Genomic DNA, 223168 nt, shown 5'->3' on the forward strand with positions numbered 1-223168 from the left:
GTCACTGCGTTCCAGGCGATAGATGATTTCGCTCATCGCTTTCTCTTCCCGCCGCTTTCACCGTGTTTTTGTGAAGCCTATCACGCCTCGCCGGGCCTGCCGTTCTCCGCCCTCGCGGGCCCCGGCTCGTGCCCCCTGCAAACATGCAGGTAAGTTCGCGCGGTCCGGCTGCTACACTTCGGGAAGGCGTCGGCGGCTGCGGGCGACCTGCCACTGAGGGAGAGAAAAAGGGGAATCATGAACGAGACAACCAGTACGACCGGCGTGCGCGAACTCATCGAGCCGGTTTATCGCGGCAAATTCTGGATGCAGCTGATCGGGGTCATGCTGATCCTGTCCGGGGTGCTCACGGCCCTGTCGATCATCGGCATCATCGTGGCCTGGATCCCGATCTGGGCCGGCGTGGTGCTGATGCAGGCCGCCGGCAGTTTCGCCCGCGCCTACGAGCGCGATGACGAGCTGGAGGCGAAGAATGCCATGGGCCGGCTGCGCACCCACTTCACCATCATGGGCGTGCTCCTGCTGGTCTACATCCTGCTGATGGTGCTGGGTTTCCTGTTCGGCATCGGCGCGGGGATGATGGGCATGAGCGAGCTTCAGGGCATGTAACCCGGGCAGTCGGGCCGCCAGCCGCGGCCCATTGCCTTTTGCGGCCCGTCGTCATAGCTTCTCCGGTATGTCCATCGTCCAGAACGGAGGTTCGTGATGACCCGCTCGCCAGCCGTGCTGTTCGCCGTTTCGCTTGTGCTCCCCGTTCCCGCGCTGGCCGGGCCGGATGCCGGTGAGGCGGAAGCCGATGCCTTCACGCGTGCCTACGCGGATTCCTGCCTGAGCGGAGTGAGCGATCTGGAGGCACTGCGGGCCGAACAGGAGGAAGACGATCTGCTGCGTCCGGAGCTGGCCGCGCCGTTTCTGGGCGGACAGGAAGGCGAAGCCTGGCGTCTGGAGTCCGAGGCCGGGCGTTTCGTGCTGGCCCTTCCCGAGGGTGACACGTTCTGTGCGGTGCACGCGCGTCGCGCCGATGTCGAGCATGCGCACGAGGCGTTCGTGCGTCTGATCTCGGAGGCCCCCGACCCGATCGAGGCCCGTGAGGTCCGCGATGACACCCGGGAGGTGCCGGGGCGCGGCCCGACGCGTACCGTATCCTGGGAATGGGCGGTGCCCGAAGCCCCTCTCAAGCAGCTGTTCACCCTGAGCCTGGCCCCGGCCGACGATGACGGCCGGGGCCAGCTGATGGGGTCGGCGGCCCTGGTGACCGCGGACGACGACTGATTCGCTCCGGGGCCGTTGCTCACCCCGGGGCACACTGGCAACACCCACCAAAGAAGGGAGTCATTATGGCAAGTGGACTGGCGAAGGCCGGCGTGGCCGTCGGTGTTGTGGTACTCGGCGGAGCGGCCTGGGCGGGCGGTGACCGTCTGGTTCAGGCGCAGGCGCAGAACAGCCTGCAGGAGGCGCTCGACCGCTTCGAGGCGGATGCCGCGGCGGTGGACGAGTTCGACGTGATCCGGCTCGCATATGACCGGGATGCCGGGACGGTCGATTATCGCTTCCGCTACCGCCCGGAGTCCGACAACCCGCTGCACGAGCCGCTGGCGGAGCTGCAGGGCACGCCGGAGCCGAGCGTGAGTGCCAGTGGTCGCATGGAGGTCGAGGATTACGGCCTCGCCCGCTGGGTCAGCGGCCAGCCGTTCCGCGCGGCCGGTACGCTGCCGTGGGCCGAGGCGGTGGCGGCCGACCTGCCCGCACTGGAGCAGGGTCACTGGGCCACGCTGGAGGTCGCCCATCGCCCCGGGGGCGACACCCGCATCCAGCTGCAGGGCACCGGTTATGACGGCGATCTGCTGATGGCCGGCCAGCATCGCATCGGCGAGCTGTCCTGGGACGCCTGGGAGGCCTCCGCACAGATCGCGGGCGAGGCCGGTATGCAGGCGCTGCACGTCGAGCTGCCCCGGGCCTGGGTCGGCGTGCCGGGCGAGGTGGATCTGCGGATCGACGGCCTGCGCATGCGCGGCGACAACCTGGTCATCGTCGACTCGCTGCTGGTGGAAGGCGATTCCGAACTCGCGCTGGACGGGATCGAGGGTGAGTTCGACGACGGGTCTTTCCGCATGCGCGACCTGCGTCTGGCGGGGGTGACCCGCGAGACCGACGGCCGTTCGCGCAGTGACCTGAGTCTGGAGCTGGGCGAGACCCGGGCGGAAGGCCTGACCGGTCTGCAGCAGTTCCACGCCGAGCTGCATCTGGACCTCGATGCCGCCTCCGTCCGCGAGGCCGGGCGTCTGGGCCGCGAAGTCGAAGCCGGCCTGCATGCGCTGGAGGATGTGGACGCCCTGTATCAGCAGTGGCTGATGGATACCGCCTCGCACGGCGCCGCCCTGGAGCTGCGGGAACTGCGGGTGGTGGACGCCCGGGGCGATGCCCTGGACGGCAGCCTGACGCTGCGGGCCGGCGAGATCCCGCCAGCCGCCTGGCAGGGCCCGGGATTGCTGGAGTATCTGTCGGGTTCGTTGCAGGCGGGCGTGGACCGGGGGCTGATCCGTACCTCGGTGCGCGAGGACATGGCCCTGCGTGAGCCGCATCGGCCGGCGGCGGAGGTGGATCGCGAGGCCGAGGAAATCGTGGCCATGCTGATGCAGGGCGCGCGCGAGTTCCCGCTGTTCACGGTGGAGGATGACCGGGTCCGGCTGGACGTCGAGGTTGCCGAGGGCATGATCGTGGTCGATGGCGAGCCGATGATGGCGGTCACCGACCTGATGATGCTGCTGCAGGGATAGCGATCAGGCGATCTGGTATTTTTTCATGCGGTAGAGCAGGGTGTCGCGGGTCAGGCCCAGCAGGCGGGCGGCCCGCGACCGGTTGCCCGCGGTCTGTTCCAGGGCCTGGCGGATCAGGTCCATCTCCAGGCGCTCCAGGCTAAGCCCTCCCGGCGGGATCACGAACGGCCCGCCGGCCTGGTCCTGCGGGGTCTGCAGCCAGGCATCGGGCAGATCGCCCGGGTTGACCTCGGCACCGCTCATGAAGATTACGCAGCGCTCGACCAGGTTCTTCAGCTCGCGCACGTTGCCGGGCCAGGGCCACTGGCCGAGCCAGCGCAGCAGTGCGGGCGTGAACCGCGGCGGTTCCACGCCGTGGTGTTCCGCCAGTGTGACGCGAAAGTGTTCGGCCAGACGGCGCACGTCTCCCTGGCGGCTGCGCAGCGGCGGCATCTCCAGCGGCACCACCTGCAGGCGATAGTACAGGTCGGCGCGGAAACGCCCGTCGGCCACGCGCTGCTGCAGATCCTGGTGGGTCGCGGCGATCACGCGAACGTCGATCTGTTCCGCCTCGGCCGCGCCCAGCGGCTGGCATTCCCCGTTTTCCAGAAAGCGCAGCAGCTTGGCCTGGGCCCCGGCCGGGAGTTCGGCGATCTCGTCGAGCAGCAGCGTGCCGCCATGTGCCTGGCGCACCAGCCCCGGTTGATGGTCGTTCGCGCCGGTGAAGGCCCCGCGGCGGTGGCCGAACAGTTCGGACTCGACCAGTTCTTCGGGCAGGGCCGCGCAGTTTACCGTGACCAGCGGTCCGTCCGGGCGCCGACTGCGGGCATGGATGTGGCGCGCCAGGTGTTCCTTGCCGGTTCCGCTCTCGCCCAGCACCAGTACCGTGGCATCGGTGGCCGCTACCATGCTGGCCTGACGCAGCACGGCCTGCAGCTCGGGCGAGCTCCCAACGAAATGTTCGGCGGTATTTTCGGCTGATTCGACCAACATCTCCTCCCGGCCGCCACGCGCTTGCGACATGACTGCATAGCCTGCCCCAGAGTCCGTGCCCGGGCAAGGGACTCCGTACGCGTCCGGTTCGCAACTGCGGCGTTTCACCCCTCCGCTGTGGCAAATCCCGCACCGGTCCCGGGGGCTGCCGTGTGTGCGTGGCGGTTCCGGCCACCTCCGTGGTGCTCCCAATGGTGCTTCGGGCGCCGCAGTCCGCCATTCCGGTTTCCCGTCGTTGTTGGTGCCCGTACCTGGCCCCTACCTGGCCCGGTGCTTGCTGGCGAGTCGGTCGCACGACACCAATGACAAGAACAAGGACGGAGAGAAATCATGAAGCATTTGCATGGATTCCGGTGCCGCTGGATCCCCCTGGCGATCGCCGGTGCCGCGGCCGCGCCCGTGGCGGCCGCAGGGCCTTCTGCGCCGCAGGCCGGGGATCCGGCGCGGCTGGCGCCGGTGGTGGTAACGGTTCCCGCCATGGAGGGGCCCGGGCGGGTCAGTACCGATCCACGCCAGCCCCGGCTTCCGTTGCCGGCGCATGATGGCGGGGCGTATCTGGCCTCCATCCCCGGATTCGTGACCAGCCGCAAGGGCGGTACCAGTGGCGATCCGGCCCTGCGAGGCCTGGGAGGCTCGCGACTGTCGCTGCTGCTGGACGACGATCCGGTGCTGGGCGGCTGCGGCGGGCGCATGGACCCGCCCACGGCGTATGCCTATCCGCAGGCCTTTGACCGCATCGAGGTGAGCAAGGGTCCGCAGAGCGTGCGGCACGGTGCCGTGTCGGGCGGTACGGTGCGTTTCGAGCGGGACGCGCCGGTGTTCACGGAGGCCGGGGAGGTCACCGGATTTGCGGGCCTGACCGTCGGGCGTTTCGATCGCACCGACCTGGTGGCGGATGTGGCGACCGGGTCCTCCGCAGGCTATCTGCGTGCCATCGGTACCTTCTCGGATCAGGACGATTACCGCGATGGCGATAGCAACGAGGTCCATTCGCAGTATTCCCGCTGGAGTGGCACCGGGATCGCCGGCTGGCGCCCTGACGAGCAGACCCTCATTGAGTTCACGTATGACCGTTCCGACGCGGAGGCCGCCTACGACGACCGTGGCATGGACGGCGTGCGATTCGACCGCACCGGCTACAGCCTTGCGCTGACCCGCGATGATCTCGCGCCCTGGTTCGAGACCCTGGAGGCGCGGGTCTTCCGCAACGAGATCGACCATGTCATGGACAACTATACCCTGCGGGAGCCGCCGGGCATGCCCATGGTCAGCTACCCCGAACGCATCACTGAAGGGGCACGGGTGGCCGGGGACTTCCTTCTGCCGCGGGGCATGGTCCTGCATGCCGGGGTCGATTACAGCCGTAACCGCCACAGCGGGAACCGCCTGATGGGGCCGGACGCCTTCGGGTGGCGCGATGTCGCCCGCGAGGATACCGCGCGATTCCGCGACGCAGGGGTGTTCGGCGAACTCGAGATCCCGCTGGATGCGCGGCGCCGCGTGGTGAGCGGCCTGCGGGTTGACCGGACCCGGGCCGAGGCGCAGCGCGACGGCTTTGGTGGCGCCAGCGACGGCGACCGCGAGCGTGCGACCGCCACCAGCGGTTTCCTGCGCTACGAACAGGAGCAGGCGCAGCGGCCGCTGGCCTGGCACGTCGGGATCGGACGTTCGGAGCGTGCGGCGGATTTCTGGGAACGCCGGCGGGTATTCGATCTGGATACCGAGGTCCTGACCCAGCTGGATGCGGGCATTGCCTGGAACGGGCCGCGCCTACGTGCCTCGCTGTCCGGTTTCTACGGCGAGTTCGACGACTACATCCTGGTGGCGCAGCCCGGGGATCGCACGCGCAACGTGGATGCGCGGACCTGGGGCTTCGAAGTGGACGGCGCCTGGGAACTGACGTCGGCGTGGACCGTGAACGCGAGTGCCGCCTGGGTGCGCTCGGAGAACACCACGGACGACGTGCCCCTGGCGCAGACCCCGCCGGCGGAAGCGACGCTGGGTGCGGAGTATGCGTCGGGGACGTATTTCGGCGGGCTGCAGGTCCGCGGCGTGATGCGTCAGGACCGCATCCACGAGGATCACGGTACGATCTACAGCCTGGACACCGGAGAGACCTCGGGCTTTGCCACCGTCGCGCTGTACGGCGGGGTGGAGCTGTTCGGGAACTCGCAGCTGACCGTGGGCGTGGACAACCTGTTCGATCGCACCTACAGCGAGCATATCCAGCGCGGCAGTGCCGAACTGGGAGCGGCCACCCGGCCGGTCAACGAACCCGGGCGTACCGTCTGGGCCCAGTGGAACGTGGAATTCTGAGAGAGGGAGACATAAGCAATGACCAACATCTCGCAATATCAACGCCCCGGGCGGCTGGCCCTGGCCGGTGCCGTATTCCTGGCACTGGCTGCCACCGGCGTGACGGCCGGAGAACATGCGCATGGCGCGGACGAGACCTTCGCCTGCGACTGTCCGGAGGGCCTGGAAATCGTGTCCGAGCCCTGGGTGCGCATGATGCCGCCGGGCATGGGCTCGACCGCGGCGTATCTGACCCTTGCCAACCATACCGACGAGGACATCGAGCTGGTCCGGGGCGAATCGCCGGTCGCCGGGGTCACCGAGCTGCACGACCACGTGCAGGATGACGCGGGCGTGATGCGCATGCGCGAGGTCGAGGCCATCACCATCCCGGCCGGCGGGAAGACCGCGCTGGAGCCGGGTGGCCTGCACGTGATGCTGATCGATCTGCACGAACCGCTGGAGCGGGATCAGCGTGTGTCGGTCACCCTGGAGACGGCCGCGGGCGAAACCGCGCGCTTCGAGGCCACGGTGCGCGATGGTGGCGGGGCGCGCCATGGCCACGGGTCCGGCCACCACGGGCACTGAGGATTGATCCAGATCGTTGTGACCCTCCGGGGGGTGCGGGCATACTCCATCCCGTATGTCCATTCACGGGGGGAGCATGAACGAGCATTCCGAGGGAAGGGGCGAGGGCCGCGACCGTAACGGCCCGCAGGGCACCATGCTGTTTCAGCGCGGCGAACTGCCCGAGGCCCCGCCGGAGCCCGCCGGCACCGAGGTCGAGGAGAGTGACCTGCCGGTGCTGGTGGGGATCGCCGAGCCGTTCAAGCAGCAACGCCTGCTCATGCGCCCCGGCCGCCATTCGCTGGGGCGTCAGTCCGACAACGACATCGTCCTGCAGGAGCCGAGCGTGTCCTCCCAGCACGCCTGGGTCATCAACGAGGACGGCGAATGCCGGGTGATGAACCTGCTCTCCACCAATGGCACCTGGGTCAACGGCGAGCGGGTGCACGAGGCCACGCTCAGGGAGGGCGACCGCGTGCGCTTCGGCGGGGCCGAATTCGTGTTTCATCACCGGGATCATGCCGGGGCCGGTCTGCCCCTGGCCGGCCGCCGTCCGCGCTGGCGGGCCTGGCTGGCGGGCGGTGCCGCGGTTCTGGTGGTGGCTGTGCTGGTGCGGATCGGGCTGGAGGTCCTGGCCTGATCCATGCGCCGCTTCGGCCGGTACGAAGTAGGGGAGGAGCTGGGCCGCGGCGCGATGGCGACGGTCCATCAGGGGTATGACCCGCAGATCCGGCGGACCCTGGCCATCAAGATCCTGCATGACGACTACGCCTGCGATCCGGAATACCGCCAGCGCTTCCTGACCGAGGCCCGTGCCGCGGGTACGCTGACCCACCCGGGTATTGTCACGGTCTTCGACGTGGGCGAAGCCGAGGGCCGGCCGTTCATCGCCATGGAGCTGGTGGAGGGGCAGACGCTGGATGCCTACGCCGAACAGTTCCGTCCGCTGCTGCTGCGCAATTTTCTCAAGGTGGCGCAGCAGCTGGCCGAGGCGCTGGACTATGCTCACCGCCATGGCGTGATCCACCGGGACATCAAGCCGGAAAACATCCTCGTCACCAGTGCCACGGTCAACATCAAGGTGATGGATTTCGGCATTGCCGAGACTTTGTTCGACCCCGAATGGCGCGCCGAGGACCACACCGCGTCGGCCGGGACCCCCCATTACATGGCCCCCGAGCTGATCCGCGGCGGTGATGCCGACGGTCGCAGCGATCTGTGGTCGATGGGCGTGGTGCTGTACGAACTGCTCACCGGGCATCGGCCGTTTCTCGATGGCGAGGCCGGTCGGGTCCTGCAGCGGGTCCTGGAAGAGCCGGTGCCGGAACCCCGGCCGATCATCCGCGACTGCCCGGAAGACCTGGTCGCGGTGGTGCGCCGGCTGCTGGAACGCGACCCGTCCCGGCGGTATCAGTCGGCCGCCGAGCTGCTGGTGGATCTGCAGCGCATCGAGGACGAGCGCGCCGAACGCGAACGCGCCGGTGCGGGGCGCCGCATCGTGCCCCTGCGCCTGCGCTGGACCGCGGTGATGGGGGCTCTGGTCGCGGTCACCCTGGCGGTGGGTGCCTTCCTGGTGCAGCAGAAACAGAACGAGGTGATGACCGACCTCGCTTTCGATTACGGCTCCACGCTCGCGGGCACCATCGCGGTGGAGAGCGCCGAGGATCTGCTGCTGGAGGATTCCATCGCGATGCAGGCGCGCCTGCGGGACATGCAGGCCAACCGCGAGATCGAACTGCTGTCCGTCAGCGACCGGCACGGACGTATCGTCGCCAGCTCCGACCCGGACGCGCTGGGCGAGCCGCGCAACGAGCCGCCGGCCGAGGATCTTCTGCTCTCGCGCGACGGGCGCACGGTATGGTCCACCGCCGGTCCGGACGGCAACGACGTGTTCCTGTTCGAGGCGCCGGTGCGGTTCCAGGATTTCGAACTGGGACATCTGCAGGTGGCGCTCAGTACCTCTTCGCTGCAGGAAGCGGGGCGCACCACCATGATGGCGCTGCTCATGCTGACGGTGGTGACCGTGCTGGCGGTGCTGCTGGGCGTCTATGTCTTTGCCCGGCGCCTGCAGGTGCCGATGGAAACCCTGCGCGGCGCGCTGGACCAGATCGCTCAGGGGCGGCTGGATACCCGTATCCGGGTGCGGCGGCGGGACGACTTCGAACGCGTATTCTCCGCCTACAACGCCATGGCGGATTCGCTGGAAGCGCGGGTCAAGCGGGCGGCTGCGGACCCGGCGCCGTCGGGGCACAAGGACGATGCCTCCGCCACGCGGACCATGCCGGTGGCTCCACCGGAACGGCCGCCCGGCGCGGACCCGGGCGGCGACGAACGCAGCGGATAGTCCGTTGCGGTCCGGCCGCCGGCCGGTTACTCCATGTTCTCCAGGCGCCGCTGCAGCTCGCGGGCGCGCAGGCGATAGCCTTCCGCCGCGTCGAAGTCGGGATCGAGCTCGAGCGCGGCATCCCACAGCTCAATGGCCCGCTCGAGTTCCTGGTTGCGGTAGTGAACGATCGCGGCGGAGTGCAGGGTCTCCGCTTCCGCGCGCCGCAGACGCGCCAGTTCGGTTCGTGCCGGTTCGCGCCCGGGTTCCGCCTCGAGTGCGCGTTCCAGCCAGTCCCTGGCCGCGTCCGCGTCGTCCCGGTCTCGCGCATCCAGGCCGCGCTGTTCGTAATGGGCCGCCGCGGCCTCCCGTTCCAGCGGGTCGAGCCAGTCGTCCCAGGCCTCCCCGGGGGCGGCCTCCCGGGCGGCCCGTGCGGTCTCGTAGGCCGCTTCGTGACGCCCGGCGTCGAGGTCGGCGCGGATGGTCATGCGGTAGGACTCCCCGCGTTCGCCCGAGCCGTCTTCCGCGCCTGCGTCCAGGGCCTGCAGCTGCTCGTCGAGATCGGGGGTGACCCCGGGCTCGCCGGCGTCCTGCGGGTCGGCGGGCGGGGGAACGCGCAGCTGCTGACCGACGGTCAGGTGTTCCGGCCGCCGGATGTCGTTGAGCCGCGCCAGGATCAGGAACTGCGTGGCGTCGCCGGTGTAGCGCCTGGCGATCAGACCCAGGGTCTCCCCCGCCTCCACGGTATGCCGCGTCTCGCCGTCGGCGAGCAGCGTTTCCGGGTCTTCCGTGAGCTGACGCTGCAGCGAGCGCGCGGTGGGGTCCTCGGGGCGGGATTCCCGGAACCGCTCCAGCATGGTCTCCGCCCGGTCCCATTCGCCCGCCTGCAGCCGGCTCAGGATAGCAGCAAGGGTCGGCGGTGAGGCATGTTTTTCGTCCGACCGGGCCGCTTCCCGCGGTTCATCCGTCGCTTGCGGGTCCTGGGTCGGTTCCGGGTCTGCGTCCGGTTCCTGTTCCAGCATTGCACAGCCGCCCGTCAGGGACAGCAGGGACAACAGCAACAGCGAGCGGACGAAACGGGAGGGGGCCATCGGACGATCCATTATGTGAACGGCTTCACTGTTTATACAGTATACGGGTTCGGTGATTTCCGTTCATCCGCCGCCGACCGGCCAGAACAGGATCGCCAGCACCGCCAGCAGGATGATCCCGCCCAGCAGCGTCGAAGGCACCAGCGACCCGCCCCGATGGCGCAGGCGGTCGAAGCCCCGGGGGGCGCCACTGCGCCAGGCGGCCACGGCGATGTTGTCGCCGCGCGGGCCCCCGCGCCTGGCGGCTACCCGCACCGCCTCGTCGAGCCCGCGGGACAGGTCATCGGACACCAGCAGGCCCGCCATCTCCGCCGGCTCGATCTGTTCCCAGAAACCGTCGGTGCACAGCAGGAACGCGGAGTCCGGATGGCGTTTCGCGTGTCCGTGGTCCAGGCGCAGGCCTCCGGGCATGCCCAGCGCCGCGAGCAGGTGGTTCTGATCCGGGTGGGTGGCCATCTCCTCCTCGCGGATCATCCCGGCCTCGAACAGCTCCTGCACCCGCGAGTGGTCGCGGGTGCGTTCGATCAGGCGCGTGCCACGGAAATGCAGCAGGCGGCTGTCGCCGCAGTGTACCCACCACGCACCGGACTCATCCACGAACAGCACCACCAGGGTAGTCCCGGGCGGGGCGGTGTCGTCGGCGATTTCCGCGCGCAGGGCGTCGTGGGCCGCGCGGGCAACGGTTTCCAGCCAGCGGGCCGGACGCGTGGGCATGCCGTTGCACTGCTCCCAGTGCGCCTCGATGGTGGCGATGGCGGTATGCGAGGCCCAGGCCCCGGCCGCGTGGCCGCCCATGCCGTCGGCGACGGCCAGCAGTGCGCGGCGACCGTCGTCGGAGACCCGGACGGTGACGGCATCCTGCTGTTCGGGGCGCGCCCCGATGTCGCTGGCGGAGGCGGTTTCCATGTCGAGTCCGGCGGGAGGGATGAAGACCCTGCCATGATGCCGGTTTCGGGGATTGCGGGACACCCCCGGGCGGGAGAGTACGAAACGGATGACACGGCCCCGGTGGCATCCGGGGCCGCGGAGGATCCGGACGGATCCGGGCGGGGTCAGTCGCTGCGGTGGATCTTGTCGGCGTTCATCTCGCGGCTCCACGGCAGGCCGGAGTTCTGCCAGCCGTTCTTCAGGCGGAAGCCGGCGCGTTCGCCTTCGCTGATGGCGTCGCCCTGGAAGCCGTTGACCACGTAACGGGCGTTGGGAAAGCCGTTCTCGCGCAGGAATGCCGCGCTGGGCTCTCCGCGTTCGCTGCCGGAGCGGCACATGGTGATGATCGTGGCGTCGCGGTTCAGACCGCGCTCTTCCAGCGCCGCGTCGATCTGGTCGACGAAGTCGGGGTTACGCGAGGGGTTGAAGCGGTTCTTCTCGTCATCCCAGTCGTGGCGGTCCACCAGCAGGAAGGGGATGTTGAGATCGACCTCGTCGGTGAAGCCCACGAACATGATCTCGACCGGGTCGCGGACATCGATGAACAGGACGTCATCGCCGTCTTCCTGCACCAGGTTGTAGGTCGCCTGCGGCGAGATCCCGAATTCGTGGACGTCGTCGGCCACGGCGGTGGCGGGCAGGGCGAGGGCCAGGCCCAGAGTCAGGGCGGCGAGGGTACGCTGCATGCTTCTCTCCAGTATTTATTAGGGAATCCTAATATAAATGCAGCGCCGTGACCCCGGGAAAATGACCCGGCCCCCGAGGGGGTATGAGGCCGGGGCGGATCAGCCGGTCGCCCCCAGCCAGAATTCGATGGAACGCCCGAGGAATTCCTCGGAGGTCATGTAGTGCGAGCCGTCACAGGAAAAGGTCAGGCTGACCATGCCGTTGAACAGGTTGAGCGACGCGGAACGCAGATACACGGTGTCGTCGGCGAAACGCAGGGTCCGCAGGCCGTCCAGCACCCGGCCGATGTCCCGTTGCGGGATCAGTGCCTCCTCCGGGTAGGGTTCGTGGGGGAAGGCCAGACAGACATCCGGATCGGCCAGCGACTCGTGGGTCAGGATGCGGTAGCGGTACGGATCCTCGGTGGTCCACAGGGTCGCGCGCGAGCTGGAGAAGTGGAACACGCCCTGGAACACGCCGCGCTCGGTGAACAGCTCCTCCAGGATGGCCAGCGCGGTGTCCATGTTGCGGTCCATCAGGCTTTCGGTGCGGCTCTGCTGGAACAGCGTGCCGCGGATCGACGGGTCGCCCTTGATCTGACGCCACTCGCTGGATTCCTCGTACAGGTCCTCCGACAGGTCCGGCAGGTTGCGCAGGTCGAAGTCCGCGCCGAGGAAACCCAGGGCCCGGCCGTTGTCGTCGCGGACAAGCTGCAGGGCGGTCAGCGACGGGCGCCGCCCCAGCAGGCTGATATAGGCCTCGGACAGCAGGAAACCGTCGGCCGGCACGGCCTCCTTCATGTACGGCCGCTGCGAGCGGTCGCGGCCGAAATGCTCGGGCAGCACGCCGCTGCGGGAGATGTTGTCGGACAGCTGGATCCCGCGGGTGTTGAGCGCGTACATGAATGTGGCCTCGGGGATCCGCCGGATCCCGTCCTCCAGGATCGAGTCCAGTTCCTCGCGCCGGGGCCAGGCCGGCACCAGGCGCGCCGCGATCCCGCTCAGCGGCTCATGCAGCCGCTCTTCCAGGTACTCCCGCTGGTGCTCGATGGCCTGTTTCAGTTCGTTCATGGTGCGTTTCCGATTCCTTTTGGTGCGCGCGCATTATCCCCGAACCGGGTTTTCACAGTCGTGACCGGCTCTCCCGAGCATGCACCGGTTTTGTCAGCAGGATTCGTGCCCGCTGTCAGCTCCGCGGGTCTTTCCGCCGGCGCGAGCGCCGCCACAGCCAGGCGCCCCCGATTACGGCGGCCAGCAGCAGGGCTGCGGCCGCGGGCCAGACATGCTCCGGCGAGCTCAGGTAATGCAGCAGGGAATGGCCGTCGCCATGACCATGCCCGGGGTGTGCAAGCGCCGGGCTGGCGGCCAGGGCCAGGGCCAGGGGGACAAGAGTGAGGCGACTGAGGCTCATGATCGGTCTCCTGTTGCTGCGTAAACGGGCCGGACAACGATAGCGCGTGCGGGAGCGGCTTTCAGCAGATGCGCGGGAGCTGTTCTCCGGCCGGCAGGACCAGCCTGCGTTCCACGCCGGTGGCCAGGCGACGAATCACCGCGGGGTCACCGGCCGCGGCCCGGCCGATGGCGACCGCGTCCCGGGTCTCGGGAACGGATCGCAGGACCGCGAGCGCCTGCCCCGCGTGATCTTCCGGGGCGGACGCGAGGAACCGCCCCTCACAGGCCGAGTGCAGCGGGTCCAGCCCGAGGATCTCGCAGGCCCCGCGCACGTCTTCGCGTACGGGGATGGCCGCATCGTCCAGCACCAGGCGGCAGCCGGAGGCCTCGGCCAGCTCCTGCAGCGCGGCCAGCGTGCCGCCGCGGGTGGGGTCGCGCAGTGCATGTACCGGCACACCGGCGTCCAGCAGGGCCGCCACGCCCGCGGCCACCGACGCGCTGTCGCTGGGAACCGGCGGCTCGAGGCCGAGGTTCTCGCGGGCGGCGAGGATGGCCACGCCATGGCGCCCGAGATCGCCGCTGGCCAGCAGCACGTCGCCCGGCCGGATCGCGCTCGGTTCGATGCCAACTCCGTCCGGGACCACGCCCGCGCCGCTCGTGTTGATGTAGACCCCGTCACCATGCCCGGCCTCGACCACCTTGGTGTCGCCGGCCACCACCTGCACACCACATTCTTCGGCGGCCGCGCTTACGGAGGCGAGGACGCGGCGCAGGTCCTCCAGCGGGAGCCCCTCCTCGAGGATCAGCCCCAGCGTCAGCCACAGCGGACGCGCCCCGGCCATCGCCAGGTCGTTGACCGTGCCGTGCACCGCGAGGCGGCCGATGTCGCCGCCGGGAAAGAACAGCGGCCGCACCACGAAGCTGTCGGTGGTCATGGCCAGGCGCCCGCCCGGCGCATCGAGCACGGCGGCATCGGGGGCGCCGCAGGCGCGGGCGCCCAGGGCCGGCAGGATCACCTCGTCCAGCAGCTTCGCCTGCAGCCGGCCCCCGCCACCATGCGCCAGCCGCACGACCTCGGCGGTCATGTTTCGCCCCGGTAGTGGAGGTAGGCCGCGCAGGCCCCCTCGGAGGAGACCATCGGCGCTCCCAGGGGGTGATCCGGGGTGCATTCGCGGCCGAAGGCCGGACAGTCGGTGGGTCGACTCAGCCCGCGCAGCACCTGGCCGGCGATACAGGGACCGTCTCCTCCGGATCCGGTCCCGGCCAGGTCGAAGCGCTTCAGGGCATCGAAGCGCGCGTATTCCGGACGCAGGCCCAGCCCGCTGGCGGGCAGGCGGCCCATCCCGCGCCACTCGCGTTCCACCGGCTCGAACACGCGGGTGACCGCATCGCGCGCGGCGGCGTTGCCGTCATCGCGGGCGGCGCGGTCGTAGCGGTTCTCCACCCGCGCTTCGCCGCGTTCCAGTTGCTCCACGCAGGCATGGATCCCGGCCAGCAGGTCCACCGGCTCGAAGCCGGTCACCACGATCGGGACCCGGAAGCGTTCGGCGATCGTCCGGTAGACGGTTGCACCTTCCACCGTGCAGACGTGTCCGGCGGCCAGAAAGCCCTGGATGCGACTGTCCGGATCGGTGAGCAGGGCCTCCATCGCCGGCGGTACCAGCGAGTGCGAGACGAGCAGCGACAGGTTGGACAGCCCCAGGGCCTCGGCCTGCAGTACCGCGAGCGCGGCGGCCGGGGCGGTGGTCTCGAAGCCGACCGCCAGCAGCACCACCTCGCGCTCCGGGTGTTCGCGCGCCAGGGCGACCGCATCCAGCGGCGAGTAGATCACGCGCACCTCCCCGCCGGCCGCGCGCGCGGCGTTCAGGTCGCCCAGCGCGCCGGGTACGCGCAGCATGTCGCCGAAGGTGCACAGCATCACCTCGGGGAGGCGGGTCAGCAGCACGGCCCGGTCCAGGGTCTCGGTGGGCGTCACGCAGACCGGGCAGCCGGGCCCGTGGAGCAGCTCGACCGAGTCGGCCAGCAGCTCGTCCAGCCCGTGGCGCAGGATCGCGTGGGTCTGGCCGCCGCAGACCTCCATCAGCGTCCAGCGCCGGGTGCAGGCCGCGCGGATCGCCTCGACCTGCTGCAGGATCAGCGCCGGGTCGCGGTATTCGTCGAGGTGCTTCACGGACCCTCCGGAGCGGACGGATCGTGCCCGGGGATCTCGCGCAGGGCGGCCAGGGTGCGTTCGGCGGCCGCCTCGTCGACGGTGGCGATCGCGATGCCGGCGTGCACCAGCACGTAGTCGCCGGGCCCGGCCTCCGGCGTACAGGCCAGCGACACCGTGCGCGCAACCCCGCCGAAGGCCACGCGGGCCTGGCGGAACAGCGGATCGTCCGCTTCCTCCACATGGTCGATGCGGCCGGGGATGGCCAGGCACATGGTCTCAGTCTCCGTCGGTGGTTCGCACGGGCGAGGTCGCCCGTCTTGCAATCACGGCCTGGCCGGTCGCCAGCCCGCCGTCGCCGGGCGGGATGCGCTGCGGCCAGAGCGGGCGGAAACCGGCCGCCCGCAGGGCGTCCACGCATTGTTGCAGCAACCACCGATTCTGGAAGCATCCGCCGGTCAATGCCACGGTTTCCCGGTTATTGGCGCGGGCCGCCGCGACCGCGAATCCCGCGAGCGCCCGGTGCAGCCGCGTGGCCATGCGTGCGGGCGCGTCCAGCGGCCGCGCCGCGCGTTCCGCGAGCAGGGCATCGACCAGCGGGGCCCAGTCGCCCTGCCAGGGTGCAAGGTCGGTATCCAGCGGGATCGCGTCTGTATCGCCGTACTGTGCACCATTGTCTGCGGGCCCAGCTGCCTCCGCGGCTTCCTGCACGCGCAGCGCGGCCTGGCCTTCGTAGCCGGCGGCGATGCGCAGGCCGCTGAGTGCCGCGACCGCATCGAACAGCCTTCCCGCACTGGAGGTCACCGGGGCGTTGATCCCCCGGTCCAGGCAGGCGAGCAGCGGCTGCCATTCCGCTGCGGTGAACAGGGCGCGCGCGGGACTGGCCTCGAGGGTCGCGCGATCGCCGTGGTACCGGGCATGCAGCAGACCCAGCAGCGCGCGCCGCGGTTCGCGCATCGCGGCCTCGCCTCCGGGCAGGCGGAACGGTCGCAGATGCCCGCTGCGGCGCCAGCTACCGTCACGGTCGAGGTTCAGGCACTCGCCGCCCCACAGCGTACCGTCGTCGCCCAGCCCGGCCCCGTCCCACACCAGGGCCAGCGCCGGTTCGCGCACGCCGTGCTCCGCGAGGGCCGCCACCGCATGGGCGTGATGATGCTGTACCCGCGTGAGCGGCAGGTCCCGGGTTTCGGCCAGGCGTGTGGACGCGTAATCCGGGTGTCGGTCGCAGGCGATCCGTTCGATGTCCACCCCGCAGAGTTCCCCCAGCGCCCGGGCCTCGCCGTTCAGCCGCTGCAATGCCGCATCGCTTTCCAGGTCGCCGACATGGGCGCCGACCACCACTTCGTTCGCGAGCGCCAGGGCGGGCGCTGCCTTGAGCTGTCCGCCCAGCGCCAGGGTGACCGGCGCGGGCGCAACCGCGGGCTCCCCCGCAGGCAGTGGCACACGCGTCGGCATGCAGCCGCGCCCCAGTCGCAGGCACTGGGGTTCGCCGGCGGCGACCTGGAACACGGAGTCGTCCAGCGCCCGTGCGACCGGCCGGTCGTGATCCAGGATCGCGTCCGCGATATCGCCCAGCCGGGCAACCGCCTCGTCGCCTTCCACGCACAGGGGCTCGCCGCTGCGGTTCCCGGAAGTGCAGACCACCGGTTCGCCGAAGTCGTCCAGGAGCAGGAGGTGCAGCGGGGTGGACGGGCGCATCAGTCCGCGACGTCCGAGCCCCGGGGCGACCCCCTCGGCCAGCGGTGCCTCCGGCCGGCCCTCGACCAGTACGATGGGGGCCTCGGGGGATTCCAGCAGCGCCCGCTCGACATCGTCGATGCGGGCGAGCGTATCCGTTTCGGCCCGACCCGGCAGCATGATCGCCAGTGGTTTCTCCGGCCGCTGCTTGCGCCGGCGCAGCCGCGCGACCGCTTCCGGTCGGGTGGCATCCACCAGCAGCTGGAAGCCGCCCGTGCCCTTCAGGGCCAGAATGCCCCCTTCGCGCAGGATGTCCACCCCCGCGCGCAGAGCGGCGTCGCCGGTGCTCCGCGCGTCCCCGTCCGGCGTGCGCAGCGTGAGTTGCGGGCCGCACTCCGGACAGGCCATGGCCTCCGCGTGGAAGCGCCGGTCCTCCGGGTCCTCGAATTCGCGGAGACACGCCGGACACAGGGCGAACCCGGCGAGCGTGGTCCGCGCCCGCTCCCAGGGCAGGTCGGTCGTGATGCTCCAGCGCGGTCCGCAGTCGGCACAGGCGGTGAACGGATAGCGGAACCGCCGCGCAGCCGGATCACGGATTTCGGCCCGACACGCCGGGCAGGGCGCGCGGTCGGGGGCCAGTGCGGGAACGCCCCCGCCGGCGGCATGATGGGTGCGGACGTAAAAATCCGCATCCCCGAGCGGCGGAATCGTGGTGGCGGTGATCAGGTCCACGCGTGCGGCCGGCGGGCCGTCCTCGTCCAGGGAACGGCGGAACGACTTCAGTGCCGTCTGCGGCCCTTCGATCTCGATCACGACCCCTTCCGCGGTGTTCGCGACCGCCCCCGTCAGCCCCAGCCGACGCGCCTGACGGGCGACGAACGGCCGGAAACCGACGCCCTGTACCCGGCCTGCGACGATCAGGCGCCAGCGCGCACGACCGCGGTCGTTCACACCACGTCCAGGTTCCGCAGCAGGATCTGCTGGGCTTCGGGGTGGGTGTCGTCGTCCGAGGTCTCCACCTCCAGTTCGGCGCCCTCGGCCACTGTGCCGCGGGTGCCGTCCTCGAAATGCTCGCGGAAATGCTCCGGCGTGATATGCGACAGCGCCCCCAGCCACACCCGGACCCGGGTCACGCGCTCGGCATTGTTGTCGGCCGCCACCTGCTCGATCTTGCGCAGCAAGTCGGCCATCAGCGAATGTTCGTGCATGGTTCAGTGTCTCCCCGTCCCGGTTTCCTTAAGGTAGACTGGTTCCTTCCTATAATGGCTGCAGGGAGGCGGCATGGAAAAGAACGAAACCTGGAAACCGTCGATGTTTCTGCTGGGTCTCGACCTCTTCGGGACCGTTCTGATTACGCTGGGGCTGGTCGAACTTTTTGCCGGACTCCATCTGGTGCCGGAGGCACTGCGCTTCCCGTACTACGGCCCGGCACTGATCGCGGCCGGCGTTGTCCTCTCCATCCCGTTCGCCGCGGATGTCATCCGGCATGTTCGACGGGTACGGGCGGCGGATACCCACTGAACGGAGCCCGACATCCATGCAGATCCATATCGACACCCCCGACCTGATGACCCGCGTGCGGCTCGAATCGCGCTGGCGCGCGGCCGGTGCCGAAGTGACCGGCAGCGGCGAGCCTGCAGCCCCCGACCTGATCGTGATCGACCTGGGTGCACGGGACGTCGGGAGTGTGTCGACCTGGCGTGAACGCTGCCCGGATGCCGCCATCCTCGCCTTTGGCCCGCATGTGGAAGGGAGCATGCTCAAGGCCGCGCGTGAGGCCGGAGCCGACGAGGTGGTGGTGCGCGGCAAGGTCGCCGACCGCGTGGCGAAAAAGATCGCCGACGACACGGCCTAGCGCAGTCGGGTAGCGGGCGCATGCCCGAGGCCGACCGGGTCGTCCGCTTCAATGCACTCTCCGGGCCCCTGAACTCCCGGGAGGGCAGGGCGTCAGGCGGAAGCCGATGCCGTGCCTTGGCAGGCCGACAGCGCGCGCAGGCGGCGACGCTGCATCTTGAGGCGATACTCCAGTTCCTTGAATCGAGTACGCAGTTCCGTGCGCAGCCAGCGGTCGTTCAGGGCCTCGCGACCGGCCCGCATGTTGTCCGCCTGCGCCTGCTGCCACTGGTTCACCGTATCGCGGAAGTGCTGGTACTCGCGTTCCACGGTCGCGCGCCAGGTGTCGTGCACCGGCCCGGCCGCATCGGAGTTCAGCAGGCGGCGGAACTCGGTGTGCAGCCGCGCGCGCAGGATCTTGAAGCGCGGCGTCCAGCGCCGGTCATGCACCAGCCCCGTCCACGCCAGCAGGTTGATCAGCCACTTCGAGGGGTCGTACTGCCACCAGCGCACGCCGTTGCGGTAGTCGCCCTGAAAGGCATGGTGGAAGTTGTGGTACCCCTCGCCCCAGGTGAGCAACGCGACCAGGCCGTTGTCCACGGCGGTATTCTCGTCACTGTAGGGGCGCCATCCCCACCAGTGCGCCAGGGAGTTGATAAAGAACGTGAAATGGTGACTGAGCACCAGCCGCAGCACGCCCGCCAGCAGCAGCATGCCGATCACGTCCCCGAACACCAGCCCCAGCAGCAGGGGCAGCCCCAGGTTCAGCCCCCACACAAGGGTCCAGTAGTGGCGGTGCTGCCACATCACCACCGGATCCTTCGTCAGGTCCTTCGCGCGCGAATAATCGGCCTCGCTGGTCGGCCAGTGGCGCAGCATCCAGCCCATGTGGGCGTGCCAGAAACCGCGCCGGATGGAGTGCGGGTCACGGTCCACGTCATCCACGTAGCCATGATGCACGCGGTGCCGCGCGCTCCAGTTGTAGATGCTGTTCTGCAGTGCCAGCGCCCCGCAAAGCGCCAGAATCACGCGCAGCGGGCCGCGCGCCTTGAAGCTGCGATGCGCCCACAGCCGGTGATAGCCCACGGTAATCCCCAGGCCGCCGAGCACCATGAAGATTCCGAAAAAGGCCCAGGCCGCGCCACTGAAGCCCTGCGTCAGGCCCCACCACGGCACCAGCGTGAGGGCCGCCAGATTGCTCGCCAGAAAGAAGATCGCCGTGGTCCGGGCAATCGGCGGGGTCGGTTCGGACATCGAAAGATACCTGCTGACGATCGGGGCAAGCGCCAATGCTTGCCCCTTCATGTTCGTTCAGACCACGTTGCGAGCAAAAAATGCCGGACGGGGCGTAAAACCCGCAGGGCCCAGGGCGCCGGCGGTCAGGTCTGCCACTTGACCGGCGCTCGGGGGTCGGGCTCATAGGCGAAGTAGGTGCCGGTGCGTACGGTCCGCTCGAGGTGCTCGCCGAGCGCTGCATGGTGCTCGGCGATTCGATCGAGGGCGTAACGCAGTGACCGGGTTGCACTGGTTCGTGCCCGTTCCACGCCATCTCCCACCGTTCGGGCGCGGTCGTTCAGGCCCACGCCGCGGCGCAGCTCGTTGATCAGAAACTCGCGGTCGGCGCGGGCCAGTTCTGCCCGGTGAAGGTCGTTGTTGGCCTCGGCCTCTTCGATATCCGCTTCCGTTTCGGCGAGTCGTTGCCGATAAGCTTCGCGCGCCTTCGAGTAGAACACCTCCAGTCCCGCCTGGGCATCGATGTGCAGATCTTCCGCAGGGGGCTCGACCGGCAGTGCCCCGCGTTCGGCAGATTCGAGGGGATGTCGAAAGGATGTTCGAGTGCGTTCTCGATCATCGAGAAGGCTTCCTCGGTGCGCCCCTGGGCCAGCCGCAGCCACGCAAGCCCCGGCTGGGGAAGCCAGGCGTTCTGGTAGGCAGCCATGAACGCCTCTTCGGCCCCGGCGAAATCGCCCTTGCGCAGGCGCGCGTTGCCCAGTTCAGTGAGAGGCCAGCCGTACTCGCGGCGCATCCAGGGCCGCAGCTCCTCGCACGCCAGCAAAGCCTCCTGTTCGGCCGCATCACAGGGCCCCCGCAGGCGCATGATCTCCGCCTGGTGGACCCGGCAACGCCCGCCAAGCCCCCCGAAGGCGGCGTCGTGCCGCCAGCGTTCCATGGCTTCGGTCCACTGTTCGGCACGGTCGTGTTGCCCGATCCATTGCATCGCACAGATGACCTCGCACCACATCTGTCCGGAGGTCAGGGGATCGAGATTGCCGGCGCTCAGCTCAACGGCCACATCGTCCAGCGCACTCAGCCCTTCGTCGACTGCGCCATCATGGATGCGGACTCTGGCGTGGGCTACCTGTCCGATGATTGCCGGGGCCTTCAGGCCGTGCCTGCGCCCCCCTTCCATCGCCTTTCGCGCCCAGTGCCCGGTCCCCGGCATGTCGCCGCACATCAGACGTTCGTAGGTTCTTACCGCAGCGAGCCACGCCCGGACCGGGTTGTCCGGTGCCTTTGCCACCAGGCGTTCGGCCCGAGACAGCCAGGCGCGCACGGGTGCCATCAGGCCCGAATCCATCATCAGATACATGCCCACATTTACGGCGGCCCGGGCCGCCTCGCAGGGCTCATCGTTCTCGAGATGAAGGCGGTACAGGTCGCCATACGCGGCCAGAGCCCCTTCCAGGTCTCCGTCTCCATATGCCGCCATGGCCTGGAGTTCCAGCAGCTCCGACGAAGGCGGGAGGGTGAGGTCGTCAATCAGCTCGCGCGCCCGGGCAAAGTCACCGGCGTCGAGGGCTGCGCGTACCCGTGTCAGGTCTGGCTCCGCCATCTCTCACTTCTCCTTGTCCGTCTCGTGACAGGAAATGTCACGCCTTCCGTGTGGATGCTCGATGCATCTGTTCCGTTTTAACCAGAGCATAGGGGGTCGTTGTCATGTCCGAAACCGAAACGCTTTACGACCGGCTCGGTGGCCAGGCCGGAATCGACAAGCTCGTAAACCGCATTGTCGAGCTTCACCTTCAGAACCAGACGGTGGGTCCCCGGTACTGGGCACTCGACGACGATCAGGTCGACCACGCCCGGGAAAAGGTCAAGGAGTTTCTCGCGGCCGGATCGGGCGGACCGGTGGAGTACACCGGGCGATCCATGCTGGAGACGCATACCGGCATGAACGTCAGCGTGGACGAATTCGTGGCGGTACTCGACGACATCGTGCAGGCCATGCAGGAGATGGATTATCCGCGTCCGGTCTGCGACGAAGTTCTCGGTATTTCCTATTCCCTGAAGGAGGAGATCGTCCACAAATAGGCCAGCCTCGGGCTGCCCTTTTCGTCCGACGTATAAATGGAAACGGGGCCGGGTCTCTCGTCGTATCCGGCCCCTTTCTTCTCACGGACCCGGATAGACCTCGCGAATGAACTCCCCCGGGTCGGAGAGTGCGGCCCACTTCTGTCGCCACGGAAAAATGCGTGTCTGCCGTCCGAGCGCATCCAGCACAGGCCTTTGAATGCAGAAAGGAGTCAAACGCGGACGAGCCGCATCAGGGACTCGAAGCGATAGACGGCCGAACGGCGGCCAGCAGCCTCGCGCACCGGCTGCAGAAGGCCTTCTTCAAGAAGTACACGGGTGAAGCGCGCGGCGGTTTGTCGGGGAATTCCCGCGGACTGTGTGAAGTGGCTGTTGAGAAAGACCGGCCAGGTGAACAGGTAGTCGAGTGCGAGGACGGAATACCGGGAGCCGAGGACATCGGCAAAACGGACTTTCATTTCCTCGTAGTGATCGCGAATGGAGCGGGCCACGTCCGTGTTCCTCCGGGCCTGTTCACGCACGGCGTCCAGAAAGAAGCAGCACCATTCCTCCCAGTGGCCGCTGGCCGATACCTCGCGTAACCGGGCAACATACTCGTCCTTTTGTTCTTCGAAGTAGCGACTCACATAGAAATGTGGCGCGGATATGGCTCCTCCGTGCCACAACATCAGCGTGATCAGCATCCGTCCCACGCGGCCGTTGCCGTCCTTGAACGGGTGCAGGGCCTCGAACTCCGCGTGCGCCAGCGCGGTGCGGAGCAACAGCGGTACATCGTCGCTGGCTATGAACGCGAACAGCGTCTGCATGCCGCTGACCAGCTGTTCGGGTGTCGCGGGAACGAAACGGGCCTCCCGGCTGCCGCGTTCACCGACGTAATTCTGCTCCGTCTTGTACTGGCCGGGGGATTTCTCCGCCCCCCGCCCGAACGAGAGTAGCTGTTGGTGGATGCTGCGAATCAGGCCCTCGGAGAGCGGGTAGCCGTCTTCGAGCTGTGCCTGGGCCGTATTGAGGGCCCGTCGGTACAGGGCCGTTTCGACAACGTCGGATCGGTACAGTCCGGTGGCCCCGGTCTCGTTTCCGTCCTGCTCCGCTTCCAGCTCCAGAATCTCGTCGAGCGTGCTGATGGTGCCTTCCATGCGCGAGGAGATTACGGCCTCCTGGCTGCGTAGCGGGGCCAGGAAGATTTCGCTGTTATGGATGTTCTGCAGGGTTTGGTCGTAGCGCGCCAGCGCATCGGTTGCGGCCAGCAACGACGGCATGAGACGGCTGTAATCGAGCGGGCGGGGCGGGAAGTCACCGGTGTGGTAATGCACGGCGCGAGTACAGTCGATGTTCACGTCGCCCACGCTCGTTTGTGATTAACCAATGACTGGATTTGAGCAACAAATGGCTTTGTCGTCAACAAGAAGACCCCAACAGGGTTTGCGTTCAATAATGGCCGGATTATTGATCTCAATGGGGCTTGCCGGCATTCCGTTACTGTCAAACTTGTTTGTTGTTCATTCGGCGAGGTCGGTGAGCGACAAGCGTGCCAAGTTTCCTGATCGGCCCCGAATCCCGGACCAAGGCGGTTGTTTGCCATTGGACTGAATCGATTCAGGGGGTGCCGCGAGACCCGGATACCGCCTCGGCGAGATCGCTCGTGATTCGGCTGACGACCCGGGCAAGGCTGTCGCGGATCTCGGGCGAGAGGCCGGCGCCATCTTCGAGGCGGGCAGGCTCGATGCCGTGAACGATGAGGGTGTCCGGGAGTTCGTCCAGCGAGCGGGCGAGTTCGACGGCCTCGGCGAGGCCGATGCCGTGGGAGGAGTAGCGGGCGCCGCGCGGCAGCGGCTCGCGGGCGTCCAGCCGGTGGAGGGTGCCGGGCGCAGCGCCGGTGACGATGGCATCGACGAGGATCACCGGGTCGTGGCCCTGCCACAGCTCCATCAGTTCGGCGGGCTCGCCGTGGCTTTTCGCGGTGGCGAGACCCGGGGTATCGGCCAGTGCATCCACCACGGCGTGGCCGATGCCGTCGTCGCCGCGCCAGGGGTTGCCGATGCCGATGACCAGCGCCTCTTTGTCGGTCATTGGCATGTCGGGAGCGGCAGCGGATGCCTCTTGCGGGTGTTCAGGTGCTACGGGGGTGTTTCTTGCCGCCTTGAGAGTTTCTTCGCGGTGTTCGTCGCTCAGGTCCGATCGCCGCCCGTCTGCCTCGGAAGCCGCAGGCAGCCGTTTTTCCCGTGGGGTCTGTCCGGGTGGTCGTGCCACGGGGCGCTCCTGATCGATACCTGGCGGTGGCTAACGTGGCGTGCTCTCGCTTTTCCGGGCAGCAGTGGTCGTTTCCAGCCGCTCCGCCAGCCAGATCTTGATGATGGATTGACGGGTGACGCCCAATCGGCTGGCTTCTCGGTCCAGGGACTCGATCATCCAGTCCGGGAAATCCACGTTTACCCGCCGTTGTTTGCGCAGCGGTCGTTGGGCCCTGGACAGGTCCAGGGCATCGGTCATCTCTTCTCCGCTGTCAAAGCGCTCGTCAAATGTCTTCGCTTTCATACAGCGCAACCTCTTCTTTGCGCGACCTGCGTACGGAAATGATACGGACGCAGGCCTCTCGGTGAGTGACAACGGCGGTCCAGTGCCTTCTTTCAATGCGACCGATCACCAGAAAGCGGGGTTCGTCCTCCGTGCGGCCGGGGATCTCCAGCAGATCGGGGTCACGCCAGAGGGCCTGGGCGGTCACGAAGTCGATGCCGTGTTTCTCCAGATTCGATCGACTCTTCCGTTCGTCGAACTCGAATGACTTCATGGTGTAGAAATTATACCAGAATGGTGGTTTTTGCTCTCGTAGAGGCAAGCGTTCCTTCGCGCAGGGCCTTACTGGCGGTCGACGGTGAGGTCGAGGAAGTGGGTGGCGCAGGAGATGCAGGGGTCGTAGTTGCGGATGGCCACCTCGCAGTGGTGGCGCAGTTCGTCGTCCGGCAGATGGAGATGGGTCTGCACCAGTTCGCGCAGGTCGGCCTCGATGGTGGGCTGGTTGACCGAGGTGGGCGGGACGATCCTGGCGTCGGTGATGAGGCCCGCCTCGTCGATGCTGTAGCGGTGGTAGCAGATGCCGCGCGGGGCCTCGGTGGCGCCGAAGCCGGTGCCGGCGCGCGGGGTGACCGGCCGCGCGGGTTCGGCCGGCGCGGTCCGGTAGCCGTCGACCAGGCGCAGGGCCTCCTCGAAGGCGAGCACGATCTCGATCATGCGCACCTGGATGCTGCGGAACGGGTTGCGGCAGGCCGCGCCCAGCCCGGCGCGTTCGGCCAGTTCGGCGGCGCGCGGGGTGAGGCGCTCGCGGTTCAGCGCGAAGCGTGCCAGCGGGCCCATGAACACCGGTTCGCCGCTGTCGGAGCGGTGGCTGTGCAGGGCGTTGGAGTGGGCCACGTGCTCCTCGGTGAAGACGTCGTCGTAGTCGCGGATGGCGGCGTCCAGGCCGCTGCCGGAGCCGAGGCGGCCATGGGTGATCGGGTATTCGTCCGGGTGCACCAGCGACACGAACTCGTAGTCGCGTTCCAGGTTCGGGTAGTCGAGGGTGGCGAGGAACTCGGCGACCTCGCAGGACGCCTCCAGGCCCCAGGCCAGGTCCTCGCGCAGGCCGGCGACCTCGTCGGGCGTCGGCGTGCGGTAGAAGCCGCCGACCCGCAGATTGACCGGGTGGATCTCGCGCCCACCCAGCATGCGCAGGATGGAGTTGCCGATCTTCTTGATGCGCAGGCCGTTGCGCACCATGTCGGGGTGGTCCTTCGCGGCGGTGACCGCGTCGGGATAGCCGAGGAAGTCCGGCAGGTGGAGCATGAACACGTGCAGGGCGTGGCTCTCGATCCATTCGCCGCAGTAGGCCAGCCGGCGCAGGTCCTGCAGCACGCCGTCCACGGTCACGCCGCAGACGTCCTCCATCGCCAGCGAGGCGCCCATCTGGTAGGCGATCGGGCAGATGCCGCAGATGCGCGCGGTGATGTCCGGGGCCTCGCGGAAGTCGCGCCCGCGCAGGAAGCCCTCGAAGAAGCGCGGGGCCTCGAAGATCGACAGCTTCACCTCCTCCACGCGGTCGCCCTCGGTGCGCACGTACATCGCGCCCTCGCCCTCCACGCGCGCGAGGTAGTCGACTTCGATGGTGCGGGTCTCGCTCATGGTCCGTTTCCTGATTCTTCGCGCTCGCTCTCCTCGCGGAAGGCGTCGGCGCCGGCATTGAAGGTGCGGTAGAAGCGCACGCGGGTGGCGCGCTCCATGCCGAGGGCCTCCAGCTGCCCGGACAGGCCGGGCGCATTGGGCGTCTCCTTGGGGCCGAAGCAGCCGTAGCAGCCACGGTGGCAGCCGGGGCACAGCGCGCCGCAGCCGGCGTGGGTGACCGGGCCCAGGCAGGGCGTGCCGTGGGCGACCATCACGCAGACCTGCCCGGCCCGCTTGCACTCCTCGCAGACGCTGGCGCTGGAGACCTGCGGGCGGCGGCCGTAGAGGAAGGCGCTGATGACCTCCAGCAGCTGGTACTTGTCGATCGGGCAGCCGCGCAGCTCGAAGTCCACCGGCACGTGCTGGCTGATCGCATCCGAGGTGGCCAGGGTCTCGATGTATTCCGGGTGGGCGTAGACCTGACGGGTGAACGCCTCGACATCGGCGAAGTTGCGCAGGGCCTGGATGCCGCCGGCGGTGGCGCAGGCGCCGATGGTGACCAGGAACTTCGACGCGCGGCGGATCTCGCGGATCTCCTCCGCCGCCTGTGGCGTGGTGATCGAGCCCTCCACCAGCGTCAGGTCCCACGGCCCGTCGATGCGGGTGCGCGTGGCCTCGGGGAAATGGGCGATCCGGATCCGGTCGGTGACCGCAAGCAGCTCGTCCTCGCAGTCCAGCAGCGAGAGCTGGCAGCCGTCGCAGGAGGCGAACTTGAATACGGCAAGGGTCGGACGTTCGGCACTCATAGTTCGCGTATCCGGAAGGCCGGCTCCATCACCGGGTAGGGGAAGACCGGGCCGTCGCGGCAGACGAACTGCGAACCGATCTGGCAGTGCCCGCAAAAGCCCACCGCGCAGCGCATGTTGCGCTCCATGGAGACAAAGATGTCTTCCGGCTTGACGCCGCGTCGCTCCAGCGAGGACGCCGCGAAGCGCATCATCACCTCCGGGCCGCAGACCATCGCCAGCGTGTTGCGCCGGTCGAAGCCGCCGCGGTCGATCAGCTGGGTGACCACACCGACATCGCCGCGCCACGCGGCCGTGCCGCGGTCCACGGTGATGCGCAGGTCGAGATCGTCGCGCGCGCCCCAGGCCTCCAGCTCGTCGCGGAAGATCATGTCACCGGGCGAGCGCGCGCCGTAACAGATCACCACATGGCCGAAGTCGTCGCGCCGTTCCAGCGCCGCATGGATCACCGGCCGCAGCGGGGCCAGACCGATGCCGCCGGCGACCAGCACCAGGTCGCGGCCTCGGGCCTGCTCCACCGGCCAGGCGGTACCGAACGGCCCGCGCAGGCCGACCACCGCGCCGGGTCCCAGATCCTGCATCGTGCGGGTCACGCTGCCCACCGCGCGGGTGGTGTGCACGATGCCGCCATCGCCCGTAATCGCGGATACCGAGATCGGCACCTCGCCCACGCCGAACAGGTAGAGCATGTTGAACTGCCCGGGCGCCGGCGGCGGCCCCGGGTCGACCCCCGGTTCGGGGTACAGTGTCCAGCTGAACACCTCGTTGCTGGCGACGTCCGGGCGCACCGAATGGATGCGCCAGGGCTGCGGCGCCATCGCCTGTTCCGGCAGGGCGCTGTCGGCTCGGGACTGCAGGGTCTCAGGTGCCATGCCCGGGCCCTCCGTGGCTGTAGATGTCCAGCGCCTGCAAACGCGCGGCCTGCAGCCGCTGCACGATCAGTGCGGAGAAATGTTTCATCAGCATGTAGCCGAAGGCCGGGTTGGCCTCCATATGTTCGCGCAGCACGCCGGCATCGAAGTGCAGGGTTTGCAGATCGGTGATCGCCCGGGCGTCGTAACTGGCGCGGTACGGCGGCAGCAGCCACGACCAGCCGAGGATGTCGCCGGGCCCCAGGGTCTGGAAGGTCACGCAGCCTTCGCGCAGGGGGCTCTCCAGCGCGACCTGCCCCTCGCGGATCAGCCAGAAGGTCTCCGCCGGCTCGTGGTCGCGCATCAGCCGCGTGCCGGCCGGGTAACCGCACTTGGCTGCGCAGGCCGCCAGCAGGCGCCGGTGTTCCTGCTCCATGTCGGCAAAGAACGGCTGGTCCTCGAGGATCGCCAGCAGCTCGTTCATGCCCGGCCCTCCGGGTCGCGGCGCACCGCGGTGACCTCCTCGGTGATGTCGATCCCCACCGGGCACCAGGTGATGCAGCGTCCGCAGCCGACACAGCCGGAGGTGTCGAACTGATCGTGCCAGGTCGCCAGCTTGTGGGTGATCCACTGGCGGTAGCGTGCGGCTACCGAGTCGCGGTGGGCGCCGCCGACCAGATGCGAGTGTTCCTGGTTGAAGCAGGAATCCCAGCGCCGCACCCGCTCGGTGCGCTGACCCTCCAGGTCCGGGACCTCCTCGATCTGCGAGCAGAAGCAGGTGGGGCAGACCAGGGTGCAGTTGGAGCAGGACAGGCAGCGCTCGGCCGTCTCCTCCCAGCGCGGGTGCTCGAAGGCCCGGTTCAGCACCTCGCGGGCGTCGCCGGGCATCTGTCGACCCATCATTGAAGGCGCCTCGGCCCACACCCGTTCGGCCGCGGCCTGCTCGGCGTCCGTGGCCGGGCGCGGCTCCAGCCGCTCGAGTACCGCGCGCCCGGCGTCGCTCCCGGCCTCGGCGACCAGGAAGTGCTGCGTGGCATCGATTACCTCGGTCAGGGCCAGGTCGAAGCCCTCGCGGGCGCGCGGTCCGGTATCCATCGAGGCGCAGAAGCAGGTGCCGCCGGGCTCGGCGCAGTGGGCCGCCACCATGAACACGCCCCGGCGCCGCGACGCATAGCCGCGATCCTGCACCGCCTGTCCGAGGAACACCCGGTCCTGCACGCCGATCGCCGCCAGCTCGCAGGCACGCATGCCGATGAACGCGCGCGGCGGCGCGTCGGATTCGCCCGGCTCGGTGGTAAAGCTGCCGTCCGCCTGGCGGGTCAGCCGGAACAGGGTCTCCTGCGGGGGAAACAGGTACTTCTTCCAGGAGTGCGGGCCGACCACGTAGCCGAACAGGGCGCTGTCCCCGCGCTCGCGCAGGCGGTAGTGGCCCGGGGCGTGTTCGTCGGTCCAGCCCGCCGGCAGGTCGTCGAGCCCTTCCACGCGGTCGTAGACGATGGCCCCGTCGCGCCGTGTCGGACCCACCACCTCGTAGCCATCAGAGGCCAGCAGGCGGATCAGCGTATCTACGGCTTGGGGTGCGATCACTTCCACGGGCCACTCCCGTTCCCGATGGGACGCTTTCCATATTGCGCCAGAAGCCCCACCGGGCCAACCCCCGGTCGCCCCGACGCGCATCCGTGGCCCCGGTCGTGCGAAGCTGTAGGCCACCACCCAGGGCCCGACCCGGGCCAGCCACCGGAGGAAATGGATGAAGGTCGCCGTATTCAGTGCCCAGCAACACGATCAGGAGCATCTGGTGCCGATGCTGCGCGAGGCCGGCATGGAGCCGGTACTGGACGAGCGCCGCCTGACACCGGAGACGGTGGGCGACGCGGCCGGTGCGGATGCGGTCTGCGCCTTCACCAACGACGACCTGTGTGCGGCCACCCTGGACGGGCTGCAACGTCACGGCATCCATGTGGTGACCCTGCGCTGCTCGGGCCACAACAACCTGGATGACGAACATGCACGCCGCATCGGCATGCGCGTGGCCCGGGTCCCGGCGTACTCGCCGAATGCCATCGCCGAGCACGCGGTGGCGCTGCTGATGACCCTGAACCGCCACACCCACTTCGCCTGGAAGCGCACCCGGCGCGGCGATTTCCGGCTGAACAACCTGGTCGGCTTCGACGTCGCGCAGCGCAGCGTCGGCGTGGTCGGCACCGGCAAGATCGGCGCGGCCTTCGCCCGCATCATGCTTGGCTTCGGGGCTCGCGTTCGCGCGATGGACCCGTACCCGGATCCGGAACTGCAGGCCGCCGGCGTCACCTACACCGAGCTGGATGACCTGCTGGCGGCCTCCGACGTGGTCTGCCTGATGTGCCCGCTGACGCGCGACAACCACCACATGATCAACGCCGAAACGCTGGCGCGCATGCCGCGCGGGGCCATCCTCATCAACACCGCGCGCGGGGCGCTGGTGGACACCGATGCGGTGGAGGCCGCGCTGGATTCGGGCCAGCTCGGGGCAGCGGGTCTGGATGTCTACGAAGACGAAGGCCCGGTGTTCTTCCGCGACTGGACCGGCACCCCGGACGGTGTCCCCGATGCCCGGCTGGTCCGCCTGACCCGCCGCGACAACGTGCTGGTGACCGGCCATCAGGCGTTTCTCACCCACGAGGGACTGACCGGCATCGCCGAGACCACCGTGCACAACCTGCAGGTGCTGGCGCGTGATCCAGAGGGCCACGAGGAACTGCCGGGCCGGCTGGTGTGATGACGGGCCTGGCGCTCGATCGAGGCGCTTGATTTTCCCTGCCCGGCACCATATATGTCCTGAACAGAGGCCATTCGGGCAGGGAGGACAGAAGATGAGCGAGGTCGACGGTGCAAGGGTCATCGAGAACACCTGGATCACCCTGAGCGACGGCTGCCGTCTGGCCGCCCGCATCTGGCTGCCGGAGGACGCCGAGCGCAACCCGGTGCCGGCGATCCTCGAGTACATCCCCTACCGCAAGAACGATCACAAGGCCCTGCGCGATGCGGAGGTGCACGGGTTCTTCGCCGCGCACGGCTACGCCGGGGTGCGCGTGGACCTGCGCGGCAGCGGCGACTCGGAGGGCGTGCTGCGCGACGAATACCTGCAGCAGGAACTCGACGACGGCCTCGAGGTGCTCCGCTGGATCGCGCAGCAGCCCTGGTGTTCCGGCAGGGTCGGCCTGTTCGGGCTGTCCTGGGGCGGCTTCAACGGGCTGCAGCTGGCGGCCCTGCAGCCGCCGGAACTGGGGGCGGTGATCTCGGTTTGTTCGTCGGATGACCGCTATGCCGACGACGTGCACTACATGGGCGGCTGTCTGCTGACCGACAACCTTTCCTGGGCGTCGACCATGTTCGGCTTCAACTCCTGCCCGCCGGACCCGCGGGTGGTCGGCGAGGATCGCTGGCGCGACATGTGGCGCGAGCGGCTGGAGGGGTCCGGCCTGTGGATCCGCAACTGGCTGGAGCACCAGCGCCGCGACGACTACTGGAAGCACGCTTCGGTCTGCGAGGACTACAGCGCCATCCAGGTCCCGGTGATGGCGGTCAGCGGCTGGGCCGACGGCTACTCCAACACGGTGTTCCGCCTGCTCGAGCACCTGCAGGTACCGCGCGCCGGGCTGGTGGGGCCCTGGGGCCACAAGTATCCGCACATGGGCGGGCCGGGGCCGACCATCGACTTCCTCGGCGAATGCGTGCGCTGGTGGGACCACTGGCTCAAGGGCATCGACCGCGGCGTGGACGCCGATCCGATGGCACGGCTGTGGCTGCACGACGCGCGCAGCCCGCTTGTCCCGGAGATCACCGGTGAATGGATCGCCGAGCAGCGCTGGCCCAGCCCCAACATCCACTACCACGAGTTCGGGCTGGCCCGGGGGCGCCTGGTTACTGGCGGCGAACGCACCGACGAAGCGGACACCCTGACCATCCGCAGCCCGCTGAGCGTCGGGCTGTTCGCCGGCAAATGGTGTTCCTACGCCGAGACCACCGACCTGCCTTCGGACCAGCGCCTGGAAGACGGCGGCGCACTGGTGTTCGAGACCGATCCGCTGGACGAAGACTTCGACCTGCTGGGCGATACCGAACTGGAACTGGAGATCGAGGCCGATCGTCCGGTGGCGCAGGTCGCCGCGCGCCTGTCCGACGTGGACCCGGAGGACCGGGCCACGCGCGTCACCTTCGGCATCCGCAACCTGACCCATCGCGAAGGCCACGCGGAGCCGCAGCCGCTGGAGCCCGGGCAGCGCTACCGCGTCCGCTTCCGTCTGAACGAGGTGGGCCAGCGGTTCCGCCGCGGCCATCGCATTCGCCTGTCGATCTCCAGCTCCTACTGGCCGCTTGCCTGGCCGGCGCCGGAACCCGCACGTCTGACCCTGCATCTGGAAGGTTGCTGCCTGCATCTGCCGGAACGTCGGGTCGGCGCCGATGCCCCCGTCCCGCGGGATCTCGGCGAGCCGCGGCATGCCCCCACCCCGGGGCATACCCTGCTGGCCCCGGCCCATCGCGAATGGAAGATGGAACACAACCTGGCGACCAACGAGGTCGCCCTGAACGTGATCAACAACGACCCCGTACTGCAGCTGCATGTCAATGACCTGACCTTCGGCCGGGAGGTGCACGAGCGCTACAGCTACCGCAGCGAGTCCTACGACACCGTGCGCGGCGAGGTGGTGCAGACCCGGCATTTCCGGCGTGATGACTGGTCGGTGCGCACGGTGACCCGCACCGTGCTCACCTCTACCCCCGACACCTTCCGGATCCGCGCCACCCTGGACGCCTACGAGGGTGATGTACGCATCTACGCGCAAAGCTGGGACGAGAGCATCCCGCGCGACCTGGTGTAACCCGACAAATACCGGGAAACCGGGAGGGAGAGCATGAGCGAAAAGAAGCACGTTTTTGTCGTTGGCATGGATGCCTTCAACCAGGCCAAGCTGGAGCGCCTGCCCCAGGCGGCCGAATGCGAGTTCCACTCGGCCCTGGATTTCAGCGACATCCGCAACGTCGAGTCCTTCGACATGGAGGCGCTGATTGAACGTGCGGCCGGCAACATCGAGGCGGCCGGGGTGCCGGTGGATGCCATCGTCAGCTTCTACGATTTCCCCGGCACCGTGATGGTCCCGTTGCTGGCCGAGCGCTTCGGCGTGCCCGGCCCCTCGCTGGAGGCCGTGCTCAAGTGCGAGCACAAGTACTGGAGCCGGCTCGAGCAGCGCAAGGTGATCCCCGACCATATCCCGCGCTTTCGGGCCTTCGATCCGCATGACGAGAATGCGTGGTCGAAACTCGACATGCTGCCGCCGTTCTGGATCAAGCCGATCAAGTCGTTCCGTTCGTTTCTCGCCTTCCAGATCAACGACGAGCGACAGTTCCGGTCGGTCATGCAGATCTGCCGCGAGAAGGGCGGTTTCATCGGCGGGCCCTTCGCCTGGCTCATGCAGCGCTCCGGCGCCCCGCCGGAGATCGCCGAGATGCCCGAGAGTTTCGTGGCTGAATCGCCGATCGGCGGCTGGCAGTGCACCCTCGAGGGGTACAGCTACAACGGGCAGGTGAATGTCTACGGCGTGGTCGACTCGGTGACCGAACAGGACGGCTCGTCGTTCTCGCGCTACGAATACCCGTCCTCGCTGCCGCTGGAGATCCAGCACCGCATGATGGATCTCGCGCGGCTGGCGGTGCAGCAAACCGGCCTGGACAACTCGCCGTTCAACGCCGAGTTCTACTACGACCAGACCGGCGACCAGGTGTGGCTGCTGGAGATCAACCCGCGGATCTCCCAGGCTCATTCGGACATCTTCGAGAAGGTGCACGGCATCTCGCACCATTCCGTGATGGTGGACCTGGCGCTGGGACGCAAGCCGCGGCCGATGGAGCGTAACGGCGAGTTCAACGTGGCCGCCCATTTCATGTTCCGCACCCATGAAGCCGGCCGCGTGCGGCGTATCCCCAGCCCCGAGGCCATCACCCGGCTGAAGACCCGCCAGCCCGGCACCGAGGTCAAGATCCCGGTGAAGCCGGGTCAGCACCTCAAGGACCTGCAGGGCCAGGACATGTACAGCTTCGAGATCGCCAACGTGTTCATCGGCGGCCGCGACCGGGCGGATCTGCTGGACAAGTACGACGAGGCCCTGTCGGTACTGCAGTTCGACATCGAGAAGGACACCGAGGCGGTCATCACCTGATCGTCGGGCCGGATCGGCGAGAGGGGGCGCCTCCTGCCGGTTGATGCCTCCCCGGGCCGGATCGGCGAGAGGGCTCGCCTCCTGCCGGTTGATGCCTCCCCGGGCCGGATCGGCGAGAGGGCTCGCCTCCTACCGCGATTGATGCCTCCCCGGGCCGGATCGGCGAGAGGGCTCGCCTCCTACCGGTTGATGCCTCACCGGGCCGGATCGGCGAGGGGGCTCGCCTCCTGCCGCGATTGATGCCTCCCCGGGCCTGATCGGCGAGGGGGCTCGCCTCCTACCGCGATTGATGCCTCCCCGGGCCGGATCGGCGAGGGGGCTCGCCTCCTACCGGGATTGATGCCTCACCGGGCCGGATCGGCGAGAGGGTTCGCCTCCTGCCGGTTGATGCCTCACCGGGCCTGATCGGCGAGGGGGCTCGCCTCCTGCCGCGATTGACACCTGACTCGTAGGAGGCCGGCCCTCCGGCCGATCGGCGTCACGGGTTGCCAGCCGGCGCTGGCTCTCGCGCGGCCCGAACCTCCGTACGGGCCAGCAAAAAAGGCCCGGTCCCCCGAAGGGGCCGGGCCCTGCAAGGCCGGGTTGGCGGGCCGCGGACTGGGTCGCGGCCGCCGGACCGGTCAGCCTTCGTTGTGGTAGCGGGTCACGCGCTCCACGTCGTTCTTCGCGCCCAGCACCACCGGCACGCGCTGATGGATGTCCTTCGGCGGGACGTCCATGATGCGCTGGCGCCCGGTGGTGGAGGCACCGCCGGCCTGCTCGACGATGTAGCTCATCGGGTTGGCCTCGTACATCAGGCGCAGCTTGCCTTCCTGGCCCTTGGCGGTGGTCTTGGAGTCCAGCGGATACATGAAGACACCGCCGCGCGACAGGATGCGGTGCACCTCGGCCACCATGGAGGCGACCCAGCGCATGTTGTAGTCCTTGCCCAGCGCGCCTTCCTTGCCGGCCAGGCACTCGTCGACATAGCGCTTGATCGGGGCTTCCCAGAAACGCATGTTCGACATGTTGATGGCGAACTCCTGGGTGTCCTCGGGGATGTGGATCTTTTCCTTGGTCAGCAGGAACTCGCCGAAATCCTTGTCCAGGGTAAACATGTTCACGCCCTGGCCGGTGGTCAGCACCATCATGGTGGACGGGCCGTACAGGCAGTAGCCGGCGGCCACCTGGGTGGTGCCGGGCTGCAGGAAGTCCTCGGTCTTCGGGTTCTCGACACCCTCCGGTGCCTTCAGGATGGAGAAGATGGTGCCGACGGAGACGTTCACGTCGATGTTGGAGGAGCCGTCCAGCGGGTCGAACAGCACCAGGTAGTGGCCGCGCGGGGCGTCCTTGGGCAGCTCGAGGATCTCGTCCAGCTCCTCGGACGCCAGACCGGCGACATGACCGTTGTGCGACAGCGCCTCGATGAACACCTCGTTGGTGATGATGTCCAGCTTTTTCTGGGTCTCGCCCTGTACGTTCTCCGAACCGGCCGAGCCGAGGACGCCGACCAGGTCGCCCTTGTCGACCAGCGCCGAGATCTTCTTGCACGCGGTGGCGATGTCGTTGAGCAGGCCGGTGAACTCGCCGGTGGCGCCCTGGATCCCGCGCTGGGTTTCGATGATGTAGTTGGTCAGTGTCGTGCCGATATGCATATTGCCGATCCTGATGGTTGTGAGTCCGTGCGACATCGGGGCACTCTTGGGGGCAGGCGGTTGCGCACGCTGCTGGCGCGAACCGCGCCGTTCGGCCCGTGTCCTAACCGGCACAGTGTAGCAAAAGCGGGCGCGGGGGCCGATTCCGGGGCCACGGGGCCCGATGAGCAGGGACATCCAGGGAGAGACACATGCCGCAGAACGCACTGTACGCCCAGTCCGGCGGGGTCACCGCCGTCATCAACGCCAGTGCCTGGGGGGTGATCGAGGCCGTGCGCGGTCATCCGGCGCATTTCGGGCGGATCTACGCCGCGCGCGACGGGATCCTGGGCGCGCTGCGCGAGGAGCTGATCGATCTCGACCACGAGGACCCGCTGACCCTGCAGGCGCTGAAGCACACCCCCGGCGGTGCCTTCGGTTCCTGCCGCTTCGATCTGGGCGATCCGGACACCCACCCCGAGCAGTACGAACGCCTGGTGGAGGTCTTTCGCGCCCACGATATCGGCTATTTCTTCTACAACGGCGGTGGTGGTTCCATGGATACCGCCCTCAAGGTCGCGAAGATGGGTGACCGCATGGGCTATCCGATCACCGCGGTGGGCGTGCCCAAGACCATCGACAACGACCTCGCGATCACCGATACCAGTCCCGGGTTCGGCTCCGCTGCCAAGTTCATCGCCACCACCGTGCGCGAGGCCAGCCTGGACGTGGAGTCCATGCACACCAGCTCGACCAAGGTCTTCATTCTCGAGGTGATGGGGCGGCATGCGGGCTGGCTGGCGGCTGCCGCCGCGCTGGCCCAGGAGTTCGACGGCCAGCCGCCGATGCTGATCCTGTTCGCCGAGACGCCGTTCGACGAGGCGGACTTCATGGATCACCTCAACCGCACCATCGAGCGCCACGGGTACTGCGTGGTGGTGGTCTCCGAGGGCCTGAAGAACCCCGACGGGAGCCTGTTCTCGGTGGCCCAGAGCCACGACGTCTATGCCTACACCCAGCTGGGCGGCGCCGCGCCGCGGCTGTCCGAGCTGATCCGTGAAAAAACCGGGCACAAGCTGCACTGGGCGGTGGTCGACTACATCCAGCGGGCCGCGCGGCATATCGCGTCGAAGGTGGACGTGGACCAGGCCTATGCCTGCGGGCGCGCGGCGGTGGAGGGCGTGGTGGCCGGCGAGCACAGCTTCATGCCGATCATCCGGCGCGATTCCACCCAGCCCTATCGCTGGAGCATCGGGCGTACCTCGCTGGAGAGCGTGGCCGACATCGAGCAGGGCATGCCGCGCGAACTGATCACCCCGGACGGTTACGGCATCACCCAGGAGGCGCGCGACTACCTGCGCCCGCTGATCCAGGGCGAGGACCAGCCGCCGTTCGAGCGCGGACTGCCCGCCTATCCGCGCATCCGCGGGGAGCTGCTGCCGAAACGCTGTCCGCCGTTCGACGTGGATCACGACTGAGCCTGGCGGATCGTTCGCGGGGCTTGGCGCGCCCCGTAACGAGCGTAAGATAGGAAGTACGTTTCCCCATCCGAGCCTTCGAGGAGGCCGTCCATGTCGATTCCGAGCGTCTCGCGTTTGCGTCGTACCCCGTCCGTATCCGGCATGCTGGCCGGTTGTTGTGCCCTCGGCCTGGCCCTGCTGCCGGCCACCTCCGTGCTGGCCGAAACGGCCGAGCGCGCGCAGGGGGCATCCGCAAGCGGCGATGACACCGGGCAGATGGTGGGTACCCGCGCCCTGATCGATCAGGCGCAGGCGGAGGACACCCGGGCGCAACTGCTGGAACGTCTGGAAGAGGCGCCCGTACAGGAGCAGCTGATCGCCATGGGCGTGGATCCGGAACAGGCCCGCGAGCGCGTCGCCCGGCTGACCGACGAGGAGCTGGCGGAGCTGGAAGCGCGCATGGACTCCGAACCGGTGGGGGCCGCCGGCGCCCTGGGCGTGGTCGCCATCGTGTTCCTGGTGTTCGTGATCACCGACGCCCTGGGCGTGACCGACATCTTCTCCTTCGTCCAGCCGCCGCGCGACCGGTAGTCACCGCGTGATCCTCCGGGGACTCGCGGCGCTGCTGCTGGCGGCGTTGCTGGCCGGCTGTGCGACCGCGCCGCAGAGCCGCGACCTGGCGGGTGGCCCCGGGGCCCTGCCGGATCTGCCGCCGCGCGTCGAGCTGACCGACACCCCGTTCCACCCGCAGGAGGGGTACCAGTGCGGCCCGGCCGCGCTGGCCACGGTGCTCGAGGGGCGCGGTCTGGACGTGTCGCTGGAAGGGCTGATCGACGAGGTCTACATCCCCGTCCGCGAGGGCACGCTGCAGGCCGAGATGCGTGCGGCGGTGCGCGCGCGCGATCTGGTGGCGTATCGCCTGGAGCCGGATCTGGAAGCGGTCCTGCGCGAGGTCGCGGCCGGTCATCCGGTGGTGGTGTTCCAGAACCTCGGGCTCGCGATGTTCCCGGAATGGCATTTCGCGGTGGTCATCGGCTACGACCTCGACGCCGGCGAGATCATCCTGCGCAGCGGCACCCACGAGCGTCACGTGAACGAGTTCGCCCGCTTCGAGCGGACTTGGGCGCGCGGCGAGCGCTGGGCCTTCATCCCGGTGGCGCCGGACGAGCTGCCGGCCACCGCGGAGCCGCTGAACTGGCTGCGCGCGGTCAACGAGCTGGAGGTCATCGGCGCACTGGAGAGCGCGGCCACGGGTTACCGCACGGCGATCGACCAATGGCCCGATCAGCCGGTGGGCTATGTCGGTCTGGCGAACGTTGCGATGGCGCAGGATGATCCCGAGTCGGCCGAGTCTGCGCTGCGCGAGCTGATCGAGCGTGACTCGGGCGTGGACGCGGCCTGGAACAACCTCGCCCATGTCCTGCTGGCGCGGGACTGTACGGAACCCGCCCGGGCCGCGGCCGCCTGCGCGGTGGCGCTGAGCGGGGGCGAGGACGCATCCCCGTATGCCCCGACCCTGCGGACGCTGGAGCGGGCGGCTCCGTCCGGCGGGGCATGCGACCCCGTCCCGGACTGCCCGGCGGATCCGCGCGCCGACTGATGCGGGCACGCGGCTCGGCGCGGCGTCAGTCCTCGAACAGCGCCTCCACCCGCGCGTGGATGTGCTGGTCGGCATCCGGGCCGATGTGCGTGGTCTCCGGATCGTGGCGGTCGCAGAACGCCCAGGCGAATTTCAGGTCCTTGATCCCCAGCGAGCCGAACAGCCGCGCCTCGGCCGAATGGTCGGTGGCCTCGGGGATCACCGTGGGCCAGCCGTCCTCGCCCGGGGTCAGCGCGGGACCGAAGAAGATCGCCCCCGGCAGATTCTTGATCCGCAGGGCGCAGGTGCCCTCGGTGACGCCGCCCATCGGCAGGAAGTCGATGGTGCGCGACAGCCGCTGCTTGCGGTTGAACGGGGTATCCACGGTGCCGCCGGCGGCGCGGATCGCGGGTGCCTCGGCCTCGTAGGCCAGCACCTCCAGTCCGGCCTCGCGCCAGGCCTCCAGGTCGCGCGCGCCGCGGTGGCTGGGCAGGAACAGCCAGCGCGGCTCGGTGAGCGCGCGCAGTTCCTGCAGCAGGGCATCCGAAAACGGCGGGGCGTTCACCAGGATCCCGCCCATCTCGCGGTCGTCGATCAGCCAGACCGCCGGCTCGTCGTGGCCGACGCGGTGGATGTTGCGTTCGCGCAGTTCGACCAGTGCCGGACCGATCGTTCCGGGGGAAGCGGACATGCGGGCGTCTCCGGGTTCCTCTGGGGTGTAGCCGGGGAGATTGCGGGCTTGCGGCCCCGTGCGCAATTTGGGCCGGACTCCGGCGGGGGATCGCCGGGCCGCCGGATCACAGGATCACTGCTCCCGCGGGGAGGCCTCGTCGCGGGGTTCCAGCTGCGCCATCTCGCTTTCGATCCAGTCCTCGGTCAGCGCCAGCACCTCGGCGGCCGAACGGCCCTGCGTCTCGATCGGCGGCCCCACCGAGACCTCGATGGTCCCGGGATGGCGCAGGATCCCGCGCCGCGGCCAGTACGTACCGGAGTTCAGCGCCACCGGCAGCACCGGGTAGCCGCCGCGCGCGGCCAGCTGCGCGCCGCCCTGACGATAACGGCCCTTTTCCCCGGGATTCACGCGCGTGCCCTCGGGGAACACGATCACCCACAGCCCCTGGTCCAGGCGCTTCTTGCCTTCCCGCAGCAGGCCCTCCAGCGCCTGACGCCCGGCACCGCGGTCGATGGGTACCGGGTTGAGCATGGCCAGGGTCCAGCCGAACAGCGGGATGCGCATCAGCTCGCGCTTGAGCACCCAGGTCTGGCGCGGGAAGATCGACACGAACGCGAGCGTCTCCCACGCCGACTGGTGCTTGGACATCACCACGTGGGGGCGCGAGGTGTCCACGTGTTCCAGGCCGCGTACCCGGTAGCGCACCCCGCAGGTGACCCGCAGCCACCAGATGTTGAAGCGGCCCCACTGGATCAGGATGCGGTAGCGGCGTTCATGGGACAGTGGCCAGATCAGCAACGGCACGATCAGGCCGTAGATCAGCGAAGAGCTGATCAGCCCGACGTGAAACAGCAGTGAGCGCAGATACAGCATGCTTGCCTGCCCTCAGCCGGTGGCCAGCCGCCCGATGTCGGCCACGGTCTCGAAGGCCTGGCGCAGCTCGCGCAGCAGGGCGAGGCGGTTGCGCCGCTCGGCCGGGTCCTCGGCCATCACCATCACCCCGTCGAAGAAGCGGTCCACGCGCTCGCGCAGCCCGGCGAGTTCGCCCAGCGCCAGCACGTAGTCGCCGTCGGCCACCGCGGCATCCACCGCCGGACGCACCGCCAGCAGACCCTGGTGCAGCTGGCGTTCCTCGTCGGCCACCAGGGCGTCGGGCTCCAGCGTGCCGGCGGCCTCGTCGCCGGCCTTGCGCAGCAGGTTGTGGATACGCTTGTTGGCCGCGGCCAGGGCCTCGGCCTCCGGGCGTTCGCGGAACTGCGACACCGCGCGCACCCGCCGGGCGAAATCCAGCGGCTGGTCGGGGGCGACCGCGCCCACGGCCTCGATGGTCTCGTGGGCGTGGCCCTGTTCCAGCAGGTAGCCGCGCAGGCGCTCGACGATGTACTCGCGCACCGGCTCGACCGCCTGGTCGGCCTCGGCCACGCGTTCGCGGATCGGCTCGGCGGCTCCCGCGAGCAGCGGGGTCAGGGCCAGCGGGAGCTCGCGTTCCACCAGGATGCGCACCAGCCCCAGCGCGGCCCGGCGCAGGGCGAACGGGTCCTTGGTGCCGCTGGGCTGCTTGCCGATGGCGAAGATCCCGACCAGGGTGTCGAGGCGGTCGGCCAGCGCGAGGGCCTGGGCCAGCGGACCGTCCGGCAGCTCGGAGCCCGACTGGCGCGGCCAGTAGTGCTGCTCGATCGCATCGGCGACCGCCTCGTCCTCGCGGTCGTGCAGCGCGTAGTAGCGCCCCATGGTGCCCTGCAGTTCGGTGAATTCGAACACCATCCGGGTCAGCAGGTCGCATTTGCACAGCCGCGCGGCGCGGGCGGCCTGGCCGGCATCCAGTCCCATCGGATCCGCCAGACCCTGCATCAGCGTCTCCAGGCGATGCGACTTGTCGCGCAGCGTGCCCAGGCGCTTCTCGAACACCACCGAGCCGAGCTCGTCGAGGCGTTCTTCCAGGCGGTGCTTGCGGTCCTGCTCCCAGAAGAATTCGGCATCCGCGAAGCGCGGGCGCAGCACGCGCTCGTTGCCATCGCGTACTGCTTCGGGATCGCGCGACTCGATGTTGCTGACGACGATGAAATGCGGCTGCAGGCGGCCGGCCTCGTCCACCACCGGGAAGTATTTCTGGTTGTCCTGCATGGTGGAGATCAGCGCCTCCTGCGGGACCTCGAGGAAACGCCGGTCGAAGCTGCCGCCCAGGGCCACCGGCCACTCCACCAGCGCGGTGACCTCGTCCAGCATGTCCGGGTCGACCAGCGCGCGCCCGCCCAGTTCGCGGGCGGTGGCGTGGACCTGCTCCAGGATGCGCTCGCGACGGGCCTCGAACGAAGGCTCCACACGGCCCTCGGCGCGCAGCCTTTCGGCGTAGTCGCCGGGGCCGGCGAGCTCCAGCGGGGCCGGGTGGTGGAAACGGTGGCCGCGCGTGTGGCGGCCGGCATCCTGTTCCAGCACCGTCATCGGCAGGACGTCGGTGCCGTGCAGCACCACCAGCCAGTGCACCGGGCGCACGAATTCCGTGGTGCTCTCGCCCCAGCGCATGCGCTTGGGCGTGGGCAGGTGCTCCAGGGCCCCGGCCAGCATCTCCGGCAGCAGTTCGCCGAGGGCCTGTCCCGGCTGCATGCGGCGGAAGATCAGGTATTCGCCCTTGCCGGTGTCCTCGCGCTCGAGCTGTTCCACCTCCACCCCGCAGGAGGAGGCGAAGCCCTGCGCCGCGCGGGTCGGCCGGCCCTGGTCGTCGAAGGCGGCGGCCACGGCCGGGCCGCGGCGTTCCTGCAGCTGGTCGGGCTGGCGGCTGGGCACTGCGGGGAAGCGCACGGCCAGGCGCCGGGGTGTGGCGAAGGCCTCGGGCTCGCCGGGTTCCATCCCGGCGTCGCGCAGGCGAGTGGTCAGGCCCTCGGCGAAGGCGTCGCGCAGGCGTGCCAGCGCGGCCGGCGGCAGTTCTTCGGTGCCGAGTTCGATCAGAAGTTCGCGGGCTTCGTCCATGTTCGGTCCAGTCGGGTTCCGGTGGGCCCGCGCGCCCGGTCGGGGCGGCGGCGGGCACGGGTTCGGGGTATGCCCCGGTATCGGGTGGCGTCAGGCGGCGTCGGACTTGCCGGTGTCGCCCGGGGCGCACAGCGGAAAGCCCAGCGCCTCGCGCGATTCATAGTATTTCTGCGCGACGTTCCTGGAGAGCTCGCGCACGCGCAGGATGTAGCGCTGGCGCTCGGTGACCGAGATCGCCCCGCGCGCATCCAGCAGGTTGAAGCTGTGCGAGGCGCGCAGCATCTGCTCGTAGGCCGGCAGCGGCAGGCCCAGCTCGATCATGCGGTCGCTCTCCGCCGCATGGTGGTCGAACGCGGCGAACAGGGCATCGCGGTCGGCGTGCTCGAAGTTGTACTTCGACTGTTCCACCTCGTTCTGGTGGTAGACGTCGCCGTAGGTGACCGCGCGCCCGTCCGGGCCGACGGTCCAGACCAGGTCGTAGACGCTCTCCACGCCCTGCAGGTACATCGCCAGACGCTCCAGCCCGTAGGTGATCTCGCCGGAGACGGGGTGGCAGTCGATCCCGCCCACCTGCTGGAAGTAGGTGAACTGGGTCACCTCCATGCCGTTCAGCCAGACCTCCCAGCCCAGCCCCCAGGCGCCCAGCGTCGGCGATTCCCAGTTGTCCTCGACGAAACGGACGTCGTGGGTCAGCGTGTCGAAGCCCAGCGCCTCCAGCGAGCCGAGATACAGGTCCTGGATGTCGGCCGGGGAGGGCTTCAGCAGCACCTGGAACTGATAGTAGTGCTGCAGGCGATTGGGATTGTCGCCGTAGCGGCCGTCGGTCGGGCGCCGGCTGGGCTGCACGTAGGCGGCGCGCCAGGGTTCCGGCCCGATCGAGCGCAGGAAGGTCGCCGGGTGGAAGGTCCCGGCGCCCATCTCCATGTCGTAGGGCTGCATCACCACGCAGCCGTGGTCGTTCCAGTAATCCTGCAGTCGACGGATCAGGTCCTGGAAGGTGGGACTCGCGGTCTCGGTTCGGTCGCTTGCGTTCGCCATGGCTGGGGGTCCGGAGCGGATCAGGGGCGGCAGTATATCGGCCCGTGCCGGGGTGCGGCCACCGCCCGGCCCGGCTGCGGTGGCCGGAGGTCGCGGCGCGGTCCATAATGCCCCGAATCGAGGCATCTCCGGGGGTACGATGGCCGCGGATCACCAGCAGCAGCCGGACAGGGCGCCCGCCGAACCGCCTGACCCGCTCGAGTCGGGCACCGACGACCGGCGCTACCGCGACACGCGCCGGGTCACGCTCACCGGCGCCGCGGTGAACTCCGGGCTGGCCGTGACCCAGCTGCTCAGCGGCTGGCTGCTCAACTCCCAGGCCCTGATCGCCGATGGCGTGCATACCGTCTCCGACCTGGTCACCGATGCCGTGGTCCTGGTCGCGGCAGGGCATGCCGCCGCTTCCCCCGATCGGGATCACCCCTACGGCCACGGCCGCATCGAGACGCTCGCGACGGTGGTCGTGGGCCTGTTCCTCGCGCTGGCGGGGCTGGCCATCGCCTGGGGCGCCGGCGGACGCCTGCTGGAGCTGGACGATGCCACGGGGCCGGCACCGCTGGCGGTCGCCTTCGCCGTGGTGACCCTGGTGGCCAAGGAGGGTCTGTACCAGTACACCCGTCGGGTCGCGCGCCGGCTGGGCTCGCGCATGCTGGAGGCAAACGCCTGGCATCACCGCACCGATGCGATCTCTTCGGTCATCGTGCTGCTGGGGGTGGCCGGTGCGGTCGCCGGCTGGCCGTGGCTGGACGCGCTGGCGGCGCTGCTGGTGGCCCTGTTCATCCTGCATATCGCCGGGCGCCTGATCCGTCGCAGCGTGGCCGAACTGATCGACACCGCGCTGGAACCGGAAAAGGTCGAGCGCATCCACCGCACCATCCTGGACGTGCCCGGAGTTAAGGATGCCCACATGCTGCGCACGCGCCGCTCCGGCGACGACGCCGTGGCCGACGTGCACGTGCAGGTCGCGCCGATGATTTCGGTGTCCGAGGGGCACCGCATCGCCGATGCCGTGCATCGCGCGGTGACCGAGGATGCGGGCGAGGTCAGCGACATCACCGTGCACGTGGATCCGGAGAACGACGAGGAGCAGGCGGCCAGCTCGCGGCTGCCCCTGCGCCCCGAACTGGTGGCCGGCCTGCGCGAGGCCTGGGCCGGCTTCCCCGAGCTGGAGGCCCTGGAGCACCTTTCCCTGCATTATCTCGGCGGGCGGGTGCATGCCACCGTCACTCTGCGGCTGGATCCCGCGCGGACGGGAGCCGCCCTGCAGGAGCGCGCCGATCTGCTGACCCGGCAGCTGCGGGAACACCCCGTTCTGGGGCCGGTACTGGGACAGGTGACCGTGCTCTATCGGCCTTGCACCGAATGAGGGCGCATGCCGCGCGGTGGCACTATAATGGTGCATCATGTGCACTGCGGGTGTGCGGCATTCGGCCGTGGTGGCGCAGAGATGGGCGCAGGGGCGCCCCGAACCGGGGCTTGCAGGCTGGCACGCCACCTGCATGACCAACCGGCAGACGCCGATCGGCCCCAGGCGACCGCACCGGCATCGACCGTCTCAAACTGAAGACCAGAGGAGTCCTCATTATGTCCGCAGCCGAAGTGCTGAAGCAGATCAAGGAACAGGAAGTCCGTTTCGTTGACCTTCGTTTTACCGATTCCAAGGGCAAGGAACAGCATGTCACCCTGCCGGCCCACGACCTCGACGAAGATTCCTTCGAAGAAGGCAAGATGTTCGACGGCTCTTCCATCTCCGGATGGAAGGGCATCAACGAATCCGACATGATCCTGATGCCGGATCCGGAGTCCGCGGCCATCGACCCGTTCTTCGAGGACATGACCATGAACATCCGCTGCGATGTCGTGGAACCGGCCACCATGCAGGGCTACGACCGCTGCCCGCGCTCGCTGGCGCGTCGCGCCGAGGCCTATCTGCAGAGCACCGGCATCGCCGACACCGCGCTGTTCGGTCCGGAGAACGAGTTCTTCGTGTTCGACGACGTGAAGTGGGGCTCCGACCTCTCCGGTTCCTATTGCCGCGTGGATTCCCAGGAGGCCTCCTGGAACTCCGAGCGCGTGTATGACGACGGCAACATTGGCCATCGTCCGGGCGTGAAGGGTGGCTACTTCCCGGTCCCGCCGGTCGACAGCCTGCACGACATCCGCTCCACCATGTGTGAAGTGATGACCGAGATGGGGCTGACCACCGAGGTGCATCACCACGAGGTGGCGACGGCCGGCCAGTGCGAGATCGGCGTCGGCGCGGCGACCCTGACCAAGAAGTCCGACGAAGTGCAGATGCTCAAGTACGTGGTGCAGAACGTTGCCCACATGCACGGCAAGACCGCCACCTTCATGCCCAAGCCGATCGTCGGCGACAACGGCTCCGGCATGCACGTGCACCAGTCGCTGTCGAAGGATGGCAAGAACCTGTTCTCCGGTGACCTGTACGGCGGACTGTCCGAGACCGCGCTGTACTACATCGGCGGCATCATCAAGCATGCCCGCGCGCTGAACGCCTTCACCAACCCGTCCACCAACAGCTACAAGCGCCTGGTGCCGGGTTTCGAGGCGCCGGTGATGCTGGCCTACTCCGCGCGCAACCGCTCGGCGTCCATCCGCATCCCGTTCGTGATGAGCCCGAAGGCCCGCCGCATCGAGCTGCGCTTCCCGGACTCCACCGCCAACCCGTATCTGGCGTTCGCCGCGATGCTGATGGCCGGCATCGACGGGATCCAGAACAAGATCCACCCGGGCGAGGCGATGGACAAGAACCTCTACGACCTGCCGCCGGAAGAAGAGAAGGGCATCCCGCAGGTCGCCCATTCGCTGGATCAGGCCCTGGAGGCGCTGGACGCCGACCGCGCGTTCCTGACCCAGGGCGGGGTGTTCACCGACGACATGATCGATGCCTACATCGATCTGAAGATGGAAGACGTCACGCGCATGCGCATGACCACCCATCCGATCGAGTTCGACATGTACTACAGCCTGTAAGCCCCGCGGGCTTTCCGGCCGTCATCGGGCCCCGGCGTTCGCGCCGGGGCCTTTTTTTGGTTCCGCTCCGGGCGAACCTGCGCGGCCTGCGCGGAGAGCGCGCACAAAAAAGGGCCGCCCGAAGGCGGCCCTCTGCTTCCCGAAGCGCGCCCGGAGGCGCGCCGTGCGGGCAGTCTTACAGCGCGGTCACGTCACCCGCGGCCAGACCCTTGGCGGTTTCCTGAATCTCGAAGGAAACCTTCTGGCCTTCGGCCAGGGTCTTGAAGCCCGAACCGTTGATCGCGGAGAAGTGCACGAACACGTCCTTGCCGCCATCATCGGGGGTGATGAAACCGAAACCCTTGCTCTCGTTGAACCACTTAACAACACCGGTATTCACAACTACTTACCTCATCATGTAACTAAAGAAACGTGATTGCGGAACGCTACCAACAGATCAACGGGAGCACTGGTCCAGAAAACTGGGGACTTCCTTGGAGTTGCTGCTAACCGCGAATCACGTTTCCGACTATACGCTCCTGTGTCGGCAAAAGCCAATGGGGTGCGATGAAGTTTTTCTGTCAGCGCCGGCCGGTCAGGCGCGCATACTCTTCGGGATCGTTGAGTGCACGGATGTCCACGAAGCTTCCGGACGGCTGTTCGCGCAGCCGTGGCAGTACGTCGAGGATGTCGCGTGCCGCGGTTTCCGGTTCCGGCATGGTGCGGGTGCCGCGCGCGGCCTTCAGCCGCTGCAGGGCAGTGAAGGTCTCGCTGTCGGCCTCGTCGCAAAGATAGTCCTGCATCGCGGTGTCGATCAGACCCGGTGCGAGCGAGTGCACGGGCACGCCGGGGAATTCGTGCGAGTAGAGCTGCATCAGCATGTTCAGCGCGGCCTTGGACAGGGAATAGCCGCTCCAGCCGGCATTGCCGAACACCGCCGCCCCCGAGGAGATGGCTACGATCTGGCCGACCGGGATCTCGCGCGTCAGCAGACGATCCAGGATCACCTTGTTGGCGAAGGTGTTCACGTCCATCAGCAGGCGCAGTTCTTCCATCGGCGCGTCCGGCATGCGCTGGATGTGTCCGAGCAGGCCCGCGTTCAGGATCACGAGGTCCAGACGGGTGACGCCCTGCAGCAGCCGGTCCATGGCCTCCGGGATGGCGTCAAAGTCCGCCAGGTCGACCTGTGCGTCGCCGGCGACCCCGTCGTCGGGGCAGCCACGGCGGCTCATGCCGTAGACCGCCGCGCCGTCGGCGGCGAGGACCCGGGTGAGTCCGAGGCCCAGGCCGCTGGAATTGCCGGTAATCAGTGCCGATTGCGGAGTGGTCGATGTCATGTCTGCTCCTCGCTGATTGGTTCCATCCAGGCGTACTCGGCCTCCACCACGTTGCCGCTCCCGAGGTGCCGCATCTGCCGGCACAACCGGTGCACCAGGGTCAGGCCGCGCCCCCACAGCCTTTCGTCGCTCTCGCCCTCGAGAGCCCGCCGCACCCGTTGGTGGTCGAAGCCCGCGCCACTGTCGCGCACACGGATGCGCACGCAGTGCCAGTCGTCCGTGCGGCGGTAGCGCAGGCTGATGCCGATGCGCCCTTCCAGGCGCTCGAGTCCTTCCTGGCGCAGGCGATAGTACTCGGCAAAGCCTTCCGCGGTGGCCTTCATCTCGGAAGACAGGCCCAGCACGCCGTGTTCGAAGGCATTGTTGCAGAGCTCGGCGACCACCGTTTGCAGGGCCTGAACGTGTTCGCCGGGCTCCGGGAACCAGCGCCGGAGCTGCTGCCGGGCCTCTTCCGCGACGTCCACGCGGGCCAGCTCGGCCCCGGCGGCCTCCATGGACCAGCGTCGGTTGCCGGTGGTGTCCGGGGGGGCCGCGACACCGGTTTCCAGCACGACCTCGGGGGCGCAGGTGATCGCGACCGCGGTGATGTCGTCGGCCGGTGACGCATCCCCCATGTGCCGTGACAGGGCATCGCCCAGCCGTGCGATCCGCTCCGGTGGGGGCTCCGGATGGCACAGACAGGCATGCAGGCGTGCCTCGCCGAACGGTTCACCGGCGGTGCCTTCCTCTTCCAGAACCCCGTCGGTGACGATCAGCAGGGTCTCGTCGGCGGCGATGGCGTGACGCCGGGGGCCGCTGTCCAGCTCCAGCCGGGGCAGGATTCCCAGCGGCATCGCCTGCGAGGGCAGGCGGCGCAGTTGTCCGTCGCCGCCGCACAGCAGGGCATCCGGCAGGCCGCCGTTCCAGGCGGTCAGGGTCTGCCCGTCGGGCTCAAAGGTGACCAGCACGGCGCCCATGAACATCGACGGTGGCAGAAAGCCGTGGAGCACGTGGTTGAGCTCGAAGACCAGTTCGGTGTCGCCCACACCCTCGCGCGTCAGTGTATGGAAGGTCTCCGAAACCGGATAGGTGCCGATGGCCGCAGCCAGGCCATGCCCGGTGAAGTCCCCCACCAGTACGCGCAGGCCGCCGTCCGGGGTGAAGTCCGACAGCACCACGTCGCCGCTGAAGGTGGCGGCGGCCCACTGGCGTACGTGCAGCCGTTCGTCGCCCACGTTGCGCCCGGTGATGGCGCGCGAGAGCACGCTCTCCGCGGTCTCTTCCTCCCATGCCTGGCGCCCCCGGGCCCGGTCCAGGGCCTCGTTGCGCTCGCGCAGCCCGTGGTGCAGGTCGCGCAGGCGCTCCATGGCGTGGATCTTGGCGCGCAGCACCGAGAGGTTGATGGGCTTGCTGAGGAAGTCGTCGGCACCGGCGCGGATGCCGCGCAGCAGGGAGTCCTCGTCGTCCAGGGCGGTCAGCATGATTACCGGGATGAAACGATCACCGCACTCGTGCTTGATCTGTCGGGTGGACTCGAAGCCGTCCAGCCCCGGCATCATCACGTCCATCAGGATCAGGTCCGGGAGAGCGTTGCGTGCCTGCTCCACGGCCTGGTGGCCGTCGGTCGCCTCCTCGGTGTCGTAGCCGGCGCCGGTCAGCATCATCTTCAGCAGGCGCCGGTTGTGCTTGTCGTCGTCGACGATCAGCACACGCCCCTCGCCGGACGCCAGCGGCACGCTTTCGGGGAAGGCGCTCACGGACGTCACTCGATGGTGAACAGGCGACCGAAATTGGCGATGTCGAGCACCTTGCGCACCCCGCCGGACGCCCCGACGATGCGCACGTCGGCGCCATCGCCGCCGGCGTGTTCCCGCAACAGCAGCAGCATGCCCAGCGCGGAGCTGTCCATGTACTCCGTCTGCGACAGGTCGATGACGTAGCGCATGCCGGCGCCGCGGGTCTCGCGGTAGGCGCTGCGGAAGTCCTGGTGCTGGTCAAAATCAAAGCGACCGTGGATGGCGATGCGCAGTTCGCTGCCGTCCGTCGATGTCCGGGTCTGGATGCTCATGCGGTCTCCGTCGGGAGTTTTCGGGGGTCAGAAGAGTTCAACGTCGCCGGTGTCCAGGTTTTCCTGATTCACGGCGCGATGATGACGGGTCTGGCGATCCTCGCGCCAGGCGCGCACGCGCTCGGCCATCGCGCGGGCATCGTCGGTGGAGCGTGCCTCGTGGAGGATCCCCTGCAGTTCGTGCAGATGGGCCAGGGCGTCTTCGGCGGTGCCCAGGGACTGACGCGCGATGTCCTCGAACTGCAGCGAGCGAACCGCGGTGGCGACCGCCTGGTTCATGCGATCGGTCAGTTCCGCCTCTTCCCGCAGCCGGTTTTCCATGTCCTCGGTGGCCTCGCGGGCGTATTCGAACAGCGAGCCGACGCGCTCCTTTTCTTCCATGCTGTCGCTCATGTCGCGCGAGGCCATGGCGTGGACCGTGTCGTGCACCTGACGGATGCTGCGGCGCGCCTCCTCGATCTGCTTGCGGATGTCCTCGTGAAAGGTGGCCGAGCGCTTCGACAGGTTGCGGACCTCGTCGGCCACCACCGCGAACCCGCGCCCGGCCTCGCCGGCCCGTGCGGCCTCGATGCTGGCGTTCAGGGCCAGCAGGCTGGTCTGGTCGGCGATCTCGCCGGCACTGTCCAGCAGCTTGAATACCCCGTCCATGTGCTGGTTCATGTCCGCCATGTGGTGCGCGCTCTCCACGCTCTGCCGACTGACCTCCACCAGGGTGTCGATGAACATCTGCAGGGTCTCGTCCGACTGGCGGGTCAGGTCGCGCAGGATCTCCGGCTGGGATCTGCCTTCTTCCCCGGCGCTATTCTGGCTCGCCAGATCGGAGCTCATCAGCTCCTGCTGGCGTTCGGCGATCTGGTGCATGTCGCTGAAGCTGTCGCCCAGTTCCTTCACCGCGTTCTCGATCAGCCCCTTCTGCCGGGTGATCTCCTGATCGATCTGGTCCAGTTCGAAGCGCATCGCCTGGTCGATCTCGTCGGACAGTTCCGCGCCGCCGGCCACCCGCTGGGCAGCCTCCTGTTCGTCGTGGCGGGTGGTGTCCGCGTCCGGGGTGTGCCGCAGGGCGACCACCAGCGCGGCCCCCAGCAGCAGGGGCACCACCAGCAGGCTGGCCGCCGCGGCTGCTCCGGCCAGCCAGACGCCGCCAATGCCGGCCAGCAGGGTGGCTACCAGGGCGATCGCCAGGCCCCGCTGCAGCGGCGGCTGCATCAGACGTTGTTTCCAGTCATTCATGTCGTGTCTCCTCCGTTGGCCCCCGCGTCGGCCTTATTTTGGTGATCCTCCAGAAGTGCCTGGGCGATCTTGCCGAGTGGGAGCACCTGAGCTGCAGCGTCGGCCTTAACTGCCGCGCCGGGCATGCCCCAGACCAGGCTGGTGGCCTCATCCTGCGCGATGGTGTGGGCACCGGCCTCGCGCAGTGCCAGCAGCCCGCGGGCGCCGTCGTCGCCCATGCCCGTCAACAGCGCGGCCACGGTGTTGGAGCCGGAGGACTGTGCGGCGGATTCGAACAGTACGTCGACGCTGGGGCGGTGCCGGTTCACCGCATTCTGGTCATCCAGCCGGCAGACATAGCGGGCCCCGTCCCGGTCGACACGAAGGTGATAGTCGGTCCCGGGAGCGATGAAGACATGTCCCGGCATGATCACATCCCCGTCCTCCGCCTGTTTCACCCGCAGCGCGGTGCTGCGATTCATGCGCTCGGCAAAGGCCTGGCTAAAGCCCGCCGGGATATGTTGGGTGATCACGATCCCGGGTGAGTCCGGGGGCAGTCCCATCAGCACCTCCTTGAGGGCCTCGACGCCGCCGGTCGATGCGCCCAGTGCGATGACGCGGTCAGTGGTGCGAAAGCGCCGGGTGCCCCCGCCGGCGTTCGTCCTTGTGGCCGGTGTCGCGGTTCCGGCCGGCGTGCTGCTGCGCGCCTGTATGCGAATACCCGAGGCCGCGCGGATCTTGTCGATCAAGGTCCCGCTATAGGCTTCGAGAGCATGCGAGACATCGACTCCGGGCTTGGTTACGAAATCCACCGCGCCGATTTCCAGCGCCTGCAACGTTACGTCAGCCCCGGCCTCGGTCAGCGAGGAGACCATGACCACCGGCATGGGGCGCAGGCGCATCAGATTGCGCAGGAACGTGATGCCGTCCATCTTCGGCATCTCCACGTCCAGGGTGAGCACGTCCGGGTCGTGCTGCTTGATCTTCTCGCGGGCGTCGTACGGATCGGCCGCGGTTTCCACCACTTCGATATCCGGCGCCTGATCGAGGATCCGCGCCAGCAGCTTGCGGATCAGGGCCGAGTCGTCGACCACGATCACACGGATGGGGCGGGCCTGCGTTGTGCTCATTCGAACAGCTCCACGTCGCCGGCCAGGTCCTCGCCTTCGAGGCGGCGGCGGTAGTCCTGCTCGCGTTCGAGCAGGGTGTTGTTGTGCAGGGACACGAGCTTTTTCAGCCGGACCCGTCCGGAGGCGGGGAAGAACACCACCTTGCGCGGCCACGGGCCGCCCACGTCCTCGGCCAGAATCTCGAGCCCTTCCTCGCGCGCGTACCGGCGCAGAAACGCGATGTTGCGCGCGCCGACGTCACTCATGCCCGCCATTACGCGCCCGCCCCCGAACATCTTGATGCGCAGGTCGTCGCGCTCGGCGCCGAGCTTGAGCAGCTCGTTCACCAGGAACTCCATCGCGTGGGTGCCGTAACGCGTGGCATTGGAAACCGCCGGGCCCCAGCCGCTGTCGCGTTCGCCTTCCGGGAGCATGAAATGGTTCATGCCACCCACCCCGGCCTCCGGCGACCATACGCAGGCCGACACGCAGGAGCCCAGCACCGTGGTGATCAGCTCGGTCGACGACACCGAAACATAGCATTCCCCGGGCAGCAGCTTGGCCGCCGGGGCATTGTTCATGCGATCCCAGTAGCGGTTGATGTGCGCGAAGGCACCATCATGCAGCTCGGGAATGTCGGGATGGCGGGTCACGGCGAGGTCTTCCGGTAAAGCGTTTTGTCCAGCAGCCGGAAAGTATCCGTTACCTTGTACAGCGATTCCGAATGGCCAATGAACAAATAGCCGCCGGGGCGCAGGATGGTCGCGAAGCGTTCGACCAGCTCTTTCTGTGTCGGCTTGTCGAAATAGATCAGGGTATTGCGGCAGAAGATTGCATCCAGAGGCCCTCGGATGGGCCATTCGTCGAACAGGTTGAGTTTCTGGAATCGGGCCATCGAGCGCAGGTCATCGCGGATCCGGACCTTCCCGTCCTGCGCGCCCTTGCCGCGCAGCAGCCAGCGCCGCTGGCGTTCGCGCGCGATACCGGTGATGCGACTGGCATCGTAGATCCCGGCATCGGCATGCGCGACCACGCGCGAGTCCACGTCGGTCGCGAGGATCCGTGCCGCATCTGTCGAGCCGGCGGCATCGGCCAGGGTCATTGCGATGGACCACGGTTCCTCACCGGTGGAACAGCCGGCTGACCAGATCTTCAGCGGTCCGTCCGGATTGGCCCGGCGCATCTCCTCGAGCACCGATCCCTCCAGCATTTCGAAGTGATGGGGCTCGCGGAAGAATGCCGTGAGGTTCGTTGTGAGTGCATTGACGAATTCCTCCAGTTCCGCGTCATCTCCCTGTTCCAGCCGGTCCAGATAGACGTCGAACCGGTTCAGACTCAGAGCACGCAGCCGCCTCGAAAGCCGTCCGTAGACCAGCTCCCGCTTGCTCTCGTTGAGCATGATTCCGGTGCGTTCGCCGATCAGACGGGCGACGCGTCGGAAATCGCGGTCGCTCAGACTCTCGAAACCGGCCATTCAACAACCGTCTCCCTCAGCCATCAGAACTCTTCCCATTCTTCGTTGCGGTCGTTCTTTGCGCCGGCCTGTGTGCGAGAGGTGGTGGCCGGTTTCTTTTCCGGCGCCGGGGTCTTGCGGCGGCCTGCGGAGGCGGATTGGCGTGCCGGCCGCGCACTTTCCTTGTGAGCGGGTTCGCGGGCCTGATGAGCATCCGCCTCGCTGTGGGAGCTGTTGAAGAAAGCCATGAGCTCCTGCAGTTCGTTGGCCTGATTGTCGAGGGACTCGGAGGAGGAGGCGGCCTCTTCGACCAGGGCGGCGTTCTGCTGGGTGACCTCGTCGAGCTGCGAGATGGCTTTGTTGATTTCCTGGAGGATGGAGCTGGATTCGGTCGGCTTCGAGGCCGCGCGTGCGGGCGCCCCGCCCGCGCCGTCCTCACCGCCGGGGGGCGTGGATTCCGCGCCGGAGCCGTCCGGGGCCGGGTCCGCCGGGGGGTGTGCTTCGGTGCTGTCGCCGGCGGTTTCAAGCGGTTCGATCGTCAGGTCGCATTCGTCCTCGACCCATTCGAAGACTTCCTCGACGTCGGCACGCTCCGCGTCGCCGCGCAGCTCCAGGGTCCAGGCGAGGTAGCTGGCCTCCGGGTCGTAGCCTTCGAGCGTCGCGGGCAGGCCCTCTGCGTCGCAGTGCACCGTCAGCTCGCCCAGCTCCTCAAGTACTTCGAACATGCGCAGCGGGTCGTTGCCGGTGCGCAGCAGGTCGGCATGCGGGCGGAAGTGGATGCGCCAGCCACCCGATGTGCCGTCGTCGCCCCCGTCGGCGTTGCCGGAGTCCGCGTCATCGCTGCCCCCTCCGGTCGCCGGTGCCGGGGTGTCATCGCCCAGCGTGGCCTCGATCAGGGCACGGACCTCGGCCGCCTCGGCCGGGTCGGCTTCGCCACCATCGCGAGCCGCCTGCAGCTGGCCGCGCAGTACGTCCACCGCGCGCAGCAACAGATTCACGATCTCCGGAGTGGTCTCCTGCTGACCGTTACGCATGCGGTCGAGCAGGGTCTCCATGCCATGGGTGAATTCGGAGATCGCGCTGAACCCGAACGTCCCGGCGCCGCCCTTGATCGAGTGGGCCGCACGGAAGATCGTGTGCAGGGTTTCCTCGTCGCCGGCGTTGAGCGCCAGCAACTCGGTCTCCATGTGTTCCAGCCCCTCGAAGCTTTCTTCGAGGAAGGCCTCGGTGAACTGGGACATGTCCATGGACATGGCTAGCGCAGGACCTTGTTGACGGTGCTCATCAGCTTTTCCGGATCAAACGGCTTGACCAGCCAGCCGGTGGCGCCGGCGGCCTTGCCCTCCTGCTTCTTCTCCGGGCCGGCCTCGGTGGTCAGCACCAGGATGGGCGTGAACTTGTAGTCGGGCAGCTTGCGCAGCTCGCGGGTCAGCTCCAGGCCGTCCTTGCCGGGCATGTTCACGTCGGTGATGACCAGATCGGCCTTCAGCCCCTGTGCCTTGCTCAGGCCGTCGTTGCCATCCCGGCCCTCGGTCACGTCGTGACCGGCCTGCTTGAGCGCGAAGCTCACCATCTGTCGCATCGAGGACGAGTCGTCCACCACCAGCACCTTGGCCATTGCGTGCCCCTGTTATCTGATTGTCTTGTTGATGCGGGCGACCCCGGGTTCGGCCGTATGATCTGCCAGCAAGCGGTGTGCCAGGGTCGCCGTCGCATTCTCCGAAAAACCTGTACAAGGACTGTACAGCAAACTCGGGGTCCGTCACAGAATTTAACGGGCCCCGGAGGAAAAACTGAGCCGAGCGGTTCCGCTCCGCGGAAAAACGAAAAATCTTGACCATTCCTGTACAGCCGGAAAGGCTTTGTGTCGTGCTGTCGTCAGGATCCCTGCGGGTTCGCGGAGTCCTGCACGTGGCCCTCCAGCCCCAGGCGCTGCAGGCCGCTTTCCAGGGCGGGGCTGACGGGATCGAGTGCCATGGGCTGGCCGCGGCGGTCGGCTTCCCGGCGCAGCATCGCCAGCAGTTTCAGACCGGCGGTGTCGGTGTCCCGGACGCTGCCACCGTCCAGCCGCAGACGCTGGCCCTGGTCCAGGGTCTGGCGCGCGGTTTCGGTCAGCGCCTCGACGGCGTCAATGCGCAGGCGTTCCGGCAGTTCGGTGGCGGGCTGTTCGTTGGTATTCATGCGGGCTCCTGGTTCATGCTGCGAGATGTCGCGTGAGGGGCGTTCCTGTCTGTGTCGGCATCGGGACGCAGGTTTTGAGGTTTGTCACGTTTTCACAAGTTCCGTTTCTTTTTTCCGGGGGCAGTCGCGATGGTCCGTTCCGGTCCGCCGCATCGACGCATCATCGCCTTGCCGGGGCGGCCGGAGGTCTGCGAGTGCGCGGGCGAATGGCTGCGGCAACAGGCCGGTGGCCACGACGTCCTGTGGGTGGGCCGCAGCGCGCCCCCGGATCTACCCTCGGTGCGTCCGGCCCAGGCCGGAGACTGGCTGGGCCGCGAGCGCGACGTGGTGGTATTCGAGGCGCAGTCCGGTGTCCCCGCCGATGCCCTGGTGATCGTCAGCGGCATCCTGCGCGGGGGTGGGGTGCTGGTGCTGCTCACGGATGCCGGTGGCGCCACGCCGTTCGGCGAGCGCTGGCGACAGGCGCTGGCGGAAGCGGTGGTGGAGCATCCCGACCCTGGACGGCCGGCGAACTGGCCGCGCCCCGCTGGCGCCGTGCCCGGCGAGGGCTGGACCGACGACCAGCAGCGGGTGCTGGAGCGGCTGCGCGACCCGGGCGAACCGGACGCCCCGGGCGAGCGGCGCTGCGACGTGGTGATCGCCCCGCGCGGGCGCGGCAAGTCCACCGTGCTCGGGCAGTGGCTGGGTGAACACCTGCGGCTGTCGGACGCTCCGGACGGGGAGATTGCCGTGACCGCGCCGGCCCCGTCCGCAGCCGAGCGGCTGCTGGCGCAGGCTGCGGAAGGCTCGCCCGTCGTGGATCCCGCGACGCTGTATTGCGCACCGGCGGTCCTGCTGGATACCCCGGCACGGCCCGACCTGCTGACCGTGGACGAGGCCGCGGCCATCCCGGTGGAGCGCCTGCTGGAACTGACCCGGCGCGCCCGGCGGGTGGTGCTGGCGACCACCACCGGAGGATTCGAGGGCAGCGGTCAGGGGTTCCGCCTGCGGGTGCTGCCGGCACTGGAACGGGCCGGCCTGTCGCCGCGGATCCTGCGCCTGCGCGAGCCCGTGCGCTGGGCCGCGGGCGACCCGCTGGAAGACTGGATCAACCGGCTGTTCCTGCTGGAGGCGGCCAGCCACGAGCCGTCGCCCCAGGCCGTGCGTCTGGCGTGGCGCTCGCCGGCCGACCTCGCGGGCGACGCCGCCCGCCTGCAGGCGCTGACCGGCCTGCTGGCCGACGCCCATTACCGCACCCGGCCCTCCGATCTGCAGCGCTGGCTGGACGATCCGGACGTGCATGTCCTGTTGCTGGAAGGGGCACGTGATGGCGCCCTGTTCGGGGCGGTGCTGGTGCAGGCCGAGCCGGGGCTGGAGCCCGAGCTGGCGGACGCGGTGTGGGCCGGCGAGCGGCGGCCGCCGGGACGCTTCCTGCCGTGCACCCTGGCCGCAGTAGGTTCCTTTTCACTAGCGGGCCAGACCGCCTGGCGGATCCACCGGATCGCGGTGCATCCCGCCTGGCAGGGGCGCGGGCTGGGCACGCGCCTGCTGCGCGCCGTGGCCGAACGTGCCGCGCGCGACGGGGTGGGGCTCCTGGGCGCGGCGTTCGGGGTGACCCCGGGCATGCTGCACTTCTGGCGGCGCGAGGGCTTCGCGCCGGTGCGCCTGGGCGTGCGCCCGGATCCGGCCAGCGGGCAGGTCACGCTGATCGTGATGCGTGCGCTGGCCGAGTCCGGCGAGGCGGGGCCGGCGCTGGCGGCGGTGCAGGGAGCGTTCGCCCGCGACTGGCCGTTATGGCGCACGCTGGCCGCGGAGCAGCTGGACAGTGCTACTACCCGTGCCATCGAGCAGAGCCTGCCGGCGCCGGACGAGCATGGTGAAGTCGATGCGGACGATCGCGCCTCGATCGAGGCGTTTGCCCATCGCAGCCGCAGCTTCGAGTGGGCCCTGCCGGCCCTGCGCCGGGCCCTGGCGGCCGAGGCCGTGCGGGATCGCGAGCTGGATCTGAACCCGGGCCAGGACTCGGGCCAGGACTCGGGCCGGGCCCTGCTGCATGCCGCCTGTGTGCAGCAGCAGGACTGGGCGGCCCTGCAAGCGCTGGCCGGGGTCTCCGGCCGGCGCGGGGTCATCCGCCGCCTGCGCGAGGCGGCGGCCCGGTGGCTGGCCGGGAGCCGGCCCGAGATCCGCTAGTCCACCCGCACCAGGCGCGAGCTGACCAGCTCGCCGTGGCGCAGCATCGCGTCGTACAGGGCCTCGCTGCGTTCGGCCAGTTCGGCGTCGTCGTCCCAGGCCCCGGGGCGGTCGAATGCGTCGCCGGCGCGGTACCCGTTGCCTACGGCCTGCACGAAGGCCGCGGCGGCGCGGGTGGTGACGGTCGGGTCGCTGACCGAGCCGTCGCCATGGTCCAGGCGGGCCGGCACGTAGTCGCCGTCGAGCTGGTATTCGAGCGCGCCGAGGAACATGCGGTCCAGCGCCCGGCCCACTTTCTGCTCCAGTTCGGGGTGGCGTTCACCCATCAGGCCGGACGTGCCGTCGCGCTCGCGCAGGATGGAAAACCCGCCGGTGACCTGATGCACGAAGCGCCACTGGCCGCCGACATCCACCTCGTCCGACGCGGCCATGGCCCGGCCGTCGACGAATTCCAGGCGCGCGGGCAGGCCCCAGTCACGCAGCGGCCCGTGTCCGTCCAGCACGGCCGTGGTGATGGCCGCGGCGCGATCCGCCAGGGTTTCCGCCCGTTCCTGGTCGTCATCGTCTCCGTACAGCGCCAGCATCTCGTACAAGCCCTTGTGCCCGCGCAGCATGGCACCGAGCTGATCGACGGACCACTCGGCACCCTCGTCCAGCACGTAGATTCCGGCGTCCGCGTCCCAGGCCTCATCGGCCCGGTCCGCAACCGCACGGGCGACCGCGAGCAGGTCGTCACGCGAATGGCCCAGCCAGCCGGCCAGCGCATCCAGGTCGAGCTGGCCCATGTCATCGGCGCCACCCGGCTTGTCCTGGCGGACCCAGGCATAGGCCGAGGCGTGCAGCGCATCCATGCCGTAGGCGAAGGCCTCGGCATCGCTGGCGTCGGCGCCGTGGATTCGGCCGTCTTCGTGGCGCGTGTTGACCAGATGGTTCTCCAGCTGCGAGATCATAGGACTGGGCTTATGGGTGAGGTCGTCGTACAGCCCGAGGTCCTCGAACCGGCCCGCGCTGTGGTGCATGTGATAGAGATAACTGGCCTCGGCATAGGCGGCCGGGCCGGCCTCGTCTTCCCCACCGACGTGCGCCCGCAGGCGGCCCTGGTCGAGGAACGCCCCCTGGGCGTAGTCCAGCAGGTCCAGCCAGCGTTCGCCGACCGCCTGCATCGGGTCTCCGGCCAGTTCCGGGCGATAGCCTTCATGGCCCATCTCGCTGTCGCGCATCAGCCGGCCCTTGACCGTCAGGGCCCCGAGGGCGGCGAAGGTGTCCTCCGCCCGTGCGCCGTCGACGGAGACCAGCGGCTGGCCGTTGCGGTCCAGGGTCTGGGCGACCGTGCCGGTGCCGGTGTCCGCATGCGCGGCGCCTCCCGCGAGGCTCAGCGCCGCGATCAGGGTGCCGCCGAATCGAGTCGTTGCAGTCATCATGAAACCTCCAGGATCATCCTTTGTGGTGTTCGAAGCCGGGCGGCAGGTGCTCGCGCATCGCGTCGCTGAGCGGGACATCGTGCACCACCATCACCGGCAGACTGGCGTGGCGCACCAGCCACTCGGTGGCCGAGCCCGACAGCATGCTGGCGAGCTGGCTGCGCCCGCGGGTGCCCATCACGATCAGTTCGCCATCCCACTCCTCGGCCAGGCGGGAGATTTCCTCGGGTGCACTGCCCACGGCCACCGCGCATTCCTCGTCGTCCCGCGCCCATTCCTTCAGCCGCGCATGGGCCTGATCCTCCGCCGACTGGCGCATGTCTTTCGAATGCAGCGGCGAGGAGCCGGCCCCGGCCATCGCCCCGGCCGCGCTGCCGCGGGCGACATCTGCGGGTTTCATCACGTGCAGCAGGCGGCGCGTGGCACCGGGGCAATGGTGCCGGGCGATGGCCAGGGCCGCGGCCGAGGCGGAAGAAAAATCGATGGCGACGATGACGCGTTGCAGCATGCGGAAATCCTGATTTTCGAGCGTGCGTGGCGGGGGCGACCCCGTTGGACTTTGAGGCTGGCACTTCAGAAAACGCTGATGAGGTGTTAGACTCTCGCGCCTTTCTCACGGGCGGTTCCTGTGACCTGCTCCTCGTCCGTGATCCAGCGCCGTAACTGGTGGCCACGGGATGCCTAGCAGTACCCCACTGACCGGTGCCCGTCAATCCCACCCGTCTTATCACTGCAGTCGCGGTCTGCACCGTGCTCAGGGCCGGCGCGTCAAACCTCTGATCCGGGAGATTTGCCGTGCAGCAGACGCTAAAGGCCTTCTGGCAACGCCAGCGTGACATCTGGTTCTTCAACGTTCGTGGCGACCTTATCGCGGGGATCGTGGTCGCCCTCGCCCTCATTCCCGAGGCGATCGCCTTCTCCATCATCGCCGGGGTGGACCCGTCGGTGGGGCTGTACGCCTCGTTCTCCATGGCGGTGGTGATCGCGTTCACCGGTGGCCGCCCGGGCATGATCTCCGCCGCCACCGGGGCCATGGCCCTGCTGATGGTCACCCTGGTGGCGGAGCACGGGTTGCAGTACCTGCTGGCCGCGACCCTGCTGACCGGGGTGATCCAGCTGCTGTTCGCCTGGGCGAAGCTGGGGCGTTACATGATGTTCATCCCGCGTACCGTGATGGTCGGGTTCGTGAACGCGCTGGCGATCCTGATCTTCATGTCGCAGGTGCCGTATCTGGTGGACGGTGACACCACCATGTGGGTGCTGGTCTCCGTCGGCCTGCTGATCCTCTACGGCCTGCCGCTGATCCCGGGTTATCCCAGACTGCTGCCGCCCCCGCTGGTGGCCATCGTGGTCCTGACCATCGTGGTCTACTACATGGGCCTGCCCACCATGGAAGTAGGCGACATGGGCGAGCTGCCCGACGGCCTGCCGGTGTTCCTGTTCCCCGACATCCCGTGGAACCTGGAGACCCTGCAGATCATCTTCCCCACCGCGTTCTCGCTGGCCGTGGTCGGGCTGCTGGAATCGCTGATGACCGCGCAGGTGGTGGACGACCTGACCGACACCCCCTCGGGCAAGAACCGCGAAGCCCAGGGGCAGGGCATCGCCAACATCGTGACCGGGTTCTTCGGCGGCATGGCCAGCTGCGCGATGATCGGGCAGTCGGTCATCAACATCAAATCCGGCGGTCTGGGACGGCTGTCTACCCTGTCGGCGGGTCTGTACCTGCTGTTCTTCATCCTTGTGCTGGGGGATCTGGTGTCGATCATCCCCATGGCCGCACTGGTGGCCGTGATGATCATGGTCTCCATCGCCACCTTCGACTGGAGCTCGCTGACCACTCTGCACAAGCTCCCGCGCACCGATGCCACCGTGCTCATCGTGACCGTGGGCGTGACCGTGGTGACCCACGACCTCTCGCTGGGCGTGTTCGCCGGCGTGCTGCTCAGCGCGGTGTTCTTCGCGCGCAAGATGGTCAACGCCGTCCATGTGGAAAGCGAACGACCGGAAGGAAGCAGGACCCGCACGTACAAGGTCCGCGGGCAGCTGTTCTTCGTGGCCGTGGACAAGTTCATCGACAGCTTCGACTACCGCGAGCGCATTCATCACGTGGTCATCGACCTCAGCGAGGCCTCGCTGTGGGACAGCTCCGCGGTGGCCGCCATCGACAAGGTGGTGGCCAAGTTCCGCCGCAATGGCATGGAAGTGGAAGTGAAGGCCCCGCCCGGCCAGAGCGGCGAGCTCCACGACAAGCTCGCGCAGCACGACAAGGAAGGTGGCGCCAGCGAACCCGGGGGGCACTGATCCCTGCCCCGGGGCGTGACCGTGCGCCCCGGGCGTTTCGCTATTGTCCGGCGCCCGCGTTCAGGGCTGCGTCCAGGTGTTCGGTGATGTGGTCGGCTATGCGGGTGTCCAGCCAGTAACGGGGGCGCCCGGGCACGTCTCCGGCCACAAAGCCCACATGCCCGCCGCTCGCCTGCAGTTCCAGCCGGACCCCGGGGCCCAGTTCGCGGGCGGCGGGGATGCTGGTGGCCGGGACGAACGGGTCGTCCGCCGCATGCAGGATGAGGGTCGGCTGGCGGATGGCACCCAGGCGCGGGCGGCAGCTGGCGCGGGTGTAGTAGTCGGCACTATCGCGAAAGCCGTGCAGCGAGGCGGTGATGCGCTCGTCGAACTCGCGCAGCCGGCGCATGCGGTGCAGTTCCGCCAGTGGCAGCGGGGCATCGTCGCGCGCCGCGAACTTGCGCAGCGTCACCCGGCGCAGACCGCGCATCAGATGCCACTGGTAGACCCGCGCGAAGCCGCGCTCCAGGGCATCGGCGCTGGCAGCCAGATCGAACGGCACCGACACCGCCACCGCCGTGGCCAATGGCGTGTCGCCGCGTTCCCCCAGCCACGACAGCAGCATGGAACCGCTCAGGGAAAACCCGCAGACCGCCATCGGCCGGGCGGGATCGCGCCGTTGCAGGGTCTCCACCACGTGGTTGAGGTCGTCCCATGCCGCCGCGTGATAGCTGCGGCGCAGGCGGTTGGGGTGCGAGCCGGCCCCGCGCGAGATCAGCACCGCGCTGCCGATCCCGCGCCGCGCCAGTGCCGCCACCACCCCCAGCGCATAGCCCGAGGTCTCGTCGCCGCCCAGACCGTGGCCCACCAGCACCAGACCGCGTCCCGGCGGCCCCCAGGCCAGCTCGAGGAAATCCCCGTCCGGCAGTTCCAGGCGTTCGCGCTCCAGCCGCACCGGTGGCGGCGCGCGAAACAGTGCCGGAAAGACCGTTTGCGCATGGCGTCCCGGCAGCCACCAGGCCGGCCGGAACGCCTGATCCGTTTTATCCTCGGGCGGGTCGCTCAACCTCTGGTCTCCAGGATCGCCACCGCGATGGGTTCGCGGACAGCGAGCAGGCCATGAAGTGCCCCGAGCGCGCTCGAACCGGGCCACGGCGCCAAAGACGTGGGAAACGATCTTGCCTCCGGATGTCCTGGTGTCGATCGTTTTCGAGACTCCCCGCTCATGGATCGCAGGGATGGACTCGGGGCCGGATGCCGCGCTAACTTAGCACAAGGTAATACTCAGTAATACGAGGTCCACCATGGCAACGTCCCTGAAAATCGATGACGCACTGAAAGCCCGCCTCCAGGATCTCGCCGCCCAACGCCGACGGTCGCCCCACTGGATCATGCTCGAAGCCATCCGCCAATACGTTGACCGCGAGGAAGCCCGAGAGAGTTTCAGGCAGGAAGCCCTGGCGTCCTGGTCGGCCTATCGGGAAACCGGCCAGCACCTGACCGGGCAGGAAGCCCGCGACTGGTTGAGAACATGGGGCACTGACGATGAAGGAGCCGTGCCCGAGTGCCACGAGTAATCGTCACCGCAGGCGCCGCAGAAGTTTTGGAGCGATGCCGGCGCGCTCTCGCCACTAAAGCTCCGGATGCGGCCAGGCGCGCGGGTCAGGTGATCGAGCGGCAATTCCTGCTGCTGGAAACGGCCCCCGATATTGGGCGACCGGACCCTGAAATCCCCGAACTGCGTGAGCTGGTGATTGCCTTCGGCGACTCCGGATTCGTGGCCCTCTACCGTCACGAACCGGCCGACGACGCCGTGTACGTCCTCGCCTTCCGGCACCAGAAAGAGGCGGGTTACTGAATGCGGAGCCCGAGCTTCAATCGCTTGTGCCGTGCATCGGTCACGAACAGCGGAATCCGTAACCGCGCCTTACAGGTTCGGGGCCGGAATTTTCAGATCGTCCGGCGTGAGGCGGTCCGGCAGGAGCGCCTGAACGGCGTCGGGTGCGGCCACTGGACGGCGGGGCGCGCTTACTGGCCCGGCGTCCGTCGACGGTAGACCCCCAGCTCCAGGCGCTCCCACGGATCTTCGCTGTCGCGCTTGTCGATGATGCGGGCCACCAGCTCCTCGTCGCGGTCCAGCAGCTCCGCCGCCATGTCGTTCTCCTCGCGCGGCAGATACCCCAGCTGGTGATCCAGCCAGCACACCGCCACTGCGTTCGGATCGACCGGATTCAGCCGTTCGCGCTGCACCGTCAGCCCCTGCCCGCGGCGCAGATGCGGCCACAGCCGCGGCGCCTCGTGATGCCGATACCCCGCCAGCGGGATCCGCTGCAGGAGCTCCTCCGTGGTCGCCGTGTTCTGAATCCGGTCGCGCCGCGCATAATAACCGCGCAGCACCGGAACGGGACGGGCCTGATCGGGAAAACGGGAACCGTTGCGTTGCATGGGAACCTCCGGGTTCGTGTGGCAGTACCCGTATCCCACCACAGGCGGTGGCTCACACAGTGAGCCACCCCGCACGGGGGTGGTGTGGCGAGGGAGGTTCAGGTGTAACGGGTGGCGGCCTCGCGCAGGGTGTCGGCGACGCGCTGGCGCAGGGATTCGGGGGCGATGACTTCCACGCCGGGGCCGTGGCGCAGGATTTCCTGGATCAGTTCGGTGGGGTCGGAGTAGGGGATCTGCAGTTCCCAGGTGTCGCCGCGGTACTGGCCGATCTGGTCGGGGTGCCAGGTTTCGTCGGCGACCCAGCGGGCGTGTTCGGGGGTGAAGCGCAGTACGGCCCATTCGCGTGCGGGGCCGGTGAAGATGCCGAAGGCGGCGCCGATGTGGCGGTCGAGGTCGGCATCGGCTTCTTCGCGCAGGGGGGTGTCCTGCACGGGGGTGGCGGCGCGGATGCGTTCCAGGGCGAAGGTGCGCAGGGCTTGGGCGTTTTCGCACCAGGCGATCAGGTACCAGTTGTCGCGGTAGTAGAGCAGGCGCTGCGGGTGGATGCGGCGCCGGGTGGCGCTGTCGCGGGCGCGGCCGTGGTAGTCGATGTCCAGCGGGTGGCCGGCGAGGGTGGCTTCGGCGGCGACGCGGAAGGTGTCGGCAGCGCTGGTGCGATGGGCCTGGGGCTGGATCTGGATGCGCCGGCGGAGTTCGGTGGAGTCCTGGCCGCCGGTCTCCAGCAGGCGGCGGATGCGGGTCTTCATCGGGCCGATGACGGGGGCGAGCAGGCCCGGCTGCATGTCTTCCAGAAGCTGTTCCATGGTCAGCAGGGCGAGCAGCTCGGATTCGTTGAACCACAGCCCGGGCAGTTCGAAGGCCGGGGCGTCGGGGTCGTAGCGGTAGCCGTTGGCCTGCGCGTCGTACTCGATGGGCGCCTGCATGAAGTCGCGCATGTATTCGATGTCGCGCTTGAGGGTGGCGCGCGACACCCCGAGCTGCTCCACCAGCTGCGCCAGCGAGGGCGGCTGGCGGCTTTCCTTGAGCCGGCGGTGCAGGTGGAAGATGCGTTCGGCGCGGTTCATGGGGCGGATCGGGCGGCGGATCAGTGCAGCCGACGGCTGACGCGGATGATCTCGTCGTCGGAGGTGAGGATCTCGCGCTGGAAGCCGTGGCGGCGGGCGAGGGCGAGCATGCCGTCGTTGTGGCGCAGGACCTCGCCGAACAGTTCGCGCAGGCCGTTGCGGCGGGCGGAGTCGACGATGGCCTCCATCAGCAGGGAGCCCACGCCGCGGTCCTGCCAGGCGTCGCTGACGACCACGGCGAATTCGGCGCTCTCGCCGTCGGGCTCGGTGGTATAGCGGGCCACACCCACCTGGACTTCCTGACCGTCGGCGTGGTCCACGGCGATGAAGGCCATCTCGCGGTCGTAGTCGATCTGGGTGAAGCGCACCAGCATTTTGGGCGTGAGTTCCTCCAGCGAGCGCATGAACCGCAGGTAGCGGGTCTTTTCCGACAGGCTGCGCACGAAGGCCTGCTCGATGGCGGCGTCTTCGGGGCGGATGGGCCGCAGTTCCAGCTCGTGGCCGTCGCGGGTGGTGACGGTGTGCGCCACGTGTCCGGGATACGGGTGGATGGCCATGTGGGCGTAGTGGCGGGTGTCGTGCCCGGGCTCGGCGAGCTCGATGCGGGCGTCCACGGCCATCACGCCGTGCTCGCCGGCCTGCAGCGGGTTGATGTCCAGCGAGGCCAGCTCGGGCAGTTCGCAGGCCATCTCCGAGACCCGCAGCAGCACCTGCTCGACAGCCTCGCGCGGTACCGGCGGGGCGCCACGGAACTCGCCCAGGGTGCGCGCGGCGCGGGTCTGGTCCACCAGGCGTTCGGTCAGTGACTGGTTCAGCGGCGGCAGGGCGATGGCCTGGTCGCCGATGACTTCCACCGCGGTGCCGCCCAGGCCAAAGGCGATCACCGGGCCGAACACCGGGTCACGCGAGATCCCGACGAGGAGTTCGCGGGCGTGGCCGACCTCGGACATGCGTTCCACGGTGACGCCTTCGACATCGGCGTCGGGGAAGTGCTCGCGGATCTGGTCCAGCATCTCCTGGGTCTGCTGGCGCACGGTCTGCACGCTGCGCAGGTTGAGGCGTACGCCGCCGAAGTCGCTCTTGTGGCTGATCCCGGTTGCGCTGATCTTGAGCGCCACCGGAAAGCCCAGGGTCTCGGCGGCCAGCATCGCGTCGGCCGGATCGCGCGCGAGGATGCTGGGGTTGGTGGGGATGTGGAAGGCGGCCAGCACGGCCTTGGACTCGCGGATGCTGAGGACCTTGCGGCCGTCGTTGCGGGCGTTCTGCAGGATCAGGCGGGCGCCCTCGACGTCCGACGGGGTCTCGTCGCACAGCGGGCCGGGGGTCTGCAGCAGCATGCGCTGGTTGCGGCGGTGTTCGATCAGCCAGGCGAAGGTCTCGATCGCCGCTTCGGGCGTGCGGTACTGCGGGATCCCGGCCTCGTCGAAGCGCCGGCGCGCGCTGGCCACCAGCGGGTCGCCCATCCAGCAGGCCAGCACCGGCTTGCGGCTGTTGCGCGCCTGTTCGATCACGGCCTCGGCGCAGGCGTCCGGGTCGGTCATGGCCTGCGGGGTCAGCAGTACCACCGCCATATCTACGCCGGGGTCGGCCAGCGTGATGCGCAGCGCCTCGCCGTAGCGTTCGGCGGTGGCGTCGCCGAGGATGTCGATCGGGTTGCCGTGCGACCAGTGGCCGGGGAGCAGGTCGTTCAGCGCGTCCATGCTCTTGTCCGCCAGGCTGGCCAGTTCCAGGCCGAGGTCGGCGGCACGGTCCACGGCCATCACCCCGGGCCCGCCGCCGTTGGTCAGGATCGCCAGGTTCTCGCCGCGCAGGCGCATGCCCTGCGCCAGGATGTGCGCCGCGGAGAACCACTGCGAGACGCGCTCCACGCGGACCACGCCGGCGCGTTCCAGCGCGGCATCGAAGACTGCGTCGGAGCCCATCATCGCGCCGGTGTGGGTGGCCGCGGCCTGGGCGGTGGCGGCGTGGCGCGCCGACTTGAGCACCACCACGGGTTTCATGCGGGCGGCTGCACGCAGGCCGGAGAGGAAACGCCGGGTGTGGCGGATGCCCTCGACGTACAGCAGGATGCCCTGGGTCTCGGGGTCGACCGCGAGGTAGTCCAGCAGCTCGCCGAAGTCGACGTCGGCGGCGTCGCCGGTGGAGGCCACCCCGGAAAAGCCAATGCCGGTGGACTGTGCCCAGTCCAGCACCGCGGTGACCAGCGCGCCCGAGCTGGAGACCAGCCCCAGCTTTCCGGGCAGCGCCTGGTTGTGGCTGAAGGTCGCGTTGAGCCCGATCCGCGGGCGCATGATGCCGAGGCAGTTGGGGCCGATCAGGCGCATGCGGTAGCGCTGCGCGATTTCCACGCATTCCTGCTGCAGGCGCTGGCCCTCGCGCCCGGCCTCGCCGAAGCCGGCCGACAGGATCACCGCGCCGCGCAGACCGGCCTCGCCGCAGTTGCGCAGGATGGCGGGCACGGCCCGCGCGGGCGTCGCGATCAGCGCCAGGTCCACGCGGTGCTCGCCGGGGCGCAGTTCGGGCACGCAGGGCAGCCCCTGCACCGTGTCATGCTTGGGATTGACCGGGACCAGCATGCCTTCGTAGCCGGCGGTCAGCAGGTTGGCCAGGACAGTCTGGCCCACGGCCCCCTCGCGCTCGGTGGCGCCGAACACGGCGACGCCGCGGGGATTGAAGATCTTGTCGAGGATATGGGTGCCCATGCATGCTTCCTGCGGTGGTGGATCCGATGAATTGGTGCTGCCCGGAGGGGCCTTCATAACATGAATCTTGCCTTTTTATCTCCCGATGCCGGGCTGGAACACGACAACGGGCCCGGGCATCCGGAGTGTCCCGAGCGGCTGACCGCGATCCGCGACCAGCTGGTGGCCGGCGGGCTGGACCCGTGGATCCTGCATCGCGAGGCGCTGCCGGCCGGACGCGCCGACCTGCTGCGGGTTCATACCGAGGCCCACGTGGCACAGGTGCTGCGGCATGTGCCGGCGGGCGAGCGGGTCATGCTCGACGGCGACACCGCGCTGTCCCCCGGCAGCCACGAAGCGGCCCTGCTGGCGGCAGGCGCGGGCATGACCGCGGTGGACTGGGTGATGGGCGCGCAGGGCCGGCGCGCGTTCTGCGCCGTGCGTCCGCCCGGGCACCATGCGCGCGCCGACCGCGCCGCGGGGTTCTGCCTGTTCAACAACGTGGTGATCGCCGCGCGGCACGCGCAGGCCCGCCACGGTATCCGGCGCATCGCCATCGTGGACTTCGACGTGCATCACGGCGACGGCACCGAGGCGCTGGTGGCCGGGGATCCGTCCATCCTGTTCGCGTCGTCGTTCGAACATCCCGCCTACCCCGGGTCGGGCGTAACGCCACTGGGCGACAACTGCCTCAACGTGCCCGTGCCCGGCGGCTCGTCCGGCGGACAGTGGCGCGAGGCGGTGGCCGCGGCCTGGTTCGAGCAGTGGGATGCGTTCGCCCCGGAGCTGGTGCTGGTGTCGGCCGGTTTCGACGCCCACCGCGAGGATGAACTCTCGCGCCTGGCCCTGAGCGAGGACGACTACGCCTGGATCAGCGCGCGCATCGTGGAGCTGGCCGAGCGGCACGCACAGGGGCGGGTGGTCTCCATGCTGGAAGGCGGTTACGCCCTGCACGCGCTGGGGCGCAGTGCGGTGGCCCACATGCGCGAGCTCGGAGGGCTGTAACCCCCGGCGCTATTCGTGCGCGGCCACGCGGTTGCGGCCGCGACGCTTGGCCTCGTACAGGGCCTCATCGGCGCGCTTGAAGGTGTCCTTCAGCGGTTCCCCTGGCTGGTGCTCCGATACCCCGATGCTGACGGTGACATGGCCGGGGCCCGGGAAGACTGCCTTCCCGACCCGCGAGCGCAGGGTTTCGGCGACCTTGCGCGCACGGGGCAGTTCGGTGGCCGGCAGCAGGATCATGAATTCCTCGCCGCCCCAGCGGCCCACTACATCGGACTTGCGCAGGCGTTCCTGAAGGACCCGCACCAGGGTCTGCAGCACCTCGTCGCCAACGTCGTGGCCGAAGGTGTCGTTCACGTCCTTGAACCGGTCCAGATCGAGCAGCAGGATCGAGAACGCATCGCCGTGGCGGTCGGTGCGGTTGGCCTCCTGTTCCAGCAGGCTTTCCAGGTGGCGCCGGTTGGCCACGCTGGTCAGGCGGTCGTGCAGGGCCTGGCGTTCCAGCTCCGCCTCCAGGTGCTTCTGCCGCGAGATGTCGTGGAACACCGCCACGTAGTGTTCCACCGGTCCGTCGTCCCCGGATCGCAGCGCGGTGATGGACATGTACAGGGGGATCCGCGTCCCGTCCTTGCGCCGGTCCCAGGCCTCGCCTTCCCAGTGGCCCTGCTCGTCGAGGCGGCCGAACAGGTCGGAATAGAAAGACCGGTCGTGCTCGCCCGATTTCAGCAGTTCCCGCGGGTTGGCGCCGATCGCCTCCGCCGCGCTGTAACCGGTGATCTCCTCGAACGCCGGGTTGGCCCGCAGGATCCGCCCGTCGGCGTCGGTGATGAAGATCGCATGGCTGGCGCGGAAGGTCGCCGCCAGCAGTTCCAGTTCTTCCTCCAGCTCGCGGCGTTCGGTGATGTCGACCAGGTAGCCGTGATAGTGATCAACCGCCCCGAATTCATCGCGTTCGATGGTGGTGAAGTCGAGCATCCAGCGCCACCCGCCGTCACGGTGGCGCATGCGGTAGGGGCTGTGCTGGAAGTTGGCGCTGCGATCATCGGTATGCGCCTGCACTTCCCGGTCCAGGCGTTCGCGATCGTCGGGATGCACCAGATCGTTATGCGGCGTGCGTTCGCCGGCCAGTTCCTGCGGGTCGTAGCCCAGGATCTCGCGTACGTTGGGCGAGACATACTGGATGGGCCAGCCCGGGCCATTGTCCCGGGCAAAGATCAGCGTCGGGCCGGCCATGAACAGGTTGCGCTCGCGTTCCAGCGCCAGGCGCTGTTCGCGCCGGGTCAGTTCATGTCCGATCCACTGCGCCATCAGGTTGATCAGGTCGCGCTCGAAGGGCACGAAGGCTTCGCGCGGTCGCCGCGCGACAAAGCTCAGCACCGCGCGCAGTTCGCCGTTCACGTGCACCGGCATGCCGAAGCACGCACTGGCCCCCGGTGTCTCCGAGATGCTGCAGCCATCCACCCGGGACTCCGGGTGGTGGTAGCCGACCGGGCCCGGGTCCTGCAGGGCGTTGTCACAGAACGGGGCCCCGGTGTCGCCGGGACGCCCCGGGGCCTCGGGCCACTCGCCGGCGGCCTCCAGGATGCGCCGGCTGCCGTCGTCCACCCGCACCAGGCGGCCGTGGTCCATGGCGAATTCGCGCAGGCCGAGTTCCAGCAGCGCGCGCAGCTTGCCGGCGTCTTCGGTGTCCGCAGTGCTGGTGATCCGGTGCAGCTCCTGCAGGGCGTTCTGCCGGCGCTGCTCCAGGGCCTCGCGCGTCTTCTCCGGGCGGATGTCGCGGATGATGGTGGAGTAGTACTCGGGCTCGCCGTCGCCATCGAAGTGCGCAATGATCCTCTGCGACACGGGTATCTCGTGTCCGCCGGCATCCAGCAGTGCGGACTCGCCTTCCCAGAAACCGGTGCGGCGGGCGGTCGGGAGCCCTTCCCGCTGCAGTCGGCGCGTGGCCCATTCGGGGTGAAGCCACTCGCCGGCGCGCTCTCCGGAGAAGTAATCGCGATCCTGCTCCGGGGCCGCGCCACCTTCCGCGCCCGGCAGGCCCAGCATCTCCTTGCCGCCGCGGTTCACGTAGTGGATGCTGCCGTCGGCATCGGCCATGGAGACGAAGTCCGGCGTAGCCTCGAGGATCTGGATCAGGCGTTCGCGGCCGCGCTCGGCCTCGCGCTGCTCGGTCACGTCGATCCCCACCCCCTGGAACCAGGCGGCCCGCCCGTCCGCGTCGAAGAACGCCCGGTTGCTCCACATGATGGTGCGCAGCTCGCCGTCGGCCCGCGGCAGGGTGTTCTCGAAATGTCCCACCGGCCGTTCCGGGGTGAAGCTGTCCAGATGCGCGCGGACCCGAGCGACGTCCGCCTCCGGGGTCCAGTCCAGCCAGCGCTGGCCCAGCACCTCCTCCGACGTGCGTCCCTGGAATTCCAGCATCGCGCGGTTGGCATGCAGCAGCGTGGTGTCCGGGAGGTAGCGGGTGACCAGATGCGGGTGGTCGTCCACCAGGCTGCGGTACAGCGCCTCCTGCTGCGCCAGTTCGCGGCGTGCGCGGTGACGGGTCACGGCGTAGACCAGGCTGCGCTGGAGCAGGTCTTCGCCCAGCCGGTTCTTGCTGAGGAAATCCTCGGCCCCCGCCTCGATGGCGTGCGCCCCGGTGGCCGCATGGTCGTCGCCGGTGAGGACCACCACGGGGAGCTCGCGGGTCGTCGACAGCACCCGCTGCAGGGTCTCGTCCGGGGCCGAATCGGGCAGGTTCAGGTCCAGCAGGATCGCGTCGAATGCGGCGGCGTCGCGTGCCAGGTGCTCCCGGGCCTCCTGCAGCCGGCGGCAGTGTGTGGTGTCGAACCGCGTGGTCCCGTTCGGGATGGCGAGCAGATCCCGCACCAGGACCGCATCATCCATGTTGTCCTCGATCAGCAGAACGCTGAGGCGAGGGGAGTCCTCGGGGCGGGGGGGCTCGGACGCGCGGGGCGGCATCGGTTCCTTCCGTGCATGGTTCACGGTCTGCAGGATAACCGCTGCCTGTCGGCGAATACAGCGACGGTGCCCGGGCTCAGGCCGGGGCGGGTACGGCCGACCACTCCGGCGGGGGCGTCCAGTGTTCCAGCCAGCCCTCCAGCGCGTCCGGCGGCAGCGGGCGGGCGATGGCATAACCCTGGCCGTTCTCGCAGCCCATGCCGATCAGGATGCGCCCCTGTTCGACCGTTTCCACGCCCTCGGCCAGGACCAGGCGGTCGAATGCCCGGGCCAGGCCCACCACCGCCTCGATGATCGCCCGGTCATCGGCGTCCTCCAGCATGTCGCGGACATAGCTGCGGTCCATCTTCAGCGCGTTGGCGGGCACGCGCTTGATGTAGGTCAGCGACGAGTAGCCGGTGCCGAAGTCGTCGATGCTCATGGACACGCCCAGTTCGCGGACCGCACGCATGTTCGCCTCCGCCGCCGCGGCGTTGTCGAACGCGGTGCTTTCCAGCACCTCGATCTCGAGATCGGCCCGCGGGATGTCCGGATGGCGATCCAGGATGTTTTCCAGGCGTCGTGGCAGGTCGCCGCTCTCCAGCTGCAGGGCGCCGATATTGACGCTGACCGGCAGATGACGGCCGGCCGCGCGCCAGGCCTCCATCTGGCGCATCGCCTCCTCCAGCATGTACTCGCCGAGCTCGATGGAGACCGGGTCGTTTTCAATGGTCGGGAGGAACTCGCCCGGCGTCAGCAGGCCGTGATCCGGATGCCGCCAGCGCACCAGGGCCTCAACGCCCAGGATGGTGCCGGTGCGCATGTTCACCTTGGGCTGGTATTCCACGCTCAGTTCGTTGCGATGCATCGCCTGGCGGAAGGCGCTGATGGTGCGATGCCGGCTGGCCACCCGCTGGTACTGGCCGTGGTCGAAATATTCCCAGGCCCGGTCGCGGCGCAGCTTGGACTCGTACAGCGCATGGTCGGCCTGGCGCAGGACCGTTTCCGGGTCGAGGCCGCTGCGTGGCGGGCGGATCGAGATCCCGGCGCTGACCGAGACGTTCTCGCTGGCGCCGGCGGGTCCCTTGTCCGACACCGGCAGTTCGTTACCGGCTTCGATCACCGAACACATCACCTCCTCCAGGCGTTCGATCGCCACGGAGCTGCGCAGCACCAGGATGAACTCGTCGCCGCCGCGGCGTCCGAGCAGGGCATCGTCGTTCAGACGTTCGCGCCAGCGGCGGCTCAGTTCGGCCAGGATCCGGTCCCCGGCCGCCGTGCCTAGGCGGTTGTTGAGAGCACCAAAGTCGTCCACGTCGATGGATATCAGGGCCAGGGCCGTATCGTCGTGCTCGGTGGTGACCTGCTCCAGCGCCTGCATGATCCCGGCCCGGTTGGGCAGGCCCGTCAGCGGATCATTGAACGAACGCCATTCCAGTTCGCGGCGGTGTTCCAGCTCGCGGGTCATGTTCTCGTAGAAGGCGACGCGCAGCCTGCGGCCGTGATCGCGGAGTTCGCCGCCGCGGGTGATGCGGACCGGGACGTCGCGCTGCGTGGCGGTGCGCACCCGGCTGTACAGCGGCGGACTGTCGTGTCCGGCGGGGGCCTCGGGCGGTGCCGTCAGGTGCGCGGCAATCCGCTCGCGCTCGTCGTCCGGGTGCAGATCGGTGATGGGCCGCTGCTTCAGCTCGTCCTCCGCGTGGCCGGTCATCCTGCAGGCGGCGGGGTTGGCGTCGAGTATGCTGCCGTCTTCGGCATCCAGGATCAGCAGGGGGTGAATGAAGCAGTCGAACAGGGTGCGAAAGCGGTTCTCGGCCTCTTCCTGTCCGCGCGAGGCGAGATGCCTGGCGAACTGCGAGACCTGGCGCTCGATATGTACGTAGGTGTTGAGCAGGGATTCCAGGCTTGCCGATGACTGTTCGCGGAAATGCCGCGCAGCCCGTTCGCGCGCCTCGGCCACCCCGACCCCGGCTTCCAGTGCGTTGATGGCGGCGGCCATCTGCTTGTCGCTGCGCAGGATGTGCAGGGTCAGCCAGCGGACCAGGAACTCCAGCAGGGGCTGCAGGCGATATTCGTCGGGGCCCTCCAGGGCGGCGATGCGGTCCAGTTCGTCGATGAACCCCGCGTGGGCCTGGCAGTGGCGGGCGAACCATTCGTCGTCGCGGAAGGCCCGTGCCCAGATGCCTTCCTCGGTCTCGAAGTGGTAACGCGCGTAGTCGCGCAGTTCCGCGACGATCCCGTCGGCCGTGGCCTCGTCGGTGCCCTCCAGCACCGTGCGGGCCAGGCGGTTGATGAGGTCCACCAGGTAATGATGCTGGCGGTCCACCTCGGGGATGCGGGTCAGGAATTCATCGCCCCAGGGGAAGATCTCGAATTCGTCCGTGTTCATGGTGCTGCTCCATTTCCCGCTGCCCCTTCTGCATAGAGTGTACGCACCGGAGGGCGGGTTTTCCCAGCGGCCGCTTGTGGCAGTCCGGGGAACCCCCGACGGGAGCCGCGGTGCGGCGGGCCACGGTCAGGTCCCCGAGACAGGATTCCAGCAGCAGCTCACGGATGATCTCGTGTTCGGGATCGGCACCGGGGCGCCCGCGGCAGTCTTCCGGGCACAGTCGTCCGGATTCCATGAGATCGGCGAGCTCCCGGCCCTGCCATTCGGCGACCACCCGGCGCGAGTCACGGTCGAGGATGCGGACGCGGGGGGACGGGCATTCCAGCCAGGCATCGAGGGTCAGCATGTGGAGCTCCTTCTTGCAGTAAATGCGAATCGTTCGCATTTAATAGTCGTCGTTCCGGCGGCTGCCGTCAAGTGACGGATGTCTCGTCTTCCCGGGGCCGGCGTTTCCTTCAGGCGTCCAGCCGCAGGACGAGCCGCGGGTCGCCCGCGGCCGGCTGCGGGGAACGGTGCACCGCGGCCTGTCCGGCGCCGCCGGGAAAGCGTTCGCCCTTCATCAGGATCACGTGCCCGCGGGCGATCCGCAGGGGGTCATGGCCGGTGAGCACGCCGTCGTTGTCGCCGCAGCCCAGGCGGCTGCGGTCGACGTGGCGGTCGTCCACGTATTCGGTGCCGGGGCCGGTATAGCTGCACAGCATGCGCAGCTCCAGCTGGTCCACGTGGAACAGCGGGCAGGGTCGGGCCTCCAGCACTTCCAGCTGGGCGCGCAGGATCACGCGCCGGGTGACCACCGCGAAGTTGCGGGCCAGGTGTTCGATGTCGAGGGCCAGGTGATGGATGTCGAACGGCCGCGTTCCCGCCGCCTCCAGCAGGCCGGTGCGGATCTGGTCCGGCCGGCCCCGGGGCTCGAGTTTCAGTCCGGGGCTCTGCTCCGCCAGGGTCTGTGCCTGAAGCCGCAGCTCCTCCGTTTCCGGACGACGCCAGATCAGGGCGTTGACGTCCTCGCGCCGGATCCCGTGCAGCTCGGCGGCCCGGTCAATGAAACGATGCCGGGACGCTGCGGTCGCGCGGGTGCGGGGACGGGTGCTCACGAGATCACCTCGGTTTCTTCTTCGGTCTCTTCCGCGCCGTTCTGCAGCCGCCACTCGGGGAACGGGTCGCGATACTCGCGCCAGGCGTCGGCTCCCGCGGCCAGCTCGTCGTCGTCCAGCAGGCAGGCGTCCAGGCGCTGGCGGATGGTGTCGGGATCCATGTCGATGCCGATCACCACGATCTCCTGGCGGCGGTCGCCGTAGCGCTCGTCCCAGTGGGGCGCGACGTGGCTCTGCCACCAGTCGGCGTCCACCGGCCGGCGTTCCGGAGGCACCGAGGCCCACCAGAAGCCGGCGGCGTGATGGGTCAGCGCGCCGCCGGCCTGCGACAGCGTGCCCACCCAGTCCGGTCGCGACGCCAGCCAGAACCAGCCCTTGCTGCGGATCACGCCGGGCCACTCCCGGTGCAGGAGGTCGAAGAAACGCCCGGGGTGGAACGGCCGGGTCGCCCGATAGACGAAGCTGTGGATCCCGTACTCCTCGGTTTCGGGAGTGTGGTTGCCCATCAGTTCCTGCGCCCAGCCGGGGGCCTGGGCCGCGCGGTCGAAATCGAAGCGTCCGGTGCCGAGGAGTTCGCGCGGCTGCACTCGTCCATGGTCGATCTCGATTACGTGTGCATTACGGTTCAGGGCCCGCACTACGCGATGCGCCTGGCGGCGCTGTTCGTCGGTGGCGCGGTCGATCTTGTTCAGCAGGATGACGTCGGCGAACTCGATCTGGTCGACCAGCAGGTCGACGACGGTGCGTTCGTCGTCCTCGCCCAGCGACTCGCCGCGGTCGCTCAGGTCGTCGGGGGAGGCGTAGTCCTGCAGCAGGGAGGCGGTGTCCACCACCGTGACCATGGTGTCGAGGCGCGCGACGTCATCCAGCGAGGCATCGTTCTCGTCGCGGAAGGCGAAGGTGCTGGCCACCGGCATTGGTTCGGAGATGCCCGTGGACTCGATCAGCAGGTAATCGTACTGGCCGGATTCGGCCAGGCGGCGTACCTCCACCAGCAGGTCGTCGCGCAGGGTGCAGCAGATGCAACCGTTGCTCATCTCCACGGTGCGGGCGTCGGTGCGCGAGACGCCGCCCTGATCACCGTGGTCGACGTGGTCGCCTCGCACCAGCGCGCCGTCGATGTTGATCTCGCTCATGTCGTTGACGATCACGGCGATCTTGAGCCCCTCCTGATTGTGCAGCAGATGGTTGAGGACGGTGGTCTTGCCGGCGCCGAGGAATCCGGAAAGGACGGTGACGGGCAGACGTTCGGTCATGGCGGGCTCCCGGGGATTGTGTTGGATGTCACTCATGGAACAGATGTTCGGTCGCTTCCATGCGCTCCTTGGCCTCCACGCTCAGCGTGGCGGTGGGGCGGGCCAGGAGTCGGGGCAGGCCGATGGGGTCCCCGGTCTGCTCGCAGAAGCCGTAATCGCCGGTCTCGATGCGATAGAGGGCTTCGTCGATCTTTCTCAGCAGCCGGTTCTCGCGTCCCCGAATCCGCAGTTCGAGCTGGCGGTTTTCCTCTTCGCTGGCGCGGTCCAGTTCGTCCGCGGCCTGACTGCTCTGGCGCAGATCGCTGCGCACCTGCTCGATATCGTCGAGGACCTGTTCACGCATGGCCTGCAGGCGTGCGCGGAAGAACTCGAGCTGCTGCGGGTTCATGTAAGCCTCCTCGGGCATCGCGAGGAGCTCGTCTTCGGTGCGTGGGATGTTATGGATCGTCTCGCTCATGGCGTTACACTATAACGTTACTGATGCACGGTCACAACGGCCCCGCGCCGGTGACCCGACCCTTGCGGGAGACACCATGGATTCAGCCAGCGAACACTGGAGCACAGACCTGCCGGACGTGGCGACCGGGACGTCGCGTCGCGCCTCGACCCTGGACTGGGTGGGCATGGAGCGCATCGCACTGCCCCTGCAGGTGGCCGGGCAGCCGGTCGCCGCGCGCGCCGATGCCGGGGTCAGCCTGGACGATCCGAAGGCCCGCGGCATCCACATGTCGCGGCTCTACCTGGCCCTGCGCATGCTGATCCACCGCGAGCTGGACTGCGCGCGGCTGGACCACGTGCTGGATGCGTTCCTCGAGTCGCACGAAGATCTGTCGGGGCGCGCCGCGCTCTCGCTGGAGGGCGAGGCACTGCTGGAACGGCCGGCCATGGTCAGCCCCCTGGCGGGCTGGAAGGCGTATCCGTTTCGCGTGGATACGGAAAAGGACGACCGCGGTACGCAGATCCGCCTCGGGATCGAGATCGGGTATTCCTCGACCTGTCCCTGCTCGGCGGCACTCGCCCGCCAGGCCATCCAGGAACGCTATGATCAGGACTTCGGGACGGCGCCGCCGGATCCGGACCGGCTGCGTGAATGGCTGGGCAGCGAGGCGGGCATCATGGCGACACCGCACAGCCAGCGCAGCCGGGCGTGGGTGGAGGTGGGCCTGCGGCCGGATGCCGAGACCTTTCCGTTCCGCTTTCTGGTCGATCGGGTCGAGCAGGCGCTGGGCACCGCGCTGCAGACCGCGGTCAAGCGCGCCGACGAGCAGGCGTTTGCGGTGGCCAACGGTGCGAACCCGATGTTCTGCGAGGATGCCGCGCGGCGTCTCGACGAGGCCCTGGAGGCCCCGTTCGGGGCGCGCGGTTACCGCATCCACGTGCGCCACGAGGAGAGCCTGCATGCGCACGATGCGGTGGCGCGGGTCGAGCGGCCGCCGCGCGGGGCCTGAGGCCGGGCAGCAGGGCTATTCCTGTTCTCCGGCCTGTTCTCCGGCCTGACCGTAGAAGCGCTGCAGCGGGTCCTCGAAGCTGCGGTGACGGTCGGCCATGGGCTCCGCCGAGATCAGATAGTCGGCACCGTACTTGAGCCCTTCCTTCTGCCGGGCCATGGGCAGGGCACGGGCGCGTAGCTGCTCGATGTAGCCGCGCATGGACTCGGCGGTGTCCGGATCGGTGAACTGATCCAGCTGGCGCAGCGCGAGGTCGAGCTGCCCGTTCACGAAGCGTTCGCGGTAGCGGATCGGGAAGTAGCGCGTCTCCATCACCCGGAAGCCCGCCTGGCCCAGCTGGCGAAGCACCCAGGGGGAGGGATACTCGCGGTACGGCATGCTGCCGCTCAGCAGCAGGCAGGCGTCGCGGACGCGGCCGATCTCGCGCACCAGGCGTCCGGCCTCGGTGTCGGGATCGCTGGGCACGTAGGGTTCCACGCCGATGATGTACAGCCGCTGGCCGACATGCGGACGGATACGGTGCAGGGCCTGCTCCTGCCAGTAGGGAGAGAAGCCCTCGATGGCACCGATGAAATAGTCCAGCAGGACGGTGTCGAAGCGCTCGCCGTACAGCAGGTGTTCGGAGTGCCAGTTGCCCACCAGCACGCGGTCCTGTGGCCGGCGCCGGTCGCCCGCGGCCTCCTGCACCGTGCGCGCCATGTTCTGCGAGGCGGTGATGGCGGTCCAGCGTTCGGTGCCGAGTTCGGTGATCCACTCGATGGACTTGCGGCCGGTCCCGGCATCGAGAAAGCTGCCCCAGGGCAGCGATCCCTGCATCTGCTCGATGGCCTGAAAGATCGGCGAGCTCGTACCCGAGCCCTGCGGGTTTTCACTCATGGTTGCATTCCTTGGTTGCAGAGGGAGATCGGAGAATCAGTGTGTGCGCCGCAGGGCGGCGCCCGCCCGGGCCAGCAGAGCCAGAAGCAGCAGCACGACCACCAGCACCGGTGCAAAGGGTTGATCCAGTGGCAGGCTGATGGTCCAGGCGACCAGGAAGCCTGCGATCGCCAGGCCCTGGGTCCACAGCAGCGCCCCGGTCAGGCCGCGGGCCAGAAAGGCCGCCCCCCAGGCCGGCAGCAGCAGGGTGGCCAGCGCCGCGGGCATGCCCAGCACCATGCTCCCGAGTACGATCACGGCGACCAGCCATGCGGTCTCCAGCCAGCGCGCGACCGTCGGGGGTGCCGGCGCGGCGGAAACGTCCGGGGCGAGCTGGGCATGCAGCCAGACCCGGCGCAGCCACGGCCACAGCACTGCGCTGGCCACCCCGGCGACGACCACCGCGACCAGCTCGCCCGGGCCGGCGAAATACAGCTGCCCCTCGGCCCACGCGGCCGCTGCGATGCTTGCCTGCGAGAAATTGGCCGCCAGCAGGGTGACCGCGGCCAGTCCGCCCAGGAACAGCGCCAGCGGCAGGCGTTCGGCATCGCGGACCCTTTGCAGCAGGGCCATCACCCCGGCCCCCAGGGCCAGCGCGACCGGCAGCACCGGCCAGTGCAGGACCGAGGCCAGCACCCCACCGGCGGCGGCCCACTGGCCCAGCGCCAGCGCCTGCCAGACCGAGCCGCGCAGGAACAGGCCGCTGCCCGCCAGCGCCAGCACCAGCGTGATCAGGAATCCCGCCACGAAAGGCGTCAGCAGCAGATCAGTCATGGGCGTCGAGGTAGTCCTGCAGGGGGTGGCGTTCGACGCCGAGGGCGCCCAGCAGTTCGTCGTCGTGGCTGGTCATGACCAGAGTGGCGCTGGCGGGCAGGGCGGTGATGAGTTCCACCGCGTCGGCGCGGACCTCGGCATCCAGGTGGTTGGCGGGCTCGTCCAGCAGCACCAGGTGGGGGCGGCCGGTGTCGCGGTCGGCGGCCTCAACGGGTGCCAGTACGGAGGCCAGACGCAGGAGCTGCCACTGGCCGCCGCTGAGGTGGTCCAGACGCCGGCGCAGCAGCGCCCGGATGCGAGGGTGTTCGGGCACGCGCGTACCCATGGCCCGGAACCAGTCGTGTCCGGAAAGGGGCCATGGGTACGGGCGCGGATGATCCTGGGCCAGCAGGCTGATGCGGGTGCCGGGAGCGGTAGTGAGCCGCCCCCCGTGCACCCGCGCCTGCCCCGTCAGGCACTTGAGCAACAGCGACTTGCCGGACCCGTTGGGGCCGGTGAGCGCCCAGCGTGCCCCGCCCGGGACCGCAAGACTGAGCGGCCCGAGGACGGGGCGGTCAAAGCCCGGGCGCGCGGCCCGGGCCTCGATGACGGGGGAGTCGGACATCCGCGCAGCCTAGCGGGTGCGGAAGGTGGATGCCCAGGTTTCCATCAGCTCGAGGTAGCCGTCCAGGCCGGCGTCCTGGGGCGGATCCAGCGGTACGGCGTGGCTGTCCCAGCCGAGTTCGCGCTCGAGGAATTCGGCCCCGCGCGGCGGCTGGAACTCGGCGTACAGCACGTGACCGTCCATGCCTTCCAGCTCGCCGACCAGGCTCTGCAGGTGGCGACCGGTGGGCGGGATACCCGGTGCCGGTTCGAGGTAGCCGACGACAGTGGCGGGCAGCCACTCCTCGAGATAGTCGAGGTCTTCGTGATAGACCACGATGTTCTGGTCGGGGGCCAGTTCGCCGGCGAGGTCTTCGGCATGCTCGCGCAGCCGCTGCGCGGTCTCTTCAGCGCGTTCGCGATAGACGTCCGCATTGGCGGAGTCGAGCTCCGCGAGCCGCTCGCCCAGGGCCAGGCCGACTTCCGCCATGCGCAGGGGGTCGACATTGAAATGCGGATTGCCCTCTTCATGGACGTGGCCCATGTTGGGCCCGTCCTGGGTGATGGAGCGGCGCAGATCGACCTTGCCGGCGGCATAGAAATGGCCGGGCTGCCCCTCGTTGATGGCCGGGTTGGACGCACCGCGGGTGGCGGCCGGCAGCCAGCCTTCTTCCAGCCCGGCGCCCAGTTCCAGCAGCAGGTCGGCGTTGCGCAGGGCGGCCATGAAGCTGGGCCGGGCATCCAGATAGTGGGCGTCTCGGTCGGGCGCCGCCAGGACACGCACGCGGGTTTCGTCGCCGCCGATTTCACGCGCAAGCGCTCCCAGGCTGGAGGTCGTGGCGACCACGTTGAGCTCGTCCGCGGAGGCCTGCGCGGGCAGGAACAGTGCGGTGGCGAGTGCGGCGCCGGTCAGGGCGGAGAGCCCGATGGCCGGACGTTGCTGCGGGGTCTTGCGGTTTTTCATGGGTACTCCTTGAAAAATGCAGGCTTTGCGCGAGGCCCGTGGCGGGGCCTCGCGCTCCGTGAGGGGTCGATCAGAAGCGGTGCGCGCCGTGGGCGCCCAGCGCCACGTTCACCTGGAACATGAATTCGAGGCCGCGATCGCGGTCGCCATGATCGTCGACGAAGTCGTTCTGCGTGAGCTGCGCGCGCAGGAACACCGGCTCCACCGGACGGAAGGTGACCTGGGCCGAATGGCGGTACGAGGTGTCCATCGATTCGATCGTGAAGTATTCGTCCCCGTGGTGATGGCTGCCCTCGACCGCGTCGTTGGTCAGACCGAGGGCTTCGGTCCGCAGACCGGCCTGCCAGCGGGGAGCGAAGCCGTAGATGCCCTCGACATAGAGACCGTCCTGCTTCTCGGTCAGGCTGTCCGTCCCTTCCCAGTGCATATGGGTGTGGTGGCCATGGCCGTGTTCGTGGCCGTCAAACTGATCCAGGCTGCGGCGGACGTAGAAATATTCGCCCTTCACGTTCCAGTCGCCGTGGCCGTAGGCACGGCCGGAGTCGTATTTGTAGACCGCGTCCAGGCCGGCGAACCAGGCATCGCCTTCAAGGGCGTGGCCATGGTCACCATGGATTTCGGTCACCCCGGTCTGGGTGACATAGCCGCCGGAGACGCCGAACCGGGCGGCATGATCGGGGCCGAAATCGGGCCCGACCCTGGCGAAAGCGGTGGCGATGCGCGGCCCGCTCTTCTCCGAGACCGGGCCGTCATCGAACGCGGCGATGCCGCCGTCCTGATCCCCCTGCAGGAGCTCCACGCCCAGCTGGGTGTAGGTCTCGGTCGGTGCGACCCAGGTCCCCTGCACGCCGATTTCCTGCAGGCCGTGGTCGCCGAACAGGTATTCGTTCACCAGCGGGCGGTCGACGAAATCCCAGTCGTGGACGTGGCGGCTGTTGATGTAGCCGATGTCCGACAGGAATTTGCCCGCCTTCAGCTGGAGACCGGCCGGCAGTGAGCGGGTGGTCAGATAGGCCTCCTCGACCTCGATGTCGCTGTCGTCGAAGCCGATCATCAGGGTGCCGTCCAGCAGGCCGCCCAGGTCGGCCTCGAACACCAGTTCGTTGTGGCCGAGGTTGAAGCCGTCGTCGAAGGAATGGTCGTGGTCGTGATCATGGCCGTGGTCATGCCCGTCGTCGAAGCCGGCGGGCTCGTGAACCCCTTCGCTCATCTCGTTGTAGTAGACCCCTTCCAGGATCAGCGAGATGTCCATGCCCCAGTCCGAACCCGAGTCGTCCGGGGCCTGGGCGGCGGCCAGGGCCGGCGTGGCGCAGGCCAGAACGGTCAGGCCCGTCAGGGCGTTGCGATGGTGTCGCGCGTTCAGCATGTCTTTTCTCCCCTTGTGAAAACTGGTTGCCTCCGTACATCGCTATTCAGACGTTATAGCGTAACGAAATAGCGTAAGAACGATATAATGTAACAATAGAGCCATACAAGGGGCCGTCACCCCGGTGGGGGCAATGCCGGGAGGGAGAACGGGAAAAAGGAGCCGCCCGTTACAGCGGGCGGCCAAGCGTAGCGGAGGTTGGAGAGACAGGGGAGCGAAGAGGCCCCGGTCCCGGCGACACGCCAGAGTCCGACAACAATCGCGCATCTAAGTGAGAATTATATGCATCCGCGTTTGGGTGTCAACGTGGCCGATTCCAATGGCGCGGTTCATCGACCCGATGGGGCGGCGGGTTGCCGGGGCTCAGGGCGCCGGGGCGCCCAGCCCGGCCTCGCGGAAGGCCTCGGCCCAGCGTTCAAGCTTGGCCTCGAGACCCAGTCGGGCATTGGCCGGGCTGGTGGAGGGGAGGCGCACCGCGGTCACGCCCAGCGCCCGGGTCTCGCGGATGCGGCGGGCGCTCTCCGCGCCGTTGTGGACGATCAGCCGCAGGCCGGGGGCCTCGCGTGTCAGCCGACCGAGATCGTTGGGCTGCGGGTTGCGGATGGCGCTGTCCAGACTGCCCTCGCGTGCGCAGGCGCCGTAGATGTCCCACAGCCCGACCCCGCAGTCGAGCAGCCGGGCGTAGCGCTCGGGCCAGGGCAGTTCCGGGAACGGCGGTCCGAGGATGCGCGCCATGATCGGCCAGAACTGGTTGCGCGGATGGGCGTAATAGGCGGCCGCCTCCAGCGAGGCGACCCCGGGGAAACTGCCCAGCACCACGGCCCGGGTATCCGCGCGCAGCACGGGCTCGAACGCCCGCAACTCCGGACTGGAAAGCGGCACGGTCATCCCCGGAGCACTTCGGGCCGAAAGGTCAGGTCGACTGACAGTCGCGGCACAGGCCGTGAAGTTCCACCGTGCGGGTTTCGATGGCGAAGCCGGTCTCGGCCGAGGCGGCCTCCAGGGCATGGCTGGCGGTGTCCGGGGTGTGGAACTCGATGATCTGGCCGCAGCCGTCGCAGATCATCAGCGCGGATTCGTGGCGTTCCCCGGGGTGGCTGCAGGCGACGAAGCCGTTAAGGCTTTCGATGCGGTGGATCAGGCCCTGCTCCAGCAGGAAGGCGAGGGTACGGTAGACCGTCGGCGGCTTGATGCTGCGGTCCTCGGACGACAGCGCGTGGATCAGGTCGTAGGCCTTGATCACGCCGTCGGTGCGCAGGATCTGTTCGAGGATGCGGCGGCGCTGCTCGGTCAGGCGCGCGCCGCGCCGGGTGCAGACCCGCTCGGCCTCGTCCAGGGCCTGCTGGATCGCGGCGTCGTCGGTGGTGTGCTGGCGGGTGGCCGTGGTCATGCCGCCAAGCTTAATCCATATGCACGCGCGGGGGCGAACACGGTCCGGACCGCTTACTGCAGCAGCGACAGCGGCGGGGCCTCGGCGTCGGCGTCTTCCCCGGGGGCGCGATGATGATAGACCACGCTGTTGCGGCCGACGTGCTTGGCATCATAGAGCGCGTTGTCCAGCCGCTTGAGCAGGGTATCGGCATCGTCGTCCGGGTGGATGACGGTGACCCCGAGGCTGACGGTCACGTGCCCCGCCCCCTCGAACGCTGTGGCGGCCACTTCGCGGCGCAGCCGCTCCGCCATCCGCCGGGCGCCGTCGGGGCCGGTTTCCGGCAGCAGCACGACGAACTCCTCGCCGCCCCAGCGGGCAAGGAAATCGGTCCGGCGCAGGGCGTCGGTCGTCCGGCGCGACAGCTCGACCAGTACGCGGTCGCCGGCGTCGTGGCCGCAGGTATCGTTGAGACGCTTGAAATGGTCGATGTCGAACAGGATGGCGCCCGCGTCGTTTCCGTAGCGCCGGGTGCGGGCGAGGGCGCGCTCCAGCTCGGCATCGAAACGCTGGCGGTTGAACAGGCCGGTCAGGCGGTCAGTCGTCGCCTCCCGTTCCAGTTCCGCCTCCAGGCGCTTCTGCTCCGAGATGTCGTGGAACACCGCAACGTAGTATTCGAGCTGGCCGGCCTCGTTGTGCACCGCGCTGATGGTCTCCCACTGGGGATACACCGTCCCGTCGCGCCGGCGGTTCCAGATTTCACCTTCCCATTGCCCGCGGGTCTGCAGCTCCTTCCACATGCGGTGGTAGAACTCCAGGTCCTGATGACCGGACTGCAGGATGCGCGGGTTTTCGCCCAGGACCTCCTCCTCGGCGTATCCGGTAATGCGGGTAAAGGCCGGGTTGGTGCGCAGGATCCGGCCGTCGGGGCCGGTGACCAGGATCGCCTGGGCGCTGTCGAAGGCGGCGGCCATCAGGCGCAGTTCGCGCTGGCTGCGGTAGCGCTCCATGGCATAGCGCAGGGCGCGCGACAGCAGGTCGGGCTGCAGCTCGTCCTTGGGCAGGAAATCCTGAGCCCCCAGACGGATCGCCCCGGTGCCGGTGCCGCGCTCCTGGTGGCCGGTCATGACCACCACCGGCACGCCGGCGCTCGCCTTCAGCAGCAGGCGCAGGGTGTCCAGGCCCTGGGAGTCGGGCAGTCCCAGGTCCAGCAGGGCAACGCTGAAGGGGCGCTCCTTCAGCAGCTGCAGGGCCTGATCCAGGCGGCCGGCGCGTTCCACCGTGTACCCCGGGTCGGCGACTTCCTCCAGCAGGTCCTCGACCAGGTCGGCGTCGGCCGGGTTGTCCTCGACCAGCAGGAGCCGATGCCGGGTCATGGGCACATCCGGGACGGGTCCGACGGGGGCAGGCCCGCGCGCGAAGGCAGGCAGACGGTGTCGATCCAGAAAACGCCCAGGTTACCGATCAGTTCGAGGAACTCGTCGAAATCCACCGGTTTGGTCAGGAACGCATTGGCCCGATGGGTGTACGAGTGCACGACGTCGTCCGGTGCCGAGGAGGTGGTCAGGACTACGATCGGCAGGGTCTGCAGCTGCGGATCGTTCTTGACGGCGGCCAGCACCTGACGGCCGTCCATGCGGGGCATGTTGAGATCCAGCAGCAGCAGGTCGGCCCGGGGTGCGTCGGCGTACGGACCTTCGCCGCGCAGATAGGCCATGGCCTCCACCCCGTCGCGTACCGGGCGCAGGTCGGCCGAGAATTGATGGTGCTCGAAGGCTTCCTGCAGGAGCTCGACGTCTTCCGGCGAGTCTTCGGCCAGGAGGATGGTGACGGGTTTCATCGGTTACGGTCCGGTGCTGGCAATTCTGAAGTTGACGGTAGTCTATCGATTGCCCTGTGGCCAATGCGATTGTCCCGTCGCTCCGCGCTGGAGTTCACTCGGGGGCAGCCGCACCCACTGGTTGCCGCGGGAGGGTGAAGCAGAACGTCGTGCCGTGCCCCTCGCCTTCGGACTCGGCCCGGATCTGCCCGCCGTGGCGCTCGACGATTCGCCGGGCGAGCGCCAGCCCGGCGCCGGTGCCCTCGTACTCGCCACGGCCATGCAGGCGCTGGAAGACCTGGAAGATGCGTCCGATCTGTTCCGGATCGATGCCGATGCCGTTATCGGTGACGCGGATCTCCCAGTGATCGCCCCGGTCCGTGCAGCCCACGTGGATCTCCGGGGTGGTTTCGGGGGCGCGGTACTTGATGGCGTTGGACAGCAGGTTCTGGAGCAGCCGCATCAGCTGGCCGGCGTCCCCCTGCACCGTGGGCAGCGCCTCGCGGGTGATGCGGGCCCCGCTGTCCGCAATCGCGGCCTGCAGGTTGTCGCTGGCGTCGTCCAGCGCGCGGTCCAGCGCCACCGGCGCGAAGGCCTCGCCCATGCGCTGAACACGGGAGTACTCCAGCAGGTCCTGGATCATCTGCCGCATGCGCGCGGCCGCGTCGGTGGCGGTGTCGATGTAGCGCCGGGCCTTGTCGTCCAGTGCCTCGGCATGGCGCCGCTCCAGCAGCCCGAGGTAGCTGTTGATGATGCGCAGCGGCTCCTGCAGGTCGTGCGAGACCGCGTAGGCGAACTGCTCCAGCTCGGCATTGGAGCGTTCCAGCTCCATCTCGATGCGCTTGCGCTCGGTGATGTCGCGGATGATCGTCGAGGTCTGGGCGATCGCACCATCCGCGTCGCGATGGATCAGCACCACCTGCGACGCCGGTCGTTCGCGGCCCTCGCCATCCAGCAGCGCGGTCTCGCCCTGCCACAGGCCGTGTTCCATCGCGGCCGGCAGGGCCTCCTCGCGGACGCGCTCCAGCGCCCAGGGCGGATGCACGCGCTCGATGGTGCCTTCCACGGTGTCCATCTCGCCCGGCAGCCCGGCGCGGTTCCAGCCGGTCTCGGGGTCCCAGTGGTCGGCGAGCTCGGGCTCCGGCAGGCCCATCAGCCGGCGGCCGGCGGCATTGAGGTAGAGCATCGCCCCGTCCGGGCCGTGCATCGAGACCACGTCCGGGGTGCTGTCGAGGATCGAGACCAGACGCCGCAGGCTGTCCTCCAGCTGGCGCTGTTCGGTGATGTCCTGCACCGTGCCCAGCATGCGGATCGGCTGGCCGGTGTCGTCGAACTCGGTGTGGCCGCGCTCGCGCACGGTACGGACCTCGCCGTCCGACCGGACCACGCGGTGCACGATGTCGTAGGGTTCGCCGGCGAACGAGGCCTCCAGCGCCGCCTGTACTGCCGCGCGGTCATGTGGATGGACCGTCTCCATGAAGGTCTCGTGGGTCACCGGGCCGTCTTCCGGCTGGCGGCCGAAGATGCGGTAGATCTCGTCCGACCAGCGGATCTCGTTCACGCGGAAATCCGAGACCCAGCTGCCCATGCGCGCGATCCGCTGCGCCTGGTTGAGCTCCGCCTCGCGCTGACGCAGCGCCTGCTCGGCCGCGACCCGGGTGGTGATGTCCACCAGCACCCCGTTCCAGACCGTGCTGCCGTCGTCCTGGCGTTCCGGGGTGGCCCGGCCGTCCAGCCATACCTCGCCCCGTTGCGGGTGTCGCACACGGAAGTGCTGCTGCCAGGGTTCGAGGGTCTCCCGCGAACGGACCGCGCTGGCGCGGAGCGCCTCCAGGTCCTCCGCGGGAATGCGCGAGAACAGACGTGCGGCATCCCCGGTAGCCTCCGAGGGCAGGAGGCCGGTGAGCTGCTCCAGGCCTTCGCCAAAATACGGGAATCCGGGGGTGCCGTCGGCATCCTCGCGGTATTGATACAGGGCGCCCGGCAGGTGACGGGCGATGGTGCGCAGGCGGGTTTCGCTCTCCACGCGGTCGCTGACGTCCTGGAATGCGCCCACCAGTTCCTTGACCCGACCCTGCCCGTCGCGCAGCGCGACCAGCTGGTCCTCGATGTGCATCCAGTGACCATCACCGTGGCGCTGGCGGTACTGGAGGCGACAGGTGCCACGCGCCCCCGCGGCCAGCCAGGCCCCCACGGCTTCAATGTTGGCGGCATGGTCATCGGGATGGATGTGGTGCTCCAGCCAGCGCGGGTTGCCGGTCACCTCCTCCGGCCGCCAGCCGATCACGGCCTCGGCGTTGTTACTGAGGTAGGTCATGGTGGCGAACCCGGCGGGATCCATGGTGTAGATCACCGCCGGACTGGTCTGCAGCAGGGTCTCCATGCGCTGGCGCGCGGCCTTGCGCTCGCTGATGTCCTGGAAGGACACCACCGCCCCGGTCGGTTCACCTTCTGAACCGTGCAGGGGGGCGGCGTAGACCAGCACCGGGAAGGCATGCCCGTCGGGGCGCCAGAAGACGTCCTCCCAGGCCTCCAGCGGCTTGCCGGTCTGCAGCACGCGGTAGATCGGGCAGTCTTCCAGCGGGTAGGGGCTGCCGTCGGCGTGGCTGTGACGGGAGGTCTCGTGGGATGCCAGACCCAGGGCATCGGCCTCCCGTTCGTATCCCAGCAGGCGGCAGGCCGCCGGGTTGAGGAAGGTGTAACGGCCTTCACGGTCCAGGCCGAACACCCCTTCGGCGAGGCTTTCCAGCAGCTGGTTGCGGAAGGCCTCGGCGGCGCGGATCGCAGAGATGTCGTGGAGGATGGTGGAGTAGCGATGCACCGCCCCCGTGTCGTCGCGATGCGCCACGATGGTCTGGGACACCGGGAGCGATTTGCCGTCCGCCGTGCGCAGTTCCGTCTCGCCCCGCCACACACCATCGCGTGCCGCGGTCGGCAGGGCCTCTTCCTTTACTCGCCGGCGTACGGGCTCGGGATGGAAATCGTCGATGGCGCGTTCGCCCGGCGTCGCCCGTCCGGTCAGGCCCAGGGCGCGGTCGAATGCAGGATTCTGGTACAGGATGCGGCCATCGGGGTCGGCCATGCCGATGAAATCGGGCGCGGCTTCCAGGATCTGCAGCAGCTCCCGTTGTTCGCGTTCGGCCCGATGGTGTTCGGTGACATCGTGGATGATGGAGTGCAGATAGCGCTTGCCGCGCAGCCACACCGGGCCGGAATAGACCTCCACGTCGCGGATCTCACCGCTCGCGACGCGGTGGCGAAAGCGGAAGTACAGCCGCTCCTCCTCAGCGGCCCGTTCCATCTCGGTCCGCACCTCCTCCGCGGAGAGGGTGTTGATCGCCTGGATGGGGCGGTTTTTCAGCTCTTCGATCGACCAGCCGTAGAAGGTTTCCGCGGCGGGATTGGCGTCGACGATGCGGCCGTCGTCCGGGTCGATCAGCAGCTTGACCGCGACATTGTTGGTGAACGTCTGCTGGTAGAAATGTTCGAGTTCGTCGCGCTCGGCCTCGCTGGCCTTGCGTGCGTCGATGTCGGTGGCGGTCAGGGCCAGGCGCGCGGCGCCATCGTCGGCGTCGGGCAGGCGGCTCAGCGCCAGTTCCACCCACAGCGGCGGGCCCTGCCGGGGGAGCAGGCGGCATTCGTCGCGCCACTCGCCGGTGTCGTCGTGAATGAGCGAATGGATCGCGGCTGCCACCCGGTCGGCCTCGGCGAAGGCCAACCACACCGTCAGCGTCTGCCCGACGAGGACGTCCGCTTCCCGGTCCAGCAGCCCGGACAGGCGCCGGTTGGCGGCGCGCAGACACCCGTCGGCGTCCACCACTGCCATGCCGACCGGGGCGTGTTCGAAGAAGGCGGAATGCGTGTTCTCGGGATCCATGGCGTGTTGCCCGCCGAAGATCGGGCGGCGGTCGGGAGACAGGGCCGCCAATTCTGCCACGCAGCGTCTGCCCGCACGAGGCGGGGGGCAGCGTCAGTCGGCGTGGCGTTCGTGCGGTACGGCGCCGAAGCCGGCGGGGCGGCAGCCGAAACGGGCGGCGGCCCAGGCCGCACGTGCCGCCTGGGGTTCTTCGGCGGTCTTGCGAATGTGTTCGTCGACCGCGCGCAGGCGGGGGCGAAGGCCTTCGCCATTGGCGATCTGGATCGCCAGCCCCGGCCGGGCGTTGAGCTCCAGAATCAGCGGGCCGTGGCGGCGGTCGATGACCACGTCGACGCCCAGATAGCCGAGGCCGCTGAGTTCGTAGCAGCCCGCGGCGAGTTCCATGAGTTTGTCCCACCCCGGGATCGCCAGGTCCACCAGGCTGGCCTCGGTGTCCGGGTGGACCCATACGGGCTGGTTGTGCTGCACGCCGCCCAGGGTGTGTCCGCTTGCGAGGTCGATGCCGGTGCCCACCGCCCCCTGGTGGAGGTTGGCCTTGCCGTCCGATTCCTGCGTCGGCAGGCGCAGCATGGCCATTACCGGGTATCCGCGATAGACCACCGTGCGGATGTCCGGAACGCCGGTATGGGTCACCTCGGCGAAGACCTCGGAGAACTCCACGCGTTCCTCGATCAGTGCCACGTCCGGACGCCCGCCGAGGCTGTACATCCCGGACAGGATCCCGGACACATGGTCCTGCAGCTCGCTGATCTCGAGCATGCGCCCGCCGGCCCGGCGGAGCCGCTCACCGCGCCAGCCGGAGATCACCATGATCCCGTCGCCGGCCGCGCCATGGGCCGGTTTGATGACGAAACCGTTCGCATATTCGCGCAGTTGCCGTTCCAGGCCGCGCAGCTGGTGGTGACTGTGAATGACACCGATGAGCTCCGGCACGGCCAGGCCGGCGGCGCTGGCCAGCTGCTTGGTCATCCGCTTGTCGTCCACGCGCGGATAGTGGCGCCGTGCGTTGTATTCGGCGATGTACAGGCCGTTGCGTGCATTCATGCCGAGGATGCCCTGCCGGCGCAGGGTCGACGGGCGCACGAAACGGGGCCACCAGCCGCCCATCAGTCGGGTTTCCTCAGGGCGTCCTGCATCTTCCCGAAGCGGAACAGCTCGGTCACGCGGTAGCCGGTGTAACGCCCGAGCAGCAGGGTCACGGCGAGGATGACCAGCAGGAGTTCGGGGAACACGAACAGCAGGTGCTCGAGCTGGCGACTGGCCATCAGGCCATAGGCCGCGGCCGCCACGATCAGGCTGCCGACCCCCTGGGAGATCGCGTCCGCCGGGCCGTGTTCCTCCCACACCACCGACATGCGCTCGATAGTCATCGCCAGGATCACCATCGGGAACAGCGACAGGGCCAGCGCGCGTTCCAGTCCCAGGTGGTGGGCCAGGATCGAGAGCGCCAGCATCAGCATGATCACCACGCTGACCACGGCGGCCAGGCGGGGTACCAGCAGGAGCCGCAGGTGTTCCAGGTAGAAACGCACCGCCAGTCCGAGCGAGACGATCAGGGTGAACAGGATGACTCCGGCCAGCAGCTGGGTCTCGCGAAAGGACAGGGCGATCAGCACCGGCATGAACGTGCCGAAGGTCTGGATGCCGATCACGTTGCGCAGCAGCACGATGATCATCGCTCCCAGGGGGACCATCAGCAGCACGCGATAGGTGTTCTGCGTGCCCAGCGGCAGTTCCAGCGGCGAGAAATCGAGGATGCGGGTGTCCAGGGTCTCCCCCAGACGCTGAGCGGTGCCCAGCGCGTCCTGCACGCTGCGGGTCACCGCGAAGCGAAGTTCTTCTCCGGTGCCGTTACGGACCTCGAGGATCGGCGCGTCGCCATGACTCCAGACCACCACGTCGTCGGGGTAGTCGATGTTGCCGTTCAGCGGATGCACCGGAACCCAGCGTTCGGTGTTGTGCACCTCCAGCCAGGTCTCCGGCTCGATATTGCGATGCCCGTCGCGCAGCGGGATGACCGTGACCGCGCGGGCGGGGATGCGGGCGACGGAGAGCAGGTCGATCAGGGTCTGCGTGCGCAGTTCGCGGTCGCCGTCATCCATCACGAACAGCGACGCGCTGCCGTCCGCTCCCGCGCCTCCCAGGTCCCGGACCAGCACCGTGGCAAAGCTCTGGATGCCGGAGGAGCGTTCGCGCACGCTCTGGATCAGGGCTTCGGCGGCCGAATCGAAGGGTTCGTCCCATTCGCGGGGTGCCACCGGTCCGGGGTACTCCGCATGGGGGCCGGCGCTGGCGTCGCGATAGAGCGTGGTGCGGTAATAGAGCGTCTGCTCTCCGCGCGGGTCGCGCGAGGTCCACTGCGCGACGCGGTCATCCGTGCCGTGCGAGGTGGTCAGGCCGTAGCCCCGGGATATGAAGTTCTCGTCCAGCCGGGCGAAGTTTGGGAGCCGTTCGGGGATGCGCAGCCGGACTTCGGCCGCCCCGCCGGTTGGCTGGAAGCGGATGCGCGATTCCACCACCCAGGTGTCGGCCGTCGCACCCGGCTGCAGGGGCATGTCGAGCAGGGTGGCCTTGTAGAGAAAGATGCCGAACCCCGCCCCCAGCAGGAGCAGGATCAGCAGGGGCAGATGGAACCGTTTCATTCGACGGCGTCAGTGCTGTCTTCGTCCGTCGGGCAGTCCGGTGGCAGCAGGTGTTCGTTGCCGGAGTCCACCAGGATGTGCCCGGCCATGTGGCTGCGGCCCACCAGCAGCTGGTAGGTGAGTTCCGTGCGGTCCACCAGGGTGGTGTCGGCTTCGATCTTCCGGTCGCCGAGGCACAGTTCGAGGCGCACGACGTGCCGTTCATCGAGTTCGCCGCTATGCTGACGGATGCGGGCACTGCGCTCGATCGGGCGTTCCAGGGTGATGCGTGCGTCCGCGTCCTCCGGATCGACGATCTCGAAACGGATCCACTTCTCGTCATCGCGCTCGAAGGTTTCCTGCTGCAGCGCGTTGAGGGACGAAGACGTGGCGCCGGTATCCAGGCGCGCTTCCAGGGTGATGTCCTCCTGGAGGATGCCGGCGTTCTCGACCGTGCCGAGGATGGTCAGGGAAGAGGGCGTTCCGGCGGTCGCGGGGAGCCACGCCACGGGCGCCAGCAGGGCCACAAAAACCGTGGCCGTTTTGAGTACACTGATGGGCAGATGCATACCGTCCGCAAGGGTGCAGGGAAGAGTCCTCGAGGATACGGTATGTCCGCCTGCGCCGCCCCGACCCGATTCACACAATCAAGGAGCCGGCCATGAGCTGGGTGATCGACCTCGCCGACCTGACCATGAACGATGTTGCCGAGACCGGTGGCAAGAACGCCTCGCTGGGCGAGCTGCTGGGGCAGCTGGGGGCCGCCGGGGTGCGGGTGCCGGGCGGTTTCGCCACCACTGCCTCGGCGTTTCGCACGTTCCTGGCGCGCGACGGGCTGGATGCCCGCATCCAGGAGCGGCTGGCCGGGCTGGACATCAACGACATCGAGGCCCTGCGCGCCGCCGGCCGCGAGGTGCGCGGCTGGATCGAGGCCTCCCCGCTGCCCGCGGAGCTGGAAGACGCGATCCGCGAGCATTACGCGAAGCTGGGCGAGGACGTGCCGGTGGCGGTGCGCTCGTCGGCCACTGCCGAGGATCTGCCCGAGGCTTCGTTCGCCGGGCAGCAGGAGACCTTTCTCAACGTGCGCGGCATCGAGGCCCTGCTGCAGCGGGTGCGCGAGTGCTTTGCCAGCCTGTACAACGACCGTGCCATCGCCTACCGCGTGCACAACGGCTTTGCCCACGACGAGGTGGCGCTGTCCGCCGGGGTACAGCGCATGGTGCGCTCGGACATCGGCGCCTCCGGGGTCATCTTTACCCTCGACACCGAAACCGGCTTCCGTGACGCGGTGTTCATCACCGGCGCCTGGGGCCTGGGCGAGACCGTGGTGCAGGGCTCGGTGAACCCCGACGAATATCAGGTGTACAAGCCGGCGCTGGCCGCCGGCAAGCGCGCGGTGATCGGGCGCACGCTGGGCACCAAGGCGATCCGCATGGTGCTCACCGAGGACGGCACGCAGACCGAGGATACCCCGGAGGAGCTGCGCCGGCGTTTCTGCCTGTCGGATGCCGACGCGGAGCAGCTGGGCCGTTTTGCGGTGGCGATCGAGCAGCACTACGGCCGGCCGATGGACATCGAGTGGGCGCAGGACGGCGAGACCGGCGAGCTGTTCATCGTGCAGGCGCGCCCGGAGACGGTGGAGAGCCGGGTGGAGGTCGGCGGTGGCGAGACCTACCGGCTGGGCGAGCATGACGTCGAGCCGCTGGTGACCGGGCGCGCGATCGGTTCGCGCATCGGCAGCGGCGTGGTGCGGGTGCTGGAGTCGCCCGACGAGATGCACCGCATGGAAGAGGGCGACATCCTGGTGGCGGACATGACCGACCCCGACTGGGAGCCGATCATGAAACGCGCCGCGGCCATCGTGACCAACCGCGGCGGGCGTACCTGCCACGCGGCGATCATCGCGCGCGAGATGGGCGTGCCGGCGGTGGTCGGCTGCGGCGATGCCACCGAAAAGCTGAGCGACGGCTTCGAGGCCACGGTGTCCTGCGCCGAGGGCGACGACGGTTACGTGTACCCGGGCCACATCCCCTTCGAGGTGGAGCAGGCCAGCCCGGAGGAGCTGCCGGAGCTGCCGCTCAAGCTGATGCTCAACGTCGCCAACCCCGGGCGCGCCTACGCCTTCTCGCAGCTGCCGCATGCGGGCATCGGCCTGGCGCGGCTGGAGTTCATCATCAACGGCACCATCGGCGTGCATCCGCTGGCACTGCTGGACTATGCCGAGGATCCGCAGCGCCTCGAGCCGGCGGTGCGCGAACGGATCGCCGAGCGCCTGCACGGCTTCGATGACGGCCCGCGCGAGTTCTTCGTGCGCAAGCTGTCGGAAGGCCTGGCGACCCTGGCGGCGGCCTTCGCGCCGGAGCCGGTGATCGTGCGGCTGTCGGACTTCAAGTCCAATGAATATGCCCACCTGATCGGCGGGGCCGGCCACGAGCCGGAGGAAGAGAACCCGATGCTGGGGTTCCGCGGCGCCTCGCGCTACCGCGCCTCGGTGTTCCGCCCGGCGTTCGCGATGGAATGCGAGGCGCTGCGCCGGGTACGCGACGAGATGGGCCTGGACAACGTGCAGATCATGGTGCCCTTCGTGCGCACCCTGAAGGAGGCCGACGACGTCCTGCAGGTGCTGGAGGAGGAAGGCCTGAAGCGCGGCGAGAACGGCCTGAAGGTCGTGATGATGTGCGAAATCCCGTCCAACGCCCTGCTGGCGGATGCCTTCCTCGAGCGTTTCGACGGGTTCTCCATCGGCTCCAACGACCTGACCCAGCTGACGCTGGGCGTGGACCGCGACTCCGGGCTGGTGGCGGACTCCTTTGACGAGCGCGACGAGGCCGTGAAGCAGCTGCTGGCGCTGGCCATCCAGGCGGCGCGGCGCAAGGGCAAGTACGTGGGGATCTGCGGCCAGGCGCCGTCGGACTACCCCGAGCTGGCCGGCTGGCTGATGGAACAGGGTATCGACTCGCTGTCGCTCAACCCGGATGCGCTGATCTCCACCTGGAAGAGCCTGGCGCAGCTGCGTCAGGCGGGCGGCCGGGGGTAACGGGCATGGCGGGCGGCGACCCGGCTGCTTCGGGCGAACCGCGCTGCCCGCAGGTGTACCTGGTATCCGACGGCACCGGGATCACTGCGGAAACCCTGGCGCGCTCGCTGTTCACCCAGTTCCCGGCGCTGGCGCCGGACTGGCACCGTCTTCCGTTCGTGCAGTCACCCGGGCGTCTGTCGTCGGCGTTCGCGCGCATCGAGCAGGGGCCGCAACCGGCGCTGGTGGTGGCGACCCTGGCCGATGGGCAGCTGCGGGCGCAGCTGGAGAACTGCCCGGTGCCGGTGATCGACGTGCTCGGGGAACATCTGGGACGCCTGGAGGCGATCCTGGGGGCGCAGGCCGAAGCGATGCCGGGGCGGGCCCACGGGCGCGGCGATGCCGAACGTTACGACCGCCGGATCGATGCCCTCAACTACACCCTGGCGCACGACGACGGCCTGGCCAGTACCGATCTGGCGGTGGCCGACGTGGTGCTGCTGGGGGCATCGCGGTCGGGCAAGACCCCCACCAGCCTGTATCTGGCGATGCACTACGGCCTGTTCGCGGCCAATTACCCGCTGGTGCCGGAGGACCTGGATCACGGGGGGACGCCGCACATGCCGCAGCCCCTGCGCGGGCTGGAAGGGCGCATGGTCGGGCTGACCATTCATCCGCAGCGTCTGGCCCAGATCCGCGAGGCGCGGCGCCCGGGCAGCCGTTACGCCAGTCTGGAGCAGTGCCGCTCCGAGACCCGCGCGATCGCGACCTTCCTTGAGGTCTGGGAGATCCCGCAGCTGGACGTGACCGAGCGCTCGGTGGAGGAGATCTCCACCCGGGTGCGCGACCTGCTGGACCCGCCGGCGCGCTGAGCGCGCTTTACGCGGCGTCGGGCAGTCCGAGGCGGGCGAGCCAGTCGGCGGGGTCGCCGTTGCAGACCAGGAATTCGGGGTTCAGCAGGCTGTCGCGGGTGTTGTAGCGCAGGTCGTTGCCGTCGAGGTCGGTGACGCGGCCGCCGGCCGCGCGCACCACGGCGTGGGCGGCGGCGGTATCCCACTCCGAGGTCGGTCCCAGGCGCGGGTAGATGTCGGCGCTGCCTTCGGCGACCAGGCACAGCTTCATCGAGCTGCCGAGGCTGACCAGCTCGTGCGGGCCGAGGCGTTCCAGTACCGCGTTCAGGCGTTCGGCGCCGTGCGAGCGGCTGCCGGCCACCCGGACCGTTTCTTCCGGGGAGCGCGGCCGGTCCACGCGGATGGGCGTCCGCGGCCCGTCGGCGTCACGGCGAAAGGCCTCGCCGTCGGCCTGTCCGGCGTACAGGCGCTGCAGCACCGGGCACCAGACCACGCCCAGCACCGGTTCGTGGTTGTGGATCAGCGCGATGTTGACGGTGAACTCGCCGCTGCGCTTGACGAACTCGCGGGTGCCGTCCAGCGGGTCGATCAGCCAGTAGGTGCCCCAGGTGCGGCGGGTCGCGAACGGGATGTCCTGGCCTTCCTCCGACAGCACCGGCCACTGCGGGGCGATCTCGCGCAGGCCGTCGCTGATCACCCGATGCGCGGCCAGGTCGGCCTCGGTCAGCGGCGAGCGGTCGTCCTTCTCGGTGACGGCAAAGCGGGTCTCGTAGACCTCGAGGATCGCCCGGCCGGCGTCCTCGGCCACGGCGCTGACTTCATTGAGCAGGGCGGACAGGGCCGCGTCTTCGGGCACGGCAACGGATGCATTGTCGGTCAAGATCGATTCCTCAGATGTTCGCGAATCATGTACAGGGCGGCGATGGAACGGGCTTCGGTGCAGTCCTCGCGCTGCACCAGTTCCTCCAGGGCATCCAGGGGCCAGGGTACGACCTCGATCGCTTCGGGTTCGTCACCTTCGGCACGCTGCTCGTAGAGATCCTCGGCCAGGACCAGGTGGGTCTGATGGCTCATGTAGCCGGGGGCCACGGTCAGACTGCCCATCGCCGTCAGCCGACGGCCGGCATAACCGACCTCCTCCATGATCTCGCGATTGGCCGCGGTGACGATCTCCTCCCCGTATTCCATGCGCCCCTTGGGCAGGCCGAGCTCGTAGCGGTGGGTCCCGGCCGCGTATTCGCGGATCAGGAGCACCTGGCCGTCGTCGCGGACCGGGGCGATGATCACGGCCCCGTTGCCGCGGCTGACCAGGCGCTCGAAACAGGCATGGGCCCCGTTGCTGAATTCCAGGTTAAGCTCCTCCACTTCGAACAGGCGGCTGCGGGCCACCGTGCGGCGTTCGTGGACGGCGGGCTTGTCGCGGCTCATTGCGGGTCCATTGGTCGGGGCATCCGGGGGCAGGCGCCCCCCGGACGCGGGTCACTCGTCGTGGCTCAGGCGGATCCGGGTCTCCAGCTCGCCTTCGAAGGTGGTGTCCAGGATCATGCCGTGTTCGAAACTCCGGACGTCCACACCGGGTTGCCGTTCGGGGGTGGTCTCTTCCAGTGCCAGGTCCAGATCGCCCCAGGACAGCGTCAGGGTGACGCGCATGGGAAAATAGCCATCCAGGAAACGGCGCATGAACGGGCCGTTCTCCAGCACGTACTCCCCGTTGCCCACATTTTCCACCACTCGCATCTCGGCCTCGACACACAGCTCCGAGGCCTCGGTGACGCCGATGACGACGACCCGGTCGTCCTCGGCCCAGGCATCTTCGACCTCGCCGGCGCTGGCCACCCGCAGGCCCCGGATGTTCGGCTCATTGTACACGATGGACATGCGGCTGATCTCGGCCAGGCCGCTATGGCACTGGCGCAGCCGCACCCATCCGTCGTTCAGGCTGTCTTCGTCGAGGGTCAGGTGGTTGTCGTGGTGATGCAGCGGTGTGTCGCGCTCTTCCGGCGGCTCGGCGTAGATCCGCAGTTCCGGGCTGGTGGTCTGGGCGTCCTCGGGATCCACCTGACCGGGGCCCGGGGGGCCGTCCTCCCACAGGCTGTCGTCCTCCAGCGGGTCGTAGTCCGGGTCATCCGGATCCATGGCCATGGCGGGTGCCGTCGCCAGGGCACCGCCCAGGGCCAGGATCAGCCCCGTCGCAATCGCGCCGGGTCCGCGTGCCGTTCGTGTTTCGGTTATTCTGTGCATCGTCAATCCCGTCGTTGCTTCCCCACATCCCATGGACTCGCAGACCCGCGCGAAAAATCCCGAGACGCCCGCCACGCCGGTGGACTGGTCGCGGGTGGATACCGTGCTGTTCGACATGGACGGCACGCTGCTGGACCTGCACTTCGACAACCGGTTCTGGGGGGAGCTGATCCCGCAGGAATACATGCGCTGCCAGCCCGATGACCCGGAATGCGCCCGGCGGCGGCTGGAAGACGAGATGCAGCGGGTGCGCGGGCGCCTGGAGTGGTACTGCGTCGACCACTGGACGCATTTCACCGGTCTCGATGTGCTCGCGCTCAAGCGCGAGCTGGCCCACCACGTCGCGATCAAGCCGCGCGCCGTCGAGGTCCTGGACCGGATCGCGGCCAGCGGGCGCGAGCGCGTGCTGGTGACCAACGCGCATCCCGAGGTGTATGCCTTCAAGCACCGCCTGACCGGGATCGGGGACCATCTCGACCGCATTGTCTCCGCCCATGACCTGTTCTGTGCCAAGGAGGACGCGACCTTCTGGGAGCGCCTGCAGGCGGTGGCACCCCACGACCCTGCGCGCACCCTGCTGGTCGACGACAACCTGCATGCGCTTGCCAGCGCGCACCGGGCGGGCATCGCCCAGCTGCGCGGCATGCGCTACCCGGACGAGAGCGGCACCCCGATGACAAGCGATGACCGGGTGCTGCTGGAGGACCTGTCGGATCTGCTGGACGGGCTCACTTGACCGGCGTGGGCATGTTGCGGATCCGGTCCAGGCGGATGTGCACGGTCTCGTCCTCGCAGGTGCCTTCCAGCCAGTGATGCCCGTGGTCGTCCGCGGTGACCTCGCGCGGGGTCACGCGGCCCATCCAGGCGCGCCCGGCATCGGGCCCGTCATCGGGTCCGGCCCAGTGCAGCTGCAGGGTCTCGCCGGTCAGGATGGCGATTTCCAGGCGTTCGAGGATGTGGCGCGGGGTTTCTTCGGTCATGGTGTCCGTGGTCCGGGTGGCTGGCGGTAGTCGGTCGGGTCGGGGACGCCGGCGGCGGTGAAGGCGGCCTGGCGGGCGTGGCACTGGGGGCAGCGGCCGCAATGGCGTTCCTGACCCAGCAGGCAGCTCCAGGTCAGGCCCCACGGCACCCCGTCCTCTGCGCCCCGACGGATGATATCGGCCTTGCCGAGTTCCTGCAGCGGGGCGGCCACCGACAGGCCGGGAACCAGCCGGGCGGCCAGCGAGCCGAAGTCCTGCAGGAAGGCCGCGCGGCTACCCGGACCGTGCCCGGCGTCCTCGCGGTTGAGCGCGAGCAGGATGCGTCCGGCCCCGTGGTGCTGGGCCAGGTTGACCGCCAGGGCCAGGATCAGCAGATTGCGCTGCGGCAGCGGGACATGCCCGACCCAGTCGGAACGCCGGGTGAACGCCTCGCGCAGGGCCCCGGTTTCCACGGTCTCCAGCCGCACGCCCTCGGCTTCGGCCAGGGCGCGCACGGCAGCCCGCTCACGCGCGGCATTGCGCTGGCCATAGTCGGCCCAGGCGGCGATGACGGGGCGGTTGTCGGCGCACCATCGGCGCAGCAGGGCGGCGCTTTCGATGCCGCCGGAGAGCAGGAGCAGGTCGGGTTCCGGGTTCATGGCTACAAATTATGGGCCGTGCGGGAACGCCGCCAGAGACCGGGCCGCGGCCGGGGTGGTCGCCGCGGAACCCGGGGGTATGGTCATGGCCCAACGATGGGTCTTCACCGGGAGCAGACAGACGATGATCGAGCAGTTGCGGGCGCGCTGGCAGCAGCTGATGCGCGCCGAACGCAGTGACAGCGAGACCGGCGACGAACAGGAACGGCTGCAGCGCGCGGCAGCGGCGTTGATGATGGAGGTGTGCCGCGCCGACTTCCAGCTCGTGGACGCGGAGCTGGAGACCGTGCGCGCCAACCTGATCGAGATGTTCGGACTGGACGACGAGGCGGCCGATGCGCTGCTGGACATCGCACGGGAAAAGAGCGATGCGCTGGTCTCCCTGCATCCGGTGGTGCGCGAGGTGAACGCTGCCTTCGATGCCGATCAGAAGGCGGCGATCATGAAGGCCCTGTGGCGCTCGGCGCTGGCCAACGACGAGCTGCACAAGCGCCAGGAGGCGGTGATCCGGCGGCTGGCGGACCTGCTGTACGTGCCGCACGCCACGTTCATCCGCACCAAGCTGGCGGTGCTGGAGGAGCGCGGCGAGGCACCGGAAGAACAGGGCGGCCGGGAATGACGGTCGCACGACATCATGGCTGATCCGGGTACGCTGCTGGCGGCCGCCGCGGTGGGCATCCTCGGCGGGGTGCACTGCCTCGGGATGTGCGGCGGGATCGTGGGGGCCATTTCCATGGGGCATGCCGGGCGCCGTGGCCCGGTGTGGCCGCTGCTGCTGGGTTACAACATCGGCCGCATGGCCAGCTATGTCATCGCCGGGGCGCTGGCGGGGTGGCTGGGTGCCACGCTGCTCGGGGGGCTGCCCGCGGGGCAGACCATCCTGCAGGTGGTGGCCGCGATCTTCCTGATACTGCTGGGACTCTACATTGCCGGGTGGTGGCCGGTGCTGGCGCGCCTGGAGCAGGTGGGCGGGGTGCTGTGGCGGCGCATCGAGCCGCTGGGTCGGCGCTTTCTGCCGGTGCGCAATCCGGGCCAGGCGCTGGTGGTTGGCGGATTGTGGGGCTGGCTGCCCTGCGGTCTGGTCTACAGCGTGCTGGCCTGGTCGCTGAGTGCCGGCGGCGCGCTGGAGGGCGCGGCGCTGATGGCGGCCTTCGCGCTGGGGACGCTGCCCAACCTGTTGCTGATGGGGGTGTTCGCGGCGAAGCTGGCGGGTTTCGTGCGCAAGCCCCGGGTGCGCCAGTTCGCGGGCGCGGCGATCGTCCTCTATGGCGCGGGGATGCTGGTGGCGCTGTTGCTGTAGCTGTAGCGGCGGGCGCGGGTCGAAGCCGGGGCGGAGACCGCCCCGGCGGCAGGCGGGATGGCCGGGGTCGAGGCCGCGTCAGTCGACGTAGAACTTCTGCTCGAACTCGATCGGCAGGACCACGTCCGACCCCGCCGGCGTGATCTCCAGATTGAAGGTCATTTCTTCGCCCGCGCGCACCGTCATTTCCGAGAGGTGGTAGATCGCGTCGCCGTCCTCGATCTCGCGAAAGCGCAGGCTGCGCGACTGCTGGTTCATGTTGACCGCGTTGCCGCTGACATCGGCGGAAACGGCCTGCAGACCGTCATCGGTGCGTTCCATGACGGTGACGTTGATCATTGCACGGTTGCTGCTGCGACGGACGTCATAGGCACGCGCAACTTCGGGCGACAGGAAGGTGGTGTTGATGACGTTGTAATAGACCACGTGATCGTCGAACCCGGTCTCGTTCGCGTTCGCCACCGAACTGCCGAGGGCGAGGGCGGCCACGATCGAGACGACGCCACCGAGAACACGCTGCACTCTTGTCATATCGGACTCCTCATTCGCTTGAACCATGCCCCGGGATCCATACCGGAGCCGGGCGGCGGGTTCCGCCCCTGATTCCAGTCTAGTCCGTCTGACGTGATTTGCGCAGCCGGATCTCAGAAGATGCCGCGTACGATGATGGTCAGGATATACAGCCCGACCAGTGCGATCATCGGCGAGAAGTCGATGGCCCCGGTGGACGGGAGCATGCGCCGCAGCGGGCCCAGGATCGGGCGGTTCACGTCGGCCGCCAGCCGCGCGATGGGGTTGTAGCCGCCCCCGCCGCCGGCCTGTACCCAGCTCATCACGACTTCGACGATCAGGGCGATGATGAACACCCAGATCGCGGTGATCAGGAGTTCGCGGACAGCCACCAGCAGCAGGACCACCGGGTCGGCTTGCATGCCCAGTACGGCGACGCGCAGCCACAGTTCCAGGAATTTGAGGACGACCATCAACACGATGGCTGCCGTGTCGACGCGCCCGATGGAGGGGATGATCGGCCGCAGCAGGTTCAGCGGCGGCGTGGTCAGCATCAGGATGGTCTGCGAGATCGGGTTGCGGTAGTCGGCCCGCACCAGCCCGAAGATGACCCGCAGCATCAGCAGGATGATGGCGATGCCGAAGGCAACGCCGATGAGGAAGTTAAGGATCTCCTGGCCGGTGGTCATGGCTCCGGGGTTCATGCTGGCTCCTGGCGGTCTGCGCGGCGCGAATGAAGACGCGTATTTTCCTCCAGGGTTGTCGGGAAGCCAAGGGACATGGCCGGGGCGATCCCGTCAGCCCCGGCCGAGTTCCTCGCTGCGCGCCGCCGCCGCCTGCATGGCACGCTTCATGAGGCCGCGCAGATCGCCTTGCTCGAGCGCGTTGACGGCCTGTTCGGTGGTGCCCCCGGGCGAGGTGACGCGCCGGCGCAGCTCCGCGGCATCCTCGGGGCTGTTGGCCGCCAGCCGGGTGGCCCCGGCCAGGGTGCCCAGGGTCAGTTCGCGCGCCGTCTCCGCCGGCAGCCCCAGTTCTTCGGCGGCGGCCTGCATGGCCTCGATGATCAGGAAGACATAGGCCGGACCGCTGCCGGAAGTCGCGGTCACGGCGTGCATCAGTTCTTCGTCTTCCACCCACAGGGCGCGGCCGACGGCCTCCATCAGGGCCGTTGCAGCCCGGCGGTCTTCCTCGCCCACGCCGGGCCCGGCGAACAGGCCGGTGACACCGGCGCCAACCAGCGCGGGCGTGTTGGGCATGGCCCGTACGATGCGCGCCTGCGGTCCCAGCCATTCGCCCAGCCGGGCGGTGGTGACCCCGGCGGCCACGGAGACCACCAGCGGGTCGCCGCTGGCTACTGCGTCGCGCAGCGTCGGCGCGACCTCGGGCAGGGTCTGCGGCTTGACCGCCAGCACCAGGATGGCGCTGTCGCCGGCGAGTTCTTCCGCCGCGCCGGCCCCCAGCCCGGGAAAACGCTGCTGCAGGGCGTCGATGCGCTCGGGACGGCTGTCGGCGATGGCCAGGCTGGACGGTTCACGGCCGCTGTCGACCAGCCCCTGGATCAGGGCCTCGCCCATATTGCCGGCACCGATGAAGGCGACTGCGCGGGAATGCGTGGACATGCGGGCTCCGGGCTCGGGTGGTGGATTCAGGCGGGTGGTGTCGGGCGCGGGCCGAACAGGTCGGTACCGATGCGGACCAGAGTGGCCCCCTCGAGGATGGCGGCCTCCAGGTCGCCCGACATCCCCATGGACAGGGTATCGAGTTCGTGGCCGCGACGGCAGAGGTCGTCGCGCAATTCGCGCAGGCGGGCGAACGGGATGCGCTGGCGTTCCGGGTCGGTTTCGGCCGCCGGCAGGGTCATCAGGCCGCGCAGATGCAGGTGCGGCAGGGCGGCGATCGCGTCCGCCAGCGCCGCGAGTGCGTCCGGCTCCACGCCCGCCTTCTGCCGTTCGCCGGAGACATTGACCTGGATGCAGACCTGCAGTGGACCGAGGTGTTCGGGACGCTGCTCGCTCAGGCGTCGCGCGATCTTCTCGCGTTCCAGGGTGTGGACCCAGGCGGCGCGTTCGGCCACCGCGCGGGTCTTGTTGCTCTGCAGCGGGCCGATGAAGTGCCATTCGATCCCGGCCGGTTCCGGGGGAGCCTCCAGGGCGTCGTGCTTCTCGATGAACTCCTGCACGTAGTTCTCCCCGAAAGCCGTCTGGCCGAGGCGGTGCAGGGCCCGGATTTCCGCGACATCGCGGGTCTTGGAGACCGCCAGCAGGTGGACGGAATCCCGCGGACGGCCGGCATGGTGGCAGGCCTGCGTGATGCGGGCGTGAACTCGTTCGAGGGCGGCTTCTGGCGTGGTCATTGGCCTATGATATAGTCCTGAAGACATGATCAGAAGTGGTGTCTTTATCGGCGCCATCCACGGTCGCCACGGACGGAGCGCGCGGCGGCCCGGAACAACGGGGGATTGAATGGATATCACGCAGCTGCTGGCGTTTTCGGTCAAGAACGGGGCCTCGGACCTGCACATCTCCGCGGGCATGCCGCCGATGGTGCGCATCGATGGCGACATGCGCCGGGTGAATGTCCCGGTGATGGAGCACAAGGAAGTGCAGGGCCTGATCTACGACATCATGAACGACCGTCAGCGCAAGGACTACGAAGAGTTCCTGGAGACGGACTTCTCGTTCGAGGTTTCGGGGCTGGCGCGCTTCCGTGTCAACGCCTTCAATCAGGACCGCGGCGCGGCGGCGGTGTTCCGGACCATCCCCTCCAAGGTCCTGACCCTGGAGGACCTGGCCACCCCCAAGATCTTCGAGGACATCTCCAACTACCCGCGCGGGCTGGTGCTGGTGACCGGCCCCACCGGTTCGGGTAAGTCCACCACGCTGGCGGCGATGGTCAACCACCGCAACGAGAACGACTACGGGCACATCCTCACCATCGAGGACCCGATCGAATTCGTGCACGAGTCGAAGAAGTCGCTGATGAACCAGCGCGAGGTGCATCGCGATACCCACGGTTTCTCCGAGGCCCTGCGCTCGGCCCTGCGCGAGGACCCCGACACCATCCTGGTCGGCGAGCTGCGCGACCTGGAGACCATCCGTCTGGCGCTGACCGCGGCCGAGACCGGGCACCTGGTGTTCGGCACGCTGCACACCAGTTCGGCGCCCAAGACCATCGACCGCATCATCGACGTCTTCCCGGCTGCGGAAAAGGACATGGTGCGCGCGATGCTGTCGGAATCCATGCGTGCGGTGATCTCGCAGACCCTGATGAAGAAGATCGGGGGCGGACGCATCGCGGCCCACGAGATCATGCTGGGGACCCCGGCGATCCGGAACCTGATCCGCGAAAACAAGATCGCGCAGATGTACTCCACCATCCAGACCAGCGCCGGCACCGGCATGCAGACCCTCGACCAGTGCCTGAAGGATCTGCTGGCCCAGGGCCAGGTGAGTCGCGAGGACGCCCGCCGCAAGGCCGTGAACCCCGACGCGCTGTAATCTCGAGCTATCGCCATGGTCGCCCGGCGGGGCGGCCACGCCAATCGGAGGATGCCCATGGATCGTGACAAGGCGATCAAGTACATGCACGACCTGATGAAGGCCCTGGTGGACCGGGGCGGGTCGGACCTGTTCATTACGGTGGGCATGCCGCCGGCGGCCAAGATCGACGGTCGCGTGGTACCGCTGACGGAGCAGAAACTGACCCCGTCGCATACCCAGGCACTGGCGCGCGCGATGATGAACGACAAGCAGTCGGCCGAATTCGAGCGTAATCAGGAATGCAACTTTGCCGTCGGTCTGGCGAGCATCTCGCGCTTCCGCGTGAACGTCTTCACCCAGCGTGGCAGCGCGGGGATGGTCATGCGCGTGATCAATTCGGAGATCCCGCGCTTCGAGGACATCCGCATGCCGCCGCAGCTGGAAGAGATCACCATGGAGAAGCGCGGCCTGGTGATCTTTGTCGGGGGTACGGGCTCGGGCAAGTCGACCTCGCTGGCGGCGATGATCGGTCATCGCAACCGGTCATCGTCGGATCACATCGTGACCATCGAGGATCCGATCGAATTCGTGCATCAGCACGGCAAGAGCATCGTGACCCAGCGTGAGGTCGGGGTGGATACCCAGGACTACCAGATCGCGCTGAAGAATACGCTGCGTCAGGCGCCGGACGTGATCCTGATCGGCGAGATTCGCGACCGCGAGACCATGGACTACGCGGTGGCCTTCGCCGAGACCGGTCATCTGTGCCTGTCCACGCTGCACGCGAACAGCACCAACCAGGCGCTGGATCGCATCATCAACTTCTTTCCCGAGGACCGGCGCGAACAGCTGCTGATGGATCTTTCGCTGAACCTCAAGGCGGTGGTTTCGCAGCGTCTGGTGCGCCGCGAGGACGACCAGGGGCGTGTGCCGGCGGTGGAGATCCTGATTAACACCCCCCTGATGGCGGATCTGATGCTCAAGGGTGCGGTGCACGACATGAAGGAGCTGATCTCGCGCTCGCGCGAGCAGGGCATGCAGACCTTCGACCAGGCGCTGTTCGACCTCTACGAGAGCGGCGAGATCAGTTACGACGAGGCCCTGCGCAACGCCGACTCGGTGAACGACCTGCGCCTGCGCATCAAGCTCGACAGCGAGCGCGCGCGGCGCGACGGTGCCCCGGCAGTGGCCGATACCGGCGGAGGGATTGCGGTGGAAGACGATCCGGAGGATTTCCGTGTCCGCTGAAGCACAGAACACCGGTTCGGACGGGGCGGCTGCCGGGGAGCCCGCGAAGCGCCAGCTGCAGATCGAGCCCTATCTCAAGCTGATGGCGCAGAAATCGGCCTCGGACCTGTTCTTCCTCACCGGGGCGCCGGCGTCGATCAAGGTGGATGGCGTGCTGCAGCCCATCGCGCGACGGGCCCTGGCGCCGGGGCAGACCGAGGGCATTGCCCGCGAGATGATGAACGACCATCAGGCGCGCATCTTCGACGAGGAGACCGCGGTCAATTTCGGCCTCACCCGCCAGGGGCTGGGCCGCTTCCGCGTGAACGTCTATCGCCAGCGCGGCGAGGTGGCGATGGTCATCCGCTACATCCGCAGCGCCATCCCCACCATCGAGCAGCTGGGCCTGCCGCCGGTGCTGAAGGATTTCATGAACTACCGTGACGGCCTGATCCTGGTCGTGGGTTCCACCGGGACCGGGAAGTCCACGACCCTGGCGGCGATGATCGACCACCGCCTGACCATCGATACCGGGCATATACTTACCGTCGAGGACCCGATCGAGTTCCTGTTCCGGCACAAGCGGGCGATCGTCGGCCAGCGCGAGGTGGGGATCGACACGCCCAGTTACGAGCACGCCCTGCAGGAGGGCATGCGCGAGGCGCCGGACGTGATCATGGTGGGGGAGGTGCGTAACCGCGAGACCATGCGCGCCGCACTCAACTACGCCGACACCGGGCATCTGGTGCTGTCGACCCTGCATGCCACCAACGCCTCGCAGGCGCTGGACCGCATCATCAACCTGTTCCCCGAGGATCACCGTTCGCAGATCTTGTCGGACCTGTCCCTGAACCTGCGGGCGATCATCGGCCAGCGCCTGCTGCAGAAGAAGGATGGCTCGCGGGTGGCGGCGCTGGAGGTCCTTGTGAACACGCCCTACATCTCCGAGCTGATCCACAAGGAAGAGATCGGGGAGATCAAGGAGGTCATGGCGAAGTCAGCCTCGGTCGGCATGCAGACCTTCGACCAGGCGATCGTGAAGCTCTTCAAGTCGGGTGACGTGATGCTCAACGAGGCGCTGAGCAAGGCCGATTCGCGCGCCAACCTCGAGTGGAAGCTCAACTTCGGCGGCGGCGTGGGGGCCGCCGAGGAAGGCGGCGAGGAAGAGCTCAAGCCGCCGGAATAGCCCGTTACGGGGCCGGTTCGGGGAAGACGTCGGCGGAGGCGAAGACCGGTCCGTCGACACAGACCCGTTTCATCGCCACGCCTGCGCCGGTGCGCACCGGTACGGTACAGCCGGCACAGCCGCCCACCGCGCAGGCCATGAATTCCTCCAGCGACACCTGGCAGGGCAGGTCGAATTCCGCGGCCAGTTCGGCGCAGGCCTCCAGCATCGGGTGCGGCCCGCAGGCAAAGATCTCCACCTCCCCGCGTTCGGCGGGGGGCAGTCCGCCCAGCCAGGCGCGTGCGAGGTCGGTGACGAAGCCGTCGAACGCCCCGGGGATCTCGGCCTTCGAGGTGAGGCGGCAGGAGATGCCCCAGTCCTCCAGCAGCGGCAGCGTGCCGATGGCGCCCTCCGGCAGCCCCGGCCACAGCATCTGCGACGGCCGCGGGCGAAACGGGAACGGGACCTCGGATCCCAGGATCGCGCGGGTGGTGCCCGCCTCGCCCTGCTGGCGCAGACGGTCGGCGAGGAAGATCATCGGCGGGATGCCGACGCCGCCACCCAGCAGCAGGCGCCGCGGCCGCTCCGGGTGCAGCGTGAACGGCCGGCCGATCGGTCCCAGCACCTGCAGGCTGCGGCCCACGGGCTGTTCCGCCAGCGCGCGGGTGCCGTCGCCCACCGTCTTGTACAGGAATTCCACCCAGCCGGCGTCGGGGTCGACGCGCTGGATCGACAGCGGCCGCCGCATCGGCAGGCGCGGCGAGCACTGGATGTGGGCGAACTGCCCGGGCTGCGCGCGTCGCGCGCATTCCGGGGCCTCGACCCGCAGGATCCACTGGCCACTGCCCGCATCTTCATGCGCCAGGATACGGGCGGACTCTTCGAACAGGGTGCCGCGATGCGGCGGGTGCTGCGGGCTCATGCGTCGTCCTCGCCGGGGCGGGTCCAGGTGGGGCGTCCGGCGACCCAGGTCTCGCGGACCTCGCCGCCGAACGTCCAGTCGAAAAACGGGGTGTTGTGCCCGGCGCTGAGCCACTGATCCCGCCGGAGGTCGTGGATCGCGCCCGGGTCGAACAGCACGAAATCGGCCCGCGCGCCGGGCGTCAGGCGGCCATGTTCCAGTCCCAGCACCTCCGCGGGGCCGGTGGTGATCCGCGACAGGGCCTGCTCCAGGGTCAGCAGTCCGTCTTCGACCAGGCGCAGTGTCAGGGGCAGCAGGGTCTCCAGCGCGGCGATGCCGGGCAGGGTGTCGGCGAACGGCCCCAGCTTGCTGTCGGCTTCATGCGGCTGGTGATCGGAGCAGATGGCGGTGATGCTGCCGTCGGACACGGCCGCCCGCAGCCCGTCGCGGTCGCGCTGGCTGCGCAGCGGCGGGATCACGTGGCAGTCCGGATTGAATTCGGCCACGTCCACTTCGGTGAGGAACAGCTGGTGGGCGGCAACGTCGGCGCTGATCGGGAGGCCGTCGGAGCGTGCCTTGGCGATCATCTCCGCGCCCCGCCGGGTGGACAGCCGCGCGACATGCACCCGCGCCCCGGTCTGTTCCACCAGCGCCAGGATCGCACCCAGTGCGGCGGTCTCCGCGGCCTCCGGGATGCCCGAGAGCCCGAGGCGGGTGGACACCGGGCCCTCGTGCACGCAGCCGGAGCCGGTCAGCGCCGGATCCTGGGCCGACAGCACGGTGGTCAGATCGAAGGTGCTGGCATATTCCAGCGCGCGGCGCAGCACCAGCAGGCTGGCCAGCGGACGCTGCCCGTTGCTGACCCCGGGGGCGCCGGCGCGCACCAGCGCGGCCATCTCCGCCAGCTGCTGGCCTTCCAGCCCGTGGGTCAGGGCGCCCAGGGCGTACACCCGCACGCCACAGGCCTCGCGCGCGCGGCGCGTGATCAGCTCGCTCACCGCCGGCGAGTCCACCGGCGGATGGGTATCCGGCGGCATGACCAGGGTGGTGACACCGCCGCGCGCCGCGGCGCGCGTTTCCGAGGCGATGGTCGCCTTGTGCTCCTCGCCCGGTTCGCGGGTACGGGCGGCCAGATCGACCAGCCCCGGAAACACCCACAGGCCGCTGCCGTCGATGCGACGGCGTGGCTCGAAGCCCTCCGGGGTGCTGCCACGGGCCAGGATCTCTTCGCCCTGGACGCACAGGTCCCCCACCGCATCGAACCCGTCGGCGGGGTCGAGGATGCGGACGTTTTCGATGACCACGCTCATGACTGATGGGCCCCCATCACCATGGACATCACGGCCATGCGCACCGAGATCCCGTAGGTCACCTGTTCCAGGATCACCGAGTGGGGGCCGTCAGCGACCGCGGATTCAATCTCCACGCCGCGGTTGGCCGGGCCGGGGTGCATCACCAGACAGGTGGGTGAAGCCAGCTGCAGGCGCCGGGCGGTGAGGCCAAAGCGCTGGAAATACTCGTGCTCGGACGGCAGATGGGCGTGCTCCATGCGTTCGCGCTGCAGGCGCAGCATGATGACCACGTCGACGTCCTGCAGCCCGCTGTCCAGATCATGGTGGACATGCACGCCCAGCTGCTCGACATCCGCCGGCAGCAGGGAGCGCGGCGCAACTACGCGCACCTCGCCGGTCTGCAGGATGTTGAGGGCGTGGATCTGCGAGCGCGCCACCCGCGAATGCAGGATGTCGCCGACGATCGCGACCTTCAGTTTGGTGAAGTCGCCCTTGTGCCGCCGGATGGTGAACATGTCCAGCAGGGCCTGGGTGGGATGGGCGTGGCGCCCGTCGCCGGCGTTGAGCACGCTGATTCCCGGGGCCGCGTGGCGGGCGATGAAATGCGCGGTCCCGCTCTCTTCGTGGCGCACCACGAACATGTCCACGTTCATCGCCTCGAGATTGCGCAGGGTGTCCAGCAGGCTCTCGCCCTTCACCGCCGACGAGGTGCTGACATTGATGTTGAGCACGTCGGCGGACAGCCGCTTGGCGGCCAGCTCGAAGGTGGTGCGCGTGCGCGTGCTGGCCTCGAAGAACAGGTTCACGATGGTCTTGCCGCGCAGCAGCGGGACCTTCTTTACCGCCTTCTCGTTCATGTTGGCGAACGATTCGGCGGTATCCAGGATCTCGGTCAGCAGCGTGCGGTTCAGCCCCTCGATCGTGAGCATGTGCCGCAACTGGCCCTCGTCGGTCAGCTGCAGGCGGTTGGGGAGCGGACCGGGCTGGGGCAGGCGGCTGGTGTGCGCGGCAGGCAGCTCCGTCATCCGTCAGTGCCCTCCGGGGGCTCCACCGCCACGCGTTCGAGGCTCAGCGGCTCGGGACCGCGCAGCTTGATCTGCTCGGCCAGGCCCAGCTCCATGTGGGCGCCCGCCACCGCGGCACACACCGGCAGTTCGCGGCCGTCACGCTCGACCAGGACGACCAGCGAGACCGAGGCCGGGCGGCCCCAGTCGAACAACTCGTTCAGGGCGGCGCGGATGGTGCGGCCGGTGTACAGGACATCGTCCACCAGCAGCACGTGTTCGCCGTCCAGGTCCTCCGGGAGTTCCGAGGGGCGCACCTGCGGATGCATGCCGATGCGCGAGAAATCATCGCGGTAAAAACTGATGTCCAGCTTGCCCAGCGGACGCTGGATGCCCAGGCGCTCGCGCAGATGTTCGGCGATCCATACGCCGCCGGAATGGATGCCGACCACGATCGGGGACTCGATCCCGCGGGCTTCGAGGAGCTCGCGGGTCCGCGCGGCCATGTCGTCGAGCAGGGTGGGGACTTCAGGCGTCATGGGCATTCTCCAGAAACCAGCCTTCGAGGATGACGGCCGCGGCATGGGCATCCAGCCCCGGGTCGTTGCGGCCCGACCGGCTGCGGTCGCGGGCCAGGTGCGAGCTCAGCCGCTCGTCCGACCAGTATACCGGCTTGCCGAAGCGCGCTTCGAGCGCCGCGCCGAATTCGCGGATGGCCGGGCCCAGCGGAGTCGCCTGGCCATCCGCCTGGGTGGGCCAGCCGACCACGAACCCCTCCGGGCGCCATTCCGTGACCAGTGCGTCGATGCGTGGCCACGGCGGCGGCGACCCGCCGGCCAGCGTGACCAGACCGCGCGCCGAACCGGTCAGCGGCTCGCCCACCGCCACGCCGATGCGGCGGCGCCCGTAGTCGAACGCCAGAAAGGCCACGGGTTCAGGCGTGCCCGGAGGCGGAGCTGATCAGGTTGACGTCGATGCCGATGAGTTCGGCCGCGCGCGACCAGCGCTCCGCCGGCGGCGTCTCGAACAGGATCCCCGTATCCGAAGGGGCGGTCAGCCAGGCGTTCTCGCCCAGCTCGCTCTCCAGCTGCCCGGGGCCCCAGCCGGCATGCCCCAGGGTGATCAGTACCCGTTGCGGACCCTCGCCGGCATTGATGGCCTCGAGGATGTCACGCGAGGTGGTCAGACTGACCTGAGCGGTCAGCGGCTGGGTCGCGCGCCACTGCTGCTCCGAGGAATGCAGCACGAACCCGTGCTCCGGCTGTACCGGCCCGCCGCGGAACACCGGCAGCTCCGGCAGGTCGTCCCTCGGCTCCAGCTCCACGTGCTGCAGCAGGTCGCGCAGCGTGAGCTCCGTTGGCTGGTTGATCACCAGCCCCAGCGCGCCCTCCGCGTCGTGTTCGCACACGTAGGCCACGGCGTGGCTGAACAGCCCGTCGTTGAGGGACGGCATGGCGATCAGGAACTGATCGCGCAGGCTCGATTCCAGAGTGCCTGAGCTTGCGGTATCCATGGGTTCCAGTATCGGCTTGTGCTGGTCTGCGATCAATCGCCGTGTCGGACTTTGGGGTGCGCCGGTGCTCAGCGCACCTGCCGGACTTCGTCGCGGCGGAAGGCCCAGGTACGGGTGATGACCAGTTCGTTATATTCCTCGCGCATGGCTTCGGTGAACGGGGCGTAGGGGGCGCCCAGTTCCACGATGCGGATGGCGGCTTCGTCGAGCACGGGTTCGCCGGAACTGCGCGCGACCTGGATATCGATCAGTTCACCTTCGGGGTTCAGGCGCACGGACAGGACCAGGCTGCCGGAAAGCCCCTGACGCCGGGCCTCGTCCGGGTAGTTGAGGTTGCCGACGCGTTCGACCTTGTCGATCCAGGCCTGGAGATAGGCCGCCTCCGGTGCGCTGCGCGCCGACAGGCTGTCGAGATAGCGGGTGCGCTGGCCGCGTGCGGCGAAGCTCCGGCGTTCCTCCGCCGGGGCCGCGCGGGCGCTCTCCAGTCCGCGGTTCATCAGGGTGGCGGCATCCGGGCGCGGCTCGGCCTCGGGGGTCTCGATCGGTTCCGGTTCGGCGACCTCGGGCGGGGCCGGTTCCGGCGATTCCTCGGCTTCGGGCCTCTCCGGCTGCGGTTCGGGTTCGGGGGGCGACGGTTGCGCCACCAGCGGACCGGGTTCCGGCAGCGGGGCCTCCACGCCTTCGGGGCCGGGTTCGCCGGTGCCTTCGTCTGCGGCCTCGGGGGCGGTGGCTTCCTGGTCTTCGGGGTCTTCGGCGCTCGCCTCCTGGTCGATTTCGGCGATGCGCTCGACTTCCTCGGGGGGGGGCGCGGCGGCCTCGGGATCCGCAACCCGGGTAACGTCCAGCGGCTCGCGCGGGCTGGGGTCGGGCAGCTCCACGGTGAAGCCGATGCCCAGGATCACGAGCCCGTGGGCCAGCACCGCCAGGAAGACCATCGTGGCGAGATGGTTCGGACGTGCGGCGGCTTGTTCCGACGGGGGCGTCGGCACCGGGCGCTCAGGCTGGTCCTGGGGGGCGGGCATGGCGGATATGGCGCTGGATCCGGGGATCGGAAAGTACGTGGGCGGTCAGTATACCGGTGGTGGCGCCGGCGATCAGCGCGGTCAGCCACAGGGGTGGCAGAAGCAGCGGCAGGCCGGGGTGCGGGATGATCACCAGCCAGGCGAGCAGGAACTGCCCGGTGACATGCGCCATGGCGGCCGCGATGGCCAGCCCCGTGGCGCCGACATGTCGCGGGGCGAACGGCGCCAGCAGGGCCAGCGTAGCGAGAGCGGCCAGGGCGCCGGTCAGCGAGAGCCAGAAGGCGGGGCTGAGCAGGGTGCCCAGCAGCAGGCTGCTGCCCACGACCCGCAGCAGGGTTACGGCGACTGCCGCACGCCAGCCAAGGGTGAGCAGCGTGACCAGCGTCACGATGTTGGCCAGCCCCGGTTTGATCCCCGGCACGGGGCCGGGGATCGCGGCTTCGAGGATCTGAATGCCGATCGCGATGGCGGCGAGGGCAGCGATCTGGCGATCGCGGCGGGAGGCGGGGCGGTCGGCGTTCACGGTCAGTAGTGGATGCTGTCCCAGGCGGGTTCGGCGCCCTCTACCCGGAGGGTCAGGCGGTTGGGCAGGCTGATGGCCATGTCGCCGCGGGTGGAGAGCCAGCCGGCCCCCTCGCAGATGTTCTGCGTGCCGGGGGATTCCGCACAGCGCGCGCGCCCGGTCTCGATCTCCACCCGGGTGGTCCCGGCGGGGCCTTGCAGGCGCAGTTCGCGCGGGCCTTCCAGGGGCTCCCGGCGCGCGGGCTCGCCGGCCTGGGTGATGACCAGGCTCCGGGCCTCGGTCCCCGCGTCGGGGTTCCAGGCGAGGATGAAGGCGGTCACGACCAGTCCGGCCCCGGTTGCGGCGATGACCGCGTCCCCCCAGCGCAGGTCCGGAATCCTCACGGTGTGGAGCCGGCCTCCGGCTGTTCGCGGACCTCCGGCTCGGGGTGAGTCTCCCCGATCTCGACGCGCGCGGCCATCGCCGGTGTGGCCTCGATGCGACCGTCCGCGAGCACCACCAGGGCGTGGTCAATCCCCAGCCGGGCGGCGTATTCCGGCCAGTGTTCGGGGCCGGCGATCATCAAGGTGGTGGCCGCCGCATCGGCCAGGCCGCCGTCCCCATGCAGCACGGTCGCGGAGCGCACGCCCTCGGTCGGGCGGCCGGTGCGCGGGTCGATCACGTGGTGGATGCGTTCGCCCTCGTGTTCGTAACCGCGCTCATAGTCCCCGGAGGTGAACAGGCCCTCGCCTCCGCCCAGTTCGATGCCGCCGAGGGTGCCCCCGTCCGGGTGGCGGATACCGATGCGCCAGTCGCGGCCGGCGGGCCGGCCCAGCGTCATCAGGTCGCCGCCGGCGTTGACGATGGCCGCCTCCACGCCCAGGTCGGCCAGCAGGTCACGCGCGCGCTCCACGGCCGCGCCCTTGGCCAGTCCGCCGAAGTCCAGCTGCAGGTCCGGGTGGTGCCCGGTCAGGCGGACCCCGTTGCGTTCGATGTCCCCCATCGACGGCGGGTCCTCCAGCAGCTCGGCGAGCGTGTCGGCATCCGGGGGCGGGCCGGCGGGTTCATCCTGATGGAAGCCCCAGGCCGCGATCAGCTGTCCCAGCGCCGGGTTGAACAGGCCGTCGGTGGCTTCTTCCACCGCCTGGCCCTGTTCGATCAGGGGCAGCACCGAGGGCGGGGCGCTGAATTCGCGTTGCAGCGGCAGCAGCTGGTTGGTGCGTCCGAGCGAACCTTCTTCCCAGGCGTGCCAGGAGGCATGCAGGATGTCGAGCTCCGCCTGCAGCTCGCGTTCGATCTCGGCGAGGTCATATTCCCCGGCCGGGGCGACCGCGACCTCGACCAGGGTGCCGAAGGCCCGGAACTGCAGTTGCTCGGTTTCCGGCTTGCGTTCGCAGGCCACCAGCAGCATCGCGGTCAGTGCTGCGAGGACAGGGAGAAGCAAGGTGCGGCGCGGATTCATGCGGTTTCCCCCGTCACGAAATCGATGTAGCGGCCGGCGAGGTCTGCGTCGCAGGCCGTGTCCAGCTCGCGCACGCCGGTCGGGGAGGTGACGTTGATTTCGGTCAGGGATTCCCCGATGACGTCCAGTCCGGCGAAATGGATGCCGCGCCGCCGCAGCTCCGGCCCGACGCGTTCGCAGATCTCGCGGTCGCGCGCGGTCAGTGGCACGGCTTCTCCCCGTCCCCCGGCCGCCAGGTTGGCGCGCGATTCACCGGGTGCCGGAATCCGTGCCAGGGCATGCTCGAAGGGTTCGCCGTGGATCATGATGATGCGCTTGTCGCCGGCCGTGAACTCCGGCAGAAAGCGCTGCGCGATGACCGTGCGCCGATCGAACCGGGTCATGGTCTCGAGGATCACCGAGGTGTTCGGATCGCCCTCGCGGATGCGAAAGATCGAACTCCCGCCCATGCCGTCCATCGGCTTGACCACGATATCGCCGTGCTGCTCGAGGAATGCGCGGATGCGGGCGCGGTCACGGGTGATCAGCGTCGGCGGGGTGCAGTCCGGAAACAGCGCCGTGAACGCCTTCTCATTGATGTCGCGCAGCCCCTGTGGTCGGTTCGATACACATACTCCCGCATGTTCCGCCAGCTCGAGCGTGTAGGTGGCGTACAGGTATTCGGCATCCGCCGGTGGATCCTTGCGCATCAGGATGACATCGAAGCGATCCAGCGGGCCGGTGGTTTCCGTCCCCAGTTCGTGGAACGCTTCGGCCCGGTCCCGAACCTCGATCGGGCGGCTGCGGCCCATGGCGCGGCCGTCTTCCACCCACAGATCGTTCATTTCGAGATAGTGCACGGCGTGACCCCGGGCCCGGGCGGCGAGCATCATGGCGAAGGTCGTGTCCTTGGCCGGCTTGATCCCCGTGACGGGGTCCATGATGATGGCGATGTTGTGGGGCACGATAACGGGCCTTCTTCGTGATCCGTGTCAGTCGAGTATGCCACGCGGAGCAATATTACCGCTCGATGTTTGTGTATCCCGCGGGACTTCGTTAGATTCGATCCTGCATATAGCCTTAGGGGGGGTAAGGTGTCTGACGCGCCAGCGGAAGCCGACTCGGCCACCGAGTTTCAGGGAGTGAAGGTCATGGTGATCGACGACAGCAAGACGATCCGGCGCACCGCCGAATCCTTGCTGCAGAAGCACGGTGCCGCGGTGGAAACCGCGGTGGACGGCTTCGAGGCCCTCTCGAGGGTGGCCGATTCCCGCCCCGACATCATCTTCATCGACGTCATGATGCCCCGTCTGGACGGGTATCAGACCTGCGCCCTGATCAAGAACAACAAACAGTTCAGGGAGACCCCCGTCATCATGCTGTCCAGCAAGGACAGCGTGTTCGACAAGGCCAAGGGGCGTGTCGTGGGGTCGGAGGACTATCTCACCAAGCCCTTCACGCGGGACGACCTCCTGGATGCCATGCGCAAGTATGCGCACCAGGGCACCCCGGAATGAATCCATCGCGAGTGAATCGCGTGCACCAACCCAGGAAAGAAGAACGCCATGGCCCGTATCCTGATCATTGACGACTCCCCCACCGAGATCCACGTCCTGCGCACGATGCTCGAGAAGAACGGGTATTCGGTATCCACGGCGGCCAGCGGGGAGGAAGGTGTCGAGACCGCGCGGGCCCAGGTGCCCGACCTGGTCCTGATGGACGTCGTGATGCCCGGTCTGAACGGATTTCAGGCCACGCGCGAACTCTCCAGGCAGGAAGAGACCGCCAACGTCCCCGTGGTGGTGGTCAGCACCAAGGACCAGGCGACCGACCGCGTCTGGGCCATGCGCCAGGGGGCGCGGGACTACATCACCAAGCCGGTCACCGAGGACACCCTGCTGCAGACGATCGAGAAATATCTGTCGGCATGAAGGTCGATACTTCCACGCCGTTTGCGCTGCTCGCGAGCCTGGATCGCGAGAGCCGGCGAGTAAACCGGGAGTACCAGCGCGATTCTTCATCCGGCTGGCGCGGCGTGCTCCTGGCCGTGGGCGAGTTTCGCTTCCTGGTGGACATGGAAGCGATCTCGGAAGTGACCGATCCCATGTCCCTGACCCATGTCCCGCTGGCCGATCCCATGGTGCTGGGGGTCGGCAATCTGCGTGGCCTGGTGCTCCCGGTGTTCGACCTGGGGCGGCTGCTGCTGGGCGAACCCCTCGCCGGTGACAGCTCGCGCCAGCGCATCGTGGTGGCTCCGCAGGGGCAGGGCATGGCCGGGCTGCTGGTGAGCCGGGTAGAGGGCATGCGCAACTGTGCCCCGCATCAGCGGCGCCTGGAAGTGGACGTGCCCGAGGCGGCACGTCCGTTTGTTACGGGGGGATTCGATCTGGGCCACCGGCTCCACCCCGTGCTGGATCTCAATCGGCTACTGAACGATACCGGGCGGTTCGCGGGGCTCGAGACGGCGGAACCGGCCGAAGGTCAACAGCAGGCGGTCGCCTCCTGACGGGGCGGCATCACTGTCACAGGGAGTCAACGCTTTATGGGATTGAGTCGTCGTATGCGCAACCTGCTGCTCGGGGGGCTGCTGGTAGTCTCTCTGATCGGGACGGGCGTCGCGTTCACCCTGCATGAATACGAGCAGAGCCAGTACCGCGACCGGATCGCGCTGGCGAACGACATGCGTCTGCTGTCCCAGCGGCTGGCCACCGGCTCGCTGGAGGCCGCAGCCGGTTCCGAGCGTGCCTTCGAACAGATCGGCGAACTCCGCGATGCGTTCGACCGCAACCTCGAGGAACTTCGCGACGGTCGCGAAGGCCTGGGGCCGCTGCCGGACGACCTGCAAGCCGACCTGGAACAGGTTCAGGGCGAGTGGAGCGGTTATCGCGACAACGTGAACACGATCCTCCATGGGCGTGATGCCATCGAGGAAGTCACCGAATTCTCCGAAGCCGTGAACGAGTTCTCCCCCGAGCTGGCCCGGCTGTCCGACAGCGTGGTGCGGCGCATGTCGGAGATCGGTGAGGATCCCGACCAGATCTACGTGGCCGCGCGCCAGACCATGCTGATCCAGCGGATCGGCAACAGTCTGAACGAGGTGCTGCAGGGCGGTGCCCGTGCCGCGACCGCGATCGAACGTTTTGAACGGGACGCCACCCTGTTCGGGCGGGTGCTGGACGGGCTGATCGAAGGCTTCGCGCCGCTGGGCATCGAGGCCGTGGATGATGCCGAAACCCAGGCCATGCTCAACGAGATCGGAACCCTGTTCATCGCCTTCAGCGAGGCGGTCGAGGGGGTGCTCGAAACGTCTTCCCGCGTGTTCGAGGTGAACGCCGCGGTGGCGGACGTGGAAGCCGGTTCCGGCGACATGCTGGAGGCGACGGGCGATCTGGAGACCGCCCTGACGGAAAGGGCGGACCAGGCCGGCTTCATTGCCCTGGCCGGTTTCGCCTTCGGTCTCCTGTCACTGGTGTTCCTGCTTGCGCTGGGCCTGTTCCTGTATCGCGACACCCGTCGCGAACTGGCGGAAACCGAGGCGCAGAACGAGCGTAACCAGCAGGCCATCCTGCGTCTGCTCGACGAAATGATGAACCTCGCCGACGGGGACCTCACCGTCAACGCGACGGTGACCGAGGACTTCACCGGCGCGATCGCGGACTCGATGAACTTCGCGATCGAGAACCTGCGTACGCTGGTCGCCACCATCAATAGTGTGGCGGACGATATCAATGACTCGGCCGCGAACAGCCGCGCCCAGGTGCTGGGGCTGGCCGAGAAGGCCGAGCAGCAGACCCAGGAGATCCAGCAGGCGAACGACGCGATCGACGAGATGGCGCAGTCGGTCGACAAGGTGGCCTCGGACGCGGGGCAGTCCGCGGGGGTGGCGCGAAACTCCGTGGAGATCGCCTCGCGCGGGGCCGCCACCGTGCGCCGCTCCATCGAGGGCATGGATTCGATCCGCGAACAGATTCAGGAGACGGCAAAACGGATCAAGCGTCTCGGCGAATCTTCGCAGGAGATCGGCGATATCATCGGCCTGATCAACGACATCGCCGAACAGACCAACGTCCTGGCGCTGAACGCGGCGATCCAGGCCTCGGCGGCCGGCGAGGCCGGGCGCGGGTTCGCCGTTGTGGCCGACGAAGTCCAGCGCCTGGCGGAACGCTCGAGTAGCGCGACACGCCAGATCGAGGGACTGGTCAAGGCGATCCAGGCGGATACCAGCGAGGCCGTCAGCTCGATGGAACAGAGTACCGCCAACGTGGTCTCCGGGGCCGAGATGGCCCAGGCGGCGGGCGAGGCGCTGTCCGAGATCGAGCAGGTTTCCAACGACCTCGCCGGCCTGATCGACGGCATTTCTTCCTCGGCCCATCAGCAGGCCGAAATGGCGAAGAACGTGACGTCCATCATGGCGCAGATCCGCGAGATCACCACCGAAACCACCGAAAGCACGCATACCACGGCGGCCTCCATCGACGACCTGGCCCAGCTGTCGCAGCAACTGCAGTCCTCGGTCGCGGACTTCAAGCTGCCGGCTTCGGACCAGGACGACACGGGTCGTTCAGGAACGCAGGGATAACGGCCGGGCCACGCAATGGTTGCCAGTGCACTGAACTGGGTTCGGGACGAGCTGGACGCGCTGTTCGGCGAGGTCCAGGAAGCCCTGCGCCAATACTCCGACGACCCGACCAGCGTGGATTCGCTGGACCGGGCCTACGAACGAGTGCGCCAGATTCGCGGCACGCTCGTGATGGTGCAGGTCGAAAGCGTCGTGAAGGTGTGCGACGAGATGCTCGCGGTGCTGGAGCATCTGCGCAGCGGCGAGTCCGCATCGGCCGCGACCACCGAGGCACTGTTGCGCGCCGCGTTGCAGCTCCCCGACTATCTCGAACACGGCGATGCCGCCGATCTGCCGTCTCCGATGGTGCTGCTCCCGCTGCTCAACGAACTCCGCAGCGTCCGCGGAGCGAGCATGCTCATGGACGTCGCCGAACTGATGCCCGATTTCGACGACGTCGATGATTCGCGCATGGGCGAGCCGGAAGAGGGACTGTCGCCGGCCGAGCGCCTGCGGACCCTGCAGCAGGCCCGGCGCAGTTTTCAGCGAGACCTGCTGGGACTGGTGAAGGGCGTGGACGCCGCGGCGGCCGCGGAGCGGCTGCACGAGGTCGCGCGCGAGGTCGTGCGGGCGGTCCCGGCCGGTGATTTCCGGCGTCTTTTCTGGGTGGCCGGCGCCCTGCTCGAGGGTCTGGCGCGCGGCGGGGTCGAGCTCAACAACGACATCCGGCGTCTGGTGGGGCGTGTCGATCGCGAACTGGGTCGCTACCTCAATGCACTGTCCAATCAGCTGCGCGAGGGCGGCCAGGCCGACGACCTCGATTACGAAGCCCCCGTCGACATCATCAAGACCCTCCTGTTCCACGTGGCCAGGGCCGAGGCGGATACCGAACAGACGCGCGCGGTGCGCGAGGTCTTTCACCTCGATGACCTGAATGCCCGGGACGAGAGCGCATCCAGCGGTCTGGGGCGCGAAGTCTTCGACAAGCTGCGTGCGGCCCTGGAGGATGATCTCGGAGAGGTCCGCGAACGCCTGGACGTGCTGATTCGTTCCGCGACCCGCGAGGCGGGCGACCTCGAACCGTTGCGCGAACAGGTTCGCCGGATCGGCGCCACCATGCGCATGCTGGGGCTGGAGCAGGGGGAACACCACACCCGGGCCCTGGACGAATGTCTGGAACCCACGCGTCTGGCCCACCACGACGAACGTCTGGAGATGGAGCTGGCGCAGCATCTGCTCGCGCTGGAGTCCATCGTTGAATCCGGCCTGGAAGGCGAACGCGAGACCGCGAGCGGCGAGGCGGCCTACGACCGGAAGCTGGCGGAGGCGCTGTACCGCGAATCGCTGGTGGAGGTTCGTCGGGTCCGGGAAAACCTCATGGGGTTTCTGTCGGGCGATGCCCATGCCAGCAGCCTCGACGAGGCGCGTGACGCCCTGCATCGCACGCGGGGCGCGCTTTCCATGGGGGGCTTCCGCAGCCTGCATTCCCTGATCGATCCCCTGCTGCGTTTCCTCGATGACCGCGAGGGGATGACCGCGGCGGATCTGGCACCCGATGCAGTGGATGCACTGGCGGAGGTGCTCAGCTCGATCGAGGTTGCGCTGGAATCATCCGGGCAGCCCTGGCGCGAACTCGACAGTGTGCATGAACGCGGTCGCAGTGCCCTGCTGCGCCTGGGGGCATCCGAGGACACTGCGCCGGCTCCGGAATCCCCAATGGAGGAACCGGCCGAGCCCGAACGGCCGGAGTCGGCTGACGGGGAGCCGGTTCCGAGCCCGGATCTCGATGTTCCGGAGGCGTCGGACAGCGCGGCGGAGCCGGCCGAACGGGATGCCGTACCGGATCTCGAACTTTCGGAAGAGGACATCGGGCCGGCTTCGTCTTCGGCACCGGATGCCAAAGCCTCGTCCGGTCCCGAGCTGGCTGAAGAGGGGGCGAGCGAGGAACCTGCCGGCGAGCCCGAGCCCGAGCCCGAGCCCGAGCCCGAGCCCGAGCCCGAGCCCGAGCCCGAGCCCGAGCCCGAGCCCGAGGCCGAGGCCGAGGCCGAGGCCGCTCTCGACATGCCCGCCGCGCGGGCCCAAGCGCCGGTCGGTGCCTCGCTTGCGGAACGCCCTGGTGGTTTGACCTTCGACGAGGCGGTCCTCCAGGAGCAGGTCCTCGGGCCGGACGCGGACGCGGAGATCCTCGATATTTTCCTGGAGGAGGCCGAGGAAGAAATCCAGAGCCTCGACGAGCAGTACCCGATCTGGCGTTCGGCACCGGGCGACATGGATACGCTTTCCATCGTGCGTCGATCCTTCCACACGCTGAAGGGCTCCGGTCGCCTCGCAGGGGCATTGCGGCTGGGCGAGTTCGCCTGGGTGGTGGAGTCCTTCCTCAACCGGCTGCTCGAAGGGACCGACCAGGCGGATGGAGACACGCTCTCCGCCGTGGGCGATGCGGTGTCGGTGCTTCCGGGGCTGGTGGCGGAGGTACGTGACCAGAAGGGACCGGAAACGCCGATTCTCGACATCGTCCTGCGCCTGGATGCCCTGGCCGCCGGCGAGTCCGCCGAGGCAATCACGGACGCAGAGCCGGCCCCGGCCGCTCCTGCGGCCGGCGCCGAGGACGATCTGGCGGCCCTGGCGCGCAGCATGGATGCCCTGGATGCTCCTGGCGAGCCGGAGCCGGAGCCGGAGCCGGAGCCGGAGCCGGAGCCGGAGCCCGAAGCCGAAGCCGAAGCCGAAGCCGAGCACGACTCGGTGATCGAGCTCGAGTCTCCGCTCCCGGAGGGCGAATCCGCGCCGGAGCCGGGTCTTGCCGAGGAGTGGCCGGACGCGGACCAGGAAGAAGGTGATGTACTCGACGTCCTGCCGGCCGAGGACGAAGCGCCGGCGGAGGAGCCGGTGATCGATCCGCAGCTGTGGGAGGTCTTCTCGGCCGAGGCCCGCAGCCATCTGGACACGGTTCGGTCGTGGCTCGAGGAAGCCGAAGCCGGCCCGCCGCGTCCGCCGAGTTATGGGCTGGAGCGTGCCCTGCATACCCTGCACGGCAGCGCGCGAACCGCGGGCGTCTCGACCGCGCATTCGGTCTGTCGTCCGTTCGAAAACCTGGTACATCTTCACCGCGAGATGGAGGAGCCGCTGGGCCCGCAGGCCATCGAGTTGCTGCGTCGAGTGGCCGACCACCTCGGTGCGGTGGTCGAATCGCCGGTGCCACCTCCGGTGGCCCGGCTGGAGACGCCCCCGGAATGGGTGAACGAGGTCGAGGACCTGTTCGCCGACGCCCAGGATCGCTGGAACCGAACCTCCGGGGGGCTGGAAGCGGAGGCGCTGGCCGAAGTCACGGGCGAGCCCGAGCCCGAGCCGGAACCCGAGCCCGAGCCGGAACCAGAGCCAGAGCCAGAACCGGAACCGGAACCGGAACCGGAACCCGTCGCAGCGGCGTCTCCTCCGTCGGAAGACGAGATCGATCCGGAGTTCGGCGAGGTCTTCATCGAGGAGGCTCATGACATTCTCGAGCAGGCCTTCCACACCCTGGCGGCCTGGCGCGAGGCCGGCGGCCGCCCCGGTCCTGACCAGGAGGCCTTCCAGCGGGAAGTCCATACCCTGAAGGGGAGTGCCCGCATGGCGGGCTTCACCGTGGTGGGTGCCATCGCCCACGCACTGGAGACCGCGCTCGGGGTCGAGACCGAAGCCGGTCAGGATCCGCGCCCGTCATTCTTTGATGCCGCGGAAAAGGCGCTGGTGGAGGTGCAGGGCCTGGTCGAGCGCGGCGTTGGGCCATGGCAGACGGACGAGAACCAAACCCGGGAACTGTCGGGGCTGAGGCACTGGAGCGTCGAGGAGGGAGCGGAAGAGCCGGAGGAGGCTGACGAAGCGACCGGCGAACCCGACGCCGACGAGGTGACGGCGGATGACACCGCGGCCCCGGCGAATGAGGCGGAGCCCGCCAGCCGCAAGCTGCAGGACCAGGTGCGGATGGACGCCGAAGTGCTCGACAGCCTGGTCAACAATGCCGGCGAGCTGGCGACCTTCCATCGGCGCTTCGAACAGACGGTGGGCCGGGTCGAGAACCAGGTCGAGGAGCTGGACCGGACCATCACGCGGGTGCGCGAACAGCTGCGCAAGCTCGAGATCGAAACCGAAGCGCAGGTGCTGTTCCGGGTGGAACAGGAAACCGGCGAGGAGCAGGTGGATTTCGATCCGCTGGAGATGGACCGCTACTCCGGAATTCAGCAGCTTTCGCGCGCGCTGGCGGAGAGTGTGAGTGACCTCGACAGCCTCAAGCAGGAGGTGGATGACGAGCTCCGGACCGCCGGCGGCGTGCTGTTGCAGGAAAAACGCGTGGGTACCGAGCTGCAGGACCAGCTGATGCGACAGCGCATGGTCCGGTTCGCTCGCATGGCGCCACGCCTGCGGCGTGTGGTGCGCGCGGCAGCCGACGACATGCAGCGCGAGGTCCGGGTGGATTTCGTGGGCCAGGATTCCGAGCTCGACCGTGCCCTGCTGGAACGGCTGGTGGCGCCGCTGGAACACCTGCTGCGCAATGCCGTCGCGCACGGCATCGAGACGCCTGACGAGCGGGAAGAGCGGGGCAAGCCGCGGGAAGGTCACATTACGGTGACCCTGGAGCAGGCCGGCAGCGAGATTCGCATGGAAGTCGCCGACGATGGCGGCGGAATCGATGCGGAAGTGGTACGGGCGAAGGCCATCGACCGCGGAGTCATCACGCCGGACGCCGAACTGAGCGACAATCAGGCACTGCAGCTGATCCTGCAGTCCGGGTTCTCGACCGCCGCATCGGTGAACCATGTGGCCGGCCGTGGTGTGGGCATGGATGTAGTCAATGCCGAGGTCAAGCAGCTCGGTGGAACGCTGGACATTGATTCCATCCCGGGTTCCGGGTCGCGCTTCACCCTGCGGCTCCCGTTTACGCTGGCAATCAGCCATTCGTTGCTGGTGCAGGTCGGAGAGGAAACCTTTGCCGTACCGATGGCCTCGGTCGAGGGCGTCGTCCGGGCGCGGCGCGAGGAGATCGACGAATCGGGGGCGGCGCCGACCTACAGCTATGTGGGACAGGAATACGCCCTGCATTCCCTGGGCGAGATCCTCGGTATCGAGACCCAGGCCGGGGTCCACCCGCTCCCGGACGAGCCGTTCCCGCTGCTGCTGGTACGTACGGACGAGCAGAAGGTCGCGTTGCGTGTGGATGGCCTGGCGGGCAGCCAGGAGGTGGTCGTCAAGTCGGTCGGCCCGGTCCTCAGCCGGATTCCGGGCGTGGCCGGGGCCACGCTGCAGGGTGACGGCTCGGTGATGCTGATCCTGGATCTGAGCATGCTTATGCGGTTCGCAACCGTGGCGACCGCCGCCGAGGCCGAGGCCGTCGAGCCCGAAAGCGCCGCGACGCGCATCATGGTGGTCGACGACTCGATCACCATTCGCAAGGTGACGGCCCGTCTGCTGACCCGCCGGGGCTTCGAGGTGGTGACCGCGCGCGACGGTCTGGACGCGGTGACCCTGCTGGACGAGCGCCGGCCGCACCTGATCCTGCTGGACGTGGAGATGCCGCGGATGGACGGTTTCGAGTTCGCTGCTCATGTGCGCGAACATCCCGAGTTCCGCGACGTACCGATCATCATGATCACCTCGCGCAGCGGCTCGAAGCACCGCGAGCGGGCCATGCGTCTGGGCGTGAACGGCTATCTCGGGAAGCCTTACCTCGAAAACGACCTGCTCAACGAGATCGAGCATCAGCTGGAAGGGGCGCCGGCATGACCCGGGTCACCGGTCGCGGAGGAGAACGATGAGCGAAAGCGAAGAGCGCGTCGAGGCGGTGATCGTCCAGCTGGAAGCAGGCTCGATCCTGCTGCCGCGCAGTGCGCTCCTGGAGGTCACCACGCGACCCGGTTCCAGCCTTGAGGAAGACGAGGTGTCGGCCGAACTGCCGTGGCTGGCGGCGCCCCTGACCTGGAACGAGCTGCAGATCCCGGTGATCAACGTCAACCACCTGCTGGATCCGGCGCGTGACACCGGTGAGGACCACCGCAGATTCACGCGTCTGCTGGTCCTGCAGGGTGCCGATGAACCGGACAGGCTGCCGTATTACGCCCTGGAGGTGCGGGGGACACCGCACCCGGTGCGCATCACGCCGCAGAACATCTTCGCCCTGGAGGGTGTGGAGACCACGCCGTGGTCATGGCGGGTCAAGGCATCGGGCGTGACTACGCACCTGTTGCGGCTGGATACGATCGAAGCCCGTCTGCGGGAGCTGCCGCAAGGTGGCCCGCGAGAGCGGGCGGCCGGTTCAGGGACGACAGCGGATACGCCTGTGGGCTGAAGGGCCGCGTCAGCCGTCCGCGTCAGCCGGATCGAGATCGCCGAAGCGCCACTGAACCAGGGTCAGTATCGCCATGGCCGCGGTTTCGGTGCGCAGGGTGCGTGGCCCGGTGCGGACCGGAAGGAATCCCCTGTCCCGCGCGAGGGCGCGCTCCGCATCCGTCAGCCCCCCTTCCGGGCCCACCAGAAGGCTGGCGCTGTCGGGCCCGGAGGCCTCGTTTGACGCAACGGCCCGGGAGAGCGGCACACCGGCCTCGTCGGCCAGCAGGGCCAGGTCGCCACCCCCGGATTCCGGGGCCTCGCCGGGACGTATTTCGTCGGGCTCGCAGACCGCTTCCAGCACCGGCAACTCGTTGCGGCCGCACTGCTCCGCGGCCGCCGCAATGACCCCCCGCCAGTGACTCTGGCGCCGGTCCAGGCCCTTGTGCCCGCCGGCTGAACGGCTGCGTTCGCACAAGACGGGCCGGATCCGCGACACGCCCAGTTCCACTGCCTTCTGCAGGGCGAGGTCCATGTGATCGCCGCGCGCGATGCCCTGCCACAGGGTCACCGGAAAGCGCGGGGTGGTAGGTTCGGCGGCGCGCTCTGCCAGATGAAAAACGCCCGCCCGGCGACCGGTGGTCTCCAGGCGGGCGTCGAATTCATTGCCGCGACCGTCGAATACCCGGCACGCGGCGCCGTCTTTCAGCCGGAGAACCCGGGTGGCGTAATGCAGCCGATCCTCCGGTGCCGGCAGACGCAGCCCCGCCGCGAGATCGGCATTCTCGATCAGCAGACGGGGGCAGCGCATGGTCAGCGACGGTTGTCGAGGTCCAGGTCCTTCCAGATCTGCTCGGTCGGGCCGGCCTGGTTCATGGAGTAGAAATGGATGCCCGGGGCGCCTTTCTCCAGCAGCTCGTCGGTCAGACGGGAGGCCACCTCGATACCGAATTTGCGGATGGAGTCCTTGTCGTCCCCGTAGGCCTCCATGCGCTTGCGGATGTAGCGCGGGATCTCCGCGCCGCACATCTCGGAGAAGCGCATGATCTGGGTGTAGTTGGTGATCGGCATGATCCCCGGGATGATCGGGATCGTGATGCCCATCGCCTCGACCCGCTCCATGAATGCGACGTAGGCATCCACGTTATAGAAGTACTGGGTGATCGCGGTATTCGCGCCGGCGTCCACCTTGGTCTTGAAGTTTTCCAGGTCCTTCTCGGCGCTGGGGGCCTGCGGATGGAATTCCGGATAAGCTGCCACTTCCAGCTTGAACTGGTCACCGAACTCGGCGCGTACGAATTCGACCAGCTCCGAGGCGTAACGGAAATCACCACCGGAATGCTTGGTGCCGGACGGCAGGTCGCCACGCAGCGCCACGATGCGGTCCACGCCGATGTCGCGGTAGGCGTTCAGCAGGTCGCGCAGTTCGTCCTTCGTGGACGAGATGCAGGAGACGTGCGGGGCGGCCGGGATGCCATCGTTCCGGATGATGTCCTTGACCGTCTCGAGGGTGCGGTCACGGGTCGAACCGCCGGCGCCGAAGGTGACGGAGTAGAACTCCGGCTTGAGGGCGCCCAGACGCTTGCGGGCCTTGGCCAGGCGTTCGGCGCCGGCATCGTCCTTGGGCGGGAAGAATTCAACGCTGAAGACGCGTTCCTGATTGCTCATTGCTTGTCCTCCAGACAAAAAGAAGGCGGACCGCACGAGTATGCGGCCCGCCCGGGCTGTCACACAGTCAGTTGACTAATGTGAGGCTGGCCGATCAGTAGCGGTAGTGTTCCGGCTTGAACGGACCATCCACCGACATGCCCAGGTACTTGGCCTGGTCGTCGGTCAGGCGCGTCAGGTTCGCGCCCAGCTTCTTCAGGTGCAGGTTCGCGACCTTCTCGTCCAGATGCTTCGGCAGGATGTAGACCTGCTTGTCGTACTCCGAGCCCTTGTTCCAGAGCTCGATCTGCGCCAGCGACTGGTTGGTGAACGAGTTGGACATCACGAAGGACGGGTGGCCCGTGCCGCAGCCCAGGTTCACCAGACGGCCTTCGGCCAGCATCAGGATGCGGTTGCCGTTCGGCAGGATGATGTGGTCAACCTGCGGCTTGATGTTGTCCCACTCGTACTTGCGCATCGAGGCGACGTCGATCTCGGAGTCGAAGTGGCCGATGTTGCAGACGATGGCCTGATCCTTCATCCGGGTCATGTGATCTTCGGTGATCACGTCCTTGTTGCCCGTGGCGGTGATGAAGATGTCGGCCTTGTCGGCGGCTTCGTCCATCGTCACGACGCGGAAGCCTTCCATCGCGGCCTGCAGGGCGCAGATCGGGTCGATTTCGGTGACCCACACGGTGGAACCGAGGCCACGCAGCGACTGGGCGGCGCCCTTGCCGACGTCACCGTAGCCGGCGACCACGGAGATCTTGCCCGCGATCATCACGTCGGTGGCGCGCTTGATGGAGTCCACGGTGGACTCGCGGCAGCCGTACAGGTTGTCGAACTTGGACTTGGTGACCGAGTCGTTGACGTTGATGGCGGGGAAGGCCAGCTCGCCGGTCTTCGCCATCTGGTACAGACGGTGCACGCCGGTGGTGGTCTCTTCGGTCACGCCGTGGATCTTGGACAGCATGTCCGAGTACCAGGTGGGCTGCTCGGCCAGGCGTTCCTTGATCTTGGCGAACAGGGCCACTTCTTCTTCGTGCTCGGGGTTTTCCAGCACGGAGGGGTCTTTCTCGGCCTTGGCGCCGATGTGCAGCAGCAGGGTCGCGTCGCCACCGTCGTCCAGGATCATGTTGGCACCGCCGTCGAATTCGAAGATGCGGTGGCAGTAGTCCCAGTACTCTTCCAGGGTCTCACCCTTCACGGCGAAGACCGGCGTGCCGTTGTCGGCGATGGCCGCGGCAGCGTGGTCCTGCGTGGAGTAGATGTTGCAGGAGGCCCAGCGGACCTCGGCACCCAGCGCTTCCAGGGTCTGGATCAGCACGGCGGTCTGGATGGTCATGTGCAGGGAGCCGGCGATCTTGGCGCCCTTCAGCGGCTGGGAGGCCGCATACTCTTCGCGAGTCTGGATCAGACCGGGCATTTCGGTCTCGGCGATCGCGATTTCCTTGCGGCCGAACTCGGCCTGGTTGATGTCCTTGACGACGTAGTCGCCGGTTTTCTTGGCATCCATCACAGCATTCATGGTGTTACTTCTCCGTTGGTCTGGATGAGCGCCGTGTTACTTCAGGGGAACATCCGGCTGAGCCTGACGGTGGAACCGCTGCAGCGCTCCTCAGCCGGATGGGTGTTTCGCTTACGAAATATGGACTCTTAGAGTCCGGCGGCCTTCTTGAGTTCCTCGGCCTTGTCGGTGCGCTCCCAGGGGAGGTCGACGTCTTCGCGGCCGAAGTGGCCGTAGGCGGCGGTCGCCTTGTACATCGGACGCAGCAGATCCATCATCTGGATCAGGCCCCACGGGCGCAGATCGAAGATGTCACGGACCAGCGTCTCGATGCGACGGTCGTCGATCTTGCCGGTGCCAAAGGTGTCGATGGTGATCGAGGTCGGGTCGGCCACGCCGATGGCGTAGGAGACCTGGATCTCGCACTTGTCGGCCAGGCCGGCGGCGACAACGTTCTTGGCCACATAGCGGCCGGCGTAGGCGGCGGAACGGTCCACCTTGGACGGGTCCTTGCCGGAGAACGCACCGCCACCGTGGCGCGCCATGCCGCCGTAGGTGTCGACGATGATCTTGCGACCGGTCAGGCCGGCGTCGCCCACCGGGCCGCCGATCTCGAACTTGCCGGTCGGGTTGATGTGGATCTGGTCATTGGAGACCTGGTTCAGCCATTCGGCCGGCAGGACCTTCTTGAAGACCTCTTCATAGATGGCTTCCTGCAGGTCCTTCTGGGAAATCTCCGGGCTGTGCTGGGTGGACAGCACGACCGCGTCCAGACCGGCCGGCTTGCCGTCTTCATAGCGCAGGGAGACCTGGCTCTTGGCGTCCGGGCGCAGCCACGGCAGCTTGCCGCTCTTCATCAGCTCGGACTGGATGCGCACCATCTTGTGGGCGTAGAAGATCGGGGCGGGCATCAGGGTATCGGTTTCGCGCGCGGCGTAGCCGAACATCAGGCCCTGGTCACCGGCGCCCTGGGTGGCGCGGTCGGAGACGTCGCGGTCCACGCCCATGGCGATGTCCTGGGACTGCTCGCCCAGCACGTTCAGCACGGCGCAGGTGTTGCCGTCGAAGCCCTTGTGGGAATCGTCGTAGCCGATCTCGCAGACGGTCTCGCGCACCAGGCGCTCGTAATCGATCTGCGCGCCGGTGGTGATCTCGCCCAGCAGCATGACCATGCCGGTCTTGGTGGCGGTTTCACACGCGATGCGGGCGTGCGGGTCCTGCTCGATGATGGCGTCGACGATGGTGTCGGAGACCAGGTCGGCCATCTTGTCGGGGTGACCCGCAGAGACCGATTCCGAGGTGAAGATGTAGTTGGACATTAAGCGTTCCTTTTCTGTCGTTTCGATTTAGTTTTGCGCAAAACGACCGCTAGTGTAACGCGACTCGCCGGGAATTTCTAAGCCCCCCTGTCGGCGGAACCCACGAGCCCCGGCTGCGGGGTGTCGGCGATCCGCGCCGGCGCGCCCGCTGCGGCGCGTCGGGACGCGACTTGCCCCGCTGGTTGAAAGTGGCCAAAATGCTCCGCCGTCACTGGGGTTGTGCGGCCTTGCCCGCCCGTTGTCCGGTCCGCCCGGCGCGCCTTGATGCTGCAGCGCCGGAGCCGCGAGACCGGTTCCCGCCCCGGCCAGAATCTTTCATCACTTGAGCAGGAGACCCGCATGCCCACCCGTAGAGAGCTTGCCAATGCCATCCGCGCCCTTTCGATGGACGCGGTCCAGAAGGCCAATTCCGGTCACCCGGGGGCCCCGATGGGGATGGCGGACATCGCCGAGGTGCTGTGGAACGACTACATGCAGCACAACCCGGCGAACCCGGACTGGGCCGACCGCGACCGTTTCGTGATGTCCAACGGCCACGGTTCGATGCTGGTGTACTCGCTGCTGCACCTCACCGGCTACGACCTGCCGATGGACGAGATCAAGCAGTTCCGGCAGCTGCATTCGCAGACACCGGGGCACCCCGAGTACGGCTATACCGCAGGCGTCGAGACCACCACCGGCCCGCTGGGTCAAGGCGTGTCCAACGCCGTGGGCATGGCGCTGGCCGAGAAGGTCATGGCCTCCCACTTCAACCGTCCGGGCCACGAGATCGTCGATCACAACACCTATGTGTTCCTCGGTGACGGCTGCCTGATGGAAGGCGTCTCGCACGAGGCCTGCGCGCTGGCCGGCACCCTGGGCCTGGGCAAGCTGGTCGCGTTCTGGGATGACAACGGCATCTCCATCGACGGCGAGGTCGAAGGCTGGTTCACCGACGACACCCCGTCCCGCTTCGAGGCCTATGGCTGGCACGTGGTGCGCGACGTGGACGGCCATGACGCCGATGCGGTCAAGGCCGCGATCGAGCAGGCCCGCAAGGAAACCGGCAAGCCGACCCTGGTCTGCTGCCGCACCGTGATCGGCTTTGGTTCCCCGAACAAGTCCGGCAAGGAAGAGTGCCACGGCGCTGCCCTGGGCGATGACGAAGTCGCGCTGACCCGCAAGGAGCTGGGCTGGAATCACGCCCCGTTCGAGATCCCGAACGACATCTACGCCGGCTGGGATGCGAAGGACAAGGGCGCGAAGGCCGAGGCCGAATGGAAGGAACGCTTCGAGGCGTATCGCAAGGCGCACCCCGAACTGGCCGCCGAATTCGAACGCCGCATGGCCGGCGACCTGCCCTCCGACTGGACCGAGAAGGCCACGGCCTTCATCAAGGAAACCGTCGAGAAGGCCGAGAAGACCGCCACGCGCAAGGCGTCGCAGGCGACCATCGGTGGCTATGCCCCGGCGCTGCCGGAACTGCTGGGCGGCTCCGCCGACCTGGCGGGCTCCAACCTGACCATGTACAGCGGCTCGAAGCCCGTTTCGAAGGAAGACGCCGCCGGCAACTACGTGTACTACGGCGTGCGCGAGTTCGGCATGGCCGCGATCATGAACGGCATTGCGCTGCACGGCGGGTTCATCCCGTACGGCGGCACCTTCCTGATCTTCTCGGACTATGCGCGTAACGGCATCCGCATGTCCGCGCTGATGAAGCAGCGCGTGATGTACGTGCTGACGCACGATTCCATCGGCCTTGGCGAGGACGGCCCGACCCACCAGCCGATCGAACAGACCCCGAGCCTGCGCCTGATCCCCAACCTGAACGTGTGGCGCCCCTGTGACGCGGTCGAGACCGCGGTGGCCTGGAAGGCCGGTGTCGAGCGCACCGACGGGCCGTCCGCGTTCATCCTGTCGCGCCAGGGCATGCCGCACATGGAGCGCGACGGCGAGCAGCTCGCCAACATCGCGCGCGGTGGCTACGTGCTGAAGGACTGCGACGGCACCCCGGATCTGATCTTCATCGCGACCGGTTCCGAGGTCGAGCTGGCGGTGCAGGCGGCCGAGACGCTGGCCGGCGAGGGCAAGCAGGCGCGCGTCGTGTCCATGCCCTGCGTGGAACTGTTCGAACAGCAGGATCCGGCCTACCGCGAATCCGTGCTGCCGTCCGCCGTGCGCAAGCGCGTGGCCGTGGAGGCCGGCGCCACCGCGGGCTGGTACAAGTTCACCGGCATGGACGGCGCGGTGTTCGGCATGGACTGCTTCGGCGAATCCGCCCCGGGCGGTGCGCTGTTCGATTACTTCGGCTTCAAGCCGGAGAATGTCGCGCAGATCGCCCGCGACGTGCTGAACGGCTGAGCCCCGACGATTTTCAATAAGAGCTGAAAGAGGAGACTCCCATGGCTATCAAGGTTGGTATCAACGGTTTCGGCCGCATCGGCCGCATGGCCTTCCGCGCCATCGCCCAGGACTTCCCCAACCTGCAGGTGGTCGGCATCAACGACCTGCTGGATCCGGAATACCTGGCCTACATGCTGCGCTACGATTCGGTCCACGGCCGCTTCGAAGGCGACATCAGCGTCGAGGGCAATGACCTGGTCGTGAACGGCAACCGCATCCGCCTGACCGCGGAGAAGGATCCGGCCGCCCTGAAGTGGGGCGACATCGGCGCCGACGTGGTGATCGAGTCCACCGGCCTGTTCCTGACCGGCGAGACCGCGCAGAAGCACCTGGACGCCGGGGCGAAGAAGGTCGTGATGTCCGCCCCGTCCAAGGACGACACCCCGATGTTCGTCTACGGCGTGAACCACGGCGACTACAGCGGCCAGAACATGGTCTCCGCTGCTTCCTGCACCACCAACGCCCTGGCGCCGGTGGCCAAGGTCCTGCACGACAACTGGGGCATCAAGCGCGGCCTGATGACCACCGTGCACGCCGCCACCGCCACGCAGAAGACCGTGGACGGCCCGTCCATGAAGGACTGGCGCGGCGGTCGCGGCATCCTGGAGAACATCATCCCGTCCTCCACCGGTGCCGCCAAGGCCGTGGGCAAGGTGCTGACCGAGCTGAACGGCAAGCTGACCGGCATGGCCTTCCGCGTGCCCACCTCCGACGTGTCGGTGGTCGACCTGACCGCCGAACTCAATGGCGAGGCCGACTACAAGGCCGTGTGCGAGGCCATGAAGAAGGCCTCCGAGGGCGAGCTGAAGGGTGTTCTGGGCTACACCGAGGACCTGGTGGTCTCCACCGACTTCCGCGGCTACACCGCCCCGTCGGTGTTCGATGCCGGCGCCGGCATCCAGCTGGACTCGACGTTCGTGAAGGTCGTGGCCTGGTACGACAACGAGTACGGCTACACCTGCAACATGCTCCGCATGGTGGAGCACGTCGCCCAATAAGACCTGCGGGGAGTCCGCCGGGGCGCGTGCCGCTCCCGGCGGCGTCCCGCCAGAGTCTTGGGCGCAGCTTCCCCGTAGGGGAGGCTGCACCGAAGACTTTTTCGTTCCAACCTTTTTCGCGAGGTATTCCATGTCCGTCACCAAGATGACCGATCTCGATCTGCAGGGTCGCCGCGTGCTCGTGCGCCAGGACCTGAACGTCCCCGTCAAGGACGGCAAGGTCACGTCCGATGCGCGTATCCGCGCGAGTCTCGAGACCGTGCAGAAGGCCCTGGAAGGCGGCGCCGGCGTGATGCTGATGTCGCATCTGGGTCGGCCCACCGAGGGCGAATTCTCCGAGGAGGATTCCCTGGCCCCGGTCGCCGAGCACATGGGGCAGCTGCTCGGCCGCGAAGTGCGTCTGGTGCGGGATTATCTCGACGGGGTGGAGATCCAGCCCGGCGAGGTGGTGATGCTCGAAAACGTCCGTTTCAACAAGGGCGAGAAGAAGGATGACGAGGCGCTGGCGAAGAAGTACGCCGCGCTGTGCGACGTCTACGTGATGGACGCCTTCGGTACTGCTCACCGCGCCCAGGCCTCCACCCACGGGGCCGGCAAGTTCGCGCCGCAGGCCTGCGCCGGTCCGCTGCTGGCCCGCGAACTGGAAGCCCTGAGCAAGGCGCTGGATAACCCGAAGCGCCCGCTGGTCGCGATCGTCGGCGGCTCCAAGGTCTCGACCAAGCTGACCGTGCTGGAGTCCCTGTCCAAGGTCGTGGACCAGCTGATCGTGGGGGGCGGCATCGCCAACACCTTCATCGCGGCCCAGGGCCATGATGTCGGCAACTCGCTGTACGAGGCCGATCTGGTCGACGAATCGAAGCGACTGATGGAAGCCGCGCGCGCCAAGGGCGGCGAGATCCCGGTGCCGACCGACGTCACCGTCGGCAAGGAGTTTTCCGACAGCACGCCGGCGGAGACCAAGTCGGTGGACGCGATCGGCGCCGACGACATGATCTTCGACGTGGGTCCGGAGACCGCCTCCACCTACGCGGAAGCCCTGCGCAATGCCGGCACCATCGTCTGGAACGGCCCGGTGGGCGTGTTCGAGTTCGACCAGTTTGCGGCCGGCACGAAGGCCCTGGGCGAGGCGATCGCGGAAAGCGATGCCTTCTCCATTGCCGGCGGTGGCGACACCCTGGCGGCGATCGACAAATACGATCTCTCCGAGCGCATCAGCTACATCTCCACCGGCGGCGGCGCCTTCCTCGAGTTCCTGGAAGGCAAGACGTTGCCGGCCGTGGCGATGCTCGAGGAGCGGGCGAAGGGCTGAACGGCCTTGAACGCCACGTCATCGAACATCGGAGAGCCCCGCGTGAGACGCACCAAGATCGTAGCCACCCTTGGCCCCGCGACCGACAGCGACGAAGCCATGGATGCCATCATCCAGGCCGGCGTCGATGTCGTGCGCGTCAACTTCTCGCACGGGGATCCGGATGACCACCGTGCCCGCGTGCAGCGACTGCGCGCGGCCGCCGAGCGTGCCCATCGCGTGGTCGGCGTCCTCGGCGACCTTCAGGGGCCCAAGATCCGCATCGAGCGCTTCGCCAATGGCAAGGTGCACCTGGAAGAAGGCGCACCGTTCGCGCTGGACGCGGGTCTGGGCCGCGACGACGGTGACGACACCCAGGTCGGCCTGACCTACACCGACCTGCCGAAGGACGTGCGCCCGGATGACATCCTGCTGCTGGATGACGGCCGCATCGTGCTCAAGGTGACCGCGGTCGCGGCCAGCCGGGTCGAAACCGAGGTCGTGGTCGGCGGCGAGCTGTCCAACAACAAGGGCATCAATCGCCAGGGGGGTGGCCTGTCCGCCCCGGCGATCACCGACAAGGATCGCGAGGACATCCGCCTGGCGGCCGAGCTGGAGGTGGACTACCTGGCGGTGTCGTTTCCGCGCTCGGCGCAGGACATCCACCTGGCCCGCGGGCTCCTGAAGGAGGCCGGCTGGGAGGCCGGGATCTGCGCCAAGATCGAGCGTTCCGAGGCCCTGGACGTGATCGACGAGATCATCTCGGCGACCGAGGTGATCATGATCGCGCGCGGGGATCTCGGGGTGGAGATCGGCGACGCCGAACTGCCCGGGGTGCAGAAGACCCTGATCTCGCGGGCGCGCGCCCTCAACCGGCTGGTCATCACCGCGACCCAGATGATGGAGACCATGATCCAGAATCCGATCCCCACGCGGGCGGAGGTCTTCGACGTGGCCAACGCGGTGCTGGACGGCACCGACGCGGTGATGCTGTCGGGCGAGACCGCAACCGGACGCTATCCCGGACGGGTGGTCTCCAGCATGGACCGGATCTGCGAAGCCGCGGAGCGCCAGCGTGCCGCTCGGCAGTCGGACCACCGCATGGACTCCACCTTCGGGCGCGTGGACGAGGCGATCGCGATGGCCACCATGTACACGGCCAATCACCTGGATGTGCAGGCGATCGCGGCCCTCACGGAGTCCGGCGCCACCGCCCTGTGGATGTCGCGGATCAGTTCCGGGATCCCGATTTACGCGCTGACCCGGCGCATGGACACCAGTCGGCGCATGAGTCTGTACCGCGGTGTCTATCCGGTGTATGTCGACTCGCTGCCGGAGAGCCACGAGAGCCTGAACCGCGAAGCGGTCAACTTGCTCCAGGCCGAGGGGGTCGTGCAGGATGGCCAGCTGGTCATAATCACCAAGGGCGACCTGCAGGGTGCCCATGGCGGCACCAACGCAATGAAAATCGTCCGGGCCGGCGAAGTCGCCTGACGGCGACCGTCACCCGGACGTCCAGTTCCCAACCTGAAGTGCGAATCCCGTAAGGAGGAACCATGGCACTGATCTCGCTTCGCCAGCTGCTGGACCATGCCGCCGAGCATGGCTACGGCATGCCGGCCTACAACGCCAACAACATGGAACAGATCCATTCGATCATGGAGGCCGCGAAGGAAGTGGACTCCCCCGTGATCATCCAGGCGTCCGCCGGTGCGCGGAAGTACGCCGGTGAGCCCTTCCTGCGCCGCATGATCGAAGCGGCCGCCGAGCAGTATCCGGACATCCCGATCGCGCTGCACCAGGACCACGGCTCCGAGCCGGCGGTGTGCCTGCGTTCCATCCAGTCGGGCTTCACCTCGGTGATGATGGACGGGTCCCTGATGCCCGACATGAAGACCCCGTCGACCTACGACTACAACGTCGACGTGACCGCCAAGGTGGCCGAGATGGCCCATTCCGGCGGTGTGTCCGTGGAAGGCGAGCTGGGCTGCCTGGGCTCCCTGGAAACCGGCCAGGCCGGTGAGGAAGACGGTTCCGGCGCCGAAGGCACGCTGTCCCACGACCAGCTGCTGACCGACCCGGACGAGGCCGCGGACTTCGTCAAGAAGACCAAGTGCGACGCCCTGGCCATCGCCATCGGCACCTCGCACGGCGCCTACAAGTTCACCCGTCCGCCGACCGGTGACATCCTGGCGATCGAGCGCATCAAGGAGATCCACGCCCGGATCCCGGACACCCACCTGGTGATGCACGGCTCCTCCTCGGTGCCGGAAGAATGGCTGAAGATCATCAACCAGTACGGCGGTGACATGGGCGAGACCTACGGCGTGCCGGTCAAGGAGATCCAGGAAGGCATCAAGCACGGCGTGCGCAAGGTCAACATCGACACCGACCTGCGCATGGCCTCCACCGGCGCGGTGCGCAAGTTCCTGGCCGAGAACCCGAAGGAATTCGACCCGCGCAAGTTCCTGAAGGCCTCGACCGCCGGCATGAAGGACGTCTGCAAGCAGCGCTTCGAAGCCTTCGGCTGCGCCGGGATGGCGTCCAAGATCAAGCCGATGTCGCTGGACGACATGGTTGCCCGCTACAACAGCGGCGATCTGGATCCGAAGATCAACTGATCTCGCGATCCGCGCACGGATGCACGAAAAAGGGGGCTTCGGCCCCCTTTTTTTGTGCCATCATGTCGGGATCCTGTTCGAACCCAGGCACCTCCACGGAGGCCCCGATGCGCCCGTTTATCGTCATTGCTCTCGCTCTTGCCGTGGCCCTCTCCCTGATGGCCCCGGCCAGCGCCAACCCGTTCGCGCGCGACGTCGATCCGCAGGACATCGTCGACCGCGCGAAGGACACCCTCACCCGCATGGCCGGGCACCCCGACTATCCCGCGCTGCGCGCCGACCTGCGGGAAGCGCATGCGGTGGTGATCTTCCCGCGCGTGATCCGTGGCGGGTTCTTCATTGGCGGATCCGGCGGGCTGGGCGTGGCCCTGGCCTGGGACGAAGACGAGGGCGATTACAGTCCGGTGGGGTTCTATTCACTCGGATCCGTCAGCTTCGGCGTACAGATCGGCGGGGATGCAGCCGAGGTGGTGATGGTCGCACGGAGGCCCGATGCCCGAGATTCGCTGTTCGCCTCGTCCATGCGACTGGGGGGTGATGCCGAAGTCGCCGCGGGTCCGGTGGGTGCCGGGCGCAGTGCTTCCGTCAATGCGGATTTTATCTCTTACGCGCGGGCGCGCGGGGCGTATCTGGGGATGAGCTTCGAAGGCTCGCGCCTGACGGTCCGCGAAGACTTCAACGAAGCCTACTATGGCGAGGACCTGCGGCCGGTGCACATCCTGGAGGGCCGCAGGGTGGATCACCCCGGGACTCATGCCCTGCGTGACGCCCTGCTCGAGCTCCGCGGAGACGAGGCCGACGAGGTCCCGGCGCGGGGCGGTGAGGATCAGCGGCCGGAGGCCGATCCGGCCGAAGGCGGAATCAGGCCCGATGCGATGGAGGTCGAGACCCTCTGACCGGCCGCCTCCGGGGCTGTCCCCTCGGCCAGTTCGATCACCGGTACCGGGCTGCGCCGTTGCAGGGCGGATGCGTTGTCCAGGCGTGGATCGGTGTCGGGCTGGCGCCGGTTGAGCACGATCCCCGCCAGTGCGAGTCCGCGCCGCTCCAGGGCTTCGAGTGTCAGCAGGCAGGTGTTCAGCGTCCCCAGGCGATCTTCCGCCACCAGCAGTACGGGCAGGCCGAGCGCCGCGGCCAGGTCGGCGTTCAGCGCGTCCTCGGCCAACGGCGAATAGAAGCCGCCGGCGCCTTCCACCAGCAGCGGCCCCTCCGCTTCTTCCCGTTGAGCCTCGCAGGCGTCGACCAGGTCCGCGAGGTACAGCGGGCGGCCGGTGTTGCGCGCCGCCTGGTCCGGGGCGAGGGCATCGGGGAATCGCCAGGGGGTCACCCGAGCGACTGCCGCCGGGGGCAGCCCCGCGGCGGCGGTCAGGGCCACGCCGTCGGCGGGATACAGGCCGTCCGGCCCTGTCTCGCAGCCGGATTCCGCCGGCTTGCACGGGACGGGGTTCAGCCCTGCCGTGCGCCAGGCCCGCAGCAGAGCGCAGCCGACGAAGGTCTTGCCCACGCCGGTGTCGGTGGCGCTGACGAACAGGCCCGCGGGATTCATGACCGGTCGAGTGGCGACCCGGTCAGGCGTTCCAGTGCCTCGCGATAGCGCGCCGCCGTCTGCTCGGCGATCTCCGCGGGCAGGGCCGGGCCCGGGGCCGTCTTGTCCCAGTCCAGGGTCTCCAGGTAGTCACGCACGTACTGCTTGTCGAACGACGCGGGGCTGCGGCCCGGGGCGTATTCGTCCGCCGGCCAGAAGCGCGAGGAGTCGGGTGTCAGGACCTCGTCGATCAGATGCAGGCGGCCTTCGCGGTCGAGCCCGAATTCGAATTTGGTGTCGGCGATGATGATCCCGCGCGCGGCGGCGTGCTCGCGCGCCAGCTTGTAGATCGCGATGCTGGCCTCGCGGACTTCGCGCGCGCGCTCCTCGCCGATGGCCGCGGCGACATGGTCGAAGTCGACGTTCTCGTCGTGATCCCCGACCGCCGCCTTGGTGCTGGGCGTGAACAATGGCTCCGGCAGTGCCCCGGCCAGTTCCAGCCCCGGTGGCAGCGGGAGACCACAGACCGCACCCGTGGCCTGATAGTCCTTCCAGCCGGAGCCGATCAGGTAGCCGCGCACCACCGCTTCCACCGGCAGGGCCTCCAGTCGCCGGACCACCAGGCTGCGCCCCTCGAGCGGCGCGCGCACCGCGGGGTCCGGCACTACCTCGGCCAGCGGTATATCGGTCAGCTGATTGGGGATGTCCAGCTCGCGTTCGATGCGCTGCATCCAGTACACGGTGATCGCGGTCAGCACCCGTCCCTTGTCCGGCACCGGGGTAGGCAGGATCACGTCGAATGCCGACAGCCGGTCGGTGGTCACCATCAGCCAGTGGTCGTCGTCCACCCGGTACAGGTCGCGCACCTTGCCGCGGTGGACGCATTCCAGGTCGGGGATGTCACTTTCAAGAAGGGTATCGTCCATCCGCGTATTGTAGCGGCTGTGGCGACACAGGGAACGCGCCGCCGAAGACTGCCGGCCGGCTTGTCGCCGCACGGCGCTCCCGCTATGGTTGCGCGGATGAATATCACCGACACCGCAACACCGCCGCGCGTGGGCGTGGTCATGGGCAGCACCTCGGACTGGGGAACCATGGAGCGCGCCGCCGAACTGCTGGCGCGCCTGGAGATTCCCCACGAGACCCGCGTGGTGTCCGCGCATCGCACGCCGGATCTGCTGTTCGAGTATGCCGAACAGGCGCGCGAGCGGGGTCTGTCCGCGATCATCGCGGGCGCCGGCGGCGCCGCGCACCTGCCGGGCATGCTGGCCGCCAAGACGCCGGTGCCGGTGCTGGGCGTGCCCGTGGCCTCGCGGCACCTGCAGGGCGAGGACTCGCTGCTGTCCATCGTGCAGATGCCGCGCGGGATCCCGGTGGCCACCTTCGCCATCGGCGAATCGGGTGCCGCCAATGCCGCGCTGTTCGCGGCCGCGATGCTGGCCACCGGCGACCCCGATCTCGCGGCGCGGCTGGACGCCTTCCGCGCCGAACAGCGCGACGCCGTTCTCGGTCAGAGCCTGCCGCCGGATCCGGCGTGAACCGTCCATGATTGCTCCGCCCGCCACCCTCGGCCTGCTGGGCGGCGGCCAGCTGGGCCGCTATTTCGTGCTGGCCGCGCGCCGTTCGGGCTACGCCGTGATGGTGATGGACCCGGACCCGCGCAGCCCGGCCGGAGCGGTCGCGGACTGGCACCGCGTCGCCGCATTCGACGATCATGCGGCGCTGGATCAGCTGGCCGATGCCTGCGCGGCGGTCACCGCCGAGTTCGAGAACATCCCCGCCGCGTCGCTGGAACGCGTGGCGGCGCGCGGCTGTCTGCGCCCCGGGCCACGCGCGCTGACCATCGCCCAGGACCGGCTGGCGGAGAAGCGCTTCCTCGCCGAGGCAGGGATCGCGGTGGCGCCGTGGCGACCGGTGCTGGCCGGTCGTGATCCGCAGCCCCCGGCCACCGGGGCCGGCGAGCCGCGCTTCCCGGCGATGCTCAAGACCGCTCGTCTGGGCTATGACGGCAAGGGGCAGGCCCGTCTCGAGGATCCGGACCACCTGGCCGCGGCCCATGCCGGGCTGGGCGGGGTGGATTGCGTGCTGGAAGAGCAGGTCGAGCTGGCGCGCGAGGTCTCGGTGATCGTGGCGCGCGCGCCGGACGGGCGCAGCGAGGTGTTCCCGGTGGCCGAGAACCATCATCGCCACGGCATCCTGCACCTGACCCGGGTCCCGGCGCGTCTGTCCGCCGCACTGGAGCAGCAGGCCCGAGACGTCGCGCTGCGGGTGGCCGATCGTCTGGATTACTGCGGGGTGCTGGCGGTGGAATTCTTCGTGACCGCCGGCGGCGAGCTGCTGGTCAACGAGATCGCCCCGCGGCCCCACAATTCCGGCCATTACACCCTGGATGCCTGCAGCGTGTCACAGTTCGAACAGCAGCTGCGTGCGGTCTGTGGCCTGGCGCTGGCCCCGGCCCGGGCGACCGCCCCGGTGGCCATGGTCAACCTGCTGGGCGACCTGTGGCCGGCGGCGACCGCGCCGGACTGGACCGGCGTGCTCGGCGAGTCGCGGGCCCGGCTGCATCTGTACGGCAAGGCCGAGGCCCGTCCGGGGCGCAAGATGGGGCATGTGAACGTGGTCGGCCTGCCGGGCGAGGACGACGCCGACGCAGTGGCCGACGTCGCCGAATCCCTGTGGCGGGGCCTCGCCGGAGAACCATTGCAATGAGTCGGAACGATTTTCCCGATGTCGCCGCGCGTCGCGCGCGTCAGGCCGAACTGAAACAGGACCTCGAGATCGAGGAGACCCTGGAAGGCGTGCCGCTGCGCCTGCGCACCACCTGGGGCCTGTTCTCGCCGCGGCGGATCGACGACGGGACCCGGCTGTTGCTGCGGCACGCCGAGATCGGATCCGGTGATCGCTGCCTCGATCTCGGCTGCGGCTATGGTCCGATCGGGCTGGTGATGGCGCACAAGGCCGCCCCCGGGGCCTGCACCCTGGTGGACACCAACTTCATGGCGGTGGAATACGCCCGCACGAATGCCGAGCGTAACGGGCTGACCAACGTCGAATGCCTGCTGAGCAACGGCTTCTCGCATATCCGCGACCGTCGCTTCGACGTCGTCGCCTCCAATCTCCCGGCCAAGGTCGGGCGCGAGCTGCTCTATACCTGGCTGCTGGATGCGCACGAGCAGATGAACCCCGGAGGGCGGTTGTATGTCGTGACCATTACCGGGCTGCGACGCTTCATCGAAAAGGGGTTTCGCGAGGTGTTCGGCAACTACGACAAGCTCAAGCAGGGGCGCGACTACACCGTCGCCCTGGCGCGCCGCGAGGAGGACTGACCCGTGGCCGAGGGTGCGGCCGATCTGCCCGTCGCGCTCCAGGTGCTGGTGGCCCTGCTGACCGGGGCGGGGCTGGTCGTGATGCTGCGTCGCATGCCCTGGGAGGCCTTTTTCATCCCCGGTCGCGCGCAGCTGTTCGTCGGCGCATTCATCGCGCTGCTGGTCATCTGGACGCTGCGCGCGCAGACCGTGGACGGCCTGGCCCTCCACCTGATGGGCATGACCGCAGTGACCCTGGTGTTCGGCTGGCAGCTGGCGATCCTGCTGGCGTTTCTGGTGGTGGGCGTGCTCGGACTGTTCGGCGTGCTGCCGATGTCGACCGTGCCCCTGACCGTGCTGCTGGCCGGCATCCTGCCGGTGGCGGTGACCTGGGGGCTGCTGCGCCTGACCGAAACCCGCCTGCCGCCGCACATGTTCATCTATCTCTACGGGGTGGCCTTCCTCGGAGGGGCGCTGTCGGCGGTGGTCGCGGTGCTGGGTACCGCGGCGGTGTACGGCCTGTTCACCGAACTGGCCTGGCACGAGGTCTATCGCGACTACGTGCGTTATCTCCCCCTGCTGATCCTGCCCGAGTCGGTGGTCAACGGCATCGTGGTCACGGCCCTGGTGGTCCTGCGCCCGGGCTGGCTGGCCACCTGGTCGGACGAGCGCTATCTCCACGGACGCTGACCTGCCCCGATCAAATCAGGATTTGTTTAATGAACCGTTCAGGAAGTGCCTGCTAATGTTCATTCCACGCAGCGGTCGAGACCCTGTGCATAAAACCCGAAGGATCCAGCAGGAGACAACAACAATGAAGAACGCATTCGCGCTGATGACCGGGGCCGGTCTGGCCCTCGCCTTCACCCTCCCGGCGCAGGCGGCCGACATCAAGGCCGGGCAGTCCATGTACCAGGCCGTGTGTGCCAGCTGCCACCAGGCCGACGGGCGTGGTCAAGCGATCTTCCCGGCCCTGAAGGGTCAGGACGCCGCCTACGTGACCGACAAGCTCGAACGCTACCGCGCCGGCGAGCAGGTGGGCGACAACACCGCGCTGATGCGCCCCCACGCGCAGTCGCTGAGTGACGAGGACATCGCCAACGTGGCGGCCTTCATCGAGACCGAGTTCGCCGAATAAGGCGCGGTTTGCCCCGGGGGCGACGCTCGTCGGCCCCGCTGCGCGGTCCCGGATTTTTGCCCGGGGCCGCGCCTTCGGGTAAAGTTTTGCGGTTCAGAAGAACCGGCACGCGCCGGTCTCCTTCCCGATTTAACCTTCGCGAGGCACCGCATGGCACAACCCGACCTGATTGCTCCGTCCATCCTGTCCGCCGATTTCGCCCGGCTGGGCGAGGAAGTCGAGAACGTCCTCAACTCGGGCGCCGACATCGTCCACTTCGACGTGATGGACAACCACTATGTCCCCAACCTGACCATCGGTCCGCTGGTCTGCGAAGCCCTGCGCAAGCACGGCATCCAGGCGCCGATCGACGTGCACCTGATGGTGAAGCCGGTGGACCGCATCATCCCGGATTTCGCCCAGGCCGGTGCCAGCTACATCACCTTCCATCCGGAGGCCTCCGACCACATCGACCGCACTCTGCAGCTGATCAAGAGCGAGGGCTGCAAGGCCGGGCTGGTGTTCAATCCGGCGACCCCGCTGTCGCATCTGGATTACGTGATGGACAAGGTCGACATGATCCTGCTGATGTCGGTGAACCCCGGTTTCGGTGGGCAGAAGTTCATCCCCGGCACGCTGGACAAGCTGCGCGAGGCGCGCCAGCGCATCGACGCCTCCGGGCGTGATATCCGCCTGGAGATCGATGGTGGCGTGAAGGCCGACAACATCCGCGAGGTCAAGGCGGCCGGCGCGGATACCTTCGTCGCCGGCTCGGCGATCTTCGGCGCGGGCGAGGATTCCGATCCCAACCGCTACGACAGCATCCTCAAGAAGATGCGCGAGGAGCTGGCCGGCGCCTGAGGCGTTGGTGCCCCGTCCGTCCGTTCCGCCCGTCGCTGCGAGGTTCGCGTGAGTCTGAAACGTCCCGCCATGATCCTGATCGACCTGGACGGCACGCTGATCGACAGCGTGCCCGATCTGGCCTGGAGCGTGGACGCGATGATGCGCGAGCTCGGTCTGCCCGAGCGCGGCGAGGCCGCGGTGCGCAACTGGGTGGGCAACGGCGTCGAACGGCTGGTGCAGCGTGCGCTGGTCAACGATCTCGACGGCGAGCCCGACCCGGAGCTGTACCAGCGGGCCCTGCCGGTTTTCATGCGGATCTACCAGGAGAACACCGCCGGGCGCAGCCCGCTGTATCCCGGCGTGCGCGAGGGCCTGGACCGTCTGCGGGCCGAGGGCTACCGCCTGGGCTGTGTGACCAACAAGGCGGGCTGCTTCACCCGCCCGTTGCTGGCGGAGAAGGGCATCCTCGACGACTTCGAGATCGTGGTCGCCGGCGACGATCTGGAGAAGAAAAAACCGGACCCGGAGCCCCTGTGGCATGCCGCACGCGAGCTGGGCGTGAAGCCGGAGGATTCGCTGATGGTCGGGGATTCGAAGAGCGACGTGAAGGCGGCGCGCGCGGCGGGATTCCAGATCGTCTGCATGACCTACGGCTACAATCACGGGGACGACATCCGCGACCAGAATCCGGACGCGGTGCTGGACCGTCTGGACGAGCTCCCTGCGCGACTGCCGGCACGGGCGGCATGAGGCCGGTCATGGACGCCTGCTTCCCCGCGACCGGACGATGGCGCGACGGCCTCTGAACCGCCGTCCTTCATCCGACCCGTTGCCAGGAAATGTCCGCCATGACCCCCGAACAGTTCGACGAACTCGCCCGCGAGGGGCATAACCGCATCCCGCTGGTGCGCGAGGTGCTCGCCGACCTCGAGACCCCGCTGTCGATCTTCCTCAAGCTGGCCAACCGGCCGTATTCGTATCTGTTCGAATCGGTGCAGGGCGGCGAGCGCTGGGGGCGCTATTCGTTCGTGGGGCTGCCGGCCCGCACCCTGGTGAGGGTGCACGGCCACGAGATCACGGTGGAGACCGACGGCGAGGTGGTCGAACGCGAGACCGTGGCCGACCCGCTGGCCTGGATCGAGGCCTATCAGGCGCGTTTCCGGGTGGCCGATCTGCCGGGCCTGCCGCGCTTCACCGGCGGACTGGTCGGCTACTTCGGGTTCGAGACCGTGCGTCTCATCGAGCCGCGCCTGGACGGCCCGGACAAGCCTGACGAACTGGGCCTGCCGGACATCCTGCTGCTGGTCTCCGAGGAAGTCGTGGTCTACGACAACCTGTCCAGTCGCGCGTACCTGGTGGTGCATGCCGATGCGTCCCGGCCGGACGGGCAGGCGGTGGCGTCCGAGCGCCTGGACGAACTCGAGACCCGTCTGGGCGAGCCGCTGGTTCCGCCGGACGATCCGCCGCATCCGCACGCGGTGCCGGAATACGTTCCCGGCTGGTCGGCCGAGGGCTTCCAGGCGGCGGTGGAGAAGGCGCAGCAGTACATCCTAGACGGCGACGTGATGCAGGTGGTGCTGGCGCAGCGCATGAGCGTGCCGTTTTCCGCGCCGCCGCTGGATCTCTACCGCGCCCTGCGCGAACTGAACCCTTCGCCCTACATGTATTACCTGGACCTGGGCGATCACCACGTGGTCGGCGCGTCGCCGGAGATCCTGGTGCGCCTGGAGGACGAACGCGTGACCGTGCGCCCGATCGCCGGGACCCGGCCGCGCGGGCGCGATCCGGACGAGGACCGCGCGCTGGAGGCCGAACTGCTGGCCGATCCCAAGGAGCGTGCCGAACATCTGATGCTGATCGACCTGGGGCGCAATGATGCCGGCCGGGTCAGCCGCACCGGCTCGGTGCGGGTCACCGACACCATGGTGGTGGAACGCTATTCGCACGTGATGCACATCGTCTCCAATGTGGAAGGCGAGCTGGCGCCGGGGCTGTCGGCGATGGACGTGCTGCGCGCGACCTTCCCGGCCGGCACGGTCAGCGGCGCGCCCAAGATCCGAGCGCTGGAGATCATCGACGAGCTGGAGCCGGTCAAGCGCGGGCCGTACTCCGGGGCGGTGGGGTATCTCTCCTGGTCCGGCAACATGGACACCGCGATCGCCATCCGTACGGCGGTGCTGCACGAAGGCGAGCTGCACATCCAGGCCGGGGCCGGCGTGGTCCACGACTCGGTGCCCGAGAACGAGTGGCAGGAGACCCTGAACAAGGGTCGCGCCGTGGTGCGCGCGGCGGAGACTGCGCTCGGCGGGCTGGGGCCGCGCCGCCACCGCCGCTGATTTCGCCGCCGGCGCGGGTGGACCCCCTTTTGCCCGGGTTTCCGGGCTTCGTTCCTCGCGCCGCGCTACGCTTGTCCGCAACTCGCCGTCCAGGCCATCCGGGAGCCCGACATGATCCTGATGCTCGACAACTATGACTCCTTCACCTACAACCTCGTGCAGTATCTGGGCGAGCTGGGGGCGGAGGTGGCCGTGCATCGCAACGACCGCATCACCCCGGAGGACATCGCCACGCTGGACCCCGCCGGGATCGTCATCTCGCCGGGCCCCTGCACGCCCAACGAGGCCGGGGTATCGCTGGCGGTGATCGAGCGCTTCGCCGGCGAGATCCCGATCCTCGGGGTCTGCCTCGGGCACCAGGCCATCGGTCAGGCCTTCGGGGGATCCGTGGTGCGCGCCCGCGAGATCATGCACGGGAAGACCTCGCCGGTGCACCACACCGGTCAGGGCGTGTTCGCGGGGCTGGAGAACCCGCTGGAGGCCACCCGCTATCACTCGCTGGTGGTGGATGCCGGCTCGGTGCCGGACTGCCTGGAAGTCACCGCGTGGACGGAACATGCCGACGGCACGCGTGACGAGATCATGGGGCTGCGCCACCGTGAACTGGATGTGGAAGGCGTACAGTTCCACCCGGAGTCCATCCTGACCCGTCAGGGCCACGAGCTGCTGGACAACTTCCTGCGCCGCCTGCCGCAGCCGGCGTGACGCCGGGGAAACGCGAACCGATGTGCGCGTTCGCGCTCCAGACGCCTTTGCGTGACCACCCCGCGCGACGACTGCCGTGCCGTCATTGAGCGACCGCCGTACCCGGCTGCGCTACGCGCTGCTGGTGGCGCCGCTGGTGATGCTGGCGCCGTTCTCGCTGGATACCTATCTGCCATCGTTTCCGGCGATGGCGGAATCCCTGGCGGTGGATTCCGCGGCCATGCAGGCCACGCTGTCCGCCTACCTGGTGGCGTTTGCCCTGTCCACGCTGGTCACCGGTCCGCTGTCGGACGCCTTCGGGCGGCGCCCGGTGGTGTTGTGGGCGCTGTTCGCCTACCTGCTGATCTCCGCTCTGCTGGTGGTGTCCACCGCCTACTGGCAGGTCGTCACCCTGCGCATCCTGCAGGGGTTGGCGGCGGCCACCGGGGTGGTGGTCGGGCGGGCGCTGGTGCGCGACCGTTTCGACCCGACCGATGCGCGCCGGGTCTTTGCTCTGGTCACCATGGTGTTCTCCATCGGGCCGGCTGCCGCACCCATCATCGGGGGCTGGCTGCAGGCCGGCTTTGGCTGGCGCTCGGTGTTCGCCTTCCTCGCGCTGTACGGCGGCGTGCTGCTGCTGGCGGCGCGGGCGTTCCTGCCGGAGACGCTGCCGCCGGTCGGGCGGGTGCGCAGCCGGCCGCCGGCGATCGTGCAGGGCTATCTGCGCACCCTGCGCAACCCGCGATTCCTGCGGCCGGTGGGGGTGCACGCGGCGATGTTCGGGGCGATGTTCATCTTCATCGCGGCCTCGCCGACGCTGATCTACGAGCATCTGGGCGGGGACGAACGCGATTTCTGGTGGCTGTTCCTGCCGCTGGTGGCGGGGCTCCTGCTGGGGGCGTTCGTGGCCGGGCGCACGGCCGCGCGCCTGACGCCGCAGGCCGCCGTGAGCATCGGCCTGGGCCTGAGCGGAACGGCCCTGGTGCTGATCGGGGTCGGTGCCTGGCTGGACGGACCGGTGGTGTCGATCACCGGGCCGTTCGCGCTGTACAGTTTCGCCCTGGCCACGGCCATGCCGTCGCTGACCCTGCTGGCGCTGGACTGCTACCCCGGGGCACGCGGCATGGCCTCGGCCATGCAGGCCTTCGTGCAGCTGGGCATCAGTGCATTGCTGACGCTGTTCCTGGTCGACCATCTGGATGATGATCCGCGCCACCTGGTGGCGGGGGCCCTGGTGGTGTGGTTGGTCGGGGCGCTGATCTGGTGGCTGGGCGGCGGTCCGCGCGACGTGCCGCGCGCCCCGGCGGCCGGTCGACCTGCGTAAAGCCGCGCGTTTCCCTAAACTGTGCCCCGTTGATCCCTGACCGCCCAGCAGCCGGAGAACGAACGTGACCCTGCCCCAAGCCATTGCGAAGCTGGTTGAACGCCAGGACCTGGACGCCGACGAGATGACCGCCGTGATGCGCGCGGTGATGGGCGGCGAGGCGACCGATGCCCAGATCGGCGGCCTGCTGGTCGCCCTGCGGATGAAGGGCGAGACCATCGACGAGATCCGCGCCGCCGCCGGGGTGATGCGGGAACTGGCCACGCGGGTGGACGTCCCGCGCGCCGGCCTGGTGGATACCTGCGGGACCGGGGGCGATGCCTCCGGGACCTTCAACATCTCCACCGCCTCGGCACTGGTGGCCGCGGCCGCCGGGGTGCGGGTGGCCAAGCACGGCAACCGGTCGGTGTCCTCGCGTTCGGGCTCCGCCGATGTGCTGGAAACCCTGGGCGTAAACCTGGAGCTGGGCCCCGACGCGGTGGCTACCTGCATCCGGGAGGTCGGGGTCGGCTTCCTGTTCGCCCCGGCCCATCACGGGGCGATGCGCCATGCGATCGGGCCACGCCGGGAGCTCGGCGTGCGCACGCTGTTCAACGTGCTGGGGCCGCTGACCAATCCGGCCGGTGCGCCCAACCAGGTGCTGGGGGTGTTCTCCGCCGACTGGCTGCGGCCGCTGGCGGAGGCCCTGAAGGGCCTGGGTTCCGAACACGTGATGGTGGTGAATGCCGAGGACGGACTGGACGAGATCAGCATCGGCGCGCCGACCCGGGTGGCGGAGCTGCGCGACGGCGAGATTACGGAATATACCCTGCGGCCGGAGGATGTCGGCCTGACCACCGCCGCCCTGGACACCGTGCGGGTCGCCGACGTGGCGGCCTCGGCGGCGATGCTGCGCGACGTGCTGGCGGGTACGCCGGGACCCGCGCGCGACATCGTCCTGCTCAACGCCGGCGCGGCGATCTTCGTGGGCGGCGGCGCGCCAAGCCTGGAGGCGGGCGTACGCCGGGCCGCCGAGGTGATCGACAGTGGCGCCGCCCGCGAACGACTGGAACAGCTGCAGGCCGTCTCCACGCGGCTGGCACAAAAGGAGAGTTGAAACATGAGTGACGACACCCCCGATATCCTCGAGCGGATCCTCGAACGCAAGCGCGAGGAGCTGATCGAGCGCTCCGACGTGCAGCCCCTGCGCGAGCTGCGTGGCTGGCTGACGTCGGCGGAGGAGCCGCGCGGTTTCCGCGCCGCGCTGCAGGCGGACATCGACGCCGGGCGCGCCGCGGTGATCGCCGAGATCAAGAAGGCCAGCCCCAGCAAGGGGCAGATCAGTCCGAACTTCAACCCGGACGCGTTCGCGCGTTCGTATGCCGAGCACGGGGCCACCTGCCTGTCGGTGCTGACGGACGTGAGCTTCTTCAAGGGCCGCGACGGTGACCTGCGTGCGGCGCACGTGGCCTGTGACCTGCCGATCCTGCGCAAGGACTTCGTGATCGACCTGTATCAGGTCTACGAGGCGCGGGTGCTGGGGGCCGATGCGGTGCTGCTGATTGCGGCGGTGCTGGATGACACCAACCTGGGCGAACTGATCTTCCTCACCCGCGAGCTGGGCATGGATCCGCTGGTGGAGGTGCACGACGCCGAGGAACTGGAGCGCGCGGTGCGCCTGGGTGCGGACCTGATCGGCATCAACAACCGCGACCTGCGCAGTTTCGAGACGCGTCTGGAGACTACCCTGGAGCTGCTCGACCGGGTGCCGGAAGACGTGCTGCTGGTGACCGAGAGCGGCATCCACAGCGTCGAGGACGTGCAGCGGATGCGCGACGCGGGGGTGAATGCGTTCCTCGTGGGCGAGGCCTTCATGCGCGAGGAGGATCCGGGCGCAGCCCTCGGGCGGCTGTTCCGCGGCGAGGGCTGAGCCGGGGCCGGGGGATCAGCGCGTGCCGTAGACCACGATGGTCTTGCCGTGCGCGCTGATCAGGCCGCGTTCTTCCAGTTCCTTGAGCACGCGGCCGGCCATCTCGCGCGAGCAGCCGACGATGCGCGCCAGCTCCTGGCGGGTGATGCGCAGCTGCATGCCGTCGGGATGGGTCATCGCGTCGGGCTGCTGAGCGAGGTCGAGCAGGGTGTGCGCGATGCGGCCGGTGACGTCGACAAAGGCGAGGTCCATGACCTTGCGCGAGGTCTGCCGCAGGCGGGCGGCGATCTGCCGGGTCAGCAGCATCAGGATCTCGGGGTCGCGCATCGCCAGTTCGCGAAAGCGCGTGTAGGGGATCTCCGCGGTGTCGGTGTCCTCGCGGGTGACGACCGTGGCGCTGCGCGGGTCGTCCTCGAACAGCCCGAGCTCGCCGAAGAATTCGCCGCGGTTGAGATAGGCCAGCACCAGTTCGTGGCCGTTGTTCTCGCCCAGCACGGAGACCGAGCCGCCGAGTACGTAGTACAGCGTGTCCGGTACCGTGCCCGCCTGGATCACGGTGGTGCGGCGCGGATAGTGGCGGCGCTGGCAGTGTTCCAGCAGACGTTCCATCGCCGGAGAATGGTTGGGCATGGCCGCTTGGGCCGGGGAAGGCTTGCTCATGATTACCGGTTCGATCGGGAGAACACGTTAAAGTGTAGTGCACGAGAGTGTAATGCACCCGGCGGGGGCTTCGGTGACGATTCTGCTTCGACGGGTTCACAAAAATATCGGGCAGGGTGGATAAATGCGGGTACGCGTGAAATGGCTGGACGGTGTGGCTTTCGTCGGCGAGACGGACAGCGGCCACGCGGTGGTGATGGACGGGGCGCCGGACGCCGGCGGGCGCAACCTGGGGGCGCGGCCGATGGAGATGCTGCTGCTGGGACTGGGCGGCTGCACCAGTTTCGACGTGGTGGCGATGCTGAAGAAGTCGCGGCAGGATGTGCTGGACTGTCAGGTGGACATCGACGGCACCCGCGCCGACGAGGTGCCGAAGGTCTTCACCGACATCCATGTGCATTTCCGGGTGTACGGGAACGATCTGTCGCAAAAGCACGTCGCACGGGCGGTACAGCTCTCCGCCGAGAAATACTGTTCGGCGTCGATGATGCTGGGGGCGTCGGCCCGCGTGACCCATGATTTCGAGATCGTGGAAGGGCCGGCTCCGCGCTGATCCGCTGGCGGGTGCAAGCCGTTGACTCGCCGCGTGATGTCTCTACAATTCGCCGCTCCTTACGGCCCGGGCAAGAGGGTACGCCATGTCGCGTCACAAGAAGCAGATCAAGCTCCACGGCTTCAACAACCTGACCAAGAGCCTGAGCTTCAATATCTATGACATCTGCTATGCGTCGGGCGATCGTCATCGCGACGAGTACATCGCCTACATCGACGAGGCCTACAACGCCCAGCGTCTGACGCAGATCCTGACGGACGTGGCGCACCTGATCGGTGCCAACATCCTCGACATCTCGCGCCAGGACTACGACCCGCAGGGCGCGTCGGTGACCATGCTGATCTCCGAGGAGCCGGTGGCCACCGAGCAGATCGGCTACACCGAGGGCCCGGGACCGCTGCCGGAAACCGTGGTCGGGCATCTCGACAAGAGCCACATCACCGTGCACACCTATCCGGAGGCGCATCCGGAGGGCGGGATCGCGACCTTTCGCGCGGATATCGACGTGTCCACCTGCGGGCGCATTTCACCGCTGCGCGCGCTGAACTACCTGATCCACAGCTTCGAGTCGGACATCGTGATCATGGACTACCGGGTGCGCGGCTTTACCCGGGACGTGCGCGGCAAGAAGCACTTCATCGATCACAAGATCAACTCCATCCAGGACTTCCTGTCGCGCGACACCAAGGACAAGTACCAGATGGTGGACGTGAACGTGTACCAGGAGTATCTGTTCCACACCAAGATGGTGCTGAAGGATTTCGACCTCGACAACTACCTGTTCGGCCTGGGCAAGGACGACTACTCGGCGAAGGAAGCCAAGCGCATCGCCAAGCTGCTCAAGCACGAGATGATGGAGATCTTCTACGGCAAGAACATGAGCCGCGGGAGCTGACGCGCCGCGCGGGATGCCCGGCCCGGGGAAACCGGGCTCAGAGCCGGTAGGCGGTGTGCGTCATGATCTTCGAGGTCAGCGGCATCAGCACGCTGCGCACCGGCCACGGCAGGGTCCGACCCCCCATCGCCATGGCCTTTGCCCCGTGTTCCACCTCTTCCTGCTTCATCTGTTCGAGGATGCGCGCCGACACGGTGTCGGACGGCGGCAGGCGGTCCAGGTGGCGGTCCAGGTGCTGCTCCACCTGGCGCTCGGTCTCGTCGACAAAGCCCAGGCTGTAACGGTCCCCGGCCAGCCCGGCCAGCGCACCCACGCCCAGCGAGCTGACGTACCACAAGGGCGTCAGCAGGCTGGTGTGCATGCCCATCTCGTGGACCCGCCGGGCGCACCAGTGCAGGTGGTCGCCTTCCTCGCGTGCCGCCTGGTCCAGCTGCGCGCGAATCGCCGGGGTGCGGGCGGTGAGCATCTGTCCCTGATACAGGCCCTGGGCGGCCACCTCGCCGGCATGGTTGACCCGCATCAGCCGCCCGGTTTCCTGACGGTCGTGGTCGTCCAGCATCGGACCGGGTTCGTCACCACCGGGCGACGGGCGGCCGGTGGAGCGGGCATGCCCGGAGACGACCTTGACGAGGGCGTCGGCCTGGGTGATCAGATGATCCAGCGGGGAGAGTCGGCGCATGGCGGGCGCTCGGGTATGGGCCTTGTCTCAGGTTACCGCGAGGCGCCCCGCAAGGAAACGGGCCGGGGAGACAAGCGGCGGGTCTTCAGGCGATTGCGGCTGCAGGGCGCGCAGATGCACCCGGCAACCCACGTTGCCGGAGACGATGCAGTCAGGAGCCTCCGTACCCAGGGCCTGCAGGGTCTGCTGTCCCAGGGCATCGGCCTGCTCCGGCCAGGCGAGCATCGCGGTGCCACCGGCGCCGCAGCAGTTGGGGAGGGACGGGGTCCCGGCGAGGGTCACGCCGGGCAGGCCGCGCAGCAGCGTCGGCAGGATCTCGCCCTCGCGGGTGACGTTCCGCTGGGTGCAGGGGCGATGCAGGGCGACGCGCACCGGGTCCTCGCGCCAGCCGTCACGGGGCGGCCCGTGTTCCTCCAGGTGTCGGGCGACGAAACGCGTGAGGCTGGTCGCGCGGGCGCCGGGGAAGCTGTCGGCGGCCTCGCGCAGGGTCGCCTCGCAGCCGCTGTCGAGGACGATCACCGGCGGGCCATCCTCGGCCGCACCGAAGGCTTCCCGATTGTGCCGCTCCAGTTCCGTGGCCGCCGCGGGGCGTCCGGCGTGTCGGTCCAGGGCGCCGCAGCAGGTCGGGGAGGAGGGGATGCCCACCTTCAGACCCAGCGCATGCAGGACGGTCAGGGCCGCTTCCAGGTCGGGCCCGGTGAAGAAGGCGTCCATGCAGCCGGTGAACAGCAGCACGTCGACCGCGTCGGGCGGGCCGTCGGCGCGCAGCCGGGGAGGCGGGGCGAGGCTGGGGCGCGCATGTTCCAGGGCCCGGCGCACGGTGGCGTCCAGTCCCGGGAGCCCGGCGCGCGGCAGGCGTGCGGCGGCCCGGGCCCCGAGGCCGGCGAGTCGCCGCAGCCGGGGCGATCCCAGCAGGCGGTCGTGCAGCATGCGAGGCATGGGCAGCGGGGCGCCCTCCGGCTCGTCCGATTCCTGAAGGAGGATTTCGCGGCTGCGATCCATCAGGGCACCGAAGGGGACTCCGGCCGGGCACACGGCCTCGCAGGAGCGGCAGCCGAGACAGCCTTCCAGATGGCTGCGCAGGCGGGGGGACTGGGGATCGAGCTCGCCGCGGGCCAGGCCCTGCATCAGGGTCAGGCGACCTCGCGGGGAGTCGCCTTCCTGCCGGTGCAGCCCGTAGGTGGGGCAGTGGGGCAGGCACAGACCGCAGTGCACGCACTGATCCACCGCCGAAAGCCCCGTGTACTTCGAGGGTTGGTCGGAGCCCCCCAGCGGCTTTGCTAGGGTCCCGGGCCCGTCTGCTGACCCGGAGGGTCCCATGTTGTCGCGTGTACCGCGTTCTGCCGCCGTACTGTTGTCTTCCGTCATGCTTGTCAGCATACCAGTCTCGCAGGCTCAGGCCTGGGATGCGGAGGGATGGGAAACCACTCTGGAGGCCGGAGCCTCGCTGACGACCGGGAATACCGAGTCGGCCACCGCCAGCGGTCGGATCCGCGCCGAGCATACCGCCGAGTTGTGGCGCAACCGGCTGCGTGGCGACGCGCTGTTCACCGAGGAAGACCGCGAGACCACGGGGCAGCGTTATATCGCGGGGTACCAGCTTGACCGGCGTCTGGCGGAACACGATTACGTGTTCGGCGCGCTGCGTTACGAACGCGACCGTTTCAGCAGCTACGACTATCAGGCCTCGCAGACCGTGGGTTACGGCCGGCGTCTGGTGGATCGCGAGCGCCTGCGACTGGATGGCGAGATCGGCGCCGGCGCCCGTCAGGCACGCCTGGCCGAATCCGGCGAGTCCGACACCGACGCGGTCGGCCGGCTCGGGGGCAACCTGCGCTGGGACATCAGCGAGAGCGCACGTCTGACCGACGAGCTGCTGATCATCAGCGGTCGGGACAACACCGAGGTCGAGAACATCCTCGCCCTGACCGCCGACATGACCGACCGCATGGCTTTGCGGACCAGCTTCACCGTCAAGCACAACACCGATGTCGAGCCCGGCAAGAAAAACACCGATACCATCAGTGAGGTCAGCCTGGTCTGGCGTTTTCGCTGAACCGGCCGGACACAGTATGATGAAGCGGATTTGATCCGGGAGCATCGCATGGGCTATTACCAGCGGCATATCTTCTTCTGTACCAATTGCCGGGAAGACGGCAACTGCTGCGAGGATCACGGGGCGACCGAGATGCGCTCGTATGCCAAGAACCGGGCCAAGGAGATGGGCATCCACGGCAAAGGGCAGGTACGGGTGAACACCGCCGGCTGCCTGGACCGCTGCAACGAAGGCCCGGTGGCGGTGGTGTATCCCGAAGGCGTCTGGTACACCTACCAGGACGAGCGCGACATCGACGAGATCCTGGACGAACACCTGGCGAACGGACGGATCGTCGAACGCCTGCAGATCTGACACGGCGGATACCCGGCGGGGCCTTGACTTCACCATCCCGGCCCGGGAGAATTCGCAACCCGCGTGGCTACGTAGCTCAGCTGGTTAGAGCACATCACTCATAATGATGGGGTCCCCTGTTCGAATCAGGGCGTAGCCACCAACCAGATTCAAGGGGCTGCTTCGGCAGCCCTTTTTCGTTTGGGCTCCCACCGTGCCCAGTTGTGCCCACGCCGTACTCATCTGGTGCCCGGGCATGTTTGCCTGGCATTTCCTGTAGCTCCGAACTGCTGCCAGGCCATTGCGCGCGGTCGCTCCGGGGCAACTCCTTCGAACTCCCTCTCTCGCCAGGAGCGGCTCCGCGCCCTGGCGCCGTGATTGTTTCAGTCCATGTCCGGGTGGGCTTTTGCAGCCATATTAATCAGAACCTTAATCGGTTAAGATCTTCTCAATAATCCTTTCATTTGGGTGGATTCCGATGAGGAGCAAGCGGGAAGCAGCGCACCAGCGGCTCGGCCCGGTGCTTGCCAGGTTCGCGCCGGCGCGTGCGGGCGATCTTGCCCGCGAACTGGGGTTGTCGGTCCCCACCCTGCACCGCCTGCTGCAGGAGACGGCCGAGCCCGTGCTTGCGGCCGGGCGGGCCCGGCGCACTCGCTACGCCCTGCGCCGAGCGCTGCGAGGTGACCTCGCGCCCCTCCCCATCCGTACGATTGATGAATCCGGCCGGCCGCACGAACTCACGGAACTCTCGCCCGTTCAGCCGCAGGGCTGCCATGCCGATTTCGGTGGCTCGGACTGGCCTCTGGAGGAGAGCGACCATACCCGCGATGGTTGGTGGGACGGGTTGCCATACCCTTTGTATGACATGCGCCCTCAGGGCTATCTCGGGCGCCAGCTGGCGCATCGCTTCCAGGATGCCCTGGGGGTCTCGTCCAGCCCGGATACCTGGAGTGACGACGATATCCTGTGGGTTCTGAGTCGTGTGGGGTCGGACCTCCCGGGTAATCTGATCGTCGGGGACGCCGCGTTCCATGAGTGGCAAAAGGCTCGCCTGGATCCGCCCGCAGTCCTCGGGGCGGACGATATCGAACGGATGTATGTGAAGGCGGCGGAGGAGGCCATCTCGCTGGGCCTCGCGGGCTCCAGCGCCGCGGGTGAGTTCCCGAAATTCACCGCTCTCCGGGAATTGCAGGACAGCTGTAGCCCGCATGTCATCGTGAAATTCTCCGGTGCGGATGATTCCGTGACCGTGCAGCGCTGGTCGGATCTGTTGGTGGCGGAACATCTGGCGCTGGAGGCGATCGCGGCACTCCCCGGCGTGCAGGGCCCGCCCAGCCGAATCCTCCAGCATCAGGGCCGCACGTTCCTGGAAGTCGAACGCTTCGATCGCCATGGCCTGTTCGGCCGCAGCCCGGTGGTGACGCTGGAGACCGTGAACGCGGCCTTGCTCGGCCATGCGCCATCGGCATGGGACACCCTTGCCCCGGGGCTCGCCGACAAGCGTCTGCTGACGCCGGAGGCGGTTGCAGCCATCCGTCACATCACCTGGTTCGGTCGACTGATCGCCAATAGCGACATGCATCCGGGCAACCTCGCCTTTCGCCCGGCTCAGGGACGCCTCGTCCTGTGCCCGGTGTACGACATGCTGCCGATGGCGTACGCGCCGCTCCCGGGTGGCGAGCTTCCCCGAATGACGTTTGATCCCGCCATGCCATTGCCCCGCGAACATGGCGTCTGGGGGGCCGCCTGTCGCGCTGCTATCGGGTACTGGCAAACCGTGGCGGAGGATACCCGCATCAGCTCCACGTTTCGCAGGATCGCGTCCGAAAACGCCACTGAGATTCAAAGACGCCTGGCCCTCGTCGCGCCCTGATTGTCCGTCCGGTTGCCCGTCGGGCTGTACGGAGTGGATGCCGGGACAAGTATTCACGCTCTGGCCGGGTCGTACCTTCGGTCTCCGGTGGCGTGTATTGCCGCGATTCCGGGGGATGGCTACACTTGGCGCGCTGTTTCCACTACCCGCGCAGGCCCGAACCATGAAACGTTACGGTATTCGCATTCGCATGCCCGAGGACGCGACCTTCCGCATGCCGCATCTGCTGGGTCCCGACTGGGAGGCCTGTCGCTGGTACGAGACCGAAGAGGCCCGCGAAAAGGCCTTTGCCGAGACCACCGCCGATCTGTCGAACTACCGCAAGGGTGACCGCCCCGCTCAGATCGTCGAGCGCATCGAGCGCGACGCCTGATTCCCGTCTCCCGCCTCAGCCGACGTTTCCGGTGAGTGTCCCCATGTCCATGGGTTCCATCAGGTAGCAAAGGCAGTCCTGGGTGATGACCCGGCTGTCGAGGGTCAGCATCGACGGCATCGCGTCGCGCCGCAGGCGGATCTCCTCCCCGCGGGTCTCCAGATAGGTTCCGGTGACCTCCGCTCCGTCCTCCGCGGTGACCACCAGCGGGTCGTCCACCTCCGGCTGTCGCCGAACCAGGCAGGAACCGGCCGGCAGCATCTGGAAGTTGAGCCGGTCCAGGTCGGGTTCCAGGCGGACGTCCGCATCCGTTCCGGTGCTCGCCCGCATCCCCGGACGCAGCCGCACCCGCGCCACGGTGTGGTAGATGTCGATCGCGTCGCGCTCCGGCGGGTGGTCGGGGAAGGCGCTGAGGTGCAGCACCGCATCCACCATCTCGAAGGCGTGCTGTACCCCGGCGGCATCGTCCGGGTGCCCGCATTCCAGGGTGACCGAGGGCGCCAGTTCGGCCAGGGCCATGGAGGCGACGCCACGCGGGCGGGTGAAATAGACCACCGTACGTCCGAACAGGGCGGCCAGCTGCATGAACGCCGGGTCGAGGCGGTTGATGCAGGCGTAATGCGGGTTGCGTCCGGTGTTGTTGTGCAGGTCGATGGCCGCGAACAGCCCGCGCTCGCGCAGCCGGGCCACCAGTGCGGCGAAGCTCTCCGCCTCGGGCGATCCCGGCTGTTCGGTGCCCGGCCAGATCCGGTTGAAGTCGGGCTGCTGGTCGAGGTGGCGCTGGTTCAGCGCGGCGGCCTGCGGGTTGCCGATCACCAGGGTCAGCGCGCGCGGCAGCTCGCGATGGGTGTAGTGGCGCAGCAGCTGCTGGATGGCATGCAGGCCGACCGGTTCGTTGCCGTGCAGCAGGAGCACCACGGCCACCGCGGGCTCGCGGCGCCCGCCGAGGTGGATCAGGGCCGGTTCCGGCACGACCTCGCTCAGGGTGCGTGGCGTGGCGTCGAGAAAGCCGTCGGGCAGCTCGAAATATTCGCGGATCGCGGGTCGGTCTTGCGGCATGATTCGGTATCTCGGGTTACAGGCCCCAGGTATGTACCGGGGCGCCGGTGTTCTGCCAGCCGCGATAGGCGCGCACGAGTCCCGCCCAGTCGCGTCCGTGTCGCGCGACCCAGCGGCGCTGCCAGACGCTTCCGGTCTGGCCGCTGTCCACGCGCGCGGCGATGATGCCCAGCAGCGCGTCGCGCTCGCCGGGGTCGATCTCCAGGTTCTCCAGGCCCTCGGCGGCCCGCGGCAGCAGCTGGTGCCGGATCAGGCGCGGGGCCGGGAGCGGGTCCGCGTGGCCCCAGCGCAGTCGCGCGTGCAGGCCTTCGCGGGCGGCATGATAGAAGTTGTCGCGGGCTTCGGCGAACGGGGTGTGGGCGGTGCCGTCCCCGGGGGCATCGCGCAGCCATTCGATCAACCCCAGCGCGAAGGCGGCGTTGGCCAGCATGTCGATCAGCGACGGGCCGGCGGGCAGGCAGCGAAACTCCACGCGCAGGTGATGCCGGCCCCCGGCGTCGGTGCCGACGATCGGCCGGTTCCAGCGCCAGATGGTGCCGTTGTGCAGCGCGAGATGGGCCAGATCCTCCGGCGGATGCTGCAGGTCGACCGGCAACATCACCGGGAAATGGTCCCGGTTCTCGCGGAAGAGCTCACCCACCGACTGGTGCAGATAACCGCTGCCGAAGGTGACCCGGCGGATCGGCCCCCGGGCCGAGTCGGCGAAGCCGCCGCTTTCCACCGCCTGCTCGAACAGCGGGATGCGGCTCTCTTCCCACAGCTCGTGCCCGAACAGATAGGGCGAGTTGCCGGCCGCCGCGAGTACCGGGGCGCTGGCGACCATGGCCGCGTTCAGGCTGCGATGCGCCTCACCCGGTGCGCAGCCGATATGCACCTGGAACGACGTGGCGAGGGCCTCCAGCATCACGTCGTCGTGGTCGTGCAGCAGGTGTTCGCGGCCGCGGATGTCGACGTGCAGCGGCCGCCGCGCCCGGTTCTCCAGTACCGCCTCGTTCAGCGCGCGAAAGCGCGCCTGGGGTGACATGCGGTGCTGGCCCAGCTCCTCCGGGGGCAGGGTGGCGAGGCTGCCGGCCATCAGGATCCCGCCATTGAAGCGCGCGGCCGCGCGATCCGCCCGTTTCACGGTGTCCCGCAGCTCCTGCAGGATCGCGGTGAAGCAGCCCGGGCCCGCGGTGAACACGCTGGTGTTCAGTTCCACGTTGAAGCGGGCCAGCTCGCGCGACACCAGCGGGCTGTCCATCGCCTCCAGGAAGGCATCGTTCTCCGCCAGCGTCCGGCCCTCGGCGTCGCACAGCCAGGCCTCGATTTCGAAGCCCAGGGTGGTCGGACCCCGCGGAGTATCCCGGTGGCTGTCCAGCCAGGTCAGCAGCAGATCGGTCTCGTGGGCCAGGGCCCGGCGGAACCGTTCACGGTCCTCCGGGGTGAAGTACTCCGAGCCGATCTCCTCGCCCATGGATCAGTCCTCGTCCGTGTCCGCGTCGTCCGGGGCGTCTTCGTAAAGCGACTCGAGGAGGTCCCCCCAGAGCTGCTCGTGGTGTTCGATGAACGCCAGCAGCGCCTTGCGGAAAGCCAGGTAGTCGGCCTCGAAGCGCTCGAAGTCCTCGCCGCCATTGAGCAGTTTGGCGGCGCGGTCGGTCTGGTTGAGGCTGTCGCGCAGGTTGAGGCTGGCGGCCATCGCCCCTTTTACCCGTTCGCGTTCGTGCGGGATCCAGGCGCGATCGGACAGCAGGGAGCGCAGGTTTTCGCCCAGCTCCAGCAGGCGCTTGCGCAGGCGTGGCACCGCGCCGATGGTGCCGGTCTTGAGGTCGGCCCACACCGCGTCGGTCATCAGTTGCGCCCAGCGCTCGCGCAGGTCCGTTGTGGTGTCCGGGTCAAAGGCGAACGAGGCCTCGAGCTGTTGCGGATCGAAGGGCATTGCGTATCCTTGGCCAGAGAAGTGTGTCGCGTGCGCGCGGCAACCCGGTCCGGAACCGGGAATAGCGTCCCCGGGGACCGCGTCCTACAGGGTACAAGAACAAGCAGGGCCGCACAGACGGCCTGCAGGATGTGAGGAGACAGAACAATGGCGACCTGGTTCGCGCAAAGGCGGCTGCGCCAGCAGGTTTGCGACCTGCGGCCGCAGATGTACCGCATGGCCTATGCCTGGTGTCACGACGCCGCGCTGGCCGACGATCTGGTGCAGGAGGCCATGATGAAGGCCCTCACCCGGCTGAAGTCGTTGCAGGACGAGAATGCCCTGAAGTCCTGGGTGTTCCGCATCATGACCAACTGCTACCGCGACTGGGGGCGGCGGCAGAAAGACACGGTGGATGTCGACAACATGGAGCTGGCCTGCGAGGACTGCCCGGAGCAGCAGACCGAGCGCAACCGCCGGGTGGCGGACGTGCACCAGGCGATGGCCCGGCTCAGCAGCGATCACCGGCAGGTGGTGTCGCTGGTCGACCTGGAGGGCTTTGCCTATGCCGAGGTCTCCGAAGTGCTGGACGTCCCGATCGGCACCGTGATGAGCCGCCTCAGCCGCGCCCGGGCACAACTGAAAAAGCAGCTGCTGGAACAGCAGCAGGCCCCGCAGGACGCTGCGGCGACGGAATCTGCCGCGGAATCCGCTGAAGAGGGGCCGCAACTCAGGGTAGTAAGGAGCCAGAATGGCTGAAGACCGACTCAAGGCGCAGGACCGTCCGAGCGAAGAGATTCTCAACGCCTTCGTCGATGGCGAATTCTCTCCGGAGGACCGGCTGCAGACCCTGCAGGCGATCGCCTCCAGCGAGCACCTGAGCCGTGAGGTCTGTGACATGCACCAGCTCAAGGAGCTGGTGGCGATGGCGTACGAGGACGTGGAACCGCCGGCCCGGGATCACCGTGGCGGGGCGGATGACCACGGCGGTGCCGGCGGCCGCTCCGGTGGTGCGGGATTGCTCCGCTCGCCGATGGGTGGTCCCCGGCGTACTGGCTGGTTCTCATCGGTGGCCGCCGGTGTCGTGGCCCTGGTGCTGGGCTCGGTGGCCGGTTACGAGGTGACCCGGGACGCCGGCTGGTTCGTGGACGGGGCCGGGACCGGCTCCGCAGCCCATGCGACGGCGTCCGAAGGCCAGGGGGTGCCCGAGCTCGACGACACCGTCAGTGCCCTGTTCACGGAGATGGCGGAAGCCGAATCCGCGGGCGGAGCCGCCGCACCGCAGCCGGTCCATGCAGCCAGCGAGACCGATCAGATCCTTCTGCATGTCAATGACGCCGACCGGGTCGCGATGGAGGAGCTGCTGGACGACATCGAGGCGATGTTCAATGAGGCCGCGCGCGATGGCCGGCAGCTGAACGTCCAGGTCGTGGTGCACAACAAGGCCATCAACATGCTGCGCGCGGACCGGGCCCCGTTCCCGGAGCGGGTCGACAGTCTGAGCCGGGAACACCCCGGACTGCGGTTTACGGCCTGCAACGAGACCCTCGGCCGCCTGGCGCGGGAAGAGGGGCTGCAGGATATCGATATCCTGCCACAGGCCGAGCGCATTGATTCGGGTGTGGCCGAAGCTGCCCGTCGTCAGGCGGAAGGCTGGATCTACATCAAGGTCTGATCCGGGGCGGGAGCGTCGAGTGCCCTCCTCTCGGACGCTTCCGCTGCTCCGCTGGGCCGGCCTGTGCCTGCTGCTGGCGGCCCTGCAGCCGGTCGCGGTCGCGGGGGAGGGTGGCGCGGCACCCGACGCCGGCCCCTCCGTCACCCGGATCGTCTACCACCTGGATTCCGGCGACCGCGAGCATTTCTCCAACGTCCTGCGCTATCTCAAGGAGCACCTGGGCGACCCGGGCCACGGGCCGGCCGACGTCCGCATCGTGCTGCATGGCGAGGGGGTGCGCCTGTTGGAATCGGCCTCCATGGACACCGCCACCGCCATTCGCATCGACACCCTGCGGCTGCAGGGCTTCGAGTTTCTGGTCAGCCGGCGATCCATGGAGGCCCGTGGCCTGGAGCGCGCCGATCTCCACGACGTGATCCGCGACGAGATGGTGACCAGCGGGATCACCGAGCTGTATCGCCTGCAGCGCAAGGGGTTTACCTACATCAAGCCCTGATCCGTGGTCGCGAGATCGCGATCCAGCGCCGCCAGCCGCTGCGGCGTGCCGATGTCCCGCCAGTGGCCGAGGTAGTGTTCGCCGCTCACCCGGCCCTGCGCGATCGCCTCGCGTAGCACCGGCCCCAGCGGGCGGCGGCCCGGCTCCAGCGACGCGAACAGGGCCGGGTGATACCAGCCGATGCCACTGAAGGTCAGGCGTTCCGGGCCGGTGTCGGTGGTGACGCGGCCGTCGGCGCCCAGGGCGAAGTCCCCGTCCGGATGCTGCGGCGGGTTGTCCACCAGCACCAGATGGGCCAGTGGGGCATCGTGTTCTTCGATGGCCCCCGGCAGCCGCGAGGGGGGTACGAGCGGGTGGTCGCACCAGATGTCGCCGTTGATCACCAGGAAGGCTTCGGGGCCCAGCAGGGGCAGGGCCTGGCGGATGCCGCCGGCGGTTTCCAGGGCGCCGGCGGGTTCCGGCGAATAGCGGATCTTCAGCCCGAAGGCCGAGCCGTCGCCCAGCCGCCGGGGGATCTGCTCACCCAGGTGGGCGGTGTTGATGATGACCTCGCCAAACCCCGCGCGGGCCAGGCGTTCCAGGGTCCAGACGATCAGGGGTTTGCCGCCGGCCTCCAGCAGGGGCTTGGGGCGTTCGTCGGTCAGCGGGCGCATGCGTTCGCCGCGCCCGGCGGCGAGGATCATGGCCCGTTTCACGCGCGTGCCTCCGGCGCGGGTCCGGGAGTCGCGGGATCGCCGGGGAGATGCCGCCGAAACCACTGCGCCACGGGCTGCAGGTCCGGGTGCGCCAGTCCGCGCCGCACCAGCGTCTGCAGGCGCGGTTCGTGGCGGCGGTAGTCGGGCTTGCCGTCACGCCGGTGCAGCCGGGTGAAGATGCCGAGGATCTTGATCGCGCGCTGGACCCCGAGCACCCGGTAATGCACGCGAAAGGCCTCATCGGGCCACCCGGTGGCCTGCAGGTAGCGCGCGAGGGCCTCCCGCGCGACTGCGGGTGAAACGTCGCGTCGCGCATCCTCCAGCAGCGATACCACGTCGTAGGCCGGGCTCCCGAGCACCGCGTCCTGGAAGTCCAGCAGCGCGCAGCCCGTACCTTCCGGCGGGATCATCAGGTTGTCCACGTGAAAGTCGCGCAGCACCAGCGTGGGCTCCAGGTACGGCAGGGCGTCCAGGGTCTGCGTCCAGGCCGTTTCCCAGGCGCCGCGGGCGGCCTCCGCCGGTGGATGGCCCTGTTGTTCCGGGACATACCAGTCGATGAACAGGCGCGCCTCGTCCAGCAGGCGCGGGGTGTCGTAGGCGGGCAGCGCGGGTGTGGCCTCCGCAGGCCGCTGTGGCCAGGCCCGGTGCAGGTCGGCCAGCCGGTCGATGGCCCGCTGATACAGGGCCTTCTCGTCCTCGCCCTCGGCCAGTGCCCGGGTGAACGTGCGGTCGCCGAGGTCCTCCAGCACCAGGAAACCCGCGTCCGGGTCCTCGTCATGGATGCGTGGCGGACGCTGGCCGAGGGCCTCCAGCAGACGGGCGATGCGCAGGAACGGGGCCACCGGTTCGCGTTCCGGCGGGGCATCCATGATGACCACCGGCTCACCGTCGCGTCGCGCGCGGAAATAGCGGCGGAAGCTGGCATCCGCGCGCAGCAGTTGCAGCCCCTCGAAGTACCCGGGTCGCTGCGCCAGCCAGGCCTGCAGGGCGGCGGCGCGGGTATCCTCCGGCACCGACGATGCGCTCATGCGGCCCTCACGCGGGCGGCGCAGGCAGCCGCTCGACCCGCGTGTCCAGGCGGCCGTCGGGATAGAGTTCGAGCACGCGGTAACCCGGGCGCCCGGTGTCCGGGTCATCGTCGAGCTGATATTCCGTGGCCCCGGGGCGGAACTGCACGCAGGTGGCGGGGCAGCCGAGCAGGCGTACGTCGCCATGAAAGGTGTCGACCACCTGGTGCGCGTGGCCGAACACGCAGGCCCGCACCTGCGGATGGTGGTCGAGCACGGCGAACAGCGCGTCGGCATTGGTCAGGCCCATGCCGTCCATCCACGGGCTGCCCACCGGTACCACCGGATGATGTACGGCGATCAGGGCCGGGCGTTCCGGGTGCGCGGTGAGGGCCCCCTCGAGGCGTTGCAGTTCGGCGTCGGACAGATGGCCGGCCGGCCCTCCGGGCTGCGAGGAGTCCAGGGCGATCAGCTGCCAGCTGCCCAGGCGTTCGCTGCGATGGACCGCATGGCCGGCCGACTCCAGGGTCACCGCCAGTTCGCGTGCGTCGTCGTGATTGCCGGCCAGCGCGCTGGTGGGCCAGGGTCCCGTTTCGTCCAGCAGTGCCTTCAGGCGCCCATAGGTCTCCGGCGACGGGTTCTCGGCGAGGTCGCCGGTCAGCAGCAGGCGGTCGGGCAGGCCTTCCCGCGCTCGCGCGGTTTCCAGGACGTGGCGCAATGCGAGGTCGCTGTCCGGGTAGCCCGCGCGCACCGGGCCCGGTTCGGTCCCCAGGTGACTGTCGGTTACCTGGATCAGGCGCAGCGGTTCGTGCATGTTCGATCCCCGTGGTCTGGCGGTCTGTACTGAGTCCGGCACATGTGTTCTAGTGCAGGTTTACCCGTTGTGGCGGGCCCGTGGCTCGGGCCACGATCCGGAGGTGCAACATGGTGGATCCCGACTATCGTCCCTCCGAGGACGAACCCTACATGAATCCGCGCCAGCTGGACTATTTCCGGCGCAAACTCGAGGCGTGGCGGGCCGAGCTGATCGCCGAGTCGGAAGAGACCCTGGAACATCTGCGCACCGAGAACTGGCAGGAGCCGGATCCCTCCGATCGCGCCACCCACGAGGCCGACGCCGGTGTGGAGCTGCGCACCCGCGACCGCGAGCGCAAGCTGCTGACCAAGATCGACGAGGCGCTGGCGCGCATCGAGCGCGGCGAATACGGCTACTGCGAGGAGACCGGTGAGCCGATCGGGCTCGAGCGCCTCGAGATCCGTCCCATCGCCACCCTCAGCGTGGCCGCGCAGGAGGCCCACGAACGCGACGAGGCCCGCGGCCGCTGAGCCCGGCGCTGCCCCGGGTCAGCCCTCCAGCTCGCGCGTGAAGACCCGCGAGTTGCGCGCCTGATTGTAGCGCTGGCGGCGCTCCGGCGGGAGGTCGTCGACGCTGCCGGGGGTGTAGCCGCGTTCCTGGAACCATTGCGCGGTGCGGGTGGTGAGGACGAACACCCGGCGGACCCCCTGCTCGCGCGCCAGCGCCTCCAGCGCGGTCAGCAGCCGGTCGCCCCGGCCGTGGCCGCGGTATTCGGCGTGCAGCGCCAGGCAGGCGATCTCCGCGGCGTGGTCGCCGAACGGGTACAGCGCCGCGGTGCCGATGATCAGCCCGTCGACCTCCAGTACCCGGAAGCGCTCGATCTCCAGCTCCAGGTGTTCGCGGGCGCGGTGCACCAGCACACCCTCGGCCTCCAGTGGCTCCAGCAGCGCATGGATGCCGCCGACATCGTCCAGGGTCGCGGGGCGCAGGCGCTCCAGCGGCTCGCGCGAGACCAGGGTGCCGATGCCCTGGCGGGTGAACAGTTCCGTCAGCAGCCCGCCGTCATCGCGGCGGTCGACCAGGTGCACGCGCAGGTCGCGTGCATGGCAGGCATCCACCGCGCTGCGCAGGTGGCTGGCGAGCTCCTGCGGCAGGTCGTCGCGCTCGGCGAGGATGCGCTCCGCGGCGGGCACGGTCAGCTGATCCAGCACGTCGTCCTGCGGCCCGCGCAGCACGCCGGCCTCGGTCAGGAAGATCAGTTTGTCCGCGTCCAGGGCGATCGCTACGCGGGTCGCGACCTCCTCGCCGGACAGGTTGAAGACCTCGCCGGTGGGTGAATACCCCAGCGGCGAGACCAGCGCGACCTGCTCCTGATCCAGCAGCGCGGTGAGCGCGGCGGTGTCTACCCCGCGCACCTCGCCGGTGTAATGGAAATCGACCCCGTCGCGCACTCCCAGCGGGCGGGCGGTGACGAAGTTGCCGCCGGCCACCCGCAGGCGTGCGTTGCCGGTGCCCGGCTGGCCCAGGCTGCGGGACAGAAGGCCCTCGATCTGCAGCCGCAGGCGGCCGACCGCGTCCAGCACGGCATCCAGCGCCGGGGCATCGGTGATCCGCAGACCCTCGGCGTACTGGGGCTGCAAACCACGTTCGGCCAGGCGCGCCTCGATCTGCGGGCGAGCCCCGTACACCAGCACCACGCGCACACCCAGTGCATGCAGCTTGGCGATGTCCCGCATCAGGGCCGGGAACTCCGCCGCCTGCGCGGCCTCGCCGGCCAGCGCGATGACCATGGTGCGGCCCCGGTGCGCGGCGATGTATGGCACGGCGTCGCGGAACCACGCGAGTTCCCCCGGAGCCGGGGCACGACGTGCGGGATGCGGGCGGGTTGGGTGGTCTGGCGGGTTCACGCGGCTCCCTCGCAATCCAGTTGGCCAATACAGTTGGGTGATGCGGCGGACGGGCACGGGTTCGGTCCCGGTGCCGGCATTGATTCCGGAGGCGGCGCGCGCATGGTCAGCAGGCGCCCGGTCAGGCTGTCAGTGGTCCCGGGCGGCCTCGCGCGCGGCATCCAGGCCGGGGATGCGCTCCCCCGCCTCGATCCCGTGCTGCGCGAACCATTGCGCGTTGACCTCCAGTGCGTACTCGATCGGCGCCGCCGACCAGTGCAGGCGGGTGGTCTCGGGCGCCATGGTCTCGATGTTGGTGATCTCGCCGTCGCCGTCGATAAACGCGACGTCCAGCGGGATGAGCGTATTGCGCATCCACATCGCCCGGCGATCCGGTGTATCCCAGATGAACAGCATGCCGCGGTCGTCCGCGAGCGCCTCGCGGAACATCAGGCCCTGACTGCGGCTGGCGTCATCCGCGGCCAGTTCCACCGTCAGTTCCCGGTCGCCGACCTCCAGGGTGGTCTCCGGCAGGCCGCCCTGTTCGGGCGGGCTGGCCGTGGCAGGCGCGGCCAGCGCCACCGCAGCCACCAGAACGACCAGGCCGGCCCGCCACCGTGCCGGGTGTCGGCGACGCACGGCCGGGGCCGGCCGGCCCCGGGCATGCCCTGTGCCATGGTTCATGCCGGATGCCTGCGGTCAGTTGTCACCGCTCATGCGTCCGACCGCGCAGCTGGCGAACGACTTCGCCCGGGCCCCGGCGGAGCGCAGTCCGGAGACCGAGCCGGCCTCCGGATAGCCCATGTGGGCCAGTTTCTCGCGGATCGCGTCGGCGGCGGACTCGGGCGCGGTGACCTCCACGGCCCCGTTCTCGACGTCCACCTCGGCGGATTCCACGCCCTCGACCTGCATCAGGCCCTTGCGGATGGAGCTGGCGCAGCCGCCGCACTTGATGTTCTCGACCTCGAATTTCATGAACGCTTCCTCCCCTACTGGGTATTGATGCTCGCATTATGTACGATTTCGCATTTCCACGAACGTTCGCGAGACCTGCCCATCATGCCTGCCTATCGTTCCCGCACAACCACCCACGGCCGCAACATGGCCGGGGCCCGCGCCCTGTGGCGCGCCACCGGCATGAAGGATGGCGACTTCGACAAGCCGATTGTCGCCGTCGCCAACTCCTTCACCCAGTTCGTGCCGGGACACGTGCATCTGAAGGACATGGGCCAGCTGGTCGCGCGCGAGATCGAACAGGCCGGTGGCGTGGCCAGGGAATTCAATACCATCGCGGTGGACGACGGCATCGCGATGGGTCACGGCGGGATGCTCTATTCGCTGCCCTCGCGCGAGATCATCGCCGACTCGGTGGAGTACATGGTCAACGCCCACTGCGCCGATGCGCTGGTGTGCATCTCCAACTGCGACAAGATCACCCCGGGGATGCTGCTGGCCGCGATGCGCCTGAACATCCCGGTGGTGTTCGTCTCCGGCGGGCCGATGGAGGCCGGCAAGGTGCAGGCGCCGGGGCAGGACAACGTGATCCACCTCGACCTGGTGGATGCGATGGTCAAGGCGGCCGATTCCAGCGCCAGCGACGAGGAGGTGGAGGCCGTCGAGCGTTCCGCCTGCCCGACCTGTGGCTCCTGCTCCGGCATGTTCACCGCCAACTCGATGAACTGCCTGACCGAGGCCCTGGGGCTGTCGCTGCCGGGCAACGGCTCGCTGCTGGCCACGCATGCCGCGCGCCAGGCGCTGTTCGAGGAGGCCGGGCGGCGCGTGGTCGAGCTGGCGAAGCGCTACTACGAGCAGGACGACGCCTCGGCCCTGCCGCGTTCCATCGCCACCTTCGAGGCGTTCGAGAACGCGATGAGCCTGGACATCGCGATGGGCGGTTCCACCAACACCGTGCTGCACCTGCTGGCGGCCGCGCGCGAGGGCGAGGTCAACTTCACCATGGCCGACATCGACCGCCTGTCGCGCCACGTGCCCAACCTGTGCAAGGTGGCCCCGGCGACGCAGCAGTACCACATGGAGGACGTACACCGCGCCGGTGGCGTGGTCGGCATCCTCGCCGAACTGGACCGTGGCGGGCTGATCCATCGCGACATCCCGACCGTGCATGCCCCGACCCTGGGCGCCGCCCTGGAACAGTGGGACGTGATGCGGCATGCGGCCGAATCCGAGCGTCTGTACAGTGCCGCGCCGGGCGGGGTGCCCACCCAGACCGCGTTCAGCCAGGACCGTGCCTGGGACAGCCTCGACCTCGACCGCGCCAACGGTTGCATCCGCGACATCGAGCACGCCTACTCGCAGGACGGGGGCCTGGCCGTGCTCTACGGCAACATGGCCCCGGATGGCTGCATCGTGAAGACCGCCGGCGTCGACGAGAGCATCCTGACCTTCTCCGGCCCGGCGCGGGTGTTCGAGAGCCAGGACGCCGCGGTGGAGGCCATCCTCGCTGACCGCATCCGGGCGGGCGACGTGGTGATCATCCGCTACGAGGGTCCGAAGGGCGGTCCCGGCATGCAGGAGATGCTCTATCCCACCTCGTATCTGAAGTCGAAGGGGCTGGGCAAGGACTGCGCGCTGATCACCGACGGGCGTTTCTCCGGCGGCACCTCCGGCCTGTCCATCGGCCACGTCTCGCCGGAGGCCGCGCAGGGCGGGGCGATCGGCCTGATTGAAGAGGGTGACACCATCGTGATCGACATCCCCGCGCGCGAGATCCGCATCGACGTCGACGACGCCACGCTGGCGGCGCGGCGCGAGGCGATGGAGGCCCGCGGGGCGAAGGCCTGGAAGCCCGAGTCGCGCAATCGGCCGGTGACCCAGGCCCTGCGCGCCTATGCCCTGATGACCACTTCGGCCGCGTTCGGCGCGGTGCGCGACATCTCCCCGCTGGAGGACGGCTGACGCCGGCCGCCGCGCTGCACCACCCGATTCACGCCCCGGGATCCTCCCTGCGCGCGGAGACCCCGGCGGTCAGGGCGTAGCGCATCGCGTCCTCCAGCGACAGCTCCAGCGGTTCCACCCGGTCGCGCGGCAGCATCAGGGTGTAGCCGCCGATCTGGTAGCTCATCGGCATGTAGACCGCGAGGGTCTCCGCCCCGCCCAGTGCGTCCGGCAGGCCTTCGAAGTCCTCGCGCGTGACGAAGCCGATGACGCGCGCTTCCAGCCCCGGCAGCGTGACCAGCACTGCCTGGCCGAACTGCTGGTGGATGTCGCCGGAGACCAGGTTGGTAACATCGCGCACCGTGCCGTGGATGGTCTTGACCACCGGGATGCGCTGCATCAGGCCTTCCAGCCAGTTGAACAGCCAGCGCACCACGTAGGCCTGCAGCAGTACCCCCACCGCGAATACCAGGCCGACGCCGGCCGCGATCCCCATGCCCGGCACGTACAGCAGCTCCGGCAGGATGGCCTGCAGCAGGCCGCCCAGCACCTGTTCCGCGGTGCTGCCCAGCCACCACAGCAGGGCCAGCGTGACCATCGCCGGCAGGATCGCGGCCAGGCCGGTGAGGAAGGTTCGGGAAATCTTGCGCACGCAGGTTCTCCGGAAGGGGCGACGCCTCGATCGTAACAACGCCGGGGCGGGTCGGTTCAGAACTGCCAGGTGGCGTGCAGCGAGCCGAACTCCGCGGCGCCGGTAGCCTGGCCGCTGAATTCGCGCGAGCGCCAGACATGGGTATAGCCCAGACGCACCCCGTGCCAGTGGAACACCACGCCCGCGGTGAATTCGCCCACCACCGGGTGCTTGTCCACCGAGGGCCCGTCGCGGAACAGCGGCCCGTCGAGGAACAGATCAAAAGCCATCAGGCGGGTGTCCACCCCGGCGAACAGGTAGCCGCCGGCGGTGTCGACCGCCTCGAAGGTGTGCGACCCGGACAGTGCCGGGTTGATCCGCGGTGGGCCGAAATCGCGGGGCAGGTTGCGGCCCGTGCGCAGGATCGCGCCGGCATTGGCGAAGGTGAAGGGGCTGCCGATGGAGGCGCCCCAGTGCGGGGTCAGATCCCAGTCCCAGCCGCTCCCCAGATGGCCGGATCGGCCGCGCAGCTGGCGTTCGTAGCCCAGCATCAGCGTGGGCTCGTTGCCGATCTGCGCGTCCCATCCGCGCGGATCGGGGGCGCCCGTCAGGTCATGGACCGTCTCCTGGGTGCGGTCGGCCAGGGACGCCGGGCCCACTGTCCCGAGCGTGACCTGCAGCCGGTCGAGCCGGTCGCCGTGGTCCTCGGCCAGGCTGAAGTTCAGGTACAGCCAGCCGGCGTAGGGGCGGTCGTCCGGGTCCGGCTGCTCGCGTTCGATGTCCTCCGGGGTGTACATGTTCTGCGCCAGGTGCACCGAGGTCTTCAGGCGGCCGCGTTCCTCGCGATCGACGAACAGCGGGAAGAAGTCCGCCACGTCCTGGAGCCAGGGCGGGATCCGTTCGCCGCGCCGGGTCCAGCCGGCACGCACGCCGTTGGTGTAGTAACGGTCCTCGCCGGCGAACAGGTCGTTCTCGAACTCGAAATGCAGGGCATCCACGCCGCCGCGTTCGGCCGCCGCGGGCGAGCCGGCCAGCGACCCCGCCAGAAGGGCGGTGACGGCGATTACGGAGACCGCGGGCCGGATGCGGGGAACGCTCCGGTATGATGGCGCCATGGATTTCTCCAGTCAGATCATCTTTCTCGTCGCCGTGGTCCTGCTCGGCAGCATCCTGTCCAGCGTGGTCACCTCGCGGCTGGGCGTACCACTGCTGCTGGTGTTCCTCGGCATCGGCATGCTGCTGGGTCCGGAGGGCCCCGGCGGCGTGGGTTTCGAGAATATCACCCTGGCCCATCTGATCGGTTCCGCGGCCCTGGCCATCATCCTGTTCGACGGCGGAATGCGCACGCCGGCGCGCAATTTCCGCATCGGACTCAAGCCGGCGGTGGGCCTGGCCACCGTGGGCGTGCTGATCACCTCCGGCCTGACCGGGCTGTTCGCGGTGTGGTGGCTGGGGCTGTCGTGGCTGGAGGGACTGCTGCTGGGGGCGATCGTCGGCTCCACCGACGCGGCCGCGGTGTTTTCCCTGCTGCGCTCGCGCGGGCTGGAGTTGAAGAGCCGCGTGGGGGCGACCCTGGAGATCGAGTCGGGATCCAACGACCCGATGGCGATCTTCCTGACCATCGTGCTGATCGAGCTGATCCTGATGGACCAGCCGGACTTCGGCGTGGTGGTGCTGGTCGAGTTCGTGCAGCAGATGGGGCTGGGGGCCCTGCTGGGGGTCGGGGGCGGGCTCGCGCTGCTGGCGCTGATCAACCGTGTGCCGATGTCGGCCGGGTTCTACCCGCTGTTCGCGCTGGCCGGGGCGCTGGCGATCTTCGGCCTGACCGGCATGGTGGGCGGTTCGGGCTTCCTCGCGGTGTATCTCGCCGGGCTGCTGCTGGGCAATCGGCCGCTGGAGGCCTCACAGAACATCAAGCGTTTCCACGATGGCATCGCGGCGCTGGCGCAGATCGGCATGTTCCTGATGCTGGGGATGATCGTCACGCCCTCGGAGCTGCCGCCGGTGGCGCTGGACGCGGGCCTGGTGGCGCTGGTGCTGATCCTGCTGGCACGGCCGCTGGCGGTGGCGCTGTGCCTGTACCCGTTCCGCTTCCCGTGGCGCGAGCAGCTGTTCATCGCCTGGGTCGGGCTGCGCGGGGCGGTGCCCATCATCCTCGCGCTGTTCCCGTTGCTGGCGGGGCTGGAGCTGGCGGAATACTTCTTCCACGTGGTGTTCTTCGTGGTGCTGATCTCGCTGATGGTGCAGGGCTGGACCGTGGCCTCCTCGGCGCGCTGGCTGGGTCTGGAACTGCCGCCGACCACTACCCGGGTCCAGCGCACCGAGCTGGACATCCCCGGGCAGCAGGAGATGGAGCTGGTGGGCTACCGGCTGGCGGAGACCACGCCGGTGGTGCGCGAGGCCTGGTCCGGTTTCCGTCTGCCCGGGTCGGCGCGGGTGGTCGCGCATCTGCGGGAAGGCCAGCTGCTGGAGACCCTGGAACTGCTGGACCTGCAGGCCGGCGACCATCTCTACATCATGGTCGCGCCGGCCGATCTGCCGGACCTGGACCGTCTGTTCGTGCCGCAGGAAGAGGTGCCGGAACGCCTGACCGAGCGCAGCGTGTTCGGGGAGTTTGCCCTCAACGGCGATGCCCTGCTGGGGGCGGTGGGCATGACCTACGGCGCGCCGGTGCCGCCGGAACGTCAGGGCGAGACTCTGGAGGCCTTCCTGCGCGCCGAACTGCAGACCGAGCCGGTGGTGGGGGACTTTGTGGATCTCGGGCCCACGCGCCTGGTGGTGCGCGAGATGGAGGGCGCGCGCATCACCCGGGTCGGCCTCAAGCTGCTGAAGAAGGAGTGATTATTTCTCCAGCATGGCCTTGAGCCCGGCGAGATGGGCGCGCGCCGTGAGCTGCTGGGTCTCCGGGTCCGGCGGCTTTGCGTCGGGCCAGTCGAGGTGTTCCTCGGGCAGCTCGTCGAGAAAGCGCGACGGTTCGCAGTCGAGGGTCTCGCCGTAGCGCTTGCGGCTGCGCGCGTAGGTGATCAGCAGGGTCTGCTGCGCGCGGGTCAGCCCGACGTAGGCCAGGCGGCGCTCCTCCTCGATGGCGTCGTCCTCCAGGCTCACGCGGTGCGGCAGCAGCTCCTCCTCGAAGCCGACCAGGCACACGTGCGGGAACTCCAGGCCCTTGGCGGTGTGCAGGGTCAGCAGCTGCACCGCCTCGGTATCGTCCTGGGCATCGCGGTTGCGGTCGAGGATGTCCATCAGGCTGATGCGGTTGACGATGTCGGCCAGTTCCATGCCGTCCTCGTCGTCCGCCGTGTCGTCGCCGTATTCGGCCTCCGGCGCGCGCGAGCCGGCCAGGCGTGCGACCCAGTCGATGAATTCACGCACCTGTTCCATGCGCCGGGTGGCGGCGCGCGGGTTGGCGCTGTTGTCCAGCAGCCAGGATTCGTAGTCGATGTCCTCGACCAGTGCGCGCAGCAGGGCATCCGGGGCCTCCTCGGCCGCGCGTGCGCGGAAGCCGTCGACCCAGTCGACGAAGCGTTCCAGACGCGCCCGGGCACGCTCGTCCATGTATTCGGCCAGGCCGGCCCCGCGCGCGGCCTGCAGCAGCGAGACCCCGCGCTGGTTGGCGTACTGGCCGAGTTTTTCCAGAGTGGCCGGGCCGATCTCGCGGCGCGGTACGTTGACCACGCGCAGAAAGGCGGTGTTGTCGTCCGGGTTGGCCAGCAGGCGCAGGTAGGCCACCAGATCCTTGATCTCGGCCTTCTCGAAGAACGATTGCCCGCCGCTCAGGCGGTAGGGGATGCCCTGCTCGCGCAGCAGCTTCTCGAACAGCCGCGACTGGTGGTTGCTGCGGTAGAGGATGGCGAAATCGCCCCAGCCGGCGTTCAGGCGGAAGCGCCGGCGCATCAGCTCGGAGACTACCCGCGCGGCCTCGGCGTCGGAGTCCGCGCAGTCGATCACCTCGACCTTCTCGCCCTCGCCCAGCGCGCTCCACAGGCGCTTCTCGAATACGTGCGGGTTGTTGGCGATCAGCGCGTTGGCGGTGGCCAGGATGCGGTTGGTGGAGCGGTAGTTCTGCTCCAGCTTGACCACTTCCAGACGCGGAAAGTCCTGCTGCAGGCGCGCGAGGTTTTCCGGGCGCGCGCCGCGCCAGGCGTAGATCGACTGGTCGTCGTCGCCGACCACGGTCAGGCCGTCGCTGACCCCGACCAGCAGACGTACCAGCTGGTACTGCGCCGAGTTGGTGTCCTGGTATTCGTCCACCAGCAGGTGGCGGATGCGGTCCTGCCAGCGGTTGCGCAGCTCGGCGTCCGCGCGCAGGCAGTCCACCGGGCGCTTGATCAGGTCGTCGAAATCCACCGCGTTGTAGGCGCGCAGGGCCTGTTCATAGCGCGGGTAGAGATTGGCCGCGAGCAGGGCCCCGGGGGCTTCGTCGCCCGCCTGGCTGGCCTCGGCCAGCGCCTCGTCGGGGGTCAACAGGTCGTTCTTCCAGCGGCTGATGTGGCCGATCAGGTCATCCACCTCGGCCGCGGTGTCGTCGCGGTGGGTGATCTCGCGCAGCAGCTGGCGACAGTCGCCGGGATCGAGGATGGAGAAGCCCGGGCGCAGGCCGGTGGCCGCCAGTTCGCGGCGCAGGAACTGCAGGCCGAAGGTGTGGAAGGTGGACACGCCCAGCCCGCGGCTCTGTTCCCGCGACAGCCGCCCCTGCACCCGCTCGCGCATCTCGCGCGCGGCCTTGTTGGTGAAGGTGATCGCGACGATCTGGCGCGCGTCCAGGCCGCGCTTTTCCACCAGGTGCGCGATCTTCTCGGTGATCACGCGGGTCTTGCCCGAGCCCGCGCCGGCAAGGACCAGCAGCGGACGGTCGGTGGTGGAGACGGCGGCGTGTTGCTGGGGGTTGAGCTGTTCGGACACCGGCGGGTCGCTTCCTCGGGACGCGGGCGCGTAAACTACCCCACGCGTCATTGATCATAAAGCCCCGCCGGTCGGCTGTCGTCGCTCCCGGCGGGCACGTCATGGAGGCAGTGTGCCGCAACCGTCCCGTGTCGACGAATCACCCGCCAGCGGGGGCCTTCCGGCCCTCGATGCCGGGGGCTTCCACCACCGCCTGCAGGAGGTGGACGGGGCGGCCGTGGTGATGTTCACGCGGCCCGGCTGCAGCGCCTGCCACGCGATGGGCGACGCCCTGCGGCGCTGGCGCGCCGAGGGCGATGCGCCCGAGCTGTTTCGCGTGGATGCCGAGATCGACACCGCACTGGTGCGCGAGTTCGAGGTCTTTCACCTGCCGGCACTGTTCGTGTTTCTGGACGGCGAGTACCACGGCCCGCTGCAGGCCCCGCCGCGCGTGCCGCTGCTGCGTGCGGCCCTGGAGGAACGCCTGCGCCAGCCGCCGGAGGAGGCGCCATGAGCGCGGTCGGCGAGGACAGCGGGGCGCGTGACTGGTGGCCGGCCGCCGAGTGCAGCGAGAGCCCGAATCAGGATGCGCGCCCGGCCGGGATGCAGCCGGAACTGATCGTGGTGCACGCGATCAGTCTGCCGCCGGGCGAGTTCGGCGGATCGCACGTCGAGGCCCTGTTCCACAACCGCCTGGACCCGGACGCGCATCCGTTCTTCGCCGGGATCCGTGACCTGCGGGTGTCGGCGCATGTATTCATCGACCGCGAGGGCCGGGCGACCCAGTTCGTTCCGTTCAGCCGGCGCGCCTGGCATGCCGGCGTTTCCACGTGGCGCGGGCGCGAGCGCTGCAACGATTTCTCCATCGGCATCGAACTGGAAGGGGATGACCACACCCCCTTCGCCGCGGAGCAGTACACCCGGCTGGCGGCGCTGACCCACTGGCTGCGGCAGCGCTTCCCGGCGATCGCCGCGGACGCCCTGGCGGGGCACAGCGACATCGCCCCGGGGCGCAAGACCGACCCCGGTCCTTGCTTTGACTGGGATCGGTTGCACGCCCTGCTGGGGAACCTCGAGCCATCGACCCCTGGTGAATCCACCCCTGGAGCAAGTAGATGATCGTCGACCTGATGCGACACGGAGAGCCCGCCGGCGGCCAGCGCTTTCGCGGCCACGGCTGCGACGACCCCCTGAGCGAGACCGGCTGGCGGCAGATGGAACGTGCCGCGGCCACCGAGACCGGATGGCAGCGGATCGTGACCTCGCCGCTGGCGCGCTGCCGCGCGTTTGCCGAACACCTGGCGGACGAGCGTGGCGTGGCGCTGTCGACGGCGCACGATCTGCGCGAGATCGGCTTCGGCGCCTGGGAGGGCCGCACCCGCGCCCAGCTGCAGGAGGAACGTCCGGAGGAATACCGCGCCTTCTACGCCGACCCCGAACACAACCGGCCGGAGGGGGCGGAGATGCTGGATGCGTTTCGTCAGCGGGTGGCGGCGGCCTTTGCCGAGAGCGTGGAAGCGCCCGGCCGGTCCGACGAACACGTGCTGCTGGTGGTCCACGCCGGCGTGATCCGCGCGCTGGTCGGCGGCGTGATGGCCGTGCCGGACGGCCACCTGTTCCAGCTCGACTGCGACTACGCCAGCCTCACCCGGATCCATCGCCAGACCGACCGCGGCTGGCGGCTGGCGTTCACCAACCGCGTCGTGGCGGACTGAGTCAGCCGGCGTTGCGCTTGCGCTTCGGGACCGCCTTCACCGACAGGTAGTAGTCGTTCTCGAGGATGTCGATCAGACGGTCGATGTTGGGGTGCCTGCCCGGGTTGGCGCGGGCCTCGTCGGCATGGCTGCCGTACATCAGCAGACCGGAATTGGCCGCCTTGGGGCCGATCCCGCCGAAATCCAGCGCCAGCTGGTAGTACACCTGCAGGGAGAGCTTCTGGCCCTCCTGGTTCTCGATGGTGGCGGTGGGGTTGTAGTCCTCGCCAAACAGTTCGAGGCGTTCGATATTGCTCACGTCGGGCAGCTTTTTGGACATGCCGGGCTCCTCGGATGAATCGGCGGCATTATCGGGGCTGCCCCGTCCGGCCACAACCGCCCGCAATCATGGCGGGTTCGTCGCGTCGTGCCGCTCCTGCTACGATAGCGGCTTTTCCCCGAGGACCGAGAACATGCAGGCAAGCCCGTTCCTGGAAGCCGCGCAGGCTGCGGCCGACGCCGCCGAGAAGGTGATCCGTCACTACTACGAACACGGCGTGGACGTTGAAACCAAGGCCGACGACACGCCGGTCACGCGTGCGGACGTGGAGAGCGAAGAGGCGATCCGCTCGATCATCCGCGAGCGCTTTCCGGATCACGGTTTCTACGGCGAAGAGACGGGCCAGTCGGACATGGACTCCGACTATGTCTGGCTGATCGACCCGATCGACGGCACCAAGAGCTTCGTGCGCCGCTACCCGTTCTTCTCCACCCAGATCGCGCTGATGTACAAGGGCGAGCTGATTCTGGGCCTGTCGAGCGGGCCGCAGTTCGGCGAGCGCGCCTGGGCCGAGAAGGGACAGGGCGCCTGGCTCAACGGCGAGCGCATCGGCGTGGAGAAGGGCATCACCGCGGTCGATCGCGCGACCCTGTCCACCGGCAACCTCCGCTCGCTGGCGGCGCGCGGCGACTGCTGGAACGCGCTGGGCGGGATCGTCGCCGAGGTCAACCGCGTCCGCGGTTACGGCGACTTCTACCATTACCACCTGCTGGCCCGCGGCAGCATCGACTGCATCGTCGAGTCGGACGTGAACATCCTCGACATTGCGGCCCTGGCCGTGATCGTGCGCGAAGCGGGCGGGACGTTCACCGACCTCGCCGGCGGCGAGCTGGACCTCGACACCAGCACGGTGCTGGCGGCGGGCACCCCCGAGCTGCACGCCACCCTGCGCGAGCGTCTCGCCTGGGGGTGACCCGCCGAGCTGGCTAGTCGAGCAGCCCGTGGCTGCGCAGCTTCTTGCGCAGGGTCGCGCGGTTGAGGCCGAGCACGGCCGCCGCGCGGCTCTGGTTGTGGCCACAGCGTTCCAGCACGCAGGCCAGCAGCGGGCGTTCGACCTCCTCCATCACCAGGGCGTAGAGGTCGTGGCTGGACTGCCCGTCCAGGGTGTCGAAATAGTCTTCCATGGCCTGATGGACGGACTGCGCGAGGACGCTGTCCGATTCCGGCGGCGCGGCCGGACCCTGTCCCGGCCATGTCGTCTGTCCGTTGCCGTCCTTGCGACGCGCGGGATTCCCGTTGCTGCTCATGCGGCCCTGTCCGAATCGTCCGCAGGCGAATCGCCTGATGGAAACATTGCCTCGAGGCGCCGGAGCTGTTCGCCGGCGTCCTCCAGGGCGAACAGTTCGGCCCGCAGTGCGCGGGTCTCTGCCTCGCCTCTCCCCAGCTGCTCAAGATACCAGCCGATGTGCTTGCGGGCGATACGCACGCCCTGATGCGGACCATATTGCCGGTGCAGGGCGGCGACGTGCTCGCGCATCAGCGCCGCGATGGACGCGGGGCCGGGTTCGTCCGGCAGGACCTCGCCGGCCAGCGCGGCGCGGATCCGTCCCGGCAGCCACGGGCGTCCCTGCGCGCCGCGCCCGATCATGATCCCGGTGGCGCCGGTGCGGGCAAGGGCCCGCCGGGCATCCTCGACGTCGCGGATGTCCCCGTTGGCCAGCACCGGCAGGTCCGTGGCGGCCACCACCCGGGCGATCGCCTCGTGATCGGCCGCGCCGCGATACCCCGCCGCCCGGGTACGACCATGCACCGTGAGCATCGCAATCCCGGCATCTGCGGCGATCCCGGCAATGGTTTCCGCGTTCATGCGTTCGGGGTCCAGGCCCAGGCGCATCTTCAGGGTGACCGGTACGCCGGCGTTGTCGGTGAGGGCCTGCAGCAGCTCGCGGACCAGCCCGGTGTCGCCCATCAGCGCCGAACCGGCGGCGCGGCTGCAGACCTTCTTGGCCGGGCAGCCCAGGTTGAGGTCGATGATATCGGCACCGCGGGCGACGTTTTCACGCGCTGCGTCGGCCAGGGCCCCGGGCTCGTTGCCCAGCAGCTGGACGATGCGCGGTGACGGTTCGGCCGCGTGATCCAGGCGGTGCCGGCTCTTGGCGCTGTCCCACAGGTTTTGCTGCGAGGTGACCATCTCCGAGACCGCCGCGCTGGCCCCCAGGCGGCGCGCGAGCAGGCGGAAAGGCCGGTCGCTGACCCCGGCCATGGGCGCGAGGAAGACCGGCGGGTCGGAGAAATGGTGGCGGCCGAGCTGCATGCCGTCAGTTTAGCAGCCCGCACGCCCGGCGCAGGAATCCGCGTCAGCGGGGGCGGACGTGGACCCCGCTCAGGCGCGGGTGCTCGGTGCGTATGCGCAGGGCGACGGGCCAGGGTCGGTGGGCGGCCATTTGCGGAGGGGGATCACCGTCCGGGGCATAGACCCGCGGATGGATGCGCTCGCGGGCATGGGTGCGGCCCAGAGTGTCCGACAGGGCAATATCCAGCAGCGGCCAGGCCTGAGCGCGGGATTCGCGGTTGTAGAGCTCGAAGATGAGCCAGCGGCCGCTGCCGGCGCCGGCCGGGTGCAGCGAAGGAGTGGAGACACGAACGGACTCGGGCGCGCGATGGGCGCGTTCGGGGCAGTGCAGGCGCTCGCACAGCGAGGTCCGCAGGGTCTCCAGCGCGGGTTCTTGCGTGATGGCGCGTGGCGGGAAGGCCAGCAACTGGAAGATCAGCCCCAGCAGGAGGAGGCTTGCCAGCGCGGCACCGCCGAAACGGGTCCGGTGTGCGCTTCGGGCGGGTCGTATCTGCGGGCCGTCCGGGCGCCCCGGAGCCCCCCGGGCGGGACGCTCGCGCTCCGGCTCGGGATCGGGGGCTGCGGGGGGGCGCGTGGACGGTTCCGGGTACGGCACGGAGCGCGCGGACTGGGTGTCGGGAGATCCGACGGTCGGGTGCGAAAGGGTGGGCGCTCCTTCGTCCGGCCTGCCGGAAGCGGCTTGCGCGGGGGCGTTTTCGGCGGCGGGGACCGGCTGCAGGCCGGCCCCGTTTGCGGGTTCGCCCGCCGGGGCGATCTCCAGAGCGGGGAACCAGGCGAACGCACGGCCGCAGGCCTCGCAGCGGACCCGTGCGTGGTGCGCGTTGCCGGGCGGGCGGGCCACCACGTGGGCAACGCTGCAATGCGGGCAGCGGACCAGCATTACGCGGCAGGCCGTCCGGCCGGTGGGTCAGCGGCGGCGGCCGTCCAGCAGGGCCCAGCCATCGCGGGAATCGCGGACACCGATATCGAATGCATGGGCATAGGCCTCCATGACCTCTTCCGCCTGACGATCCAGCAGTCCGGCCATCAGGATGCGCCCGCCCGGACGGGTGGCCGCGGTGAGCACCGGGGCCAGTTCGATCAGCGGGCGCGTGAGGATGTTGGCCAGCACCAGATCGGAGCCGCCTTCGGGCAGCGGGTGATCGGTGAGTCCGGCCTGCAGACGGTCGCTGCCGATGCCGTTGGCGGCCGCGTTGGATTCGGTGGCCTGGACCGCCTGGGGGTCGTTGTCGATCCCGAGGGCGTGGCGCGCCCCCAGCTTGAGCGCGGCGATCGCGAGGATCCCGGAGCCGCAGCCGTAGTCCAGCACCTCGAGGTCACGCGGCGGGTCCTCGGCCAGGGCGGTCAGGCACATCGCGGTGGTGGGGTGGTTGCCGGTGCCGAAGGCCAGGCCGGGGTCGAGGTGCACGAAGACCCCGTCCTTCACGTCCGGCTGTTCCTCCCAGGACGGCACGATCCACAGCGGACCGCCGCAGTGGATGGCCTCCAGCCCGTCCAGGCCCGCGCGTACCCAGTCCTGGTCGGTGATGTCGGTGACCTGCAGCTCGGAGGGGGCGGGGTCGCGCTGGAGCATCGAGGCCGAGGCCAGCTCCGCCGCGGTGCGGTCGGAGAACACGGCCTTCAGGCGGATGTCCGACCACAGCGGGTGGGTGCCCGGGGGCGGCTCGAACAGGGGTTCGTCGGCGGCATCGAACAGTTCCACGCTGACCGCGCCCAGTTCGAACAGCAGCTCTTCCAGGGCCTCGGCATCGCCGGGTTCGACCCGGCATTCCAGTTCGGCAAGACTCATGCGGCCCTCAGTGTGCCTTCAGCTTCTTTTCCAGGTAGTGGATGTCGGTGGCACCCCGCTGGAAATTGGCGTCGTTCATCAGGTCGGAATGCAGGCTGATGTTGGTGCGGATGCCGTCGACGATGATTTCGCCGAGGGCGCCGCGCATGCGCGCGATGGCGATGTCGCGCGTGGTGCCGTGGGCAATCAGTTTGCCGACCATGGAATCGTAATGCGGCGGGACCGCATAGCCGTTGTAGATATGCGTGTCCATGCGGATCCCAGGGCCGCCGGGGGCGTGGTACTGCTGGATGGTGCCGGGGCTGGGGACGAAGGTCGCGGGGTCCTCGGCGTTGATGCGGCATTCGATCGCATGGCCGTGGATGGTGACGTCGTCCTGGGTGATGCCCAGCGGTTCGCCGGCGGCGATGCGGATCTGCTCACGCACCAGGTCGATGCCGGTGACCTGCTCGGTCACCGTGTGCTCGACCTGCAGCCGGGTGTTCATCTCGATGAAGAAGAACTGCCCGTCCTCGTACAGGAACTCGAAGGTCCCGGCCCCGCGATAGCCGATCTCCTGGCAGGCGCGGATCAGGCGTTCGCTCATGTCGCGGCGCTGGGTGGCGGTGATCTCCGGGGCCGGGGCCTCCTCGATCACCTTCTGGTGGCGCCGCTGCATGGAGCAGTCGCGCTCGCCCAGGCATACCGCGTTCCCGTGGGTGTCCGCGAGGATCTGGAACTCCACGTGGCGCGGGCGCTCGAGGAATTTCTCCATGTACAGGGTGTCGTCACCGAAGCCCTGACGGGCCTCGTTGCGGGTCAGGGAGATCGCGTTGAGCAGCGCACCCTCGGTATGCACCACGCGCATCCCGCGGCCACCGCCGCCGGCAGCCGCCTTCACGATGACCGGGTAGCCGATCTCGCGGGCCAGCTGCAGGTTGGCGTCGGGGTCCTCGCCCAGCGCGCCGCCGGAGCCCGGCACGCAGGGGACCCCGGCGGAGAGCATGGCCTGCTTGGCCGAGACCTTGTCGCCCATCAGGCGGATGGTCTCGGCGCGCGGGCCGATGAAGGCGAAGCCGCTGGATTCCACGCGTTCGGCGAAGTCGGCGTTCTCCGACAGGAAGCCATAGCCGGGGTGGATGGCGCCGGCATCGGTGACCTCGGCCGCGGCGATCAGCGCCGGGATGTTGAGATAGCTCTCGTTCGAGGGGGCGGGACCGATGCAGACCGATTCGTCGGCCAGGCGCACGTGCTTGAGGTCGCGGTCGGCGTCGGAGTGCACGGCCACGGTGGCGATGCCCATCTCGCGGCAGGTGCGCAGTACCCGCAGGGCGATTTCGCCGCGATTGGCGATCAGGATTTTTTCAAACATGCTCGGACCTGTGTTCGGCGAAGACGGTGAAGGCTCACGCGATGATGAACAGCGGCTGGCCGTATTCCACCGGGTTGCCGTTCTCCACCAGGATCTGGCGGACGGTGCCGGCCTGGTCCGCTTCCAGCGGGTTGAGCATCTTCATCGCCTCGATGATGCACAGGGTGTCGCCCACCTCCACCTGCTGTCCGACTTCGACGAACGGCGTGGCGCCGGGGCTGGGGGCGCGGTAGAAGGTGCCGACCATGGGCGCGGTCACGCGGTGGCCCTCGAGTTCCTCCGGTTCATCCGCGCCCGCTTCCTCGGCCGCGGCGGCGGGAGCGGGCGGTGCGGGCGGCGGCGCGGCGGCCGGCATCGGTGCGGGCTGTGCCTGGGGGACGCCCCCGGGCGAGCGGGTGATGCGCACCGACTCCTCGCCCTCGTTGATCTCGATTTCGTGGATCCCGCTCTCCTCGAGCAGGTCGATCAGTTTCTTGACCTTGCGGATATCCATGGGTGCCTATGACTCCTTGATGGCTGCAATCGCCGCGTCCAGCGCCAGCCGGTACCCCCGGGGGCCGAAACCGGCCAGGGTAGCGGCGGCGACGTCGGCCAGCAGCGATGTCTGCCGGAACGCCTCGCGGGCATGGACGTTGCTGATATGGATCTCGTAGAACGGGATCGCGACCCCCAGCAGGGCGTCACGCAGGCTGACGCTGGTGTGGGTCAGTCCGCCCGGGTTGATCAGGATACGGCGCACGTCCTCGCCCGGCGCCGCGTGGATGCGGTCGATCAGGGCGCCCTCGTGATTGCTCTGAAAGCAGTTCAGGCGGATCCCCGCCTCGTGCGCCCGGTTCTCCAGATCCGCCTCGATGTCCGCCAGCGTGGCATGGCCATAGCGCTCCGGCTCCCGCTGTCCGAGCAGGTTCAGGTTGGGGCCGTTGAGCAGCAGGATGGTGGCCATGACGGGAATCGGCGGCGATCCGGACGTGAATGGGGGCGAACGCGCCGGAACATGCCGGCGAATCCATGGCCGCGATTCTGCCGCAGGGCGCGCGGGGTGTCCAGCACCTTCGCCGTGCGCCGGAGCGTGCCCGCGCGGGTCAGAGGTATTGCTCCAGCCAGCCGTGCAGGTCGTTTTCGGTAACCTCGCCGCGGTGGGTCTCGCGCACGGTCCCGTCACGATCGATGACCACGGTGTAGGGCAGGGCCCCGATCCGGTTGCCGTATTCGGTCTGGATCTGCATGGCCTCGTCCTGCCCGATCAGGATCGGGAATTCGATGCCGTAGGTGGCGACGAACTGCTCGGTGGCCGACTGTTCGTCCACCGCGACCGCGACGATGTTGAAGTCCTCGTCCCGGTATTCTTCCCAGGTTTCCTGAAAGAGCGGCATTTCCTTCTTGCAGGGCGGGCACCAGGTGGCCCAGAAGTTGAGTACCACCAGGTCGTCGTCCCACTGGTTGAAGGCCTGCTCCTCGCCGTCCAGGTCCGGCAGGGTGAAGTCGACGCGCGACTCGCCGGTCGGGGTGTCCTCCGGCCCCGCGACGTCGGCGGCATCGACATCCGGGTCGCCGCCGGTCGCGGTGTCGCCGGACCGGTCGTTATCCAGGCAGGCGGTCAGGGCCGGGGCGCACAGCCCGATGGCCAGTGCCAGCCACCAGCGGTTCCCGTTCACGGGCGCACCCCCAGGGCAATGTCAAGGTGCTCGAGGAAGGCCTCGGCGTTGAGGTAACCGACGCGGCGAAACTGCGGCAGTGGTTCGCCGTCGCGGTCGTAGAACACCATCGCCGGCGGGCCGAACAGCTCGAAGTGCTGCATCAGTTCGCGGTGCTCCGAGGTGTTGTCGGTGACGTCGGCCTTCAGCAGATGGACATCCGCGGTGGCGCGGATGACCTGCGGGTCCTGGAAGGTGGTGCGTTCCAGGCGTACGCAGTCCACGCACCAGTCGGCATAGAAGTCCACGAACACCGGTTCGCCGCGTGAGGCGGCCTCCGCCACCTCCCGTTCGAGGTCTTCCAGGCTGTCGATGTAGGTGAACTCCATCTCCGTCGGTCCGCCGTCCGCGGTGGTGACGGCGGGCTGACTGAGGGTGGCCAGCGGGCGGGTCATGTCCTTGCCGCCGGTGGCCGCCCCCAGCATCAGCAGGATGCCGTAGATCAGGATCACCAGGCCGAGCCCCTTCCACAGGGTGTGCCAGCCGGACTTGCCTTCGGGCAGACTCTGCAGCGCCCCCATGTACACCGCGACCACGATGAACAGGGTGGCCCACAGGAACATCGCCACTTCGCCCGGGATGACCCGTTCCAGCAGCCAGATGCCCATGGCCAGCAGGCCCACGCCGAACACCGCCTTGATGGTATCCATCCACGGGCCGGCCTTCGGCAGCAGGCGTCCGGCCGAGGTGCCGATCGCCAGCAGGGGGGCGCCCATGCCCATGCTCAGGGAGAACAGCGCGATCCCGCCCAGCACGGCGTCGCCGGTCTGGCTGATGTAGAGCAGGGCCCCCAGCAGCGGCGCGGTGACGCACGGCCCGACGATCAGGGCCGAGAGGAAGCCCATGACACCGGCGCCGAACAGGGTGCCGCCCTCCTGGCGATTGCTGATGTTCGACAGCTTGCTCTGCACGCCCGCGGGCATCTGCAGGTCGTAGAAGCCGAACATCGACATCGCCAGCGCGACGAAGATGGCGACGAAGGTGCCGATAATCCAGGGATTCTGGAAGGCGGCCTGCAGGTTGGCCCCGGCCATGCCCGCCAGCACCCCGGCCACGGTATAGGTGAGCGCCATCGCGAGCACGAACACCAGCGAGATGAAGAACGCCTTGCGGGTGTTCATCTCCTTCTGCCCAAGGATGATGTTGGACAGGATCGGGATCATCGGGAACACGCAGGGCGTGAAGGTCAGCAGCAGGCCGAAGCCGAAGAACGCCAGGGCCACCAGCCACACGCGCCCGTCCGCCAGCTGCGCCGCGATGCGGTCCTGTTCCGAGGCCGGCGGGGCGACGGCGTCCTCGTCCTCGGGTGCGGCTTCGCCTTCATCGGGCATGGCCGCCGGGTCGGCCTCCTCGGCCAGATCGGCGGCGAAGCTGACCGCGACCTCCTGGGTCAGCGGCGGGTAGCAGATACCCGCGTCCGCACAGCCCTGGTAGTCCACCGCCAGCACGATGTCGGCGACGTCGTCGGCATCGCGCTGCACCGGCACCAGGATCTCCACCTCGTCGCGGAAGATGCGGGTCTCGCCGAAGAACTCGTCTTCGTGCAGTTGGCCGTCCGGCGGGCTGATGTTGCCCAGCTCGATGCCTTCCCCTTCGGCGACGCGCACGTCCAGCTGGTCGCGGTAGAGATAGTAGCCGTCGGCGATGTCGAAACGCAGCACCACGGCGTTCTGGCTGATCGCCTCGGCGGACGCGGCGAACGCATCCTCGGGGTCGAGCAGATCCTCGTCCCCGGCAAGCTCGCCGGACATCTGGCCGAGCTCGTCCAGTGCGCCTTCCCCGGCCGCCGCGGTGTCGGCCTCGGCGTCACCCGGCAGGCCCGGCAGGGTGATGGATACGGTCTGGAAATGCGGCGGGTAACAGATGCCGGCATCCGCGCAGCCCTGCGAGCGTGCGGTCAGCTCGATGGTCTCGCTTTCGGCGGCCAGTACCGGAAGCTCGATGCTGACCTCGCCGCGATAGGTCTCGACCCGCCCGAAGAACTCGTCTTCCTTGATCTCGCCGTCCGGGATCGCCGGATCGCCCAGTTCCAGGCCGGGGCTTTCCGGTTCGAACTCGAACTGCTCGCGGTACATGTAGTACTCGTCCGCGATGTCCCAGGTCAGACGGATGGTGGATTCATCCACCGCCTCGGCACTGATCGCGAAGGCGTCATCCGGGTCGAGCAGGTCGTCGTCCATGCCGAACTGCGCCGCGGCCACTCCGGGCAGCAGCAACAGCACGGTGAACAGGGCGGCAAGCCAGTAACGGAGGTTCATCGGGTGCATTCGCGGATCCAGTTCAGGTAGTCGGGCAGTCCGTCCTCGATCGGCAGGGCGATGATTTCGGGGGTGTCGTACGGATGTTGATCGTGCAGGGTGGCCCGAAGTTCGGGCCAGGCCTCGCGCGAGGTCTTGATCAGCAGGGTGACTTCGCTGTCGACCTCGATGCGGCCCTGCCACTGATAGATCGAGCGGCCGGGCGGGAGCATGTGCACGCAGGCGGCGCGGCCGGCCTCGACCAGGTGGCCGGCCAGGCGTTCGGCGGCGTCGGCATCGTCCAGCGTGGTGATGACCAGCCAGGCCGGTGCGGGGTCGGATTCGCTCATGGTGATGTGCGTCCTCCTGGTTCAGTCCGGATGCTCATTCCAGGCCGAGTTCGATCCGTGCCGCCTGGCCCGCCCGCGGGGCGAGGCCCTCCGGGGGCGTGAACTCGACCCGCAGACGATAGGCGGGGGCGTCCTCTTCGCCGCTGCGCTCCCAGTCCACGTGCTCCACCCGGCCGTCGACGCGGGTGTCGTTCAGGATGACGGTGACCGGGTGCCCGGGTTCCAGGCGTGCGGCGGTATCCGCGTCCACGCGGCCGCGTGCATGCATCGGGTCGTCGCGTCCGATCACCGCGAGAACCGGCGGAACCAGCGCGGGGTTCACGTATTCGTTGCGGGTGACGTCCAGGCGCAGCACGCGGCCCTCTCCGGGCGCGGCGATCTCGGTGTCGTGCACGTCCGCGCGGGCCTGGCGGACCCGGGCGCGGGCCTCGGTCAGGCGCGATTCGGCCGCGGTGTGGTCGATTCGGGCCAGTTCCAGTTCGCGCTCGGCGATCAGGGTCTGGTCGTACAGGTCGCGGGCCTTGCGCAGTTCGCGTTTGGTTTCCGAGGCTTCCAGCTCCAGGCGTTCGACCTCGGCCTGCGCTGCGGACAGTTCCGCACGGGCCCGGCGATCGTCGATGCGGAACAGGGTGTCATCTTCCATCACCCGGTCGCCGGGCCGGACCCCGATCTCCCGGACCTGGCCCGCGACGGGCGCGGTGATCCGGTACTGCTCGCTCCAGGCGAGCTCCGCGTCCACAGTCTGGGCGCCCGCGGCCGGGCTCAGCAACAAGAGCGCGAGGCTCGCGCCGATCGCTCGCCGGGTGGTGTGTGGGATGGGGTGAATGCGGGTGTTCATGGGGTCCCTCCAAAGGCGGTGGCGTCGGCGGCGAACGGACTCAGGTCTTCGCGGCCGGTCAGCAGGGCAAGGCGTTCGTAGGCGAGGGCCAGCTCGAATTCGGTGCGGGCATTGAAATGCGCGGCCGCGCTCTGCTGGACCATGGAGTCGCCGAGGTCGGCCTCGTCTTCCATCTGATAGAGATAGCGAGCCCGGCTGATGTAGAGGTCGCGGTAGTCCATGCGTGCCAGCGCCTCGTCCCGCTGTACCTCCAGGGTCCGGATTTCGTGAACCAGTTCACGCACCCGGTTGCGGGCCCGGATCATGGCGTGGTCGCGTTCGGCCTCGGCTTCCCGGCGCTGTGCCACCGCGCGGCCGACGCGGGCATCGCCGCGGCGCCCCTCGAACAGCGGGACCTCCAGTACCAGCGCGGCGGCGAAGGGGTTGCGGTCTCCGCCGAACTCCTTGTTCCAGTAGCCGGTCTCGGCCTCGGCATACAGCCGGGGACGGCTTTCACTGCGGGCCGCCTGCACGCGGCCGGTGGCGGCCTCGACCCGCTGGCGTTCGGCGGCCAGGGCCGGGCTGCCGGACTCCAGGTCCGCCAGCAGGCTGCGCAGCTCCGGAAGCTCGGGCAGGTCCAGCGGCAGCGGCGGGCCGAGGACGTCGGCCGGCGGGCGTCCGCGGTGATGCAGGGCCTCGGCCAGCTCGGCGCGGCTGCGCTGCTGGCGGTACAGCGAGCGTTGCCGCTGGGTGAAATGCTCCTGGTATTCCGCTTCCGCCTCGAACAGGTCGATGTCGGAGACCTGGCCCAGCTCGTTGCGCTCCTGCATGCGTTCGAGTGTTACGAATGCGGAGGCCATCGCTTCGGTGTCGCGGGCGAAGGCCAGATCGGCGAGGACCACGTCGAAGTAGCGCTCCAGGACCTCCAGGCGGTGTCGGGCGAACGCCAGCCACTCCTCCTGGCGCGCGGCCTCCAGCGCGCTGGCCCCGGCCTCCTCGCGCGCCCGGGAGTGGCCGAAGTCGCTCAGCAGCTTGCGCGCGACCAGGGTCGCCCGCGAGTCGTTGTTGCGGTCGTCGGCGATGTTGTCGTTGGGCTCGATCCAGCGGGCCTCCAGCCGCGCGTCCACGCGCAGGTCACGGTCGGCGCGCGTGGCTTCCAGCTCCGCTTCGGCCGCTTCGCGTCGGGCGCGGGCCTGCTGCACGCGGGGGTGCATCGCATTCACTGCCTCGATGGCATGCTGCAGCCGCAGGGGCTGGGGCAGCGGCTCGATGTCCGGCACCACCTCGGCCGACGCGGGACCGCCCGTGCCGACGGCCAGCACGAGGCACGCCGTCAGGAGGGCGCCGGCACGGCGCCCCCGGACAGGGAGACGAGGAGTCATGTCCGCTCCTTTGCGTTCAGCGGCCGCGCTGCTCGCGGCGGAAGCGATTGAAGTTGGTTTCTTCGTGGTGCCCCTCGGCGACAAAGCGCCCCAGGGTCAGGAATTCGTCCGCATCGCGGGTGGCCCCGGTAAAGCGGTGGACCGGTTCGCCGTCCAGGTCGAAGAACTGAAAGACCGGCGTGGCGCGCACACGGAAGTCGCGCGTGGCGAAATCGGCCATCCGCCGGGTCTCGCCGTCGAAGTTGGTGATCTCGACGTCGCCTTCGATGTCCACGCTGAAGATGGCGAAGTGTTCGCGGTAGTAGTCCTGCACCTGCGGCTGATTGAGTACCTGGTTCTTCATCCGATGACAGAACGGACAGGCATCCATCTCGAAGAAGATCAGGATGCCCTTCTTGTCTTCCTCGCGGGCGAGCTCGAGCTCCTCCTGGAAATCGCCGAAGGTCGGCTGGAAGAAGTGTTCTTCCGGATCACGCGGGTCGTCCTGGGCGACGGCCGTTCCGGCCAGCATGAACGCGAGCGTCAGCAGCAGGACCGGAATCACTCGTTGGGACAGCGGGCTGCGTTTCATGTGGCCTCCTTTCTCCGGTGGGCGTCTTCTGTCATTGAGACGCAGGGGAGGGTCGCGAAATTCCGGGGTCACGGCAAGGGAACCCGGCCGAATCGACACCCGTACCCGTGACGTGCTCCAATGATCCCTTCTTTGTCGAATCCTCCTGGCGATGCGCAATCCCCTGTTACCGCTTCTGGTCTTTCTCGGTTTCATCCTGCTCGAGATCTTCGGGTTCGCCTGGGTCGGGGATGCCGTCGGTGCGCTCGCCACAGTGGCGCTGGTCGTGGCGACCGCGGCCGGCGGGATCGTGCTGTTCCGGGTGCAGGGTTTCTACCACTGGCGGCGGCTGCAGCAGAGCCTGGCGCGCGGCGAGGTCCCTGCGCGCGGCCTGCTGGAGGGCTGGCTGCTGATGGCGGCCGCGGTGCTCCTGCTGGTCCCGGGGTTCTTCTCCGATGCGGCCGGCGCGGTGCTGCTGGTGCCACCACTGCGCCGGTTGATTGCCGCGGGCATCCTGCGCCGCGGTCTGGTGCGGGCGCGGAGCGGCCCGTTCCAGGGGCCCGGCCATGATGCCGGCGGCCCGATCGAGGGCGAGTTCCGCCGGCACGATGACGAGGCCGGCGGCCGCGACGTGCTCGACCACGATTCCGGCGACGACGATCGGCGTCGCTGAGGGGAACCCCCGGCCCCTCCCGGACGCGTTTCCGTGCTCTTGACTCGTGTTCGTTCGCCCCTATGATTAGCACTCGTTGCGGGTGGCTGCTAACAGGGCATCCATCCGGTTCCCTCAGACCCCTGTTATGAACAGACAGAAAGGAGTTTCCACCATGAATCTGCGGCCTTTGCACGATCGCGTGATTGTGAAGCGCATGGAAGAAGAACGCACCACGCCCGGCGGCATCGTGATCCCGGATTCGGCGGCCGAAAAGCCGATCCGCGGTGAAGTCGTGGCCGTGGGCAACGGCAAGATCCTGGAGAACGGCGAGAAGCGCGCGCTGGACATCAAGGCCGGCGACAAGGTGCTGTTCGGCAAGTACTCCGGCACCGAGGTCAAGGTCGACGGCGAAGAAGTCCTGGTGATGCGCGAAGACGACATCATGGCCGTCATCGAGGGCTGAGCCCGCATTCGCGTCACGTAGTTTTATTCAATTTCAGGAGCAGAATCCGACATGAGTGCAAAAGAAGTCCGCTTTGGCAACGATGCCCGTACCCGCATGGCCAAGGGTGTGAACACCCTCGCCAACGCCGTGAAGGTCACCCTCGGTCCGAAGGGCCGCAACGTGGTGCTCGACAAGGCCTTTGGCGCCCCGACCGTGACCAAGGACGGCGTGTCCGTGGCCAAGGAAATCGAGCTGGAAGACAAGTTCGAGAACATGGGCGCCCAGCTGGTCAAGGAAGTCTCCTCGCAGACCTCCGACAGCGCCGGTGACGGCACCACCACCGCGACCGTGCTGGCCCAGTCCATCGTGCACGAAGGCATGAAGGCCGTGACCGCCGGCATGAACCCGATGGACCTCAAGCGTGGCATCGAGAAGGCCGTGACCTCCGCCACCGAAGAGCTGAAGAACCTGTCCAAGCCGTGCACCGAGCACAAGGCCGTGGCCCAGGTCGGCTCCATCTCCGCCAACTCGGATACCGCCGTGGGCGAGATCATCGCCGACGCGATGGACAAGGTCGGCAAGGAAGGCGTGATCACGGTCGAGGAAGGCTCCTCGCTGGAGAACGAACTGGACGTGGTCGAAGGCATGCAGTTCGACCGCGGCTACCTCTCGCCGTACTTCGTCAACAACCAGCAGAGCATGAGCGCCGAACTGGATGACGCCTACATCCTGCTGGTGGACAAGAAGATCTCCAACATCCGCGAACTGCTGCCGGTGCTGGAAGGCGTCGCCCAGAACAGCAAGCCGCTGCTGATCATCGCCGAGGACATCGAAGGCGAGGCCCTGGCCACGCTGGTGGTCAACGCCATGCGCGGCATCGTCAAGGTCGCCGCCGTGAAGGCCCCGGGCTTCGGTGATCGCCGCAAGGCCATGCTGCAGGACATCGCCGTGCTGACCGGTGGTCAGGTGATCTCCGAAGAGGTCGGCCTGTCGCTGGAGAAGGCCACGGTGGAAGACCTGGGCCGCGCCAAGAAGGTGCAGGTGTCCAAGGAAAACACCACCATCATCGACGGCATGGGCAACAACGACGACATTCAGGGTCGTGTCGCCCAGATCCGCAAGCAGATCGAGGAAGCCACCTCCGACTACGACAAGGAAAAGCTGCAGGAACGCGTGGCCAAGCTGGCCGGCGGTGTTGCGGTGATCAAGGTCGGCGCGGCCACCGAGGTCGAGATGAAGGAGAAGAAGGCGCGCGTCGAGGACGCCCTGCACGCCACGCGTGCGGCGGTCGAGGAAGGCGTGGTGCCCGGCGGTGGTACCGCCCTGCTGCGGGCCTGCAATGCCATCCGCGACCTCAAGACCGACAACGAGGAGCAGAACGCCGGTATCAACATCGCCCGCCGCGCGATGGAAGAGCCGCTGCGCCAGATCGTCTACAACACCGGTGACGAGCCGTCCGTAGTCCTCAACCAGGTGCTGGAAGGCGAGGGCAACTACGGCTACAACGCCGCAACCGGCGACTTCGGCGACATGATCGACATGGGCATCCTGGATCCGACCAAGGTGACCCGTTCGGCGCTGCAGAACGCGGCATCGGTCGCGGCCCTGATCATCACCACCGAGGCGATGGTGGCCGATCTGCCGAAGAGCGACGACAACGCCGGCGGTGGCGGCGGTGACGACATGGGCGCCATGGGTGGCATGGGCGGAATGGGAGGCATGGGCGGCATGATGTAATGCCGGCCCGGCCTCACCGGCCAGCCCCCGGGACCCCGCTTCGGCGGGGTCTTTTTGATGGAGGCGCCGTCAAAATGTCTCATGTATGGCACAGCGTTGTGACACCGAGACAGAATCCACGTTTGATTGCGTGCAAAACCGTGAATGGTGTGCCACTATCAAGGCGATGTGGAGGGTCCGGGCCGTGAGCCGTCCTTCCGTCCGGATAGGGCCGGGATCGGTGTGCAGGCGTCGCTTCCTGAATTCCCGCAATCCGTCGTCATCGTTTCTCCAAGGAGGCAAAGAATGAATCAGAAGCTTGTCAAGAACCTGCTGGCCGCCTCGGTGGCCTCGCTCATGTTCGGCGCGGCCGGCCAGGCCGTGGCGGGCAGCCACTCCACCCCCGCCGCCAACGTCACCGACTCCTCCGGTGCCGTGGTCATCGACGGTTCCGGCGAGTGCGTGCGCACCTCGAGCTGGGCGCCCGAGTACGTGCGCCATTCGCAGTGCGCCGGCTACATCGAAGAAACCGCCGAAGCGCCCGAGCCGGATCCGGAACCCGCTCCGGCCCCGAGCCCCGAGCCGGAATTCGAAACCACGACCCTGAGCGCCGAAGTGCTGTTCGAATTCGACAGCGCCGAGCTGCGTTCCGAAGGCCGTGCCGAGCTGCGTGACCTGGTGGCCGACCTGACCGCCGACGGTGCCTCCTACACCTCCGTGCTGGTCGAGGGTCACACCTGCACGATCGGTCCGGCGGACTACAACCAGGGCCTGTCCGAGCGTCGCGCGCAGAGCGTGGCGGACTTCCTCGCTTCCGAGGGCATCCGCGAGAGCGACATCGAGTCCATGGGGCATGGCGAAGACCGTCCCACCGCGGACAACTCCACCCGTGAAGGCCGCGAGGCCAACCGTCGCGTGGAAGTGACCTCCGACGTGGAGCGCCGGGTCGACTGATCGACCCCGCTCCGGATCGGAGTGCCGGACCCCCGGCCGCTTTCGCGGTCGGGGGTTTTTTTGTGTACGCTCCCGGAAAATCGCGATGACCGCCGAGCGCGCGTCGTCCGCTGCCGCGACAGGGAGGGTCATGCCAAGCGCATTCCGCCGGGGTCCGAATTCGCGCCGTACCATCTGCTTCCGGTCGGTCGCGGCTTTCTTTGCGCTCGCCTGGCTGCTGGCCGGGCTGCTGCTGTCGGCCGTCCCCGCGCACGCTGCGGACGAGCCGTGGCGGGTGGCCGTGGCCGAGACGGGCTGGCCCCCGTTCGAGTATCTCGACCATCGGGGCGAGTGGTCCGGGCTGACCTCGGATTACCTGCGCCTGATCGCCCAGCGCCAGGGTCGTGAGCTGGAGACCGTGGTGGTCCCGGACTGGGACGCGGTCCTGGAGGCGGTGGAGACCGGAGACGCGGACGTCGCGGGCTCCTTCGCGCGGGTCGAGGGCCGCGCCGAAGCGCTGAACTACACCGAAAGCTATGTCGACAATCCCGTGGTCCTGGTGACTCGGCGGGACACCACGGATCTGCGTCAGCTGGAGGATCTCGCGGGCCAGAGCCTCGCGATCGAGCGCGGTCACGCTCTGGACCAGCTGATCCCTGGCTCGCATCCGCAGATCGACCTGCAGCGCTTCGCCGATGCTGAGGCCGCGTTGCAGGCCGTGGCAACCGGCGAGGCGGAGGCCTGGGCCGGGAGCCTGCTGGTGATGGCCTGGGTCGCGGAACGTCATGGCCTGGCCAACCTGCAGGTGCGCGGGCCTTTGCCCTTTGCCACCGGCTCGCTGCGTTTCGTGACCGGGCCGTCCGAAACGGCGCTGCGGGATGCGCTTGATCGGGAACTGGCGGCGATGGACGACACCACCCACGCCGAGCTGCGGCGTCCGTGGATGGCGGACGCGGTGACGGCCTGGGGCACCGGACGGCTGGTCGAGCTGACCGACGAGGAGCGCGCCTGGCTGGGCGAGCACGGCGCGATCCGCTATGCCGCCACCCCGGACTGGCCGCCGTTCGACGACCTCGGGCCCGAGGGTCAGCATCGGGGGATCAGCGCGGACTTCCTCCGGCACGTGGCGGAACGCACCGGGCTGGTCTTCGAGCATGTACCGGTGGACTCCTGGAGCGAGGCCGTGCGCCTGTTCCGGGACGGCGAGGTCGATCTGCTGACCAGCGTGCAGCGGACCCCGGAACGCGATGAATTCATGGACTTCACCCGTCCCTATCTGGAGATCCCGCTGGCGCTGGTGACCACGGTGGACGGCCCGTCCGTCGGCTCACTGTCGGATCTGGCGGGTCGGCGGGTCGCGGTGCTGGCCGACTCGGGGATGCTGGCCGATCTGCGGCGTGAGCAGCCGGACGCGGAGATTGTCGAGCGCCCCTCCACCGATGCGGTGCTGCGGGCGGTGGCCGATGACGACGCCGAGGTCGCCCTGGACAACCTGCTGGTCGTAGCGGGGCCGGTGAGGGCGCGCTACGCCGGACTGCTGGAGGTCGCTTCCACCGTCGATGGCGCGGACGAGCGCCTGCGCCTCGCGGTGCAGCCCGGCGAGGACCGCCTGCGCGAGATCCTCGACCGGGGCCTGGACAGCGTGACCCCGGCCGAGGCGGCGGCGATCCAGCAGCGCTGGACCACGATCACCATCGAGGAGGACATCGACTGGGGGCGGGCCCTGCGGCTGGCCGCCCTGGTCGCCGGGGTCGCCCTGGTGATCCTTGCCATCGTGCTGTATTTCAATCGCCGCCTGCGCCGGGCGTATGCCGATCTGGAGGCCGCCCAGGCGCAGCTGGTCGAATCGGAGAAGATGGCGGCACTGGGTTCCCTGGTGGCAGGGGTGGCGCACGAGATCAACACCCCGCTGGGCGTGGCGATGACCACGGATTCGCAGCTCAAGTCGGATCTGGACACGTTGCAGCGGCGCTACTCGACGGGCGAGATGACCCGTTCCGATCTGGAGCGGCTGCTGGAACGCGCGCGTGAAGGCCACGACATCGTGGCATGGAACCTCGAGCGGGCGGCCGGTCTGGTGCGCGACTTCAAGCAGGTGGCGGTGGACCGCCAGCGCGACGAACGGCGCGAATTCGAGCTGCGCGGTTTTGTCGACGAGGTGCTGCACGGGCTGTCGCCGCGCCTGTCACGCGCCGGGATCGAGGTGGCGAACGCGATTCCGGAAGGCGTGATCCTTGATTCCTGGCCGGGGTCCCTGTCGCAGATCCTGACCAACCTGCTGATCAACGTCGAGGAGCATGCCTGTCCCGAGGGCTGCCGGGTATGGCTGCGCGGCCGGGTGCTGGACAATGATTGGGTGGAGATCGAGTGCGCCGACGAGGGACAGGGCATGGACACCGCGACGCGTTCCCGGGTGTTCGAACCCTTCTTCACGACCCGCCGCTCGCAGGGCGGCAGCGGGCTCGGGCTGCACATCGTCTGGAACCAAGTGACCGGGCGCCTGGGCGGCAGCGTGCGAGTGGAGAGCGAGCCGGGTCAGGGCGCCCGCTTCATCCTGCGTCTCCCCCGGCGGGGCGGGCCTGCCACGAACTGAATTCGTCGGCGGGCAGGGCCGGGGCCCACAGAAAGCCCTGCCCCTCGTCGCAGCCCATGCTCAGCAGCAGGTCGCGCTGCGCCGGGGTCTCCACCCCTTCGGCGATCACCCGCATGCCCAGATGATGCCCCAGTTCGATGATCGCGCGGGTGATGCTGCGCGCGTCCTCGCTGGTCTCCAGCGGGGTGATGAAGGCGCGGTCGATCTTCAGGCGGTCGGGACGCACGCGCCGCAGATAGGCCAGGGACGAGTAGCCGGTGCCGAAGTCGTCGATCGCCAGCTCCAGGCCCAGCTCGCGCAGGGCGTCCAGGCTGGCCATGCTGGAGTCCACGTCTTCCATCAGCACGGTTTCGGTGATCTCCATCTCCAGCGGCGCGTCCAGCGGCTCGTGGCGGTTCAGCAGCTGGCGCAGGCGCGCCGGAAACTCCTCGTCCGCCAGCTGCATCGCGGACAGGTTGACGCTCAGCCGGCAAGGGCGGTCGTAGCGGTGGGCCAGCGCACGCTGGTATTCCAGCGCGAGTTCCAGCACCCGTTCCCCGATCGGCCGGATCAGACCGGAGGATTCCGCGATCGGGATGAACTCCGCAGGTGACACCAGTTCGCCCTGGCGACGCCAGCGCAGCAGGACCTCCGCACCCACGGTCTCGCCTGTGGCCAGGTCGATCTGGGGCTGGAACCACGGCATGAGTTCGTCGCGTTCCACCGCGCCCCGCAGGTCCTGGAGCAGGTTCAGGCGACGTGCCAGCCCCTCGTCGATGGCACGCGAATAGGCCGCGATCTCGCCCGGGTGGTCGCGCCGCGCCAGGCCCAGGGCCACGTCGGCGTTGCGCAGCAGGGTCTCGGCGTCAGTGCCGTCCTCGGGGTAGCGGGTGAGTCCGGCACTGATCTCCAGGCGCAGCGGGGTGTCGACGATGTCGAAGGGATCGGCGGTCGCCTGGAACAGGCGTTCCGGCGGGGTGTCCGCCGGCAGCAGCAGGACGAAGGTGTCGCCGCTGATGCGACCGGCGGCATGGGCCTCGGGGAAATGCTCGACCAGCCGCTGCCCCAGGGCCACCAGCAGACGATCCCCCGCGGCGCGCCCCAGGACCGAGTTGAACTCGCGAAAGCGCACGATGTTGACCATCGCGATCTGCAGGTTCAGCGATTCTGCCGGCGTCGCGCTGCGCTGGATCAGCGCATCCAGCTGCTGGGCAAACAGCGCACGGTTGCCAAGCCCTGTCAGGGTGTCGAAAAAGGCCAGCTGGCGGGTGCGCTCGTACAGTGACAGGTTGTCCAGCGCCACCCCCAGATTCATGCCGAAGACCTGCAGCAGCTGGCGCTCGACCGATTCCAGTGGCCGCCCCACATGCAGCCAGATCACCGCCGGTGCCTCGTCTTCGCCCGAGCCGATATGCACGAACAGATCCCCGTTGCCGTCATCGCCCATGCCGCGTTCGAGGCTGCGGCGAATTGCCGACACGGGCATGCCCGACCCCTGGCTGTCCAGCGCCTCGCCCGGAGCGGCGTCGATGCCGGCGACCGCCAGCAGTCGTGGGGGATCGGTTCCCTCGATCACCGCGCCGTGCGGCGCGACATCCAGCGCCCGGGCCAGCTGCTGCAGCATGTTTTCGGCAAAGCGGCGCCGTTCGCGGTCGCGCAGCAGCAGCGGCACGGTGTCGACGATGAAGCGCAGGCCTTCCTCGCTGCGGTGCACGATCATCAGGTCACGATAGGCGCGCAGGGCCGCCAGCGTGGTGGCGTACAGCCGCTCCGCGCTGAGCTCGGTCTTTACCCGGTAGTCGTTGATGTCGTAATCCGCGATGACCTGGTACTCGGGGGCCAGCCCCGGGTAGCCGGTGCGCAGCACGATGCGCACGTCGCGGTTGCCGATCTCCTCGCGGATGCCCCGCACCAGTTCCAGTCCGGCGTGGTCGTCCTCCATGACCACGTCGAGGAAGACCAGCGCGATGTCGTCCTGCTGCTGGAGCACGCGCCGCCCTTCGGCGGCTGAGTAGGCGCTGAGGAACTCGAGCGGGCGTCCCTGAAAACGGACGTCGCCCAGGGCGAACCGGGTCGCGCGGTGTACCTCGGGCTCGTCGTCGATGATCAGCACCCGCCAGGCGCGTTCTTCGGTGGCGGCGGCGGGCGGATCCTCGTCGCGAAACAGCGGCGGTTCGGTGGAATCCGGCAAGGGGCCCTCCGGCATGTCGGGGCAACTCCCGCAAGTATCGCACGGGATATCTCGGCGTAACAGGTGCATGGCCCGCAGCCCCGGTCCGGGGCGGGGTCAGCGCTCGTGACGGTAGATCAGGTCGATCGCCTGGCCCTCGCTGCCCGAGGAGGTCTCCACGCTCAGCGAACGGGTCAGTTCATAGCGCAGCAGCACCCGCGAGGTGTTGTCGAACAGCCCGACCGTGTAGCGCAGCAGCAGTCGTGGCGACAGGTAGAGCCCCAGGGTCAGCGCGCTCTGGTCGAGGCCGGCATCGGTGTCCAGCTCCACCTCGTCCAGGCCCAGCTCGGTGCCGATGCGCTGGGTGATCATCGCCCCCTGTTCCAGGCCCCAGCCGGCGGCTGCGGCGGCCAGCAGGTTGCCGTCGGATTCCGATGCCCCGGACAGCGGCCGCCCGGTCAGCAGGTAGGACAGGGCCTCGGTCTCGTCCATCGGCGGTTCGGAGAAGATCCGGCTGCGCAGGGCATCCGGGGTGCCGCCGATCTCCAGGCCCACGGTCACGTTGTATTCGGGCACCCGGCGTACCGCGCGCAGGTCGAGATCGGGCGCCTCCGGCGGTCCCTGGAACAGCAGGATGCCGCGGTCGATCTGCAGGTCCTGGCCGTAGGAGGTGTATTCGCCCTCGGGGATGCGGATCTCGCCGAACATCTGCGTCGGGCGGCCGGTGACCTGTTCCACGTCCACTTCGCCGGCAAAGCGGGCCGTCAGGCCGAAGCCGTCGAAACGTACGTCATCGCCCAGATGCAGGCGCACGCGGATATCGATGGGGAGCGCCGCCGGACGCTCCTCTTCCTCACCGACAATGACCTGATCGCCCGATACCCGCACCGCGCCCGGCGGCAGGTCGGGCGGGCGCAGGCGCGCCCACGGCACGCTGATACCGCCACGGATCGCCAGGCCCTCGTCCGGGCGAAAGCGGATGCGCAGGGCCGGTTCGATCAGGGCCTCCGCATCGGCACGGTTGACCGCGAGGAAGTCTTCCCCGTCGACCCGCAGCAGGACCTGCGGGCCGTCCTCGCCGAGATTGGCGCGGCCGTCGAGGTCGATCCGGCCCTCGCCGGACTCCAGGGCCCCGCTGATGGTCATCTCGCGCGCGGACAGGACATCGGCGCGCAGCTCCGGGATCGCCACGTCGATGCCCGCCTCGGGGATCGCGACCCCGCCGTCGTGGAAGCGCAGCCCGCCCTCCACCAGCGGGTCCTGCAGCGGACCGTCCAGCTCCAGCGCCAGCTCGAACGCGCCGCGCAGGTTCTCGATCTCCGGGGTGGTGGCCGCGAGCCAGGCAAGGTCTTCCAGCCGCGCCTCCAGGTCGCCCTGAATGCCCGTCATCCCGTCTTCCTCGCGCAGGGCGATATCGGCCCGGGCCATGCCGTTGTCGAGGAAGTCCATGCGCAGCTCGGCATCCACGTCGCGGTCGCGCACGCGGGCCGTCAGCCGGGTGTCCCGCCACGGGACCTCCTGCAGGAGGTCGTCGCCGTCGCGCACCTGCAGCACGCCATCGCTCGGGGTGACCGCGAGATCCGCATCCATCCGGCCGTCGGCATCCAGACGCCCGTCGGCCTGCGCATCCACGGTGCCCTGCAGCGCCAGTTCCGGGGGCAGCAGGGGTTCCAGCCAGGCCAGGTCGATGGCTCCCAGGCGGGCGGCGAAGCTCGCCTCCCCGGAGGGGTCCAGGCGGCCTTCGGCGCAGATCTCGCCGCCGTCGCGTTGCAGGCACAGCCGTTCCAGGCGCGCCGACTCGGGACCGCCTTCCACCGCCACCGGCCCCGCCAGGGACCAGCGGCCGGCGAGCGGCTGGTCGAGTGCGAGCTGCTGGATGCGACCCCTCCAGTGCAGCGCTTCGGTGTCCAGGCCGCCATCCACGGCCAGCTCCAGCTGGCCGAATTCGGCGGCCTCCAGATCCAGCCGCGCCCGATGCTCGCCGGCGGTGCCGTCGGCGCTCAGCCGCAGGCGGTCGATCAGGGTCTGCTCCGCGCCGGTGACCCCGTGCAGGCTCAGGTCGATCTCGGCCGGGGCGGTCTCCGCGAGCCCGGTGTCCGCCTCCAGTTCCAGCCGTTCCAGGGCGAAGTCCTCGTAACGCAGTTGCGCGCCGTGGCCGCGGGCGGTGATCCGCGGGGCCTCGCGTTCGCCATGCAGGCGGGCATCCAGCTCCAGTTCGCCTCCCAGTCCCGGCATCAGGGCGTCCAGCCCGGGTGCCTGCAGCGCGAGGTCCAGGTCCAGGGTGTCGGCCACGCGCCCCGCGATCCGGGCCCGGTTGTCCCCCAGCCCGAGTACGAGCTCGCGGATGTCGAGGATCTCGTCTTCCAGGCGCAGTTCGCCGCTCCCGGACACCGGCTGCTCGCGCAGATGGCCGTCGAGCCGGCGGATGCGGGCCTCCACGGTCGGTCCGGCTTGCGGATCCAGCCGGCCGGTGGTGTGCAGGTCCAGCGCGAGGCGCCCGGGGAAATCGGGCGCTGCCAGGCCGGGATCGAGCTCGCGCGCGCGCAGATCGAGGTCCCAGTCCAGGCCGGCACCGTAGCCGACCTCGCCGCTCAAGCCCAGGTGCGCTCCGGGGTCGCTGCGCAGGTTGAGCTCGCGGATGCGCGCGCGCCGGGCGTCCAGCTCCACGCGGCCGTAGCCACGCACCCCGACCCCCTGTGCGCTCGCCTCCAGCGCGGTCAGCGCCAGGCCGGCATCGAAATCGGCTTCGGCCGGTGCCAGGGTGCCGGTCAGGGCGAGCCGCAAGCGGTCCAGCCGGGCATCGACATCGGGCCGGAACTGCGCCGCATCCACCCCCTCGAGGTCGAGGTCCAGGGCGAACGGCCAGCGGGTCTCGGGATCATCGGCCGCCGCCTGCAGCCCGTCCAGGTGCCCCTGCAGGCTCAGGCGGGCATCGCCCAGGCGGAACTGGCCCTGTTCGAAGCGAGCCCGGCCTTCGGCCAGCTGCAGGTCGAGTTCGCCGGTCAGCGGCTGGTCTTCGAAATGGCCCTCCAGTTCGGTGAGGGTCACCGCGGCCTCCAGCGCGGCCAGCGGGTTCTCCGCCCCCGGTGGCAGGCGTCCCCGGCTGGTCGCGCTCAGGCGCCGGATTCCGGCATCCAGCTCCGGCATGTCGTCCAGTGCCGTTTCCAGCGCCGCGAGATCGAGATCGTCCAGATCCAGTCCGAGGTCCCAGGTAAGCTCGTCGGCGAAGCCCGCCTCGCCGCTGATGGCGAGATTCCCCGCCGCGGAGCGCAGATTCAGGGTCTCCACGCGCGCGGAGGCCAGGTCGCCGTGGGCCGCGAGCTGGAGGGCCAGCGCGGGCCACGGGTCCAGCCGTGCACCGGTGGCCAGCGCCAGATCCCAGTCGTCCGGGGTCGCGTCCGCCTGCAGTCGTCCGGCGTCCAGCGTCAGCCGGGTGTCGGGTTGCAGCGCCAGCGCGAACGCCTCCCAGGCGTGTTCCAGCTCCAGCGCGGGCGCGTCGAACGGGTCGTGCAGGGTGGCGCGGGTCTCCATCGCCGGGCCGGCCTCCACCCGGTGGTTCAGGCGCAGGCTGCGCAGCAGATCACCCTCCAGGTCCAGCGCGCCGGCGACATCCTCGCGCTCCAGCCATTCGCCGGCCACCTCGGGCAGCCCCAGCCGCCAGCGTCCGCCGGCCTCCAGCGGATAGTCGCCGCGGGCCCGCAGTCGGGCATGCAGGCTCAGTTCGAGTTCGGGGTCCGGCAGGGCCAGGTCCAGGTGGTGGAGGTGGAAGCGGGTGCCGCGCGCGCTCAGTCGCGCCTGCATGCGGGTGAGCGCAAACAGTTCCTCGTCCGTGCGGGTGATCCGGAAGTCGGTCAGCAGCACCCGGTCGAGGTGGACGGCCAGCAGCGGGATCCGGACGCGATCGGGCAGCTCCAGGGGCAGGGGGAGTTCCCCGGACGCATCCGCCTCGTCCTCCGGTGCCTCGGGCAGATCCACCCGCACCCCGCGCGCACCGAGTTCGCCAAGGCGCAGATCGAGGGCGAGCAGTCCCGCCGCGTCCAGCGCCACCCGCGCCTCGTCGACCGCGATGTTGGGGCCGTCGGGCAGCTCCAGGGTCAGTCCGCGCACGGCCAGGCCGCGGAACAGCGTACCCTCGACTTCCGCGATGGTCAGATCCACCGGGGCGTGGCGTTCGGCCTGTTCGGCCAGCCAGCGCGTCCCGGATTCGCTGGACAGCAGGGCGGCGACGCCGGCGAGCACGCCGAGCAGCAGGAGGACCAGTATGCCGGTCGCGCGGCCCCCGATGCGCAGCCAGCGCTTCACAGATCCGGCCCCATGGAGAAGTGGATGCGGAAATCATCGTCGGAGTCCGGTCCGTGGGCGATATCCAGACGGATCGGACCGACCGGTGAGCGCCAGCGTACGCCGACACCCGCGCCGTAGACCGTGTCGAAGTCGGAGAAGTCGTCGAAGGCGTTGCCGGCGTCCACGAAGATCGCCGCGCTCCAGTCACCCACCACCGGGATCTCGTATTCGGCACTGCCCACCAGGCGGTGTCGTCCGCCGATGATGTCGCCGTCCTCGTTCTTCGGCCCCAGTTTCTGGTAGCCATAACCGCGGATGGAACCGTCGCCGCCGGCGTAGAAGCGCAGGGAACTGGGCAGTTCCCGCACCGAATCGACCTCGGTGAAGCCGACATCGGCGCGCAGCAGCGCGCGTCCCGGTCCCAGACCGCGGATGTAGCGGGCGTTGCCGCGCACCTGGGCGAAGCTGGTGGTGGACAGGAGTTCCTCCGCGGCCCCCTGGACCGTGCCCTCCAGGCGGTAGCCCCGGCGCGGGGTCATCGGGTCGTCGGCCTCGGTCCGGCTGACGCGGTAGGAGGGGATCAGCAGTCGGGAGGTGTCGGTCTGATCGCTGACGGTGTAATCCTCGTATTCGTAGCGCACCATCTCGGTGGTCTGCCAGCCGGACTCGCGCTGCAGTACACGGCTGGTGCCCAGCTGGAAGCGGTCGAACTGCTGGGTGCTGGTGTCCTCGGTGCGCCAGGAGGTGAACAGGTTCAGGCGTTCGCGCAGCGGGTCGCGCAGCGGGATCTCGTAGTTGAAGGCCACGCCGGAACGCACGGGCGAGGCCTCCACCTCGCCGGTATAGCGGTGACCGCGGCGGTTGGCGTAGCGGTTTTCCATGCCGAAGCGCGTGCGCGGGCCGATGTCGGTGGAATAGCCGATACCGGCCTCGAAGGCCAGGCGGTTGCGCGGCTCCAGTTCAACCATCACCGGTACCCGGCGCTCCTCGGCCTCGTCACGCAGCGGGCGCACGCGCACCGATTCGAAATAGCCGCTGTTGTTGAGATTGCGCTGCAGTTCGATGATCCGCGCGGAGGCATAGGGTTCGCCGGGCTCGAATGGCAGCAGACGCTGCATGAAACGCCCGCGCAGGATGTCCTGCTCGATGCGGATCTCGCCCAGTTGGTAGCGCGGTCCGGTGTCCATGTGCAGCCGGATGGACGCGGTACGCTGTTCGGTGTCTACCTCCAGACGGCGCAGGGTGAGCTCGGCATCGAAATAACCGCGTTCGGCCGCCACCCGGGTAAAGCGCGAACGCAGGGCCTCGTAGCGGTCATGGCGCAGCACGTCGCCGGTGGCGATCTGCGTCTGCATCAGGATGGCCTCGAATGCGGGGTCCATGCGGCCCTCGCCGGTCACCTGCAGGTCCAGCGATTCCACCGTGGTGGGCGGGCCGGGGTCGAACGCCAGGTTCAGGGTCCAGCAGGGCCCGGCATCGCGGTCCAGCGACAGTTCCAGCTCCGGATGGTAGTAACCGATGGCGCGCAGGGCGTCGCGGGCGCGGCTTTCGGCGTCGCGCAGCACCCGGCTTTCGCGGAATTCGGGCAGCTCGCAGCGCTGGCGCGCGATGTTGAGGGTCGCCTCGATGTTGTCGCGCTGTTCGGCAGTGCCGCCCTCCAGCGCCAGGCGTGGACGTTCGTCCCCCGCCGCCGGTGCGGCCAGCAGGAGCTGCAGCGCGAGCAGGGCCGCGAGGCAGGGACGGCACAACCGGGCGGGAACGGGGATGGAAGTCATCGATGGCGGGTCACGCGATCACGGGGGAAGGGCCGAATGGGTGTCGACAGGCCTGACGGGTCTCTCTTCCGAGTCCGGACGCGGGCTGCGGGTTCCGCGCTCGCTCGTTTCCTGCGAGGGTCAGCCGCTCGGGCAGTCGACGCCGCTTTCCCGCGAGAATACCACCAGATGGGAGAAATCCAGGCGCAGGCGGACATGCTCCCCGATCACGAAGTTGTCGTGGGACGGTGCCATGCACTGCACGCTGAGGCCGTCGGGCAGGCGCAGGGTGTAGAGGAAATCCGCGCCGCGGAAGGCCTTGTCCAGCACCTCGGTGCGGACCTCCCCGTTCTCGTTGTCGATGGCGATGTCGTCCGGGCGAACCAGCACGTCCACTGCGGTCCCCGGGGGCAGCGCCTCCGACAGCGGGCCCTGCAGGTGGCCCAGGGCAGTGTCGACCTGATTGCCGGGCTCCACCATGCCGGGGATCAGGGTGCCCTCGCCGATGAAATCCGCGACGAAGCGGTTGGCCGGGCGGTGGTAGAGGTTGTAGGCGCTGTCCAGCTGGGCGATGCGCCCCTCGTGGATGACGGCGATGCGGTCGGCGAAGGCGAATGCTTCGTTCTGATCGTGGGTCACCAGGACCGCGGTGGTGTTCTCCGCGCGCAGGATTTCGCGCACCTCGCGCGCCAGTTCGCCGCGCAGCTCGACGTCCATGCTGGAAAACGGCTCGTCCAGCAGCAGCAGGCCCGGCCGCGGCGCCAGCGCGCGGGCCAGCGCCACGCGCTGCTGCTGCCCGCCCGACAGGGCGTGCGGGTAACCCGGTTCATAGCCGATCAGGCCGACCAGCCGCAGCAGCTGCCGGACCCGCTCGTCCTGGGCTTCGCGGCTCCAGTGGCGGATGCCGAAGCGCAGGTTGTCGCCCACCGACAGGTGCGGGAACAGGGCAAAATCCTGGAACACCATGCCCACACCGCGTTTTTCCGGGGGCAGGGTGAACCCCGGGTGACTCATGGCCTGACCGTTCAGGCGGACCTCGCCGCGCATCACCGGCTCGAAGCCGGCGATCGCACGCAGCAGGGTGGTCTTGCCGCAGCCGGAGGGGCCCAGCAGGCAGCCGATCTGGCCCTCCGGGAGCTGCAGCGAGGCGTCGTGGACGACCGGCTGCCCGTCGTAGCCGATGTCGACGTGGTCGAGATCCAGAAGCGGCGTATGGGGTACCTGCATCAGCGTTCCTGTGGGTCGTCGGCGCGCGGGTTCGCGGCCGTGCCCGCGGGCATCGCCAGCGGCCGCGAACGCGGGCGGCGGTCGGGGTCGTCGGTGGTGGCCTGCGCGGTTTCGGCACCCTGGCCGGGGCGCGAGCGCCCGATGGTCATCGACAGGAGGATAACCGGAACCAGCCCCACCAGCACGATGGCGAGAGCGGCGCTGGACGACTCCCGCAGGCGTTCGTCCCCGGCCAGCTCGAAGGCGCGCACCGCCAGGGTGTTGAAATCGAACGGCCGCAGGATCAGCGTGGCCGGCAGTTCCTTGAGGACGTCGACGAACACCAGCAGCAGGGCGGTCAGCAGGGTGCCGCGCATGATCGGCATGTGCACCCGCCACAGGGTCTTGAGCGGATGCAGGCCGAGCGAGCGCGCGGCGTCGTCCATGCTCGGCTGGATCTTGCCGAGCCCGGCTTCCACGGTCTGCAGCGACACCGCGAGGAAGCGCACGGCGTAGGCAAACAGCAGCGCGAACACCGTGCCCGACAGCAGCAGTCCGGTGCTGACGCCGAAGGTCTCGCGCATGAAGCTGTCCAGCGCGTTGTCGAAGGCCGCGAACGGGATCATGATGCCGATGGCGATCACCGTGCCCGGTACCGCGTAGCCCATGCCGGCGATGCGCACCGCCACGCGGGTGATCCGTCCTCCCTCCATGCGCTGGGCGTAGGCCAGCACCAGAGCCAGGGCGACGGCGATGATCGCGGCGGCAGTCGCCAGCCAGAAGGTATTGAACACCAGACCGTAGAACCGCGGATTCATCCACTGATCGGTGGTCTGTACCGCCCACAGGGCCAGCTGCGCCGTCGGGATCAGGAAGCCGAACAGGATCGGCAGCAGGCAGGCGAGGAATGCACCGGTCGCCTTCCAGCCGCGCAGGCGATAGCGCGGCAGCGTGGAATAACGCCGGCTGGTGTGATGGAAGCGAGCCTTCGCGCGCGACCAGCGCTCCAGCAGGATCAGTATGAAGACGAAGCTCAGCAGCACGGCCGCCAGCTGGGCGGCCGCGGCCGGATCGCCGAGGCCGTACCAGGTGCGGAAGATGCCGGTGGTGAAGGTGCTGACACCGAAATAGGCCACGGTGCCGTAGTCGGCCAGCACCTCCATGAGTGCCAGGGTCAGCCCGGCGATGATCGCCGGACGGGCCAGGGGCAGTGCGACCCGGCGAAAGCCCTCCCAGGGGCCGGCGCCCAGCGTGCGCGAGACCTCCAGCACGCAGACCGACTGCTCCAGAAAGGCCGCCCGGCTGAGCAGGTAGACGTAGGGGTAGAGCACCAGCAGCAGCATGACCATGGCGCCGCCCAGCGAGCGGATCTCGGGGAACCAGTACTCACCGTAGCCCAGCCCCGAGAGCTCGCGGATCAGCCCCTGCACCGGCCCGGAAAAGTCGAGCATGCCGGTGTAGGTGTAGGCGATGATGTAGGCGGGCATCGCCAGCGGCAGCATCAGCGCCCACTGAAAGACCGAGCGGCCCGGAAACTCGCACATGCTGATCAGCCAGGCTACCGGCACGCCGATCAGCAGTACGCCGATCCCCACCCCGACCAGCAGCACCAGGGAGTTGGTGACGTAGTCGGCCAGCACCGTCTGGCGCAGGTGTTCCCAGACCTCCCCGGCGGGGATGAACACGTGTCCGAAAATCACCAGCACCGGCAGGGCGAGGACCAGCGCGGTGATTACCGCCACCAGCGACCACGGGCTGAGCGGCAGCCGCGGGCGGCGAAAGGCGGGCATGCGGGCCCCGGTGCTGGTGGTGGCTTGGGTCATGGAGTGCAAATAGTAAAGGTTCTTGTTTCGAATTCCATGGGTGACCCCGCAGTCTGCGGGGAGTACGGCCACTGCTGCGCTCCGGGGGTCCACACGCAAGCGCCCCGACCACGGGGTGGCCGGGGCGCTGCGGGGGTCTCCGGGGCAGGCGGGATCAGCGCCAGCCACCCCGGTCGAGGATGCGCACCGCCTCGGCGTTGTTCTCGCCCAGCAGGTACAGGTCGATGTCGTCGGAGACGAAATCACCGAAGCCGGCGAGGATGTTGCTGGCGGGAACGTCGTCGCGGATCGGGTATTCCTGGTTGGCCTCGGCGTACCACTCCTGGGCGGATTCGGAGGTCAGGTACTCGATCAGCCGCGCCGCATTCTCCTGGTTGGGCGCGTGGGCGGTGACCCCGGCGCCGGAGATGTTCACGTGCGTGCCGCGGTCGTCCTGATTGGGCCAGAAGACCCCGATCTGCTCGGCCACCTCCCGGTCACGGCCTTCACCTTCCAGCATGATGCCCAGGTAATAGGTGTTGGCGATGGCGATATCGCACACCCCGTCGGCCACCGCGCGGATCTGGTCCCGGTCACCCCCCTGCGGGCGCCGGGCCATGTTGGCCACGATGCCGTTGACCCACTGCTGGGCTGCATCCTCGCCCTCGGTGGCGAGCATGGAGGCGACCAGCGACTGGTTGTAGATATTGTCGGAGGAGCGGATGCAGATCCGGCCTTCCCACTGCTCGTCGGTCAGGGCCTCGTAGGTCGACAGTTCGGACGGGTCGACCCGGTCGGTGTGGTACATGATCGGGCGGGCGCGCATGGACAGCCCGAACCACTCGCCATCCGGGTCGCGGTAGCGCTCGGGGACGTTGTTCTCGAGGGTCGTGCTCTCGATGCCCTGGAGAACCCCGGCCGCATGAGCCTGGTGCAGGCGGCCGGCATCCACGGTGATGAAGACGTCGGCGGGCGAATTGCGGCCCTCCTGGCGCAGCCGCTGAAGCAGGGCGTCGGCACCGCCGGTCACCAGGTTGACCTCGATCCCGGTCTCGTCCGTGAAGCGTTCCAGCAACGGCTGGATGAGCTGTTCCTGACGTGCGGAATAGAGGTTCACCTCTCCGGCGTCCGCGGCACCGTTATCGGCGTCGGGGCCACAGCCAGCAAGCGGCAGAGTGATGGCCACCGTGGCGGCGGCACCGATGATCCAGTTCAGGGGGCGGGTACGCATGGCTGTTGGTCCTCGAGACGGTTGGTTCCTGTAGTTGATTCGCCATAAAAGCGAGAACGATTGTTATTTGTATTAGCTTCCGTGGTCAAGTCCCATCATCCGGATTGTTTCTCGCGGCGGCCCGACCCGGACGTGCACATCGATCGGTGTTTCCCTAATCTGAGACCCATGGACAAGCCACTGCCGCAGACCCCCGCCCCGCTGCCCGCCGCGCTGGAGGACGAGATCCGGCGCCTGTGGGAGGAGTTGGAACCCGCGGAAGGCATAGCGCCGGACTCGCCCCCCGCCGAGCACCGGCCGCTGGCCTTCAGCCACTACCTGGCGCAGACGGTGCGGCGCCATCCGGCCTACCTGCTGGAGGCGCTGGATGCCGAGGGCCGCATGCCGGCCTGCACCGACGCGGACTTTCATGCCGCCCTGCAGGCCCGGGTGGACGCCGCGGAGGACGAGGAGGGCCTGCGCCGGGCCCTGCGCGAGACGCGCCACCGCGAGCTGCTGCGGATCGGCTGGCGGGATCTGGCCGGCGCGGCGGATCTGGCGGCGGATCTGGAAGAGGTCATGCACGACCTCAGCCGCCTGGCGGACGGCCTGATCGGCGCGGCGCTGGGATGGCTGGATACGCGTTACCGCGAGCGCCACGGCCAGCCGCGCAGCGCCGAGGACGGATCGCCGCAGTCGCTGGTGGTGCTGGGGCTGGGCAAGCTGGGTGGCGGCGAGCTGAATTTCTCCTCCGACATCGATCTGATCTTTGCCTTCGAGGAGAATGGCGAGACCGACGGCGCGAAGCCGCTGGACAACCCGACCTATTTCCAGCGCCTCGGCCGGGCGCTGATCGCCGCGCTGTCCGAGGTGACCGCGGACGGCTTCTGCTACCGGGTCGACATGCGCCTGCGGCCGTTCGGGGATACCGGCCCCCTGGCGATGCACTTCGACGCGATGGAGGATTACTACCAGGCCCATGGTCGGGAGTGGGAACGCTACGCGCTGATCAAGGCGCGGATGATCGCCGGGGACGTCGAGGCCGGCGGGCGCCTGATGCGCCGGCTGCGCCCGTTCATCTATCGCCGTTACCTGGATTACGGATCGCTGGCCAACCTGCGCCAGCTCAAGCAGATGATCAACGACGAATCCGCACGCAAGGGCCGGTTCGAGGACGTGAAGCACGGCGAGGGCGGGATCCGCGAGATCGAGTTCATCGGCCAGGCCTTCCAGTTGATCCGTGGGGGACGCGATCAGGCCCTGCAGCGGCGCGACCTGCTGGGCGTGCTGGCGGTGCTCGGGGAGCGCGAGCTGCTGCCCGATTACGTGGTGGAACAGCTGGAGCGCGGTTATCGTTTCCTGCGGCGGGTGGAGAACCGCCTGCAGATGCTCAACGACCAGCAGACCCACCGTCTGCCGCGCGAGGGTGATGACCGCGCGCGCCTGGCGCTGGCCATGGGGTTCGAGGACGAGGGCAGTTTCGAGGCCGCGCTGGTACGCGAACAGCACCGGGTCCATGCCCATTTCGATCAGGTCTTCGTTGCCCCGCAGCGGGCCGGCGAAGAAAGCATGGAGGACTCGCCGGAGGCCGATCGCGAACAGCAGATCCAGCGGCTGTGGATGGGCACGCTGAACGAGGACGAGGCCCGTGAGGCGCTGGCCGGACTCGGCTTCAACGATCCCGGGTCGGCCTTCGCCGGCATCCATGATCTGCGCGAAAGCCCCGGGGTGCGCGCGATGAGCACCACCGGGCGCCAGCGCCTCGACCGCCTGATGCCGCTGTTGCTGGGGGCCATCGGCGAGCAGGATGCCCCCGACGATGTCCTGCCGCGGGCGCTGCAGCTGATCCGCACCATCGCGCGGCGCTCGGTGTATCTGTCGCTGCTGGTGGAAAACCCGCTGGCACTGTCGCAGCTGGTGCGCCTGGTGGGCGCGAGCCCGTGGATCGGCGATCAGCTGACCCAGCACCCGCTGCTGCTGGACGAGCTGCTGGATCCGCGCGCGTTGTATGCACCGCCCGACCGCGAGGGCCTGCAGGCGGAACTGGAAGACGAGCTGGCGCGCTTCCCGGGGCAGGACCACGAGCAGATGCTGGACCGACTGCGGCAGTTCAAGCAGGTGCAGACCCTGCGCGTGGCGGCCGCCGACATCACCGGCTACCTGCCCCTGATGAAGGTCTCGGACCACCTGACCTGGCTGGCGGAGGTGCTGCTGGAACAGGTGCTGCATCTGGCCTGGGAGTACATGGTGGAGCGTTTCGGCGCGCCGCAGTGCGGCGAGGATGCCAGCGCCTGCCGTCCGGCGCGTTTCGCGGTCATCGGCTACGGCAAGCTGGGGGGCTTCGAGCTGGGCTACGGTTCGGATCTCGACGTGGTGTTCCTGCACGACAGCGATGACAGCGCCAGTGCCCGCACCGCCGGGCCGAAGGTGATCGACAACAGCGAGTTCTTTGCCCGGGTCGCCCAGCGGGTGGTGCATCTGCTGGGGGCGTTCACCGCCTCCGGGCGGCTGTACGAAGTAGACACGCGGCTGCGCCCCTCGGGTACGGCCGGTTTGCTGGTTTCCGGGCTGGAGGCGTTCCGTCGCTACCAGGACGAGTCGGCCTGGACCTGGGAACACCAGGCACTGGTGCGGGCGCGTTTCGTCGCCGGGGATCGTCTGCTGGGCGAGGACTTCGCCGCCCTGCGCCGGGAGGTTCTGACCCGTCCGCGCGATGCCGATGCCCTGCGCCGCGAGGTGGTGGAGATGCGCCAGCGCATGTTGACCGAGCACGCGTCGAAACCGGGCGATGGCTTCCACCTCAAGCGCGACCGTGGCGGTATCACCGATATCGAATTCATGGTTCAATACTGGGTTCTGGTTGCCGCGCACGAGTATCCGGCAGTGTGCGAATACCCGGACAAGATCCGCACCCTGGAGGCCCTGGGCGCCAGTGGCGTGATCGACGCCGGGTTCAGCAGCGAACTGGCCGATGCCTACCGCGATCTGCGCAACCGCATCCACCGTTTGACCCTTGCCGGGCGCGACGCCCGCGTGGAACAGCCGGATGCGGAGCTGGAGGCGGTGCGCGCGCGGGTGATGCGTGCCTGGGAGAGCGTATTCGGCGATGCCGATGTTGATGCTGCTTCCCGAGGCTGACCCGACGGAACAACACGAAACCGAGGACGCAAGCGATGTCGATGGCCGACCGGGACGGGGTGATCTGGCTGGATGGCGAGATGGTGCCCTGGCGGGATGCGAAGACCCATGTTCTGACCCACACCCTGCACTACGGGATGGGGGTGTTCGAGGGCGTGCGGGCCTATCCCACCGATCACGGGCCGGCCATCTTTCGTCTCGAGGATCACACGCGGCGCCTGTTCAACTCCGCCAAGATCCTCGGCATGACCCTGCCGTTCACCGCCGAGCGTCTGAACCGTGCACAACAGGCGGCGATCACCGAGAACAACCTCGAGAGCGCCTATCTGCGGCCGATGGCCTTCTTCGGTTCCGAAGGCATGGGCCTGCGCGCCGACAATCTCGAGGTGCACGTGATGGTGGCGGCCTGGAGCTGGGGCAGCTACCTCGGCGACGACGGCATCGAGAACGGCATCCGCATCCGTACCTCGTCGTTCAGTCGGCACCACGTGAACGTGACCATGTGCAAGGCCAAGGCCAACGGCAATTACATGAACTCGATGATGGCCCTGCAGGAGGCCACCCGCTGCGGATATGACGAGGCCATGCTGCTGGACACCGAGGGCTACGTGGCCGAGGGCAGCGGCGAGAACATCTTCATCATCAGCGGCGGCGTGATCTACACGCCGGACCTGACTTCGGCGCTGGACGGCATTACCCGCCGCACCGTGATCGAACTGGCGGCCGAGGAGGGCTTCCGCGTGGTGGAGAAACGCATCACCCGCGACGAGGTTTACATCGCCGACGAGGCCTTCTTCACCGGGACCGCCGCCGAGGTCACCCCGATCCGCGAGGTGGACGACCGGCCGATCGGTACCGGCAGCCGCGGCCCCATCACCGAACTGCTGCAGTCGCGCTATTTCGACGTGGTCCACGGCCGTGACTCGCGGCATCAGGACTGGCTGACCTACGTCTGAACGGCGCGACCCCGACCCGGAGCGAGACCCGAACCATGGTGAATCCCGATACCGCCAGCCATCAGGACCAGTACACGACCGCCAATGCCGAGACGACGGTACGCGTGACCCAGCGGGATCTCCCGCTGCACTGCCCGACGCCCGGCACGGCCCTGTGGGCTTCCCATCCGCGGGTGTTCATCCCGATCGACGAGACCGAGGACGGGCGCTACCAGTGTCCCTATTGCGGCACGATCTACATCCTCGAAGACGCCGCCGACTGATCCCCCCGCCCGGGCCCGGCACGATCCCGGACCCGGGCGCAGGTACGACCATGACCCTGCCCCCCCTGGATCAGGCCCGCGTGCTGGTCGCCGGCGATCTGATGCTGGATCGCTACTGGCACGGCGCGACCGACCGCATCTCGCCGGAGGCGCCGGTGCCCGTGGTGCACGTGCGCGACATCGAGCAGCGTCCGGGCGGGGCCGGCAACGTCGCCCTGAACCTGGCCGCTCTGGGCGGGCGTCCCGACCTGGTGGGGGTGACCGGGGACGACACCGCCGCGGCCGATCTGTCCGCCTTGCTGCAGGAGGCCGGCGTGCGCTGCCAGTTCCGCCGCCGGTCGGGGGGCGCGACCATCACCAAGCTGCGGGTCATCAGTCGCCATCAGCAGCTGATCCGGCTGGATTTCGAGGACGGTTTCCCCGGGGCGACGGCCGGTGACCTGCTGGCGGATTTCGAACCGTTGCTGCACGACTGTCAGGTGGTGGTGCTGTCCGACTACGCCAAGGGCGCGCTGCGCGACCCGCAGCCGCTGATCCGCGCGGCGCGGGCGGCCGGCCGCCCGGTGCTGGTGGATCCCAAGGGCACCGATTTCTCCGCCTATCGCGGCGCGAGCCTGGTGACGCCCAATCTCGCGGAACTGGAGGCCGTGGCCGGTCCCTGTCCGGACACGGCGGCGCTGGAGCGCGCGGCCACCGGTCTGCTTCGCGAGCATGGCATCGAGGCGTTGCTGGTGACGCGCGGCGCGGAAGGCATGACCCTGTTCCGTCCCGACCGGCCGCCGGTGCATCAGCCGGCGCGCGCCCGCGAGGTGTTCGACGTGACCGGTGCCGGCGACACCGTGATCGCGACCCTGGCGGCCGCAGTGGCGGCCGGGGAGCCGCTGGAGGATGCGATGCATCTGGCCAACCTCGCCGCCGGGATCGTGGTCGGCAAGCTGGGCACCGCGACGGTCTCGCCGGACGAACTGCGCGCGGCGCGGCACGAGCCGGAGGGCGCCGGTCGCGGCGTGCTGTCCCGCGCCGGGCTGATGGCCGCGCTGGAGCGCGCACGGGCTGCCGGTGAGCGCATCGTGATGACCAACGGCTGTTTCGACCTGCTGCATGCCGGGCACGTGGCTTATCTGGAGCAGGCCCGGGCTCGCGGCGACCGGCTGGTGGTGGCGGTCAACGATGACGCCTCGGTGCAGCGCCTGAAGGGCCCCGGACGACCGGTGACCCCGCTGGAGGGCCGCATGGCCGTACTCGCCGGCCTGGCCGCGGTGGACTGGGTGGTGCCGTTTGCCGAGGACACCCCGGCGGCGCTGATCGGCGAGGTGCTGCCCGACGTGCTGGTGAAGGGCGGCGACTACAGGCCGGAAGACATTGCGGGTTATGATGCCGTCACCGCGGCCGGCGGCCGGGTCGAGGTGCTGGGCTTCGTGGACGGCTGTTCGACCAGCGCGGTGATGGAGCGTATCCGACAGGGCGAATCCGACACATGAAAGTACTCTATCTCGTGGGCATGGGCCGCAGCGGCTCGACCCTGCTGGACATCCTGCTGGACGCGCACAGCCAGGTGCGCGCGCTGGGCGGGGTCCGGCGCCTGGCGCATTACGCGCGCAAGCATCCCTGCCCCTGCGGCGCGCCCAGCTTCTGGGCATGCGAGTTCTGGTCGGCGGTCAACGCCCGGCTGGAGGAGCGCCTGGGCTGCAATCTGGAGACCCTGGACGTGCATGCGCGCGACCCGGCGCGCTTCAACGAGCACAACCGCACGCTGTTCGAGGTGGTCTCCGAGGTCAGCGGGGTGCCGTTCGTGACCGACAATTCCAAGTCGGTGCAGCGCCTGCGCCGGCTGATGGCCGCGCCCGACATCGACGTGGTGCCCATCCACGTGCTGCGCGACCCGCGCGGGCGGGCGCAGTCGCTGCGCAAGCGCAAGCAGCAGAACTATATCCCCACCTTCTCCTATTCCCATCGCTCGCTGCGGCTGTACTACCTGCTGCGCAACGAGCCGCACATCGTGGTGAATTACGAGAAGCTGGCCTATGACCCCGAGGACCAGCTGCCGAAGCTGATGGAGCGTCTGGGGCTGGGGTTCGAGCGCCCGCAGCTCGACTCCTGGGCGGAGATGGCGCATCACAACATCGGTTCGGCGGATGTCTTTCGCAAGACCGAGGGGAGCGTGATCTGGCCGGACGATGCCTGGAAGCAGGTGATCCCGCCGTACATGCAGCGCATCCAGAACGTGATCGCCTGGCCCGGACGGGTCGCCAACGACGCCAAGGAGCGTCGCTGGGGTCTGGACTGACGCACCCGCGTCCGCGGCCGGTCAGCGCGCCTCGCTGACCTGCCGCAGCCACTCCCGGTCGCGCTGCGCGGCGCGCAGAAGACCGCGCGCCCCCGGCCGGGCAAAGGCCAGCGGCAGCGGGTCGAGGATCCACAACGCCTGGCCGTCGCTGCCCAGCATGCGCGGGTCCCGCCCGCGGAACCGGATCCCGTAGTCTCGCAGACCCGCCCAAAGTGTCTCGGCCGCTTCCGGACCGGGCGGAGGGCCGCCGTCCGTCAGCGGGTGCATGTCCGCGATTGCTTCCTGGACCAGCCAGATCATGCCGCGATCCGCGGCGACCACGGCCACCGGCCGTGGCGCCGCCAGCCCCAGCCGCCGGAGGGTGAGCGCATGGCTCCAGACCCGACGCGCGACCCGGCGGGTGAGGGCCGGGCGCAGCAGGGCAGGCAGGGTCTGCCAGGGTGCATCAATCCGCCGGGCGCAGAGTTCGGGCGTGTCCGATGAGGCGACTGTCTCCGGCAGCTCGCCGGTTGCGTACAGGTGGCGGGCGAGGTCGCCGGCCTGCTCGCGCGTGAGGCTGCGCCGGTCGTGGATGATCCCGAGGTCGTCGCTGCGAAAGCGCGGGTAGTGTTTCCAGCCGCGTGCCGCGCGGTGCGCAACGCGGCGGGCATGGCGCACGCGGGCGTGGCGCAGTACCCGCAGGAAACGTTCCAGTTCGGCCTCGCTCGCGTCCCAGCCGCGCAATTCGTGGTAGCGCCGGAAGCCCTCGCGGATGCGCGCCTCGGGCACGCGGGTCTTTGAGGCGTACAGCCGCTGGAGGTGGCGCAGGGCGGGCCCGCGGGCCAGCGCCCCGGCGCGGCGCCGGACCCGGTCCCCGTCGATCGCGTACAGCTTTCCGCCGCGGGGGATGAAGTTCAGCCAGTTGAGATCGTTCTGCACGATACCGGCGCGGTGGTGTTCGGCCAGGGTGGTCAGCAGCCGGGCATGGGCCTCGTGCCCGGGATCACCGCCGGGCGGTGGCCAGGGGGTATCCGCCTCGACCAGGTTCAGCACCAGTAGCCACGCGCGGTATTGCGGGCAGTAGCCGGCATGGTGCACCGCCGGCGCCGGCACGCCGGCCGCCTCCAGCCGGCGCGCCCCGCGGGTGCCACGGCGCCATTCGGCCCACTGCGCGATGCGCCCGAGATAGAATTTGGCGACCACCGCCCGATCGTCGGGCAACCGTGCGCGAAAGATCCGCCGCTTGCCCGGGTACTCGTGGAGGCAGTCCTCCAGCGCGAGGGTCCCGAGGCCCGGGATCTCCGGGCGGTCACCGGTTTGCGGAAGTCGGGGCATCGAATTCGTAGCCCAGCAGGTCCAGGTCGCGGCGGTAATGCTGCGCCACCATCTCCGCCAGGGTGTCGTCGTAGTAGCTGCGATAGTCGTCGCGTTCGCTGGCGCGGCGCAGATGCGGGAGTTCGGGCGTCGGGATCCCGATGCGCTGACAGATCGTGGCGAAATCTTCGTGCAGGTTCTCGTAGCGGCCGATGAAATCCACGATCACGCGTCCCTGCAGATCGACGATGTACTCGTGCTGCAGCTCCGCCGAGGTGTCCAGCATGTAGTCATACGGCCGTTCGGGGTCGAACTTCAGCCGCAGGAAATCGCCGAAGGTTTTGACCCCTTCCAGGACCTCCGGCTTCTCCCGCCGGATGTGGTGCCAGGAGCTGACCTGCAGATCCCAGGGGTTGCGCACGATCGCGCACTTGAACAGCTCGCGGTAGACCGGCTCCGGCAGCATTTCCCTGGCCGCGATCGCCTTCGCATGGCGCGGGAACTTCAGCCCCAGCTTGTGCCGGGGGCGGGTCATCTGGCTGACCTGGCTGGCCGCCCACAGCGGGATGCTGTACCAGCCGCCCCAGCGATACGGCCGCAGTGCCGCCCGGATGCTGGTCCCGCCGGTCTTGGCGATGTGCACGAACAGGAAATTCTTGCGATAGGAGATCAGCATGGATCGGGGTTCGGCTGCGAACGGTCGCGGTATTGTAACCGCGGCCGCATCAGGAATCCGCGGGGTTGCGCCGCGCGTTCAGTGAGCGCAGGGCATGGAGTACGGCCTCGTCGGCGTCCCGCCGCGAGGACTGGCGGCGCAGCCAGTCGCGGTGCACGAACTGGATCTCTCCGACGACCTGCGATACCCCGGCCAGACGGGCGACCGCCAGCCGATGGTTGCCGTTCGCCACCTTGATGAATTCGCCGTCCGGGCCGATGGCCACGCCGATCTCGTCCTTGCCCAGACCGGCGACGTATCCGTTCTCCGCCATGTTGCGGGCGAGGCCGCGGTACCGCTCGAGGTACTTGTCCAGCGAACGCGCGATCTTTTCCTCGGCCTGATCCTCGGTTTTTCCGCGAGCCCGATAGTAGCGATGCAGCGCCTCCACGTGTTCGGAGCGGCTGCGCTCTTCGTCCAGCAGATGCTCCAGAAGGGCGTAGATCGGGTGCTGGTCGAAGGGTTCGGTCCGCCGGTGCCATTGACCCCGGCGGACGCGTCGGGGAAGGAGTAAACCGTCGATGAAGAACCGGGCCTTGGATGCCGGATCGCGCTTGGCGAGGTAGCGCCGGAGTTCCCGGGTGGGCAGGTCGACGAGGACGGGCGGTTTCATGGGGTGTGTGTTTCCGGATTGGTCGTTGGCGCGAGGCCCAGCGTATCCAGATAGGTGCGGGCGCTCCTGGCAATGGTGTAGTCGGCGACGGCCTGTTGCAGCAGCGCCGGTTCGACCGGTGCCTCCAGGCCGCGGGCCATGCCATCGGCCAGCGCGGGGGCGTCGCCCACCGGGACGAGCGGGCCAAGGCGGCCCCCGGCGAGGATCTCGCGCGGACCGCTCGGGCAGTCCGTCGACACTACCGGTGTCCCGAGCGCCATGGCCTCGACCAGGACATTGGGCGATCCCTCGAAGCGGGAGGAAAGCACGAACAGGTTGGCAGCGCGCATAAACGGATACGGATTGGAGCGGAAACCCGCCAGATCGACATGGTCGGCGATACCCAGTTCGCGCGCCAGGCCTTGCAGGCGGTCCCGTTCCGGTCCTTCCCCCAGGATGATGAGCCGGCAGGGTCGCCGGGCATGCAGCAGCGCGAAGGCCCGCAGGAGGGTAGCGAAATCCTTTTGCGGTCGCAGTCGGCCTACCGCCAGGATCACCGGTGTTTCGCTCCGTGTGGCCGCCTCCAGCCACGGATGCTCCGCGGCTTCTTCGGCCCTGGCACTCAGGGATGGCGAAATCACCGGGTTGGCGATGACGCGGAATCGCTCCGAGGGGATGCCCCCGATACGGGCGAGGTCGTCGGCCACCGGCTGCGCCACGGCGACGATGGCATCCGCATGAGGGTACAGTCGCCGGACGGGGCGGTAACGCAGCCAGCGCTGCAGGGCGGTCTTGTCGGCCAGCGAGCCGCTGAGGTGCATCCCCATCCGCAGAACGATCCGCGTCGGCACCCGTGCCAGCCGGCGGGCGCGCAGGGCCACGCGGCCGGCGCGGTCCTTGGCTGCCAGCAACGCGTCGGGGCACTGGCGACGCAGGTAGCGGGTGACCGCGGGCAGCGCCAGCAGGGAGGTCCGGGCATCCAGCCGGATCACGTTGACCTCTGCCGGGATATCCTCCACATGGCCGCCGCGGGCCTTCAGCAACAGCAGATCCACCTGCACGCCGGCATCCACGAATCCGCGCAGCAGATGGTTCATCATCTTTTCGACGCCGCCATCCCCGGTGTAGGAAACGAGTACGGCCAGCCGCGGGGTTGTCATGCCGGTTTCCGCTCCTCGGTGTAGGCCCTAAGCAGATTCGGCCAGCCGAGGGCGCCGCGTTCGCGGGTCGCCGGCCATTTGTCCAGCGAACGCCGCAGGCGCGACAGGTTGTCCTGAAGCCCCCGATAGTGGCCGACCCGGCCCCGGTCCCAGTCGATCAGCCAGACCTGCCCGTTGCCCTGGATCAGAATGTTGCGGGCGTTGAGATCCGCATGCCAGGCGCCATGGGCGTGGAATCGGGCGATCACCCGGCCGATTGCGTCCCACAGTTCAGGCGAGTCCTTTCCGTCCCCGATCCACTCGTCCAGCGGGTGGCTGTCCGGGATGCGTTCGCTCAGCAGGTCGCCACGATACACGAGCCCGTGGCGGCAGACCCGTGCAGCCCCCGGACGCGGGACCGGCAGCCCGAGTTCGTGCAGGCGCGCCAGCAGACGCCACTCGCGCACCGGCCGGCTGCGTTCCAGCCCGGCCCACAGGTAGGTATCCGTGGCAACCCGGGCCATCACTCCGCCCCGCCAGTAATGGCGCAGGACCCAGTCGCGCCCTTCATGATGCAGGAAGTGGGTCGCACGCCGACCGCTGCTGCTCCCGGTCCACTGACCTCGTGCCCGCAATGACTCGGGGTCGAACAGGTCGTTATTGCACTCCCGGAGCATTCCGGGATCGGACAGGATGTGGCAATTTCCAATACCCGGATGTGAATTCCATCGTTCCGGTGGCCCGGAAAAAGATCGCATCATGATTGCCCGGATGCCTCGGGTTCGTTTCTGGCCAGGATCCACGAGATTGCGAATGCAAAGGGCAGAGCCAGGATCGGACCGTAGAAGTGCTCCATGGTATATCGATGCAGGATTTGGGCATTCATGGCCCAGAAAAACAGCGCCGGCAGGAAGGCCAGGGTGTAGATTCCGATCGCACGAGTGCTCCCCGCCATGCCGAGCATGCGCCACGCGGCTACGGCAAGGATCATCGTGAAGACGGCGATCATGCCGTACCCGACAAGGCCGAAACGGACCAGGATGTCGAGATGGGAGTTGTGGAAGGTGTCGTCGCGATCCTCAAGTTGGGGCGGAATCTGGAATTCTTCCGTCAGGTGGCGCTGGTCGGCGGCACCCCGCCCCACCAGAGGACGCTCGAGGAAACGTTCCCAGGCAAATGCCCAGTAGACGACCCGGACGCCCACGGAATCGCGCTCCAGTTCCTCGATGTTCCCGTGGAAAGGCAGGGCAATCGTCTGCTGTACGGTATCGGCTGTCTGTCCCCAGCGTTCACTGATGTGGTCCCAGCTGAAGGTGGCCAGAGTGCCGGCGGCGAGCAGCATCGCCACCATCGCGCCCAGCAGTGCTCCCCGAATGCGATGGAGGTCTCTGCGATATGCCCAGATACTCAATGCAAGTACCGCAACCAGCGCGATCGCCAGTGTGAGCCAGCCATTACGGCTCTTGGTTGCGATGATCGAGGCGATGAAAAAAGCAAGAAGTGCCAGAGAAATCAGGCTGCCACCGAGCAGAAGGGACCAGCGCGTTCGGGATGGCGCAGGCGACAGGGTGGCGAAAAAGAACACGGTGGTGATTACGAGGGCTGTAATGATGGCCGGGAGCTTGATGGCCGAGGACCGGAACCCCAGTTCCATGTTGTACCGGCCGGTGGTCTGGAGGGCTGCCACCAGGTCCGCGGGCGAGATGTGCATTGCCAGATAGATACAGTAACCGGCCAGCAGCAGGGCTACTGTGACCAGACCATGGCGGAGCCAGTTTCCAGTGGCAGCCAGGGCGAGGCCGTAGATCATCACGGGTACGATCGCGGTCTTCATCCAGGTGGTCATCTCGTCCCAGTGTGAGGTGGCGAGATCCGGGCGTTCGAACAGGGCTGCAAATGCCGTCCGCAGGACCACGTAAACGGCAAAAGCGACAGGCAGCCAGATCAGCGGGGATCCTCTCAGGTGTGACCAGTTACGGCGCACGAAAAGGACTCCGAGGATCAGGAGGAGCAGCTGGAAGGCCTGTCCCAGAGAGATGGACAGGGGGGCCACGAACGCACCCGCATAGAGGGCTCCGACGGCCCAGAGGCTGAGGGCATCCCCGGGCAGGAAGGTCCGGCTGGATGCAGGGGCATGGATGTTCATCATGGATGGGCCGACTTTGCCAAGGGGGGCTCAGAGGGTGGTATTTTGCCAGTGTTTCCCGTGGGGCGCAGGGGGCGTCGCTGGAGCCGGAGGCGGGCCCTGAGCGGTCGGTCGCTGTATCATGGCGGCGGAATTCACGTGTCCTGGAGTCCGGCTCCGGACATATGGGCGGGGACAACATGCCAGATATCGTCCTGTTCGGGATGTTTCGGCCGTGGGGCGGGACCTACCGGCGATTGATGAACCAGATCCACGTCTGGACCAGGGATGGCTGGTCCGTGGAGCTGGTGACGTTTCGCGACGGTGAGATGTTCTATCCGGACGAAATGCCGGAATCGGTGGCCTGCGTTCATCTGGGGACCCGGGGGAAGCTTGCGACAGCGTTCGCCCTGTGGCGGTACATGCGGCGGCGGCGCCCGGCCGTTGTCCTGTCGGTCAATCACATCACCAACGTGATCCTGGCTCAGGCGGGGATGCTCCCGGATACGGGGACCAGGCGGTTTCTGAGCGTGCCGAATACGTTCGGCGAATCGGAAAAGCTCGCCGCGGAACCGCGACGGCGGGAACAGAAGTTCCGCCAGATTCGGCGCTGGTACCCGCGTTCCCACGGGGTGATTGCCGTCTCCGACGGGGTGCGCCGGGACCTGGTCGAAAACGTCGGACTGAAGGGAGTGGACGTACAGCGGATCTATAGCGGGTCCGTGGCATCGGGCACCCTCGAGAGGGCCGGGGAGCCGGTGGACCATCCGTGGCTTGCCGAGGGTTCCGCGGTGCCGGTGATCCTGTCGGCCGGCCGCCTGGTCCCGCAAAAGGACTATCCGACGCTGCTGCGGGCCTTCGCCCGCTTACGCGAACGGCGCGAGGCACGTCTGATCATCGTCGGCAAAGGTCGCGAACAGGAGCAGCTGGAAGCGCTTGCCCGTGAGCTGGGCATCGCGGAGCATGTGGACTTCCCCGGGTTTGCCGCCAATCCGTATGCCTGGATGGCCCGGGCGGACGTGTTTGCCCTGTCGTCCCGCTGGGAAGGGCTGGTGAATGTGGTCATGGAGGCACTGGGGCTTGGCGTTCCCGTGGTCTCGACGGATTGCCCCAGCGGGCCGAGGGAGATCCTGGCGGACGGACGCTACGGGATTCTGGTACCAATGAAGGATCCCGAGGCGCTGGCCGAGGGACTGGATCGAGTCCTGCGGGGCGAGGGGCCTGTTTTTGATCGGGACGAGGCCGTAGATC

At 68.6% G+C, this 223168-nt stretch carries 212 protein-coding genes, 1 tRNA gene, 2 pseudogenes and 1 riboswitch (2 of these 216 running past the window's edge); of the genes and pseudogenes, 84 read left to right on the plus strand and 131 right to left on the minus strand.

Annotation, left to right across the window (positions count from 1 at the left end):
- Nucleotides 1-36 carry the 5' end (the start) of a hypothetical protein gene (locus tag F790_RS0103900; protein ID WP_019590882.1) on the minus strand. The gene continues 651 nt to the left of window position 1, outside the view, so the window shows 36 of its 687 coding nt (coding positions 1-36); the start codon lies at nt 34-36; the stop codon falls past the left edge of the window.
- 201 nt (nt 37-237) lie between these two features.
- On the opposite strand from F790_RS0103900, the gene F790_RS0103905 reads away from it, so the two are divergent.
- From F790_RS0103905 to F790_RS0103915, 3 genes are all read left to right on the plus strand, one after another.
- Nucleotides 238-609 (plus strand): DUF5362 family protein, encoded by a 372-nt coding sequence (locus F790_RS0103905; protein WP_018868833.1) that lies wholly within the window; start codon nt 238-240, stop codon nt 607-609.
- A 96-nt stretch (nt 610-705) separates the two neighbouring features.
- Nucleotides 706-1272, plus strand: coding sequence for a hypothetical protein (locus F790_RS0103910; protein WP_019022589.1), 567 nt, complete (start codon nt 706-708; stop codon nt 1270-1272).
- Between the two features lie 65 nt (nt 1273-1337).
- Nucleotides 1338-2777 carry a DUF945 family protein gene (locus F790_RS0103915; protein ID WP_019590883.1) on the plus strand — a complete coding sequence of 480 codons (1440 nt, stop codon included), beginning with the start codon at nt 1338-1340 and terminating at the stop codon, nt 2775-2777.
- A 3-nt stretch (nt 2778-2780) separates the two neighbouring features.
- Here F790_RS0103915 and F790_RS0103920 read toward each other — a convergent pair whose 3' ends face one another.
- Nucleotides 2781-3749, minus strand: a complete 969-nt coding sequence (locus F790_RS0103920; RefSeq protein WP_019590884.1) for a sigma-54-dependent Fis family transcriptional regulator — start codon at nt 3747-3749, stop codon at nt 2781-2783.
- Between the two features lie 330 nt (nt 3750-4079).
- On the opposite strand from F790_RS0103920, the gene F790_RS0103925 reads away from it, so the two are divergent.
- The 4 genes from F790_RS0103925 to F790_RS0103940 all read left to right on the plus strand — a co-directional run bounded on the left by F790_RS0103925 (nt 4080) and on the right by F790_RS0103940 (nt 8955).
- Nucleotides 4080-6065: a TonB-dependent copper receptor gene (locus F790_RS0103925; RefSeq protein ID WP_019590885.1), complete on the plus strand. Its 1986-nt coding sequence runs from the start codon at nt 4080-4082 to the stop codon at nt 6063-6065.
- 18 nt (nt 6066-6083) lie between these two features.
- Nucleotides 6084-6632 (plus strand): copper chaperone PCu(A)C, encoded by a 549-nt coding sequence (locus F790_RS0103930; protein ID WP_019590886.1) that lies wholly within the window; start codon nt 6084-6086, stop codon nt 6630-6632.
- Nucleotides 6633-6708: 76 nt separating this feature from the next.
- On the plus strand, nt 6709-7251 hold the full coding sequence (locus F790_RS0103935) for an FHA domain-containing protein (protein ID WP_019590887.1): 543 nt from the start codon (nt 6709-6711) through the stop codon (nt 7249-7251).
- A gap of 3 nt (nt 7252-7254) precedes the next feature.
- Entirely contained in the window at nt 7255-8955 is a 1701-nt protein-coding gene (locus F790_RS0103940) for a serine/threonine-protein kinase (RefSeq protein WP_019590888.1), read from the plus strand.
- 26 nt (nt 8956-8981) lie between these two features.
- Here F790_RS0103940 and F790_RS0103945 read toward each other — a convergent pair whose 3' ends face one another.
- From F790_RS0103945 to F790_RS0103990, 10 genes are all read right to left on the minus strand, one after another.
- Nucleotides 8982-10025, minus strand: a complete 1044-nt coding sequence (locus F790_RS0103945) for a LysM peptidoglycan-binding domain-containing protein (protein WP_019590889.1) — start codon at nt 10023-10025, stop codon at nt 8982-8984.
- 63 nt (nt 10026-10088) lie between these two features.
- Nucleotides 10089-10931 carry a PP2C family serine/threonine-protein phosphatase gene (locus F790_RS0103950; RefSeq protein WP_019590890.1) on the minus strand — a complete coding sequence of 281 codons (843 nt, stop codon included), beginning with the start codon at nt 10929-10931 and terminating at the stop codon, nt 10089-10091.
- A gap of 146 nt (nt 10932-11077) precedes the next feature.
- Nucleotides 11078-11638: a rhodanese-like domain-containing protein gene (locus F790_RS0103955; protein WP_019022597.1), complete on the minus strand. Its 561-nt coding sequence runs from the start codon at nt 11636-11638 to the stop codon at nt 11078-11080.
- Between the two features lie 99 nt (nt 11639-11737).
- Complete coding sequence (locus F790_RS0103960) at nt 11738-12688, minus strand: PDC sensor domain-containing protein (protein ID WP_018868822.1); 951 nt, start codon at nt 12686-12688, stop codon at nt 11738-11740.
- A 115-nt stretch (nt 12689-12803) separates the two neighbouring features.
- The gene (locus tag F790_RS0103965; protein WP_019590891.1) at nt 12804-13028 is read right to left on the minus strand and encodes a hypothetical protein; all 225 of its coding nucleotides are present in this window, start codon (nt 13026-13028) and stop codon (nt 12804-12806) included.
- A 61-nt stretch (nt 13029-13089) separates the two neighbouring features.
- Complete coding sequence (gene hypE, locus F790_RS0103970; protein ID WP_019590892.1) at nt 13090-14094, minus strand: hydrogenase expression/formation protein HypE; 1005 nt, start codon at nt 14092-14094, stop codon at nt 13090-13092.
- Nucleotides 14091-15179, minus strand: a complete 1089-nt coding sequence (hypD, locus tag F790_RS0103975) for a hydrogenase formation protein HypD (protein ID WP_019590893.1) — start codon at nt 15177-15179, stop codon at nt 14091-14093. The genes hypE and hypD overlap by 4 nt, the downstream gene beginning before the upstream one ends.
- Nucleotides 15176-15433: a HypC/HybG/HupF family hydrogenase formation chaperone gene (locus F790_RS0103980; RefSeq protein WP_019022601.1), complete on the minus strand. Its 258-nt coding sequence runs from the start codon at nt 15431-15433 to the stop codon at nt 15176-15178. The genes hypD and F790_RS0103980 overlap by 4 nt, the downstream gene beginning before the upstream one ends.
- 4 nt (nt 15434-15437) lie before the next feature.
- Nucleotides 15438-17786, minus strand: a complete 2349-nt coding sequence (gene hypF / locus F790_RS0103985) for a carbamoyltransferase HypF (RefSeq protein WP_019590894.1) — start codon at nt 17784-17786, stop codon at nt 15438-15440.
- Entirely contained in the window at nt 17783-18043 is a 261-nt protein-coding gene (locus F790_RS0103990) for a hydrogenase maturation nickel metallochaperone HypA (RefSeq protein WP_019022603.1), read from the minus strand. Before F790_RS0103990 ends, hypF begins: the two co-directional genes overlap by 4 nt.
- 73 nt (nt 18044-18116) lie before the next feature.
- Here F790_RS0103990 and F790_RS0103995 point away from each other — a divergent pair, with 73 nt between their 5' ends.
- The gene (locus tag F790_RS0103995) at nt 18117-18356 is read left to right on the plus strand and encodes a hypothetical protein (RefSeq protein WP_019022604.1); all 240 of its coding nucleotides are present in this window, start codon (nt 18117-18119) and stop codon (nt 18354-18356) included.
- 16 nt (nt 18357-18372) lie between these two features.
- On the plus strand, nt 18373-18690 hold the full coding sequence (locus F790_RS0104000; RefSeq protein ID WP_018868813.1) for a hypothetical protein: 318 nt from the start codon (nt 18373-18375) through the stop codon (nt 18688-18690).
- Nucleotides 18691-18782: 92 nt separating this feature from the next.
- Here F790_RS0104000 and F790_RS0104005 read toward each other — a convergent pair whose 3' ends face one another.
- Both F790_RS0104005 and F790_RS13705 read right to left on the minus strand, forming a co-directional pair.
- Nucleotides 18783-19922 (minus strand): acyl-CoA desaturase, encoded by a 1140-nt coding sequence (locus F790_RS0104005; protein ID WP_019590895.1) that lies wholly within the window; start codon nt 19920-19922, stop codon nt 18783-18785.
- Between the two features lie 349 nt (nt 19923-20271).
- A complete protein-coding gene (locus F790_RS13705) occupies nt 20272-21501 on the minus strand; it encodes a hypothetical protein (protein ID WP_083938854.1) in 1230 nt (409 codons plus the stop codon).
- Between the two features lie 104 nt (nt 21502-21605).
- Here F790_RS13705 and F790_RS0104015 point away from each other — a divergent pair, with 104 nt between their 5' ends.
- Nucleotides 21606-21980, plus strand: a complete 375-nt coding sequence (locus F790_RS0104015; RefSeq protein WP_018868810.1) for a group 1 truncated hemoglobin — start codon at nt 21606-21608, stop codon at nt 21978-21980.
- A 212-nt stretch (nt 21981-22192) separates the two neighbouring features.
- Here the strand turns inward: F790_RS0104015 and F790_RS0104020 are convergent, their stop codons facing one another.
- The 9 genes from F790_RS0104020 to F790_RS0104060 form a co-directional block, all read right to left on the minus strand.
- Nucleotides 22193-23317: a Fic family protein gene (locus F790_RS0104020; RefSeq protein ID WP_026332846.1), complete on the minus strand. Its 1125-nt coding sequence runs from the start codon at nt 23315-23317 to the stop codon at nt 22193-22195.
- Between the two features lie 259 nt (nt 23318-23576).
- Nucleotides 23577-24050 carry a hydrogenase maturation protease gene (locus F790_RS0104025; protein WP_019590898.1) on the minus strand — a complete coding sequence of 158 codons (474 nt, stop codon included), beginning with the start codon at nt 24048-24050 and terminating at the stop codon, nt 23577-23579.
- A 210-nt stretch (nt 24051-24260) separates the two neighbouring features.
- Nucleotides 24261-24470, minus strand: coding sequence for a type II toxin-antitoxin system BrnA family antitoxin (gene brnA / locus F790_RS0104030; protein ID WP_019590899.1), 210 nt, complete (start codon nt 24468-24470; stop codon nt 24261-24263).
- A gap of 25 nt (nt 24471-24495) precedes the next feature.
- Complete coding sequence (locus F790_RS0104035; RefSeq protein WP_018878197.1) at nt 24496-24768, minus strand: BrnT family toxin; 273 nt, start codon at nt 24766-24768, stop codon at nt 24496-24498.
- Nucleotides 24769-24836: 68 nt separating this feature from the next.
- Nucleotides 24837-26135, minus strand: coding sequence for a Ni/Fe hydrogenase subunit alpha (locus F790_RS0104040; RefSeq protein WP_019590900.1), 1299 nt, complete (start codon nt 26133-26135; stop codon nt 24837-24839).
- Entirely contained in the window at nt 26132-26920 is a 789-nt protein-coding gene (locus F790_RS0104045; RefSeq protein ID WP_019590901.1) for an oxidoreductase, read from the minus strand. Before F790_RS0104045 ends, F790_RS0104040 begins: the two co-directional genes overlap by 4 nt.
- On the minus strand, nt 26917-27792 hold the full coding sequence (locus F790_RS0104050; protein ID WP_019590902.1) for an FAD/NAD(P)-binding protein: 876 nt from the start codon (nt 27790-27792) through the stop codon (nt 26917-26919). The genes F790_RS0104045 and F790_RS0104050 overlap by 4 nt, the downstream gene beginning before the upstream one ends.
- Nucleotides 27782-28255 carry a Crp/Fnr family transcriptional regulator gene (locus F790_RS0104055; protein WP_019590903.1) on the minus strand — a complete coding sequence of 158 codons (474 nt, stop codon included), beginning with the start codon at nt 28253-28255 and terminating at the stop codon, nt 27782-27784. The genes F790_RS0104050 and F790_RS0104055 overlap by 11 nt, the downstream gene beginning before the upstream one ends.
- Entirely contained in the window at nt 28252-29364 is a 1113-nt protein-coding gene (locus tag F790_RS0104060; RefSeq protein WP_019590904.1) for a sulfite reductase subunit A, read from the minus strand. The genes F790_RS0104055 and F790_RS0104060 overlap by 4 nt, the downstream gene beginning before the upstream one ends.
- Nucleotides 29365-29521: 157 nt before the next feature.
- Between F790_RS0104060 and F790_RS0104065 the strand changes: the two genes are divergently transcribed.
- The 3 genes from F790_RS0104065 to F790_RS0104075 all read left to right on the plus strand — a co-directional run bounded on the left by F790_RS0104065 (nt 29522) and on the right by F790_RS0104075 (nt 33968).
- Nucleotides 29522-30529 carry a 2-hydroxyacid dehydrogenase gene (locus F790_RS0104065; protein WP_019590905.1) on the plus strand — a complete coding sequence of 336 codons (1008 nt, stop codon included), beginning with the start codon at nt 29522-29524 and terminating at the stop codon, nt 30527-30529.
- 94 nt (nt 30530-30623) lie between these two features.
- Nucleotides 30624-32633: a CocE/NonD family hydrolase gene (locus F790_RS0104070; protein ID WP_019590906.1), complete on the plus strand. Its 2010-nt coding sequence runs from the start codon at nt 30624-30626 to the stop codon at nt 32631-32633.
- Between the two features lie 33 nt (nt 32634-32666).
- Complete coding sequence (locus F790_RS0104075) at nt 32667-33968, plus strand: acetyl-CoA carboxylase biotin carboxylase subunit family protein (protein ID WP_019590907.1); 1302 nt, start codon at nt 32667-32669, stop codon at nt 33966-33968.
- A gap of 620 nt (nt 33969-34588) precedes the next feature.
- Here the strand turns inward: F790_RS0104075 and F790_RS0104080 are convergent.
- The gene (locus tag F790_RS0104080; RefSeq protein ID WP_018868797.1) at nt 34589-35602 is read right to left on the minus strand and encodes a class 1 fructose-bisphosphatase; all 1014 of its coding nucleotides are present in this window, start codon (nt 35600-35602) and stop codon (nt 34589-34591) included.
- A gap of 191 nt (nt 35603-35793) precedes the next feature.
- Between F790_RS0104080 and F790_RS0104085 the strand changes: the two genes are divergently transcribed.
- The 3 genes from F790_RS0104085 to F790_RS0104095 all read left to right on the plus strand — a co-directional run bounded on the left by F790_RS0104085 (nt 35794) and on the right by F790_RS0104095 (nt 38641).
- Nucleotides 35794-37059, plus strand: coding sequence for a 6-phosphofructokinase (locus F790_RS0104085; RefSeq protein WP_019590908.1), 1266 nt, complete (start codon nt 35794-35796; stop codon nt 37057-37059).
- 93 nt (nt 37060-37152) lie between these two features.
- Complete coding sequence (locus tag F790_RS0104090) at nt 37153-37632, plus strand: PA2779 family protein (protein WP_019022619.1); 480 nt, start codon at nt 37153-37155, stop codon at nt 37630-37632.
- Nucleotides 37633-37639: 7 nt separating this feature from the next.
- Nucleotides 37640-38641 carry a PA2778 family cysteine peptidase gene (locus F790_RS0104095; RefSeq protein ID WP_019590909.1) on the plus strand — a complete coding sequence of 334 codons (1002 nt, stop codon included), beginning with the start codon at nt 37640-37642 and terminating at the stop codon, nt 38639-38641.
- 25 nt (nt 38642-38666) lie between these two features.
- Here the strand turns inward: F790_RS0104095 and F790_RS0104100 are convergent, their stop codons facing one another.
- From F790_RS0104100 to glyQ, 4 genes are all read right to left on the minus strand, one after another.
- On the minus strand, nt 38667-39311 hold the full coding sequence (locus F790_RS0104100; protein ID WP_019590910.1) for a hypothetical protein: 645 nt from the start codon (nt 39309-39311) through the stop codon (nt 38667-38669).
- A 114-nt stretch (nt 39312-39425) separates the two neighbouring features.
- On the minus strand, nt 39426-40166 hold the full coding sequence (locus tag F790_RS0104105; protein WP_019590911.1) for a 1-acyl-sn-glycerol-3-phosphate acyltransferase: 741 nt from the start codon (nt 40164-40166) through the stop codon (nt 39426-39428).
- Between the two features lie 12 nt (nt 40167-40178).
- Nucleotides 40179-42260: a glycine--tRNA ligase subunit beta gene (gene glyS / locus F790_RS0104110; protein ID WP_019590912.1), complete on the minus strand. Its 2082-nt coding sequence runs from the start codon at nt 42258-42260 to the stop codon at nt 40179-40181.
- Between the two features lie 90 nt (nt 42261-42350).
- A complete protein-coding gene (glyQ, locus tag F790_RS0104115; RefSeq protein ID WP_018936517.1) occupies nt 42351-43298 on the minus strand; it encodes a glycine--tRNA ligase subunit alpha in 948 nt (315 codons plus the stop codon).
- A gap of 139 nt (nt 43299-43437) precedes the next feature.
- Between glyQ and F790_RS0104120 the strand changes: the two genes are divergently transcribed.
- The gene (locus tag F790_RS0104120; RefSeq protein WP_019590913.1) at nt 43438-44664 is read left to right on the plus strand and encodes a cation diffusion facilitator family transporter; all 1227 of its coding nucleotides are present in this window, start codon (nt 43438-43440) and stop codon (nt 44662-44664) included.
- A gap of 218 nt (nt 44665-44882) precedes the next feature.
- The gene (glnA, locus tag F790_RS0104125) at nt 44883-46292 is read left to right on the plus strand and encodes a glutamate--ammonia ligase (protein WP_019569409.1); all 1410 of its coding nucleotides are present in this window, start codon (nt 44883-44885) and stop codon (nt 46290-46292) included.
- 175 nt (nt 46293-46467) lie between these two features.
- Here glnA and F790_RS0104130 read toward each other — a convergent pair whose 3' ends face one another.
- The 11 genes and pseudogenes from F790_RS0104130 to F790_RS0104180 form a co-directional block, all read right to left on the minus strand.
- Complete coding sequence (locus F790_RS0104130) at nt 46468-46671, minus strand: cold-shock protein (protein WP_018868787.1); 204 nt, start codon at nt 46669-46671, stop codon at nt 46468-46470.
- Nucleotides 46672-46852: 181 nt separating this feature from the next.
- Nucleotides 46853-47608: an SDR family NAD(P)-dependent oxidoreductase gene (locus F790_RS0104135; protein WP_019590914.1), complete on the minus strand. Its 756-nt coding sequence runs from the start codon at nt 47606-47608 to the stop codon at nt 46853-46855.
- Entirely contained in the window at nt 47605-49344 is a 1740-nt protein-coding gene (locus F790_RS0104140) for a SpoIIE family protein phosphatase (protein ID WP_019590915.1), read from the minus strand. The genes F790_RS0104135 and F790_RS0104140 overlap by 4 nt, the downstream gene beginning before the upstream one ends.
- A 5-nt stretch (nt 49345-49349) precedes the next feature.
- A complete protein-coding gene (locus F790_RS0104145) occupies nt 49350-49655 on the minus strand; it encodes an STAS domain-containing protein (RefSeq protein ID WP_018868784.1) in 306 nt (101 codons plus the stop codon).
- A 27-nt stretch (nt 49656-49682) separates the two neighbouring features.
- Entirely contained in the window at nt 49683-50885 is a 1203-nt protein-coding gene (locus F790_RS14960; RefSeq protein WP_019590916.1) for a methyl-accepting chemotaxis protein, read from the minus strand.
- Nucleotides 50882-51994, minus strand: a complete 1113-nt coding sequence (locus F790_RS0104155; protein WP_019590917.1) for a chemotaxis response regulator protein-glutamate methylesterase — start codon at nt 51992-51994, stop codon at nt 50882-50884. The genes F790_RS14960 and F790_RS0104155 overlap by 4 nt, the downstream gene beginning before the upstream one ends.
- Entirely contained in the window at nt 51991-52626 is a 636-nt protein-coding gene (gene cheD, locus F790_RS0104160) for a chemoreceptor glutamine deamidase CheD (protein ID WP_019590918.1), read from the minus strand. The genes F790_RS0104155 and cheD overlap by 4 nt, the downstream gene beginning before the upstream one ends.
- Complete coding sequence (locus F790_RS0104165) at nt 52623-53447, minus strand: protein-glutamate O-methyltransferase CheR (protein ID WP_018868780.1); 825 nt, start codon at nt 53445-53447, stop codon at nt 52623-52625. Before F790_RS0104165 ends, cheD begins: the two co-directional genes overlap by 4 nt.
- Nucleotides 53448-53661: 214 nt before the next feature.
- Nucleotides 53662-54679 (minus strand): annotated as a pseudogene (locus F790_RS13710) (Hpt domain-containing protein); the annotation flags it as partial.
- 2 nt (nt 54680-54681) lie between these two features.
- Nucleotides 54682-55044, minus strand: a complete 363-nt coding sequence (locus F790_RS0104175) for a response regulator (protein WP_018869626.1) — start codon at nt 55042-55044, stop codon at nt 54682-54684.
- A 260-nt stretch (nt 55045-55304) separates the two neighbouring features.
- The gene (locus F790_RS0104180; RefSeq protein WP_019590919.1) at nt 55305-55607 is read right to left on the minus strand and encodes an STAS domain-containing protein; all 303 of its coding nucleotides are present in this window, start codon (nt 55605-55607) and stop codon (nt 55305-55307) included.
- A 129-nt stretch (nt 55608-55736) separates the two neighbouring features.
- Here F790_RS0104180 and F790_RS0104185 point away from each other — a divergent pair, with 129 nt between their 5' ends.
- Nucleotides 55737-57776 carry a GNAT family N-acetyltransferase gene (locus F790_RS0104185; protein WP_019590920.1) on the plus strand — a complete coding sequence of 680 codons (2040 nt, stop codon included), beginning with the start codon at nt 55737-55739 and terminating at the stop codon, nt 57774-57776.
- Here F790_RS0104185 and F790_RS0104190 read toward each other — a convergent pair.
- Nucleotides 57773-59197: a hypothetical protein gene (locus F790_RS0104190; RefSeq protein WP_019590921.1), complete on the minus strand. Its 1425-nt coding sequence runs from the start codon at nt 59195-59197 to the stop codon at nt 57773-57775. The genes F790_RS0104185 and F790_RS0104190 overlap by 4 nt on opposite strands.
- 13 nt (nt 59198-59210) lie before the next feature.
- Nucleotides 59211-59705: a universal stress protein gene (locus F790_RS0104195; protein ID WP_018869630.1), complete on the minus strand. Its 495-nt coding sequence runs from the start codon at nt 59703-59705 to the stop codon at nt 59211-59213.
- 287 nt (nt 59706-59992) lie between these two features.
- Here F790_RS0104195 and F790_RS0104200 point away from each other — a divergent pair, with 287 nt between their 5' ends.
- Complete coding sequence (locus F790_RS0104200; RefSeq protein ID WP_019590922.1) at nt 59993-61501, plus strand: SulP family inorganic anion transporter; 1509 nt, start codon at nt 59993-59995, stop codon at nt 61499-61501.
- A 40-nt stretch (nt 61502-61541) separates the two neighbouring features.
- On the opposite strand, the gene F790_RS0104205 is transcribed toward F790_RS0104200, so the two are convergent.
- Entirely contained in the window at nt 61542-62546 is a 1005-nt protein-coding gene (locus F790_RS0104205) for a hydrolase (protein ID WP_019590923.1), read from the minus strand.
- A 238-nt stretch (nt 62547-62784) separates the two neighbouring features.
- On the opposite strand from F790_RS0104205, the gene F790_RS0104210 reads away from it, so the two are divergent.
- Together F790_RS0104210 and F790_RS0104215 are read left to right on the plus strand one after the other, a co-directional pair.
- Nucleotides 62785-63057 (plus strand): CopG family ribbon-helix-helix protein, encoded by a 273-nt coding sequence (locus tag F790_RS0104210; protein WP_018869633.1) that lies wholly within the window; start codon nt 62785-62787, stop codon nt 63055-63057.
- Nucleotides 63058-63083: 26 nt separating this feature from the next.
- Complete coding sequence (locus tag F790_RS0104215) at nt 63084-63338, plus strand: type II toxin-antitoxin system RelE/ParE family toxin (protein ID WP_024329990.1); 255 nt, start codon at nt 63084-63086, stop codon at nt 63336-63338.
- 170 nt (nt 63339-63508) lie between these two features.
- Here F790_RS0104215 and F790_RS0104220 read toward each other — a convergent pair whose 3' ends face one another.
- From F790_RS0104220 to F790_RS0104230, 3 genes are all read right to left on the minus strand, one after another.
- Entirely contained in the window at nt 63509-63925 is a 417-nt protein-coding gene (locus tag F790_RS0104220) for an HIRAN domain-containing protein (protein WP_018869635.1), read from the minus strand.
- Between the two features lie 98 nt (nt 63926-64023).
- Nucleotides 64024-64989, minus strand: coding sequence for a YafY family protein (locus tag F790_RS0104225; protein ID WP_019589001.1), 966 nt, complete (start codon nt 64987-64989; stop codon nt 64024-64026).
- A 20-nt stretch (nt 64990-65009) separates the two neighbouring features.
- Nucleotides 65010-67691, minus strand: a complete 2682-nt coding sequence (locus F790_RS0104230) for a bifunctional acetate--CoA ligase family protein/GNAT family N-acetyltransferase (protein ID WP_019590924.1) — start codon at nt 67689-67691, stop codon at nt 65010-65012.
- A gap of 60 nt (nt 67692-67751) precedes the next feature.
- Here F790_RS0104230 and F790_RS0104235 point away from each other — a divergent pair, with 60 nt between their 5' ends.
- Nucleotides 67752-68675: a histone deacetylase family protein gene (locus F790_RS0104235; protein WP_019569428.1), complete on the plus strand. Its 924-nt coding sequence runs from the start codon at nt 67752-67754 to the stop codon at nt 68673-68675.
- Between the two features lie 9 nt (nt 68676-68684).
- Here F790_RS0104235 and F790_RS0104240 read toward each other — a convergent pair whose 3' ends face one another.
- The 6 genes from F790_RS0104240 to dksA (F790_RS0104265) all read right to left on the minus strand — a co-directional run bounded on the left by F790_RS0104240 (nt 68685) and on the right by dksA (F790_RS0104265) (nt 76811).
- Nucleotides 68685-71636 carry a PAS domain S-box protein gene (locus F790_RS0104240; protein WP_019590925.1) on the minus strand — a complete coding sequence of 984 codons (2952 nt, stop codon included), beginning with the start codon at nt 71634-71636 and terminating at the stop codon, nt 68685-68687.
- Nucleotides 71637-71712: 76 nt separating this feature from the next.
- On the minus strand, nt 71713-74004 hold the full coding sequence (locus F790_RS0104245) for a bifunctional diguanylate cyclase/phosphodiesterase (RefSeq protein ID WP_019590926.1): 2292 nt from the start codon (nt 74002-74004) through the stop codon (nt 71713-71715).
- A complete protein-coding gene (locus tag F790_RS13715; protein WP_019590927.1) occupies nt 73964-74350 on the minus strand; it encodes a hypothetical protein in 387 nt (128 codons plus the stop codon). The genes F790_RS0104245 and F790_RS13715 overlap by 41 nt, the downstream gene beginning before the upstream one ends.
- A gap of 109 nt (nt 74351-74459) precedes the next feature.
- On the minus strand, nt 74460-75098 hold the full coding sequence (locus F790_RS0104255) for a DUF1826 domain-containing protein (RefSeq protein ID WP_019590928.1): 639 nt from the start codon (nt 75096-75098) through the stop codon (nt 74460-74462).
- The gene (gene zigA, locus F790_RS0104260) at nt 75095-76354 is read right to left on the minus strand and encodes a zinc metallochaperone GTPase ZigA (protein ID WP_019590929.1); all 1260 of its coding nucleotides are present in this window, start codon (nt 76352-76354) and stop codon (nt 75095-75097) included. The genes F790_RS0104255 and zigA overlap by 4 nt, the downstream gene beginning before the upstream one ends.
- 28 nt (nt 76355-76382) lie before the next feature.
- Nucleotides 76383-76811 carry an RNA polymerase-binding protein DksA gene (gene dksA / locus F790_RS0104265; protein WP_019590930.1) on the minus strand — a complete coding sequence of 143 codons (429 nt, stop codon included), beginning with the start codon at nt 76809-76811 and terminating at the stop codon, nt 76383-76385.
- 76 nt (nt 76812-76887) lie between these two features.
- On the opposite strand from dksA (F790_RS0104265), the gene folE2 reads away from it, so the two are divergent.
- Nucleotides 76888-77802, plus strand: a complete 915-nt coding sequence (gene folE2 / locus F790_RS0104270; protein ID WP_019590931.1) for a GTP cyclohydrolase FolE2 — start codon at nt 76888-76890, stop codon at nt 77800-77802.
- Between the two features lie 15 nt (nt 77803-77817).
- Here the strand turns inward: folE2 and F790_RS0104275 are convergent, their stop codons facing one another.
- The 13 genes from F790_RS0104275 to F790_RS0104335 all read right to left on the minus strand — a co-directional run bounded on the left by F790_RS0104275 (nt 77818) and on the right by F790_RS0104335 (nt 92658).
- Entirely contained in the window at nt 77818-78678 is an 861-nt protein-coding gene (locus F790_RS0104275; RefSeq protein ID WP_019590932.1) for a class I SAM-dependent methyltransferase, read from the minus strand.
- A 36-nt stretch (nt 78679-78714) separates the two neighbouring features.
- Entirely contained in the window at nt 78715-79491 is a 777-nt protein-coding gene (locus tag F790_RS0104280; RefSeq protein ID WP_019590933.1) for a hypothetical protein, read from the minus strand.
- Nucleotides 79484-80095, minus strand: a complete 612-nt coding sequence (locus F790_RS0104285; protein WP_019590934.1) for an ABC transporter ATP-binding protein — start codon at nt 80093-80095, stop codon at nt 79484-79486. Before F790_RS0104285 ends, F790_RS0104280 begins: the two co-directional genes overlap by 8 nt.
- Before the next feature lie 9 nt (nt 80096-80104).
- Nucleotides 80105-81037: a metal ABC transporter substrate-binding protein gene (locus F790_RS0104290; protein WP_018869649.1), complete on the minus strand. Its 933-nt coding sequence runs from the start codon at nt 81035-81037 to the stop codon at nt 80105-80107.
- 70 nt (nt 81038-81107) lie between these two features.
- Nucleotides 81108-82403, minus strand: a complete 1296-nt coding sequence (locus tag F790_RS0104295) for a hypothetical protein (RefSeq protein WP_019590935.1) — start codon at nt 82401-82403, stop codon at nt 81108-81110.
- 363 nt (nt 82404-82766) lie between these two features.
- A complete protein-coding gene (locus F790_RS0104300; protein WP_019590936.1) occupies nt 82767-83291 on the minus strand; it encodes a DNA-deoxyinosine glycosylase in 525 nt (174 codons plus the stop codon).
- Between the two features lie 25 nt (nt 83292-83316).
- Nucleotides 83317-83793, minus strand: a complete 477-nt coding sequence (locus F790_RS0104305) for a Fur family transcriptional regulator (protein WP_019590937.1) — start codon at nt 83791-83793, stop codon at nt 83317-83319.
- Between the two features lie 53 nt (nt 83794-83846).
- A complete protein-coding gene (locus F790_RS0104310) occupies nt 83847-85148 on the minus strand; it encodes a diguanylate cyclase (protein ID WP_019590938.1) in 1302 nt (433 codons plus the stop codon).
- Nucleotides 85145-85612 carry a response regulator gene (locus tag F790_RS0104315; protein ID WP_019590939.1) on the minus strand — a complete coding sequence of 156 codons (468 nt, stop codon included), beginning with the start codon at nt 85610-85612 and terminating at the stop codon, nt 85145-85147. Before F790_RS0104315 ends, F790_RS0104310 begins: the two co-directional genes overlap by 4 nt.
- A gap of 94 nt (nt 85613-85706) precedes the next feature.
- Entirely contained in the window at nt 85707-89468 is a 3762-nt protein-coding gene (locus tag F790_RS0104320; RefSeq protein ID WP_019590940.1) for a PAS domain S-box protein, read from the minus strand.
- Between the two features lie 93 nt (nt 89469-89561).
- Entirely contained in the window at nt 89562-90575 is a 1014-nt protein-coding gene (locus tag F790_RS0104325; RefSeq protein WP_018869656.1) for an alpha-L-glutamate ligase-like protein, read from the minus strand.
- A complete protein-coding gene (locus F790_RS0104330) occupies nt 90575-92110 on the minus strand; it encodes an inactive transglutaminase family protein (RefSeq protein WP_019590941.1) in 1536 nt (511 codons plus the stop codon). The genes F790_RS0104325 and F790_RS0104330 overlap by 1 nt, the downstream gene beginning before the upstream one ends.
- Nucleotides 92107-92658 carry a RimK/LysX family protein gene (locus tag F790_RS0104335; RefSeq protein WP_019569445.1) on the minus strand — a complete coding sequence of 184 codons (552 nt, stop codon included), beginning with the start codon at nt 92656-92658 and terminating at the stop codon, nt 92107-92109. Before F790_RS0104335 ends, F790_RS0104330 begins: the two co-directional genes overlap by 4 nt.
- 92 nt (nt 92659-92750) lie before the next feature.
- On the opposite strand from F790_RS0104335, the gene ppsA reads away from it, so the two are divergent.
- Nucleotides 92751-95126: a phosphoenolpyruvate synthase gene (ppsA, locus tag F790_RS0104340; RefSeq protein ID WP_019590942.1), complete on the plus strand. Its 2376-nt coding sequence runs from the start codon at nt 92751-92753 to the stop codon at nt 95124-95126.
- 5 nt (nt 95127-95131) lie between these two features.
- Nucleotides 95132-95977: a pyruvate, water dikinase regulatory protein gene (locus F790_RS0104345; protein WP_019590943.1), complete on the plus strand. Its 846-nt coding sequence runs from the start codon at nt 95132-95134 to the stop codon at nt 95975-95977.
- A 7-nt stretch (nt 95978-95984) separates the two neighbouring features.
- Here the strand turns inward: F790_RS0104345 and cysQ are convergent, their stop codons facing one another.
- The 3 genes from cysQ to F790_RS0104360 are packed head-to-tail and all read right to left on the minus strand — an operon-like array spanning nt 95985 to nt 98197.
- Nucleotides 95985-96836: a 3'(2'),5'-bisphosphate nucleotidase CysQ gene (gene cysQ, locus F790_RS0104350; RefSeq protein ID WP_019590944.1), complete on the minus strand. Its 852-nt coding sequence runs from the start codon at nt 96834-96836 to the stop codon at nt 95985-95987.
- Nucleotides 96833-97384: an ADP compounds hydrolase NudE gene (nudE, locus tag F790_RS0104355; protein ID WP_019590945.1), complete on the minus strand. Its 552-nt coding sequence runs from the start codon at nt 97382-97384 to the stop codon at nt 96833-96835. Before nudE ends, cysQ begins: the two co-directional genes overlap by 4 nt.
- 51 nt (nt 97385-97435) lie before the next feature.
- The gene (locus F790_RS0104360; protein ID WP_026332850.1) at nt 97436-98197 is read right to left on the minus strand and encodes a hypothetical protein; all 762 of its coding nucleotides are present in this window, start codon (nt 98195-98197) and stop codon (nt 97436-97438) included.
- Nucleotides 98198-98228: 31 nt separating this feature from the next.
- On the opposite strand from F790_RS0104360, the gene F790_RS0104365 reads away from it, so the two are divergent.
- The gene (locus tag F790_RS0104365) at nt 98229-98933 is read left to right on the plus strand and encodes an HAD family hydrolase (RefSeq protein WP_019569448.1); all 705 of its coding nucleotides are present in this window, start codon (nt 98229-98231) and stop codon (nt 98931-98933) included.
- Here F790_RS0104365 and F790_RS0104370 read toward each other — a convergent pair.
- Both F790_RS0104370 and F790_RS0104375 read right to left on the minus strand, forming a co-directional pair.
- Complete coding sequence (locus F790_RS0104370) at nt 98926-99177, minus strand: hypothetical protein (RefSeq protein WP_018869665.1); 252 nt, start codon at nt 99175-99177, stop codon at nt 98926-98928. The genes F790_RS0104365 and F790_RS0104370 overlap by 8 nt on opposite strands.
- Nucleotides 99174-99815, minus strand: a complete 642-nt coding sequence (locus F790_RS0104375; RefSeq protein ID WP_019569449.1) for a 7-cyano-7-deazaguanine synthase — start codon at nt 99813-99815, stop codon at nt 99174-99176. Before F790_RS0104375 ends, F790_RS0104370 begins: the two co-directional genes overlap by 4 nt.
- Before the next feature lie 124 nt (nt 99816-99939).
- Between F790_RS0104375 and F790_RS0104380 the strand changes: the two genes are divergently transcribed.
- On the plus strand, nt 99940-100434 hold the full coding sequence (locus F790_RS0104380) for a TerB family tellurite resistance protein (protein ID WP_018869667.1): 495 nt from the start codon (nt 99940-99942) through the stop codon (nt 100432-100434).
- 15 nt (nt 100435-100449) lie between these two features.
- On the plus strand, nt 100450-101115 hold the full coding sequence (locus tag F790_RS0104385) for a sulfite exporter TauE/SafE family protein (RefSeq protein WP_019589025.1): 666 nt from the start codon (nt 100450-100452) through the stop codon (nt 101113-101115).
- A 78-nt stretch (nt 101116-101193) separates the two neighbouring features.
- Here F790_RS0104385 and F790_RS0104390 read toward each other — a convergent pair whose 3' ends face one another.
- From F790_RS0104390 to F790_RS0104405, 4 genes are all read right to left on the minus strand, one after another.
- On the minus strand, nt 101194-101646 hold the full coding sequence (locus tag F790_RS0104390; RefSeq protein WP_026300892.1) for a DUF4426 domain-containing protein: 453 nt from the start codon (nt 101644-101646) through the stop codon (nt 101194-101196).
- Between the two features lie 113 nt (nt 101647-101759).
- The gene (locus F790_RS0104395; protein ID WP_018869670.1) at nt 101760-102329 is read right to left on the minus strand and encodes a YggT family protein; all 570 of its coding nucleotides are present in this window, start codon (nt 102327-102329) and stop codon (nt 101760-101762) included.
- A 93-nt stretch (nt 102330-102422) separates the two neighbouring features.
- Nucleotides 102423-103244, minus strand: coding sequence for a pyrroline-5-carboxylate reductase (proC, locus tag F790_RS0104400; RefSeq protein ID WP_018869671.1), 822 nt, complete (start codon nt 103242-103244; stop codon nt 102423-102425).
- 26 nt (nt 103245-103270) lie between these two features.
- On the minus strand, nt 103271-103978 hold the full coding sequence (locus F790_RS0104405) for a YggS family pyridoxal phosphate-dependent enzyme (protein ID WP_019590948.1): 708 nt from the start codon (nt 103976-103978) through the stop codon (nt 103271-103273).
- A gap of 109 nt (nt 103979-104087) precedes the next feature.
- Here F790_RS0104405 and F790_RS0104410 point away from each other — a divergent pair, with 109 nt between their 5' ends.
- The 3 genes from F790_RS0104410 to F790_RS0104420 are packed head-to-tail and all read left to right on the plus strand — an operon-like array spanning nt 104088 to nt 107517.
- Nucleotides 104088-105122, plus strand: coding sequence for a type IV pilus twitching motility protein PilT (locus F790_RS0104410; RefSeq protein ID WP_019022672.1), 1035 nt, complete (start codon nt 104088-104090; stop codon nt 105120-105122).
- Between the two features lie 57 nt (nt 105123-105179).
- Complete coding sequence (locus tag F790_RS0104415; protein WP_019590949.1) at nt 105180-106352, plus strand: PilT/PilU family type 4a pilus ATPase; 1173 nt, start codon at nt 105180-105182, stop codon at nt 106350-106352.
- Between the two features lie 55 nt (nt 106353-106407).
- Complete coding sequence (locus F790_RS0104420) at nt 106408-107517, plus strand: PilT/PilU family type 4a pilus ATPase (RefSeq protein WP_026300893.1); 1110 nt, start codon at nt 106408-106410, stop codon at nt 107515-107517.
- A 4-nt stretch (nt 107518-107521) separates the two neighbouring features.
- On the opposite strand, the gene F790_RS0104425 is transcribed toward F790_RS0104420, so the two are convergent.
- The 11 genes from F790_RS0104425 to gshB all read right to left on the minus strand — a co-directional run bounded on the left by F790_RS0104425 (nt 107522) and on the right by gshB (nt 116136).
- Entirely contained in the window at nt 107522-108418 is an 897-nt protein-coding gene (locus F790_RS0104425) for a dihydroorotate dehydrogenase electron transfer subunit (RefSeq protein ID WP_019590950.1), read from the minus strand.
- Complete coding sequence (locus F790_RS0104430; protein ID WP_019590951.1) at nt 108415-109707, minus strand: dihydroorotase; 1293 nt, start codon at nt 109705-109707, stop codon at nt 108415-108417. Before F790_RS0104430 ends, F790_RS0104425 begins: the two co-directional genes overlap by 4 nt.
- Nucleotides 109704-110714, minus strand: coding sequence for an aspartate carbamoyltransferase catalytic subunit (locus tag F790_RS0104435; RefSeq protein WP_018869678.1), 1011 nt, complete (start codon nt 110712-110714; stop codon nt 109704-109706). The genes F790_RS0104430 and F790_RS0104435 overlap by 4 nt, the downstream gene beginning before the upstream one ends.
- Nucleotides 110711-111232 (minus strand): bifunctional pyr operon transcriptional regulator/uracil phosphoribosyltransferase PyrR, encoded by a 522-nt coding sequence (gene pyrR, locus F790_RS0104440; RefSeq protein WP_018869679.1) that lies wholly within the window; start codon nt 111230-111232, stop codon nt 110711-110713. Before pyrR ends, F790_RS0104435 begins: the two co-directional genes overlap by 4 nt.
- Nucleotides 111222-111623, minus strand: coding sequence for a Holliday junction resolvase RuvX (ruvX, locus tag F790_RS0104445; RefSeq protein WP_018869680.1), 402 nt, complete (start codon nt 111621-111623; stop codon nt 111222-111224). The genes pyrR and ruvX overlap by 11 nt, the downstream gene beginning before the upstream one ends.
- A gap of 4 nt (nt 111624-111627) precedes the next feature.
- On the minus strand, nt 111628-112206 hold the full coding sequence (locus F790_RS0104450; RefSeq protein WP_019590952.1) for a YqgE/AlgH family protein: 579 nt from the start codon (nt 112204-112206) through the stop codon (nt 111628-111630).
- Between the two features lie 68 nt (nt 112207-112274).
- Complete coding sequence (locus tag F790_RS0104455; protein ID WP_019590953.1) at nt 112275-113228, minus strand: energy transducer TonB; 954 nt, start codon at nt 113226-113228, stop codon at nt 112275-112277.
- Nucleotides 113203-113751 (minus strand): Gx transporter family protein, encoded by a 549-nt coding sequence (locus F790_RS0104460; protein ID WP_019590954.1) that lies wholly within the window; start codon nt 113749-113751, stop codon nt 113203-113205. The genes F790_RS0104455 and F790_RS0104460 overlap by 26 nt, the downstream gene beginning before the upstream one ends.
- Nucleotides 113752-113753: 2 nt before the next feature.
- The gene (locus tag F790_RS0104465; protein ID WP_019590955.1) at nt 113754-114134 is read right to left on the minus strand and encodes a NusG domain II-containing protein; all 381 of its coding nucleotides are present in this window, start codon (nt 114132-114134) and stop codon (nt 113754-113756) included.
- Nucleotides 114131-115192 (minus strand): FAD:protein FMN transferase, encoded by a 1062-nt coding sequence (locus F790_RS0104470; protein WP_026332851.1) that lies wholly within the window; start codon nt 115190-115192, stop codon nt 114131-114133. The genes F790_RS0104465 and F790_RS0104470 overlap by 4 nt, the downstream gene beginning before the upstream one ends.
- Nucleotides 115189-116136, minus strand: coding sequence for a glutathione synthase (gene gshB, locus F790_RS0104475; protein WP_019022682.1), 948 nt, complete (start codon nt 116134-116136; stop codon nt 115189-115191). The genes F790_RS0104470 and gshB overlap by 4 nt, the downstream gene beginning before the upstream one ends.
- Before the next feature lie 129 nt (nt 116137-116265).
- Between gshB and F790_RS0104480 the strand changes: the two genes are divergently transcribed.
- The 6 genes and pseudogenes from F790_RS0104480 (at nt 116266) to F790_RS0104505 (ending at nt 126048) form a co-directional block, all read left to right on the plus strand.
- Nucleotides 116266-116688: a PleD family two-component system response regulator gene (locus F790_RS0104480; protein ID WP_026279473.1), complete on the plus strand. Its 423-nt coding sequence runs from the start codon at nt 116266-116268 to the stop codon at nt 116686-116688.
- A 48-nt stretch (nt 116689-116736) separates the two neighbouring features.
- A complete protein-coding gene (locus F790_RS0104485) occupies nt 116737-117102 on the plus strand; it encodes a PleD family two-component system response regulator (protein WP_018869688.1) in 366 nt (121 codons plus the stop codon).
- Nucleotides 117099-117677 carry a chemotaxis protein CheW gene (locus F790_RS0104490; RefSeq protein ID WP_019569463.1) on the plus strand — a complete coding sequence of 193 codons (579 nt, stop codon included), beginning with the start codon at nt 117099-117101 and terminating at the stop codon, nt 117675-117677. Before F790_RS0104485 ends, F790_RS0104490 begins: the two co-directional genes overlap by 4 nt.
- Before the next feature lie 54 nt (nt 117678-117731).
- A pseudogene (locus F790_RS0104495) lies at nt 117732-119705 on the plus strand (methyl-accepting chemotaxis protein); the annotation flags it as partial.
- Nucleotides 119706-119765: 60 nt separating this feature from the next.
- Nucleotides 119766-125486, plus strand: a complete 5721-nt coding sequence (locus F790_RS0104500; protein ID WP_019590957.1) for an Hpt domain-containing protein — start codon at nt 119766-119768, stop codon at nt 125484-125486.
- A 28-nt stretch (nt 125487-125514) separates the two neighbouring features.
- The gene (locus F790_RS0104505) at nt 125515-126048 is read left to right on the plus strand and encodes a hypothetical protein (protein ID WP_019022686.1); all 534 of its coding nucleotides are present in this window, start codon (nt 125515-125517) and stop codon (nt 126046-126048) included.
- 9 nt (nt 126049-126057) lie between these two features.
- Here F790_RS0104505 and F790_RS0104510 read toward each other — a convergent pair whose 3' ends face one another.
- From F790_RS0104510 to metK, 4 genes are all read right to left on the minus strand, one after another.
- Nucleotides 126058-126837 (minus strand): 16S rRNA (uracil(1498)-N(3))-methyltransferase, encoded by a 780-nt coding sequence (locus F790_RS0104510; RefSeq protein WP_019590958.1) that lies wholly within the window; start codon nt 126835-126837, stop codon nt 126058-126060.
- A 2-nt stretch (nt 126838-126839) separates the two neighbouring features.
- Nucleotides 126840-127694 (minus strand): methylenetetrahydrofolate reductase [NAD(P)H], encoded by an 855-nt coding sequence (gene metF / locus F790_RS0104515; protein ID WP_019022688.1) that lies wholly within the window; start codon nt 127692-127694, stop codon nt 126840-126842.
- A gap of 94 nt (nt 127695-127788) precedes the next feature.
- Complete coding sequence (gene ahcY / locus F790_RS0104520) at nt 127789-129201, minus strand: adenosylhomocysteinase (RefSeq protein WP_019022689.1); 1413 nt, start codon at nt 129199-129201, stop codon at nt 127789-127791.
- A 19-nt stretch (nt 129202-129220) separates the two neighbouring features.
- Nucleotides 129221-129299, minus strand: a riboswitch (S-adenosyl-L-homocysteine riboswitch).
- Nucleotides 129300-129329: 30 nt separating this feature from the next.
- A complete protein-coding gene (gene metK, locus F790_RS0104525) occupies nt 129330-130499 on the minus strand; it encodes a methionine adenosyltransferase (protein ID WP_019022690.1) in 1170 nt (389 codons plus the stop codon).
- A gap of 339 nt (nt 130500-130838) precedes the next feature.
- Between metK and tkt the strand changes: the two genes are divergently transcribed.
- From tkt to F790_RS0104555, 6 genes are all read left to right on the plus strand, one after another.
- Nucleotides 130839-132839: a transketolase gene (gene tkt, locus F790_RS0104530; protein ID WP_019590960.1), complete on the plus strand. Its 2001-nt coding sequence runs from the start codon at nt 130839-130841 to the stop codon at nt 132837-132839.
- 41 nt (nt 132840-132880) lie between these two features.
- Complete coding sequence (gap, locus tag F790_RS0104535; protein WP_019022692.1) at nt 132881-133879, plus strand: type I glyceraldehyde-3-phosphate dehydrogenase; 999 nt, start codon at nt 132881-132883, stop codon at nt 133877-133879.
- Between the two features lie 130 nt (nt 133880-134009).
- A complete protein-coding gene (locus F790_RS0104540; RefSeq protein ID WP_019022693.1) occupies nt 134010-135188 on the plus strand; it encodes a phosphoglycerate kinase in 1179 nt (392 codons plus the stop codon).
- A gap of 42 nt (nt 135189-135230) precedes the next feature.
- A complete protein-coding gene (pyk, locus tag F790_RS0104545) occupies nt 135231-136661 on the plus strand; it encodes a pyruvate kinase (protein WP_019022694.1) in 1431 nt (476 codons plus the stop codon).
- Nucleotides 136662-136723: 62 nt separating this feature from the next.
- Nucleotides 136724-137788, plus strand: a complete 1065-nt coding sequence (gene fba, locus F790_RS0104550) for a class II fructose-bisphosphate aldolase (protein ID WP_019022695.1) — start codon at nt 136724-136726, stop codon at nt 137786-137788.
- Nucleotides 137789-137895: 107 nt separating this feature from the next.
- Nucleotides 137896-138684: a lipid-binding SYLF domain-containing protein gene (locus tag F790_RS0104555; RefSeq protein ID WP_019590961.1), complete on the plus strand. Its 789-nt coding sequence runs from the start codon at nt 137896-137898 to the stop codon at nt 138682-138684.
- On the opposite strand, the gene bioD is transcribed toward F790_RS0104555, so the two are convergent.
- Together bioD and F790_RS0104565 are read right to left on the minus strand one after the other, a co-directional pair.
- Nucleotides 138615-139331, minus strand: a complete 717-nt coding sequence (gene bioD / locus F790_RS0104560) for a dethiobiotin synthase (protein ID WP_019589041.1) — start codon at nt 139329-139331, stop codon at nt 138615-138617. The two genes, F790_RS0104555 and bioD, sit on opposite strands and share 70 nt — an antisense overlap.
- Entirely contained in the window at nt 139328-140236 is a 909-nt protein-coding gene (locus F790_RS0104565) for a phosphoribosylaminoimidazolesuccinocarboxamide synthase (RefSeq protein ID WP_019589042.1), read from the minus strand. The genes bioD and F790_RS0104565 overlap by 4 nt, the downstream gene beginning before the upstream one ends.
- A gap of 96 nt (nt 140237-140332) precedes the next feature.
- On the opposite strand from F790_RS0104565, the gene purE reads away from it, so the two are divergent.
- The 12 genes from purE (at nt 140333) to trpC (ending at nt 150828) form a co-directional block, all read left to right on the plus strand.
- Nucleotides 140333-140848: a 5-(carboxyamino)imidazole ribonucleotide mutase gene (purE, locus tag F790_RS0104570; protein ID WP_019022698.1), complete on the plus strand. Its 516-nt coding sequence runs from the start codon at nt 140333-140335 to the stop codon at nt 140846-140848.
- Nucleotides 140849-140855: 7 nt separating this feature from the next.
- Entirely contained in the window at nt 140856-142019 is a 1164-nt protein-coding gene (locus F790_RS0104575) for a 5-(carboxyamino)imidazole ribonucleotide synthase (RefSeq protein ID WP_019590962.1), read from the plus strand.
- Nucleotides 142016-142636 carry a class I SAM-dependent methyltransferase gene (locus F790_RS0104580; protein ID WP_019590963.1) on the plus strand — a complete coding sequence of 207 codons (621 nt, stop codon included), beginning with the start codon at nt 142016-142018 and terminating at the stop codon, nt 142634-142636. Before F790_RS0104575 ends, F790_RS0104580 begins: the two co-directional genes overlap by 4 nt.
- A 3-nt stretch (nt 142637-142639) precedes the next feature.
- Nucleotides 142640-143305, plus strand: coding sequence for an energy-coupling factor ABC transporter permease (locus F790_RS0104585; RefSeq protein ID WP_019569478.1), 666 nt, complete (start codon nt 142640-142642; stop codon nt 143303-143305).
- 124 nt (nt 143306-143429) lie between these two features.
- A complete protein-coding gene (locus F790_RS0104590; RefSeq protein WP_018869709.1) occupies nt 143430-143753 on the plus strand; it encodes a c-type cytochrome in 324 nt (107 codons plus the stop codon).
- A 150-nt stretch (nt 143754-143903) separates the two neighbouring features.
- Nucleotides 143904-144593 carry a ribulose-phosphate 3-epimerase gene (gene rpe / locus F790_RS0104595; RefSeq protein WP_018869710.1) on the plus strand — a complete coding sequence of 230 codons (690 nt, stop codon included), beginning with the start codon at nt 143904-143906 and terminating at the stop codon, nt 144591-144593.
- A gap of 48 nt (nt 144594-144641) precedes the next feature.
- A complete protein-coding gene (locus F790_RS0104600; RefSeq protein WP_026279475.1) occupies nt 144642-145325 on the plus strand; it encodes a phosphoglycolate phosphatase in 684 nt (227 codons plus the stop codon).
- Nucleotides 145326-145423: 98 nt separating this feature from the next.
- Entirely contained in the window at nt 145424-146911 is a 1488-nt protein-coding gene (gene trpE / locus F790_RS0104605; protein WP_018869712.1) for an anthranilate synthase component I, read from the plus strand.
- 111 nt (nt 146912-147022) lie between these two features.
- Nucleotides 147023-147616: an aminodeoxychorismate/anthranilate synthase component II gene (locus F790_RS0104610; protein ID WP_019590964.1), complete on the plus strand. Its 594-nt coding sequence runs from the start codon at nt 147023-147025 to the stop codon at nt 147614-147616.
- An 85-nt stretch (nt 147617-147701) separates the two neighbouring features.
- Nucleotides 147702-148919 carry a multidrug effflux MFS transporter gene (locus tag F790_RS0104615; protein ID WP_019590965.1) on the plus strand — a complete coding sequence of 406 codons (1218 nt, stop codon included), beginning with the start codon at nt 147702-147704 and terminating at the stop codon, nt 148917-148919.
- A 64-nt stretch (nt 148920-148983) separates the two neighbouring features.
- A complete protein-coding gene (trpD, locus tag F790_RS0104620) occupies nt 148984-150015 on the plus strand; it encodes an anthranilate phosphoribosyltransferase (protein ID WP_019569480.1) in 1032 nt (343 codons plus the stop codon).
- Between the two features lie 3 nt (nt 150016-150018).
- A complete protein-coding gene (gene trpC, locus F790_RS0104625) occupies nt 150019-150828 on the plus strand; it encodes an indole-3-glycerol phosphate synthase TrpC (protein WP_018869716.1) in 810 nt (269 codons plus the stop codon).
- A 15-nt stretch (nt 150829-150843) separates the two neighbouring features.
- Here the strand turns inward: trpC and crp are convergent, their stop codons facing one another.
- Nucleotides 150844-151458, minus strand: a complete 615-nt coding sequence (gene crp, locus F790_RS0104630) for a cAMP-activated global transcriptional regulator CRP (RefSeq protein ID WP_018947530.1) — start codon at nt 151456-151458, stop codon at nt 150844-150846.
- Between the two features lie 154 nt (nt 151459-151612).
- Between crp and F790_RS0104635 the strand changes: the two genes are divergently transcribed.
- Nucleotides 151613-152041 (plus strand): OsmC family protein, encoded by a 429-nt coding sequence (locus F790_RS0104635; RefSeq protein WP_019569482.1) that lies wholly within the window; start codon nt 151613-151615, stop codon nt 152039-152041.
- An 85-nt stretch (nt 152042-152126) separates the two neighbouring features.
- Nucleotides 152127-152936 carry an adenosylmethionine decarboxylase gene (speD, locus tag F790_RS0104640; protein WP_018869719.1) on the plus strand — a complete coding sequence of 270 codons (810 nt, stop codon included), beginning with the start codon at nt 152127-152129 and terminating at the stop codon, nt 152934-152936.
- Nucleotides 152937-152973: 37 nt separating this feature from the next.
- Here the strand turns inward: speD and coq7 are convergent, their stop codons facing one another.
- Both coq7 and F790_RS0104650 read right to left on the minus strand, forming a co-directional pair.
- On the minus strand, nt 152974-153615 hold the full coding sequence (gene coq7, locus F790_RS0104645) for a 2-polyprenyl-3-methyl-6-methoxy-1,4-benzoquinone monooxygenase (protein ID WP_019022708.1): 642 nt from the start codon (nt 153613-153615) through the stop codon (nt 152974-152976).
- Between the two features lie 27 nt (nt 153616-153642).
- Nucleotides 153643-154830, minus strand: coding sequence for a (Fe-S)-binding protein (locus tag F790_RS0104650; RefSeq protein ID WP_081647370.1), 1188 nt, complete (start codon nt 154828-154830; stop codon nt 153643-153645).
- A 103-nt stretch (nt 154831-154933) separates the two neighbouring features.
- On the opposite strand from F790_RS0104650, the gene F790_RS0104655 reads away from it, so the two are divergent.
- From F790_RS0104655 to F790_RS0104675, 5 genes are all read left to right on the plus strand, one after another.
- Nucleotides 154934-155671, plus strand: coding sequence for a YdiY family protein (locus tag F790_RS0104655; RefSeq protein WP_019590967.1), 738 nt, complete (start codon nt 154934-154936; stop codon nt 155669-155671).
- Between the two features lie 48 nt (nt 155672-155719).
- Nucleotides 155720-156025: a ferredoxin gene (locus F790_RS0104660; RefSeq protein ID WP_019589052.1), complete on the plus strand. Its 306-nt coding sequence runs from the start codon at nt 155720-155722 to the stop codon at nt 156023-156025.
- A 65-nt stretch (nt 156026-156090) separates the two neighbouring features.
- Nucleotides 156091-156167, plus strand: a tRNA-Met gene (locus tag F790_RS0104665).
- A gap of 315 nt (nt 156168-156482) precedes the next feature.
- Nucleotides 156483-157877, plus strand: coding sequence for a type II toxin-antitoxin system HipA family toxin YjjJ (yjjJ, locus tag F790_RS13720; RefSeq protein ID WP_019590968.1), 1395 nt, complete (start codon nt 156483-156485; stop codon nt 157875-157877).
- Between the two features lie 163 nt (nt 157878-158040).
- Entirely contained in the window at nt 158041-158250 is a 210-nt protein-coding gene (locus F790_RS0104675) for a hypothetical protein (RefSeq protein ID WP_024328285.1), read from the plus strand.
- A gap of 15 nt (nt 158251-158265) precedes the next feature.
- Here the strand turns inward: F790_RS0104675 and F790_RS0104680 are convergent, their stop codons facing one another.
- Genes F790_RS0104680 through F790_RS0104690 form a run of 3 tightly spaced genes read right to left on the minus strand, consistent with a single transcriptional unit; the run spans nt 158266 to nt 161224 of the window.
- A complete protein-coding gene (locus F790_RS0104680; protein WP_019022711.1) occupies nt 158266-159309 on the minus strand; it encodes a M14 family metallopeptidase in 1044 nt (347 codons plus the stop codon).
- Between the two features lie 16 nt (nt 159310-159325).
- A complete protein-coding gene (locus F790_RS0104685; RefSeq protein WP_019590969.1) occupies nt 159326-160762 on the minus strand; it encodes a hypothetical protein in 1437 nt (478 codons plus the stop codon).
- A 3-nt stretch (nt 160763-160765) separates the two neighbouring features.
- The gene (locus F790_RS0104690) at nt 160766-161224 is read right to left on the minus strand and encodes a hypothetical protein (protein ID WP_018869728.1); all 459 of its coding nucleotides are present in this window, start codon (nt 161222-161224) and stop codon (nt 160766-160768) included.
- A gap of 147 nt (nt 161225-161371) precedes the next feature.
- Between F790_RS0104690 and F790_RS0104695 the strand changes: the two genes are divergently transcribed.
- The 3 genes from F790_RS0104695 to F790_RS0104705 are packed head-to-tail and all read left to right on the plus strand — an operon-like array spanning nt 161372 to nt 163374.
- Complete coding sequence (locus F790_RS0104695; RefSeq protein WP_019590970.1) at nt 161372-161962, plus strand: RNA polymerase sigma factor; 591 nt, start codon at nt 161372-161374, stop codon at nt 161960-161962.
- Nucleotides 161955-162878: a hypothetical protein gene (locus F790_RS0104700; protein WP_019590971.1), complete on the plus strand. Its 924-nt coding sequence runs from the start codon at nt 161955-161957 to the stop codon at nt 162876-162878. Before F790_RS0104695 ends, F790_RS0104700 begins: the two co-directional genes overlap by 8 nt.
- A 19-nt stretch (nt 162879-162897) precedes the next feature.
- On the plus strand, nt 162898-163374 hold the full coding sequence (locus tag F790_RS0104705; RefSeq protein ID WP_019022714.1) for a DsrE family protein: 477 nt from the start codon (nt 162898-162900) through the stop codon (nt 163372-163374).
- Here the strand turns inward: F790_RS0104705 and murU are convergent.
- From murU to F790_RS0104720, 3 genes are read right to left on the minus strand one after another with little or no spacing between them, the layout of a single operon-like run.
- Complete coding sequence (gene murU, locus F790_RS0104710) at nt 163359-164057, minus strand: N-acetylmuramate alpha-1-phosphate uridylyltransferase MurU (RefSeq protein ID WP_029681160.1); 699 nt, start codon at nt 164055-164057, stop codon at nt 163359-163361. The genes F790_RS0104705 and murU overlap by 16 nt on opposite strands.
- Nucleotides 164058-164065: 8 nt before the next feature.
- On the minus strand, nt 164066-165097 hold the full coding sequence (locus F790_RS0104715) for an aminoglycoside phosphotransferase family protein (RefSeq protein WP_019590973.1): 1032 nt from the start codon (nt 165095-165097) through the stop codon (nt 164066-164068).
- A gap of 7 nt (nt 165098-165104) precedes the next feature.
- Complete coding sequence (locus F790_RS0104720; RefSeq protein ID WP_019589058.1) at nt 165105-165890, minus strand: metallophosphoesterase; 786 nt, start codon at nt 165888-165890, stop codon at nt 165105-165107.
- Between the two features lie 110 nt (nt 165891-166000).
- Between F790_RS0104720 and dksA (F790_RS0104725) the strand changes: the two genes are divergently transcribed.
- Nucleotides 166001-166402 (plus strand): RNA polymerase-binding protein DksA, encoded by a 402-nt coding sequence (gene dksA / locus F790_RS0104725; RefSeq protein ID WP_018869735.1) that lies wholly within the window; start codon nt 166001-166003, stop codon nt 166400-166402.
- Nucleotides 166403-166420: 18 nt separating this feature from the next.
- On the opposite strand, the gene argA is transcribed toward dksA (F790_RS0104725), so the two are convergent.
- The 3 genes from argA to F790_RS0104740 form a co-directional block, all read right to left on the minus strand.
- Nucleotides 166421-167779: an amino-acid N-acetyltransferase gene (argA, locus tag F790_RS0104730; RefSeq protein WP_081647367.1), complete on the minus strand. Its 1359-nt coding sequence runs from the start codon at nt 167777-167779 to the stop codon at nt 166421-166423.
- A gap of 129 nt (nt 167780-167908) precedes the next feature.
- Nucleotides 167909-168442 (minus strand): DUF192 domain-containing protein, encoded by a 534-nt coding sequence (locus F790_RS0104735; RefSeq protein ID WP_019590975.1) that lies wholly within the window; start codon nt 168440-168442, stop codon nt 167909-167911.
- A 15-nt stretch (nt 168443-168457) separates the two neighbouring features.
- Nucleotides 168458-168733: a heavy-metal-associated domain-containing protein gene (locus F790_RS0104740; protein WP_019590976.1), complete on the minus strand. Its 276-nt coding sequence runs from the start codon at nt 168731-168733 to the stop codon at nt 168458-168460.
- Nucleotides 168734-168817: 84 nt separating this feature from the next.
- Here F790_RS0104740 and ilvD point away from each other — a divergent pair, with 84 nt between their 5' ends.
- The gene (ilvD, locus tag F790_RS0104745; protein WP_019590977.1) at nt 168818-170674 is read left to right on the plus strand and encodes a dihydroxy-acid dehydratase; all 1857 of its coding nucleotides are present in this window, start codon (nt 168818-168820) and stop codon (nt 170672-170674) included.
- A 28-nt stretch (nt 170675-170702) separates the two neighbouring features.
- Here ilvD and F790_RS0104750 read toward each other — a convergent pair whose 3' ends face one another.
- Together F790_RS0104750 and F790_RS0104755 are read right to left on the minus strand one after the other, a co-directional pair.
- Entirely contained in the window at nt 170703-171305 is a 603-nt protein-coding gene (locus tag F790_RS0104750; protein ID WP_019590978.1) for a DUF502 domain-containing protein, read from the minus strand.
- A 56-nt stretch (nt 171306-171361) separates the two neighbouring features.
- The gene (locus tag F790_RS0104755; protein WP_019590979.1) at nt 171362-172399 is read right to left on the minus strand and encodes a lipid A deacylase LpxR family protein; all 1038 of its coding nucleotides are present in this window, start codon (nt 172397-172399) and stop codon (nt 171362-171364) included.
- On the opposite strand from F790_RS0104755, the gene F790_RS0104760 reads away from it, so the two are divergent.
- Complete coding sequence (locus tag F790_RS0104760; RefSeq protein ID WP_019590980.1) at nt 172398-174125, plus strand: potassium/proton antiporter; 1728 nt, start codon at nt 172398-172400, stop codon at nt 174123-174125. The two genes, F790_RS0104755 and F790_RS0104760, sit on opposite strands and share 2 nt — an antisense overlap.
- Here the strand turns inward: F790_RS0104760 and F790_RS0104765 are convergent, their stop codons facing one another.
- Nucleotides 174126-176186, minus strand: a complete 2061-nt coding sequence (locus F790_RS0104765; protein ID WP_019022721.1) for a UvrD-helicase domain-containing protein — start codon at nt 176184-176186, stop codon at nt 174126-174128.
- Between the two features lie 112 nt (nt 176187-176298).
- Between F790_RS0104765 and F790_RS0104770 the strand changes: the two genes are divergently transcribed.
- The 3 genes from F790_RS0104770 to F790_RS0104780 are packed head-to-tail and all read left to right on the plus strand — an operon-like array spanning nt 176299 to nt 177880.
- Nucleotides 176299-176679, plus strand: a complete 381-nt coding sequence (locus F790_RS0104770) for a co-chaperone YbbN (RefSeq protein ID WP_019589066.1) — start codon at nt 176299-176301, stop codon at nt 176677-176679.
- Nucleotides 176676-177284, plus strand: a complete 609-nt coding sequence (ampD, locus tag F790_RS0104775) for a 1,6-anhydro-N-acetylmuramyl-L-alanine amidase AmpD (protein ID WP_019590981.1) — start codon at nt 176676-176678, stop codon at nt 177282-177284. The genes F790_RS0104770 and ampD overlap by 4 nt, the downstream gene beginning before the upstream one ends.
- Entirely contained in the window at nt 177281-177880 is a 600-nt protein-coding gene (locus F790_RS0104780; protein WP_019590982.1) for a histidine phosphatase family protein, read from the plus strand. The genes ampD and F790_RS0104780 overlap by 4 nt, the downstream gene beginning before the upstream one ends.
- A 1-nt stretch (nt 177881) precedes the next feature.
- Here F790_RS0104780 and F790_RS0104785 read toward each other — a convergent pair whose 3' ends face one another.
- The gene (locus tag F790_RS0104785) at nt 177882-178199 is read right to left on the minus strand and encodes a DUF2322 family protein (protein ID WP_019590983.1); all 318 of its coding nucleotides are present in this window, start codon (nt 178197-178199) and stop codon (nt 177882-177884) included.
- 133 nt (nt 178200-178332) lie between these two features.
- Between F790_RS0104785 and F790_RS0104790 the strand changes: the two genes are divergently transcribed.
- Nucleotides 178333-179112 carry an inositol monophosphatase family protein gene (locus F790_RS0104790; protein ID WP_019022726.1) on the plus strand — a complete coding sequence of 260 codons (780 nt, stop codon included), beginning with the start codon at nt 178333-178335 and terminating at the stop codon, nt 179110-179112.
- Between the two features lie 13 nt (nt 179113-179125).
- On the opposite strand, the gene F790_RS0104795 is transcribed toward F790_RS0104790, so the two are convergent.
- The 13 genes from F790_RS0104795 to F790_RS0104855 all read right to left on the minus strand — a co-directional run bounded on the left by F790_RS0104795 (nt 179126) and on the right by F790_RS0104855 (nt 190683).
- A complete protein-coding gene (locus F790_RS0104795; RefSeq protein ID WP_019022727.1) occupies nt 179126-179446 on the minus strand; it encodes a helix-turn-helix domain-containing protein in 321 nt (106 codons plus the stop codon).
- Nucleotides 179443-180453, minus strand: coding sequence for a tRNA dihydrouridine synthase DusB (dusB, locus tag F790_RS0104800; RefSeq protein WP_019590984.1), 1011 nt, complete (start codon nt 180451-180453; stop codon nt 179443-179445). Before dusB ends, F790_RS0104795 begins: the two co-directional genes overlap by 4 nt.
- 43 nt (nt 180454-180496) lie before the next feature.
- Nucleotides 180497-181372 carry a zinc-ribbon and DUF3426 domain-containing protein gene (locus tag F790_RS0104805; RefSeq protein ID WP_026332853.1) on the minus strand — a complete coding sequence of 292 codons (876 nt, stop codon included), beginning with the start codon at nt 181370-181372 and terminating at the stop codon, nt 180497-180499.
- Nucleotides 181373-181399: 27 nt separating this feature from the next.
- Nucleotides 181400-182281, minus strand: a complete 882-nt coding sequence (prmA, locus tag F790_RS0104810; protein ID WP_019590985.1) for a 50S ribosomal protein L11 methyltransferase — start codon at nt 182279-182281, stop codon at nt 181400-181402.
- Between the two features lie 7 nt (nt 182282-182288).
- Nucleotides 182289-183632 (minus strand): acetyl-CoA carboxylase biotin carboxylase subunit, encoded by a 1344-nt coding sequence (accC, locus tag F790_RS0104815; protein ID WP_019569504.1) that lies wholly within the window; start codon nt 183630-183632, stop codon nt 182289-182291.
- 34 nt (nt 183633-183666) lie between these two features.
- The gene (gene accB / locus F790_RS0104820) at nt 183667-184125 is read right to left on the minus strand and encodes an acetyl-CoA carboxylase biotin carboxyl carrier protein (RefSeq protein WP_019022731.1); all 459 of its coding nucleotides are present in this window, start codon (nt 184123-184125) and stop codon (nt 183667-183669) included.
- Nucleotides 184126-184131: 6 nt separating this feature from the next.
- Nucleotides 184132-184575, minus strand: coding sequence for a type II 3-dehydroquinate dehydratase (gene aroQ, locus F790_RS0104825; RefSeq protein WP_018869755.1), 444 nt, complete (start codon nt 184573-184575; stop codon nt 184132-184134).
- Between the two features lie 139 nt (nt 184576-184714).
- Nucleotides 184715-185287 (minus strand): redoxin domain-containing protein, encoded by a 573-nt coding sequence (locus F790_RS0104830; RefSeq protein ID WP_019569505.1) that lies wholly within the window; start codon nt 185285-185287, stop codon nt 184715-184717.
- The gene (gene dsbD, locus F790_RS0104835; RefSeq protein ID WP_019590986.1) at nt 185284-187593 is read right to left on the minus strand and encodes a protein-disulfide reductase DsbD; all 2310 of its coding nucleotides are present in this window, start codon (nt 187591-187593) and stop codon (nt 185284-185286) included. The genes F790_RS0104830 and dsbD overlap by 4 nt, the downstream gene beginning before the upstream one ends.
- On the minus strand, nt 187581-187913 hold the full coding sequence (gene cutA / locus F790_RS0104840) for a divalent-cation tolerance protein CutA (RefSeq protein ID WP_019022734.1): 333 nt from the start codon (nt 187911-187913) through the stop codon (nt 187581-187583). The genes dsbD and cutA overlap by 13 nt, the downstream gene beginning before the upstream one ends.
- Nucleotides 187914-187947: 34 nt before the next feature.
- Entirely contained in the window at nt 187948-188751 is an 804-nt protein-coding gene (locus tag F790_RS0104845) for an efflux RND transporter periplasmic adaptor subunit (protein WP_019590987.1), read from the minus strand.
- Nucleotides 188748-190052 (minus strand): TolC family protein, encoded by a 1305-nt coding sequence (locus F790_RS0104850; protein ID WP_019590988.1) that lies wholly within the window; start codon nt 190050-190052, stop codon nt 188748-188750. The genes F790_RS0104845 and F790_RS0104850 overlap by 4 nt, the downstream gene beginning before the upstream one ends.
- Nucleotides 190053-190128: 76 nt before the next feature.
- Nucleotides 190129-190683, minus strand: a complete 555-nt coding sequence (locus F790_RS0104855) for a thioredoxin family protein (protein WP_019590989.1) — start codon at nt 190681-190683, stop codon at nt 190129-190131.
- Between the two features lie 151 nt (nt 190684-190834).
- Between F790_RS0104855 and F790_RS0104860 the strand changes: the two genes are divergently transcribed.
- The 5 genes from F790_RS0104860 (at nt 190835) to F790_RS0104880 (ending at nt 197004) form a co-directional block, all read left to right on the plus strand.
- On the plus strand, nt 190835-191335 hold the full coding sequence (locus tag F790_RS0104860; RefSeq protein ID WP_019022737.1) for an FxsA family protein: 501 nt from the start codon (nt 190835-190837) through the stop codon (nt 191333-191335).
- A gap of 154 nt (nt 191336-191489) precedes the next feature.
- Nucleotides 191490-191780, plus strand: coding sequence for a co-chaperone GroES (gene groES / locus F790_RS0104865; RefSeq protein WP_018869763.1), 291 nt, complete (start codon nt 191490-191492; stop codon nt 191778-191780).
- Nucleotides 191781-191831: 51 nt separating this feature from the next.
- Nucleotides 191832-193499, plus strand: coding sequence for a chaperonin GroEL (gene groL / locus F790_RS0104870; RefSeq protein WP_018869764.1), 1668 nt, complete (start codon nt 191832-191834; stop codon nt 193497-193499).
- A gap of 285 nt (nt 193500-193784) precedes the next feature.
- On the plus strand, nt 193785-194432 hold the full coding sequence (locus tag F790_RS0104875; RefSeq protein WP_019569511.1) for an OmpA family protein: 648 nt from the start codon (nt 193785-193787) through the stop codon (nt 194430-194432).
- Nucleotides 194433-194562: 130 nt separating this feature from the next.
- Nucleotides 194563-197004 (plus strand): transporter substrate-binding domain-containing protein, encoded by a 2442-nt coding sequence (locus F790_RS0104880; protein WP_019590990.1) that lies wholly within the window; start codon nt 194563-194565, stop codon nt 197002-197004.
- Here the strand turns inward: F790_RS0104880 and F790_RS0104885 are convergent.
- The 6 genes from F790_RS0104885 to F790_RS0104910 all read right to left on the minus strand — a co-directional run bounded on the left by F790_RS0104885 (nt 196961) and on the right by F790_RS0104910 (nt 209430).
- On the minus strand, nt 196961-199174 hold the full coding sequence (locus F790_RS0104885; protein WP_019590991.1) for a bifunctional diguanylate cyclase/phosphodiesterase: 2214 nt from the start codon (nt 199172-199174) through the stop codon (nt 196961-196963). The genes F790_RS0104880 and F790_RS0104885 overlap by 44 nt on opposite strands.
- Nucleotides 199175-199270: 96 nt before the next feature.
- On the minus strand, nt 199271-203455 hold the full coding sequence (locus tag F790_RS0104890; RefSeq protein ID WP_019590992.1) for a translocation/assembly module TamB domain-containing protein: 4185 nt from the start codon (nt 203453-203455) through the stop codon (nt 199271-199273).
- Nucleotides 203452-205212 carry an autotransporter assembly complex family protein gene (locus tag F790_RS0104895; RefSeq protein ID WP_369773033.1) on the minus strand — a complete coding sequence of 587 codons (1761 nt, stop codon included), beginning with the start codon at nt 205210-205212 and terminating at the stop codon, nt 203452-203454. Before F790_RS0104895 ends, F790_RS0104890 begins: the two co-directional genes overlap by 4 nt.
- A 120-nt stretch (nt 205213-205332) precedes the next feature.
- Nucleotides 205333-206418 (minus strand): ABC transporter ATP-binding protein, encoded by a 1086-nt coding sequence (locus F790_RS0104900; protein WP_019022744.1) that lies wholly within the window; start codon nt 206416-206418, stop codon nt 205333-205335.
- Nucleotides 206418-208220: an iron ABC transporter permease gene (locus tag F790_RS0104905; RefSeq protein WP_019590994.1), complete on the minus strand. Its 1803-nt coding sequence runs from the start codon at nt 208218-208220 to the stop codon at nt 206418-206420. Before F790_RS0104905 ends, F790_RS0104900 begins: the two co-directional genes overlap by 1 nt.
- Nucleotides 208221-208374: 154 nt before the next feature.
- A complete protein-coding gene (locus tag F790_RS0104910) occupies nt 208375-209430 on the minus strand; it encodes a Fe(3+) ABC transporter substrate-binding protein (RefSeq protein ID WP_019590995.1) in 1056 nt (351 codons plus the stop codon).
- Nucleotides 209431-209598: 168 nt separating this feature from the next.
- On the opposite strand from F790_RS0104910, the gene glnE reads away from it, so the two are divergent.
- Genes glnE through F790_RS0104935 form a run of 5 tightly spaced genes read left to right on the plus strand, consistent with a single transcriptional unit; the run spans nt 209599 to nt 216053 of the window.
- Nucleotides 209599-212547, plus strand: a complete 2949-nt coding sequence (gene glnE / locus F790_RS0104915) for a bifunctional [glutamate--ammonia ligase]-adenylyl-L-tyrosine phosphorylase/[glutamate--ammonia-ligase] adenylyltransferase (protein WP_019590996.1) — start codon at nt 209599-209601, stop codon at nt 212545-212547.
- 35 nt (nt 212548-212582) lie between these two features.
- Complete coding sequence (locus F790_RS0104920; protein WP_018947475.1) at nt 212583-213503, plus strand: branched-chain amino acid transaminase; 921 nt, start codon at nt 212583-212585, stop codon at nt 213501-213503.
- Between the two features lie 35 nt (nt 213504-213538).
- Nucleotides 213539-213766: a zinc-finger domain-containing protein gene (locus tag F790_RS0104925; RefSeq protein WP_018947474.1), complete on the plus strand. Its 228-nt coding sequence runs from the start codon at nt 213539-213541 to the stop codon at nt 213764-213766.
- Between the two features lie 50 nt (nt 213767-213816).
- Nucleotides 213817-215247: a bifunctional D-glycero-beta-D-manno-heptose-7-phosphate kinase/D-glycero-beta-D-manno-heptose 1-phosphate adenylyltransferase HldE gene (gene hldE / locus F790_RS0104930; RefSeq protein WP_019590997.1), complete on the plus strand. Its 1431-nt coding sequence runs from the start codon at nt 213817-213819 to the stop codon at nt 215245-215247.
- Nucleotides 215244-216053 carry a sulfotransferase gene (locus F790_RS0104935; protein ID WP_019590998.1) on the plus strand — a complete coding sequence of 270 codons (810 nt, stop codon included), beginning with the start codon at nt 215244-215246 and terminating at the stop codon, nt 216051-216053. The genes hldE and F790_RS0104935 overlap by 4 nt, the downstream gene beginning before the upstream one ends.
- Nucleotides 216054-216074: 21 nt before the next feature.
- Here F790_RS0104935 and F790_RS0104940 read toward each other — a convergent pair whose 3' ends face one another.
- From F790_RS0104940 to F790_RS0104965, 6 genes are all read right to left on the minus strand, one after another.
- Nucleotides 216075-217367 carry a hypothetical protein gene (locus F790_RS0104940; protein WP_019590999.1) on the minus strand — a complete coding sequence of 431 codons (1293 nt, stop codon included), beginning with the start codon at nt 217365-217367 and terminating at the stop codon, nt 216075-216077.
- Complete coding sequence (locus F790_RS0104945) at nt 217342-218022, minus strand: sulfotransferase family 2 domain-containing protein (RefSeq protein WP_019591000.1); 681 nt, start codon at nt 218020-218022, stop codon at nt 217342-217344. The genes F790_RS0104940 and F790_RS0104945 overlap by 26 nt, the downstream gene beginning before the upstream one ends.
- A 49-nt stretch (nt 218023-218071) precedes the next feature.
- Nucleotides 218072-218674, minus strand: coding sequence for a hypothetical protein (locus F790_RS0104950; RefSeq protein WP_019591001.1), 603 nt, complete (start codon nt 218672-218674; stop codon nt 218072-218074).
- The gene (locus F790_RS0104955; protein WP_019591002.1) at nt 218671-219813 is read right to left on the minus strand and encodes a glycosyltransferase; all 1143 of its coding nucleotides are present in this window, start codon (nt 219811-219813) and stop codon (nt 218671-218673) included. Before F790_RS0104955 ends, F790_RS0104950 begins: the two co-directional genes overlap by 4 nt.
- Nucleotides 219810-220484: a 3-deoxy-D-manno-octulosonic acid kinase gene (locus F790_RS0104960; protein WP_255349448.1), complete on the minus strand. Its 675-nt coding sequence runs from the start codon at nt 220482-220484 to the stop codon at nt 219810-219812. The genes F790_RS0104955 and F790_RS0104960 overlap by 4 nt, the downstream gene beginning before the upstream one ends.
- Before the next feature lie 65 nt (nt 220485-220549).
- The gene (locus tag F790_RS0104965) at nt 220550-221941 is read right to left on the minus strand and encodes an O-antigen ligase (RefSeq protein WP_019591004.1); all 1392 of its coding nucleotides are present in this window, start codon (nt 221939-221941) and stop codon (nt 220550-220552) included.
- Nucleotides 221942-222117: 176 nt separating this feature from the next.
- Between F790_RS0104965 and F790_RS0104970 the strand changes: the two genes are divergently transcribed.
- Nucleotides 222118-223168 carry the 5' portion of a glycosyltransferase gene (locus F790_RS0104970; protein ID WP_026332854.1) on the plus strand. The gene runs 80 nt beyond the window's last position, so the window shows 1051 of its 1131 coding nt (coding positions 1-1051); it begins with the start codon at nt 222118-222120; its stop codon lies beyond the right edge, outside the window.

It is taken from the genome of Thioalkalivibrio sp. ALE20 (assembly GCF_000381405.1).
Taxonomy (GTDB): domain Bacteria; phylum Pseudomonadota; class Gammaproteobacteria; order Ectothiorhodospirales; family Ectothiorhodospiraceae; genus Thioalkalivibrio.

Bases quoted from the DNA above. Each gene is read 5' to 3' on its own strand.
- F790_RS14960 (WP_019590916.1), bottom strand. From the start codon at position 50,885: ATGAATGACTGGAAACAACGTCTGATGCAGCCGCCGCTGCAGCGGGGC.
- F790_RS0104090 (WP_019022619.1), top strand. From the start codon at position 37,153: ATGTCGATTCCGAGCGTCTCGCGTTTGCGTCGTACCCCGTCCGTATCC.
- groL (WP_018869764.1), top strand. From the start codon at position 191,832: ATGAGTGCAAAAGAAGTCCGCTTTGGCAACGATGCCCGTACCCGCATG.
- crp (WP_018947530.1), bottom strand. From the start codon at position 151,458: ATGCCCAACCATTCTCCGGCGATGGAACGTCTGCTGGAACACTGCCAG.
- F790_RS0104425 (WP_019590950.1), bottom strand. From the start codon at position 108,418: ATGAGCCCGCAGCACCCGCCGCATCGCGGCACCCTGTTCGAAGAGTCC.
- speD (WP_018869719.1), top strand. From the start codon at position 152,127: ATGTCGCGTCACAAGAAGCAGATCAAGCTCCACGGCTTCAACAACCTG.
- F790_RS0104295 (WP_019590935.1), bottom strand. From the start codon at position 82,403: ATGCTGAACGCGCGACACCATCGCAACGCCCTGACGGGCCTGACCGTT.
- F790_RS0104330 (WP_019590941.1), bottom strand. From the start codon at position 92,110: ATGAAACGGTTCCATCTGCCCCTGCTGATCCTGCTCCTGCTGGGGGCG.
- groES (WP_018869763.1), top strand. From the start codon at position 191,490: ATGAATCTGCGGCCTTTGCACGATCGCGTGATTGTGAAGCGCATGGAA.
- F790_RS0104635 (WP_019569482.1), top strand. From the start codon at position 151,613: ATGCGGGTACGCGTGAAATGGCTGGACGGTGTGGCTTTCGTCGGCGAG.
- dksA (WP_019590930.1), bottom strand. From the start codon at position 76,811: ATGAGCGAGACGATCCATAACATCCCACGCACCGAAGACGAGCTCCTC.
- F790_RS0104305 (WP_019590937.1), bottom strand. From the start codon at position 83,793: ATGACCACGGCCACCCGCCAGCACACCACCGACGACGCCGCGATCCAG.
- F790_RS0104210 (WP_018869633.1), top strand. From the start codon at position 62,785: ATGGCAACGTCCCTGAAAATCGATGACGCACTGAAAGCCCGCCTCCAG.
- F790_RS0104135 (WP_019590914.1), bottom strand. From the start codon at position 47,608: ATGACATCGACCACTCCGCAATCGGCACTGATTACCGGCAATTCCAGC.
- F790_RS0104470 (WP_026332851.1), bottom strand. From the start codon at position 115,192: ATGAATCCGCGCCGCACCTTGCTTCTCCCTGTCCTCGCAGCACTGACC.
- F790_RS0103950 (WP_019590890.1), bottom strand. From the start codon at position 10,931: ATGGAAACCGCCTCCGCCAGCGACATCGGGGCGCGCCCCGAACAGCAG.
- F790_RS0104935 (WP_019590998.1), top strand. From the start codon at position 215,244: ATGAAAGTACTCTATCTCGTGGGCATGGGCCGCAGCGGCTCGACCCTG.
- F790_RS0104195 (WP_018869630.1), bottom strand. From the start codon at position 59,705: ATGCTGCAACGCGTCATCGTCGCCATCGATTTTTCTTCCGCCTCGGCC.
- F790_RS0104860 (WP_019022737.1), top strand. From the start codon at position 190,835: ATGCGCAATCCCCTGTTACCGCTTCTGGTCTTTCTCGGTTTCATCCTG.
- ilvD (WP_019590977.1), top strand. From the start codon at position 168,818: ATGCCTGCCTATCGTTCCCGCACAACCACCCACGGCCGCAACATGGCC.
- F790_RS0104345 (WP_019590943.1), top strand. From the start codon at position 95,132: ATGGCGGGCGGCGACCCGGCTGCTTCGGGCGAACCGCGCTGCCCGCAG.
- F790_RS0104320 (WP_019590940.1), bottom strand. From the start codon at position 89,468: ATGGATCCCGAGAACACGCATTCCGCCTTCTTCGAACACGCCCCGGTC.
- F790_RS0103965 (WP_019590891.1), bottom strand. From the start codon at position 13,028: ATGAGCCTCAGTCGCCTCACTCTTGTCCCCCTGGCCCTGGCCCTGGCC.
- proC (WP_018869671.1), bottom strand. From the start codon at position 103,244: ATGTCCACGCATTCCCGCGCAGTCGCCTTCATCGGTGCCGGCAATATG.
- F790_RS0104580 (WP_019590963.1), top strand. From the start codon at position 142,016: ATGAGTCGGAACGATTTTCCCGATGTCGCCGCGCGTCGCGCGCGTCAG.
- F790_RS0104000 (WP_018868813.1), top strand. From the start codon at position 18,373: ATGCAGATCCATATCGACACCCCCGACCTGATGACCCGCGTGCGGCTC.
- F790_RS0104145 (WP_018868784.1), bottom strand. From the start codon at position 49,655: ATGAGCATCCAGACCCGGACATCGACGGACGGCAGCGAACTGCGCATC.
- F790_RS0104895 (WP_369773033.1), bottom strand. From the start codon at position 205,212: ATGACTTCCATCCCCGTTCCCGCCCGGTTGTGCCGTCCCTGCCTCGCG.
- F790_RS0103915 (WP_019590883.1), top strand. From the start codon at position 1,338: ATGGCAAGTGGACTGGCGAAGGCCGGCGTGGCCGTCGGTGTTGTGGTA.
- purE (WP_019022698.1), top strand. From the start codon at position 140,333: ATGAATATCACCGACACCGCAACACCGCCGCGCGTGGGCGTGGTCATG.
- F790_RS0104450 (WP_019590952.1), bottom strand. From the start codon at position 112,206: ATGGATACCGCAAGCTCAGGCACTCTGGAATCGAGCCTGCGCGATCAG.
- F790_RS0104175 (WP_018869626.1), bottom strand. From the start codon at position 55,044: ATGGCCAAGGTGCTGGTGGTGGACGACTCGTCCTCGATGCGACAGATG.
- F790_RS0104805 (WP_026332853.1), bottom strand. From the start codon at position 181,372: ATGCTGGTCCGCTGCCCGCATTGCAGCGTTGCCCACGTGGTGGCCCGC.
- F790_RS0104230 (WP_019590924.1), bottom strand. From the start codon at position 67,691: ATGGGCACCCATATCCTCGACAAGATCTTCAATCCCCGCGGCGTCGCC.
- F790_RS0104795 (WP_019022727.1), bottom strand. From the start codon at position 179,446: ATGAGCAGCAACGGGAATCCCGCGCGTCGCAAGGACGGCAACGGACAG.
- folE2 (WP_019590931.1), top strand. From the start codon at position 76,888: ATGGATTCAGCCAGCGAACACTGGAGCACAGACCTGCCGGACGTGGCG.
- F790_RS0104555 (WP_019590961.1), top strand. From the start codon at position 137,896: ATGCGCCCGTTTATCGTCATTGCTCTCGCTCTTGCCGTGGCCCTCTCC.
- F790_RS0104390 (WP_026300892.1), bottom strand. From the start codon at position 101,646: ATGACAAGAGTGCAGCGTGTTCTCGGTGGCGTCGTCTCGATCGTGGCC.
- brnA (WP_019590899.1), bottom strand. From the start codon at position 24,470: ATGACCGATGCCCTGGACCTGTCCAGGGCCCAACGACCGCTGCGCAAA.
- nudE (WP_019590945.1), bottom strand. From the start codon at position 97,384: ATGAGCCGCGACAAGCCCGCCGTCCACGAACGCCGCACGGTGGCCCGC.
- F790_RS0104100 (WP_019590910.1), bottom strand. From the start codon at position 39,311: ATGTCCGCTTCCCCCGGAACGATCGGTCCGGCACTGGTCGAACTGCGC.
- F790_RS0103955 (WP_019022597.1), bottom strand. From the start codon at position 11,638: ATGCAGCGTACCCTCGCCGCCCTGACTCTGGGCCTGGCCCTCGCCCTG.
- F790_RS0104415 (WP_019590949.1), top strand. From the start codon at position 105,180: ATGGATCGTGACAAGGCGATCAAGTACATGCACGACCTGATGAAGGCC.
- F790_RS0104925 (WP_018947474.1), top strand. From the start codon at position 213,539: ATGGTGAATCCCGATACCGCCAGCCATCAGGACCAGTACACGACCGCC.
- F790_RS0104165 (WP_018868780.1), bottom strand. From the start codon at position 53,447: ATGGCCGGTTTCGAGAGTCTGAGCGACCGCGATTTCCGACGCGTCGCC.
- F790_RS0104755 (WP_019590979.1), bottom strand. From the start codon at position 172,399: ATGGCGCCATCATACCGGAGCGTTCCCCGCATCCGGCCCGCGGTCTCC.
- F790_RS0104280 (WP_019590933.1), bottom strand. From the start codon at position 79,491: ATGACTGATCTGCTGCTGACGCCTTTCGTGGCGGGATTCCTGATCACG.
- F790_RS0104920 (WP_018947475.1), top strand. From the start codon at position 212,583: ATGTCGATGGCCGACCGGGACGGGGTGATCTGGCTGGATGGCGAGATG.
- F790_RS0104185 (WP_019590920.1), top strand. From the start codon at position 55,737: ATGGTCCGTTCCGGTCCGCCGCATCGACGCATCATCGCCTTGCCGGGG.
- F790_RS13715 (WP_019590927.1), bottom strand. From the start codon at position 74,350: ATGCTGACCCTCGATGCCTGGCTGGAATGCCCGTCCCCCCGCGTCCGC.
- F790_RS0104590 (WP_018869709.1), top strand. From the start codon at position 143,430: ATGAAGAACGCATTCGCGCTGATGACCGGGGCCGGTCTGGCCCTCGCC.
- F790_RS0104050 (WP_019590902.1), bottom strand. From the start codon at position 27,792: ATGGCACCTGAGACCCTGCAGTCCCGAGCCGACAGCGCCCTGCCGGAA.
- F790_RS0104740 (WP_019590976.1), bottom strand. From the start codon at position 168,733: ATGAAATTCGAGGTCGAGAACATCAAGTGCGGCGGCTGCGCCAGCTCC.
- F790_RS0104910 (WP_019590995.1), bottom strand. From the start codon at position 209,430: ATGCGTACCCGCCCCCTGAACTGGATCATCGGTGCCGCCGCCACGGTG.
- yjjJ (WP_019590968.1), top strand. From the start codon at position 156,483: ATGAGGAGCAAGCGGGAAGCAGCGCACCAGCGGCTCGGCCCGGTGCTT.
- F790_RS0104685 (WP_019590969.1), bottom strand. From the start codon at position 160,762: ATGGGCGAGGAGATCGGCTCGGAGTACTTCACCCCGGAGGACCGTGAA.
- F790_RS0103910 (WP_019022589.1), top strand. From the start codon at position 706: ATGACCCGCTCGCCAGCCGTGCTGTTCGCCGTTTCGCTTGTGCTCCCC.
- F790_RS0104540 (WP_019022693.1), top strand. From the start codon at position 134,010: ATGTCCGTCACCAAGATGACCGATCTCGATCTGCAGGGTCGCCGCGTG.
- F790_RS0104675 (WP_024328285.1), top strand. From the start codon at position 158,041: ATGAAACGTTACGGTATTCGCATTCGCATGCCCGAGGACGCGACCTTC.
- F790_RS0104220 (WP_018869635.1), bottom strand. From the start codon at position 63,925: ATGCAACGCAACGGTTCCCGTTTTCCCGATCAGGCCCGTCCCGTTCCG.
- F790_RS0104715 (WP_019590973.1), bottom strand. From the start codon at position 165,097: ATGAGCGCATCGTCGGTGCCGGAGGATACCCGCGCCGCCGCCCTGCAG.
- F790_RS0104360 (WP_026332850.1), bottom strand. From the start codon at position 98,197: ATGCACAGAATAACCGAAACACGAACGGCACGCGGACCCGGCGCGATT.
- glyS (WP_019590912.1), bottom strand. From the start codon at position 42,260: ATGGACGAAGCCCGCGAACTTCTGATCGAACTCGGCACCGAAGAACTG.
- F790_RS0104310 (WP_019590938.1), bottom strand. From the start codon at position 85,148: ATGACCCGGCATCGGCTCCTGCTGGTCGAGGACAACCCGGCCGACGCC.
- F790_RS0104435 (WP_018869678.1), bottom strand. From the start codon at position 110,714: ATGACGGAGCTGCCTGCCGCGCACACCAGCCGCCTGCCCCAGCCCGGT.
- dsbD (WP_019590986.1), bottom strand. From the start codon at position 187,593: ATGCACCCGATGAACCTCCGTTACTGGCTTGCCGCCCTGTTCACCGTG.
- F790_RS0104070 (WP_019590906.1), top strand. From the start codon at position 30,624: ATGAGCGAGGTCGACGGTGCAAGGGTCATCGAGAACACCTGGATCACC.
- F790_RS0104180 (WP_019590919.1), bottom strand. From the start codon at position 55,607: ATGAATACCAACGAACAGCCCGCCACCGAACTGCCGGAACGCCTGCGC.
- F790_RS0103930 (WP_019590886.1), top strand. From the start codon at position 6,084: ATGACCAACATCTCGCAATATCAACGCCCCGGGCGGCTGGCCCTGGCC.
- F790_RS0104335 (WP_019569445.1), bottom strand. From the start codon at position 92,658: ATGCATCTGCCCATCAGTGTACTCAAAACGGCCACGGTTTTTGTGGCC.
- F790_RS0104035 (WP_018878197.1), bottom strand. From the start codon at position 24,768: ATGAAGTCATTCGAGTTCGACGAACGGAAGAGTCGATCGAATCTGGAG.
- ampD (WP_019590981.1), top strand. From the start codon at position 176,676: ATGAGCGCGGTCGGCGAGGACAGCGGGGCGCGTGACTGGTGGCCGGCC.
- F790_RS0104505 (WP_019022686.1), top strand. From the start codon at position 125,515: ATGAGCGAAAGCGAAGAGCGCGTCGAGGCGGTGATCGTCCAGCTGGAA.
- F790_RS0104245 (WP_019590926.1), bottom strand. From the start codon at position 74,004: ATGAACACGGACGAATTCGAGATCTTCCCCTGGGGCGATGAATTCCTG.
- glnA (WP_019569409.1), top strand. From the start codon at position 44,883: ATGTCCGCAGCCGAAGTGCTGAAGCAGATCAAGGAACAGGAAGTCCGT.
- F790_RS0103990 (WP_019022603.1), bottom strand. From the start codon at position 18,043: ATGCACGAACATTCGCTGATGGCCGACTTGCTGCGCAAGATCGAGCAG.
- ppsA (WP_019590942.1), top strand. From the start codon at position 92,751: ATGAGCTGGGTGATCGACCTCGCCGACCTGACCATGAACGATGTTGCC.
- F790_RS0104500 (WP_019590957.1), top strand. From the start codon at position 119,766: ATGGTTGCCAGTGCACTGAACTGGGTTCGGGACGAGCTGGACGCGCTG.
- F790_RS0104950 (WP_019591001.1), bottom strand. From the start codon at position 218,674: ATGAAACCGCCCGTCCTCGTCGACCTGCCCACCCGGGAACTCCGGCGC.
- ahcY (WP_019022689.1), bottom strand. From the start codon at position 129,201: ATGAATGCTGTGATGGATGCCAAGAAAACCGGCGACTACGTCGTCAAG.
- F790_RS0104875 (WP_019569511.1), top strand. From the start codon at position 193,785: ATGAATCAGAAGCTTGTCAAGAACCTGCTGGCCGCCTCGGTGGCCTCG.
- F790_RS0104235 (WP_019569428.1), top strand. From the start codon at position 67,752: ATGAATCTTGCCTTTTTATCTCCCGATGCCGGGCTGGAACACGACAAC.
- F790_RS0104790 (WP_019022726.1), top strand. From the start codon at position 178,333: ATGCAGGCAAGCCCGTTCCTGGAAGCCGCGCAGGCTGCGGCCGACGCC.
- F790_RS0104655 (WP_019590967.1), top strand. From the start codon at position 154,934: ATGTTGTCGCGTGTACCGCGTTCTGCCGCCGTACTGTTGTCTTCCGTC.
- metK (WP_019022690.1), bottom strand. From the start codon at position 130,499: ATGTCCAACTACATCTTCACCTCGGAATCGGTCTCTGCGGGTCACCCC.
- F790_RS0104855 (WP_019590989.1), bottom strand. From the start codon at position 190,683: ATGAAACGCAGCCCGCTGTCCCAACGAGTGATTCCGGTCCTGCTGCTG.
- F790_RS0104300 (WP_019590936.1), bottom strand. From the start codon at position 83,291: ATGACCGTGCCGCTTTCCAGTCCGGAGTTGCGGGCGTTCGAGCCCGTG.
- metF (WP_019022688.1), bottom strand. From the start codon at position 127,694: ATGAGCAATCAGGAACGCGTCTTCAGCGTTGAATTCTTCCCGCCCAAG.
- F790_RS0104055 (WP_019590903.1), bottom strand. From the start codon at position 28,255: ATGAACGAGCTGCTGGCGATCCTCGAGGACCAGCCGTTCTTTGCCGAC.
- tkt (WP_019590960.1), top strand. From the start codon at position 130,839: ATGCCCACCCGTAGAGAGCTTGCCAATGCCATCCGCGCCCTTTCGATG.
- F790_RS0104315 (WP_019590939.1), bottom strand. From the start codon at position 85,612: ATGAAACCCGTCACCATCCTCCTGGCCGAAGACTCGCCGGAAGACGTC.
- F790_RS0104510 (WP_019590958.1), bottom strand. From the start codon at position 126,837: ATGCGCTGCCCCCGTCTGCTGATCGAGAATGCCGATCTCGCGGCGGGG.
- F790_RS0104005 (WP_019590895.1), bottom strand. From the start codon at position 19,922: ATGTCCGAACCGACCCCGCCGATTGCCCGGACCACGGCGATCTTCTTT.
- F790_RS0103945 (WP_019590889.1), bottom strand. From the start codon at position 10,025: ATGGCCCCCTCCCGTTTCGTCCGCTCGCTGTTGCTGTTGTCCCTGCTG.
- F790_RS0104065 (WP_019590905.1), top strand. From the start codon at position 29,522: ATGAAGGTCGCCGTATTCAGTGCCCAGCAACACGATCAGGAGCATCTG.
- F790_RS0104285 (WP_019590934.1), bottom strand. From the start codon at position 80,095: ATGTCCGACTCCCCCGTCATCGAGGCCCGGGCCGCGCGCCCGGGCTTT.
- F790_RS0104940 (WP_019590999.1), bottom strand. From the start codon at position 217,367: ATGCCCCGACTTCCGCAAACCGGTGACCGCCCGGAGATCCCGGGCCTC.
- F790_RS0104075 (WP_019590907.1), top strand. From the start codon at position 32,667: ATGAGCGAAAAGAAGCACGTTTTTGTCGTTGGCATGGATGCCTTCAAC.
- F790_RS0103935 (WP_019590887.1), top strand. From the start codon at position 6,709: ATGAACGAGCATTCCGAGGGAAGGGGCGAGGGCCGCGACCGTAACGGC.
- F790_RS0104040 (WP_019590900.1), bottom strand. From the start codon at position 26,135: ATGAGCGAGACCCGCACCATCGAAGTCGACTACCTCGCGCGCGTGGAG.
- bioD (WP_019589041.1), bottom strand. From the start codon at position 139,331: ATGAATCCCGCGGGCCTGTTCGTCAGCGCCACCGACACCGGCGTGGGC.
- F790_RS0104880 (WP_019590990.1), top strand. From the start codon at position 194,563: ATGCCAAGCGCATTCCGCCGGGGTCCGAATTCGCGCCGTACCATCTGC.
- F790_RS0103980 (WP_019022601.1), bottom strand. From the start codon at position 15,433: ATGTGCCTGGCCATCCCCGGCCGCATCGACCATGTGGAGGAAGCGGAC.
- rpe (WP_018869710.1), top strand. From the start codon at position 143,904: ATGGCACAACCCGACCTGATTGCTCCGTCCATCCTGTCCGCCGATTTC.
- F790_RS0104015 (WP_018868810.1), top strand. From the start codon at position 21,606: ATGTCCGAAACCGAAACGCTTTACGACCGGCTCGGTGGCCAGGCCGGA.
- F790_RS0104965 (WP_019591004.1), bottom strand. From the start codon at position 221,941: ATGATGAACATCCATGCCCCTGCATCCAGCCGGACCTTCCTGCCCGGG.
- F790_RS0104760 (WP_019590980.1), top strand. From the start codon at position 172,398: ATGGATTTCTCCAGTCAGATCATCTTTCTCGTCGCCGTGGTCCTGCTC.
- F790_RS0104025 (WP_019590898.1), bottom strand. From the start codon at position 24,050: ATGACCGACAAAGAGGCGCTGGTCATCGGCATCGGCAACCCCTGGCGC.
- F790_RS0103905 (WP_018868833.1), top strand. From the start codon at position 238: ATGAACGAGACAACCAGTACGACCGGCGTGCGCGAACTCATCGAGCCG.
- F790_RS0104365 (WP_019569448.1), top strand. From the start codon at position 98,229: ATGGACTCGCAGACCCGCGCGAAAAATCCCGAGACGCCCGCCACGCCG.
- F790_RS0103995 (WP_019022604.1), top strand. From the start codon at position 18,117: ATGGAAAAGAACGAAACCTGGAAACCGTCGATGTTTCTGCTGGGTCTC.
- F790_RS0104405 (WP_019590948.1), bottom strand. From the start codon at position 103,978: ATGACCACGCCAGAAGCCGCCCTCGAACGAGTTCACGCCCGCATCACG.
- fba (WP_019022695.1), top strand. From the start codon at position 136,724: ATGGCACTGATCTCGCTTCGCCAGCTGCTGGACCATGCCGCCGAGCAT.
- F790_RS0104370 (WP_018869665.1), bottom strand. From the start codon at position 99,177: ATGACCGAAGAAACCCCGCGCCACATCCTCGAACGCCTGGAAATCGCC.
- F790_RS0104385 (WP_019589025.1), top strand. From the start codon at position 100,450: ATGGCTGATCCGGGTACGCTGCTGGCGGCCGCCGCGGTGGGCATCCTC.
- F790_RS0104610 (WP_019590964.1), top strand. From the start codon at position 147,023: ATGATCCTGATGCTCGACAACTATGACTCCTTCACCTACAACCTCGTG.
- glyQ (WP_018936517.1), bottom strand. From the start codon at position 43,298: ATGGCGAACGCAAGCGACCGAACCGAGACCGCGAGTCCCACCTTCCAG.
- F790_RS0104085 (WP_019590908.1), top strand. From the start codon at position 35,794: ATGCCGCAGAACGCACTGTACGCCCAGTCCGGCGGGGTCACCGCCGTC.
- F790_RS0104490 (WP_019569463.1), top strand. From the start codon at position 117,099: ATGAAGGTCGATACTTCCACGCCGTTTGCGCTGCTCGCGAGCCTGGAT.
- F790_RS0104845 (WP_019590987.1), bottom strand. From the start codon at position 188,751: ATGAACACCCGCATTCACCCCATCCCACACACCACCCGGCGAGCGATC.
- F790_RS0104240 (WP_019590925.1), bottom strand. From the start codon at position 71,636: ATGCCGCCCCGCGCGTCCGAGCCCCCCCGCCCCGAGGACTCCCCTCGC.
- aroQ (WP_018869755.1), bottom strand. From the start codon at position 184,575: ATGGCCACCATCCTGCTGCTCAACGGCCCCAACCTGAACCTGCTCGGA.
- F790_RS0104120 (WP_019590913.1), top strand. From the start codon at position 43,438: ATGGCCGCGGATCACCAGCAGCAGCCGGACAGGGCGCCCGCCGAACCG.
- F790_RS0104410 (WP_019022672.1), top strand. From the start codon at position 104,088: ATGGATATCACGCAGCTGCTGGCGTTTTCGGTCAAGAACGGGGCCTCG.
- F790_RS0104190 (WP_019590921.1), bottom strand. From the start codon at position 59,197: ATGATGACTGCAACGACTCGATTCGGCGGCACCCTGATCGCGGCGCTG.
- hldE (WP_019590997.1), top strand. From the start codon at position 213,817: ATGACCCTGCCCCCCCTGGATCAGGCCCGCGTGCTGGTCGCCGGCGAT.
- F790_RS0104575 (WP_019590962.1), top strand. From the start codon at position 140,856: ATGATTGCTCCGCCCGCCACCCTCGGCCTGCTGGGCGGCGGCCAGCTG.
- F790_RS0104720 (WP_019589058.1), bottom strand. From the start codon at position 165,890: ATGCACGAACCGCTGCGCCTGATCCAGGTAACCGACAGTCACCTGGGG.
- pyrR (WP_018869679.1), bottom strand. From the start codon at position 111,232: ATGACGCCTGAAGTCCCCACCCTGCTCGACGACATGGCCGCGCGGACC.
- dusB (WP_019590984.1), bottom strand. From the start codon at position 180,453: ATGCAGCTCGGCCGCCACCATTTCTCCGACCCGCCGGTCTTCCTCGCG.
- F790_RS0104780 (WP_019590982.1), top strand. From the start codon at position 177,281: ATGATCGTCGACCTGATGCGACACGGAGAGCCCGCCGGCGGCCAGCGC.
- F790_RS0104105 (WP_019590911.1), bottom strand. From the start codon at position 40,166: ATGCTGTATCTGCGCTCACTGCTGTTTCACGTCGGGCTGATCAGCTCT.
- trpE (WP_018869712.1), top strand. From the start codon at position 145,424: ATGACCCCCGAACAGTTCGACGAACTCGCCCGCGAGGGGCATAACCGC.
- F790_RS0104080 (WP_018868797.1), bottom strand. From the start codon at position 35,602: ATGCATATCGGCACGACACTGACCAACTACATCATCGAAACCCAGCGC.
- F790_RS0104275 (WP_019590932.1), bottom strand. From the start codon at position 78,678: ATGAGTGAAAACCCGCAGGGCTCGGGTACGAGCTCGCCGATCTTTCAG.
- trpC (WP_018869716.1), top strand. From the start codon at position 150,019: ATGAGTGACGACACCCCCGATATCCTCGAGCGGATCCTCGAACGCAAG.
- F790_RS0104785 (WP_019590983.1), bottom strand. From the start codon at position 178,199: ATGTCCAAAAAGCTGCCCGACGTGAGCAATATCGAACGCCTCGAACTG.
- gap (WP_019022692.1), top strand. From the start codon at position 132,881: ATGGCTATCAAGGTTGGTATCAACGGTTTCGGCCGCATCGGCCGCATG.
- zigA (WP_019590929.1), bottom strand. From the start codon at position 76,354: ATGACCGAACGTCTGCCCGTCACCGTCCTTTCCGGATTCCTCGGCGCC.
- F790_RS0104900 (WP_019022744.1), bottom strand. From the start codon at position 206,418: ATGCAGGTACCCCATACGCCGCTTCTGGATCTCGACCACGTCGACATC.
- F790_RS0104325 (WP_018869656.1), bottom strand. From the start codon at position 90,575: ATGGGCGGCTGGTGGCCCCGTTTCGTGCGCCCGTCGACCCTGCGCCGG.
- F790_RS0104955 (WP_019591002.1), bottom strand. From the start codon at position 219,813: ATGACAACCCCGCGGCTGGCCGTACTCGTTTCCTACACCGGGGATGGC.
- F790_RS0103920 (WP_019590884.1), bottom strand. From the start codon at position 3,749: ATGTTGGTCGAATCAGCCGAAAATACCGCCGAACATTTCGTTGGGAGC.
- F790_RS0103925 (WP_019590885.1), top strand. From the start codon at position 4,080: ATGAAGCATTTGCATGGATTCCGGTGCCGCTGGATCCCCCTGGCGATC.
- F790_RS0104225 (WP_019589001.1), bottom strand. From the start codon at position 64,989: ATGAACCGCGCCGAACGCATCTTCCACCTGCACCGCCGGCTCAAGGAA.
- F790_RS0104735 (WP_019590975.1), bottom strand. From the start codon at position 168,442: ATGAACCATGGCACAGGGCATGCCCGGGGCCGGCCGGCCCCGGCCGTG.
- hypE (WP_019590892.1), bottom strand. From the start codon at position 14,094: ATGACCGCCGAGGTCGTGCGGCTGGCGCATGGTGGCGGGGGCCGGCTG.
- F790_RS0104375 (WP_019569449.1), bottom strand. From the start codon at position 99,815: ATGAACCCGGAACCCGACCTGCTCCTGCTCTCCGGCGGCATCGAAAGC.
- cutA (WP_019022734.1), bottom strand. From the start codon at position 187,913: ATGAGCGAATCCGACCCCGCACCGGCCTGGCTGGTCATCACCACGCTG.
- F790_RS0104680 (WP_019022711.1), bottom strand. From the start codon at position 159,309: ATGCCGCAAGACCGACCCGCGATCCGCGAATATTTCGAGCTGCCCGAC.
- F790_RS0103940 (WP_019590888.1), top strand. From the start codon at position 7,255: ATGCGCCGCTTCGGCCGGTACGAAGTAGGGGAGGAGCTGGGCCGCGGC.
- F790_RS13705 (WP_083938854.1), bottom strand. From the start codon at position 21,501: ATGGCGGAGCCAGACCTGACACGGGTACGCGCAGCCCTCGACGCCGGT.
- dksA (WP_018869735.1), top strand. From the start codon at position 166,001: ATGGTGGATCCCGACTATCGTCCCTCCGAGGACGAACCCTACATGAAT.
- F790_RS0104660 (WP_019589052.1), top strand. From the start codon at position 155,720: ATGGGCTATTACCAGCGGCATATCTTCTTCTGTACCAATTGCCGGGAA.
- F790_RS0103960 (WP_018868822.1), bottom strand. From the start codon at position 12,688: ATGAACGAACTGAAACAGGCCATCGAGCACCAGCGGGAGTACCTGGAA.
- coq7 (WP_019022708.1), bottom strand. From the start codon at position 153,615: ATGCGCCGACTCTCCCCGCTGGATCATCTGATCACCCAGGCCGACGCC.
- glnE (WP_019590996.1), top strand. From the start codon at position 209,599: ATGGACAAGCCACTGCCGCAGACCCCCGCCCCGCTGCCCGCCGCGCTG.
- F790_RS0104905 (WP_019590994.1), bottom strand. From the start codon at position 208,220: ATGACCCAAGCCACCACCAGCACCGGGGCCCGCATGCCCGCCTTTCGC.
- accC (WP_019569504.1), bottom strand. From the start codon at position 183,632: ATGTTTGAAAAAATCCTGATCGCCAATCGCGGCGAAATCGCCCTGCGG.
- murU (WP_029681160.1), bottom strand. From the start codon at position 164,057: ATGATCCTCGCCGCCGGGCGCGGCGAACGCATGCGCCCGCTGACCGAC.
- F790_RS0104565 (WP_019589042.1), bottom strand. From the start codon at position 140,236: ATGGACGATACCCTTCTTGAAAGTGACATCCCCGACCTGGAATGCGTC.
- F790_RS0104690 (WP_018869728.1), bottom strand. From the start codon at position 161,224: ATGCCCTTCGATCCGCAACAGCTCGAGGCCTCGTTCGCCTTTGACCCG.
- prmA (WP_019590985.1), bottom strand. From the start codon at position 182,281: ATGAGTCTTGCCGAACTGGAATGCCGGGTCGAACCCGGCGATGCCGAG.
- F790_RS0104455 (WP_019590953.1), bottom strand. From the start codon at position 113,228: ATGCCCGCCCCCCAGGACCAGCCTGAGCGCCCGGTGCCGACGCCCCCG.
- F790_RS0104380 (WP_018869667.1), top strand. From the start codon at position 99,940: ATGATCGAGCAGTTGCGGGCGCGCTGGCAGCAGCTGATGCGCGCCGAA.
- F790_RS0104395 (WP_018869670.1), bottom strand. From the start codon at position 102,329: ATGAACCCCGGAGCCATGACCACCGGCCAGGAGATCCTTAACTTCCTC.
- F790_RS0104430 (WP_019590951.1), bottom strand. From the start codon at position 109,707: ATGAGCGTGGTCATCGAAAACGTCCGCATCCTCGACCCCGCCGACGGG.
- F790_RS0104945 (WP_019591000.1), bottom strand. From the start codon at position 218,022: ATGCTGATCTCCTATCGCAAGAATTTCCTGTTCGTGCACATCGCCAAG.
- F790_RS0104700 (WP_019590971.1), top strand. From the start codon at position 161,955: ATGGCTGAAGACCGACTCAAGGCGCAGGACCGTCCGAGCGAAGAGATT.
- F790_RS0104485 (WP_018869688.1), top strand. From the start codon at position 116,737: ATGGCCCGTATCCTGATCATTGACGACTCCCCCACCGAGATCCACGTC.
- F790_RS0104695 (WP_019590970.1), top strand. From the start codon at position 161,372: ATGGCGACCTGGTTCGCGCAAAGGCGGCTGCGCCAGCAGGTTTGCGAC.
- accB (WP_019022731.1), bottom strand. From the start codon at position 184,125: ATGGATATCCGCAAGGTCAAGAAACTGATCGACCTGCTCGAGGAGAGC.
- F790_RS0104155 (WP_019590917.1), bottom strand. From the start codon at position 51,994: ATGAGCACAACGCAGGCCCGCCCCATCCGTGTGATCGTGGTCGACGAC.
- F790_RS0104045 (WP_019590901.1), bottom strand. From the start codon at position 26,920: ATGAGTGCCGAACGTCCGACCCTTGCCGTATTCAAGTTCGCCTCCTGC.
- F790_RS0104290 (WP_018869649.1), bottom strand. From the start codon at position 81,037: ATGAAAAACCGCAAGACCCCGCAGCAACGTCCGGCCATCGGGCTCTCC.